This window comes from Lysinibacillus parviboronicapiens (assembly GCF_003049605.2).
Lineage (GTDB): Bacteria > Bacillota > Bacilli > Bacillales_A > Planococcaceae > Lysinibacillus > Lysinibacillus parviboronicapiens.
In genome coordinates this window covers 3,279,255-3,509,940 of record NZ_CP073713.1, presented here as the reverse complement: position 1 = coordinate 3,509,940, position 230,686 = coordinate 3,279,255, and the positions used below count along the sequence as shown (strand labels likewise).

Here is a 230,686-nt window from a genome sequence, read left to right as displayed (position 1 = left end):
AGCAGCGTATGCCAAAAGAATTGAAGCTGGATCTCTATGAAGATACTGCATGGCTTGGCATCGTCCTATTTAAAGTAAAAGGCAATAGATTTCGATTTATGCCGCCCATTCCTAAAATGAATTCCTTTCTACAACTAAATGTCCGTACGTATGTAACTTGTAGAGAACGGAAGGGGATTTATTTCTTTAGCTCAGATGTCAGTAGTAACTTTATTGCTCAAATAACTTCAATAGGTCATTTTTTGCCTTACCGCTATGCTGAGATAATTTGTAGCAGGAAGGGAAATATATTGTCATTGCTTCATAACTACCGAAACACGAACGCGGATGAATCATTTCATGTTACATTTGAACCCAAGGCCGGTGAGATAGAAAGTCATGCATTTGAAAAGTGGTTAGTAGAGCGTTATCATTCATGGGTGAGGGGGCAAAAGCATTTAATACGTATTGATATTAGTCATATGCCTTGGCGTTTACAGCGAGTTAATGCTTGTGTTGAAACGAATACAATGGCACCTTTTATAAAGCGTAGCATTCAAGGTAAGCAACCAATCGCTCATTATGCCAAAAAGAAAACGGCTCGTATTTTTCCGCCTATATTCGAAATATAAAATACCAGCTCATGAACAATTACATATTGTCGATGAAGCTGGTATTTTAAAAAAAATGAATACATTTGAGATTAAAAGTGCCATAAAATTATAAGCGATAACAAAATTGCATCACAATTGCTGTTGCAATCATATCAGACATTGCGAGTGCCTCAGCTTCTATTTCATCAAAAATTTGCACATCTGCTTGATAGTTTTTCTGTATCATCGTTACAGCTTCATTTTTCGTTAAAGCTAAATGTGTGTAGAACATTTTTTGAACAGCTTCTTTACTCAAGTATGGATTGATGTGACTTAAAAATGTAGCGATGTCATCAGCATTTCTGTACCATTCTGTTTCTTTCGCTTGTGCTGTTGCTGTATCCCCTTTTACCGCCGCAGTTACTAGTTGTGCTGCAATAACCAGATGCTCTTTAATAAGTGCAGCATAACGATTTGCAATTTGGTCACCGTAAAACGGACGAAGGCAATTACCTAAATCAGTCGCATTGCGTAAAAGACGTTGTTGCACAAATGGTAAATCAGGCAAGTCAAAGACAATGCTGATAATGGTCATTCTCGTCCAATTGACATGTTCCATCCACAGCAATCGGTTCATGGCCAAAAAATCGGACTCTGCTGTACTAATGCAACGACGATAGTCATTGGGCCGATTTAAAATGTATCGAATTGGTGCAGTATATTGGGTAGTTGGAGAAGCATAGGCAGCACGTAAAGGATTTACATCATAGCCATTTGAATAGAGGTACACAGTATAATCACTCCTTCAAATTCTTCGTTCTAATGTAGAATACTCGGTGGTACTGCCAAGTGTGAAAGAACGATTTTTTAACAATCAAAGAAGCTTTTTTGGCTAATCTTCGTAAATCATTTTCTTTGTCATGCCACCGTCAACGGTAAGGTTCATAGCTGTTACGTAATTATTAGTGGGGTTCGTTAAATAAAGACAAGCGAATGCGATATCTTCAGGAGTGCCAACACGACCCGATAAATGTTGAGAATGATCTATCGCACGCAGTTGCTCATAGTCGCCTGTTTCGATCCATCCAGGAGATATACAATTGACGGTAATTTGATCTGAGCCAAATGAACGTGCCATGGCATGTGTTAAAGCCACAATCCCGCCCTTTGTTGCTGCATATGCCTCCGTGTGTGGTTCAGACATTTCAGCACGTGTAGAGGCAATCGAGGCAATAGAACCGCCTTTTTCATTGTAGCGCATAATTTTTGCGGCCTCTTTCCAACAGAAAAAGACACTCGTCAAATTCGTTTGAATCACCTGATTCCAAACCTCCATTGTTACATCATAGGGAGAAATGTGTTGAAACTTGGCTGCATTATTAATGAGAATATGCACGGTACCAAAACGCTCTACCGTTTTCTGCATTAAAGCAACGATGTCCTGTTCTTTCGTAATATCCGTTTGCACAAACAAAGCGGGATAGCCAAGTGCATGTAACCCTTTTTCGAATTCATGGCCTAGCCCATAGTTGATATCGGCAACAACAACACTGGCTACCACTTTTAGCATACGCAAGCGCTATGCCTCTTCCTCTACCCTGCGCACCGCCAGTAATAACGGCAACTAAATTTTGAAACATGTCCATTCCTCCATTTTTTCTTTTAGTCATTTTAGCAAAAGTATAATGTAATATCGGATAATGACCCTAAACATATGGAATAATGTGAGAAAGAAATTCATATAATGAATAGGTAAACAGGCGAAGCGAGGTAATCCTTCCCTTCATAGTAAAATTCATGTTGACATTATGTTATAAAGCACATATAATAAATATTGTCTTTCAAATAGATTTGTTCTATAGGGAAGTAACCATGTCTCAGTAGCTCAGCAGGATAGAGCAACGGCCTTCTAAGCCGTCGGTCGGGGGTTCGAATCCCTCCTGGGACGTTAAGATAAGCCTTACAGCCACAACGGTTGTAAGGCTTTTTGTTTTTATGCATGGATGTGAATAGCTTTAAAATTTGCCCATAATTTGTCCAAATCAATCCTTTTTATTAAAAAGCTTATCAAAGTGAGAACTTGCCCTTTGATCAGTTTCTTCTAAATAAATGACCATAGGTATTCATTGTTGTGCTAATACTTGAATGTCCCAAACGAGCTTGAATAACTTTCGGGTGTTCACCTTCATGAATTAATAAAGTGGCCGAAGTATGGCGAAGGTCGTGAAACCGAATAGTCTCCAAATCCGTATTTCTTTTCATGAAACGTTCCCACCATTGGCTTATTGAATCAGGTCTATATGGTTTGCCGAATTCATTAGAGAAGAGGAAGTTGCTTTCTTTCCACTCTCGCTCATCTCCAGCTTCTTCAAGTTGATATCTCTTAACTGCAGCAAGGGTCACAAGGTTACTCATAATGTTTGGGGGGATAGAAATTATTCTTTTTCTTTTTCTTTTTTCTCTTTAAGTACAATACCGTCACCCTTAACATTAACAAGAGCTTGTTCTATTAATATCGTATTATTTGAAGGATTTAGGTGCTTTTCTTCTAAAGCAACTAACTCACCTTGCCGCGCTGCACTTACAATTGCTAATTCAACTAGTAATCGTCTTTCGGGAGAGGCTTTCTTTCGTAAACGATCAAATAAAGTTACAATTTGATTTTGACTATATGCTTTCCCTTCTTTGTATTTTAGTTTAGGTAAGGGTATGTCTTTACAAGGATTGTTTTCGATAATTTCCCAATCCAAAGCAACAGACATTATAACGTGTAACACGAAACGGCACATTCGACCCGAAAGAATCAAAAGACTATAAATCATTCGTGAGATTAGTAGCTTCACAGGTGGCACCGGATGCACTCATTACAGAGGAAATAAGACTGAGCATTGATGTGTATCGTAAGATGCCAAAAGCTATTAGCAACAGTAAGAAAAAGCTTCAGCAGGCGCTAAGCGGTGAGTTACGACCTACAACTAAGCCCAGACATCGACAATCTAGCAAAAGGCATTAAAGACGGTCTGAGCAAGGTTATATGGCATGACGATAGCCAAGTAACAGAGTTGGTTGCTCGTAAGTGGTATTCGGATAATCCAAGAGCTGAGGTGATGATTGAATGGTCCGAAAAGTAACAGGCAGATACATCTTATTCTCACAAAATGAACACGAAATGGTGCAACTGGATTTCACACATACGCAAATGCAGCTCTTATCGCTATGGATTTGGAGTTGTTAGGTGTAATAAAGGCGAGGAAGCACGGGTTGATTGGTAAGAGGTTAGACGGTGATTATGATGATTGGTTTGAAGGGTTTAAAAAGAATAAAGAATCAGGGTTGTTAGGGAAAGAGAAAATGGTTAGTTGATAAAAAATGTTCAGTAGGGGTTATTGTGTTTTTCTTCCAAAGTAAAAACAACCGTTTATACGGTTGTTAAGGGTTGCTATTTACTTACTTTAATAATAGTACCTTGATTAATCTTTAATAAGTCTTGAACATTTATTTTAACTAATGAGTTTTCGGAACCACCACCAGTGTATATGTAATCCATATGTGTCACTTTAGGATCAACTAAAAAGTTTGCTTGATAACCAAAAGAAGGAACTCCTCCTGGTGGGAAGCCTGTACGTTCAATAATTTCATTTTCATTAGCAAGTCTTGGCTTTTCTATATTTAACGATTTTGCAACACGAGTTGTACTAGCTCTATTACTTCCTTTTACAATAGCTACTATTAATTCATTATTTGAGTCAATCATGCAAATATTTTTTACAAAATCGTCTTCCGAGCCATTAACTGCTTCAGCGGCTTCTTTTACTGAGTGGCAAGATTGATTAAATACTAAGTGTTCAGCTTTTACATTTTTAGAGCTTAAAAATTCCTTTACTTTAGTTTCATGCGAATTCATAAAGGTTACCTCCTAATATTTTTACTTATGTAAATATTAGCACAATAAAGTAAATCTTAAAAACACTACTGAATAATATGAGGATTAAAAGAAAAAAGAGCGATTAAAACATCGCTCTATAAATCTATTATGTATTAAAGAAATTACTTGTTTCTTTCAAGTTCTTCGATACGTTTTTCTAGCTTTTTAATCTTACCATCAGCTGATGATGCAAATGCAAACGCAGCTGCCGCAAGTGTAAAAGCTACTAAAGCAAAAGTATTCATTGGAAACCTCCTGATATTGATAAAGGAAAACTGTTCAAATTTATTTACGGATGAAAATGGAAAAAGTTTCGAACAGATTTATGTAGTCCAATGATTTTTGATAAAGAAAAAGCCGCAACGTCTCCACACGCTACAGCCCAGAATTGGTTCATGCCCTTTGATGGTGCTATTCAAAATCATTATACCATAGGGGGGCAAAACTATGAGTAAACAAGGACAAGTATTAACATTTACACAAGACAAGCTAGATGCAATGATTACGGACTACCACTGGATGATCTGCCCCGTAAAAGCTAGACACCAATCTAACTTTTACGGGGGTTTTTTTATGGCAAAGGTAAGTGTGGAACAACGTATTCAAGCAGTTCAACGATACTTAAATGGAGATGAATCCATGAGTGGAATTGCGAAAGATATCGGAGTGACAGATCGAGTTGTCAGTGATTGGATTCGCCGTTATCAAAAAAATGGTGTAGAGGCTTTCTTAAAATCCTATACAAAATATTCAGCTGACTATAAAATGAATGTACTTAATTATATGAACGAGACAGGTACATCTTCGATTGACACAGCTGCACTATTTAATATTTCATCTCCTGGCATGATTCGGAATTGGCAGTTGAAGTTTGAAGTTGGTGGTTATGATGCCCTCGTTTCTAAGAAAAAGGGGCGTCCATCTATGAAAAAAGAAACAAAAAGAACAACGAAATCAACACCAGCTGAAGGATCTGTTGAGGCGTTAGAAGCACGTATTAGACAATTAGAAATGGAGAATGCGTACTTAAAAAAGTTGAATACTTTAGTTCAAATGCAAGAAAAATTACCAATCAAATCAAAGCGCAAGTGATTTATGAACTAAAGGGAATCTATGAAGTGGTGGAATTAATCAAAGTCGCTGATATTCCACGTAGTACGTATTATTATTGGGAAAAGCGTTTGAATCGTACTGATAAATACACGGATGTGAAAGCCGCAATTCAGTCCATTTATCATGAACACAAAGGACGTTATGGTTATCGTCGGATTACCAAAGAACTAAAAAAATACGGCATTCATCATGATCCTAAAACGATTAATAGTTTGATGAATGCCATTGGCATAAAATGTGAAGTCCGTATGAAGAAGTATCGTTCGTATAAAGGAAAAGTCGGAAAAATTGCCCCAAACATATTACAACGTGATTTTACAGCAAAAAATATGAACGAGAAATGGGTAACAGACGTGACAGAGTTCCATCTATTTGGTGAGAAACGCTATTTATCACCTGTCCTTGATTTATGTAATGGCGAAATTATTGCATACACAGTAATGAATCGCCCAGTGTATAATCTCGTCCATGATATGCTAGAACAAGCATTGGGGCGCCTTCAATCAGGTGATCAAGTCGTTCTTCATTCGGATCAAGGTTGGCACTATCAAATGAAAAAGTTTCAAGAAACATTAAAGCAATATAGGATTACACAGAGTATGTCCCGTAAGGACAATTGTTTGGACAACGCAGTCATCGAAAATTTCTTTGGCTTATTAAAATCTGAGCTCCTGTATCTACAAGAATTTGAATCCATGGCACATTTTGAACAGGAACTACAAGACTATATTCACTATTACAATCACAAACGAATGAAGGCAAAATTAAAAGACCTAAGCCCGGTGGAGTACCGAACTCAGGTTTTAGAAGTTGCTTAACTAAATATGTCTAACTTTTTTAGGTCAGATCAATTCAAGATGATCCGTTATCAATACACAGAAACCGAATTAAATAACATCCTAAAAACAATGAAAATTGTTGTAGATAGTCGTGAACAAGTTAACGGTCATATCCTTGAATATTTCGCAGCAAGGATGTGCCAATCAAATTACAAAAAGTAGATACTGGCGATTACACAGCAATGATTCCACGTAATGAGGAATTAGGAATACTACGAGATATTTATCTAAATAGTTGTATTGAACGTAAAGCATCAATCGATGAATTCGTTGGCAACTTAGGTAAGGATGAACGAACACGATTCGAAAATGAATTAATTCGTGCAAGCCAACATCCATTTACTTTGATTGTGGAGGACCCAGATGGATATAAAAAAATACTAAATGGTCAATATCGCTCAAAGTATAATCCACTTGCTTTACTCGGCGTTGAATACTTTCAAGGCCCGCTACGGCTTCGAAATTGTCTACTTAGATAATAAGTTTAGTGGGAATTTTATTTACTACCATTTTTATTACCAGATGAAGAACTACCTAAAGAGAGGGGCGTTCTAACCATCGTGAACATGCGCAATGGGATTCCTATTGTTCAGTCGGTGAAGAAATCGAAACAACTTCAGGGTAGATTGTGGAAGGCCATACCCAATCCATATACACGTTTTATAGAAATGGTAATAATCGTTGATGGATGCGAAGTAAGTATAATCATGCCTTACGATTTCGAATGGACTTAGGGGATCTCGAGGTACATTAGGAGAACCGCAAAAGGCAAGGCGTACTGATAAGCCTAGAGGTTCCTTTGATGGAAAGTATGGTAACGAAGCTTTTAGAGCAATTCGAGATAAACGCAATAAACGATCAGTATGGACAGTTTCAACTAAACCGTTAAAGGAAGCTCACTTTGCAGTTTATCCGGAGGATTTAATAGAGCCATGTGTATTAGCAGGGTGTCCGTTGGATGGTGTTGTACTAGACCCGTTTTTCGGTTCAGGAACTACAGGGTTAGTTTCTCTAAAACATGACCGTAATTTCATTGGAATAGAGCTTAACTCTGAATATATAAAAATAGCTGAAAAGCGATTAAGTAAAGTACAGCTGGAACTAATTCATGAATTAGGATAAACACTAGATAAATATTGTACAGAGGGGTTGTAATTTATGTGTAAAAAAGTTTGCTGGACTTGCGGACATTATGCTTTTGGTTGCTTTGTAACAGGTGAATACAAAAATACAGTTAAAGTAGATGACACATGCGATAAATGGTGTCCAGAAGGCACAAAAGGAACTGTGACAGACTTTGGTTACGATGATGGAAAAAATGAAGAGTGGTTAAAAGATGATATGTCTAATCTTTAATTGAAAAATTTTATTCAGGAAGGATGGTGACAGAAAATGAAGAACGCTACAGTCACAATTAACTACGAAAGTTTCCAATCTATCAAGAAGAATGCGGATAAATACGATGAGTTGATCCGAACAAAAGAAGACGTTTTAAACAAGAATCACGAATTCATCGAAACTTTATGCACTTGTCTTGAAAAAGCAAACGAACAAAAGGTTTCTGCGAATAAACAATATTTCATTGCTAAAGGTATTCAAGCAATTTGTAAACACTTTAATATGACGGTGGAAGCTGAATATGGTGAGTTGGATGAAGGAAAAGCACCAAAGAAATAAGGACTGTATTGTATTTCGAATGAGCGCGTTAGAAAGAAATTGTTCAGCAAGGGAGGATGAATATTAGTCGTTTAATTTTGAAGTGTTAACATGCGTAAGTACCTTCAAAATAAAAACAAGCAACCGATAAACTTGATCGCTTGTTTTTTGTATAGCTGTTTGTTAAATCTAAAACCATTGTTGAGGGGATATTTAACAATACCTATCTAATTAATGAAATCTTGAGGAACACATTCACGAACACCAGAATTTCTCAATGAGTTAAATAAAGCTGCACTGATTCTTAAAAGAACAAAGTTATCAGTGCCATTTTCTAATTCATAGATTACAAAGTATGAATTATCGACTGTAAAAATACATTTTCGTTCTAATTCAAATCCAGGTGGTACAGGAGGAAGATTAAAACGTGGTACAACTACAGGTGTATCTCCTTCATCTCTGATAAAATTGAAAGTTTGTTGGTCAATCTCATAGATATTAACTGGATCAATCTCCACACCTTTTTCTGGAATTGTAATTTCATCTTCAACTAATAGGAAAAAGCGTTCGTTTCTAAAATTGAAAAGACCTCTCGCCCCAATTTCAAATGATGCCATTTTATATTCACCTCCTCTCCTATACAATATTTTATTCATATCGAATACAGTTGTTTGGACAAAAAGGAAGGGGGAGTGAAAAATAGTTTCTGGACCAAAGTCATTAAAAGCTAATAGTAATGATGAGATTGGAATACGAATATCAGATATGCATGGTGATTAACTGAACAATATGAGGAAATTGTAAGTAAAAAAAGATCACTTCCAATTCAGAAAGTGACCAATTATTTATGGGGAGCGTGTTTCTATTTGGAAGTGAACAAAAGAATTGAATTTGTAGATTACTCATGACACTACCATATTACGTTTGCTAAACAGGTACACTTAGACATTTGACATTTATGAATAAAAAAGAGTCACCAGGCTGGGGGTGACCCTTTGGTCATAACAGGAGTGAATAAAGCTGATAGATTGCATTATACTACTATTATGATAATTCGCAGAAGGGAGATTATTGATAGTTGCCAATAATGAAGGTGCTAGCCTTCTATATTAACTCTTTACACCTGAAAAATTAAAATGTTAATAAGATTTATGCATGAAACTAGCGCCGACAATAATTAAAAGAATGAATAGAACCACAATTAGGGCGAATTTTGAACCAGAATTAGAGCCATAACCACTACTATAATCTTGAGACATAATAACTTCCCTCCTTTCTATTTTCTATAATATGTATAGTTGTCAAATGGAGTTGCGATATTTATCTATTCAATAAAATAAATTTTAAAAATAATAAGTTATATCAAGAGATTTAATGAAAAAAGGTCACCTTTGTAAAAGTGACCCTGAAATAAGGGGGCGTAAGGCTAAATTAGCCATATCATAATATATATTTCAATGCGGTGTTAACAAGCAACGAGGATTATAAAGATTAATACAAGAAACTAGCGCCGACAATAATTAAAAGGATGAATAGAACAACAATTAGGACGAAAGAGGAACCGCCACCATAGCCACCGCTATTATAGCCTCCGTAATAACAATTGTTGTTGTAGTTACCTACATTTCCGGAATATCCCATAAAAAACCCTCCTTTCTACAATCTATAATATGTTAGTTGTAAAAAGGAATGGAGGTGTTTATCTAATCAATATTTTCTTTTGATGAATAAATAATCGTGTTACGTATTTTGAGTACACAAAAAACAGTTAGAAGCTGCTTGGATAGGTCAAAGCAATGGCAGAGCTTAATCCATACCACTTAAATTTTTCCAAGATCATTGCGTCTGGATTAAATCAGGAGTGGGCTTGGGAACAATTATATGGTCGTTTCGAATTTATAGATTAATGAATAATATGAGGAAAATGTAACATAAAAAAGCCACAGCGAAGGGAGTGACTGTGGCTTTAAAACAATAGAGAAAAATTTATAACAATATATATTTTGTACACATTTTGTTTATTTATGCATTAAAAAAGCCACAGCGTATGACGACGCTACAACTCAAATTTAAGTAAATTAACAAATAAGGTAGGTGCTGCACATGCCTACGTTATCGCGTAATGATATACAGACAATCGAAAAATATTGGATTGAACTTGAGCAATATAGGAAGAAATTAAAATATCGAGAATGGAAATTGTTGCATCCACATAATGAACAAGGTGAGTTGGTTGGTGGTCGCAGTAATACAATTTCCGATACTACAGCCAAGAAAGCTATGGTGCTTGCTAGCGATGCTTATTATCAAAATTTAAAACGCATTATTTCAACTGTGGAAGACCTATACAGAGACTTAGACGAGGATATGCGAACAATCGTAGACATGCGTTACTGGGACAAGGATGGATGTTACGAATGGGAGGATATTGCAGACCGATTGTATATTTCACGCCACAAATTTGAGGAAACGTAACATCTTAATCGATAAAACAGCGGAAAGAATTGGATGGGTATAAAAGTGAACTTCTTAACACCAGGGAAGTTCGCACAAAAACAGTGTAAATTGATATTATCAAGTTTTATCAAAAGCGTACGGAAATACGCCAAATAAACTTCTTACAGTAATAAGCACGTTCGCTAGTAAGTGTGTTTCGCAAACAAGCATGAGAGGCTACTAAATTGGTAGTCTCTTTTTATAATGACAATACATTCCATTTATCCTATTATTATAGGTAGATGGGAGGGGATTAAAGTGGCACAATTAAGAACCAAAATGCTTGAAGCGAAGGATAATGGAGTTCTTGAAAACATGATTAATAAATATTTGTATGATTTACCTGAAGGAGATTTTATTGATATTAAGTTTTCTACGACTACTGTTACTTACATGACTGATCATTTTGTTTATACAGCTCTTATTATTTATAAGACTAATTAATGTATTAAGTCACATCTAACAAGGTGTGGCTTTTTATTATGTAGAAATACATTAGTTACAATTATTTCCATCAACTTTATGATTATTGTGGAGGGATTGATTGAAAATGAAGATGAATTGGAACTGGAAAGATTTTTTTATCGTAATTACATTAGGTGCAATCAGTATATTAGCTTTCTTTACTATAATTGATTGGACGATTGAAAAAGATAGTATTATCGGTGTTGATATTGCAGTAGCGTTCGTAGGAACAATTTTCGGAGGAATTATTTCGGGTGGATTGACATTAATAGGTGTTAAATTGACAATCAAAGATCAACGTAGAGTTATGTCGCAAGAAAAAGTAGATAAGGCAAAATACATTTATAAAAAGATTTTACCTACTATGGTTACTTTAGATTTTAGAATTAATGATGAGACTTATTTAGATAGTTCGTTAATCACAAGAGATGCTAAAACGTTTAATGAAATTATCAATGAACATTCAGCTATGTTGAAAGAAACTGAATTTGATTTTATTAACAATATTGAATCGATACACTACTGGGTTGGAGATATTGAGAATTATTTTGAGAGAAATGTCGGGAAAGTCGATTCTGAAATGAGAACAGATTTAAAGTTAATAATAATATTCAAACGATATTCAAAACTTTCGATGAGTATTTTAAGAAGTATGATTAGGTTGTAAAGTAAAATATTTTAGGGGTATTAAGAGTGTCACGATCGTTTAGGTCGTGGCTTTTTATTATGTATTGAGAGGTGGTGAATGATATGAGTAGACCAAGATATAAACTTAATAAGTTTCAAATAGTAGGCAACAAAGAAGGAAAAGCAGTTGCTAATTGCGAGATTATATACGACGGAAAAACAATTCCATTTGAAAAGCCTCTTAGAAAAGAAAATATACATGATGTGGATTTACTTCTAGCAATAGATAAATTTATTTGTAAAGAGAACTTTATTCAAGAGGTTTGAACTGTGGAGGGATGAACAATGATTAAACATGATTTGTTCTCGCGATAATTTGGTGGACATACATCAACGAAAAGAGGGATAACAATGGCAAAAGCAAAAGGAATTACAGTATCACTTGATATGGACACAGACAAGATGCAATTAAAGTTACGAACAATCGCAAAGCACGGAGGTGCATTTGCTGATGAGTTGGATGCTATTGATTCAATGAATGATGAGGAAGTACCAACACATTTAGAAGGCAGCGACTGACAACCATGCAGCAATATAAAACAAAGCAAGAGAAAAGTACATTCTACAAATCTTCATCATGGCAAAAGTTACGACTTAAAGCACTTGAACGCGATAATCACGAATGTGTATGGTGCGCGCAAGAAGGCAGAGTAACAACACAACATGATGCTGTTCTTGAAGTCGACCACATAAAAGAAATTAAATATCATCCAGAGTTGGCACTTGAAATAGAAAACCTACGAACACTGTGTAAAGCCTGTCATAACAAACGACATAATCGTTTCGATGGTAAAGAAAAGAAATGGGATGACGAAATGTGGTAGAGAAATGTTAAAACCACATACCCCCGGTCAAAAAGGTTTTTCAATATATAAAGGACCCCAGACCGACGGGTCCCCCAACTGTCTAAAAATTAATGTTAAAAACGCTCATAGGAGGGAGGAGGGAGGAACAGTGGAAAAAGGAATAAAAAAAATCGAAAAAGATTTATTATTACGTCACGCCGACGATCCAATTAAGTTAGCAAAAGTCCATCGCTACATACGGTTTTTAAAAATCGATTTAAAGTGCGATGCTGATATTGATAAAGATGGAACAACAATTAGAATCGAAAATGGTTCACAGAACTTTTTGAAGCAGCATCCAGCCCGAGTAGGGGCTATTGCACGTAAGCTAGGCATTACTTGGGGCGGTGATTGGATAGGCAGTATTGACCGACCGCTCTTTGAAGTGAAAGTGAATTGGTCAATGCCAAAGGGCTACAAATTAGAGGGACAAGTAATAGTGCCAAGTAACAGCAAAATGAAAGTTCAATTAATTGTGGAAGACAAAAAGGAGGAAGTTAAAGTGACAAATTGGAATCCAGGTTCGCCAACAATGATTACAGAGGCAGAAGCATTTTTAACACAGGCTGTTAAAGACGGTGTGATTCAGAAAGTTCATTTAAATGATTTGAAAAATCGTACAATGACAACTGATCGTTTGGTTGGTTTGTATTTTACGATTCAGCAGAGACGTAACAATAAATAAAAAGATGACCAGCAAAGCTAATTTAGCCGAGCTGGTCATTATTTGTTTAACTTCAAATATTAATTATTTTTTATCAGGCATGTTTAGTGTTATTTGCACAGAACCGTTTTAAAGAATCAAGTGAAATTTCAACATCATTTTTTGTATAATACCCCGATGTGCCACCATCTTTATATTTTTCACTGTCCTCTTCTTTCCACCCTTTTAACTTTATAAAAAGTCTATAGTCAAACGGGAGCCCTTTATTAGCTTTTGACCATTCCAAAAATAACGTGTTACTAACTGTATTTGATTCACTAAGTACTTCTTCATCTTTCAGAACTATTTCAGCATCTTTAGGTACTAAAAACTCATTTAATATTTCTTCTTTTTCATATCTTGAATCAATAATAAAGTAAGATATTCCTACAATCGCTACTAATACAATTGCAACTATTGCTACTATTTTTTTCACTTCAATATCTCCTACAAACTAAATTATTTTTCACTATTTACCATTCTAAGTTTATAGATGGAAAAAGTACATAAATAAATTAATACTATATGCCTGTTTAATGAAATAATTTTATTAGTTAAAAATTACCGCTTGTCAGAATACAAACAAATGTTCTGTATTGAGGAGTGTGGAATGATGAAAGAACAACTGATTAAAGCAATGCAGCGTAACAAATTTATAAATATGATGTACATGGCTAAAGACGGCACAGTGTCAAAAAGGCGTATCAAGATTATAAAAATTGTTGGTAATTCGTTTCAGGCGTATTGTTTTACAAGGCAAGCAAAGCGTACATTTATGGTAGATAGCGTGTTAGCAGTTGTTCCAATCATCCACAAGGGGCGCTCAGTTGTATGATAAGTTTTGAACAAAGGCGACTACTTCATAAATTTGTGGTTTATGATATGGCCGTTCAATCATTACAGCGTGACCACAAGGTGATTGAAAACCTTAAAATGAGCAAAGTATATTTGCCTATACTTGATAAGCTTTTAGACGACATATCACAAGAATGTTACAACGCAAAGAGATTGTTGGCCAAAGATAAAATTAGAGTCGTGAAGTGGGAAAAGAAAGATGAATATTTTAGCGATCTCGTTGTTGCCACAGCTGTCGAGGATTTAGTGTTAACGTATGCTAATATGGCATAGAAAACGCAGGTGGAAAAATTATTAATCAGTCACCAAAATAAATAACCAGGCGCTCAATTGAAAGTGAGTACCTGGTCTTTTTGTGATTAGTATTCTCTTACTTCAAATGAAGCTATCTTATCATGTACGATATATTCCGCTACTTTTTTATAAGGGGAGATAGTTTTTGAAAATTTGAATGTTGAAGTACCTTGTGCACTATCAAACCAATTCAAGTAATTGTTTAATACAGCATTAGTCACGTCATATTCTTTTGTTACTCCATTCACTAGAGTGATACTTAGAATAGCACTTGAGAAGTCATTGTTTGGTTTCTTAACAATTACTGTGCTAGTGGCTGTAATATCAGTGCCTTCAATTTTGGCTGTAATAATTGCTTCACCTTCATGAAGAGCCGTTACATTACCTTTCTGATCTACAGTGGCAATTGATTCATCACTAGATGACCAAATTACTTTTGCTGTATCAGGAGTAACCGTTGCTATTAACTTATCTTGACTACCTTCTAGAAGTTCGAGCGCGTTTTTGTCTAAAGTAATTGAATTATTACTAGCTGTCTCGTCTACAAGGCTGCCATCTGAATCGATATCGATTGCATCTAAAATATAAAATTTTCCTAAATCATTTTCTATTTCGATAGTATGTTCAATATTATCTAACCCTATCTTTTCAAAAAGTAACTTAGCACCATTCGGATCTCCTACTTTGTTAGAAAAATAATAAGGAATACCATCTATGGTTATTTTTGTTTTTTCCGAAATGGCTGGATCTGTTTTACTTCCCCAACCAATGAACCTAATCTTAGTTGTTTTTGCTTTAAAAGTTACTTTATCTATAGTATCCCTAGAAGTAAGATGTCCATTTTCACCACTTTGTTTATATCCGTTTGGTTGGGACCATAATTCCCAATTTCCGATATATTTAAAATGAGGATCTGTATTTTCGTATCTTTTCCATCCTTTTTCAGGTTTAAGTAACTGATCTCCGATTATCGCACTATTTTCAGGTGTGTTATTTAAATTAGTTACCCCTTCTTCATAATCAACTACTTCTGCTGCTGATGCACTTTCAACATTAAAACTAATTAGAACGAACAGCATTAATGCCAGATAAATAAAACCCCTTTTAAATAAATTCATTTATGTATCCTCCTTAAAAATTATCAAAGTTATTTACTTAAAATAACCTCCGATAACAACTTTAACCATTTTGATACTTATTTACCATGATAATAATCGGCTATTTTTGAAAAAAGCCACTCAGCGAGTGACTCAATTTTCCTTTATTGTTTAATTTGATATTCTTGCTTGCCTAATTCTTTGCCACCAATACCTTGGTTCGCTACTAATGTAACAGGTGTTTCTAAATCGTCCAATTCATATGCGATGGCATGTTCCACAGTGCCGTCTTTTTTAATCTTTTCTAATTGTGTTTCTAAAAATCTCTCGTCGGGTAATGCTCCAACTTCTAATTCGTTGATAGCATTTGGATTGTTATCTTGAATTACTGTAAAGACTACAAACCATGCATCTGATGGAGTAATGCCATCATCAATTAAATTTGTTGCCTCAAACCAGATGGCGAATACAGGTTTTTCTCCATGTTCGTTTCCTTTTTCTCCTGGTTTAATTACTTTTGTTTCATTGATTTTTATTTTTAAACTCTCTAATTTTGCCTCGTTATCTTTAAAATAAACCTCTTTGTCTATTTTGTCCGAAGATACAGGTGCCTTTGTTTCCTCTTTAGGCTTTTCTTCCTTCGCTGTATCTGAACCACAACCAGCTAATCCTAAACTTAATACTAACGCCGTGCTAAAAATTAATTTTTTTATTTCAAAATTCCTCCCTCATTATTACCATTTTAGGAAACTTAGTAATAAAAGTACATATAAAAAAACAGACAACCAATATTAGTTATCTGTTTTAATATAAACAATTGGGTTTACTCATTCTCATCTTGCTTGATCGTCATAATAGGCTTCATTTGCAGCTTTTTGATTATTGCCTTTTAGATAAGCTAAAATCATACTAGGTCGTTTAAGTAAAATCCAGTCCCCATAATGGTCAAAACGCCTGCAAGAAGTAATCATACCTTTCTTTATTGTTCCGTATTTTTTTCCATTTGTTTTACCCAATTGTTTTAATCGTTTTGCAAAATCAGCATCTTCAGCCATAAGCATCTTCTCATTAAAACCATTAATTGCTTGAAAGTCCTTTCGATAGCACCAAAAAATCCCTACAGAAATCAATCCATATTTAAACAATAAGGGAACAATCAATAGCATGGTCGAAACAATGATTCCAAGCGAGACTCTTTCAAAATTTCCGTTTACGCCTCCTCCAATATATTGATTAGATGCTAGGTGCTTTTCAACTTCTGATAACAAGTGTTCTGTCATTCGAGTATCTGCATCAATTGTAATTAGAATTTCACCTTTTGCTAATGCTGCTCCAGCATTTCTAATCTTGGATAAATTTTTATCTTCATTTATCAATGTTACACAATTGTATGACTTTGCAATTTCCTCTGTTTTATCTGTACAACGATTAAGCACAACAATTACTTCAACTTGATTATTATAAAGTTGTGCAGCTTTTGCAATTGATTCGAGGCATCCCCCAATGTACTTTTCTTCGTTGTGAGCGGGTATAATAACGGAAAATTTCACATCATTTTCATTAACATCCTTAATAAATTGCTTGTTTTCAGACATAGAAAAATTCCTCTCCGTAGTTATAATTAGTACTTGCAAATTCAGTATACCATTTACATATAGGTATTTTTATGGCAATTTTATACCAATATATTCAAAATATAGCTACTTCATCACAGCTAAGATTGTATAATTGTTAAGCTTTTACTGTAACAAGGACATTAAGAGCTGTATTTGTAGGGACACATAACAAGGCTGTGGAGTGATTAAGTAATAAGGTAACTAAATCACCATCTGTGGAGGGCAAAGTGCGCAAGGAACGTCCAGTACCTTTCTATAACTGGCTGAAAGAATGTGATAGTCGAGCGGAAATATGTAATAGACCTAATTTGGAAAACTGGATTGAATGGTAATCGCTATGAACTAGAGGGGTTGGAAAAAGGGGTTATTCCATTCGGTTCATAGCGATTCCCCCTTATAATTTTAGTATTTATTTATTTTGTAATTTTTAAACAGTCTATTGTATAGAGAGAGGGGAATAGGTATGACACACTTTGAATACATGGAGCAACAGGGGCAAATGACAATATTTGATTTACAGGATGAATATGAAGAACTGCAGTTTAGAAAATCTTCCACAAATGTTAATAAGCCTGTTCTTAAAGGTTCACGGATAGTTGGGTATATTGTGCGGAGATAAAATGACTACTCAATATAACAGCGAATGGAAATAAATATCCAAATGAATCTGATTTGAGGTATTATTAAACTAACGGCGCAGGTTAGTTTAATAATATTTATAGGGGGGGATTTTATGATTAAGTCTTTAAAAGGGCAATTTATCTTATCTATATTTGTTGCTATTGGTTTTGTTTATTCTACTTTTTCTACTATTGAGTTTACTGGTGACGAGAGATTTTTATCCGTTCGGGTACTATTTTTCTTCATCATGATTTTATCGGTGTTTAATGCGGGATTATTGTCGGAAAAATACATTCAAACAAGAAAGAAGAAATAACTCTTCTTCAAGTAAGGAGGGCTTTAGTTGAATAAAAAGACAAGACCACTCCGTAATGGGTGGTCAAAAAATAAAATACTAAATAGCCTTAAATTATAACGAAGTTGACTTACTTTTTTTCTCATTAATAATAAGGTCTTCTTCATGTTTTGGGCGAGGGGGTTCAGCACATCCGGCACGCTCAATAGGTTCTTTAATATTTGATTGTTTTGTTGGCTCGTCTGTTGCAAATTCTGTATCTTTTTTATCCCTTTTCATTTCGACACCTCCTAAAGATATTATTTAACTTAACTAATAAAATATACTTTGTTTATGAGTGGTTTAAAAATCGAGGTAAACAAAAGGTAAACATTGTATTTATAAAACGTTGATATATCAATGTTATGGTATGTCCTCCTAGGACCTATCTAGGTTCAGTAGAATAAGTTTGAACCAACTGAAAAGCGCTTCAAATCCTTTAATATCAGGAGTTTGAGGCGCTTTTCCTTTTTCTGAGAATCAGTTAGAAAACGATAGAAAATGAAAAGTTTCGACACATTTTCTACACAAGCAAAAGTGGTTTGAAGATGCTATCTGTCTATTCTGAATCGAAATGTGGGGATGGTAGTACTTTAATTAAGATAAATTATTCGAGTAACACATCAAGGAGATTTCGGCGAGCCATTGTAAAAATGTTACACTTAAACTAACGTATCAGGTTTATTGAATAAATAGTAACAAGATACGAAGAGTAATATTAAAGAAATGGAAATTACCAGTTAAGGGAGAATAATTGGGGATTTGTGGTATTATATAGTAAGCGAAGAAACAAGAATAAAATTATCCAACGAGCTTCGCAAACAATTGAAATTACCAATAGCGGGTCCTACCGATAAAACGCTACAGACCTAATGACTGTAAGACACTTTTGGAAGGATAAATCAGTCCCTACTTTTATAGAATAGGCTGATATGGTATTTACTTAGGTTATAGTAACAACTATGTTTAATAGCTGAGAAATAGTTGTTGAAAAATTATTATATTTAAAAAAGGAGAGATTTTATTATTTATGTTTAAAAATGTTTTTGGCAAGTGCTTAGTAACTTTTTTGGCTTTACTTTTACTTATCCCTGTTTTTACAAATCATAAGGCTACAGCTAATTCACTACCTCAAAATGAAATGCGTGCAGTCTGGATTTCATCAGTTTCTAATATTGATATGAAGGCAGGAATGAGTCAAGCCCAATATACTCAATGGGCTCAAAGCACTTTAGACAAATTAAAAGCCGCTAACTTTAATACTGTTATTTTTCAAGTTAAGCCATTAAATGATGCACTGTATCCGTCTAAGCTTGCTCCATGGTCATCGTACATAACTGGCAAAAAACAAGGGACCAACCCTGGTTTTGATCCTTTGCAAATTATGCTGGACGAAGCACATAAGCGAGGATTAGAACTTCATGCATGGGTAAATCCATATAGAGTCACTATGCCTTCGCACGCGTTGCCTGATCTAGCTGCCGACAATGTAGCTCGTAAAAATCCTAGCTGGGTAGTGAAATACGGTAAACAATACTACTTGAATCCTGGTTTACCAGAAGTTCAAAATTACTTACTATCAACTATAGAAGAATTAGTAAGCAACTATGATATCGACGCTGTACATATGGATGATTATTTCTATCCTTATAAAATTAAAGGTGAGACTTTTCCAGATCAACAAACTTTTAAAAAGTATGGTAGCTCTTTCAAAAAAATAGAAGACTGGCGCCGAGATAATGTTAATCAATTAGTAAAAAAGGTTTATGCAAGCATTAAGGCAATTAAACCTCATGTTCAATATGGAATATCTCCGTTTGGAATTTGGCGAAACAAAGGGCAAGATTCTACTGGTAGTAACACGAATGGAATGAGTAACTACGATGATATTTATGCTGATACAAGACAGTGGATTAAAGATGGAAGTATCGATTATATTGCTCCTCAAATCTATTGGTCCAGAAATCATAAAGCAGCAAATTACTCTGTTTTATTAGATTGGTGGGGAAGAGAAGTTCAAACGTACGCAAAAGACCATCCTGTTAATCTATATATTGGCATGGCTGATTATAAAGTTGGAAATGATGCTGATACTGCATGGAATAATAAGACAGAACTTATCAGCCAAGCAATCGCCAACAGAGCAAATAAAAATGCTCAAGGACAAATGCATTTTTCTCTAAGAAGTATTAACAATAACGCTTTTGGATATGCTTCTTATCTAAATCAGCAACTATACAATACTAAAGCTTTAACACCTACAATTTATTGGAAAGGCTCTGCAATACCTTTATGTCCAACTGATGTTAAATTGAGTAAAGAGTCTTCCGGCATGAAGCTTACTATTACAGATAAAAATAGTACTCAACCAAGAAAATATGTAATATACCGATTTGATGGAACAAAAGAAGGTTCATATGAAGACGTTAAAAATATAGTAGACGTGGTTTATAACACACAAGGTAATACTGTTTATGTAGATACTACTGCAAATAATAGTAAAGTATACACATATGGTATAAAGTCTATATCTGCTACAGGTGTGGAAAGTAAAACTGCTTTTGTTCTAAAAGACGGAAGTCCTTACCAGCACCAATAGAGTCAATACCTGAAGGGCCAGAGCAACCAGAAAAACCTGTAGATTCAAAGCCTAATATTACATTCAATGATATCTCCACGAAAACTGGGCTAAGGACATGATTGAAGACATCGTAGCTCGTGGTATTATCACAGGCTATCCAGACTACACGTTACGACCGAATGAACCAATTAAACGTCAGCATATGGCAGTCATGATCGCACGGACTTTTGAGCTAACACTGAAACGAAAGGACGTATCATTTAGTGATGTATCAACGAGTCATCCATACTATGAAGCTATTATGAGTATACAACAGGCTGGTGTTGTAAACGGTTCAACCGGGGCATTCAGTCCAGATGAATCTAAAAGAATGATTCAAGAGCGTGTTTTGATTAATCTTTTTTCAAAACACGCTCTTTTTTTTTGCTTCTTTATCAAGACTATTAGTATTAATTTGATCAATCTTTATTCTAAGGCTCAAATGGTTGGGCTTTTTCTTTTATGGCTTCTTAAGTGCAAATTTCGTTTATGTAGTATTCCACATATTATACTCATTACTGTTTGATTTACTTTTGTTTAGGTTTCTATTTCTAAATATTTTGGAAGAATCACATAATAGTAGAAAAAGCATAAACCAATGAAAATTTAGGCTTAGAAGGTTGCTGAGGCGGCCTTTTCTTATGGAACTAAAGGGGCAGGTTTGTTGAAGAAGATTTTAAATAGTTCTAAAATTATAGACTTCTTGGTATGAATGATTTACAGTAGTTAGTATATTAACTACTAAGAAGGTGGGTTTATGGAAGACAAAGCGATAATCGAATTGCAAAAGCATGGATTTTCAAAATACGAGTGTAAGGCCTATATAGGTTTATTGAAATCCCCTGCAATTACTGGCTATGAATTAAGTAAGCGTTCTGGGGTTCCACGGTCAATGATTTATGAAGTATTAGGGAAATTACTTGATAAAGGGGCTATTCAAACGGTTCCCTCTGACCCCATTGTCTATAAAGCTGTAGAGCCAAAACTACTGCTTTCTCGTCTTAAAGAAGAGATGAATACATCATTTGAATTGTTAGAGTCATCTCTTACAGTTTTAGAAAGTGATCAAAAAGTGGACGTCGTGACGAGAATTGTCCAGTACGACCATATTGTTCAAGAAATGCTTTCGATGATTCGATCCGCAGAAAAAGAGATTTGGCTATCAATTTGGGCTCCTGTGGTGAAAGATATTGAAAAAGCTGTTCGAGAGAAAGAAGGCTCGATACCAATTTTTACAGTTTTATTTGGAGCTGAAAGTGAGACGTTGGGACATACCTATCATCATAACTACATGGCCCCAGACATTGTGAGTAAACGCATGGGCGGATATTTGACTATTCTCATTCGAGATGAAGAAGAAGCTCTAATTGCTAAGTTTAGCGACAGAGGTTCAGAGTGGGCTGTGAAGTCAACAGATCCTGCACTTGTCCTTATTGCTACTGAATATATTAGGCACGACATTATGGTAGAAGAAATCACAAATGCATTCGGTCCTGAAAAGCTAGATGAGCTATGGAAAGCTCGAGAAGATTTAATTCATGTAATGACAGGAAAAAACAGCTTAGCATAAAGCTGTTTTTTTACCACCAAATTAATAGTAGTTATAACAATAACGACTTAGGAGGGTGTTAAATGTATGCCAAAATAAAGTTTGCCATCTCCATGGCTATATTCGGTTCAGTCGGTCTATTTTCAGAAAAAACAGGTCTGCGCTCGATTGAACTAGTTTTTGTGCGTTGCCTCTGTGCAAGTATTCTTTTGGGAACAATATGGGGGATTAGTACATTAAAAACAAAACAACAGAGGGAAATTGCTATCCCTCATAGGGAGTATTTACTTGCCTTATTATGCGGTGTATTCCTTATCGTAAATTGGGTGTTTTTTTTCCGTTCTTTAGAAGTAATGCCTATTACTGTGGCGGTATCCATTTATCATTTAGCGCCTGTTATTGTACTTCTCTTAGGCTCTGTTATTTTCAAAGAAAAAATAACAAAAATAGGATTGGTCTTTTTCTTTGTTTGCTTTTTAGGGACATTGTTAGTTGGGGGAATTCATCAACATACAACTATGGTTGGATTTTTATCCACCGGTGTTTTATGGGCGTTTGCAGCAGCATTCTTCTACGCTCTAACTTCTATTACGGGGAAGGGAATAAAAATGCTTAGTCCTTTGTTAACAACCGTTATTCAAACAAGTTTGGGTATTTTATTATTGATGCCATTAGTGGATTGGTCAAACTTCATTCATCTTACCGTTGAAAACTGGTTCTATATCCTTGTTACAGGATTTATTCACACGGGATTTGTGTTTTATTTATTTTTCAGTAGTTTACGTGAGTTAAAGGCACAAACAATTGCAATTTTAGTCTTTGTTGATCCGGTTGTTGCAATCTTACTGGATGCAACTATTTTGAACTACCGTCCTGATGTCTACCAGATTCTCGGAGTATTTCTAGTGTTTGTGGGGATCAGTTACTCTCCCAAAAAAGAAAGAAGTTACGATTCCTTACATTCAAGTTGAAGTGAAAAAGTACCCTTAATTCAATGATATATAATCAAAGAAGTCAAATTTTTGCTATTGGCTGACCCTTCAAGAGAGATTATTAGGGATATGTCAATAGGGGCGAATGTTTTGTAGCTAAAAATCAAACAGCAAGTTATTGGGGTTTATGTATTACTAAGTTTTCCGCTTAGTTGTGCATAAATCCAAGTAGTTTCACTTTTTCATGACCCAATAAACTACGAATTACTTCAATGGGAGCCCCAGAGATGCTTTACATTCAAATATGTAGAAGCCTTCTGTAAATTCTTTATAAAACGATGTTTCTATACAACAAGAAGTTGTTCAAAGATGTTACTAGTTTGCTGGGAGTCACGTTCCCGTAACTCATTTAAGACGTGTGCATACGTAGAATGTTGTAATATCGATGTTAGAGTGTCCTAGACGTTCTGATACATAAAAAATCGAAATAATTTTGTAAAGTAAGATACTCGAGTGCGTGTGCCTTAGTCCGTGGAAAGTCTTTAGAATAGAGCGTCATTTGTATTTAAAATTTGCCCAGGACTCCATTAATTTTGAGCCTGGGCTTTGTAGTCTAATTTATTTAAAACTTGACTATTCTATTGTAGAGACAGGAGTGAAAAGATGAACGATATAAGTTACTTGCGGATAGCCATTGAAACAGTTCTAACTTTTTTTGTCCTTCTAACTCTTACACGCTTTTTAGGGAAAAAACAATTAAGTCATCTAACCTTTTTTAACTATGTAACAGGAATTACAATAGGTTCGATGGCTGCAAATATGGTTGTTCTTAGTACAAATGATTACACAAAAGATTTACTCAGCTTGATAATCTGGTGTTTACTAACTACAATTCTTGGTTATATAAGTCTTAAGTCTGGGAAAATTAGAGTCATCCTTGATGGTCAACCTACAATTATTATAAAGCATGGAGAGATAGACAGAAAAGCATTAAAAAGAACAGGTGTTAATATTGATGACTTAACGATGATGATTAGGCAATATCAAACATTTTCAATAACAGAAATAGATTACGCTATTCTAGAACCGAATGGTAGACTTAGCATTCTCAAAAAGCCTGAATATCAAGGAACACAAAAAAGAGATTTAAACATATATCCGTCACCTCCAGCTTACTTACCCATAGAAATTATTACTGATGGGAAATTATTACCTAAAAATTTATTGGAAGTTGGTAAAAGTAGAGATTGGTTAAATAAAGAGTTAAGAAAGGCAAATATAAAAGGTGTGGAAGAAGTGTTTTATGCTGAAGAATCCGATGGAAGTTTATTTATCCAAAAATTTTAACAAAAGTGACCGGGCGCTCATATAAATATGTGAGTACCTGGTCTTTTTATGGTTAATATTCTCTTATTTCAAACGAAGCAATCTTATCATGTACGATGTATTCAGTTACCTTTTTATAAGGGGAGATAGTTTTTGAAAATTTGAATGTTGAAGTACCGTGAGTACTTTCAAACCAAGTCAAGTAATCGTTTAAAACTTTATTTGATAGATCATACTCTTTTGTTAACCCATTTACTAAAGTGATACTTAGGACAGCACTTGATTGTTCATTGATTAGTCTCTTAACAATGACTGTACTAGTGGCTACAATATCGGTGTTTTCAATCTTTGCAGTAATAATTGCCTCACCTTCGCGAATAGCAGTTACATTACCATTTGGATTTACAGTGGCATCGAATCATCACTACTTGTCCAAATTACTTTAGCTGTATCTGGAGTAACTGTAGCTTCCAATTTCAAGTGCATGAATCACGTGTGCTACTCCTCCAGTTTCTTCTGCTAAAAGCCAATCCGTGTATAAATATTTAAATCTGAGCAGCCACGTGTTTCATAGTACTCTTTTATCGACAGTTGAAATTCATTTAATTCCATGAATGCATGCCTACTTCCTATCTTGTATACATTAAATTATACTATAAAAGAATATAGCCTAATATGGAGGAAAGTTACATGAAAAGCATTGCAGTTTTTTGCGGGTCTAGCATAGGAGCTTCTGAAGTTTACCGAGAAGGAGCTATACTTTTAGGGAAAGAATTAGCTAAACGAAATATTACATTAATTTACGGTGGAGCTAGTGTCGGTGTAATGGGAACGGTAGCAGACACTGTCCTTCGAGAGGGGGGCAAAGTCATTGGTGTGATACCAACATTACTTGAAGACCGTGAAATCTCCCATAAACATTTAACAGAGCTGATTATTGTAAATTCCATGCACGAACGAAAAAGTAAAATGATGGAGCTAGCTGATGGTTTTATAGCTTTACCCGGTGGCCCGGGTACTTTAGAAGAATTTTTTGAAGTGTTTACGTGGAATCAAATTGGTTTGATTCAAAAACCTTGTGGAATTTTAAACATTAATCATTATTATGATTTACTTATTGCATTATTTGACCATATGCAAGACGAACAATTTTTACAAACACAGTATCGAAATGCACTGTTAGTAGATAGCGACGTAATACTACTATTAGAAAAATGTTTGGCTTATGTGCCTCCTGCAATTAAAACATATCAAAATAATTAGCGTTTTATTTTAAACTTAAGCTCTATTTTTGAAACAATTAAAGTTGGAGTTGCAGCAATATACTAGATGAGAATAACCGGATTTTACTTGTTACGTAAGGCATCGTCTGAATTTGGCTACTGGAGTTTACCTAGTGGCATATAGTAAGGCTATTGAGCGTTTAAGTAAACAGTCTATTAATTCAGCATCTATAGATGAAACAGGGAATAGAGAGTGTCTGGTATCATTTTATAATTGGGGTAATAAGCGTATTAGTCGCCCGTAATAGGTCCATCGTTAGAAATTGGCTGGCATGATAGAGAGGGCAATTGAAGATGACGCATTGAATACATGGAGGTAAGAGAAAAGGGGTTATATCCAAAAATCATTTTCAATGACTTTTGGAACAACCCCGAATTCTTTACTGGTTAATGTTGTGGAAGATATTCTTGACCGTTTATCGTTAGTTTAGAAGCAAAGATGAGAATTTCTTTATTTGCTGTAATATATGGGTCTAGAATTTTGTTAAAGGCATCCCATGCTTCTGCTGCTTTTTCAAGCTCCTCATTTTTATTAAGAGCTCTGGCTTCTTCATAAAGCTGTTTTAATTGCTTGCTATCTGCTTCACTCACTTCGAATTCAAAGTCAGCCATGTATTCTTCAAATGTGGCAGGCACATAGTACTGATCAAGGATTTCATAAAATTCATTCCATAGCTGATTAGACAACTCTTCATTTTCATCTTTATCTGCTTTTCGAGCATCCTCAAAGATTATTTTTAGTTTTGCTAAAGTTTCAGCAGGGATTTCTGATTCTAAGCCATCTAAAGTTTCTTCAAAAGTTTGTGGTGGATATAGCTCATCTAAATATGGTTGAAGGATTTTATCAAACTCGTCATATTTTTCGTTAGCCTTTTCTTCATCCCCATTTTTTTCAAGCTTTACCCATTCTTCATAAATAGCTTTAAGTTGTTTTTTATCGTTTTCTTTAATAATTATGTTACTTTCATTAAATCCATATTCTTCTATATATTCATCAAATGATTTATTAGCTAATACATATGGCTTTTTAATTTTATACATTTCGTCATAAATCTTATCCATTTCCTCAAATTTCTTTTCTATCTCTTCAACTGAATAATCATTGTCTTCATTTATTTCCTTTTCTAGCTTCTTCATTTCATTAAACATTTTTTCTAATTTTACTAAATCTTCTTTTGTTACCTCTTTAGGTAGGTCTTTTTTATAAACTTCAAACGTATTGAAGTCATTATAATTTTCTACAACACTACCTTCAACAGAAATTTCCTGTCCTTCAACTAAGTTCATTTTTTCTAGTTGTTCTGTAGAAAATTTATTGAAACTGATGAAATATTTTTTACCATCTTGTCCTTTAAGGTTTATTCCGTTCATGTAGATGCTTTTAACAGTTCCTTTAATTTGTTGTTCCTTTTGAACGGATGCTTCAATTGTTTTTTCTGCTGATGCAGCTCCTGCTTGAAGTGGCGTTAAAACAGCCATTCCTATAGTAAGTGCTGAAGCAATCATCCAAGTTTTTTTCATATTTATTTCTCCTTTTATCTTTAAAATTAGGTGTTACCAATAATTAGACGATTTACCATCTAAGAAAGTTCATGGTTTTTAACAAAATTTAAAAATAGGCTGCTATTTGGAAGATAGGTAAACATTCTCAAACGGTAGAATGTAGACCACTCCGTGAATAAAAAAATAGGGTAAATATTTTAAGTGCAGACTATTGGTATATCGTCGTTTTAGTATGTCTTCCTATGACGTATCGAGGTTCAGGTAGACTTTGAACCAACTGTAAAGTGCTTAGAAAAAATTGGTATCGAGAGAATTAAGGCCCCTTTTTAAAAAAACAAGTTGGAAAAGCGTAGGAAATGTCTCAAAAAAATGCTAGTTGTCCGTTCGAAATCAAACCCCTTTATTTAAATAACGTGAATTAAAAAAGCTGCGAAGGCAAAATTAAAAGATCTAAGTCCAGTACAATACCAGACTTAGATCTGAGAAGCTGCTTAAAAAAATTGTCTATCTTTTTTGGGTCAGAACAATGTAAATGCTACTTTTCTGACAGCTTTTTGACGTAAATTGCTACTAAGAGATTCCTAGAGCTACGGCTACAATTAATGCAATACATGCGATGACTGCCCATCCAAGAATCATCTTCCAAATAAATTTAATCCATTTTTCATAAGGAATACCTGCTACTGCTAAATATGCCATGAGCGCAGACGAAGTAGGAATAATAGAGTTTGTTAAAGAGTCCCCATATTGGAATGCTAATACAGCAATTTGACGCTCTAAACCTAGTAGATCTGTAATAGGGATCATGATTGGCATAGTTGCTGCTGCTTGACCACTTCCAGATGAAATAAATAAATTCAATATCGCTTGAATAAATAACATCCCGATTGCACTGATTGCATGAGGTAAATGACCAATCGTTTCGGACGCTGCATAAACAATCGTATCAATAATTTTCCCTTGCTCTAGCACAACAGTAATGGCGCGTGCGAAGCCGACAATTAAAGCACCAAATGTCACAGCCTTTGCCCCTTCGATAAAGGAGTCGAAAATAGTACCAGGTTTTAAACCCCCGATTAGACCAGCAATTAACCCCATAATTAAAAAGGATGCTGTTAATTGTGTTAAAAACCAACCCCAGTTGAACACACCATAAATATTAAAACCAATCCCACATGCCATCACAAGAAACACGAATTTATGTTTCCACGTTAATGAAGGTATATCGATAATAGAATGATTAGCCTTTGCCTTTTGTTCAATCTCATAAATGACACTCGCTTGTGGATTCTTTTTCACTTTAAAGGCATAACGTGACACGTAGAAAATAGAAAATCCTAGCACAAAAATGTAAACGACAGCCCGGAAGCCAATCCCTGAAAATAAAGGTACATCAGCTAAAGATTGCGCTACACCTACTGTAAATGGATTTAACATACCACCAAAAAAACCGCTGGCAGCACCGAGTGTAATCATAGCAGTCCCTGTTACGGCATCGAAGCCCATTGCGCGTGCAATGGCTACACCAATCGGTACAAAGATTATCGTTTCCTCTGCCATCCCCATGGTGAAACCACCAACAGAGAATAGAATCATAGATAATGGAATTAGTAATTTTTCTCTACCTTCTAAAGCTTTTACGCCTTTATAAACGCCAGCTTCAATAGCTCCCGTAGAACGAATAATACCAAATACACCACTTACTAAAAATATGTAAAAAATGATTTGTGCCCCTTTTTCAAGGCCCATCGGAATTGCTGTAAACATCTCAAAAAATGATACAGGATTACTTTCGATATGATGATAACTGCCATCTACAACAAGCATTCGACCTTCTTTATCCTCAACACGGTCAAACTCACCTGCAGGAATAATATAGCTTAAAATCCCTGCAAGAAAGATAATAGCAAAAATGATTGTATAAGTATGAGGCACCTTAAGCCAACTCTTCTTTTTCTTACCTTGTTCATTCTCCATATATACACCCCTATATATAAGACTTCAGATATTGCTCCATCTGACATATTGTACTGTGGTAGTTACCTTAATGCTTCTATATGTCTCCCTTCGTAACCCCAAATTGTCGTTATATGTCGTTAATTGAAAATAAATATACAATAGATTAAATTTAATGTAAAGTGTTAATTTTCTATTATTTTAGAAATTAAATGTGTCGTTGCTTTATAAACCTTTCTAGGGCGGCCCTGATTGTATGGATGTTCCTCACCAATGAATAGCAAATAGTTATTATCAATTAATCGACTAATAATTCGTTCAGCAGACCTACGGGAAAGGTTCATATATTCTGCTAATTCAGCTGCTGAAAATGGACGATTATTATTCATGCCAATAAACTGTTTCATTAATTTTAAATTTTTCGCACTCATTTTTATTTCTTCAGCTAATGCTAAAACTTGTTTATCGTTATTCAATAACGAAATTTTGCGCTCATTCTCAAAGAGTGATCCAAGCAATCGACTGTCTTCATCAACTAAACATAGAACGGATGTTTGGTTTTTGAATTTGTTCGTGAAAAATAAAGCCTGCGATGAATGAATCTCAGCTTCATGGAGTGAATAACCAATTCCTATTCCAATATTAAAAAATGTCTCGAACTGTTTTTCTAGTTGACCAATTAAAGATTGGAAATAAGCAATATTTGATTTTCGAATAGCTCCTCGTGTGGCATAAATAACAAAAGGCTCACTTTGTGATTGTGAAACTCGTGCATTAAAGATTTTGCATATTTTTTCTATACTTTCTAAGAATAAAAGGTTATTTACCAGTGATTTTTCTTGACTAGCAATGGATACAACAGCAATTTGTGATGACGACAATAAAGAATATTTGTAAGCATCAATCGCTTTAGATATGGTTGATACAAAAGTATGTTTGCTATCAACCATATAGGTGGAAGGGATACCTAATTGATTTAACGCAACAAATACAGCATGTAAACAAGTCAGTACATGCTTCGTTTTACCTGCTGCGTATAAATTTTTATGGAAGTGAATATATTCTTCAATTTGAAACTCTTTCATTTCTCGTTGTTGCTCATACACCCAGGCGTAATCCTTTAAAAAAAAGTGGTCAGCCTGTAAGCCCGCTTCCGTTATTACTTGATAAAAGCTATCCTTGTTTGGTAAGTCAATTGATATGTTGGCAAGTTCAATTTTTTGGCTGTGTATAATGGACAATAATGAAAGCGATAATGATAATTCATCGACAGGAATATAAGTTGCTTGTATTTTTTGAACTTGTATTTTTTTATAACAATAATAATAAGGGATGGAGCCTGCAAATAATAAAATATCCGATTTGGAAGCTGCTTCATCTATTAAACCAACGCTTTCTTCAGGTACAGTGTAAGGGAAATGGATAAATTGCACCTTAGGAAACTCTTTAAAATACTCTTTTATATTATCCCAAAAAAATAAAGAACCAATAACTGCTATTGTTTTCATATTTATCCTCCAATATATATTTTTTACTATGAAAAACCTCTTCTCGATGAAGCTTTTCGCCTAATACCTAATGTAAATTCTTCTGGAATCTCATCAAAGTATGAGATTTTCTAGCCCTTCGAGAAGCCTTCTACACATATATACCACCAGGGATTCGTTACCCTCCAAATACGATTATTATAGACGCCCATATTATGCCATGCTATATGTATTTAAAATAAATCACAAAATATTTAATTGAATCAGGTGATTGGAGGGGGAATGCACTTAGAGGAGGCAGGCATAAACTTATTTTAAGACGTCAAAGGGAAGGATAGGTTCACATCCGATGTACAGAGGAGGCGGTTTTAGTCACAAAATAGATAACCAGGCTCTCTTTTTACAGAGAATACCTGGTATTTTTTATTCTTCAATTGTCTCTTCAAATGTTTTGTTACCTAAATATATTTTATCCACATGGATATCTATTTTGCTTAGTGAGTCTTTTGTTAATGGAATTTTCCCGTTAGCTTCGTATTTTTTCCATGCCTTAACGTTGCTTCGATAAAGATGTTCAGATAAACGATAAATATCTACATCTAATTTTAGTCCTTCCTCGTAAGTTTCTTTTATTTCTTTTTTTACTTCTGTAACAATTTTATCTCTTAGCTCTTTTGTCGTGACTGCCCCTTTAAAACCATTGACTTTAGCACGGAGCTTTATCTCTGCTTCAAATCGAATTTGTTGTCCTGTTACAATGGGTTTTACTTTTACTTTTAATTTATCGAGAGTTACAGTGATGTAATCTCTTTCATTTGTATCTAATTTAAATGTGACTTCTGCTTGATTAGTATAATTGTGCATCCATTGATTTCCACGTGCTGCGGAACCTTTAATAATTCCTTTAAAACCGTCTTTGGAGAGTATACTTATACCTGCAAAGGTTGTCGCCTCTGTTTGTCCTTCAGCAGTCTCCCATTCTTTATTGAAATCTACAAAAGGAATACTGATTTCATGACTTGGTTCATTTAATCCAATGGCGATATCTCTTAAATTTATTGGTTCAATAAACGACTCTTGTTTTGTAGGATTTATAGGGTTACTTAATTTTGAAGATGCAAGAGAATTCTTCAAAATGGGTGTGGCTAGAAGAACGTCATTAATTGAATTCTCCGTAGAATAGATCCAAATTTGATATCTTGTATCTCTAAACCGTATGAATGTATCTATGACAGGAATACTTCGTTCATTTTCCATTGCTCGTACTGAAAATATAAGATATCTCATATGGCCCCAGAAGATTTTTTGGTCAATAGAACGATATAATTTAAAAATAGCTTCTTCAATTGTTTTCCCTTTTGCATACCCAACCTCAGTAGGTACAATGTCTGGATTTGGTTGTTCAGATTTTGCTAAATCGGCAAAGTTAATAATTTGCAAATACACCTCATACTGATTATCGTTAAAGTCGACACCTACTGCATTAATATAATACATTCTTTGGGGTTCAGTAGTATCCCAGCAACCCGTTAAAAATATAGTAAAAATTATCATTATTAGAAATGCAATTTTATTTCTCATTTTATCTCCGTTAAACCGAGGTGTGAATTTTTTTATACTGTTAGCCTAGACAAAAGTGTATTTTAATAAACTCGTTTGAGTGATTTAATCTTTTAGTGTTTCGTGCTTTTATCCACATGAAAACTAGTAGGAGGTATTATGGAGCAGTTTTGCTTAAATAGGAAATTAAATTTTATATATAATGAAATGGTTATCTTGCAAACTGAAAGGTTATATGTAAGACAATATCGAGAAGATGATATACACGCTTAATAATACTATAAGTAACGCTTATTAAAGTGATAAAAGATAAGGGGAAAATTGAAATGAGATAGAATAAGTATGAATCAACTAAAAAGCGCTTTAATCCTTTATGATTAAGGGATTGAAGCGTTTTTTTGAGAATGCGTTAAACGATTTATCATCCTTCATGAAATCCTTAATCATTTAGAATATTTTGTATAAAATTCGGCAATGAATAGGTGTAAAATGAAGGGGTGGTAGTGATGGAATTTTATAAGGATAAAGAAATTTACTGCTACAGCTGTCGTAAAAAAACTTTATTTACATGTAAAGACAAGCATAAAAAAAGTGGTGTAGACAGTCATTGTAGTGAATGTTCTGGGATTTGGTTTGAATGGCAAAATCGAGCGGTAGAGCGAGAAATGGAAAAGTGGATTGAATATAATCAAGGGCTTGCAAATTAAATCGATATCTATTTTCACATTAAAAAAGTATAATTGAAGCTATTTACTTGTAGAATCGACTCCTATGTAAAAGTTGATTGGAACGAAGGGCGGTGACTCTTACGAAAAAAGCGGGAAAGTCGAGAACCTGGTCTAAAGCTTGCTCCTGCCTGTGGAAAGTGTCCGCTGTTTTAGAAATCAACGGTTTCATCTAAATTTATTGTAAAAGAAAAAACTGTAGGCAAACTCAATTTTTACTGAGTCTGTCTACAGTCTGAGGTATCCTAATGAAAGGATGCCTTTTTTGTATGGTGATAATTAGAAATTAAAGTTTTACGATGTTTGTAGCTTGTGGTCCACGTTGGCCGTCTTCTACTGAGAATTCAACTTTTTGACCTTCGTCAAGTGATTTGAAACCGTCACCTTGGATAGCTGAGAAGTGAGCGAATACGTCGTTTCCGCCTTCTACTTCGATGAATCCAAAACCTTTTTCTGCGTTAAACCATTTTACTGTACCTTGTTGTGTCATTTGAATGACCTCCATTAATTGTATTAAATAATATCATAAACTTCAAAAGAAAAAAATTCACATATTACAAAAAGTATCGAACAAAACATGATTACTCTTTGTAATATGTGAATTCATTGATTCTTTGCAAACGATGTTATTAAATTTATTATATAACTAAAAATCGTATTTGTCTAGTACTGAATCGAAATCTTTCGTGAGGCCCATATTGCTAAGTAATTCATGCGCCATGCAAAAACCTTACGACCCCTCATTTACTTCGCAACCAGCGCAGGATGACGGCAAGGCTACTTAAACTTCAATCCTCCCGTATACACCAAAAGATTAGCAAGAATATGGTTAAAGTAACAATAGAGGAAACCATCGTGATCATACAATTTTTAGCTGGGAAGGGGGCCAATGTAGTCCGGCTCTAAATTTTGTAGGGAAAATAAAGTTTTTAGAAACACGATAACCATCTATCAGTTGCTCTTTGATAGATGGTTATAAATTGTTTTTCAATCCTACATTTTGGCAGATAAACCGCTAAAGATTCACGATAATATCCTTTTAGTCCTGATTAAACCACAATTCTTCTTTGTCATCAACGTCACCATTATAATTAATTAAAATTTCATCTCCTGCTTTGATATCTGTATAAGCATAGAAGTCAAAGGTGTGATTTTTAAAATTAATTTCATACGTTGCATTAGGTTCATAAGAATGATTAAACAACATTCCGTACCCTAGAAGGATAGCAGAATGGTTTATTCCATATTCAAATGCGTAATCAGCGAGAAGTGTTTGCTCAATGTATTGGTGTTGGTCATTTGGATAAGAAATAACAGGTGCTTCATGTAAAAGCGCTCCTTTTTTAATATCACATGTAGCAAATACCCCTCTATTGAATTCTCCATCACTTAATGGAGATGTTTTTACTTCAATCATATTGTTCTCCTACTCATTAAAAAAATTTTCTTTCTAAGAATAACATTAATTTGAACATTGGGCTCTATTTTTTGAAAAGAAACTTTGCAATACGTCTGTAAGGATGTAGTTGCTCACTATTTCTTTGTACACAGCCAATCCTTTAAGGTTTTGGTTTTAATGCCAATTCGCATAGTAGATCGTTTTGTAATGGAAAGACAGCTGCTACGTGTTAGAACATTTTCACTAGCTTTTACTATGCAATCCCCAAAATTTATCTAAGAATTGTGGGGCTCTATCTCTTTTTGAGTGCATGTATCAAACTTCTTCTTGAAAATAGATTTTATAAAACTTTCGATTGGTTGTTTCATCATAGCCGACTTCAATCAATTCATGTACTTGTTCGATATCACGAACGTTCACTTGTATTTCTATAGTAGAATCGAGTTTAATTTTACGCTTATAGCTTTTTTCTGCTTTTGCAATCGCGCTCTCAGAAATAACTGTTTCATAGGGTTTTACCGTATTGACAATGATATCTTTTTGTACAGGCTCTGCTTTTTCAAAGACCGTTTCAATATAATCATTCACTTGGAATTCTTCTTCACTTCTAAAATAATCGAGGGTTTTATTTAAAAATCCTAATTTCTCGGTATTGGTAAAGCTCTCTTCTTTTAAAATATATTTTTTACACTCTGTTAACGCTAAATTCGTTTTATGATAATGTTCATCCGCTACCTTAATCTTTAAAAAGCGCTCTTGCCAGTAGACAACATCTTCTTTCTTTTTTGTTTTCATAAAGACAGCGGGTGCTTTGTCAGACCCCATATCCACGATGACGGCCATATTATTAATTCTTTTAACATTAATACCGTCAATACCATTGACAATCATTTTATTTTGCTCGTTTTTCACATCTAAAAATATTTCTTTTTCATCAATTTTTACAATAGCAATGACCTTAGTTACATCTGTAGACATAAAACAATTTTCGAATAGGCCAATAAATAATTCTCCACTTTTAATTTGAGGATGCCCAGAGGCACTATGTAAGTGTGTGGCGATATTTTTCGATTGTTCAAGAAAACTATTCTCTTGATCGAAAATAGACATTACATATGTATACACTTCATTTAACCCTATATCTGTTTCGTGAAAAAATTCATATTGTTGCTCCATATCAAGTTTGTTAAATGCTAATTGTGTAAAGGCGGCCTCTAGCATGATTTCGGGCTGAGAGAAAGTCTCTTCACCTAAAATAAGCGTATCACTTACTTGATGGACAACATATTTTGCTAATTTACTATCACTTACTTCTAACATGGTCTTCACCTTCTATTATTAGTTATAGATAATTTACCATACCACACTGGGCACAATATTTTCATGTATTTTATATATAGTAATAATAATATTAAATGGGAATAAATAGGAGGTTTTATAGTTTGAGAGTGCTGTTATGGATTTTTTTGTAACTTCATCAGTTAGAATCATAAATTGAGGGGGGATATGCGGTAAGATTTATTGAGGATAATTTTTTTGAAACTTTCTTTAAAAAACATGCGTAAGAATGCTGAGGGGAGATGTAGTTGTATGTCTAAAAATTTTTTATTGTCCATTATTAAAGGCGGCGCAGACGTCAAGAATGGGAACAACGGAGTTAAGAAAAAGTATTTGCAAAAAAATCAAAGCTAAAAGCGTATTTGAAACTGGTTATTGTAAGGAATCGAAATATCAATATGTAAAAATAAGTGAAGCATCAATGTATGTTGCGGAGATCGAAAAAATCAAAGTTAAATAATCACAATTGAGCCGTGTGCAGAGCGCGTGACTTTTATTTGTCATTAACTATTACGTGGGAACACGAAACAACGAGATTAATACAATTATTTTCAACGTAAATCATCATTAGAATGACAAGGTGACGATAGGTTATTCATACAATAATAGATACCGATAATTATAAAGCCTTGTAAATTACAAAAGGAATAGAGGGAAATATAAATGATTACATTAAAGCCCATGAACCATAAGGAGTTTCAACAGTACATTAGCTTTGCAATTAAAGACTACGCGAAAGATAAGGTCGCTGCTGGAAATTGGCATATAGATGAAGCAATTGACCTGTCTAGGGATTCATTTACTCGATTGTTACCTCAAGACGAAAAAACGGACTTAAATACTTTATTTTCTATCTTTCACAACGATATGTTGGTAGGAATGATTTGGATTTCACAAAAATCGCCTACACATCTTGACGAAGGATTTATTTATGATTTCATCATATATGAACAATATCAAGGACAAGGATATGGTAAGGCAGCAATGAAGGAACTAGAAATAATCGCTAAAGGAATGGGTATGAAGAAAATCGGTCTACACGTTTTTGGCCATAACAAAATCGCACGGGGATTATATGAAAAAATGGGTTACGAAATTACGAATATAACAATGTCAAAATCAATTTGAATACTAGCATTGTAAAAGAACGCAAAAGATAAACACTCTTGCGTTCTTCTTTTCATGTAGTTTAGTAAACTCAACATGTCTAATTCAAATTTCAAAGTTTGCAGAAATCTTTGGAGAACATTCAAGATTTGGATAACTAGATTACAACGTTCGTAATCCTCAAACATACGATTCAAATTCGAGGTCATTAACAAGAGGATGTAGTGTCTATTAGTAGAAATTTCGTACTTTCCAGCGTATGTATTCCATCATAATGTTTAACAATCCCGTCTTTTATTATCGATCATATTCATAGTCATAAGGAACATCTCTATTTCCACATCCAACAAGAAGTAATGATAAAGTTAAGAATATAAACATACTTACAAAAAACTTTTTCATTTCATAAACACTCCCTTGAATTAATTATCCTTTTTATACACATTTATAATAATTATAGTGTAAGTGTATGATATTAATAAGTACATAATTAAAATATTTTCTATTAATGTTAACCCCTAAAGACGCGTTCTTTAGCGTAAGTAATGGTTTGTATTTCCCTTTTTAAGGATAGACTGATATCGAATAAAAGGAGGGATAGGCAATTGTTACAATTTGAATCAAATATTGTAGGAAAACAAATAGGATTTGGTTATTTACGCGATCATATTGAAAGGCATGGTTTTACAATCGGAGGTAATTGGGATTATGACAAGGGCAGTTTCGATACGGTGTTATGGCGTGAGGCAGGCGAAACAATCTATTTACGGGTACCTTTTATCGTAACAGAGGGCGAGTTGGACTTTTATGATGCGCAGATTCGCTTTCAGACCCCTTTTGTCATTAAACATGTGACGAACGTAGGATTAGATTATGATGAGGGTTCACTGCTAGATGCTACGGGAGCTAGTCAATTCCAAGCCCCTCTTGATAAAGATGCTCAAATCCATAATAAAAGTAAGTGGATCCATGCGGGTGAAAAGGTAGTAGAAGAAAAAGTTTTGCCCTTTTTTCATTAAATAAAAAGATTGTCATTTTTAGGGTCACACTTATATGGAAGTGTGGCTTTTTGCAAGTTGCCGTTTGAAAAATAATGAAATAAATAGCGAAATGACTCTAATGATTGCGAGTCTTTGGACCTCCTTGACAATTGGTTCTATATAATCAAAAATTAAAAAATAATTGTCAGAAAATATTACCAATATTATAATAGGGATAACTAATACTATTATATGGGGTGAGTTTATGGGAAAAGCAGTTAGTAATGATTTTCTATTTTCGTATCAAAAATTGCAACATGAACGACTCATCGACAGAAAAGAAGAGTATTTAGAAGTGCTTGAAAAAACGAAAGTTGAAGGCGAAATTTTAGAATTTGATAGTATAATAGAAGAGGCGCCTGAGTGACGTCTTCTTCTTTTTTTTTGATGGTAGTGGCTTTTGAGCAGTTACTAGAGTGATGTCGATATTTAATGAAAGGTGCATTTATTAATCGATAATTGGTAATTTCTTATTTTCAACCCAATCTACAATAAATTTTTTTTGGCGGGGATTTAAATTTGGAGGTAAATCTTTCCTTTGAAAAAATCGATGTGCTTTACTTTCTTCGCTCTTTTGTTTTAAATCGCCCTGAAAATCTGAGGTTTTAAAAATAATTTGCACACTAAATACTTTATCTTTGTTGGGATATTCCACAAAGCAAGTTTTTCCTGAGTAAATACCATATAACTGTAAGTTATGAACCACCAATCCAGTTTCTTCGAATACCTCTCTCGTCGCTGTTTGTTCAAATGATTCTCCTATTTCCATCACACCAATTATCTTCGTCTGTACGATGTTGTAGTAAAATTTTTTTATTGCTCTCTATAATTACTCCACAGCCAACTGTAAAAAGTGTTTCATGACCAATAAAATTCCGCATCTGTTTTACATAATTCATCGTATGCAACTCGATTCTTTGTTAAAATTTTACCTATTCATTTTATGTCTCTACTATACGCAATCTGAAGCATTATATCGTTCCTTCATTACTGTAAAAGGCAGGGCGTTCTAAAAGTTTGTCAAGTCCTTGTGAATAGTAAGGCATTCGATAATTGGCCGTGTCCATAGCTGTCCATTCGATTTGAGAAATTTCATGTGGCAATGTTATTTCTTCTGTACCAGCTACTATCTGGGCCTCAAATGTAAAAAATATAGCATGGTGATGTCTCTTTGTAAACTTTGCTTCATTTACTGCTAATAGGTTTCCAATTGTCACTTTATAGCCAGTTTCTTCAAATGTTTCACGAATTGCTGCTTCCGTTAGCGTTTCATTAACTTCAACTCTTCCACCAGGTAGTGACCAATGACCTTCATGATTATATACCATAAGAATTTCATTATCGATTAATGAATGCATAGACAACTTTTACTTCTTCCAATAGTGACCCCCTGTACTCCAGTTTCAATGATTTTTTTAATGATGACAAGCTCATTTTTAGCATACGATATAGCTCAAATCCAATGCTTACTACTTGTTATGAAGAACGTATTTTCTTTCGGTAACAGTTATATAAAGACAATGGATAAAATAAGCATGGGTAACCCATTTAAAAATCAAATATGATGATTTTTTTTGAAAATGCTTTTCTATTTTTAATCACTCCATTAGGGTCTTAGTTTAAACTTAGTGTAGGACGATACTAAATATTATTTACAGCTTATTGGAATTTAATTAGGAAGTAAAGTACCTTGAATTTATAGGTAAGATATATTTTAGATTAATGAGTGCAATGTTAAAAATTTCACGTGCAAACATGTTGATGCTAAAAATAACATAGAAAGAGTGATGGTCGTTGAAGAGAGCCTTAGTTCTAATTATGCTTACAATATTTTTATTAGCAGGGTGTACGGCAACTAAGCAACAATCTATTAGTAAGGAGCCCGAAAACGTAGATCAGGGGGCTGGCGAGGTAGCTGATGTGGGATTAGAAGTCATTGCACAGAAACTAGCAACACCTTGGTCAATTGACAAAGTAGACAATACATTTTATGTATCAGAAAGACCAGGGCATATAGTGAAGATAGTCAATGGTGAACGACAAAGACAACGGGTGAAGCTAGAAAAAAATCTTGCGACAGCGTCAGAGGCAGGTTTATTAGGATTTGTTCTTGCTCCAGACTTTCTGCAATCGAATCGAGCATATGCCTATTATACGTATGTAGAAGGCACCAAACAATTTAACCGAATTATTATATTAAGACTTGAAGGGGATATCTGGAAGGAAGAACAATTGCTTGTCGATCATATTTTAAGTGGTTCCTACCATCATGGAGGAAGACTTGAAATTAGTCCAGATGGTAAACTATATGCAACTGTTGGGGATGCACGAGCCCCATCAATAGCACAGGCGCAAGATACGTTGGAAGGAAAAATTTTAAGAATGAATTTAGATGGATCGATACCAAGTGATAATCCATTTCCAAATTCTTATGTTTATAGTTACGGGCATCGTAATCCTCAAGGCATGGCATGGTCGACAGACGGCACATTATATGCTAGTGAACATGGCAATACTGCAAATGATGAGATAAACAGAATCAAAGCGGGGCACAATTATGGTTGGCCGATAATTGAAGGTTCCGAGCAACAAGAGGGGATGATAGCTCCACTGTTTACATCCGGAAATAACACTACTTGGGCACCTTCAGGCATGGATTATTATGACGGTAAATTGTATGTTGCCGCATTAAAAGGAACAGCAGTTTTGGCATTTAATATAGAAAAAGGTGAACAAAGAAAAATAATTAGTGGACTAGGCAGAATTCGAGATATACTAGTTGATGGAAAGTACCTTTATTTTATTAGCAATAATACAGATGGACGGGGTTTTCCACAGGAAAGTGACGACAAATTGTATCGAATTCCATTGATAATTTTAAAGTAATTTACAAGGAGGATTATGATGACGAAGAACTACACAAAAATCGCAGTAGCGATTGATTTTTCCGAACAGTCACTAAAAGCTTATGAACGCGCTGTAAGTATAGCACAGGAGGGCGGAGCGACTTTACAATTGGTCAATGTTGTTGATACGAAATCATTTGGGGCTATCACAGCATATGACTTAAAGTATGCAGAGAAACTGAAAGAGGAAAACCTTATCAAAATCGAGAAAATGAAAAATGAAGCGCAAGCACAAGGTGTAACGAATGTAGTAGTGACTGTAGAGACAGGTTCACCAAAAGTCGTTTTAACGCAGTTGCCTGAGGTTGAATTAATTGTATGTGGTGCTACAGGGTTAAATCAAATAGAAAAAATGGTAATCGGTTCAGTAGCAGAGCGCATTGTTCGCTTAGCGAAATGTGATGTGCTACTTGTTCGCTAATAGGTATTATTTATAAAAACAAGCTGTAAATCCTCGTCTGACGAAGGTTTACAGCTTACAGACAGTTAGTTAGTTTCCTTATAGAAAAAATTTTTTTGATAAAAAAGCCAGTCTCCAAAATCATGGAAACTGGCTATTTTTGGGTTATTGTGGTTCAGTTGCGTTATCGATAATATTTTGTGGAATATCAATTGTTTTAAGGTGATTGAATTCACTATAAGTAACTACTGACTTTGTTGTCATGGCTAATTCTTCGCCTTCAACTTTCATCTTAAAGTCAAAGTTCATATCCATTTTCGTTGTGTCAAATGTTTCTTTATCGATATATAGCACGTAGTTTACTTGATCAATTGTTAAGTTATCAAGTGGATTTTCTTCAAGACCAAGTTCTTTCATAGAATCATTAACTTGTGAATCAATTAAATCTTTAAAACGATCACCTTTTGCTTCAAGTGTTAATACATAAGCATCATCGTTTTGTTCAAATGTGAAGTCATCAATATATTTTTTAAGTTGTTGTAATTGTTCTTTTGCATCTGCGGATGAAGCTGTTTGCTCTAAAATGTCGTCAAATTGTTCGTTGGGCAATTTAAACCAATTGTCAGATGCCGTATCTTTCATAAAGAAGCCTTGATCTTGTTTCATATACATTTCAATAGGCATTTCTGATTTTTCAGTGCCTTCTCCAAACATATCCGGCATTGTCATAGAGCCTGATAAGTGCATAGCGAGAGGGTCAGTAATTACATCCATTTCCATTTTCGAGTCAATAGCTACTTCCATTGATTCCTCGCCTGCACCAATTTTTGTTACTTGATTCATTTCCATATTTGCGCTCATGCTTTTAATGTCTGTTTGACGATCTACTGCCTTGTCGTACACCTGCTCTAAAGTAAGTGAGCTTGTTTTAGTTGTATCCTTTGTTGGTGTAGCGCTCGTATTACAGGCTGCCAATACTAGTGCAAATGTTCCTACGCCTAAAACTTTGAAAATCTTCTTCAATTCAATCATCTCCTATTCATTGTGAAAAAACACACTATTTACTAGTATACGAGGAATAGGGGCAAAAGTTTCGAAAAAATAAATAATGAATCATTATTACTATATTAAAGGAATGTCTTACAAATTAAGAGGAGGGAGGATCTATAGGTGAAGAGAGGCTATTTAACTGTGGTTCTTTTTTAGAAAACCTCAATTTTGTTACCCATTACTTTTTAGCAGTTAAGTATTGAGATAAGGCGGATGTTGTTGACAGGATATCAAGTAAATTGTTGCTTGTAGAAGTGCGAGTTGATAATGCATTTAGATGATGATTAGTGTTAATAGCTGTATTTGTTTTTTCTGTTAAGTAATCATTTAATAGGGCAATATTGTATTTCATTTTTGTCAGCCTTTGTTGGTCAATGATAGAACTGTTTTCGTTAATTGTTGCAGCAAAGTTTGTCATGTGTGTTTGTAGCTTGTCCTGTGCAGCTGACAATGTTTTGAATTGTTGTGCTTGAAATGCATTTTGTAGGTAGTCGGGCATTGTTGGTGTTCTCATCGTCGAGGTATTGATATGACCATTCATATGATCAAACAAATTATACAGCGACGCTGAGCTTGATTTATGTTGCTCGTACGCTTCGGGTAGTAGTGCTTCAATGCTGTTAGAAGTGGAAGTTGTTAGAGAGAAGCAGTAGCGTTTAATAAATAAGAAGTAAAGTCACTAGTCGTTGTTGTGTTATTGTTTGTTGGCGATACGCCCTGTACTAAAGCTAGGCATATTAATCCATAAATTTACACTTGAAGTCAATTTGCTCTGCTTCCTTTCATATGTATCATGTTTAATGGAAAATGTTATTTTAGAAAAGAAAAAGCCGAGAAAATGCTAAGCATTTTCTCGGCTTTTTTTCATTAGTAACCCCAGATCATTGCAAATAATGTACCAAGGATTGTCACAACACCTACGAATACTGAATATAAAATCGTTGTATATAACGTTTTCTTATCTTCGGATTCACCGATGTGCATGAATAACACTAATTGAACTGTTGCTTGTGCAAGTGCAGTCACTAGTAGGATAGCGAATGCCATTGTGTAGGACATATCAAATGCCACAACAGATAATGCTACAAGTGTTAATAATAGTGAGAAGCCGAAGCCCATCACATGTTGTTTTGGGAATAATTCCTTCATCAGCTAATCAGTCCTTTCAAGTAGACGAAGCTGAAGATGAAAATCCAAACTACGTCTAGGAAATGCCAGTACAGTGAGAAGATAAACGCTTTGTTAGCCGTTTGTGGGTTTAAGCCACGTTTTGCTACTTGGATTAAAATTGCTAAGCCCCAGAAGAAACCAAAAGTTACGTGGGCACCGTGCGTACCAAGTAAAGTCATTAATGATGACAAGAATGCACTTGTAGTTATTGTCGCACCTTCATGTACATAAGTGACGAATTCATCAATCTCAATACCTAAGAAACCAAGACCAAGCACAAGTGTAATGATGAAGAATGTCATCATTGCTTTTTTATTGCCAAGACGCATAGCATGTACGCCAAGACCAATTGTAAAACTACTTGCTAAAAGTAAAAATGTTTCTAATAATACTGGTGTTAACTCGAAAATTTCAGCGCCAGTTGGGCCATTACCTGTACGGTTATGAAGCGTGAAATAGACGGTAAAGAGTGTGGCGAATAACACGATTTCGGCGCCGAGGAATATCCAGAAACCAAAGATTTTTAGACGGTTTTCCTCTGTACTATATTCTAATGGAAGTGAAGAATCGATTTTCATATTATTTGTCACCTCTCAAACGTTTCTCAGTTTCGTTAATTTCCTCAACTGAAATATAACGACCATGATCTTTTTCAAATGAACGATAAGCCATAAAACCAAATACAACAAGCATACTTAGGATGGCTGGAATCCATTGATTAAATACAGCGAAGAATGCTGCTAGGAAGAAGAATCCACTCATCCAGAACGGTGCACCAGAGTTGTTAGGCATATGGATTTTTTCAATTTTACCTGCAGTAATATCGCGACCTTCTTTTTTCGCAAACCAGAACTCGTCTAAACGTGTAACTGTAGGAACTACTGCAAAGTTGTATTCAGGTACTGGAGAATGTGTTGCCCATTCTAATGAACGACCATCCCACACATCTGCTTTTTCGTTACGAGGCATATGTTTCCAGCTGTAGTAAATGTTATAAACAATTAAGCCAAAGCCGACTGCTAGACCAAGTGCGCCCACGAAAGATAGCATATTTAATGGACCGAAGCCTGTTGACTCTGAATATGTGTACATACGACGTGCATAACCATCTAAACCTAAGATGAATAGAGGGAAGAATGTCACGTTGAAGCTAATTGCGATAAACCAGAAACCTAATTTACCTAATTTCTCATTTAAACGGAAACCGAACATTTTTGGCCACCAGTAGTGGTAACCTGCAAGTACACCAAATACTGTACCTGGAATTAATACATAGTGGAAGTGAGCAACTAAGAACATCGTATTATGATATTGGTAGTCGGCACTAGCCATTGCTAGCATTACCCCTGTAACCCCACCGATTGTGAAGATAGGAATAAAGCCAAGTGCATAAAGCATTGGGGTTGTAAATTGAATCTTCCCGTGCCTCATCGTGAGCAACCAGTTGAATATTTTAACCCCGGTCGGTACAGCTATCGCCATTGTTGTAATAGAGAAGACGCTGTTTACCATAACGCCGTGACCCATTGTATAGAAATGGTGGGCCCAAACTAAGAATGACAGTAAAGAAATAACAACCATACTCATAACCATTGATTTGTAACCGTATAAGTTTTTACGTGCAAATGTTGCAATGATTTCTGAGAAAATACCGAAGGCTGGTAGGATAACAATATAAACCTCTGGATGTCCCCAAACCCAGAATAGGTTGGCCCAAAGCATATCCATACCGCCATCTTGCATGGCGAAGAATTTTGTACCGAATTGACGGTCAAACATCATTAATGCTAGCGCAACAGTTAAAACTGGGAACGCGAATACGATAATCACGTTTGTAATTAAAATTGACCAAGTAAACATTGGCATTTTCATTAATGTCATACCAGGTGTACGCATTTTAATGATCGTTGTGATGAAGTTAACCCCAGTCATTAACGTACCAATCCCTGATAATTGAAGTGCTAAAGAATAGTAGTTATTCCCGACAGTTGGACTAAATTCTGTACCAGAAAGTGGGAAGTAGGCAGTCCATCCTGCATCTGGCGAACCCCCAATGATGAATGATAGGTTAAGTAAGCCTGCACCGGCTGCAAATAACCAGAAGCTAATTGCATTTAGACGTGGGAAGGCAACGTCACGGGCACCAATTTGCAGTGGAATGACAACGTTCATTAAACCAATAACGAATGGCATTGCCATAAATAAAATCATTAATAAACCATGTGTTGTAAAAATCTCATTATAATGTTGTGCATCAAGAAGTCCGTTATCTGGAACCGCTGTTTGTGCACGCATTAAAAGTGCATCAATACCACCGCGGAAAAGCATTAACAGTGCAACGGCGATATACATAATCCCGATTTTTTTATGGTCAACGGTTGATAGCCAGTTTTTGTAGAAATAGCCCCATTTTTTGAAATACGTAAGGCCTGCTACGATAGCAACTGCACCAACTACGATACTAATAGCTGCCGCTAAAATCATCGGTTCTTGCATTGGATGGAATACTTCTTCCATACTCATAGGATGCGCTCCTTTCAGATTTGAAAATTAGTGTGAATGTGTTGATTCGGAATCTTTATGTGAATCAGTGGAATGGTCCATCTGTTCATGATCCATTTCGTCGTCTGACATGTCCATATCACCGTGTTCCATTGGTGCAGGACTAAATTCTAAGTGAGTAGATGAGTAACTTGAACGACCAACGTGCTCAGCTGCTAAAAGCTCATTAAATTTTTCTTCTGTTAATGGTTTTTCGTTCGCTTTTACATCAGTAACCCATTCGTCGAAGTCTGCTTGTGTCATAGATTGTGCTTCAAATTCCATTTCCGCAAATCCGCGGCCACTAAAGTTTGAGTTACGACCCATGAAAGAACCAACTTCATCTGCTGCAAGGTGAATAGTTGTCAACATATCACTCATAGCGTATTTCTGACCTGCTAATTGTGGAATCCAAAAACTTGTAATAGGTCCGAATGAGTAAAGTTTAAACTCAATTGGACGGTCAGTTGGGATATTGACATAGTTCACTGTTTCAATACCTTCTTCTGGATAGCTGAAATGCCATTTCCAGTTCGAAGAAGATGCGTAAATTACAAGTGGCTCTTTATTATCATAACCTTCAGGTGTTGTTTCAACTGTACTTGTCGTTTTCACAGTTACAACTGCTAAGAAAGCTACGATAATAATAGGAATAACTGTCCACGTAATTTCTAGCAGATGACTTCCCTCTTCATGGGGAGGCTCGTAATCGGCAGATGCTTTTGATGCACGATATTTCGTTAGCATAAATGCTAAAAGCACGTACACGACTAGTAATATAACGGCCATTGTAATAATGGATAAAATAATTGTGTCTGATAATGTTCTGGCATTAGGCCCTTTTGGATCGAAAATTGTTAGTGGTTCACAACCAGCTAGAATCGCAAGTGCACCAAATGCTAAAAACATTAAGCTTATTTTTTTATTCATGTTTGACTCCTTTCTATAAAACAGCTATTCATAAAATTCATGTGGTGTAGTATATAGTCACATTTACAAATAGTAGGTATTGAGGTCACCTCTTTTATCTGATGTACCAATTCAAATACATGTGCATTTACAATGGCATGGTTCAATATGAAACGTAAAATCTAGTATTTGATTGGTCTAGCAAGCGTTTGCAATGACAATGCATTGTGCAACCACAAAAGGACATTTATTGGATGTCTGTAATCACAAGTTGTCGTTGTTTGCACATTGGATTATACGCCCGATTCTTCAGGAAAAAAATTATTTTGTTATAGTTTGAATGTCGAATAGGGGAAGAATATGAACATTTTTTGAACAAAAATTGTTATTTCACCATTGGTATTTTCTTGTTTAATAAAATAAACACTGTGCAAACGTTGAAAACACTGGATTTATCAAATTTAGCTAAGTAAACATTTTTTTTGTGAAAAGTTTCGTTTCACATTTTAGACGTTGTTTTGTAATAAAATCAGCGTCATACTTAGACATTCAGTGCAAATTAGTTGTGTTTTTTTATAAAAAGGAGTATGAAAAAAGACAGTATTGAGGGACTTAAAGGATATTTCTTCATTATGAGGAATGACTGAAGAGGATAAATTTGGATGCAAATATTAATTATGTTAATATAATTACATGTTTTCATTTAAAACCAAATATTGGTATATTTTATGGTTGGTTGAAAAATAATAGAGCATCCTACATATGAGGATGCTCTAAGGACGATTATGCGCCAAGTTTTAACCATTTTGCGACTTGAACATAAATGATGTTCTGAATTTTTGGCGCACGATTATTCATTTTTAAGGCAAAGTATAATGTTTTCATTACATTTAATGTACAAGTGCGTCCGCTAAAAAAGCTTTCGTTATAGCCTTGTGTCACTAAATGCATTTCAAATTTATCGAAAACTTGTTCTACCCACTCCATTATGGCTTCCTCAGAATAGCTACGATCCAGTAAAGCTTCAATAATGTTTACTAAGCGTTCTTCCTCATCATTGATATACACTACATCTTTCCAAGTAGTTAGCTTTAGAGCGTGGAGGATAGATGGTGCGTACTGTAAGTCGAACTTTGGGTGTTTAATTGTTATAGCTGCTAAATCAGCGCCGTGTGCGATGCTATGTGCCCATCCTTTCCCTTCAATGTGTCCGCGCGTATCCTGTTCTAACAATAAATAACGGCCAATCTGTTTAAAGAATGGTTGTAAACTTTCGTCGTTTAAAGTAAGTATTTCAGCATCCTTTGTTAGTATATTTGCCACAAGTAAAGCCGAAAATGAACGTATAAATACACTATCTGTGAACTTTTCACCAATGTTAGCATATAAAAAATCCTCATTTGTCGTAGTATCAAACAAAAATTGTAATTGTTGCGGACTCAGTAAATTATCACTGAGAATGTCTATGAATGTGCGATATATAAAGTCGCGAAGCTCAGCGTTAGTTGAACCTATATGCGTCAATGTTTGTTGTAACAGCCAATCACCTTCTTTTACAAGAAAGTCTTGGCGCTCAGTAAAGCTCTTACTAGAAAGTGTTTGTAATGTTTCTTTAATATCCAATTGAAAGCCCCCAATGATAAGTCTATTTAAATTATACCGTGTTTTTAATCAGATAGTTGATGTTTTATATTGAAATAGTGAGTAAATGACACATGGGAATTCCAGAATCTATGGAAAGTTGATATGATAGAAGCGCAGCAAAAGAAGAACGACCTATTCATATAAGGTTTGTTACAAATATAAAAGACATACCTATTATAAGTATGTCTACCTTAGTTATAGTATAAAGGCCGCTTTTATCCCAATAGGCCAATCTATGAGGGTGTTGTGATTTGTCTTTAATTCCACAAGAATATTTGCGTTTTTAATCGCTTCAATAATCCACTCACTATAATGGATGTTTGGTTGAGGATGCTGTAAGATACGTTGCATATCTTTCATATCTATACGTAAAAGCTTATAGCTGCATTCAATGTGTACATTTTGGGGAAGAATAAAAAGAGTGTCGTTTTGATGCCCAACTGAGATGGAACCAGGAATGCTACCTCGAATACTCGTGATATGTGTAATTGCTTCCCGCGTGTACATATCTATCTTAGTGCTTGTGAGAAAATCAAAATCAATTGGATAATCTTGTTGCGGGCCATCCGCGGTAGTAAATGAAGTAACTCTAATAGATAGTGCCTCGAAAGCGGGGGAGATGCGACTATCGAATTCGTTGATTGTATCCATTAATTGCATATATTCCTCTCCTTGTGACAAACTTGTTTACTAAGAGGCAGACAATTAATGGGTGAGAGTTGCCTGCAAATAGTATTTTTTTATGGGTATCATTAATCATAATACAATTTATTACAAAATATGAATCTAAAAGCAATGATTTTTGTAAAAAAATAAGCGATATGTAAAAAAATAATAATACTTGCTCAGAGAAATTTAAGTAAAGAGGTGAGAAAAATGACAAAACGAAAGCGCCATGTTATTAAACATGATAATGTTGTTGTTTTTCCTGGCGCAGCCCAAACGTTAATTCGAGAGGGCCAAAGCTTTGCGGAGAATTATCAATATGAAGAAGCTGTAGCGTGCTTTGAAAAGGCGTTTTTATATGAAGAGGGAGATGAAGTAACGTTAAGTGCCTATGCGTATGCTTTATATGAAATCAAGGCGTATGTGAAAGCGAAAATAATATGTGAGAAGTTACTGGCGATGGGTACTACAATGTATGTAGAAGTAATGGAACTCTATATAACTATATGTATGCAGCTAAAGGAGTATCATCAAGTAGAGGCGTTAATTTCTGCGCTCATTGAAGAAAATGTACTGCCAGTGGAGCAACTTGAAAAATTTGAGCGTTTACAAAACTTGAATAGAGAAGTAGCGAGAAATCTTCAGCAAAAAGAAGATACACAGCAAATGATCGAACAACAAGAGTACGAATTGTCTCATTTTAGTGCGTTAACGCCAAATGAACAATCAATTCTTTTGCATCGCTTAATGGATACAAACGTCCGTCAATTAAAAGTAGCGTTGAAATCCATTATCGAAAGCCCTAATATCCATCCATTTGTACAAAGTTTGGCATTACTATTACTTGTGGAGCAAGAAGTATCTATTGAACTCAACGTCACAAAGTTTGAGCAGACAAAAACCATTAATCCTGTAGAATTGGTTTTGCCTAATCAGTTACCTCAGTATGGTCAAGTGAAAAAGATTATTGAGAGTAAATTAGAACAAGACCCATCGACGCTAGAAATGGTACAATATTTAATGGCAAAGCATGCCATTGTGACGTATCCGTTTGAATGGCATCCATTCGAAACGGATGATATTGCTTATAGTTACATCGATTTTGTACAAACGATGCTCGGTAAAGTACAGGAAATGGACTATGACATCATCGACTATTTACAAATGTTAGAAAAACTAACAGAACTACAGGAAGTATGAAATAAGTTGAAACTATACGCATCTATGATATACTAAAATGGTTGTCAAAATCGTAGTTACGAATGAATTGTCTAACATTTTAAACTTGATTATTTATTTGGAGGTATTTATACATGTCAGCAAAATGGGAAAAACAAGAAGGTAATATCGGTACTCTTACAATTGAAGTACCAGCTGCAGCAGTAGACGCAGCGATGGACCAAGCGTTCAAAAAAGTTGTAAAACAAATTAACGTACCAGGTTTCCGTAAAGGTAAAATGCCTCGTAAAATGTTTGAACAACGTTTCGGTATCGAATCTTTATACCAAGATGCATTAGAAATCATCGTACCAGATTCATATGCGAAAGCAATCGATGAAGCGGCTATTATGCCAGTTGACTATCCAGAAATCTCTGGTACAGAAAACTTCGTACATGGTCAAGATTTCACTTTCACTGCACAAGTAACTGTGAAACCAGAACCAAAACTTGGTGACTATAAAGGTCTAGAAGTAGCAAAACTTCCAGTTGAAGTAACTGACGAAGAAGTAGAAGCACAAATCACAGAACAACTAGCACGTAAAGCTGAACTTGAAATTAAAGAAGACGAAGCGATTGTTGAAGGCGATACAGCTGTTATCGACTTTGAAGGTTTTGTAGGCGAAGAAGCTTTTGAAGGTGGTAAAGGGGAAGACTATCCACTAGAAATCGGTTCAGGTTCTTTCATCCCAGGTTTTGAAGAACAAGTTGTAGGTTTAAAAGCTGGCGAAGCGAAAGACGTAGTCGTTACTTTCCCAGAAGAATACCACGCTGAAGAATTAGCTGGTAAAGAAGCTACTTTCAAAGTAACTGTAAAAGAAGTAAAAACAAAAGTTCTTCCAGAACTAAACGATGAGTTCGCGAAAGAATTAGATCCAGAAGTAGAAGGCGTAGAAGCATTACGTGCTAAAATTAAAGAAACAACTGCTACACAAAAACAAGCAGAATCAGATGCTGCACTACGTGATGAATTAGTGGAAAAAGCCGCAGAAAATGCTGAGTTTGAAGTACCAGCTGGTATGGTTAACTCTGAAACTGATCGTATGCTACAAGAGTTTGGCCAACGTTTACAAACACAAGGTATGAACTTAGACCTTTATTACCAATTCTCTGGTCAAACAGAAGAAGATTTACGTGGTCAAATGAAAGAAGAAGCTGAAAGCCGTGTACGTGTTTCGTTAACACTTGAAGCTATCGCAGAAGCTGAAAAAATTGAAGCTACTGAAGCTGACATTGAAGCAGAATTAGAAAAAATGGCTGCTCAATTCAACATGACTAAAGAACAAATTACTGGCGCTTTAGGCGGTACTGCAGTTCTTGAAAATGACATTAAAATTCAAAAAACAGTTGAATTTTTAGTAGAAAACGCTAAAATTACGGAATAAGATTTTTGTAACTAGATAGCAAATTTATAAGAAAACAAGGTACGGCATTTTACCGTGCCTTGTTTTATAACACATACATTTTAGGTCTACGCTAAGCTTCTTCTATTTCTTTTTTAGAATCTTCATAATTTTATGTTAGGAAAAGTAAGAAGCCTTAGCACTTTTCTTATACATAGTATTGTTGTTTGACTTATCACACGATGCTAAATTTTAACTTCATTCAGCAGATGTTCTCGAAGCGGATTGTATACACAAAGTTGTATGTGCTAAAAACGTTTAAACTAAGAGACAAGATTGTCCACCCACTTTTAGTGGAAATAGACATCAAAGGGTTTTTCCGTGCAATGAAATAACAAACCCCTGCTGAATGAAGTTAAGCCACAGGCGGATATTACGGGTTTTGAAGGGTGTTATTTTTAAATGTTAGCTTAATTTTACACGGTGAAGGTTAACTAGTTGTGATTTAGCAAGTCAAAGCACGCTTCAAAATATGGACGTAATTATGCAGAAGCGTAATTGATGCAGTCAATTTATTTGATAATGATTCAATAATCTTGTAAGATTGTTGCTTGAATAGGGGTGAAACATATTGTTCAAATTTAATGATGAAAAAGGCAATTTAAAATGCTCATTTTGTGGAAAGCCACAAGAACAGGTGCGTAAACTAGTTGCAGGGCCTGGAGTTTATATTTGTGATGAATGTATCGAGCTTTGTTCAGAAATCGTTGTAGAGGAACTAGGTGTTGAGGAAGAGATTGAATTCCAAGATATTCCAAAACCAAAAGAAATCTTATCGATTTTAAATGAGTATGTAATTGGACAAGAGCGTGCTAAAAAAGCCTTAGCGGTTGCGGTTTATAATCACTACAAACGTATCAATACAAATAGTAAAATTGATGATGTAGAATTAGCAAAATCGAACATTGTGTTAATCGGCCCAACTGGTAGCGGTAAAACATTGTTAGCTCAAACATTAGCGCGTATATTAAACGTTCCTTTCGCAATTGCGGATGCTACTTCTCTAACAGAAGCTGGTTATGTAGGTGAGGACGTAGAAAATATTTTATTAAAATTAATCCAATCTGCAGACTATGATATTGAACGTGCAGAAAAAGGCATTATTTATATCGATGAAATCGATAAAGTTGCTCGTAAATCAGAAAACCCATCAATTACCCGTGACGTTTCTGGTGAAGGTGTTCAACAAGCACTTCTGAAAATTTTAGAAGGAACTGTTGCAAGTGTGCCACCACAAGGCGGACGTAAGCATCCACACCAAGAATTTTTACAGATTGATACAACAAATATTTTATTCATCGTAGGTGGAGCATTTGATGGTATTGAATCTATTATCAAGCGCCGTCAAGGTGAGAAAATAATTGGCTTCGGTTCAGATCCAAATAAAGTAGAAGTGGATGAAGGTTCACTAATGTCGAAGCTGATTCCAGAGGATTTACTGAAATTTGGTCTTATTCCGGAATTCATTGGTCGTTTGCCAGTACTTGCGAGTCTTGAACAATTAAACGAGTCTGCGCTTGTGCAAATTTTAACCGAGCCAAAAAATGCGCTAGCGAAGCAATATCAAAAAATGCTTGAGCTAGATGGTGTTGAGCTTGAGTTTGATGAAGGTGCCCTTTCAGAAATTGCCAAAGAAGCAATAGAACGTAAAACAGGTGCACGTGGTCTTCGTTCAATTATTGAGTCAACAATGCTAGAAGTAATGTACGAACTACCATCACGTGATGACGTGAAAAAATGTATCATTACAGCAAAAACAATTACGGATAAAGAAAAACCGAAATTGCTTCTTGAAGATGGCACTGAACTCGATGAAGGTAGCGACACAAAAACTTCAGCATAATGAACAGACTTGGCTGTCTATTGTTATGGGATAAAGAGTAACTTAGCTGACTTCGATTGTGCAATATTCGCACATATCGACAGTCAGCTTTTTATTCATACATAAAGCCAACTGTAAATAGATGAAATTTTTGGCTCGTTTGATTAGATAGTGTGAATCCATTATTTAGACACATACTAGTAGCGCGGGATTGTAAACAAAATTTTGACGGAGGTGAATACCCGCATGGTGACAATACAAAAAACAACAAATATACCATTATTGCCTTTACGTGGACTTTTAGTATACCCCTCAATGGTGTTACATATTGATGTGGGTAGAAATCGTTCTGTAGCAGCGCTGGAACAAGCGATGTTAGAGGACCAATTGATTTTATTGGTAACACAAAAAGAAATGCATGATGAACAGCCGGAAGAACAAGATTTATATGCAGTTGGTACGATGGCATATGTAAAGCAAATGCTAAAATTACCGAATGGAACACTCCGTATTTTAGTGGAAGGTGTAGCACGCGCAACATGGTCGAACTACCAAGCGTTAGAAAAATATACTGTTGTTGATATCGATGTCAAGGAAGAAACTGCTGATAAAGATGTTGAAACACAGGCTTTAATGCGTACGTTGTTAACGTATTTCGAAAGATACGCGAAATCCTCCAATAAAATTACGACAGAAACAATTAATACAGTTACTGATATTGAAGAGCCAGGCCGTTTGGCAGACATTATTGCGTCACATTTGCCATTTAAAATTGCAGATAAACAGGAAGTATTAGAAATGCTAACCGTAAAAAAGCGTTTAGATCATTTAATAATACGCCTGCATGATGAACAAGAAGTACTGGATTTAGAAAAGAAAATTAATACAAAAGTGAAGCAATCTATGGAGCGAACGCAAAAAGAATATTACCTACGTGAACAAATGAAAGCTATTCAAACAGAGCTTGGGGATCGTGAAGGAAAAACAGGCGAGGTTGCAGAATTACGCAAACGTATTGATGAAACTGGTATGCCAGAATCGACAAAAGAAGTAGTACTTAAAGAACTCGATCGTTATGAAAAACTTCCGGGAGCAAGTGCTGAAAGTGGCGTTATTCGTAATTACATTGATTGGGTAGTTTCGTTACCGTGGACAAAGGCAACTGAGGACCGCATGAATATTGCTCATGCTGAAGAAATTTTAAATCGAGATCACGATGGTTTAGAAAAAGTAAAAGAACGTGTACTTGAATATTTGGCGGTTCGACAGTTAAGAAACTCATTACGCGGACCAATTTTATGTTTAGCTGGACCTCCTGGTGTTGGTAAAACCTCTTTAGCACGTTCAATTGCCGAGAGCCTAGATCGTAAATTTATTCGAATTTCATTAGGCGGCGTTCGTGATGAATCAGAAATTCGTGGGCATCGACGCACTTATGTAGGTGCCATGCCAGGCCGTATTATTCAAGGCATGAAAAAAGCTGGTACTATTAATCCGGTTTTCTTATTGGATGAAATTGATAAAATGTCTAATGATTTCAGAGGAGATCCTGCAGCCGCGATGTTGGAAGTTCTAGACCCTGCACAAAATAATACATTTAGCGATCACTACATCGAAGAACCTTATGATTTATCGAACGTGTTATTTATTGCAACTGCCAATGATTTGAGCACAATTCCTGCACCATTACTAGATCGTATGGAAATCATTTCGATTGCGGGCTATACAGAAATTGAAAAAGCACAAATCACAAAAAATCATTTAATTCCTAAACAATTAAAAGAACATGGTCTGAAGAAAACACAAGTTGTTCTAAAAGATGAGGCTGTGCTAGATATTATTCGTTATTATACACGTGAAGCAGGGGTTCGTGGTTTGGAACGTCAAATTGCGACACTTTGCCGTAAAATCGCAAAAATTATTGTTTCTGGCGAAAAAAAACGTGTGACGGTAAGTTCAAAATCCTTAGAGGATTTACTTGGAAAGCATCGTTTCCGTTATGGACAAGCTGAGAAAGAAAACCAGGTCGGAGTGGCAACTGGACTTGCGTATACTACTGTTGGTGGGGATACGCTACAAATTGAGGTTTCATTAACTCCTGGCAAGGGCAAAATACAGCTGACAGGGAAGCTTGGAGATGTCATGAAGGAATCAGCGCAAACAGCCCTATCCTATGTACGTACGAAAATGGAGGATCTTGGAGTGGATGCAGAATATTTTGAAACGCATGATATTCATATTCACGTACCTGAAGGCGCAGTGCCAAAAGATGGACCTTCTGCTGGCATTACAATGGCTACAGCGATTGTCTCTGCGATTTTACACCGCCCAATTCGTCGTGAAGTTGGTATGACTGGTGAAATTACGCTGCGTGGTCGTGTGCTACCAATCGGTGGCTTGAAAGAAAAAACGCTCAGTGCCCATCGAGCAGGACTAACGACAATTATCTGCCCGCAAGATAATGAGCGGGATATTGAAGATATTCCTGAAAGTGTGCGTGAGCAACTTACATTTAAACTAGTGTCGTCTGCTGATGAAGTATTAGCATATGCACTGGACGGAGGTTTTTAAAGAAATGAAAGTCCATAACGTCGAAATGGTCATAAGTGCAGTAAGACCAGACCAATATCCAGAAGATGGACTGCCAGAATTTGCATTAGCAGGTCGTTCCAATGTTGGGAAATCATCATTTATCAATCGCATGATTGGTCGTAAAGCATTAGCACGTATCTCTTCTAAACCGGGGAAAACACAAACGCTAAACTTTTATAAAATCGAGGAGCAACTCTTTTTCGTCGATGTTCCAGGCTATGGCTATGCGAAAGTATCCAAAACTGAGCGTGAAGCATGGGGGAAAATGATTGAGCGCTATATTACTGGGCGTGAGGAATTAAAAGCAGTTGTTCAAATTGTTGATTTACGTCATCCGCCAACTGCTGATGATTGTATGATGTATGATTTCTTGAAGCATTACAATATCCCGTGTATTGTGATTGCTACGAAGGCAGATAAAATTCCAAAAGGTAAATGGGATAAACATAAGAAAGTTGTCAAGGAAACCCTCGATATGGATAGAAATGATCCTTTAGTTGTGTTCTCTTCTGAAAAAGGAATCGGATTTGAAGAAGCTTGGCATCTTATCGAAAATAAAATGTAATAAAAAAACATCTATTGCGTCTAAGGTTTAGGACAGTAGATGTTTTTTATTTGTCTTCGTATTAACGATTGCTTGAACAAAGATTTGCAGATTTTACATATGCAAATGTAGCGTTAATTTCTTTGCGCTAGAGACAAGTCCTTTTATTTGTGATGCAGTATGAAAATTGGTAGAAATACGGGGAAATGACTTGATGAACGAAAACTTTATCCGATAAATTAGATAGGAGGTGGACTAAATGGATATTGCAGCTTTATCTATCGCAATGAATCAAGCAAGTCTAATGCAAAACGTATCTTTAGCAGTGACAAAACAAGCAATGGATATGCAACAACAAAATACCGAGCAGTTAGTAGAAATGTTAGATGCTCCACATCCAACAGCCGGACATACAATTGACATTCAAGTATGATAATGGCGAGGTAGCTTGAATTTGGAAGCTACCTCTGTCTTTATGTCTAATAGTAATTTCGAAATTAAATAGAATAGTGTTAAAATGAAACTTTTTCAATAAGAAAAACTACCAATAATACGATATACTATTCATAAATAACAAATTTTTAAGGAGGCGGGAATTGTTGAAGAAGATTCCATACATATTTATGATTTTGTTACTACTTGCTCTTGGGCTTCCATCAGGACAAACTGCACAAGCTGCACAGTTAGTAACAGGGACCTTCGTGGATGTGACATATTCTGAATATGCGAATACCAACGGAGAAATAGAAAAGGCACTAAGTAAAATTACGTTGCAAAATGCGAGCGGTAGAACAGTAACGTACAACATTAATAATAATACTCGCCTGTATATTAATAACACGGAAACTTCTATTGAGGGCTTTAAGATGGGCATGAAAGTAGAAGCAGAAGTCTCACTTCGTAATGTCGTGGAGCTTCGAGGTACTTCCAATACTTCAGAAGAAACGACAACAGTTGTACAAAATGCTACAACTATTGCTGGAGTAGTAACAAGCATTGATCCTAATGGCATGTTCATAATGGTGAAGCCAGACATTGGCCAAGAAACAACGTACTATATTAACAAGGATACAAGCTATCAAAAAAACTCATCGTCTGTTGATATTAGTGCAATGTATGTAGGCGATCGAGTAAAGCTGAGTCTTAAAAACACAAGTACCTCAATCGTAACAAAAGTAAATATTAGTGAGTCTGGTACTTTAGTAGAAAATCTTTATAAAGGCGAAATACAGGCAGTTAATGCTAACGCAAATAAACTGACTGTAAAAAATCAGCATGCCTTTGTGAACTGGCAATTTGGGGCACAGACAACAACTGCTTTAACAACGATGAATTTTACTTCAAAAGTACCGATTTACGTAGGTAATACTAAAATTGAAAAAGGTCAATTGAAAAACTACATTGGCAGTGAAGCGTATTATGCAACTGTTAAGCAGTTTGGCAAAGAAGTTATAGAAAAAATTGTGCTGTTAAAAAACAATGAACGCACTTACTATGAACCGATGCTTGCTGTTGATACAAACTATCAATTCTTAAAGCTAAAAACAGCCGGCACAATGTACTTCCATGACGGAACAATTTTGATTCGTAATAATCGTTTAATCGAACCAACAGGATTATTAGCTTACGGGACTGCGTTTGTTATTTCCGACGGTGCTGCTCGCGACCACTATGCACAGGTTGTACAAGTGACAAGTGATAGCTTTATGTCACCAAACTTAGCAACGCACGATTTATACTATGGTCGATTATCTCAAGCAGATGGCTATTTAATCGAAATTGATGATGCAATAAAAATTGAGTCGAATGTCTTTAAGGATACAGATAAAGTAGTACTTTCAGTTAGCAATACGACAAAGGCAAAGGTTGATGATGGTAATAAAACATACACTGTTATGCCGGATATTGAGCTTTATTTATCTGAAGGGGATTATGGTTACTTCTATGTAAAAGATGGCCATGTTCAAGCTCTTCATATTTTAGACAATGCAAAACCGGTGGCACCGTTAATGCTTGCAGGTAAGCTGCAATCGGTTAAATCAACTTATCCAGCCGTTATCAATGTGAAGAGTGTTAGTCAATGGCAGAATGGTCGTTGGTATGAGGCTGGTGAAATGATTGATATGAATATAGACCAAGCTACACTAATCAAAGCAGGTAAAGTCATTCAACCTTCGGATTTAAAACCTTCCGATCGTTTAGTTGTATTATCTGATCGATTTGTCAAAGCGCATTTCATTTTAGTTGATTAATAAAGTTAGAGAGTTGCTTTATACGTAAATATTAAGCCGTAATTTAATCTCTCGTAAATGATTTAGAAAAGACAAAGAATCTGCGCAACTCCTGAGGGAAAGTAAGCCAAGCAAGAAGCGGCTGTAGTGGATTGCAACTTACCCCGCAGCATGTGAGCAGGTTCTTGTCTTTTATGTATGTACTAGACTTATAAGAAAAGCCACATCTAGGCATTTTAGAAAAGAGGGACAAAAAACGAATGCGAAATCATATATCGAAGATAGTGTTAGCATTTCTTGTAGTATTCGTTATTGTGGCGAATATCTCAGTAGATGTTTCTGCTGCTTCAGCAGAAACGACAGGTGCTGTAAAAAATGAATATACATATGAAGAAGCTGTGTTCATTACAGGAACACCTATCGTATTTAAAGGTACTAGTAAAGACATCAAAATTACCCAAAAAGAAACAAAAGGAAAATTAACAGAAACGTATAGCTTAAAATTAACAGCAAGCACGGGTGCTACACTGACTCGAAATATTGCTTACGAATCAGATGTTGTAGATTATGCAACGATTGGCCAAAAGACATCGAATGGCATTGTAAAAAAATACTCTGAGAAAATAGTTGTAGGTAATATAACTTATACATTGGTAGACTTCCAATTCTCCCAAGGAACAGTGACAGATAATCGTGCAGCCTCTGATTATTTTTCAGGGAATGTAATTTCAAGAAAAACTTACGCATATCAAACCGGAAGTGGAAGAAATGCCAAAAAAAATACGGTAACAGTGGATACTGATAGTCGTCACGTCGGCTATGAAAACTTCTGGGGTGCAACAGAAACACAAATTACAGAATCTATTTATTCTTATAGCAATGGTACGACAAGTCATGTTAAAAATCGTTTATCTACAAGCAAATCTCGTGTCATAAATTATGAGGAAAATCCAGCTAGTCTAGCAAGTTTTGACGGAGGTTATGCAGTTGTAAGTGAAAAGGATGTTATATCCGAATACACATATGACTTAGCATCTGGTGCAAAAGGGACAGTTGACCTGGATACAGAATTTATGCCAACAATTGAACGTTTAATCATTCCTAAATTTCGTGATTTAACGAATCATTATGCGAAAGACGCAATCGATAAATTATATTCTTTAGGTATTTATACAGATGCAAGTAATTTCTTCTCACCAAATACACCAATGAAACGTATTGACTTTACGGTTGCAATTGGTAAGGCTGTTGATTTACGTGTAATGGAAGAAAAGAAATCCAAGAAAACGACAACAACAAGTGTTTTTAAAGATGTGAAACGAACAGTAAAAGATTACCCATACATTGAATCAGCCGTAAATAAAGGCATTATTAAAGGTGTAACATCAGATTATTTCAAGCCAGACAACGCATTAACACGTGCACAGGCTGCCGCAATATTCGTACGTGCATTAGGGCTGGAAAACAAAGCTCCAGACCCAGGTTATATTACGAAATTTGTTGATGATGCGCAAATTCCAGACTATTCACGTGACGGAATATATATCGTCAATGAATTAGGTTTAATGACAGGTGATCCTGTAACAGGTAAGTTTAATCCAAATCAACCGTTAACACGTGCGCAAGCATCTGTTATGCTTGATCGTTTCTTGAATTATTTAGAAAATGACTTAAAACAAAACTATCGAGACGATGTATTGTTCTTTAACTAAAGAAAGGGCTGAAATGAATGACATATGCTAAAAAAGCATTGCTATTGCTTGCTTGTTTCGTACTCGTCTTAATGACAGTGACGCCAACTACCCTAGCTGCTACAACAATTCAGGATGTTCCGACGAATAATAGTAAGTACAAAGCAATTTCTTGGGCAGTCGATAATGAATTACTATCATTGAATGCTGCAAATAACTTTTTACCGAATGAACAAGTAGCAGAACGAGATCTTGTGACAATGTTTGCAAAGCTCGATAAAAACTATGCATTAACATATAACGAAAGTGTTGCTTATAATTTTTATAGTGAATTTTATTTACCGCTTGAAGGTACTTATGTCGCGACAAATCGTTCAAAAACGATTACCCGTGGACATTTTGCTCGCATATATGCGGCGTTTAAAGGTTTAGATTTAGACGAGCCTCAAGCAGTCCAATATTTGTATACGAATGATATTTCTACAGGTAACACGGGTAAAAAAACATTTGCTGATTTTAATCCGTCTACGAAACTTACACGTAGTGATGTAGCAGAATTTTTATATCGCAGTGTACAAAACGGTTCATTTGCGGTACAAGGGTTAAAGCGTACAGCAACAGGCCGTGATAATGACAAAATTACTTTGCCTGCAGGTTTTATGGGTTCAAATAGTTCAGAATTTGAGGAACCAAAGGATAATAACAATGATTTTACGGGGCCAGAATATGTAAATAATGCATTACAAAGTATTGATGTTGACAATCCGGATTTAATTGCCAATGATCTAGATACAACACTTATTACGGTATCGTTAAAGGCATGTAATGGAGATCCAATTGCGGACGATAAATCCTATACATTCCGAGTGACATCATCGTATGGTGCGAAGATTGTTGACACGTCCGGTGATGCTGTACGAAACGTACAATCAGATGGCTCTACGGTATCAGCGATTGTAGTAGCTCCTAAACTAACTAAATCTGTGCGTGATACAATTTCTTTTGAACTGATTAACAATACTGATCCGAGTATGAAATGTCTTGTAGGAGAAAAATTAAATGCACAAGTTCGTTATGCACCTCAACCTGAGATGCGTATCGATTTTGAAGTATATGATCCAGCTAACTTAGATGATGGTGATGGAAATGTAACACCACCATATGTACCATACGAAAAATTACCTGAATTCTTTACAGAAAACATTGTTAATGTCCATTGGATTGACCCAGAAGATAAATTATTTAGTATCGGACAGCAAACAAATGTGACAACGCCGTTAGGAAATGTGCAGAATATGTATTTACAATACGGTGGTAGTGATACAAAATATCCTGCATTGGGCTATGAAAATGCAATTTTGCAATTTGAAAACTATAATATTTCGGTTTGGCTCTTTGAAACAATCATTCAGAAGAGACTGGACAATTCTGTAAATAAAGATAATACAATCGAGATTATGTATATGATTTCAGAAGATGGTCGTCCAATTTATCGAATTCAGGGAATTGATGATGATATAGCATCGCAAGTAGAAAACATCAATCCTGTTGGCTCTATCATACAGCTGATGAGCTATATGCCAGAGGAAAAACAACTAACTCTCGAACACTATGATAGTGTGATGAAAATTTATGCGATTTTAACAAGTTTAAGTAACTATGACCGTACAGTATTATTGAAATATCAAGGTGGTAAATTACTTGGACAAGTAGAGGCCTATAAAAAGCGCGTGGATGCATTAAAGGAAAGTGAAGAAGAAGCGTCGAGACCATCTGGTAAAGACCGTTATACGAAAGTTATGGTAACACTTGTAAGTCCAGGTGGCGAAATTATTACGGACTATCAGGGAACAGTTAAAATCAAATTTGATGGTGTTGAAAAAACAGCGTCCTTTATCACAAATACGTCAAATTCTGTAGATAATACTGGTAGTCCGGGAACTGCTGTAGCGTATTTTGACTCCATTATTTATGGGAAATCCAAAATAGAAGCTAAGCTAGTCAATAAAGTAGATCCACGTTATGCAACAATTTTAAAGAACTTAATAGATAAAACGATTACAAAAGAAATTTTCACAAATCCTTACTTTAGTAAAAATGCATGCTCGTTAGCAACTGAAGTTGCCTATGTAGTCGATTATTCGTCTTCTATGAAACGTATAGATAAAACAAATTATCGTGGTAAGAAAACAATTGAATTAATCGATCAAATTAAGGCGAAAAATAATATCGTCATTGAAACAAACACGAGTGCGAATGTATTAGGAGAAGGTACTATTGAAAATGTCTTAAAGAAAGACCTTTATCGCACTTCGAAAGACAAAGGGGCAACGGATATTTTTGCTGGTATTGAGATAGCACTTTCAAAGTTCTCGAATGATACAAAAACTTCCAAGTCTATTGTTGTTGTTTCAGACGGTAAAACAAGTAAAGCAAAAATGACTAAAGTACTGAATGATGCGAAAAAGAAAGGCGTTAAAATTTACACAGTTAGTATGGGTAAGAAAAATCAAATCAATGAGGCAATACTAACACAATTAGCGTCAGAAACAGGTGGTGCATATTATCATGCAATTGATAATCTACAATTACACCAAGTGTATCAAAAACTAATTGATGCAATTTTATGTAAAACAACACCTTCAAGTTGCATTAATCCTGAAGATTTATTTGAAGAGTCAACAGTATCTCTGCGCAAAGGGTATATTACGATGAATGCAAGAATTGATGGCAATTGTCCTGGTGTAGCAAGTGTCAGTGTACGTTACTCTTCTGTTAGTGGAGACGTTAAATTTGAGCTGACGAAGCGTAGCGATAGCGTTTATATGTTAACGAAGACAGTACAGACAATGCAGGACTTCAAAGTAAATGGCGAAATAGAGTTTTTAGCCTATGATAACGAAGGTAATTTGCTAGCTCTGAAAACTGTTACAATTAGCAATTAAGAGGTAAACTGCTCCTAGATGATAGAAGCAATCAACTTGACGACAAAAGGCATTCAGAATGATCATCATATTCTGAGTGCCTTTTTCCATGTCGTTTAAAATGGCACGAAGTCAGCCATGCTTAAAGTGAGTAGAGTGCTAATTTCATCCATTATGCCATCATTGGACTTCGCCATGTTCAGTTAGCAAGTTTTTTTAAATAAATCGCAGCAAAAGTAAACATTACTTGCATGAACAATTCGTCGTTACAGGGCAAATTTCCCTGCGAAGCATAGCATAAGCAAAAGGCTACGCAGGAGCATAGCGACAAGGAGGCTGAAGCCTTTGCGAAAAGTGTCCGTGTAACGGAAATCAACGGGTTCATATAAATACTTCTATTTGAAAAGAAATATGACTGTAAACTAACACGAATTTTGGAGTCTGTCTTCAGTCTGACTGCTCTTAGATTCTAGCAGCAGATTTTTAATTTGAAACAATACGTATAATTTGTTACACTTAGTTTATAATAATTCTAATGTAGAAAGTTGAATTATAGTTCTTCATGACATGTTCACAAATTTTAGATGAACTCTTGTCGAACTGTGCTATAATGAGATTTGTGAATTAGAACGTGTGAGGTGTTATTCATGCATACCATCGTAGTAGGCCTGAATTATAAATCAGCGCCAGTTGAGATTCGTGAGAAGTTATCTTTCATAGAAAGTGAACTACCACAAGCAATGGAAGCGCTACAAAAACAAAAAAGTATATTAGAAAACGTCATTGTTTCGACATGTAACCGCACAGAAATTTATGCAGTGGTAGACCAATTGCATACAGGGCGTCATTTTGTGAAACAATTTTTAGCTAAATGGTTCGACTTGCCTGTGGAGACATTTTCTTCGTATTTAACAATTCGTGAAGAAGATGAGGCATTAGAACATTTATTTAAGGTAACAGCTGGAATTGATTCAATGGTTCTTGGTGAAACGCAAATTTTAGGACAAGTAAAGAAAAGCTTCTTGAATGGACAAGAGATTGGGACGACAGGTACGGTTTACAATCAGTTATTTAAACAAGCAGTCACATTTGCGAAGCGTGCACATAACGAAACAGCCATTGGTGAAAATGCGGTGTCAGTTTCTTATGCAGCTGTAGAATTAGCCAAGAAAATCTTCGGTTCTTTACAGCGCAAACATGTGGCAATTTTAGGTGCAGGTAAAATGGGTGAACTTGCTATTGAGAACTTATATGGTAGTGGTGTAGGAAAAGTGACAGTCATTAACCGTACATTTGAAAAAGCAGAAAGTTTAGCTGCAAAGTTCCATGGTGAAGCAAAATCAATGAAGGAATTACAGTGTTCATTATTGGAGGCAGATATTCTAATAACGTCTACTGGTGCAACAGATTTTGTCATTGACTATGAATTAATGCAATTTGTTGAACGTTTACGTAAAGGTAAACCATTATTTATGGTAGACATTGCGGTTCCTCGCGATATCGATCCACGTGTTGGAGAGCTACCAAATGTTTTCTTATATGATATAGATGATTTACAAGGCATTGTAGAGGCAAACCTAGCAGAGCGTGAACGTGCTGCAGTTGAAATTACACAAATGATTAATCATGAAGTTGTGCAATTTAAAGATTGGTTTGCAACACTTGGTGTCGTGCCAGTCATCTCTGCATTACGTAAAAAAGCAAATCATATTCAAGCAGAAACAATGAGCAGTATTGAAAATAAAATGCCAGATTTAACGGATCGCGAACGTAAAATTTTAAGTAAGCATACAAAATCCATTATAAATCAATTGTTAAAAGAGCCTATTTTACAGGCTAAAGAAATGGCAAATTCACCGAAAGCGAATGAACAATTGCGTTTATTCCAACAAATTTTTGGTATTGAGGATGCTGTAGAGGCAGAAGTTGAAGCAATGAGTAAGCAAGAAATCGAGCGTAAAGAACGATTACAGCAAACTTCTGCTGAGACAAACTATTCTTTCTAATTTCAAAAAACAGCTTGAGTATCGAAATTGAAGCGGTAGCAACAAATTTTTTACGCGAAAGCGAAGCGACAATAGTAAATCTTTTTCCGTGCCGAAAGCGTCAGCGGCAGGTGCAAACGGGCGCGAAAGCGCCTTTTTTTATTGGCATTACATGAGGCGTTTTCGTATCTGTATGGTAAACTAAGGATACGAAAACGTCTTTGTTTTCTAGGCTGAAGTACTATTGAAGTCACTTTAGTAATTTTTGATATAAAGAAGGGATGTCTATTGGCTGATTTGACAATGACAAGGCTCTACGAAGTGATGATCGTCTTGTATGCGATCAGTCTTGTATTTTACTTTACTGATTACTTTTATAAACAAGTACGAGCAAGGCGGATTGCGTTTTGGCTAGTTTCATTTGTATGGGTAATTCAAAGTGCCATTATTTTATTAACGTTTGTGGAAACGAAGAGATTTCCAATATTATCCTTATATGAAGGGATTCTGTTCTACTCATGGCTATTAGTGACGTTGTCAATTATTCTTCATTGTATAGCGAGGGTAGATTTGCCGGTATTTATCATTAATATACTAGGATTTGTGTTCGCTAGTATTTTTACATTTATGCCGAAACGGCCGACTGGAGCAGTAGGCGAAACTTTAATTTCAGAAATGCTCTTTATTCATATTTCCTTTGCGATATTATCGTACGCTGCTTTTACGCTGACATTTGTTTTTGCGATATTGTATTTAGTTTTATATCGTTTACTGAAACAAAAAAAATGGTCACATTTATGGACGCGTTTACCATCATTGCAACAAACGAGCAATTGGATGAATGTTTCATTTTATGTGGGCATTCCAATGTTATTTATAAGTTTAATTTTAGGGTTTGAATGGGCACTATTAACTTTAGAGAGTTTATCTATTTTTGATGCGAAGATAATAGGGTCCTTTATCATATTAGTTTTGTATTGCTGTATTTTATATGTGAATCGTAAAGGTAAGCTGACAGGTACAAATTATGCGTGGGTGCATATTTACGCGTATTTATTAGTTGTCGCCAATTTCTTTTTAGGAAGTAGTTTATCTCGATTCCATTTATGGTATTAGAAGAAAGGTTGGAGACTGGTGAGAAAAATTATTGTAGGTTCTAGGAGAAGTAAGCTCGCATTAACACAAACGAATTGGTTCATTAATGAATTAAAGGCAGCAGGTGTGCCATTTGAATTTGAGGTAAAGGAAATTGTCACAAAAGGCGATCAAATTTTAGATGTTCAACTTTCTAAAGTTGGTGGCAAAGGGCTCTTCGTAAAAGAGATAGAACAAGCACTTTATGACAAAGAAATTGACTTTGCGGTGCATTCAATGAAGGATATGCCTGCAGTATTGCCAGAGGGCCTAGTGATTGGCTGTATCCCACCACGTGAAGATGCGCGTGATGCTTTTATTTCAAAAGGACATATAAAATTTGCCGATCTGCCAGCAGGGTCTGTTGTTGGGACTAGTTCGCTTCGTCGCAGTGCTCAGCTCTTAACAGTGCGCCCAGATATAGAAATAAAATGGATTCGCGGCAATGTGGATACACGTTTAGCGAAACTAGAAACAGAAGAATATGATGCCATTATATTAGCAGCAGCAGGATTAAAACGCCTTGGTTGGAGCGATGATGTTGTCACTGAATTCTTATCTGTAGAAGATTGTTTACCAGCGGTAGCGCAGGGATCGTTAGGCATTGAATGCCGCGAAGATGATGCTGAGCTATTAACGGAACTAGCTAAATTAACAGATAATGCAACATGGCAAGAAGCACATGCAGAACGTGCCTTTTTGGCGGCTATGGATGGTGGCTGTCAAGTACCTATCGCAGGGTATGCAAAAACAAATGGGGAAGAAATTACACTTACAGGTTTAGTTGCTGCACCTGATGCTTCGGTGATTTATAAAGAAACTGTAGTAGGTTCAAAACCAGAAATAATTGGAAAAGAACTTGCTGATATTTTAACGAAGCAAGGGGCCTTTGATTTAATTCAACGTGTGAAGGCAGAGCAAGATGCAAAATAGTTTACCTTTAAAAGGTAAAAAAATAATTTTGACAGGTACATCTAAAACTTCCGCAATTATTGATGACATAACAACTTTAGGTGGCCAAGTAGTTATTACCCCATTGATTGAAACCTGCGAACTCATAGATAGAAATGATGATGTGCATTTAGAATTTGCACGTCAATTTAAGTGGCTAATTTTTACGAGTCAAAATGCAGTAGATGCCTTCGCTAGTAAAATGAACCGATTTAATTTAAACGCAAGGCATTTTCAAGGGAAAATTGCATCTATCGGTACGAAAACAACTGAAGCGTTAGAACAACTAGGCTTTCATGTCAGCTTTATGCCTTCCGTGTTTAGTGCAGATGTATTTGTCAAAGAATTTCCAAGTGTAGCGGGAGAAAATCCAACGTGTTTATTTATTCGTGGTGAAAAAGCGAAAAAGACATTAAAGGAAGGCTTACCGTTTGAACTAAAAGAATGGACGGTCTATGAAACGATTGAACGTCACGACCAAAAACAAGTAATTATCAACTGTATTCGTGCACACGAGGATGTAACAGTGATTTTTGCTAGCCCGTCTGCTGTTGATGTGTATGCCATGGATGTAGCATCAGTAATAGGCTGGGAAGCAACTCGTGTAGCAGCAATCGGTCATATTACAGAGGCAGCGATTTTAAATCATGGTGCTACTGTGGATATAATGCCCAGTGTATATACAATGCAAGCAGTCATCGAGGAAATAATGAAAGTAGAGGAAAGAACATGACACAATTACAATTTCAAAGACATCGTCGTTTGCGCTCAAGTGCAGCGATGCGAGCTATGGTAAAAGAAACTTACTTACACAAAGAAGACTTAATTTATCCGATTTTCGTCATTGAAGGCGAAAATATTAAAAAAGAAGTTCATTCTATGCCAGGTGTTTTCCAATTTTCTTTAGATAACCTTGGTGCTGAAATTGATGAAGTTGTGGCTTTAGGGATTCCAGCAGTTATTTTATTTGGCTTACCAGCAGAAAAGGATGCAGTGGGAACAGGCGCATTCCATGATCATGGTATCGTGCAAGAAGCTACCCGTCTTATTAAAGCACAACATCCAGAACTTTTGGTAATTGCGGATACATGCCTTTGTGAATTTACCGATCATGGCCACTGTGGCTTAATTGAAGGCGACCAAATTTTAAATGATTCTTCACTAGACTATTTAGCACGCACAGCAGTATCTCAAGCTAAAGCGGGAGCAGATATTATTGCACCATCCAATATGATGGATGGTTTCGTCACAGCAATTCGTGCCGGATTAGACGAAGCGGGTTTTGAAAATGTGCCGATTATGTCTTATGCAGTAAAATATGCTTCAAGCTATTATGGTCCATTCCGTGATGCAGCTGACGGAGCACCCCAATTTGGAGATCGTAAATCATACCAAATGGATCCATCGAACCGTATGGAGGCATTCCGTGAAGCGGAATCAGACATTGTAGAAGGTGCGGATTTCTTAATTGTTAAGCCAGCTCTTAGCTATTTAGACATTATTCGTGATGTAAAAAACAACTTCACATTACCGATTGTTGCTTATAACGTTTCAGGCGAATATGCAATGATTAAGGCCGCAGCTATTAATGGCTGGATTGAAGAAAAAAAAGTAGTGCTTGAAACATTACTAGGCATGAAGCGTGCAGGTTCTGATCTAATCATTACGTACCATGCAAAAGATGTAGCACGTTGGCTGGAGGAGAAAAAATGACGCGTTCTTATGAAAAATCAAAACAAGCATATGCAGAAGCTCTAAATTTAATGCCAGGTGGCGTAAATAGCCCAGTACGAGCATTCAAATCAGTAAACATGGATCCAATTTTCATGGAGTCTGGTCACGGTGCGATTATTAAAGATATTGATGGCAATGAATACATCGATTATGTATTATCATGGGGCCCGCTAATTCTAGGGCATACCCACCCTGAAGTTGTAAAAGCGATTGCTGAAACAGCAGCGAAAGGCTCTTCTTTTGGCGCGCCGAGCTATACAGAAAATAGACTAGCGAAATTAGTATTGGATCGTTTACCTGGTATGGAAATGATTCGTTTTGTGTCATCAGGAACAGAGTCAACGATGTCTGCCCTACGTGTAGCACGTGGTGTTACTGGGCGCGATAAAATATTAAAATTTGAAGGCTCATACCATGGCCATGGCGACTCATTACTTATTAAAGCAGGTTCTGGTGTGGCGACATTAGGTTTACCTGATAGCCCTGGTGTACCAGCAGACATTGCGCGTAATACATTAACAGTGGCGTACAATGATCTAGACGGTGCACAACAAATTTTTGAAAAATTTGGTGCTGAACTTGCCGCAGTAATTGTAGAGCCAGTAGCAGGTAATATGGGTGTTGTGCCACCACTACCAGGCTTCCTGCAAGGTTTGCGTGAGCTAACAACTGAGCATGGTGCACTTTTAATTTTTGATGAGGTTATGACTGGATTCCGTGTTGATTATGGCTGTGCACAAGGTTATTTTGATGTTATACCAGATATGACGACTCTGGGTAAAGTAATTGGCGGAGGACTTCCTGTTGGAGCATTCGCTGGTAAAAAAGAGATTATGGAGCAAGTGGCCCCAGCAGGCCCTATTTACCAAGCTGGGACATTGTCAGGTAATCCATTAGCAATGACGGCTGGTTATGAAACGCTATCTCGCCTTGATGCAAGCTCATATGAGCACTTTAAAAAATTAGGTGATCAACTAGAGACAGGTTTCCGAGCTGCGGCGACGAAATACAATATTCCACATACAGTAAATCGTGCAGGTTCAATGATTGGCTTCTTCTTTACAAATGAAGAAGTAATTGACTTTGCCTCAGCAAAAACAGCTGATTTACAATTATTCGCAGAATATTTCCGATTAATGGCCGATGAAGGTATTTTCTTACCTCCTTCGCAATTTGAAGGCTTATTTATCTCTACGGCGCATACAGAAGAGCATATTACAAAAACGGTTGACGCCTTCCATAAAGTCTTTGCGCAACTAGCAAAATAATATATACTAAGAGCCGTCCATATTGGATGGCTTTTTTTTGTCAAAATTATAACTTTCAGCATAGCCAAATCGTGGGCGAAATCATTTATAATAAAGCTATTCAGAAAAGAAAGTAGTGGTTTTATATGGCAACAGGCACACATACGGTAGAAGTACCCGTAGAGATTGAAAATGTATGGGATTTCGTAAGCAATATGGAGAAATGGGCAAAGCTTGTCCCAGGTTATAGTGCACATACGATGATAGATGATAAAAATTCTACATGGACATTTAAAGGGAATGTAGGCGTACTTAAAAAAACAGTAGAAGTAGAGATTACTATTTTAGAATGGACAGCACCCTCTAAAGTAACGTTTAAGTTAAAAGGTTTATCTGATAACTTCTCAGGAAATGGCTATTTCCTTGCTGAAAGCATTGACGCAGGAAATACAAGAATGACAGGCTTTTTAGAAGTAACAGCAGGCGGATTAGCAGGGCCTGTTTTAAATCCAATCTTTAAACCGATTGTACCGAAAGCAACTCAAATGCTAACGGATCGAGTGGCAAATAAAATAAAAATGGTTAACGTCTAAAAAAACGCTGGTCGTTGGAGATTTTGAACGCCTTGGATGTGCTTATAGTTTAATGCCACAGGCATCGAAATCTAGTTTTCCCTTCCCTTTATATTGAATTAGATGTTATAGTTACATTTTACTGTGAACAGAATATAAATGTAGCTGTTCCAAAAGTGAAAATAGTATGCTAGGAGTTCTTCTTAGTATGCTATTTTTTTATATTAATATTAATATCCGCATAGGCTTCTCTGTTGCAAATGTCTGCCTGCAGAAAGCCTAGCGGATTTTTCACAATAGAAAGATGTCATGGTTTGCATGACTTTTTAGAACTTTCCTTATTAATGCCATGATAATAGCAATATCGGAAGGAAAAAGTAGCGTGAAACAACAATATCTAGCTCGTTATAAAGCATACAACCTGCTCGACAGTCATATGATGCAAAGGGAGGGATTATTATCGAACAGAAAACTTGGAGTATGCGTGAGACATTTTGTTTTCCGGGGTATGGTTGCCCAACAGAAATTGCAGCTGTACAGATTAAGCCACAGTGGCAAGCTACGCAGCTAGATGATTCAGTACGTTTAGTCGGTATTTATCATATTACTTCACATGTTCGCTTCGATTTTCAAGACTTGCAAAATTTTAAGGATGTTGAAGATTTAGTTAAAATTGATGCACTTGATATTCAAGGAGATACAGGATATTTTGAGTATGCTGTACCTTTGCATGTTGATTTACCGAAAGATGCCGCTATTGAAGATTTGATGGTGAAAGACGTACGACCAACACTTGCCAATCAAATGTGTCAGTTGGAATGGACAGTTACAAGTATCTTTAGTGAACCAGAGCCTGTAGTAGAAAAAGCTTTAGTATTAGAAGAACCAGTTGCTCCTGTAGAGGTGGCTGTTCATGTAGAGAAGGCTGCTCCTATTGAGCAAAAAATCGTGCTAAGAGAATCTTCTAGTCACACTGCTGTGCGTGAGTCCAGCTCCTGGGATGAAGTGCCGACAATGATTTGGGATTTAACTGAGAATTATACGCCGTTAAAAGTTCGCGCTTCAAATGATATCATTTAAAAGTAAATAGCAAAGAAGAAGCAGTAGTAATAAGAAGATTAAATCGCCAGAAGTTGGTACGATGATGACACGCACAAACTGAAATGCACAAATTGGTATAATAATCGTTCGACAATAGAAACGAATTTGTCGTAGCCAAGGTGGTAAAAACCAGGGATTGTATTTACGTCGTCGCATATGAATATTCACTTCCTTTTCTATTTACTTCTTACAGCTAGCCAAAAATAACTAAATTACTTGAAAAAGTGCACGATTTTGCGTTACAATGTGGAAAGTTGAATATAGATGCTATGACAGGGAAGAGTAAATTATTCGCACATTTTTAGAGAGGAAACGGTAGCTGAAAAGTTTCTATTTATGCATAATTGAACGTAGCCCTCGAGCAGTTTTAGTGAACTAACAGTAGTTAAAGCCGGTTAAACACCGTTATCGAATTAAGAGCCAGTAGAAGTAAGCATAAGCAAATCAAGTATAAATCATATTGTGTGTTGACTAGGGCTAGCAATAAGCGCTGTCAGACATAAAATGAGAATATACGTGAGCGCTTGACTTAGCCCTGCTGGAATTAAAGGTGGTACCGCGAACTAAACTCCTTCGTCCTTTTGTAGACGCTAGGAGTTTTTTTATTGTCCAAAAATCATGTTTAAACATTTTGTGGCAATAAAGCTTCTAGTAGATATCAGATTTTCAAAGGAGTTCATTGTGTAAACACAATGGAAAATCTGGACAGCAAATTCGTTTTAGCTAATTTGATGTATATCAAAAATTTTTAGTCAACAGGAGGAGTCAAAATGACAGAAAACATTTCAATGCCAACGAAATACGATCCACAGTCAATTGAAGCGGGACGCTATGAATGGTGGTTACAAGGTAAATTTTTCGAAGCACAACCAGACAGTGGGAAAGAGCCATATTCAATCGTTATCCCACCACCGAACGTAACAGGGAAATTGCACCTTGGTCATGCATGGGATACAGCTTTACAAGATATTTTAACGCGTATGAAACGTATGCAAGGCTATGATGCGCTATGGTTGCCAGGTATGGACCATGCTGGGATTGCAACACAAGCAAAAGTGGAGGCCAAACTGCGAGAAGACGGTATTACACGTTATGATTTAGGACGTGAAAAATTCCTCGAAAAAACATGGGAATGGAAAGAAGAGTATGCAGGACATATCCGTCAACAATGGGCAAAGCTTGGCCTAGGATTAGACTATTCTCGTGAGCGTTTCACCCTCGACAAAGGCCTATCGGATGCTGTTAAAACTGTATTTGTTCAATTATATGATAAAGGGCTAATTTATCGTGGTGAACGTATTATTAACTGGGACCCTGCTGCAAAAACAGCGTTATCTGATATTGAAGTTATTTACAAAGATGTGCAAGGCGCATTCTATCACATGAAATATCCATTAGCAGATGGTTCAGGATATGTGGAGGTAGCGACAACACGCCCAGAAACAATGCTAGGTGACTCTGGGGTTGCCGTTCATCCGAAAGACGAACGCTACCAACATTTAATTGGGAAAACAATTATTTTGCCTATCGTTGGCCGTGAAATTCCAATCGTAGCAGATGACTACGTTGATATGGAATTTGGTACGGGTGTAGTAAAAATGACACCAGCCCATGATCCTAACGACTTTGAGGTTGGTAACCGTCATAACTTAGAGCGCATTCTTGTGATGAATGAAGATGGGACAATGAATGAGCTTGCTGGTAAATATAACGGGATGGATCGTTTTGAATGCCGTAAGCAAATCGTTGCTGACTTACAAGAGGCTGGTATTTTAATCAACATCGAAGAGCATATGCATTCAGTTGGTCACTCTGAACGTTCTGGCGCTGTTGTAGAGCCGTATCTTTCAGCACAATGGTTCGTTAAAATGCAACCACTAGCTGATGCTTCATTAGCACTACAACAAGACGAAGAAGGCAAAGTGAATTTCGTTCCAGCTCGTTTTGAAAACACCTATTCTCGCTGGATGGAAAATATCCGTGACTGGTGTATCTCTCGTCAATTATGGTGGGGCCATCAAATTCCAGCTTGGTATCACAATGAAACGGGTGAAATTTATGTTGGTAAAGAAGCACCAGCAGACGCAGGAAATTGGACACAAGATGAAGATGTCTTAGATACATGGTTCTCAGCTGCGCTATGGCCATTTTCTACAATGGGTTGGCCAGACGAGGCAAATGAAGAGTATAAGCGCTATTACCCAACAAGTACGCTTGTAACAGGCTATGACATTATTTTCTTCTGGGTATCTCGCATGATCTTCCAAGGTATCGAATTTACTGATCAACTTCCATTTAAAGACGTATTAATCCACGGTTTGGTACGTGATGGAGAAGGTCGAAAAATGAGTAAATCTTTAGGTAACGGTGTAGATCCAATGGACGTTATTGAAAAATACGGTGCCGATTCGTTACGTTACTTCTTAGCAACTGGTTCATCTCCAGGGCAAGATTTACGTTATACAACAGAGAAAGTAGAATCAGTTTGGAATTTTGCTAATAAAATTTGGAATGCTTCTCGTTTCGCGTTAATGAATATGGATGGCATGACATATGATGAAATCGACTTAACTGGCGAAAAATCAGTGGCCGATAAATGGATTTTAACTCGTTTAAACGAAACAATTGAACGTGTGACATCGCTTGCTGAGCGCTATGAATTCGGTGAAGTTGGCCGCGAGCTTTACAATTTTATCTGGGATGATTTCTGTTCTTGGTATATTGAAATGGCGAAATTACCAATGAATGGTGAAGATGAAGCAGCGAAGAAAACTACTCGTTCTATTTTAGCTTACGTATTAGATCAAACAATGCGTCTATTACATCCATTTATGCCATTTATCACGGAAGAAATCTGGCAGCACTTACCGCACGAAGGTGAGTCTATTACAGTGGCTGCATGGCCAACTGTACGTACGGATCTTCATTTTGCGGATGAAGCGGACAATATGAAGCTCCTTATGGATATTATACGTTCAGTGCGTAATATACGTGCGGAAGTTAATACACCAATGAGCAAAAAAGTGCCTTTATTCATTTCTGCAAAAGATGCAGCAACAGTTACTATTCTTGAAGCAAATAAAGCATACCTTGAAAAATTCTGTAACCCTGAACCTTTAACAATCGGTGAGGGCTTAGAGGCTCCTGATCAATCTATGACAGCGGTCGTTACTGGAGCAGAGCTATTCCTGCCACTTGTAGGCCTCATTAACCTAGAAGAAGAAATTGTTCGTCTTGAAAAAGAATTAGAAAAATGGGCAAAAGAAGTGAAACTTGTTAGTGGAAAGTTATCAAACGAGAAATTTGTTTCAAAAGCCCCAGAAGCTTTAGTCAATGCAGAACGTGAAAAATTAGCCGACTATGAAGATAAACATGCAGTGGTATTAAAACGTTTAGAAGAACTGAAAAATATGTAATCATATATAATGGATTGTTGAGGTAGTGGATGACGAAAAAAGTCATCCACTACTTTTTTATTATGAATCAAAAGATATGTATTGAGTTAGGACAAAATATATATTAATATTCAGAAAAATTAGTAAAATAGATAAAGGTAATCTGTGTGGCATGATGGGTCGTGAAGCCTATGGTCGTCGGCAGTGAGATAGTCATTCTTTCAAGCTAGAATCGCCTGGGTACCCACTTGAAGAGATGCTTATTAAAATCTATGGCTGTTCTGCTAAAAATAGAATGGTCTTTTATAATGTAAGGCAAATAAAAAAACGGAGGTTCATATGTCGGAAATATTGCAACAATTATAGTGAAAATAAACAAAGCCCGTGATGATTTAGATTTTGTGAGTGCAAGAGGAATGATAGAGGCAAATCTCATTAAATTATCTGAAGCAAAATACTACCGGCTATTGAATACAAGTGGTCGAGTACTTATTAAACATGTATTAGCAGATAGCAAAAATCACAATAAATCCCAAAGTACATTTGGTAAAAATACACAAAAACTCACTTTAACAGTGATTTTCTGTGTGTTTTTAAATTGTGTGAGAATTGTGTGTGTGCCTGGCACCATTTATACTAGAGTTATCGTAGTTAGAGGGAGTGTTTTTGTGTTTACATCGATGAAGGCTTGTACAGATTTTATTTTTACATTAAAAGCAGTTGACTATAAGCGTGAGCCGCTTGTTATGATGCGAGAAGTTTTGGCACGTTTAGATAATCCACAGAATAAGCTAAAAACGATTCATATTGCAGGTTCAAACGGGAAAGGTTCAACGGTCAATATGTTACGGGAAATGCTAGAGAAGGCAGGCTATAGGGTAGGCGCCTTTACATCTCCTCATTTAAAGTGTGTCAATGAACGTATGACGATAAATGGGGAACTAATTCCCGATGCACAATTTTTACGATATATGAACAACATTGCTTTCATTGTGGATACAGATTATGACGGAGACTATCCGAGCTTTTTTGAGGTCGTCACACTTATCATGTTCCAATATTTTGCGGAGGAAGCCGTTGATTTTGCACTTATTGAAACGGGTCTTGGTGGTCGCTTAGATGCAACGAATGTCATTACGCCACTTGTATCAATTATTACGACCATTTCACTGGAACATACAGCGTTTTTAGGAGATACCTTTGCTAAGGTAGCAGGTGAGAAGGCTGGAATTATCAAAGAAGGTGTGCCTGTAGTGGTAGGTGTAAAACAGAATGAGGCGCTTGCAGTTATTCAACAGACTGCACAAGAACGTCATGCACAATGTCACGTTATTGGCCATAACTTTATCGTAGCTGCTAATAAGCAAGAAGTTGGTATGCAGTATTTTAGTTATCGAAAAGCTGAGGTTGAGATAAACGACATGCAATTGAAAATGGCTGGACCCCATCAAATAGCCAACGCTAGTCTGGCAATAACTGCTGTACTCCTGTTACTGGAAAAGGGTCATATCGAAATATCACAGACATCAATACGTCATGCTTTGCAAAAAGCACAATGGGCAGGTCGCTTTGAACAATTTAACAACAATATTGTATTAGATGGTGCTCATAATTCAGAAGGAACAGCAGCACTTATTCAAGCACTTCAGGCAGTATATCCCAATCGTAATTATCGTTTTATTTATGCAGCGTTATCAGATAAAGATCATGCAAATAGTATAGCTTTAATGGATGCTGTTGCAACATCCATGGCATTTACACAAATAGACCTACCGAATGCAATGCCTGCTGATAGATTAGGCGCTTTGTCGCAACATCCCGATAAAGAATGGAATAACAACTGGCGACAAGTGGTCAGAGCGGCCATACGAAAAAAGAAAGTACAAGATATTGTAGTGATCACGGGTTCGCTTTATTTCATAGCAGAAGTTCGGCAATGGCTACAGGAGGAAGAACAATGATTCCGAAATTTGATATATATAAGGACAAGTGGGCAGTAACAAGCGATGATGTCATCAAGCCAGGTCTTACTGCAATTGCAGAAGCATTAGCCCTTATAGGTAGTCCCGAAAAAAAACTGCAAATTGTCCATTTAGCCGGGACAAACGGAAAAGGCTCAACACTTACATTCCTTGAAGCTATTTTAATGGAGCATGGTTTACGCGTTGGCAAATTTATGTCTCCTTGTATTTTAGATGTTCATGACCAAATTCAAGTAGCGAAGCAACCTATTTCAGCGGAAGAGATGGATCGAGTGTTTCAACAAGTGCAAGCAGCGGGGCTGAGTGGCAAGCTCACAGATTTTGAGCTTCTCACTGTTGCTGCATTTTTACATTTTGTTAATAGTAATGTAGATGTGGCCATAATCGAAGCCGGGATGGGCGGTTTACTGGATAGTACGAATGTAGTGACGCCAATTGTTTCTATTATTCCGAGCATTGCGTTAGAGCATACGAAATATTTAGGTAATACCATTGAAAGTATTGCCCATCATAAAGCAGGTATTATTAAACAGCATCAACCTGTTATTATTGGCGAGCTACCGCTTGAAGCGAGGGCAGTTATCTATAAAGAAGCACGCAACAAACAAGCGACTGTGCTTGAACTTGACGATCAATTTTATATTGAGCATACGAACAATGGTGAGTGTTATACAAATGAAGAAAATGGCTTACGCATAGCAAATCTGTTGCGAAAAATGAAAGGGCCGCATCAAGCAAATAATATGGCACTAGCCATTACCGCGTTTTTTGAAGTGGCAACAGCATTGCATGTGCCAGTAAGTATTGAAGGTATTCAACATGGGATTAATAAGGCAACTATACTTGGTCGCTTTGAAGAAATCCTGCCCTCTATTATATTAGATGGCGCACATAATCCAGCAAGTGCGGAAACATTAGTAGCTACAATTCGGCAGGAATTCCCTGAGGAGAGGATTACTTTCGTTATTGGCATCCTTGCAGATAAAGATGTACAAAATGTTTTTAACCAGTTAGAACAAGTGAGTGATTGCTTTTATTTTGTTGATTTCAACAATCCGCGTGCGATGTCAGCAAAAGATATGGTGGAACTCTCGGGTGCTTCTCAAAAAGAAGTGTTACGTGATTATGTTCAATTTTTGCAAACACAATCGGAAAATAAATGCAGGACCGTCGTGACAGGTTCATTGTACTTATTAACGGACGTGCGTAACAAATTGATTGGCAACAACTAATGATGGTTGTCCTGTAACGCCATAATAGAGTTTTTATGTGGAGACACGCTACGCACGACTATGCCGATATATTTATACCAACCGTTTAGGATTAGCCTTCCAATATTCTTGTGGAAGGCTTTTGTGATGCAAAAAAGAAGTGTTTACATAAATCTATTCAATTTAGAAAATCACAAACACCTATATCATGGAATTTTGTTTATAAGAGTACCACAGAGAATCTCGTCAGGAAAATGCAAAAATATACTACGGTGGCCTGTGATATTAAAGAAATTAATTTATATGTTAAAACCTCCAAAAATACTAGTAATGAAATGCAGTTAATTAGCATTTTCACATATTTTGAAACATATACTAATATGAAATCATAGATGACAATAGTCTTGTCTTTTTTTATGTTTATTTTGATACGTTAAAGGAAGAGGTGAAGGACGTATGAAAATTGTTAGTCAGGTAATAAAAAAACAAGTATTTCGTGCAATGCTAATTGGCGGTATTGTAGGACTATTTGGTGTGGCCATATTTTTAGGTATTCTTCAAGTAAGTACCCAGTTTTCATTAAAGCAGGATAGTGAAGTAGCGAGTAAAGATTCCGAGAAAGAGACTATTCCGACAGCAGGTGGTACTACCCCTAACTCGTCTATGTTTTATGCAAGCCAAGCAGGTGTTTTTTCTAACTATGAAAGTGCGAGTGCATTTTTAGCCGAGTATCCAGCATTAAAAGAAAGTGCCATTGTAGAGGCAGATGGTAAATACTATGTTTGGACAAGCATTGCGATAGAGGAAAGCCAACTCGTTTTCTTAGAAGCTCCTGCAACATTTAAAAAAGTGTTTAGTGTTACGAGCGATAGCTGTAAAGAAGCAACGATTAAAGAACTTCCTGTCGTATTAGCTGATAAAAATGCTAAAAAATTAAATTTTAAGGACAACGTAAAAGATTCAACGTTGCCTTCCGATTGGCAAACTGTAGGGACAGCAGTTTCTTCTATTTCCAGTGATATAAATATCATTCGCTTACATTTATTTGCGCATTACAAGAAGAGTAATGCGTGTCTCCAAATTAAATTTTAACAATTAAATATAGTGAAATAGGCATTTTCTTGATTTTTTGAAAATTTTCAAATACCTAATTCTCCGTTATGATAAGTATAAGGAGGAATGGTGAAATAATGTTTACAACAAATCATAAGTTAGTACTTGCTTCTGCTTCACCACGCCGAAAGGAATTGCTTGCCATGCTAGCGCTTCCCTTCGATATTGTTACGAGCGAAGTAGAAGAGACAAGCGTCCAAGCAGCAACAATGCAAGATTATGTAAAAGGTGTAGCACTGTTAAAAACACGTGATGTAGCAAAAAAAGTAGACAATGCAACAATAATTGGTGCAGATACTATCGTAGTTTTTAACAACGAACTATTGCATAAACCAACCACTCGTGTGGAAGCAATTTCCCACTTAACTCGATTATCAGGTGCGCGTCATGCGGTTATGACAGCAGTTGCTATTATCGATTCAAAAGGACAAGAAACAACATTTGTAGAAGAAACAACAGTTGTCTTTAACGAATTATCACAGGAGCTTATCGAAGCATATGTAGCTTCGGGGGATCCTTTTGATAAAGCTGGCGGTTATGGCATTCAAACTGCTGGAACCCTTTTAGTGAAGCGAATTGAAGGTGATTATAACAATGTTGTAGGCCTACCACTTGCGGCGTTGTTTACGCAATTGGTAGCACTTCAAATTATCCAATTTGCGAAGGAGTGACAATTTTTGCCGACAGATGTATTACCAAGCATGATGATAAGAGACGTTCATATCGCGGATCGACCACGTGAGAGACTTTTAAGGCAAGGAGCCATGAGTTTATCGAATCAGGAGCTACTGGCTATTTTACTAAGGACAGGAACGAAAGAAGAGTCGGTTCTTGTCCTAGCAAATCGTGTATTAGGTGCTTTTGAGCATTTGCATCATTTAAAGCATGCTACGATTGAAGAAATGGTGGCTATTAAAGGAATTGGCGAGGTGAAGGCAATTCAGTTATTAGCAGCGATTGAGCTTGGGCGGCGCTTAGCTCAAAAGCACAATGATGAAAAATATACGATTCGCTCCCCGCAAGACGCTGCTGCGTACTTAATGCCTGATATGACTTCCCTTAGCCAAGAACACTTCGTTGCACTTTTTCTAAACGTCAAAAATCAAATTATTCATAAACAGACAATTTTTATAGGGAGCTTAAATGCCAGCATCGTCCATCCGAGAGAAATTTTCCGAGAGGCAGTAAAGCGTTCTGCCGCTTCGATTATTTGCGCGCACAATCACCCTAGCGGCGTGCCAACACCTAGTCCAGAAGATATTGAGGTAACAAAGAGGATTCAGGAAGCGGGTTATATTATTGGCATTGAGCTGATTGATCATGTTATCATTGGTGATCATCAATACATTAGTTTAAAAGAAAAAGGGTATATTTAGCTCTGCAAGCAATTTTGCAGAGCTTTTTGAGGTCATAAACTCAGAGGAAACCATCCTACAGATGTGGAAGAACTTAATTAAGCCTTGATTTGTCACATTATTCAAGCGTAAGCAATTAGTTCAAGTTTTTGATGGTAGTTTGATGTTGTTGATGCAATGAAATTTAATTGCTATTCATTTAAAGGCGAACCTTTTTTTGATGAATGACGTTAATGTAGTTGGTAGAAATAACTCTATGATTCACAAAAATTGGTAGCCTATTAGACGTTGTCTTAGATGAATAAAAATTATATGCTAATCTATACGTACTATTTTAAGTTTAAGAGGGATGAAAATAGTATATTTTCCGCAAGATGAGGTGTATGGCACTATAAATTCTTGGTTTTTTCCGTTATAATGAACGGTATGATTTTATGTCAACGAAAGTATGGCTTAAATAGAAAGGGAGTACACAATTTGTTTGGATTAGGTAGTAAAGATGTCGGGATTGACCTCGGCACAGCGAATACATTAGTGTTTATTAAAGGGAAGGGAATCGTTTTACGCGAACCTTCAGTCGTAGCAAAAAATACGAAAACTGGCGATATCGTCGCAGTTGGTAATGATGCGAAAAATATGATTGGACGTACACCGGGCTCAATTGTGGCTATTCGTCCAATGAAAGATGGCGTAATTGCTGATTTTGATATTACAACAGCGATGATTGAGTACTATTTAAAAGAGGCATCTAAAAATTCTGGTGGAAATTGGAAAAAACCAAATATAATGATCTGCGTGCCTTACGGTATTACATCTGTAGAACAACGCGCAGTTATCGATGCTTCTCGTCAAGCGGGGGCAAAAGAAGCTTTCACGATTGAAGAACCGTTTGCGGCAGCTATTGGTGCTAACTTACCAGTATGGGATCCAACAGGTTCAATGGTAGTCGATATCGGCGGTGGTACAACAGAGGTAGCTGTTATTTCGTTAGGTGGTATTGTCACAAGTGAATCTGTACGTGTTGGCGGGGATGCTATGGACCAAGCAATTATTTCATACATCCGTAAAACATATAATTTAACAATTGGTGAACGTACTGCAGAGGCAGTAAAAATCGAGATCGGTACGGCATTTGCTGAGGGTCCTGAAGAAAAAATGGAAATTAGAGGTCGTGACTTATTAACAGGTTTACCAAAGACGATTGAAATTTCATCTCAGGAAATTTCAGAATCATTACGTGAAGCGGTAGCATCTATTATTGATGGTGTACGTAAAACACTCGAACAAACCCCACCAGAATTATCTGCCGATGTGATGGAACGCGGCATCGTGCTAACAGGTGGTGGAGCATTATTATCTAATTTAGATAAAGTTATTAGTCGTGAAACGAATATGCCCGTATTTATCGCAGAAGATCCATTAGACTGTGTTGCTATTGGTACTGGTAAGGCATTAGATAATATCGATGTGATTCGTCGTCAACAAGTAAAAGGTTAAGGAGGTTTAGGCAATGCCACATTTTTTTTTCAATAAGAAATTAATATTGCTGCTCGTGGGCATGGTTTTTCTTGTGGCATTGATTAGCTTCTCATTACGTGATCGGACGAATGCAACTTTACCAGAGCAAATTATTAAAGATACTGTCGGCGTCGCACAATCCATTGTTGCGAAGCCGGCGAATTATATTACGGGTATTTTTAATGATATTGACTCCCTCTTAAACACGTACGAAGAAAATAAACGTTTAAAAGCACGCTTAGAAGAATTTGCTGCTGTACAAACCGAAGCATTGGCTTTGAAAAAAGAAAATGATAAACTTAATGAGCTCCTCGATAAAAAGGAGAGTTTAAAAGCATTTAATCCAATTCAAGCAACGGTTATTGCTAGAAATCCTGATCAGTGGGAAGAGAAAATTATTTTAAATAAAGGTTCCTCTCATGGTGTGGAAAAAAATATGGCAGTTATGACAGCGAAAGGCTTAGTCGGTAAAATTACATTAGTGACGCCTTTCACCTCTGAGGTAGAGCTTTTATATACTAATAATCCAAATTATCGTGTTTCTGCGATGGTTTTAGGAGAAAAAGAAGCATACGGTTTAATCGAGGGCTTTGATGAAGAACGTAATGAACTCATTATGAAGCGAATCGATTCTAGTTTAACGGTTAAAGAAGGCGAGCAGGTAGTTTCATCAGGACTTGGCGGTATTTTCCCAAAAGGGGTGCCAATCGGAGAAATTACTGAAGTAAGTACAGATGATTTTGGCTTAACGAAAATGGCCTATGTAAAACCATCTGCTGATTTTTCAATTTTAGAACATGTTGTCATTGCTAAACGTTCAACAACAATGATTGACGGTTCTGATGGCAAGGCAACAAATGAGGATTTATCGAATCCACCAGAGGCGAATAAAGAGGAGGCGGAATGATGGTTCGATTTCTCATCCCCTCTGTGGCGGTTTTGTTATTTTTACTAGAACCAGAGTTTGCTATGCTTTCACCAATTGAAGTGAAAGGGCAAATTTTTTATCTAGTACCTCGATTTTTAATCTTATATTTAATATTTATATCCATCTATTACAGCCGTCAAAGAGCGGTAATGTATGGACTTTTTTTTGGTGTCTTGTATGATGTGTTTTACATTGATATTATTGGATTATATTCCGTACTCTATCCACTCATATGTTTTTTAGCTGGATCTATTGTGAAAATTATTCATCAGCACCTAGTTGTGACAACGACGATTTCAGTTGTTTTAGTAGCAATTTTAGAATTCGTACTCTATCAATTCTTCTATTTAATAGACTTTACAACGATACCATTAACGGATTTCTTACGTTCACGACTACTACCAACAATCATTGCAAATACGTTATTTTTAATGATTCTTGGTTGGGCCTTCAAATATTTAATTAATGCGCGTGTCTTACAGAGAGCACGTGAAGTTTCTTAATAAAGAGCAACGTGGGGTGAGGCATTCATGAAAAAACAATTAGTTAATATGAAGGGGACAAAGGATGGTTTTGTTCTCCGTTTAGACGATCAGTGTGCGTATGCCGAATTAGTAGAAGAGTTAAAAAGAAAAGTTTCAGAAGGCGGTATCGATGGTAAAGTAGATGTACAATTACATTTAGGCAATCGATACTGTGCTGATGAGCAAATAAAAGAGCTAGTAAAAATTGTCCAGGAAACAGAACAACTAATCGTATCTAAAGTGCAAAGTGATGTACTGACTGTCCATGAAAGCAACCAGAAAATGATAGAAAGTCAACAAGATACATATGTAGGTGTGGTCAGATCGGGGCAAATTCTCCGTTCCTCGGGGGACATTATTATTATTGGCAATGTCAATCCGAATGGACGTGTAGAGGCTGGTGGCAATGTGTATGTCCTAGGCAAACTAAAGGGAATTGTGCATGCTGGTGTACATGGTAATAAGGAAGCAATAATTGCTGCCTCTCGTTTAGAAGCCACACATATAATGATTGCCGATCAGGTTGAGGCAATGTCAGATGAGCATGTAAAAGCTATTAATCAAGAAGAGATGGCTTGTGCATTTATCGGCTATGATGGGCGTATTACGTACGATCAAATTCATGCGTTAAAAAATATTCGACCATTGTTAAATGTGTCTAAGGGAGGAAGCTAGTGTGGGAGAAGCGATCGTCATAACTTCAGGTAAAGGCGGTGTCGGGAAAACGACGACAACGGCTAACCTTGGGACTGCATTGGCTCTACAAGGTAAAAAAGTATGTTTGGTTGATACGGATATTGGATTACGGAATTTAGACGTAATTCTTGGTCTGGAAAATCGTATTATTTATGATTTAGTTGATGTGATTGAAGGACGTTGTAAAATACATCAAGCTTTAATTAAAGATAAACGTGTTGATGACAAACTATTTTTACTACCTGCTGCTCAAACGACAGATAAGAACGCTGTCACACCTGAGCAAATGAAGAGCTTAGTAGAAGAGTTAAAAAGAGACTATGATTATATTTTAATTGACTGTCCAGCAGGTATTGAACAAGGATATCGTAATGCTGTAGCTGGTGCAGATCATGCAATTGTGGTCACGACACCAGAAATTTCAGCTGTACGTGATGCAGATCGTATTATTGGTCTGCTTGAGCAAGAGGAAATTACAGCACCCAAACTAATTATTAACCGTATTCGTCAGCATATGATGAAAAACGGTGATACATTGGATGTTAATGAAATTACTACGCATCTGTCCATTGACTTATTAGGTATAATCGTCGATAGTGAGGGTGTTATTTCGTCATCAAATAAAGGGGAACCTGTAGTGATGGACCCTGCCAATAAAGCCTCGTTAGGTTATCGTAATATTGCACGACGTATATTAGGGGAATCAGTGCCACTCATGGCCATTGAAGATGAGCATAGAGGTATGTTTTCAAAATTCAAAGCATTATTTTCAAGATAATTAAGACCTTTTCGTGCAATAGCGCGAAAGGTTTTTTTCTTGTTAAGGAACTATCGTCCCTGCGATTGTCGCAGTGGACGATGGACGAACATCTTCGTGTATTTATTTTTTGGCGAGCATTCATCTATTGTGAAAGCGATAGGGATTGTCGGGGGGAATATACGTTTCTTGTGCATGAATGGACATGCAACCTCATATAGTGTGAAAAAAGGATGAGGGCTTGTTTAAAAAATGGAAATGGATTGTTATGATATTACTCGTGGCTGCAATCATGCTCGTTATTCGTTTAGAAGATCAGGGCGTATTGGAAACGCCAGTGAGAAAGCTTGTTACGACATCAGCAGATATCACATATTTAAGTAAGCTCGGCCAAAGTTTGTTAAATAAAGAACAAGAAACTATTATGGTATCGAGTGATGTAGGGCAAACTGAACTTTTAACTTTTTCTAATGCGCAGGTTTTTAAAGAAGGCTTTTTGTTACAGTATGATGTAGGGCTTCCTGTGTATGCTGGGCAGAGTGGACTAGTTGTTTTTACAGGCCATACAAAATATACAGGTAAAACGATGACCATTAGTTATGAGGATGGTACAACTGTATCCTATGGTATGCTCGATAGTTTAGCGCAATTGCCATACACAACAGTGCAGGCAAATGATTTGATCGGCATGAAAAAGGCTGGACAACTGTATATATCGATTGAAAAAGCTGATACACACTATAATTTAGAACAAATCGTGCAGTGGCTTCAAACAGATAACGATGAAGATTAAATTGCATATATTATGTATCCCTCTGGTGTTTATAATGATTTTTAGCGGTCAAATTGCTTATTATGCTATTATTCTCTCCTCGTTACTCTGGCATGAGGCAGGACATTTATTGGCGGCAAAAATTTGTGGTGTAAAGATAAAGTCATGTGTCATTACACCGTATGGGGGGGAAATTGAATTTGATAATCCAGCGGTTGTGCAGGCTACATCACTACTATGGATTGCTTTAGGAGGACCAATCGCTACGGTATTAGGGATTGGTCTCGCTTTTTTTATGCCTGAGTTACTTGCTCCTAAGCTTATCGAGGTACAGCTAGTGTTACTAGCTATAAACATATTTCCGATTATTCCACTAGATGGCGGGAGAATATTGATTGCATGTTTATTTTTATTTTATCCGACTGTACGTGCATTTGAATATTACTACTCGTTTTGTCTGACCATTGTGACGATATTATTTCTATGGACAATAAGTTACTTACCGCAGTCTATTTTTTTAGCTGTACTTTGTCTATTTATATGGCTTCAAGTAATCAAAGAATGGAGTTATCGAAAATACCGTTTAGCTTTTGAGAAATATGTTATGAATAGGTTGACTTGAAAAATATGATATGGTAATATTTTAATGTTATTGTTTGTAGCACCCGTGCTACTACAACCGCTCTGGGAAGGTTTAAGTATCTTATGATCACCTTCATAAACAGGCGAGTCTGAGTTTAAGAGGAGGTGCAGTAAAATGTACGCAATTATTGAAACTGGTGGTAAACAAATCAAAGTAGAAGCTGGTCAAGAAATCTATGTTGAGAAATTGGGCGTAGAAGCTGACGAGGTTGTAACTTTCGATAAAGTTTTATTCGTAGGTGGCGAAAACGTTAAAGTTGGAGCTCCATTCGTAGAGGGCGCTACAGTAACAGCTAAAGCTGTGAAAGAAGGCCGTCAAAAGAAAATCGTTGTTTTCAAATTGAAAGCTAAAAAGAACTACCGTCGTAAACAAGGTCACCGTCAACCTTACACAAAACTAGTTGTTGAAACTATCAACGCTTAATTGTGAGGTGTAACGAGTGATACAAGTTACGATACATCATGATGAAAATAGACATGTGTCTGCATTTGAATTTTCAGGACATGCTGAGTACGACGAATCTGGTAAAGATTTAGTTTGCGCAGGCGCATCTACCATTGCCATTGGTACGGTAAATGCTATTTATGCACTACTACAATTACAACCAGAAGTTGAACAAGCAGCTGAAGGTGGAGGCTATCTAAAGGTAGATTTACCAACAGATTTAGAGCCTGAAATTGATGCAAAACTACAATTAATTGTCCAAGTAATGACTGCTCAAGTGTATTCTATGGTGCAAAATTACGGGCAATATATCCAAATCAACTACAACCAAGTAGGAGGTGGAACAGAATGAAATTGTTATTAGCATTAGACCTTCAACTTTTCGCTTCGAAAAAAGGGGTAGGTTCTACTAAAAACGGACGTGACTCTGAGTCTAAACGTCTTGGCGCTAAACGTGCTGATGGCCAATTCGTAACTGGTGGTTCTATTCTTTACCGTCAACGCGGTACAAAAATTTACCCAGGTACAAACGTAGGTCGTGGTGGTGATGATACACTATTTGCTAAAGTTGACGGCGTTGTTAAATTCGAACGTTTAGGTCGCGATCGCAAACAAGTATCTGTATACCCAGAAACTCAACAAGCTTAATTTTCATAAATATGAACATAAAGCGGAGGGCTGCATTTATTGCAGTCCTTTTTTTTCTTCAAAAAGCATATTTGTTGTGCGGAATTAAGAGAAAAAAACGTCAAAACTTGTTATACTAATGAAGATAACTTTATTGGAGTGAATGGGATGAACAGTCAATCACTAACCATTAGTGAAGTATTACGTTTTGCAAATCATGATTATGTGAATCAGCTTCAACTAATTCGCATGAATTTAGATTTAGGTAGAATCGATGAATCAAAGAAACTTATTGAAAATTTTTCTGACCAATTACGGGTGCTTTCAAGCATAAATCGACTACAGTTACCACAAACGATGGAGTGGCTACAGACAGCGAATTGGCGCTATCCTTCGTTATCAATGAAAATTAGTGGTGAGATTAGCAAACCTGTCACGAATAATATTGATGCGGCAGTTGTAGAATACTTAAATAAAACAGTTATACATGTTTATGATACATTAGATCCATTTACTGAACAAAGCTTAGGGATTCATGTGTGTGTCGACGACCATACATTTGCTGTAACGTTCACGCTAAATGGACAGTGGAGTGCTGATGCATTCACCGAAAAAGGTTTGAAACAATTTGACATTCAAACAGTGGAAGAGACAAATACGTCTTGGAAATATGTATTGAGTGCGAGCAGGGAGTGAATTAAATGTTTGTCGATCACGTCAAGATTTATGTAAAAGGTGGCGACGGTGGGGATGGAATGGTAGCCTTCCGTCGTGAAAAATTTGTGCCGAATGGTGGTCCAGCTGGTGGCGATGGTGGTCACGGTGGGAATGTTGTCTTTCAAGTTGAAGAGGGTCTACGAACGTTAATGGACTTCCGCTACAAACGCAACTTCAAAGCTGACCGTGGTGAGCACGGTATGAGTAAGGGGATGCATGGTAGACGTGCAGACGATCTAATCGTTAAAGTACCACCAGGCACAGTCGTAATGAATGAAGAAACAGGTGTTGTTATTGCCGATTTAGTCGAGCATGGTCAACAAGCGATTATCGCAAAAGCCGGCCGTGGTGGACGCGGAAATTCCCGCTTTGCAACACCAGCCAACCCTGCTCCAGAACTTTCTGAAAAAGGTGAGCCAGGACAAGAATTAAATGTTATATTAGAGTTGAAAGTACTGGCAGATGTAGGTTTAGTTGGTTTTCCAAGTGTAGGTAAATCAACATTACTATCTGTTGTTTCTGCGGCAAAGCCAAAAATAGGTGCCTATCATTTCACTACAATCGTGCCGAATTTAGGAATGGTTGAAACGGATGATCATCGTAGCTTTGCAATGGCGGATTTACCAGGTTTAATCGAAGGTGCGCACGAAGGTGTTGGTCTAGGTCACCAATTCCTCCGTCATATTGAGCGTACACGTGTTATCGTGCATGTAATTGATATGTCAGGCATGGAAGGTCGCGACCCCTATGAAGATTACTTAACAATCAACGATGAGTTAAAACAATATAATCTTCGTTTAACAGAGCGTCCGCAAATTATTGTAGCAAATAAAATGGACATGCCAGATGCAGAGGAAAACTTAGAAATTTTCCGTGAAAAAGTCGGCGAAGATGTGAAAATCTTCCCAGTATCAGCGGTTTCTCGCCAAGGCTTAAAACCAGTATTATTTGAAATTGCAGACTTACTGGAAGTGACTCCTGAATTCCCATTATTCGATGATCTAGATGAAGAATCAGATGCAACGGTACTTTACAAACACCAATCTGAAGCAGATTCAATCGAAATCTCTCGTGACCCTGATGGTACCTTCATTCTTGGTGGATATGCGATTGAGCGTATCTTCAAAATGACAGACTTCAGCCGCGAGGACGGTGTACGTCGTTTTGCACGCCAATTACGTGGTATGGGTGTCGATGAAGCATTACGTGAACGCGGTGCACAAAATGGAGATATTGTACGCTTATTAGAATTCGAATTTGAATTTGTCGACTAAGAATAGGTTTTAGGGGGAAGAGTATGAAAAACGTTGCTAACCAGCGATATTATTTAGTTCGTGAAGACGTTTTGACAGATGCTATGCAAAAAACTTTGGAGGCGAAACACTTACTTTCAAGTGGTACGGTATCTTCCATATGGGATGCGGTAAAACAAGTGGATTTATCGCGTAGTGCGTTTTACAAATATCGTGATGCTGTTTTTCCTTTCCACTCTATTGTGCAAGAACGGATTTTAACAGTCTTTTTACAGCTTCAGGACCGTAAAGGAACACTTGCAAAACTTTTAGAAACTGTGACGAACACGCATTGTAATATACTTACAATCCATCAAACGATTCCAATTCAAGGTCGTGCCAATGTTACACTGTCGTTAGATGTAACAAGCATGAGCTGTGAGCTTGATGATTTATTGCATCAGCTTAAGCGTTTAGATTTTGTAGAGTCTGCGGAAGTTATTAGTTCTGGAGCATTGTAAAAGGGGTGACTCAGAGGTATATCTGAGTCACCTCATTCTGTAAATAGGGAAACTTACTCAAAGAAAGGGCTTATAGAACGCCTCTTTCTTTTTAGAGTGAGTTTTCTAAAAAGAATGATATATAGGCTACCAATCGTAGCGAAGGAGGTAAATTCAATGACAGAGCAAAATTGGGAGAAACGAATCGCATACTTAGGACCAGAGGCATCCTTTACATATTTAGCAACAAAAGCTATTTTCGCAAGTGAATGGCTAGTCCCTTGTGCATCAATTCCAGAATGTATTGAAGCAGTAGCAGAGGGGAAGGTAGATTTAGCAGTTGTCCCTCTAGAAAATGCATTAGAAGGCTCAGTGCCATTAACCCTTGATTATTTATTCCATGAGGCGACGCTTTATGTAACAGGTGAGTTACAACTGAAAATTCAGCAACATTTAATGGTCAACAAAGAACAAAAAGACCGCTGGGAGTCCATTAAGGGTGTGTATTCACATCCGCATGCACTCGCACAGTGTCATAAGTATTTATTCTACCGTTTTAGCGATGTTCCATTACATCAAACAACATCTACTGCAGCAGCAGCTAAATATGTATCTGAAAATCCACAGGAGTGCATCGCAGCAGTCGGCAATGCGGCAGCTGCTGAAAGATATGGTTTAGATATCGTGCAATCAAATATCCATGATTTTCACTTTAACCATACTCGCTTCTTTGTATTATCAAAACAAAACAAACGATTACCGCAGGAATTATCAGAGGGACAGGCAAAAACAACCTTCATGATTACCTTGCCAACAGACCGTTCAGGGGCATTACATCAAGTGCTTTCAGTATTTGCTTGGCGCCAACTAAATTTAAGTAAAATTGAATCACGTCCTTTGAAAACCGGACTGGGTGATTATTTCTTCATGATTGATGTATTAGCGGATGAGAAAGAACCAATGATGCGAGGTGCTATGGAAGAGTTAGCAGCCCTAGGTTGTAAGGTGAAATCACTTGGTACATACTTTACTTATCTAACATCTGACGAGGTTTAAATTCGGTTAGGGGGCATCAGAGTGGGTGGAGTTATTCTGTTTGACGGAGTTTGTAATTTTTGCCATAGCAGTGTGCAGTTTATTATAAAACGTGATCAGCGTGCTTATTTTCGGTTTGCCTCGATTCAAAGTGAAGTTGGGCAGGAAATTCTTGCAACATATAACGTTCCGACAAACATAGATAGTGTCATTTTAATAGAGCATGGTCAAGCTTATTGGGAATCCACGGCAGCTCTGAAAATTAGTCGTCGTTTAGATAGCTTGTGGCCAACCTGTTATGTTTTCATCGTAATCCCTTCCTATATACGAAACATCCTATACAGGAAATTTGCTGAAAACCGTTATCGTCTTTTTGGTAAAAAAGAACAGTGCCTATTACCAACACCTTCGCAACAACAAAGATTTCTCTAATTATTGTGGAGCGCCCCATTTTTGGGAGCGCTCGGTTTTTGTGTGAACAGGAGTACTGTTTTATCTTTTGTAGGTTATTTAATCAGTAAGCCTAGTAGAAGAGCAGGTCAAGTGGATTAATATTATACAAAAAAAGAAAGAATCCCAGTTGCTTATGGGATCCCTTCTTTTATTTATACTTTATTGATCTGTGACTAGATAGCCTTTTTTTTGTAGGTTTTGTTCAATTAAATCTAAAATTTCTACAGATGGAGCAGAAATAACATGAAGATGTGTACCACCTGTTAGTGCAGATAAATAGCTCGCTTGCGTCTCGCTAACACGTTGTACAAATTTTTCAACATCATGACGATTTGACACCATAATGGAAGCTGTAATATCTCCATATACGGGGTGTTCGACAATGACATTTTTCACTGTACCGCCACAATCCACAATGACCATGAGCTCATCTTCTGCTTCTTCCGGGGTGTGAAAACATGGAATAGTCCGTTCAACTGTTTGGTATAATTGGTCTTGGTGCATATAAATATAGCCCTGGCTCGTTGCAATAATGGGTTCATTTCTAGCCTTTAATAATGTTATATCATTGACAATGACTTGTCTTGAAACATTGGCAAATTTAGCTAAGTCTGTTCCTGTTATAGGTGTGTTGCTTTTTTTTAGTTGTGCTAGAATCTGCAGTCGGCGTTCTTCGCCTAACATTTTTTTCATAAGAGATCACCTCTGCCTGTAATGAAGGAAACGTATTCCTTAAGCATTAGTGTACCATGAAGCTTTTACAACATGCGTGAATTTTTTGTATCCAAATGAAACATTGAACATATGATACGAAGAGAGGAAGGGAGGAAAAAATTGCGTATTCATATTGTTCAAAAGGGAGATACATTGTGGAAGATTGCGAAAGAGTACGGCATTTCGTTTGAAGATTTGAAGCGGCTCAATGTCCATCTTGCCAACCCTGATTATATTGTACCGGGCATGGAAATTATTTTGCCTGAAAAAATACACAAGGAAACACATAACCAAGGAACACATAAGGAGACACAAACTCATAAAGAAATGCCTACTAAGTCTGTGAAAGAAAGTGTTAAAAAAGAGGTGCAGAAGCCTATGCCAGCGCCTCCGATTGTTGCACCTCCGCCGATGCCAATGCCTGAGCCACAAATGATTCCAATACCGTTTCCGATGCCGATGCCAATGCCACAACCAATGCCACAGCAACCAATGTGGGTGCCTCAGCCTGTAGAACTTAATTGGAATCAACAATTAGTCATGCCACAAGTTGAACATCCTGTTATACCACCAATTCAAATTCAACCACCAGCGCCGCCACCACCACCACCACCACCAGTAGCCAAACCAACACCACCTGTTCATATAATGCCACAAATGCCACAAATGCCAATGGTGCCACATTGTCCGAGTTGCCATCAACCGGTGCATCATCAAATGTGGTGGCATCAAATGCCGATGCATCAAATGCCAATGCATCAAATGCCGATGCACCAAATGCCAATGCACCCGCAGGTAGATACATGCTCAATGCCACAGCAACCGGTACCATATACAATGCCAGCAGGTGATGTTGCTGGTGCAGGTCATTTCTTAGAGTCAAGCACATCTCCATTCTTCCCTGTAAATGATGCACAGGTCCAGCATCATTTTGAGCAAATGCCGGAGATGCAGATGGGGCAATCCTGTGGTTGTGGTAGTTCACAGCCCGCAATGATGCCAAATTGGCAATTTGACCAATGCAACTGTCCGCCGCCATGTCCACCACCATGTCCGCCGCCGTGCCAAACGTGTGGTCCATGGATGTCCCCGCATTTTTTCCCAGGCGGGATGACGCCTTATCGATGGTGAAAAAGCATTCATTGTAGAGGAAGTAAAGCCTAATATTTGGAAGTATAATTACCAATCCAACAATTACTTTGTTAAAAGGGCAAAGCAATTAGAAGTAGCAGAAAAGGTGAGGGCAATTCATCGACAACTTGGACGACTTGAACCCTCACTCATCCTGCCTTTAGTGCAAAGTGATGATGAGCAACTTATCGTGCAATTGTGGCAAGAGGGGAGTCATAGTGCGAATTTTGCACATAAAAAAGACCGCGAGCAATCTCTTAAGCTATTAATGGCTTTACATGAGACACATAAAAAAATTGCTTGGCAGCGAGTGCCAGGTTTGCACACATATTCACAGCTTTTAAAATGGCAAATGCGTCACATGCGTTTTAAAAGCAGACGAAATGATTTTCGTCCATTTTTAACGAAACAAGAAGTAGACCAAATTGTTCATTATAGTGAAAAGTCATTACAGTTAATTGCATTGGAAGATGTGCCAGAAAAAGATATTACGCTATTACATGGGGATGTCGTCCATCATAATTTTTTATGGTGTAGTGACGGACAATTACGCTTAATTGATTTTGATTTAGCACATCTAGGAGAAGCGGACGATGAATATATTTTATGGTTACATCGAGTATTGCCAGCTGTGGACTATGACCTTGCTAAAATTTTAACAGAGTTACCTGAGCTACGGCGTTTAGATAAAAGAAAGTTTCATCGTTTGAAATTTCCAAATGAGCTATTACGGGAATGGCTTTTTGCAGTGGACTTACCTTTGGAGCAGCAGCTTGTATTTTTAGATTATTTAATCCCGTTTACCAAACGAGCTCTCACATACTGGCCAAAACTGTGGTACGATATTGATAGATTCATGAAAAAATGACCGTCTTTGGGCGGTCATTTTTGTATGTGGACGGCCACTATTGCCATTTATTATAGTCGAGCATTCGTTCGCTATATGCTATAATCGAAGACGATGAATGTGAGGGATTTTATATGTATGATTATTTAAAAGGGCAGATAATGCGTATTACCCCAGAGTATATTGTGCTTGAGCAACAAGGGATTGGCTGGCAGTTGAATACACCTAATCCATTTGCGTTTCGCACGGCGGCACTGGAGCAACAAATATATGTCCATTTGCATGTACGTGAGGATGCACAGGTGCTATATGGTTTTCCAAATTTAGATCAACGAGAGCTATTTCGTAAACTGATTTTAGTGTCAGGTATCGGGCCGAAGGGGGCGCTTGCGATTTTGGCGACTGGTAATCCACAACAGGTAATAAGTGCCATTGAACGCGAGGATGAGACGTTTTTAGTGAAATTCCCAGGTGTGGGCAAAAAAACGGCACGTCAAATGATTTTAGATTTAAAAGGCAAGCTGGGTTCCTTAATGGATACAATCGAATTACCTAGTACAGATGATGAATTACCGTTATTTGGTGTCAATCCGCATAAGCATGAGCTTGAAGAAGCCATACTTGCGCTAATGGCACTTGGTTATTCTGAAAAGGAACTGGAAAAAATTCGTCCACAGCTAGAGGATAATGATAAGCTTGAAACGACAGATGCTTATATGAAACAAGCATTGCAATTACTATTGAAGTTAAAATAAAGAAAGGAGGGCAAGTACATGTCAGAACGAATGATGGCAAGTGAAGCAGGTAGCTATGATGACCAGTTTGAATTATCTCTTCGACCACAAAGGCTAGCGCAATATATTGGACAGCATAAGGTAAAAGAGAATTTGCAAATCTTCATTGAAGCGGCCAAGCTTCGTCAGGAAAGTTTAGATCATGTGCTGTTATACGGTCCTCCTGGGCTTGGAAAAACAACATTAGCTGCAGTCATTGCCAATGAAATGCATGTCAATGTGCGCATGACGAGTGGCCCAGCAATCGAACGACCAGGGGATTTAGCGGCAATATTAAGCTCACTTGAACCAGGTGATGTTTTATTTATTGATGAAATACATCGTCTGCCTCGTGCGATTGAAGAGGTGCTTTATCCAGCAATGGAGGATTTTTGTCTAGATATCGTTGTAGGCAAGGGGCCTGAAGCTCGCTCTGTTCGGCTTGATTTACCCCCATTTACACTTGTTGGTGCTACCACAAGAGCCGGAGCTTTGTCTGCACCACTGCGCGATCGTTTTGGGGTGCTGTTACGCTTAGAATATTATGATGATATATCACTCGCTGAAATTGTTGTGCGCAGTGCACATTTATTTGATGTTGATATTGAGCAAGTGGCTGCAGGAGAAATGGCAAGACGTTCTCGTGGTACCCCACGTATTGCCAATCGTTTACTAAAACGAGTGCGAGATTATGCACAGGTCCTTGGAGATGGTATGATAACGGAGGACCTTGCGCAGCAAGCTTTGGAGTTACTACAGGTTGATCCTAGAGGGCTTGACCATATTGACCATAAACTTGTGACCAATATGATTGAGCGCTTCCGTGGAGGTCCAGTAGGCTTAGATACACTTGCAGCTTCCATTGGTGAGGAACGTGTGACGATTGAAGATGTGTATGAGCCATATTTGATGCAAATTGGTTTTATACAACGTACACCACGTGGTCGTGTAGCAACACATCTAGCTTACGAACATTTTGGATATGATTATCCCCAACAAACATAGAAGAAGGAAGTTTTTTTAATGCGTGTAGAAGATTTTGATTTTGAATTACCCGAAGAACTTATTGCGCAAACACCGCTTGTGGACCGTACAGCGAGTCGCTTAATGGTGGTTACACCAGGTTCAAAAGAAGTAGAGCACCATCATTTTGCACATATAGTAGATGAACTAAATGCAGGTGACTGCCTTGTGTTAAATGATACACGTGTTTTACCAGCGCGCTTAATGGGTGTGAAAGAGGAAACAGGTGCCCATATTGAGGTGTTGTTATTAAAGCAAACTGCTGGCATTGACGAGTGGGAAACTCTTGTAAAGCCAGCCAAACGTGTTAAAGTCGGTACGGTTGTGACATTTGGAGACGGTTTATTGACGGCAACATGTACGGGTGAACTTGATCATGGCGGACGTTTGTTTGCGTTTAATTACGACGGTATATTTTACGAAATTTTAGAGCGGTTAGGGGAAATGCCACTGCCACCATATATTCGTGAAAAATTAGACGACCAAGAGCGCTATCAAACCGTGTATGCAAAAGAACGTGGCTCAGCGGCGGCGCCAACAGCAGGTCTTCATTTTACACAGGAATTATTACAACAAGTGAAAGCGAAAGGTGTAGAAATTGTTTTCATTACCTTGCATGTTGGCCTTGGAACTTTCCGGCCTGTAAGTGTTGATTCGATTGAAAACCACGAGATGCATGCGGAATTTTATAGTGTTACCGAAGAGGCGGCAGCGACCATTAATCGTGTAAAGGCTAATGGAGGCAATGTTGTAGCTGTAGGTACAACGTCTACACGTACTTTAGAAACAATCGGCTCAAAATATGGAGGCGAAGTGCGTGCAGAACAAGGATGGACATCCATTTTCATTTATCCGGGCTATGAATTTACCGTAGTGAATGGCCTCATTACAAACTTCCATCTACCTAAATCTACGCTAGTGATGCTTGTTAGTACACTTGCCACAAGAGATACTATTTTAAGTGCCTATCATCAAGCTGTAGAAGAAAAATACCGCTTCTTTAGCTTTGGCGACGCGATGTTTATTCGACCACAAAGACTTTAACCGAAACAAAATCGAAGTACTGTTTTTACTTCAGATAAGAGAGGAATTTTTATTTTATGACACAACCAGCAATTCGTTATGAACTACTCCATACTTGTAAGCAAACAGGGGCACGTCTTGGCATCGTGCATACACCACATGGATCATTTGAAACGCCAGCATTTATGCCAGTCGGAACACAGGCAACTGTTAAAACGATGTCTCCTGAGGAATTAAAAGAAATGAATGCAGGCATTATTCTTTCAAATACGTATCACTTATGGCTACGTCCAGGTAATGATATCGTTAAGGAAGCAGGTGGCTTGCATAAATTCATGAACTGGGATCGTCCAATTTTAACAGATTCAGGTGGTTTCCAAGTATTTTCACTTAGCCAATTCCGTAAAATTGAAGAGGAAGGTGTACATTTCCGTAACCATTTGAACGGGGACAAGCTATTTTTAAGTCCAGAAAAGGCTATGGAAATTCAAAATGATCTTGGATCCGATATTATGATGGCATTTGATGAATGTCCACCATTCCCTGCAACACATGAATATATGTTAAAATCGGTAGACCGTACAACACGCTGGGCGAAGCGTTGTAAAGATGCGCACGCTCGTCCAGAAGAGCAAGGTTTATTTGGGATTATTCAAGGTGGCGAATACGAAGATTTACGTCGTCGCTCAGCGGAGGCGTTAGTAGAGCTTGACTTCCCGGGCTATGCGATTGGTGGTTTATCGGTGGGTGAGCCTAAAGATATCATGAACAAAGTATTAGAATTCACGACACCATTAATGCCTGATAACAAACCTCGTTACTTAATGGGGGTTGGTTCACCTGATTCACTTATTGATGGAGCAATTCGTGGGATTGATATGTTTGACTGTGTATTACCGACACGTATTGCACGTAACGGGACATTAATGACATCTGAAGGCCGCTTGGTCGTGAAAAATGCAAAGTATGCTCGTGACTTTGGTCCAATCGATCCAAACTGTGACTGCTATACTTGTAAAAACTATTCTCGTGCTTACGTGCGTCATCTAATTCGTACAGAAGAGACATTTGGGATTCGTTTAACGTCTTATCATAACCTTCACTTCCTGTTGAAATTAATGGAGCAGGTGCGTGAAGCAATTCGTGAGGACCGCCTAGGTGATTTCCGTGAAGAGTTTTTCGAGAAGTATGGATTTAACGAACCGAATGCAAAAAACTTCTAGTTTTGGAATATATATTAGCGAAATTTTACCTATAATAGAAAAACTATTGATAATATAGAAAAATTTTGGGCTAGTCCATCGCTTTTTTAGGGTGGAATGGTCTATACTAAAAAAGTGAGATTTGGAAAGGGGGCAAGAATTATGGAGCAATATTCTGGCTTAATAATGATTTTAATAATGTTCGTTGCGATGTGGTTTATTTTAATCCGTCCTGCTAAAAAAAGACAACAGGAAACGCAAAATATGCAAAGTAGCTTACAACGTGGTGATAAAATTATTACAATCGGTGGCTTACATGGTGTTGTTGACTCAATTGAGGACACATCTGTAACATTAATCATTGCTGATAATGTACGTGTGAAATTTGACCGTCAAGCAATCGGACGCATCGCAAATGACCAAAAATAATTCAAAGAGGCGTTGTTCCAAAGTTATTTGGACAGCGCCTTATGAAATTTTACAAAAAGCTATGTCGTGAAATGGTGATACATTTTGACACAGCTTTTTTTGTATAAAAAATCACTAACACGGTCACCTTGATAGTATGGGGGTGTCTGTATGGAAGAATATTTAACGATTATCTTTAGAACATGTTTTCTATACGTGTTCATACTAATAATATTTCGATTAATGGGTAAACGGGAAGTCGGTGAGTTATCTGTAATCGATTTAGTTGTATTTGTGTTAATTGCAGAGGTAGCTGCCTTTGCACTGGATGACTATGAAAATCCGTTATTTAATGCGATTTTGCCAATACTCATATTGCTGATTATTCAAATCACCAGTGCCTATTTATCGTTAAAAAATAAAAAAATCCGTGATTTAGTTGATGGTGAACCAGCGTTACTTGTTAGAGATGGTGTCATCTTAGAACGTGAAATGCGCAAACAACGCTATAATTTAGATGATTTATGTCAGCAATTACGTGAACATGGTATCGCTTCTGTTACAGAAATTGCGTATGCATATTTAGAGCCTTCTGGCAATCTATCCGTTTATAAGAAAGATGAGAAGGCTTTTGTCTATCCACTTATTATCGACGGTGATATTCAGGAAAGGCATTTAATGATTATGCATAAAGATGTTGAATGGTTAATGGCAGAGCTTGACAAAAACAATATTAAGGACAGTAGTGCTGTGTTTTTTTGTATATGGGAGGACAATCGACTCCATATTCAACTGAAAGAATCCTAAACTTTTTTTGCCAGCTTGCGAATATAGCGTAAATCTGTCATGCGTAACTGATTGGAAAACAATAAGAACGTGAACAGTAAAAATAGCGTAACACAGCTACTTAAAATAAACGGAAGCGGCATGAACTGCATGATAAAATATTGCGCGATACAAACGGCTATAAAGCAGCTATAAGGAACAACGAACATACGGAAGCCAGCGCGTAAGTTTTTACGTTGTCGTACCGTCGCAATGTGCAAGAACGATGTGAGCAACACACCAAAGCCAATGGCTACAACAGCCCCTTTTTCCTGTATACCCGATTGTGAAGCAAGGACAAACATGACAAATAATTTACCAAGGCCGCCATATATGGAATTCATCATGGCAGCTCGCGCCTCGCCAATGGCTTGCAAAATCGAATGTAATGGACTTTGAATATAATAAAAATAAAAAATTGGTGCTAAAATTTTCACATAGCCACGATTTTCCTCTAAGTGGAAGAGCTTCATAGCAAGTTCGTCCCCATGAATAAAAAAATACGTAGCGGCAAAGCAACCAACCAAAGAGGAAAGGCGTAAGGAGACAGAAATCCTCTCCTGTAAGAGAGATGTATGTTGACGTGCTACAGCATCACTAACAGCAGGTATCAATACGATTGACAGTGCGGTGGATACGAATGCTGGGAATAATAAAAGTGGGACTAAAACGCCTGAAATGACCCCATATAGAATGGTTGCCGCAGAAGCGGTTAGACCTGCCATTGTTAATGCTTTTAAAAATATAATGGGCTCTAAAAACCATGTGAAGGAGCCAAAAAGCTTGCTTCCCGCAGACGGTAGTGCAACTCGTAGCATTGGGGAGGCAGGATAGGACTCAATTTTGCTTTTCCGTGTCAATAATCTTTTCTTTGAAACGATATAGTGGAGCCATAAATACAAGAAAGCAACTACTTCCGCTAAAAGCGTAATACCCATGGCAGAGGCCGCTGTCACTGCCGCATTATTATAGGCAGCCACAAAGGGTAGCATAAAGGTAATGAAACCTATGCGTACAACTTGTTCAAGCATTTGTGCCCAAGCCGTTGGCGTAATTTTAGCGACACCTTGTAAATAGGCACGCAATAATCCAGAGCCAACGGATACAGGTACAGCAAAGAGTGCAATCCATAGTGTAAATGTTGTTTGTTCATTATGTAAAAGTGTAGAAGAAATGTAAGGTATAGTGAGTGCAACGAGTGGCATAAAAACAATCATACCAATAAACGACCAGAGAATGGCCGTACGCATAACACCGAAAATGCTTTCTCGTTTGTTTTTTGCTAGTAACTCTGCCACAATTTTTGCCACGGCGATAGGTAGTCCTAATTGAATGAGTGAGATGAAGAAAATAAATGCAGGATAGGCGGTCATATAAATACCGACAGCCTCTTCACCTGCAATACGCATAAATTGCATTCTATAAAAGAAGCCAAAGAGTTTAGATAAAAAAATAACAAACATTAAAAATAATGTACCACGTACAAAAGAACTCATGCCATCCGTCCCTTCTCAAGCCGCAAAAATTCATTTACACTATTTGTATGCAAACACGTCTTACGATACAACTTTGATTGGAGATGATTCAAAATGAGTATGCAACATGCGCAACTATTTGAAAAAATTCGTCCGGCAATTGATAGTAAGATAGAAGAATTCAAGCACTTTCAGTACGATGCTATTACAGCGGAGGAACTATGGCGTTTTTGTGTAGAAAAGAAGTGGCGGAAAAAAAATATCGAGCAATTACGCCTTTATGAAGTAATCGCTACTATTTTTGCTGTAAGGCCGTCCGATATCGTATCGTTTAACCAAGTGGAGTTTTTACAAAGTAATGATTGGTTTGCAGAAGTGAACACGGACGAGCTAAAATTATTGCTTGGTCCTGTTAATGTCGAACCAGAATATGTAGGATCTGTAAAAGATTAAAAGAATACTACAGTGTAGAATTGACACCAAGCGCAACGTGTTTCATAATGAGTGTGTTGCGCTTTTTTACTTTGTACAAGTTTCGTCAAAAAAACAAGCTGTATAAATGTGCGCGTTATTGAACGATTGAACTAAGTAGAGCAATTTCTTTTGAAGCACAAGTAATATTATTCTAGAAGAAAAGGAGGAATAAACGCTTCAAAAGTATTGCAAGTATACTTGTTTGTAGTGTAAGGGTTGTCCTTGCACCATTTCGAGGAGGATTTTTAGATGAAATTAAGAAGTCGTATTGTTGCATTCGTGCTGCTTATGGTGTTATTTATATCTACCATGAGTACGACTGTAGAAGGCGTCTTAAAGGACATTAAGCTTGGCCTTGATTTACAGGGCGGATTTGAGGTTCTTTATGAAGTACAAGAATTAAAAGAAGGACAAAAAATCACACCAGAAGTTGTGACAGCTACTGCAACGGCTCTTAACAATCGTATTAATACGATGGGGGTTAGTGAGCCTAGCATTCAGGTTGAGGGTGAGAACCGCATTCGTGTGCAATTAGCGGGTGTCGAAGACCAAGAATCTGCGCGTAAATTATTGTCGACTTCAGCGAACTTAACATTCCGTGATGTCGATGATAATTTATTATTAGACGGTGATGATTTAAAGGCAAATGGTGCTAGTGATTCATTTGACCAACAAAATCGTCCAATTGTTTCACTTACATTAAAAGATGCGAAAAAATTTGCGGATATTACAAGTAAAATTGCAGCAAAGCCAGCAGGTCAGAACTTACTTGTTGTATGGTTAGACTTTGAAGAGGGTGTTGATTCATATAAAGCGGAATCACAAAAAGCTAAACCTCGCTATGCGTCAGCTGCAACAGTAAGCCAAACATTAAACACTACAGATGTAATGATTAGTGGTAATTTTACAGTTGAAGAAACAAAAAATTTGGCAGGCATATTAAATGCTGGGGCACTCCCAGTAAAACTACTGGAAACTTACTCTACTTCAGTTGGCGCACAATTTGGTGACCAAGCACTGAAAAGTACAGTTTTTGCCGGAATTGTAGGGGTAGTTATCATCTTCCTCTTCATGCTATTCTATTATCGTTTACCTGGCTTCATATCAATTATTACACTGTGCATTTTCACATTCCTAGTCCTTGTCGTATTCGATTGGATTAATGCTGTCTTAACACTTCCAGGTATTGCAGCCATTGTGCTCGGTATTGGTATGGCAGTAGATGCGAATATTTTAGCTGCGGAGCGTATCCGAGAGGAACTGCGCGTAGGACACTCGGTAAAGCAGGCGTTCCAAATAGGTTCGAAACAATCGTTATCTGCAATTATCGATGCGCAATTAACTACGTTATTAGCAGCAGCTGTACTCTTCCAATTTGGGACAAGCTCTGTTAAAGGTTTTGCTACAACATTAATTATTTCGATTTTACTAAGTTTCCTAACAGCTGTTTGGGGATCTCGAGTACTATTGGGATTACTTGTGAACAGTGGTTACGTCAATAACCCAGCTTTATTTGGGATTGCAAAATCTAAACAGCATAGTTTAGACGAAAATATAGGTACGCTAGATTTATCAACGAAGTTTGATCGTTTTGACTTTGTTCATAATCGTAAAAAATTCTATACCTTCTCATTAGCTATTTTAGTAGCTGGTTTAGTAGTCATTGGTATCTTCCGCTTAAATCTTGGCATTGATTTCTCAAGTGGTACACGTGTGCAGATTGAAGCAGACCAAACATTAAACAAAGAAGAAGTCTCTAAATATATCGATAGCATCGGCTTCCCATCAGAGGATATCGTTCTTTCTGGTGAAAAGAGCAATTCGGCGGTTATCCGTTATAAAGATGACTTATCACAAGATGAGATTTTAAAATTCAAAAAAGATGCTGGCGAAAAATATGGCCATGAACCGTCAGTTAGTACTGTTTCAGCGACAGTCGGAAAAGAGCTTGTGAAAAATGCGATTTATGCTTTATCACTTGCTGCTCTTGGCATCATTATCTATGTAGCGGTTCGTTTCGAATGGCGCATGGGTGTAGGGGCAATTGTATCCTTGCTCCATGACGTATTCTTAATTGTTGCTGTATTTAGCTTCTTCCGTTTAGAAGTAGATATAACGTTCATTGCTGCAGTGCTGACGATAGTCGGTTACTCTATCAATGATACAATCGTTACGTTTGACCGGATGCGTGAAAACTTAAATCAATATGATACCATTCAAGATCGTGAAGTACTGGCGAATATCGTGAATAAATCATTACGTCAAACAATGGGACGCTCTGTGAACACGGTATTAACAGTAATTATCGTCGTTGTGGCCTTGTTAATTTTAGGGGCACCATCTATTCAAAACTTCTCAATTGCGTTATTAATTGGTTTAATCACTGGTATGTATTCTTCTATTTGTATCGCAGCACAAATCTGGTACTCACTAAAAATCCGTGAGATGAAAAAATCAGATGGTCAGCTACACAAAAAAGAGAAAAAACAATGGGGTACTGACGAACCTACTGTTTAATAAATTTTCATTATCTTACTTGCTAGATGAAGTGTCCCTGCCCTTTATATAGGACATGTTAAAAACTCTAGTCAACTTGAAGAAGATGCTGTCTGTAATTTACAGACGGCATCTTTTTTTATGCATAAACCCCATCATGGTTATAAAGTTTTATCGTTTAATAGCTGATTGCATGCAGCGACTGTTCACATATCGGTTGTAAGAATAGTTGATAATGAAAGAGACTCAGTTTGTTGTGAATTTCGCATACGAACGCTGGCACAGTTACTAATATGCAGCTCACAATTAGAGGGAGATTAGAGGGAATTCTATTATATTTATAGTATAATGATTATTTCAAATATGGCATGTAAAACAGGGAGAGATGGAACACATGACTACTATACTAGTTGCTGACGACGATGTGAACATTCGCGAACTCGTTTGTTTATTTTTACGCAAGGACGGATTCACAACTGTAGAAGCGGCAGATGGCAAGGAAGCATTGGCCGTTTATGCTACGGAACAAGTTGATCTTGTTGTGCTCGATATCATGATGCCGATAATGGATGGTTGGGCATTGTGTAAGGAGCTCCGAAGAGCCAATCCTGATCTTCCGTTACTTTTACTGACTGCAAGGGGCGAAACATGGGAGAAAGTGAAAGGATTTGAACTTGGAGCAGATGATTATTTGACGAAACCATTCGATCCGTTGGAGTTGTCAGTTCGTGTTAAGGCATTATTGAAACGATACCGAATTGGCTCAACGCAGACGATTCAATTCGGCAACATCATTCTTGATCGACATACCTATAAGGTGATGAGGGGCACGGAGTCACTCACGTTGCCATTGAAGGAGTTCGAATTACTTTACAAGCTCGCCGGAACTCCCGGACAAGTCTATACGCGCGTACAGTTAATCGATCAAATTTGGGGGATTGATTACGCTGGAGATGATCGAACGATAGACGTACATATTAAACGCCTGCGTGAACGGTTTGCGACTACTACCGATTTTCGTATCGAAACGGTGCGTGGGCTTGGTTATCGCCTTGAGGTGCATGAATGATCAAATCTTTATATACACGCGTAGTGCTAATATTTTTAGTGTCCGTAATTGGTGGTACGATCATTGCCTTTTTTGTCGCAACTTGGGTATTTGAAGATAAACTAAACGAAAATTTGGGAATCCCCTTACTAAACTTTGGTCAGGACGTCGCCAAGATTTATGAGACATTGCCGTTACGTGAAGCAGACGCATTCGTAAGTGGCATGAATCAACTCAATTCCTATCATATTCGAATTTACGAAGATACGGGGCAGTTCCAGTCATACGGAGCATTGAACGGACACAAACTTATCACTGTAACGAATGAACAAGTGAAAAAAGTGCTAGATGGAGAAATAGTTCAAGTTAATCGGGGTGGAGTCTCTACGGTTCTCTTAGGCTTGCCGATGATAACTGAAAGGGGCAAGCAAGCGATGTTTGTAGAACCAATAGCCCCTCCTTCCACCTCTTTTGTAATAAAATGGATTTTAAACTTTTCAAGCTATTCGTTGATTGCAGGAAGCCTATTGATTCTGGTTGCTGCCATGTTCCTAGTCAAACCAATCAAAAAGCTGACAAAAGCGACTAGGCATATAGCAGGTGGCGATTTTAATGTCAAGCTGAATATTAAGCAAACGGGTGAGCTAGGTACTTTAGCGCGTAGCTTCGAAGAAATGACGCACGACCTGCAGCAACTTGAGAAGATGAGGAGGGAATTTGTAGCCAATGTGTCACACGAAGTTCAGTCACCGCTTACCTCAATATCGGGGTATGCTCTAGCGCTCAAGCAAGAAGACATCGCACATAACGAAAGACATCGTTATCTTGATATTATCATTGCTGAAGCAGATCGAATGTCCAAGATGAGCGATAGTCTATTAAAACTGAGTATGCTTGAATCGCAGTCACAGCAATTGCAGCTGGACACAGTCAGTGTTGATGAACAAATCAGACGAGTCATTGTGGCTATTCAGCCGCAATGGATGGCTCGCAACATCCGTTTTGAGCTTAATTTGGAAGCCGTTCGACTAGAAGCTGATTATGATCAATTAAACCAGGTATGGACAAACATTCTTGTGAATAGTATCAAATTTTCCAAGGATGACAGCGTGATTAACGTCAGCATTAAACAAGATACCAAAAACGTGACAGTACGAATATCCGATAAAGGCATTGGAATTTCCTACGAGGACCAGAAGCGTATATTCGAGCGGTTTTTTAAGGCCGATCGTTCTCATAGTCGTAAGTATACTGGTAGCGGTATGGGGCTTGCCATTGTTAAACAGATTGTATCGCTTCATCAAGGGAACATCCGCGTAGAAAGCGAACCCGGCAACGGAACGACTTTCATTGTCACCTTGCCCATTGCAACACCGAACAAGTAACTACAAATTGTACGTTCAAATTATGGTGACAACCTCGTATTCTCGATGTTATGACGTCATGTGTAAACTTTGTTGCATATGACGCCGTAACATTTTTTTATTTGTTCATACTCCGTTCATATTGTGGTCATAGGGAGTACACCTTCATTGTATAAGCTGTCCTTAACGGTTTGTAAAAGTAACCGAAATATACGGATGTGGATAGAAGATACGAATAGAGAATGAAAGAGAGGAGAGGCACGAGACTAAAGGAGAAAACGGCCTTCTATTGCCGCGCTACACCCTCGTGCTCGTGCAAACATCATGAAAAAAACGATAACCATTATAGGTAAATTAATAGCGGCTCTAGCTATAGCCATAATACTTTTTCTAGCTATTGTTTTTCTCGTTAATATTGTCTGCAATAAAATGGAGCAAGGAAAAAAAGAATCTTATGGTCAGTTTGTAACCGTAGATGGGAAAAATATGAATGTCTTCATTCAAGGGCAAGGAGAAGAAACGGTTGTGCTCCTACCAGGTTATGGAACAGCAGCACCAGCACTCGATTTTAAGCCACTTATCGATGAGTTATCTCCATTTTACAAAGTCGTTGTAATTGAGCCTTTTGGTTATGGATTAAGTGAACTGACCGAAAAGGAACGAAGCACAGAGAATATTGTCAGTGAAATACATGAAGCGTTACAGCAGCTAAACATTGAGCGTTATATTCTAATGGGCCACTCCATTTCTGGCATTTACGGACTGGATTATGTGAACAAATATCCAAACGAAGTGAGTGCATTTGTCGGGCTCGATAGCAGTGTGCCAACGATAAGCGAGAAAAAGATTGGATCTCCAATAATAGGCACTTTAAAACTACTCAAAAAATCAGGTTTAGCCAGATTGCAAATCAAGCTAGGCGATGACCCATACGCTACACTACCATATGATGATAAAACAAAAGAACAATTGAGTATTCTTATACACAAAAACAGGTTTAATCCCAACCAATTAAATGAAGCTGAAAATATGTATGCTAATTTTAGAGCAGCTGAAAATTTATCATTCCCAAAAAATCTACCCGTTATTTTCTTTATACAAGCAGATCATAAAGTAACTGAAAGATGGATACCAGAGCATAAAAAACAAATAAAAGATTTAGTACACGGGAAAGTGATGACATTTGAAGGGGATCATTATTTATATCGTACCAAAGCAAAAGAAATTGTTGAAAATTTCAGGGCGTATATGGATGAAATAAAATAAGTGTAGTGAAAAAATTCCTGTCACAATTATTGTAATAGTTTTGTATCAATTACATTGTCTAAGCCACATTCTCCAAGCTACTATTAAAGTTTTCTAGCATGTGACGCGTAACATTATTTTATGTGTCATACTCCGTACATATTGTTGTCATCGTGAGTACACTTTCGTTGTATAAACTGTATTTATCGGTTTGTAAAAGTAGCCGGAATATACGGATGTGGATAGCGCATACGAATAGAGAATGAAAGGGAGGGTAGGCACGAGTACAAGGTAGAGAACGAGCATACCGCTCTACACCACTCGTGCAAACATCATGAAAAAAACGTTGTCAATCATAGGTAAAATAATAGCAGTTTTAGCTATAGTCATAGTGCTTTTTCTAGCTATTGTTTTTCTAGTTAATATTATCTGCAATAAGATGGAGCAAGGAAAAATAGAATCTTATGGTCAGTTTGTAACAGTAGACGGAAAAAATATGAATGTCTTCATTCAAGGTGAAGGAGAAGAAACCGTCGTGCTCCTACCTGGCTATGGAACAGCTACACCAGCGCTTGATTTTAAACTGCTTATCGATGAGTTATCTCCATTTTACAAAGTCGTTGCGATTGAGCCTTTCGGATATGGATTAAGTGATGAGACCGATAAAGAACGAAGCACTGAGAATATTGTCAGTGAGATGCATGAAGCTTTACAACAGCTTGATATTGACAAATTTACGCTAATGGGCCACTCCATTGCAGGTATCTATGGACTTGATTATGTCAACAAATATCAAGACGAGGTGAGTGCATTTGTCGGAATCGATAGCAGTGTTCCAACACAACCGGGTATGGATGTCGAATTGCCAGTAAAAACGTTTGCATTTGTTGAAAAATCAGGTCTCTTAAGATTGATCATGAAAGTAAGTGGTGACCCCTATGCTGGACTAGCGTTTGATGCTCAAACCGTCGAGCAAATGAAAATGATTTCGAATAAAAACATGTATAATGCCACTACCTTGAATGAAATGGAACATATATCTTCTAATTTTAAAGGGGCTCAAGACTTGACATTTCCTAAAGACCTTCCTCTTCTTCTCTTTGTACAAGCGAATAATGCAGACGTAGAAGGATGGATTCCACTACATGAAGAGCAAGTAAAAGATTCTGTATATGGAAAAATGATCCCAATGGAGGGATCACATTATTTACACCATACCCAATTCAAAGAAATCGCTGACAACTTTAGAGAATTTATGAAAGAAGCAAAGTAAGTGTGCATAAGTGATATGAAAACCGTCCTTTGGGGCGGTTTTTCACTGTGTATATGATGATAGCATTTTTTTCACTTGTTCATACTCCGTTCATATTGCCGTCACTGTGAGTATATCTTCGTCGTTTAGGCTTTCCTTAGGGCTCTTAAAAGGTAGCCCAAAACGATAGGAGAAGATGTGAGTGAAAATACAAAAGGTGAAGAAAATGGACTTGGACACAACAACAGGCAAAAAACCAGCTAATAAGATGAAAAAAATGCTTATCATTTTACTTAAAATATTAGCAGCATTAGTTATAGCAATCGTCGTTTTTATAGCCATCGTTTTTGTCGTTGATAAGATCATTAGCAAATCAGAGGAAGGAAAAATAAAACCCTATGGTCAGTCTGTAACAGTAGATGGGAAAAATATGAATGTTTTGATTCAAGGACAAGGCGAAGAAACCGTCGTGCTACTACCAGGTTTGGGAACAGGAACACCAGCACTTGATTTTAAGCCGCTAGTAGAAGAGTTATCGCCATTTTACAAAGTCGTAGTGATTGAGCCATTTGGTTATGGATTAAGTGATATAACCGAAAAAGAACGAAGCACAGAAAATATTGTAAGTGAAATTCATGAAGCTTTACAGATTCTTAAAATTGACCGCTATATTCTAATGGGTCACTCCATTGCGGGCATTTACGGACTAGATTATGTGAACAAATATGAACAGGAAGTGAGTGCATTTGTCGGGATCGATAGCAGTGCTCCAAGGCAATATGGTGATAAGGTTGTTGAATCTCCAATACCTAATTCAGTAATTACACTACTCAAAGAATCAGGTTTAGGCAGATTGGTAATGAAACTAAGTGCTGACCCATATGCTGCACTACCAGTTGATGATGAAACAAAAGAACAAATGAGAATTCTTTCTTACAAAAACTTTAGAAATCCTACCATTGTGAATGAAATAGAAAATAGGTCTCCTAATTTTAATGCAGCTGAAAATTTAACATTCCCAAAAAACTTGCCTGTTATTTTCTTTTTACAACCGAATAGTACTGGAATTGAAGGATGGTCAACACTACATGAAGAGCAAGTAAAAGATTCTGTATATGGAAAAGTGATGACATTTGAAGGAACACATTATTTACACCATACCAAATCAAAAGAAATCGCTGAAAACTTCAGGGCGTTTATGGAAGAAGTAAAGCAAGACAGTAGATAATTTTAAAAATGAAAGTTTGTTTGTAACTAGTTGATGTAAACAACATGCGCTCATTCGCATTATCTAAACGAAACGGTCCTCGTACGACCCATGCTACGGCATCGTGTGCAAGCTTCTTGCATGTGCGTTGTAGCATTTTTTCGTTTGTTCATACTCCGTTCATACTGACGTCACTGGGTGTATATATTCGTCGTATAGGCTTTCCTTAGGGCCCGTTAGTAGCCCAATAAACAGATAATGAGAGGAGAAGATACGAATGAAAATAAGAGAGGTAATGAAAATAAGAGAGGTAATGAAAATGAAGATGGGCACGAAAACAGGTAGAAAACGAACTCCAATCGTCGCTTTAACCCTCATGCTAACAATGCTTGCTCCAATGTCTGCATCAATGTTAGTTCCAATGTCTGCAAAGGCCACAACAACCACCGATAGCAGTGTTGTAACATTTGATGCGACTAAGAAAATAGCTACTGAGAAAGCCAAGCTGATAACAGAAACTTACGGCATCTCAAGTGCGCAATATGCGATTATTGATGATGGAGAAATTGTCATCTCAGGGCATGCAGGCAAAAACGACATAAAGGACAATATACCTCTTACTTCAAATACAATGTATGGTATAGGTTCTACAAGCAAAATGGTACTCACAGCTGCCATTATGAAGCTTGTAGACGAAGGTAAGGTAGATTTGGATTTACCCGTTGTAAAATATATACCTGATTTTGAGATGAAAGACGATCGTTATAAACAGATTACACCACGTATGCTGCTGAATCATTCCTCTGGTCTTCTTGGAACCTCTTACCGTAATACAAGTTTGTATGGGGATAATGATACTTATGCACACGATAATTTGTTAGAGCAATTGGCGACTCAAAACTTAAAGGCAGAGCCAGGAGCGTACTCGGTATATTGCAACGATGGTTTTACATTAGCTGAGATTTTGGTAGAGAGAGTAAGTGGCATGTCTTTTACAGCTTTTATACACAAGTATTTGACAGAGCCTCTGAAAATGAATCACACGAAAACACCGCTGGATCAAGTGGATTCAAAGACAATGGCCGGGATCTATTCCCCTGCTTTTAATGGCCAACTCCCAAGTGAGAATTACAATATCATTGCAACAGGTGGCATGTACTCCACAGCTGAAGATCTCGTTAAATTCTCACAAATTTTCACTGGACATGTAGATAATATTCTTTCTAAGAAGTCGGTGGAAGCTATGGCACAAGAAGAGTATAAAAGAGGCATGTGGCCAGAGCAAACTGATCCTTCCTCCATCGCGTACGGGCTAGGCTGGGATAGTGTGAATTTATTCCCATTCAATGAATACGGCATCAAGGCACTTACGAAAGGTGGAGATACGATGAATTATCACTCTTCGTTAGTCGTGCTTCCACAACACAATATGGCTGCGGCTGTTATTTCTTCAGGTGGTTCCAGCGTAGTAAATCAATTGTTAGCGAATGAACTGCTGCTTAGTGCACTTCAGGAGAAGGGGGTTATTCATGAACGGATGCCAGCCAAGTTGCATGGTTTGCCTATAAAGGCGAGTATGCCGCAGGAATTTTCTCAGTATGCAGGTATTTACGGTGGTGGTTCTGGTAATTTGATGAAGGTAGAAATTAATCCTGTAGGCGAATTGTCAATTTCCACGGTAACGGCTCCGGACAATCCAGTTAAACAGTATATGTATACAGCTGATGGTTCTTTTGTGAACGCTGAAGGCACAGAAAAATTAAAATTCGTTGTTGAGAAAAATGGGCGCACTTACTTATGGTCCAGCTTGTATATAACCTTCCCGGGGCTAGGACAAACAGCTGTCTCAGGGTATAATGCTGAAAAGCTCGAAGCCAATGTATTACCCAGCGGCGTAGCTGCCGCGTGGGAGAAACGTGAAGGTGAAAAATATTACTTGGTGAGTGAGAAATATACTTCGATGCTTTACTTCAATTCTGGATCAATGATAACTATTGATACGGTTAAAGAAGTTCCAGGATATTTTTTAAGTAATAAGATTATGGGAGAAAACAATGCATCGAACCAACTGCAAATCCCTAGCATGGCTGGGAGAGATACTTTGGAAATCAATTTCTTTAAGAAGAACGGATTAGAGTATGTTACAGCAGGAGGTAACTTATACGCAAGTGAGGAACTTGTAAAACCGCTCTACACTGGTAAAGAATTTATATCTTCGACAACGATTCAAGCGGACGGCTATGCGAACTGGTTTTCAGTGCCTGAGGCTGCAAAAGGAAAGGTTATGACGGTTAAGATGCCTACGAAGGGCTCTTTTGCTGTATATGATCAAGCAGGTATTTGCATTAACTACACCGTGGTCAGCGGTAACAATGAAGTTCTGTTACCAGAGAACGGTAGAATTGTCTTTGCAGGAGAAGCTGGCTCCAAATTTGAGATTACATTGAAAAAATAAATATAGGTTTGTCTATAAGACTGTCTTATAAGGTCATTGCTACTTTAAGACATACTATTTTATTTGGCCATAAAGGGGATGCAAAGTGCGTGAGCGTTAGGACTCAACAGGTCAATGCAGTGGCTGAGGAATTAAGTAACAATGCACAGCACTTACAATCCCTTGTGCAACAATTTAAAATATAGCAAAAGACGACCACATACGAAGTATTGACTGTGGTCGCCTTTTTGTTTTAATTTGTGGAAAGGAGAAAATTTTTGTTAGTCCTTGTGAAATTACTATAACTTGATATTTTTATAAGGTCAATACATGGAAATTATTCAAGAATAGGATATTTATCTGGCTTTCTTAGGAAATTTTAGAGGTAATTCTACCTTCTCCATATCATTTGCTACTTTTACATATAATCACTTATTTTAATCAGAATTAATTGACAATTATGATGGATTGGCATAGAATAAGTCTAACTTTTCGTTCGATACAGGTAGAAGGTTTCGGGAGCGAGATCAGCCTTAGAACAGATGAGCAGAGTATAGTCGAGAATAGCTGAGAAATTGTTGAATAAGAGTAGTAGCATAGGTGTGCAATGTAAGAGAGTCAGTGGGTGGTGTAAACTGATTTGTAGCTTATGTGAATGGACTTATGAGAGTCGCTATTTATAATAGCGAACGGATTCCCCACGTTATCGGGGGTGCTTCAACCTTATTTTAGCGATTTTTAAACACTCGTTGATAAGGTTATAGCCTCAAATGGAATTTTTGTTTTAGCAAGTAAACAGCAGGTATAGCTGAGCTGTTTTATGCTCCAAAGCAACGTGCCTATTTAGCTGAGGCCATATAGATGAAGCACACAAGTGAGAGCACATAGCTCTAATATGAGGTGGCAACGCGGTCATGATCGTCCTCTGCAATTAGGAAAATCCTTTTTGCAGAGGGCTTTTTTGTGTTTTCCTGCATTAACGGTCAGTAAGCCGCCCACCCCAATGTGAATAATGAGATAGGTGGTCGACCAACTGACCGTAATAGCCCGATTGGTTCAATTAAAGGAGGGGTGAAGAAAACCCCGCTGATTGAAGCTTCACTTATTGGGGATTTCCCAAGCCAGTTAGTATGAAATTATTTTTGAGTAAAGGAGACTAGTCTATATGCAAACAACGAGTTCAAGAACAAAGATGAAAACGATTAACGGTGATTCACTTACACCTCTATTAATTTTTAGACGTTTACAAGGTACGCACAAATTTTTGCTCGAAAGTTCCTCACAGCATGAGAGTACGGGACGTTTCTCGTTCATTGGAGCCAACCCGCGGAAGACGTATAGAGGCATAGGCAATGAAATCCAAGAATTTTCCTATAAAACACAGAAAACCTATACACATAAGGGTGACCTCTTCGTACTATTAAAGCGCTTAATGCCCCGCATTTCCAACACAACACAATTTCCATTTTCAGGTGGGGCAGTTGGTTATGTTGGCCAGGGTGCAACGGCAATATTATCAACCAATCAAGAAGAAATGCAGCTCCCGGATGTACATTTCCATGTCTATGAAACAATTATTGTCTTTGACCACGTTACAGACGAAGTGACATTGATTCATACAAATATTGATGCTGAGAATAAAGAGCCAAATTTAGAAGTATTAGCTGAGCAGCTGTTAAAAGGTAGAGAGAGTGAGGATTCGATTTGTAGTTATCAAACAAGCAATACAACAACTAATGACCACTTTGAAATGTCTTTAACAAAAATAAAAGATTCTTTAGATGATGAAAATGCACGTGTCGTACTATCGAAACAGTTTTTAGCCAATTTACAAGGGGACGCTTTCGCACTCTATCGTCAACTACGTAAAAAAAATCCAGCCCCTTATATGTACTATGTAACGTTTGATGACCATATTGTCTTGGGGACCTCACCAGAAAGCCTAATTCGAGTAAAGGGTGAACGTGTCATTGCGACTCCTACTGAAGGAATCTCTTCACGTGGACTCACAAAAGTAGAGGACTTAGCAAATGAACGAAAATTATATGAAAACGTGGAAGTGAGGAAATCACATGCTGTATTAGTTACTGCTATGCAACAAGAACTTCAAGCTGTATGCTTTCGCGATTCTATTCGAGTCATAGATGCCATGAGAATTGAGCGTTCAAAGCAAGCTCTGCATATGACTTCACGTGTAGAGGGGCAAATTTTACCGATGCTACATGCTTTAGATGTATTAGCTGCAACTTTACCACCATTCGCTTCTACAGGTATCCCGAAGGAACATGCAAAAAATCAGTTGAAGAAAATGTCTCAAAGTGCTGGTATTTTTGGTGGTGCTCTAGGATTTATCGGCTTTAATGGACATCTAGATTTTGCGCTAACAGGGAAATCTATCATCGTAGAAAACGAAACCATGCATATGCAAACAACTGTAACGATTACGAAATATAGTAATGTCCAAGAAATTCTCAAAAAAGTGGAAGAGGAAGAGGACTTGTTTTTACAATTACTCGGAAAAGAAGGAGGTGCAAATTAATGGACGTAATACGAGGGAAAGTACGGCAACGAGAACATTTAATGTACGAAGAAATGTTAGAGATTGCAAAATGGATGTTTCAGGACGACACTCCAAAGGGTGAAATAGCTAGTTTTTTAACGGACTTGTCTTTAAAAGGTGAAACAGCACATGAAGTGGCGGCATTAGCAACAGTTATGCGGTCGTTTGCACTGGATGTTCCCGCAAAATCGGATATTTATATGGATAATTGCGGTACCGGTGGAGATGGTTTAAATACATTTAATATTAGTACTGCATCCGCGTTTGTATTAGCAGGTGCAGGTGTCAAAATGGCAAAGCACGGGAATCGTAAAATTTCTTCTGCTTCGGGTAGCTCTGATGTTTTGGAGGCACTTGGCATTCACACAAATATTTCCATAGAACAGACGATTGAGCTTTTGGAAAAAGAGGGCATTGCCTTTTTATATGCGCCAAATGTTCATCCAAAATTAAAACGTATCGGTGAGGTGCGTCGTGCCCTTGGCAAGCCAACCATTTTTAATCTTGTTGGTCCGTTAACAAATCCAGTTTCTTTATCAACACAATTTACAGGCATTAATCGACCGAATTTTGTCATGGAGTATGCTTCTGTTTTACAAATGCTAGGCCGTGAGCGGGCAATGGTTGTTTCTGGTCCGCAAGGGTTAGATGAGGCATCATTGGCTGGGCAGAACACCTTCGTTTTTGTAGATAAAGGAGATTTAATTCCGTTTGCATTAACGGCGGAGGATGCGGGACTTAACTATGCGCCGTTAGAAGCAATTCGCGGTGGCAATGCAGAAGAAAATGCGAGGATTATGCGTACATTACTAGCTGGTAAAGAAAGTGCTTACTTTGATACAGTTTTGCTAAACGTTGGTATCGGATTGTTTTGCTATGGTAGCGCCCAAACCGTTAAAGAAGGTGTCGACATGGCGAAGGATAGTATATTGAGCGGTCGAGCATTACAGAAATTAGAGGCAGTTGTTGCCTTTAGTGAGCAAATTAAAGAAGTGGAGGTAGGGCAATGAATATCTTAAACAAAATTATTGAACAAAAAAAATTAGAAGTTGGAGCTTTACTTGAACAGCCTGACCCATTAGCAAACTTCATAGAAAAAAAGCGGATGTCTTTGTTTGAAACATTACGAAAATCACAGACATTGCAAGTTATTGCTGAGATGAAGCGTGCATCGCCTTCGAAGGGCGTAATTGCCGAAGGGGTAGATCCGGTCAAACAGGCAAAAATTTATGCAGAGGCTGGGGCAGCAGCAATTTCTGTGTTAACAGATAAGGCGTTTTTCAAAGGCTCGTTTAATGATTTAGCAGCTGTAGCGCATGCAGTTAATACACCAATTCTTTGTAAAGACTTCATGATTGACCGTGTACAAATTCGATTTGCCAAAGCATCAGGTGCATCAATTATTTTACTAATTGTGGCAGCCTTAGAAGACGAGCTTTTCCGTGACTTATATAGCTATGCCACAAGTTTAGGGCTAGAAATATTAGTAGAGGTGCATGATATCCGGGAGCTTGAACGAGCTATTGCTGTCGGTGCTAGATTAATTGGTGTCAATAATCGCGATTTACGGTCATTTGAAGTGAGTCTAGAGCGTACACGTGAAATTGCCGAAGCCTTTCCCTTTGATGAAGAGCGCGTGCTCATTAGTGAAAGTGGTATTTGGACAACAGACGATGCCCAGACAGTGGCGGCGATAGGGGCTAGTGGTGTTCTTGTAGGTGAGTCGTTAATGCGTAGTGGCGATGCAGGAGCAGCCTTAAGGAGCTTACAAGTAAGTAAAGCCGGTGCATCTGTATGACAAAGGTGAAAATTTGTGGTTTGAAGGAAGTGCAACATGTGCAAGCGGCGGTGCAGGCCGGCGCGGATGCAATAGGTTTTGTTTTTGCACCGAGCAAGCGTCTAGTGTCGATTGAACAGGCTCGTGAATTAGCAAAGTATGTGCCTGAAGGGGTCTTGAAAATTGGTGTTTTTGTCAATCCCACATCTGAAGAACTTCAGGCCGCAGTGAATGAAGTGCCATTAGATTATGTGCAATATCATGGGGAGGAAACACCTGATTTTATTCGAGAACAAGGGTATCCCGCTATTAAAGCCCTATCAGTTCATTGTGCGGAGGATGTACAAAAATCTGCATGTTATGATGTCGATTATTATTTATTTGATGCACCTGGCACGGATTATAAAGGAGGCAGTGGCCATACATTTGACTGGACGCTCCTTAAAGCAGCGGGCATTCCTCATGAAAAACTAATTCTTGCAGGTGGCTTGAAGGTAGAAAATATCGAGGAAGCACTGTCACTTGTGTCGCCGTCTATGGTAGATGTTTCAAGTGGTGTCGAGACAGAAGGTGTCAAAGATATAGCAAAAATAGTCGCATTTTTGCAGCTAGTAAAAAAGGAGAGAGTAACATGACGAAATCGATTGCAAATAGCGTGCCGACAAAGGAAGGGCGCTACGGAAAATTTGGTGGACAGTTTGTTCCAGAAACGTTAATGACAGCACTGTTGGAATTAGAAATGGCTTATGACGAAGCGATGGCCGACAAAGTGTTTACAGATGAGCTGGCCTATTATTTAAAAGAATATGTAGGTCGTGAAACACCACTTTATTTTGCAGAAAACTTAACGAAAGTACTTGGCGGTGCAAAAATCTACTTAAAGCGCGAAGATTTAAACCATACAGGTGCTCATAAAATTAACAATGCCATCGGGCAAGCGTTACTCGCAAAACGAATGGGGAAAAAGAAAATTGTAGCTGAAACAGGAGCGGGTCAGCATGGTGTAGCGACTGCGACGGCTTGTGCGTTATTAAATCTTGAGTGTGTGGTCTTTATGGGGGCCGAGGATATTAAACGTCAGCAGTTAAATGTTTTCCGGATGGAGTTACTCGGCACAAAAGTCGAATCTGTTGAAACTGGTTCAAAAACTTTGAAAGACGCAGTTAATGCAGCCTTACGCTATTGGGTGACAAATGTCGAGGATACCCATTATATTTTGGGCTCGGCTTTAGGGCCTCATCCGTTTCCGAAAATTGTACGAGATTTCCAGCGCGTTATTGGTATTGAAACACGCGCACAAATTTTAGATAAAGAAGGGCGTTTACCTGATGCTGTTGTTGCTTGTATTGGGGGAGGGAGTAACGCCATTGGGATGTTCCATCCATTTGTAGATGATAACAAGGTTGCCTTGTATGGTGTCGAGGCAGCAGGTAATGGCATTGAAACAGGCGAGCATGCAGCCGCCATTGCAGGGGGACAGCTAGGTGTCTTACATGGTGCTTACATGTATTTACTGCAGGATGAAGATGGCTTTATTCAGGAAGCGCATTCAATTTCAGCGGGCCTTGATTATCCAGGAAAGGGACCAGAACATTGTTATTTACACGATATTGGTCGTGCGAAATTCGATTCAATTACAGATAGTGAAGCACTGGAGGGGTTGCAATTGCTATGCCGGACTGAAGGCATTTTACCAGCCCTGGAAAGTTCTCATGCGATTGCTTATACAACAAAGCTTGCAAAAACGATGCGTGTGGATGACATCATTGTTGTTTGCTTATCGGGTCGTGGTGATAAGGATGTTCATACAGTCAACGCAGTACTTGGAGGTGGGGTATCATGACAACATTACAACAGGCAATTGAGCAAGTAAAAATAGCAGGTAATAAAGCCTTTGTGCCGTATATCATGGCAGGCGATGGAGGACTTTCAACAATAAAACCAACTATCTTGAAGCTACAAAAATTGGGAGTCACTGCGATTGAAGTGGGTATTCCATTTACTGATCCTGTAGCAGATGGACCGACAATTGAACAGGCAGGTGAGCGTGCTTTAGCGGAAGGGGTGACATTGCGCAAAGTGTTAGAAACACTTGCTGTATTCCGTGAAGAAATAACAGTCCCGTTAGTGGTGATGACGTATTTTAATCCTGTATTGGCTTATGGATTAGTATCCTTTGCGGAGGCTTGTCTGGCAGCTGGTGTTAAAGGCTTGATTGTACCTGACGTACCACTAGAGGAAAGTGCTATTTTACGCGAAAAGTTAAATCCACACGGCGTGGATATTGTACAGCTTGTATCATTAACTAGTCCACCCGAGCGAATTGCGCGTATCGCCACAGCAAGCCAAGGTTTTGTCTATGCTGTAACAGTAAACGGTATTACAGGGACACGTGCAAGTTTTGCGGATGATTTAGCAGGACATTTTGCGCGATTACGTGAATTGAGCCACATTCCAGTGTTGGCAGGTTTTGGGATATCGACACCGGAACAAGTGGTGAGCATGGGCGAACTAGGTGACGGGGTGATTGTTGGCAGTGCCATTGTTACGGCATTACATGAAGGCGATTTTGGTAAGGTGGAAGCACTGGTGGCTGCCTCTAAAAATATGCGAGAGAAGTCTACTCTTTAACAGAGTAGGCTTTTTTAGGTTGTAGACGGATAGAACTGTCAAACTGACGGATAGCGTCCCTGCTTGATTTTCGGTATAATAGCCTTCGTGAGGAAGTGAAAAAATGATTCTATCAAAAAAGAGATGGCAAGTGGAGCGTCCAGATGCACAACTTGTACAAGCATTACAAAATGACTTACAAATTTCTGCGATTGCGGCAAAGATTTTAGCTGCACGTGGCTGTGAAACTTCTGCAGCAGCAGAAAGTTTACTAAATATGACTGAAGTAAATATTCATGACCCGTTTTTAATGCATGGTATGGCAGAAGCAGTGGCACGTATCAAACTAGCACTTGAAAACGGCGAAAAAATATTAATATATGGTGATTATGATGCAGATGGTGTCACAAGTACGACCGTGATGTTCAATGTGTTACTAGACCTTGGTGCAGATGTATCGTTTAAAATTCCAAACCGTTTCTTGCACGGCTATGGCCCGAATGAAGCATTATTCCGTGAGGCACATACAGAAGGCGTGCAATTAATTATTACTGTCGATAATGGTATTTCAGGCATTGAGCCCATTCGTGTGGCGAAGGAGCTTGGTATGGATGTCATTGTCACAGATCACCATGAGCCTGGTGAGGAACTACCGCCAGCGGATATTATTTTACATCCTCGTGTGCCAGAGGGGCATTATCCATTTGGCGAACTAGCAGGGGTGGGAGTAGCTTTTAAGTTAGCACATGCTTTGTACGGGGAACTGCCAACGCATTTATTTGAGTTTGTGGCGATTGGTACGGTGGCTGATTTAGTGCCGTTAGTCGATGAAAATCGTTATCTTGTCAAACGTGGAATTGAAGAAATGCGTCGTTCACTAAGTCCATGGGTACAGGCAATGTGTGAGGTAGCAAGTGCAGAGCAATCAAAGATTAATGAAGAAACAATTGGTTTTTACTTTGGTCCGCGTTTAAATGCAATTGGCCGTTTAGGCGAAGCAGCGCCTGGTGTAGAACTACTAATGGCCGAGGATGGTAGCAAAGCATCGGCATTAGCGAAACAGCTAAATGCCAGTAATACGGAGCGCAAAGATATTGTGAAGAGTATTACAGATGAAGCGATTGCATTAATTGAAGCAGACGAAAAAATTAGCGAATCACTGGTCTTAGTTGTTGCTGGAGAAGGCTGGAATGCCGGTGTTGTCGGGATTGTAGCTTCTCGTCTTGTTGAGCTTTATTATCGTCCGACTATTGTACTATCACTAGACTCTGAGAAAGGTACTGCGAAAGGATCGGCACGTAGTATCGATGGTTTCCATCTGTTTAATGAACTGGCGAAAAATCGAGATATTTTACCTCATTTTGGGGGACATCCGATGGCCGCAGGTATGACTTTACCCATTGAGCATGTAGATGAACTGCGAGCAAGATTAGATGCACAGGCAAAAGCTTGTTTAACTGAGGAGCAATTGACACCTGTACTCAATATTGATATTCCGCTTAAAATTGATGAAATTTCAGCGGACGCTATTGAAGAAATTGCCAAGCTTGGCCCGTTTGGTACCGAATTCCCGAAACCTGTTTATGTACTTGAAGATGTCGAAATAGCCGCAATGCGTAAAATTGGCGCAGCTGAAAATCATATTAAAATGGAATTAACTGATGGCTATGAAAAATTGGATAGCGTTGGCTTTCATAAAGGGCATCTGCATGACGAACTGACATATGGCATTAAAGTATCCTTTATTGGTGATCTTCAAATTAATGAGTGGCAAGGGCGTAAAAAGCCTCAGTTTATGATTGAGGACGTGCAAACAACAGAGTGGCAATTATTTGATATTCGTGGCATTCGTCAAACTTCACGTTGGTTAAATACTGTACCAAAAGAGGAGGCAACTTTTATAGCATTCCGTCCCGAGACGGTGACATATTATCAGTCGCTTCTTGGCGTGCCAATTTTGTTTGTGGAGGCAACACTTGCAAACGTGTCGCAAACAAGTTATATAGTGTTATTAGATTTGCCACAAAATGTTCAATTGTTAGAAAATGTGTTGCAAAAAACAGCGCCTTCTCGTATTTATGCGCATTTCTATATGCCTGATTCACAGTATTTCAATGGGATGCCTACACGTGAGCAATTTGCTTGGTATTACAAATTTTTGAAAAACCGTCCAGCATTCCCATTAAATATGCACTTACCAGACTTAGCAAAGCATACAGGCTGGCCGTTAGAGGCATTAAAATTTATGACACAGGTGTTTTTTGAGCTTGATTTTGTTAAAATGGAGAGTGGACTGACGACTGTCAACGTGAATGCACCAAAAACAGCGCTTACGGAAGCACCGTCTTACAAACAACGTTCAGAACAGATTGATATAGAGCAAAAGCTTGTCTATGCACCTTATATAGAGTTAAAGCAATGGTTTGATGAACGAATACATTAATATACGAAAAAGTTTCGTAGGAGGAACATCAAAATGGATTTAAAGCAATACGTAACAACAGTTGAGAACTGGCCAAAAGAAGGCATCAGCTTCAAGGATATTACAACAATTATGGATAACGGACAAGCATACAAATATGCTACTGACCAAATCGTCGCTTACGCAAAAGAAGTGGGCGCGGAAATTATCGTAGGTCCTGAAGCGCGTGGCTTCATCATCGGTTGTCCAGTCGCTTATGCACTTGAAATTGGCTTTGCCCCTGTTCGTAAACCAGGAAAATTACCTCGTGAAGTGGTAAGTGCTGACTATGGTCTTGAATATGGTAAAGATACGCTTACTATGCACAAAGATGCTATTAAGCCAGGCCAAAAAGTCTTAATCTGTGATGATTTACTTGCAACTGGCGGTACTGTGGAAGCGACTGTTCGTTTAATAGAAGAATTGGGCGGTGAGGTTGTCGGCTGTGCATTCCTAATCGAGCTAACTGAACTAAATGGTCGTGCAAAACTTGGCGATTTAAGTATCAAGACATTAATTCAATATTAAATTATGAAAAATGGCTGTCATATAAGTGAAAAAACTTATAGACAGCCATTTATTTAATTAATATTAACTAGTAGTTATCATAGGATTTGATTATCTTTTGTATGTGTCTTAGTGTTTCGTAGAAATCCTTATATTTTTCTGGTCCAATGTCATTAATAATTTTTTCCTGTATTTCGTGCCAAATAGGAGTTGCTTCCTTTAATTTTGCAATACCTACATCAGTTAGTGATAAAATTTTGGTTCGAGCATCTTGCTTATCTCGCGTAATAGCAACATAGCCACTTTGTTTCAATAAATTGACATTACGTGTAATTGTAGTTTGGTCAAGTAACAGAATCTCCCCTAATTTGCTTATAGAAACCGCCTGCTGATGATCAATATTTGCCAACATGGAATATTGGGTGATTTTTAAATTGGTAGGTTGGAGCAATTTGTCATACATTTGCGTAACAACTCTTGTTTTTTTTCTAAGGTTGGCACACACACAAATCTGAGTATAGTCTATGTTCATGTATTCTTTATCCATAAAAAAACTCCTTTTAAGTTATTTCAAGTTAAGGTAAGCTTGATTTTAGTTTATCATGATAATTGAAATAATTAATAAAAGTGAAATTAGCTTCTTGACAGTTGAAAACGCTATTACTATCATTATATATGTAGATACATATATTTTAAAGAAATGGATTTTCTTTATTTTTTTACACACATACATGTATATACATGTATCGATGTTAGCTAGAAGGAGGGTATTTTTACAGTACGAAATGAAGCTAGGACAGCAAGTTAATTTTATACTATGGAGAAATGTAGGTGGTGTTATGAAGCGTATACATTATAGTTGGTTTGTCCTTGTTATTACATTTTTCTCAATTATTGTAGCGGGCATCACATTGTCATCATCAGGCGTATTTATAGGCCCATTCGAAAATGAATTTGGTTGGGATCGCTCAATGATTGCCATGGCTTTTGCAATCAGTCTTTTTTTATATGGGATATCAGGTCCGTTTATGGCGGCATTACTTGAAGTAATTGGCTTAAAGAAAATGATGTTAGCAGCGATGGCGACATTAATATTAGGTATTGCGCTAACTCTTATCATGAATCAGGCTTGGCAGTTAACCATCATTTGGGGCTTTATTATCGGTCTCGGTGCAAGTCTTTTTTTAACGGTCTTGAGTCCTTATGTAGCAAACAATTGGTTTGAAAAAAGAAGAGGTCTTGCCGTAGGTATATTAACTGCAAGTACAGCAACAGGTCAATTAATTCTACTACCTATATTGGCGATGATTATAGATAATTACTCATGGCGATGGGCGATTGGGTTAATCATGGTTCTAAGTTCCGTCATGTTTATCATTATATTATTATTTATGAAAAACAAACCAAAGGATGTTGGCATTCTTCCTTATGGGCGTGATAAAGAATTAGACGTTAACGATGTAGAGCCAAAGAATAATCCGATTATTATTGCGTTCAAGGGTCTTTTTCACGCTGTGAAAGTGAAAGAATTTTGGTTATTGGCCGGTAGCTTCTTTATTTGCGGGCTTTCAACTAGTGGTTTAATTGGTACTCATTTTGTTTCCTACTGTATTAGTTTCGGAGTTCCTTTAGTGACAGCTGCTTCGTTTCTTTCATTTATGGGAATCTTTAATCTTGTTGGGACTACATTATCTGGGTGGCTGTCTGATCGTTTTGATAATCGTTGGTTACTATTTTGGTATTATCTATTAAGAGGAGCTTCCCTCGTTATATTACCGTATGCATTAGTCCAAGGTTCATTTACCTTGCTCGTTATTTTTACAGTTTTTTATGGATTAGATTGGATTGCAACTGTGCCACCAACAATCAGTATTTCAAGGCAAATTTTTGGTACTGCTAAAAGTGGAATAATTTACGGCTGGATTTTTGCATCTCATCAGGCTGGTGCGGCGATGGCTGCATACGGTGGCGGTCTCATCTATAAATATTTCGATTCTTACACATGGGCATTTTTCTTAGCTGGCGTTTTCTGTGTGTTAGCGAGCCTATTTGTAATAATAGTTAAGAAGCAACAACCAAATACAGTAACTCTTTAATAATGAAGTTATGGTGTTGAACACTGCAAGTTATATCCGTGATTATAGAGTTAGCAAATTTTTTTCCGAATGAAATCAGCTCATACTAAAACAGCCTTAATCTCGAAAACGAGCATTGTGGCTGTTTTTTTCGATGAATCACTATATTTTCGGAAATCTTTTGACTTAATCCAAACAAAAGTTTATAATATAAACAAATATAATAAAAGGTGATGCTATGAACGAAAGAGAACAGGCGGTACTTGCATTAATACGCCAAAATCCGTTTATGTCTCAGCAAGAGATGGCAGATAAAATGAACTTGTCTCGACCAGTGCTTGCAAATTTAGTGTCGAGCTTAACAAAGCAAGGCAAAATTGTAGGTCGTGCCTATATTTTACCTGAGGAAAATGAAATTATTTGTATTGGTGGCGCTAATCTCGACCGTAAATTTCATGTCAAAGGAACTGTGCAGCTCGGAACATCAAATCCTGCCAGCTCTTCATTTAGTGTAGGTGGTGTGGGTCGAAATATTGCTGAAAACTTAGGCCGTCTAAACCATGAGGTTACATTACTGACAACAGCAGGAAAGGATGCCGACTGGCTGGTGATTCAGGAAGCTTCAGAACCATTTATGAATTTACGCTATGTTGAACAGCTACCTGATGCTGCCACGGGTTCGTATACCGCCATTATGGACGAACAGGGCGAACTTGCTTTAGCCGTTGCCAATATGGAAGTCTATGACTTATTGTTGCCAAGTTTGTTAAAGCAATACGAGGCAATGCTAATGAATGCGGGCTGCTTTATACTGGACTTAAACTGTCCGAAAGAAACAGTTGCCTACATTCAACAAGTAGCGATTGCTCGTGAAATTCCACTAGTAATTGTGCCAGTATCTTCACCAAAAATGAACCGACTTCCGGATACTTTGCAAGGAGTCACATGGTTTATTTGTAACACAGACGAGGCAGAAACGATTGTCGGTCATACGATTGACAATGCGGCACATTATGAAAAAGCGTTACAGAAGCTTCTGCTACTAGGAGCTGAACATGTGATTATTACAGCAGGCGGAAAAGGCGTTTATGCAGCATCAACTACAATTACAGCAAGTCATTTTATGGCTAAAGCGATAGAAAAAATTGAAGATGTTACTGGCGCTGGAGATGCCTTTGTTAGTGCGGTTATTCATAGTTGGTTACGGGGACAACCCTTTACAACATGTATAGATGCGGGCTTAACAAACGCCAAAAAAACATTGGCGTCTCCGTACACAGTAAGACCTGAATTATCAGAAGAATCGTTGAAAAATGAAATGGAGGAATAACATCATGAAAGAATTCATCGTATTATCAGAAGAAGTAAAAGAGGGTCAAGAGAAAGGTCTACCAATTATTGCTTTAGAATCAACAATAATTTCGCATGGTATGCCATATCCACAAAACGTACAAACAGCGCGTGAAGTGGAACAAATTATTCGCGACAACGGTGCAGTACCAGCTACTATTGCATTAATTGATGGTAAAATTAAAATTGGATTATCAGAAGAAGAACTTGAAATGTTTGGCAATGCACAAGGTGTGGCAAAAGCTTCACGCCGTGACTTAGCCTATTTATTAGCAACTAAAAAATTAGGCGCGACAACGGTTGCCGCAACGATGATTTGTGCAGAGCTTGCAGGCATTGAAATCTTTGTTACAGGTGGTATTGGCGGTGTACACCGTGGGGCAGAAACAACGATGGACGTTTCAGCAGACTTAGAAGAATTATCACAAACAAATGTAGCGGTAATTTGTGCCGGTGCGAAGTCCATTTTAGATATTGGCTTAACGCTTGAATATCTTGAAACAAAAGGTGTACCAGTAGTTGGATATGGTACGGATGAACTTCCAGCATTCTATACACGACAAAGTGGTTTTGATGTAAACTTCAAAGCCGATACACCTGAAGAAGTTGCAGCGATGCTTCGTGCAAAATGGCAATTAGGATTACGAGGCGGAGCGGTTATTGCAAATCCGATACCAGAAGCTGAAGCACTAGAGCACGAATTCATCACTAATATCATTGAAAAAGCGCTACATGAAGCTGAGGAAAATGGTATTCAAGGTAAAAACGTAACACCATTCTTACTTGGTAAAGTGAAAGAACTGACAGAAGGTAAGAGCCTTGATGCGAACATTGCATTAGTGAAAAACAATGCAGTAATCGGTTCGAAAATTGCTGTAGCCTATAATAAAGCAAAATAATCATCTTTTTTTAAGACTCTCTGTGAAGCTTAGCGAAACGGAGGGTCTTTTTGGTTATATTAATGGATAAATATTACAATGTTGTAAGCTGTTCACGAGATTAACTAAACTAAATGACACAGTCCCTTTACAATCGACCTCTATTTTTTATACAATTAAATTTATATCTAATCTGAAAAATTTGACGGGCAAGGTGGACATATTATGGCGAAAGAGCAAATTTTGACTCCTGTAGACGTTTTTGATTTAGTCAAATCCTACATGAATGACGAAAATGTCGCATTCGTGAAAAAAGCATATGAATTGGCACGAGATGCACATATTGAGCAATTCCGTAGCTCTGGTGAACCGTATATTATTCACCCAGTGCAAGTGGCCGGTATTTTAGCAGAATTACAAATGGATCCTGAAACAGTAGCAGCTGGTTTTTTACACGATGTTGTCGAAGATACAGAAGTTACGCGAGATGATTTGGTCCGTGAATTTGGTGAAGAAGTGGCTATGCTCGTTGATGGTGTGACGAAGCTAGGGAAAATCAAATATTTATCGAAAGAAGCACAACAGGCAGAAAATCATCGAAAAATGTTTGTTGCGATGGCACAGGATATTCGCGTCATCTTAATTAAGCTCGCAGATCGTCTGCATAATATGCGCACGTTAAAACATTTGCCTGCTGAAAAGCAACGCCGAATTTCCAAAGAGACGCTCGAAATATTTGCACCTCTTGCGCACCGTCTGGGTATATCAACTGTAAAATGGGAGCTTGAAGATACAGCACTTCGCTATTTAAACCCGCAACAATATTATCGTATCGTGAGTCTAATGAAGAAGAAAAGAGATGAACGTGAGGCGTATTTAGACAATGTCATGAGTGAAATGAAGTCTCAGCTGACAGATGTTGAAATTGATGCTGATGTTTATGGTCGTCCCAAACATATTTACAGCATTTATCGTAAAATGGTGTTGCAAAAAAAGCAATTTAACGAGATTTATGATTTATTAGCTATACGCGTACTCGTTGATAGCATTAAAGATTGCTATGCCGTGCTAGGGATTGTCCATACGCTTTGGAAGCCGATGCCTGGACGCTTTAAAGACTATATAGCGATGCCAAAGCAAAACTTATATCAATCTCTGCATACGACGGTCATTGGTCCTTATGGTGACCCGCTAGAAGTACAAATTCGTACTAAGGAAATGCATAAAATTGCGGAGTATGGGATTGCAGCGCATTGGGCGTACAAAGAAGGTAAAAATATTGATAACGAAAAACAAAATGTCGATCAAAAATTAACATGGTTCCGAGAAATTTTAGAATTCCAAAATGAGTCTTCCAATGCAGAGGAATTTATGGAATCTTTAAAATTCGATTTATTCTCAGATATGGTGTATGTTTTTACGCCTGAAGGGGATGTCATTGAATTACCGGCCGGTTCAGTACCTATCGACTTCGCATACCGTGTGCATTCAGAGGTCGGAAATCGTACAATTGGTGCGAAAATTAATGGTAAAATGGTCCCGCTCGATACACCACTAAAAACAGGTGACATTATCGAAATTTTAACATCGAAACAATCGTTTGGTCCAAGCCGTGATTGGCTAAAAATTGCACAATCCTCACAAGCAAAGAATAAAATTAAGCAATTTTTCAAGCGCCATCTTCGTGAAGAAAACATCATCAAAGGTAAAGAGATGATTGAAAAGGAAATTCGTGCACAAGACTTTGACATAAAAGAAACAATGTCAGCAGAAAACTTTAAACGTGTTTTCGATAAATTTAACTATACAAATGAAGATGATTTATTCGCAGCTGTTGGTGTAAATGGTATTACTGCACAACAAGTGGTCAATCGTTTGGCAGAAAAACGCCGTAAAGAGCGTGAACAGGAAGAAGCTCTAGAAAAAATTGAGCAAAAAATGAAAAATCCAATTCCACAAAAACGTACGGAGTCAGGCGTTATCGTAAAAGGTATCGATAATATGCTTATTCGCTTATCCCGCTGCTGTACTCCAGTTCCAGGGGATGATATTGTCGGCTTTATTACTAAAGGTAGAGGTGTCTCTGTACACCGTGCAGACTGTCCGAATATCCAAGTGGAAGATGAGCAAGAGCGTTTAATCGAGGTTGAATGGGAGCATGGTCTTACGCCCGAGAAAAAAGAGTATCCTGTCGATATAGAGGTATCTGCATTTGATCGTCCGGGCATTCTAAACGAAGTTATGCATATTGTCAGTGAAACAAAAACAAATATTTTAGCAGTGAGTGGTCGTGCAGATCGCGATAAAATTGCGACGATTCATTTAACAATTTCAATATCAAATATTTCACATTTGCATAAAGTTGTAGAACGTATTAAACAAACGCCTGATATTTATTCTGTGCAACGTGTCATCAATTAATAGTATTCGAAAAAACTATGCGCTATGGGCTAGTAAGTCTTGCATAGAAGCTACCCCAGGTGATTATGGTGCGAAAGTTTCGTGCTAGAACACTGTGCTGTTATATACAGACAAAATAGTGGCGGGTACGGATTTTGATAGAATAGAGGTTTTAAAAAATGAAAGTGGTATTACAACGTAGTAAAGCGGCATCTGTTACTGTTGACGGAAAAGTAACAGGCGCTATCGATAGTGGTTATGTTCTTCTTGTAGGTATTACACATGAGGACACAACAGAGGATGTAGCCTATTTAGCCAAAAAAATCGCTAATCTGCGCTTATGGGAAGATGCTGAAGGAAAAATGAATCATTCCATTTTAGAGCATGGAGGGGCAATACTATCCGTCTCACAATTTACATTGTATGGAGATACAAAAAAAGGAAATCGACCGAGCTTTACAGGTGCAGCGAGACCAGAAATAGCACAACCATTATGGGTGGCCTTTAACGATACTTTGCGCGAACATGGGTTACAGGTTGAAACAGGTATTTTTGGGGCCATGATGGATGTTGCTTTTACGAATGATGGGCCTGTAACAATACTGTTAGAGTCAAAATAAAGGTACATTTCCTGTCATTCCTTCATACACTATAAAGAATGGTTAGTTTGTTGGAAGGAAGTGCATATAAAATGTCGCAGATAGGTAGCATATCGAATCCATATTTATATGAAACAATAAGAATGATGATTGGCCAAGCAATTGTTGTTCAAACGGTGAAAAATATTCAGCAAGGTATTTTAACCTCTGTTTTACCTGATCATATCGTTGTTGAGGTTTGTCGTACACCTTTCTTTATTCGTATGGAAGAGATTGTGTGGGTGACATTGGCAACGAAAAGAAAATAATTTCATAAGGGCCTTCATGTTCACATAATGTGAAATGGAGGTGCTTTTTTGTTTCAACGTGTAAATAAATTGCTAATTGATTTACCTGAGGTCGAATATGGTGATGCGAATGCAGCGAGTGCAGTACAAGAGCTGCTGGGTGGGAAATTTGGAGAAATGTCGACATTAAATAACTATATGTATCAATCTTTTAATTTTCGTGGGAAAAAGAAATTAAAACCTTTTTACGATTTGGTGGCAAGTATTACCGCTGAGGAATTTGGCCATGTCGAGCTGGTGGCGAATACGATAAACTTGTTGAACAAAGGTTCTTCATTTACCGCACTACCTGATCTAACACCATTGCAAAACGGCAAGGATATGCGCTCAACCGCAGCATTTATTGCCTCTGCACAAACTTCACTTGCTGTTGATTCTATGGGGATGCCATGGACAGGGTTGAATGTTTTTACAAGTGGTAATTTAGTGTTAGATTTATTGCATAATTTCTTTTTGGAATGTGGTGCGAGAACCCATAAAATGCGTGTGTATGAAATGACCAATCATCCCACAGCAAGAGAAATGATTGGTTATTTACTTGTTCGTGGTGGTACACATGTCCTCGCTTATGCGAGGGCGCTTGAAATGGCTACCGGTGTGGATGTCTCGAAGTTGATTCCAATTCCTAATCTTGATAATCGTGTTTTCGATCACGCGCGCAAATACGAGGATATGGGCTATGGCAATGTTCTGTTTACCTGGAATAATGTCGGGGATTATAAAGATATTGATCGAATATGGAAAGGAACAAATCCTACATCTGGTCAACGTTTATATGTACAGGAAGGCTCACCAAAGGGCTATGATATTCCAAATTTAGACGAGATGCCAGAAGAATTTGCACCAGGCATTGGGCCGGAGGAGTTTCAAAAAATTGCTAAGCGTTTAATGGAGAATATATAAAAAATAAGCACGCCACTGCAACTGGTATGCTCCCCATTAAGTAGACAGATTAAAAAATAAAATCTGTTTATCAAATGGGGAGATTTTTTTATGAGAACGTGTAGTTTTTCAAAAGAAGAAAAATTAGAGATTTTAAAATTTTATCATACTGGCCAATTTACTCTTAATGAAGTTGCCGAATTATATAAAGTGCATCGTGATACGATTAAAGATTGGCAAAATGATTATCGTTATTTTGGAGAAGAGGGTCTTGAACGATTAAACCAGCAGAATCGTTATGCTAAGGAATTAAAATTAGCGGCTGTCCGAGACTATCTTTCAGGCGAATTTTCATTAAGAGAGGTTGTAAGAAAGTATAGACTTTCTAGTAGATCGGTTTTAAGGAATTGGATAAAAAAGTATACTAGTCATAGTGAATTAAAAGATTCGGGTAAAGGAATGAGCCAAACTATGACTAAAGGTAGAAAAACAACAGTACAAGAGCGCATTGAAATAGCACAAGTTTGTATTGCCAACGATAAGAATTATCAAGTAACAGCTGAACAATATGCGGTTTCTTACCAACAAGTATATCAATGGGTAAAAAAATTCGAAAAATACGGGGAATTAGGCTTGCATGATCGCCGTGGGCGTACAAAGTTAGAAGAAGAGTTAAGCACTGAAGACAAGTTTCGTTTAGAAATCCAGCGTATGGAACGTGAAAATGAACGATTACGTGCAGAAAATCTCTTCTTAAAAAAGTTAGAGGAAATCGAAAGGAGGCGTCGTTAAGTAAAAGCCGTATACATAGCCGTTATATTGCCATTCAAGAATTAGCAGCGAAGGAAGCACTGCCAATCATTTTATTATGTGAAATTGCCGATGTTACACGTGCTGCTTATTATAAGTGGTTGAACCGTCAGTCATCAGCACGAGAAATCGAGAATGAACAGCTTCTAGAATCAATTCAGTACCTTTATACACAAGTAGATGGGATTTATGGATATCGTCGCATCACACTTACAATCAATCGTCATCGTGAAAAAGTAGATTTACCGAAGGTAAATAAAAAACGTATTTATCGTTTGATGAAAATGTGTCGATTAAAATCGGTGATTCGTCGAAAACGAAAAAAATATCGTAAATCGAATCCAGATTATGTAGCAGAAAACATACTCAGTCGCAAGTTCAAAGCAGATAAACCGAATCAAAAATGGTGTACAGATGTCACGGAATTTAAATATGAGAATGGTAAAAAGGCTTATTTAAGCGCCATTATTGATTTATACGATAATTCGATTGTGAGTTATGTATTAGGGCACTCGAATAACAATAAACTTGTTTTTCAAACGATGACACTAGCCATACAAAAATTAAAAGAGGATGAGCATCCACTTATTCATAGCGATCGTGGTTATCAATATACTTCAAAACTTTTCAAACGTATGATAGATGATGCCGAGATGGTACATAGTATGTCTAGAGTGGGACGTTGTATCGATAACGGACCAATCGAGGCTTTTTGGGGTACGCTCAAATGCGAAAAATACTATTTAAATAAATATGATACATATGAAGCGCTAAAAAAAGCAATTTTAGGATACATTTCGTTTTATAATTCAGAGCGCTATCAAGAAAAATTAAACAGCTTGAGCCCCTTGGAATTCAGGTCTCAAGCCGCGTAAAGCATTTTTATTATTTCCACTGTCTACTTGACAGGGAGCAGTTCAAACATGGCTGTGCTTATTTTTATTCGTTTACCTCAAAGTAATCAAGAATGCCTTGATAGATGCCGAGTGTTGCTTGTTCACGGAATTTTTCTGTTGTAATAACACGTTCCTCACTGGCATTACTTAAAAATCCAAGTTCAATTAATACTGCTTTTTGACGGTTTTCTCGTAGCACTAAGTAATTGCCTTGCTGTGTACCACGATCTTTTAAATCAATTTTACTTGCAAGTCCACTATGTATAGATTCTGCAAGTCCTTTCTGATTGCCGTTCAAATAATAAGTAGTAAAGCCGGAAATTGAACTATTATCAGTGGCATCATAGTGCAGGCTAATAAATGCATCTGCCTCATATTGATGGCCAATTGACACTCGTTTACGCAACGCAACATATTCGTCTGATTCTCGTGTCATGACGACGTTTGCTCCGGCGGCACTTAACTTTGATTCTAATAAAGATGCTGTTTTTAAGGTGATGTTTTTTTCATCGGTCCCGCGTTGTCCTGTCGTACCATGATCATTACCACCATGGCCAGCATCGACGACGATAGTAAGGCCATTTAGTGTTCCTTTCTTTCGTGGTTCTGCTTTTTCTTCGTTCGCTAACGATTTATTTTTGGAAGTTGAAACGACCCAATTTGCGACAAAGGCGGTTTTGTCGTCTAATTGAATTTCATAAAAATCATCTTTAGTGCCGACAATTTGAAAAGATTCACCCGCATCTACACGTTCAACCACCTCTGCTGCCGTTGTTGCGTCTGTTCGTAGGTTTGTCCCGTTATAAATAATTGTGACAGCTTCTAGTTCTTTTGCAGACGAAGTTTTAGAGGTTGCCTTCACTGCATTTGAAAACGTACCGTAGAAGCTATATACCCACCCTGTCTTTTTATCATTGTATTGAATCTGTACCCAGTTATGTTCTTGCGTAAGTACTTTAAAGGTTTGTCCTTTGCTCACAGTTCCTATTTTTTTAGCTGTTAAATCTGGCTTTTTACGGATGTTTAGTGAATCAACTAGAACGGTAAAGGTCGTACCTTTGCTGTCCTTTGAAGTAGATACTTCGACTACTTTTTCATCGGATGTTTTTTCTGTTGTTTCGTTAATCGTAACATAGCTTGAAGAAACCCAACCGACTAGTCCATTCCAATTAATTTTTGCCCACTCGCCGCTTTCTTTTATGAGAATTGCCTGATTACCCGTGGAAAGTTGACCAAGAACTGCTGAAGAAATATCTGGCTCTGTTCGTATATTCAGACGATCAACCTGTGAGATAACTGTTTTTGCAATGGCTTGTTCGGCGTTTGTGGAAGCCGTCAGCCATGAGGCAACCCAACCTTCATATTCACCAGTTTTTACTTGAATCCAATCACCCTCACGACCAATAGAGGTTAGCGAGTCGCCTTCTTCTAATGTCGTAATGATCGGATAAGAAAGTCCTGGTCCCTCGCGCATATGAAGGATTGTTCCCGTTACTTTTAAATCACTAGTGTCGGCAAGAGCCTTTTGATCATCGTGTATACTTGGAATCGTAATCGTTAATAATAGTACGAAGATGATGGTTAAATGTAAAAGTTTTGTCGTCATCAGATTCCTCCTATTCTTGTGCTATTTTACCATGATTTTATTGATTTGTTCGTGGGAAAAAGGTAATGGAATTCGATAATTTGACAACTGTTGCATGAAAAATACGAAAATAGTTGACATTAGCTGTTGTTGTGACTAACATAAAGGGTAATCAAAAAATGATTAACCGCTTATGACCAAGCGAGTAGCGTATACCTCTATTGGAGAAGAGAGGGAAAGACCTAGGCTGCAATCTTTCCTACAAATATGTATAGCGTGAACAACACTTGTGAGGCTTTTTTCTGAAAAGGGATACTTTAGTAGGAAAAAACGGAATCGGCCGTTATCCGATTATGAGGAGGGCGCATGTAGTTATTGCGTCAACTAGGGTGGAACCGCGGAAGCTTATACAGCTCTCGTCCCTTGCAATTTTGCAAGGAGGCGAGGGCTTTTTTTATTGGCTTGAAAAGTTGCGCTCAATCCGATGTGGCGTCATTCAAGTTTGCGAAAGACTCCCTCCATCCAGCAAGGTACACTCGCTCATAAGCAATCAATAGAGGAGGTATTTCCATGAGTTTTAAAGTGCCACGTGGTACCCAAGATATCTTGCCAGGCCAATCAGAAAAATGGCAAAAGGTTGAAACGATTATTCGTGATTTATGTAGAGTTTATCGTTATAACGAGATTCGTACACCGATTTTTGAGCAAACAGATTTATTTGCTCGTGGCGTTGGTGAAACAACGGATGTCGTACAAAAGGAAATGTATACATTTGAAGATCGTGGTGGTCGTTCGTTAACGCTTCGTCCAGAAAATACAGCTGGTGTTGTCCGTGCGTACGTAGAACATAAGATGTTTGGTGCGCCAGATCAACCCGTAAAACTCTCCTATTTAGGGCCAATGTTCCGATATGAGCGTCAACAAGCAGGTCGTTATCGTCAATTTGTGCAATTCGGTGTTGAGGCTATTGGGTCAGCAGATCCAGCAATCGATGCAGAAGTCATTGCACTGGCAATGGATGTTTACGAATCAGTGGGTTTAAAGGACTTAAAATTAGTGATTAACTCACTGGGTGACAAAGAAACGCGAGATGCACATCGTACAGCATTGATCAATCACTTTGAGCCGCATATAGAAGAGTTTTGCTCGGACTGTCAAAACCGACTACAAAAAAATCCATTACGCATTTTAGACTGTAAAGTAGATCGTGAGCATCCGTTAATGGTTACTGCACCTGCTTTAACAGACTTTTTAACAGAGGATTCAGCGGCGTATTTTGCACAGGTGAAAACGTATTTAGATACGCTTGGCATTACGTATGAGGTAGATCCAAACCTAGTACGTGGTCTTGATTATTACAATCACACAACATTTGAAATAATGTCAACAGCTGCAGGTTTCGGTTCTATAACAACGCTTTGTGGTGGTGGTCGTTATAACGGCTTAGTAGAGGAAATCGGTGGACCAGACGTACCGGGAATCGGTTTTGCATTGAGTATCGAGCGCTTGTTGTTAGCACTCGAAGCAGAAAATGTGGAGCTGGATACAGCTTCGGCACTTGACGTCTACATGATAGCTATGGGTGATGAAGCGAAATTAAAAGCCGTAGAGTTAACAAGTTCGTTCCGAGCAAAAGGTATTTCGACGGAAATGGATTATTTAGACCGTAAAATGAAAGCACAAATGAAATCAGCTGACCGTTTAGGCGCTAAATTTACAATTGTCCTAGGTGAAACAGAGCTAGAAGAACATGTAGCAGCTGTGAAACATATGGAATCAGGCGAGCAACAAAAGGTCGTTTTCTCAGAATTAGTTAACTACCTATTAAATAAATAATCTTTGGAGGAATTACAAATGGCAACAAGAACACATGCTAGTAACGAGCTATCAGAAACGTTACAAGGCGAAAAAGTCGTATTAAAAGGTTGGGTGCAACGTCGCCGTGACTTGGGCGGATTGATCTTTATTGATTTACGTGATCGTACAGGTATTACACAAGTTGTCTTTAGTCCAGATGTAGCAGAAGCTCATGCTTTAGCTGATAAAGTACGTAGTGAATACGTAATTGAAATCGAAGGGACAATAATTCTTCGTTCAGAAGATCAAATTAACCCAAATGTGCCAAACGGAAAAATTGAAGTGGAAGCAACAAGCTTAGTCGTTATTAATACGGCGAAAACAACACCATTCCAAATTGAAGATCGTACAGATGTCTCAGAAGATTTACGTTTAAAATACCGTTACCTTGACCTACGTCGTCCGGTAATGTTTGATACATTCAAAATGCGTTCAGACGTTACGCGTACAATTCGTAACTTTTTACAAAACGAAGGATTTTTAGAGGTAGAAACACCAATTTTAACGAAATCCTCTCCTGAAGGAGCACGTGACTATTTAGTGCCATCTCGTGTGCATGAAGGTGAATTTTATGCATTACCACAATCACCACAATTATTTAAACAATTATTAATGGTTGCTGGATTTGAGAAATACTTCCAAATTGCACGTTGTTTCCGTGATGAAGACTTACGCGCTGACCGTCAGCCTGAATTCACACAAGTCGACATTGAAACAAGCTTCTTAACACAGGAAGAAATTTTAGAAATGAACGAGCGCCTTATCCAAGCCGTGATGAAAGATATAAAGGGCATCGACATTCCTGCGCCTTTCCAACGTATGAAATATCAAGAAGCAATGGATCGTTATGGTTCAGATAAACCGGATGTACGTTTTGGCTTAGAATTAGTAGCACTTAACGATATTTTTGATGGCTGTGATTTCAAAGTATTTGCTGATACTGTGGCTCAGGGCAAACAAGTGAAAAGTATCAACATAAAGGGTGCAGCAGACAAATACTCTCGTAAAGACATGGATGAATTAACAAAATTCGTTGGTATCTATGGTGCTAAAGGTCTTGCATGGCTAAAAGTAACAGAGGAAGGCTTAAATGGTCCAATCGCAAAATTCTTTGATGAAGCATTAGCCGCAGCATTAATCGAACGTATGGGTGCTGAAGTTGGCGATATTTTAGTATTTGTTGCCGATAAAGCTCCTGTTGTTGCAGCTTCTCTTGGCGCACTTCGAACAAAATTAGGTCAAGATTTAGCGTTAATTGATGAATCACAATTTGCATTCTTATGGATTACAGACTGGCCTTTATTGGAGTACTCGGAAGAAGATGGTCGTTACAAAGCAGCGCATCATCCATTCACACGTCCATTTGACGAAGATATTGCCTTAATGGATACAGATCCAGCAGCAGTACGTGCACAAGCATATGATATCGTGTTAAACGGTTATGAGCTTGGTGGTGGATCATTACGTATTTACGAACGTGAACTACAAGAAAAAATGTTTGGACTACTTGGTTTCACAGTAGAGGAAGCAAAAGCACAATTCGGCTACTTATTAGAAGCATTTGAATACGGTGTGCCACCACATGCCGGTCTTGCTTTTGGCCTTGACCGCTTTGTAATGCTACTTGCAGGCCGTACGAACTTACGTGACACAATTGCATTCCCGAAAACAGCAAGTGCAAGCTGCTTACTGACAAATGCACCAAGTACAGTGTCTCCTGACCAATTGAGTGAGCTAAGTTTAGCAATCAAACCATTTAAAAAATAAGCTGTTGTCAATTCTATTTGTTAGGTACTGTTTACGCTCGCCGTCCTGGAGGCCTCAGCTAAGCCTCGAGGAGTCGAGTATAGGCACTGCCAAAACCATTTGTAAGAACAACTAAGTACTGTAATGCTAAATACCTTGATTCTCTAGCAAATTTTGTTGGAAATCTAGGTATTTTTTGCGTTTTCGCAAGGTTTTTAATTTTTTAATAGAAAATCGTTTGAATTATCTGAAATATGGTGTTATTATAACTGTAATACGAATCCTGATGTGTTTGTCTAACTGCTAACTATCTTAAACAGTTTTGACCAACACTATATCGTCGGGAGCCTCCTATTTTATAGTAGCAAACATGCCCCAACGGAGAGGGAAGTTTAACGCTATGAAGCGGGCACCCACCTGCAAATCGCGGGTTCAAAACGAATGTTTCAATGGCATTACGGCACTATCGGGATTCGTCGATTACATAGAAAATCAGTAGTCATTCATGTAATGGCTATTTCAAATTGACGACAAAAGGTATTCGAAATGATGATTCCATTTCGAATACCTTTTGGAATTTTATGAGGAATAGTCGTTACAAATAGCCCTTATTAACGAGAGTAGTAGGCTACGATCAACTATTTTCTTGCAGGTTAGCTTCATGGCATTCAGCATCGCCTGGATGAACAATATTTTAATCCCTCGTAAGGCTGATCCAAAGCATACCATGCTTTTCTTTCATATCCGCACATACACGTTTAATCATTGCTTTTCGACTTACATAAATTTGTTTTATGTCACTTTGATGACGTCAACAATTGGCTTCTTCCACATGCTACACCCAATAGGAAGTTCTATTTAATTTCCAATGATTCTAAAATTAAAATCCATAGCAGCTTCTAATTTGCATACTAAATGATCAAATGGCAGCACATTGCTAATCTCGTTCATTATTACTGATTGGTCGTCATCCTATTCATCGTCTCAATCATTTATGGACGGATTGGAGCGCATACGGCATTTGCCTTTTGCTACAAAACAAAGCTTCCTGTGGGAATAGCATGAGCTGAAGGCCCCGCAAGAGCATAACGACAAGGAGACTGAAGCCATACCTGCGAAAAGCTTCCGCCGTAGTGGAAATCAGTCGGCTCATGTTAGATGTTTCTCTTTTAAAAAGAAGAAAGACAGTAGTCATTCCTGTAATGGCTACTTTTTTTACGACTAAAATAGCTTTTCAAGATACATAGAATTTAAACTTTATATAAAAAATTTAGAAAAATAGAAAAATTATCTTTTTATTTTCTAGTGAACATTATATAATTGGTATAGACAACTATACCAAATTAGGAAATAGCTTGTCTTTTCCTTAAAGTCTTCCCAAAAATAGAGGTCAAGGGGGTGGAATGTTGGGAAATACGCTGTTAATTTCCAATGTCACAATAGTCAATTATGATGAGACGCCATTTAAGGGTGATCTATTTATAGAGAATGGTCAGATTAGTAAGATAAGTCACGAAATATCTGACAAGGCGGAGCAATATATTGATGGTAAGGATAAAAATTGGTTGCTACTTCCTGGATATATTGATATGCACATTCACGGATCCGCTGGGAATGATACGATGGATGCTACTCAGAAAGCCCTCCATCAAATGGCTCGTTCATTAGTACAAGAGGGTGTGACAGGTTTCCTTGCTACGACAATGACCCAATCTATAACAACTATTGAGCATGTATTAGAAAATTTAGCTCAATTCGAACATGGGGATGACGAAGCGAGGTTGTTAGGTATACATGTTGAAGGACCATTTTTGTCAAAGAAACGTGCAGGCGCACAGCCTGTGGAGTATATGATTTTACCCTCTATTGAACAATTTGAGCACTGGCAGCAATTAAGTAAAAGACGTATTAAACAAATTACAGTAGCACCTGAGTTAGAGGGTGGATTGGCATTTATTGAAGAATTAAGTAAACAAGGGGTGCTCGTTTCGATTGGACATTCGGATGCAACAATAGAAGAGGTGCATAAGGCGATAACAGTGGGCGTAAAACAGGCGACTCATTTATACAATCAAATGCGCCCTTTCCATCATCGTAGTCCAGGCGTTGTCGGAGGAGTTTTTTTAGAAGATAAGGTGAAGGTAGAGTTAATTACTGATTTTGTGCACAGTCATCCGCAGTCGGTGCAACTAGCCTACCGAATAAAGGGTGCTTCAGGAATTATTTTGATTACTGATGCAATGCGTGCAAAGGGATTACAATACGGCGACTATGATTTAGGTGGTCAAATGGTTCATGTGACTGAAAGTGGCGCACATTTATCGAATGGAGCCTTAGCAGGTAGTGTTTTGACAATGGAACAAGCAGTGAAAAATATGAAAGCGGTAACAAATTGTTCTTTACAGGAACTTGTCGCCATGTCATCTGCAAATGCGGCTGAACAGCTACAACTAGAAACAACAGGGCGTATTGCTGAAGGTTATGATGCAGATTTTGTATTACTAGATCAAAAATTAAATGTACAAAAAACTATTTGTCGAGGTAAAGTTGTATTTGAGAAATCATAGTAAAGTGTTGATAAGGAAGGTGCAGGGCTTGTTAGATAAAAATTCTCATATACCTATCTATATACAAATAGAAGAAATATTAAAGCAACGTATTTATTTAGAGGAATATAAAATTGGCGAAAATATACCTTCTGAGCGGGAGCTATCAGTGCAATTTGATGTCAGCCGCATGACAGTGCGTCAATCTATTACTAATTTAGTGAATAGTGGGCTTCTGTACCGCGAAAAAGGAAGAGGTACCTATGTTGCCAATCCGAAATTAGAGCAACCACTGATGGGCTTGACGAGTTTTACAGAGGATATGCGAGCGCGTGGAATGGAGCCAAGTAGTAAGGTCTTACGCTTTGAAAAAATTATTCCACCAGTAGATGTTGCAGGAGATTTATTGTTAGAGCCAGGTGAAGAGGTATTCTTTGTTGTGCGAATACGCAACGCTGATGCTAAGCCGATGGCGATTGAAAAAACGTATATTCCTGTGAAAGTTTATCCGGAATTAGATGAAAAGAAAATTATGGGCTCTCTCTATGCGTTGATTGAAGCGAAATTTCACCAGAAAATTGGAAATGCCATTCAACAAATGGAGGCAGCTATTGTTGCCAAGGAAGATAGTAAATATTTACAAATCAAAGGTACGGCACCAGTGTTAATTATTAAACGAACAAGTTACTTAGCGGATGGCGCTCCATTCGAGCTAGTGCGTAGTACTTATCGGGCAGATCGATACAAATTCATTAGTGAAATTAAAAGGTGATTATATGCATGCTTATTTTCTGGAAATACAGAGACTTTTACAAGTAGTAATTGTGCAGGAGCAAGAAAATATTGCAGAAGCTGCACAAATGATCGTTCAACAAATTCAACGTGGTGGTATTGTGCAATTATTTGGTTGTGGTCATTCTCACCTGTTAGCACAAGATGCATTTTTCCGTGCGGGTGGGCTTGTGCCTGTACGTCCAATTACGATTGAGCCGTTAACATTACAAGCCGGGGCATTGACGTCTTCAAAAAATGAAAAAGATCCCACGATAATCGAGCGACATAAACATTATTTTGAATTTCAAAAAAATGATGTATTTATAGTGATATCGACTTCAGGAAGAAATTACGCACCAATTGACGCCGCTTTGCTTGCAAAGGAGGCAGGTGTGCTTGTCATATCGCTTCAATCACTTACTTATCGTGAACAGCAGACTCGCCACCGAAGTGGGAAGCGTTTAGAAGAGGTAGTGGATGTCATCATAAATACGCATATACCAGTTGGGGATGGTTTATTACGTCGTCAAAATATGCAGTATGCACCAGCTTCTACGGTTATTGGCTCGGCTATCCTGAATGCTATTTTTAGTCAAGTGATTGAGCAAATGGCAGATTTCCAAGGGATTGTGCCTGTTTTTGAAAGTAATAATGTAGAATCCAATCTGCATCATAATGATGACATGATTGCGAACTATCAAAATCGCATTAACTTTACATGAAAATTGGAGGGGTATAGATGAAGAAAACATTTAAAATAACAACACCTGAAGGCCTACATGCGCGACCATCCGCTTTACTAGTTACCGCTGTTACACCATTCGAATGTGACGTTCTGTTAACATATAATGATAAGTCAGTCAATTTAAAATCCATTATGGGTGTTATGGCATTAGGCATATTGCCGGGAAGCATTGTGGCTATTTCAGCCGAGGGGGCAGATGCTGACAAGCTTATACAGACAGTATCAGATATTATGATCACTAAAGGAATTGGTGAAGAATGCTAGAAATACGCGGGATTGCCGTTTCTGAGGGCATTGCCTTGGCAAACGCCTATTGTTTAATGGAACCAGATTTAACATTTGAAAGAGTAACAATCGCGGATATAAACACTGAACTTACTCGATTTAAGGCAGCAGTAGTTCAAACAAAAGCAGAACTCCAAGAAATCTATACAATAGCGCAGGGGAAATTTGGTGATGAGGAAGCGGCCATTTTTGCTGCTCATCAATTATTGTTAGAAGATCCAGAGATGTTAGCGGCCATTGAAGGGAAAATAAACATAGGCATAAGTGCTGAGTATGCATTGGATGAAGTATCTAAGATGTTTATCGCAATGTTTGAGGGAATAGACAATGAATATATGCAGGAGCGAGTAGCTGATATACGTGATGTGTCGAAGCGATTATTAGCACATTTATTAGGTGTGGAATTACCGGATATCAGTCGCTTGTCTTCTGATGTAATTATTGTAGCTGAAGATTTAACACCATCCATGACTGCACAGCTAGATACAAAGTATGTAAAGGGCTTTATTACGGATATTGGCGGGAGGACCTCCCATTCGGCTATTCTCGCACGTACATTGGGAATTCCAGCGATAGTAGGAACTAAAACGGCCACCCAAGTTATAAAGCAGGGAGCACCTATTATAATGGATGGCATAAACGGCAAAATTCTACTAGATGCTACCGCGGAAATATCACAATTTTATGTGCGTCAACAACAGATACAACAACAGCTGCAAGGCGAGCTCAATCAATTTCGTTCATTACCAAGTATAAGTGCTGACGGCTTACGTGTAGAAATTGCTGGTAATATCGGAAAACCAGAGGATGTAGAAATGGTTAACAATGCTGGTGGGGATGGTATCGGTTTGTTTCGAACAGAGTTTTTATATATGGAGCGTCAGGAGTTGCCAAATGAGGAGGAGCAGTTCACTGCGTACCGAACAGTACTCGAAAAAATGCAGGGCAAACCAACAATTGTTCGTACACTAGATATTGGTGGAGATAAGAATCTTCCCTATTTTAAACTCCCTGTAGAAATGAATCCATTTTTAGGCTATCGAGCAATACGTATTTGTTTATCCCATCAAGAAATGTTTCGTACGCAGCTGCGAGCACTACTACGGGCAAGTGCCTTTGGCAATTTAAAAATTATGTTCCCAATGATTGCTACATTAGATGAATTTAGACTGGCAAAAGCATTATTACTTGAAGAAAAGGACCATCTGAAAAGCGAAGGTATTTTAGTATCTGAAACAATTGAAGTTGGTATCATGATTGAAATTCCATCGGCAGCAATGATTGCAGATATATTTGCGAAGGAAGTGGATTTTTTTTCGATAGGCACAAATGATTTAATCCAATATACATTGGCGACAGATCGTATGAACGAGAATGTGTCATACCTATATCAGCCCTATCACCCAGCCATTCTTCGGCTGATTAAGACTGTTATTGATGCTGCCCATCAGCATGATAAATGGGTGGGGATGTGTGGCGAAATGGCAGGAGATGAAGTAGCAATACCGATATTACTGGCACTAGGATTAGATGAGTTTTCCATGACAGCATCTTCTATTCTAAAAACAAGAGCACAAATTGCCAAGTATTCACAGAAGCAGTTACTACAACATATTGAACCTATATTAAAGTTATCAACTGCGTCAGAGGTAGAAGAATACGTAAAAAAATATTTAATCATCCACCCCTAATAGTTAGAATATTCTATAAATAGATGGAGGTGAATTGGCTATGGAAATAAAATTAATTCCACCAAAAGATTATCTGCAAGTACACCGACTAAGGGATTATTGTTTTCCGAATAAATATGTTGGAGCAAAGCGTGATGATTTCCAATATTGGATTGAGCAAAGTACAACGATAGGAGCTTATGATGGAGATAAAGTTGTTGGACAGCTATTAATTCTTCCGCTAAATATGACGGTACATGGGAAGAACTTCGACATGGGAGGTATAGGATTTGTAGCGACGTATCCTGAGTATCGTCAGCAAGGAATTATTAAAAAACTTATGCTGGAGGCACTCCGGGAAATGCGCCAAAATGGGCAGTACATTTCTGTTTTAGCACCATTTTCTGTGTCTTTTTATCGGTATTTTGGCTGGGAATTATTTTCTGAAAAGCTTCACTATTCAATTCCACATGCGATGTTTCCTAATGTAGGCAAACAACTAGACGTCGTGAAACGTATGAGTTTTGAATGGCCAGATGAGCTTCTCTTTCAAACCATACAAGATTTTCATAACTGTCAAGCACTCGTTACCAATGGTAGTATGCTACGTGATGAAGCATGGTGGAAAAGAATCGAAAGAAGAGCACCTGATAGCCTCTTTGCTGCGTATTTTCATGCAGATAAAATAGCAGGCTATATTCGCTATATCATTCATGATGGTACGTTTATAATTCATGATTTTATAGCAGAGGATATACTAGCAGAACAAGCAATTTGGCGTTTTATAACATCACATGCCACGAGTGTACACACAATTGAGGGATTCACTGCAAATGATCATCATTTTGGTTTTCAATTTCAGGAACCACAATTTAAACGAGAGATTCACATGGATGCTATGGTAAGAATAGTGGATGCTTTTGCCTTCATGCAGCGTTATCCATGGGGAGAGATTCATGAACCATTGTATGTCTGTTTAGAAGATGCTTTTTGTACGTGGAATGAATGTGTCTACAGAATAAATAAAGATGGGCATGTCTCGGTAATCGAGGCAAATTCTATCATGGATAAGCATATGTTAGCATTACCAATCAATCTATTTTCAGCAATGATGGTCGGTTATCTGTCGGTTAAAGATGCACTAATTTATGCAAAAAAAGATGCTATAAAAGAAGTAGTGGAGTTATGGCAAAAAGCAATCCCCAATAATCGACCTGTATTCTATGAATATTTTTAAAATATGAAATTTTTTTAAAGTTTTTTCTGGACTATACCAGTTTGCTTAATCCATTTATTTGCAAGTTATGGAGCGTTAGCCCAATTATTAATTTCCATTTCATGCAAGGGAGTTAGTGTAAAAAGTGTGTTGTGGTCTATACCAATTGGTGCTATTCTCAACATAAGAAAGCGATTACAGGATATTTGGCAATTGTAAATTTGGCATTAAATTGAGCGGACAATTCGAGATAAGAAAAGGAGTGCAGACAATGAAAAATATTATGTTAGTTTGCGTAGCAGGGATGAGTACGAGTTTATTAGTGTCAAAAATGCAAAAGGCAGCACAAGAACAAAATATTGAGGCTGATATTTACGCTATTGCTGAAAGTGAGGTTGAAAAAGTACTGGCAAATAAAGGAGCCGATGTACTGTTGCTAGGCCCGCAAGTACGTTATTTAAAAGGGTCATTTGAGACAAAGTATAAGGAAATGAAATTACCAATTGATGTCATTAATATGGCGGATTACGGCATGATGAACGGTGAAAATGTTTTAAAACAGGCACTTAAGCTGATTGGGTGAGGGGGGCTAACTAATGGAAGAAACAGTAATGATGCAAGCCATTATGGGCCTGATTGTGCATAGTGGTAATACGAAAAGTGAGTGTATGGAAGCCATTCAATTAGCGAAAAAGGGACGTATCACTGAAGCAAAGAAAAAAATAAACATGGCGAATGAAGCGCTTACTGAAGCCCATCATTCTCAGACAGCTTTGTTAACACAAGAAGCAAGGGGAGAAAAAGTGGAAGTATCGATGCTCTTAATTCACGCACAGGATCACTTAATGAATGCTATTACATTTCGTGATTTAGCGCAAGAAATGATAGAGCTATATGAACGTATCAAAGGGGAGTAGCATCAATTTTTGATGTCACAATAAAAAGCAAAAGGGAGTGTGGGGAATGTTCCGTTTTTTAGAAGAAAAATTTGTTCCGGTAGCTGCAAGAGTTGGGAATCAGCGTCATTTAGTTGCTATACGTGACGGTTTTATCACGATAATGCCATTGACAATTGTTGGATCACTAGCGGTATTAATTAATAACTTACCTATCGACTTTTATCAAAATGCACTTGACTCCATTTGGAAACATGAAACTTGGACACAATGGGGCGGCAATATGTGGGGGGCAACTTTTGGAATAATCTCTCTATTATTAGCCTTCACGATTGCTTACAATCTTGCGAAAAGTTATGACAAGGATGGACTGTCAGCAGGGGTCATCAGTCTTTCAAGTTATATGACCTTCGGTACCTTTGGTGAAGGTGGTTTAACAGACTTAACAACAGGTACAGGTGGAATATTTATAGCCATTATCATCGCTTTACTTTCTACTGAAGTATTTTGTAGATTGTCAGGCAACCGTAGACTGCTGATTAAAATGCCAGATGGTGTACCACCGGCTGTTTCGAAATCGTTTGCAGCTTTACTACCTGCTATTATAACAATTGGTATATTTGCTTTAGTGCGCACAATCATTTCGGCTGGCTTTGATATTCCTGATATTGTGGGTTCGTTTTACGCAGCAATTCAAGAGCCATTTATGGGCTTAACGAATACATGGGTCGCTGCACTACTTTTAGCATTTATTCCTACGTTTTTATGGACTTTGGGTGTACATGGTGCAAATATTATCGAACCATTTATGCAAACTATTAATCTACCAGCAATTGATGCGAACGTTGCAGCTATTTCAGCTGGTGAAGCAGCGCCGTATATCGTAAATAAACCATTCTTTGACGCTTTTATCAATATGGGGGGATCGGGTACGACAATAGCACTCATTATCGCTATTTTCATTATTGCAAGAAAAAATAAACAATATAATACGGTTGGGAAATTATCAACTGCACCAGGGATTTTCAATATTAATGAGCCATTGCTATTTGGTTTACCGATCGTATTAAATCCAATTTTATTTATCCCATTTATTTTGACACCGATGATTAATGTAACAATTGCTTTCTTTGCAACAAAATGGGGGTGGGTTCCGGCGGCAACAGTTCCAGTACCGTGGACGACACCACCAATTATCAATGGTTTTTTAGTGACGCAATCTTGGCGTGGTGCTGTGCTTAGTATCTTATTAATCGTTGTCGCAGTGTGTATTTACTTACCATTTTTAGCGATGGCAAACCGCGTAGCAAAGCAAGAAGAAAAGCGTAATGCTGAATTGGAAACTCAAAATGTAAAAGCTTAGCAATGGAGGTATTTGAATTGAGACGATTAGGTATTTCACTTTATCCTCAGCATAGTACATTAGAAGAAATGAAGCAGTATGTTCAGCTAGCACATGATAATGGCTTTGATCGCATTTTTACCTGTCTGATGTCCTTGAACAATGAGGATGAAAGAATAAAATTACAGCAAATTAATGCTTTTGCCAAGCAACTGGGCTTTGATATATCTGCTGATATCGCACCTACCGTTTTTGAGGAGCTTGGCTTAACGTATAAAGACATAGCTGTTTTCAAAGAGCAATATCATCTAGCGGCTTTGCGTTTAGACATGGGGTTCTCTGGTCAAGAGGAAGCGTTTATGTCACAAGATGCTAGTCATTTGAAAATTGAATTAAATATTAGTAATGGCACAAAATATCTAGAAAATATATTATCCTACCAACCAAATAAAGATAATATTATTGGTTGCCATAATTTCTATCCGAGACAGTTCACGGGTCTTTCACGTCAGCATTTTTTGGAGACCTCCAAACTATTTAAAGCAAATCATGTTCGTACAGCTGCTATGATTTCCTCTCAGCAGGCTATGTTTGGTCCATGGGAAAAAACACAGCATGGTTTACCGACATTAGAAGAGCATCGTCATCTGCCAATTACTGTGCAGGCAAAGGATTTATGGCACACTGGTTTAATTGATGATTGTATTATCGGCAATATGTATGCTTCTGAAGAAGAGATACGAGCGTTAGGGCAATTAAATCGCCACAAGCTAGAGCTGAAGGTTGTGCAGGCGCCAGAAACAAGTATTTTAGAAGAAGCAATCCTATTTAAAGAGCCTCATTTTAATCGTGGGGATATATCGGAATATGTTATTCGTAGTACACAGTCTCGTGTTAAATATAAAAATGGAGATTTTCAAGTCCATGACACTCATCCACTGAAACCAGGGGATATCACAATTGACAATAATTTAGATGTTCGTTATAAAGGAGAGCTACAAATAGTCTTAAAGGAAATACCGAATACGGGCTCGACAAATGTAGTAGCGAGAGTTGTAGAAGAAGAGCAGTTTTTAATAAAGCACATACAACCGTGGGCTTCATTTGGCTTTACGAAATGATTGATATTTGGATGAAGGATTGAGCCAACAGCGGTTTGCGCTCAATCCTTTTTAAGGGGAGAAGAGGATGTATGTACTGGCAATTGATGGTGGTGGCACAAAAACATCTGCAGTTATTTGTGATGAACATGGCTACATTTATGCCAAAGTCATAACGTCACGAAGTAACCCAACTGCGATGGATGCCAAAAGCTTTGAGTTAACGATTCATAACTTATTACAAAAATTACAGGCACAAAATCCACAAATATTTGCTGCGCTACATAGTTGTTTTGCAGGTATGGCAGGGGTCAAGGAGCGTCAAGCTGAGGAGAAAGTTAACGCGATTATTCGGCAGTATGTTGACAAGACGACGGCAGTTGTGATTGAAAATGATGCTTTAATAGCCTTATATGCAGGTACGCTTGGACAGGAAGGCATTGTACAAATTGCCGGGACAGGTGCTATTACGATGGGTTACGATAATCAGCGGAATTATCATCGTGTGGGTGGTTGGGGTTACCTTTTTGATGATGAGGGAAGTGGCTATGATTTAGGCATTCAGGCACTAAAGGCTGTATTTCAAAGCTATGATCAGCGGGCAAAGCCAACAGCCTTAACAGACGTCCTCTTGCAACACTTTTCTATGGAACATGTACCCCAACTAATAGAGAGTATTTATGGCAAAGGTCATCCGAGGTCTGTCATTGCACCGTTAAGTAGGTATGTTTTTCAGGTTGCAGATCAAGGGGATGCTGTTGCGAATAGCCTCATTCAAGAAGCCTGTGTAAAGTACTATACTGCGATAAAGGCATGCTATGATTACATGACTTGGGAGCAAACGAATATACCAGTAGTATTGGCGGGAGGAGTATTTTCCAATAGAGCTTATTTTGTGCCGAAGCTTGAGCAATTAGCAGCACAAGAGCGTCTGCCATTGCATTTTATTTCGCCTATTTTAGAGCCAATCGGTGGAGCCGCAGTCGGTGCGTTTAATATGGAAAATATTCAACTTGATGACCAGTTTGTGCAAGCATTTCAGGAAAACTATGCACGGTGGCATAATTGATTTGTTAATAAAGTATTCCTACAAGGGAATACTTTATTTTTTTGATTATAATTTTCACTTGAAGGATATCGTGATAAAATGTAATATAGGTTTGATTTTATCTTAGTATGTAACTAGGTTTACTAATAAAAATTTCAATAGATGGAGAGTGTAAGATGTTACATCAATTTTCACGTAACGAGCTCGCAATAGGTACAGAGGGACTCGATAAATTAAAAAATACAACAGTAGCTATTTTAGGTGTGGGCGGTGTCGGATCATTTGCTGCAGAGGCATGTGCACGAAGTGGTATTGGTCGAATTATTTTAGTGGACAAGGATAATGTCGATATTACGAACGTCAATCGTCAATTAGTAGCGTATCTATCAACTGTCGGAAAATCAAAATCTGGTGTCATGAAAGAACGCATTGCAGATATTAATCCTGCCTGTGAAGTGATTGATATGCATATGTTTTATACGGAAGAAACGTTTGAAGAATTTTTTGCACAGGGCATTGATTATGTTATCGATGCGAGTGATACTGTGATGTATAAAATTCATATTATGAAGGAATGTCTAAAGCGTAATATCCCAATAATTTCAAGTATGGGAGCGGCCAATAAAATGGATCCAACTCGCTTTAAAATTGCGGATATTTCTAAAACGCATACGGACCCATTAGCGAAAGTGATTCGCACAAAATTACGAAAAGAAGGCATTCATAAAGGTATAACGGTCGTTTTCTCTGATGAAAGTCCGATTGTCGTACGACCAGATGTCGTAGAGCATGTAGGGAAACCAGATGCGGCTATCCGCAAGGCGAAAATGCCACCATCCTCTAATGCATTTGTACCCTCAGTTGCAGGTTTGATTGCTGCAAGTTGGGTGGTAAATACCATTTTAGCAGATGTGAAAATTACACGTGTGCAAGGCTAATTCCATATTAATTATTAAATAATAGTATTCCATCTGGCCATAGCCTCTGAAAAATGATTAATCTTGTCGTTTTGACGATACGCTTTGTTTTTGCCAATGTAAGGGATTATGTCTATATAAAAAAACAGCTAGCAGCCGTCTCAATTGCCTTTTGAGACGGCTACTTTTTCTATGGTACAATAGTACAGTTAAAAAGAGGAGGCAATGACAATGGAGCAAATTTATCAAATGGAATATAGAGGCTTGAATCTATTCGATGAAATTAGCACAGTGGAGTTAGCAATCGATGAGGCGAGACGGACAATACATATTTTTGATATTGGACAGGTTGTTACGCCCATTTTCAATTTTGATGTATCTGCTTATGAATTATCAGAGGGTTTTTATAAAATGGCTGATATACTTCGTCATAAACGTATTTTAACAGTGCAGCAACCTGCCAGTGAATTGACGTTAAGTGAATGGCTCATAACAAATAATGCGTATTTTTATAGTCCAAAACAAAGAATTAAAAAATATGCAAATGGATGTATTGTAGAAATAGTTGATCGAGAAAAGGAACAATTCCTGTTTGACGTCTACGTACAAAGAGTATAATTCTCCCAAAATAATAAATCTCACGTTCACAAAATGCTAATAATTCACGAAATTGCCTTATTTTCTTCATGCACCCACTTCTTCATTTGGTTTATTGCTATAATTTGAATAATTCCAATATATGATAGACAACAGGTCAATTTGTTTGGAATGTACAGGACTGCTTAGGGGAGTAGGAATGGCGTTTGATAAAACAAATGAGAACATGGGAGAGTGGGACAATGGAAATACAAGTAATTCGTGATCATTTAGATATTGTAAAGCTCCAAGATAAAATGAATAATATTGTATTTGACTATCTGGACACATCTAATAATTACACAAAGGCTATGCGAGAATTAAAACCTTTATATACACAAGTAACAACTTTTTATAAAGAGCATGTTGATGGCCTTGCAGGTGAATTACCGACTGCGAATACGTATTGGCACTTGTTTATAGACTGTAGTGCAAAGCTGAGCTATTTTTTAGCAGCAGCCACCTACTATTCAACAAATGAACTACAAAAAATACCTGATAAGGTGGAGCGATTATTAGCGATTGCCGCCTATGCATTACCAAGTATTGATCAAGAAGAAAATGAAGAATTTTTGACAGCTATTTTTGCACTTTATGGTGAAGTGGTTGGCGATGATGAAAAGACTACTGCACTGCGCCAAGGCGTTTTAGCACAAAAAGGTGTAGTCAAACAATGCTTACAGCAATTTAAACTATTTGTTGATAAGGAAATAATGGATTAATATTGAGTTTTTACCATTGTCGTTCTTAAAGAGACAATGGTTTTTTTAGATTAGATTATGTTTTTTATTGCAATGCAAAGAATTTTGATGAGATGTAAGATACATATAATAGAGGTCATTATAGTTTTCGTGTTGAAATAAAGATAAAAAAGCAGGAAGATACCATCCTACAAGGTTAATATAGGATAAATGCATGAAGTGTAGCGAAATATATTTGCAAAATGTTCGTGTGGTCAATCTGGTCACAAAGTCAACAGAAGGTATGATGGCGCACATTCAACGCGCGGCCCTCACTTGTTAAAGGTACACTAGTATCAAAATTCAAGGAAATAAGAAAAAAGTGATGCGTCTTCTGGCGACATCACTTTTTGCTATTTTGGAATGTTTTCAACTTTTCGTAAATGCCAGCCATTCGTTTCTCTTCCCCAGCAATAACAGGCTTATAAAATTCTGTTCCAACAAGTGCATCAGGTAAATACTGCTGATTGACCCAGCCACCGAATGTACCGAGGGGGCTATTGTGGGGGTATTGATAGCCAACATGTCCTAAATCTTGTGCCCCCGTGTAATGAGCATCGCGTAAATGAAGGGGGATATCACCGGTTTTACCTGCATGGATACTAGCGATAGCCGCATCTATTGCTATGATAGCAGAATTCGATTTCGAGGCCAGACACATTTCAATGACAGCACTTGCTAGTGGTATGCGCGCCTCAGGTAAGCCGAGACGTTCTGCTGCTTGCACTGCCGCGAGCATATGAGCACCAACATCTGGATTGGCAAGACCGATATCCTCGTAGGCCATAACGAGTAAGCGACGACTAACAGCAACTAAATCGCCATTTTCAAGCAAATGTGCTAAATAATATAATGCTGCATTTGTATCACTGCCGCGTACAGATTTTTGCAATGCGGACAGCAAATTATAAAAATGAGAACCATTTTTATCACCATAAACCCCTATTCGACCAATAAGGTGTTCAATGATATGGTCAGAGGCAATTGTTTGTCCATTTACTTCATCACTCGCATAGTAAATCGATTCAAGTAAAGTAAGTGCTTTGCGAGCATCTCCATTAGCCGCTATGGCAATTTGTTCAATTTGTTCGGCTGTTAGCGTAAATTCATATTTACCAAGTCCTTGCTTTTCATCAGTTAGGGCCTTGTTAAGAAGTTCAACTAAATTTTCTGGGGTTAAGCGTTTTAACTGATGGATTTCTCCGCAACGCGAGCGAATAGCCGGATTTACATCATGATATGGATTCTCTGTAGTAGCACCTATCAAAACAATGGAGCCGTTTTCAACATGTGGTAACAACGTATCCTGCTGTAATTTATTGAAGCGATGGATTTCATCCAAAAAAAGTAGAACCTTTCCGGATATTCTTGCTTCCTGGACAATATCCTCCACATCTTTTTTTCCCGCGCGTGTGGCATTTAGCGAAAAGTACGGTAACTTTGAGCTACCTGCAATCGCATTAGCAATGGATGTTTTACCAATGCCTGGTTCCCCGTAAAGTAACATGGACGGGACATGGCCGTGTTGAATCATTTTATAAAGTGCAGTATCAGGACCGACGAAATCTTGCTGACCAACGATTTCATCAAGGGTATGCGGTCTCATGCGATAAGCAAGTGGTTCATTATGCAAAAGTCATCCTCCGTTCGTACGTCTGTTCTAATTTATAGTATATCATATCCTTATAGGAGTATTTCCGAGTTCTACGAGAGGATATTATGATATACTGTCTTTAGTATTTTGACTAGACTAATTGAGGGTGATAAAATGAAAATTTCAACAAAGGGCCGTTACGGGCTAACAATTATGATTGAATTGGCAAAACACTACGGTGAAGGCCCAATACCACTACGTAAGATTGCCGCAGAAAAGGAACTTTCTGAAGCCTATTTAGAGCAACTAGTATCGCCATTACGTAACTCAGGCTTAGTGAAAAGTGTGCGCGGTGCATACGGTGGATATATGCTCGCAAATCCACCAAGTGAAATTTCGGCTGCAAATGTTATTAGTGTATTAGAAGGCCCAATCCAGCCTGTAGAAGGAATTGAAAATGAGGAAGCACCTCAACGTGAATTGTGGCTACGTATTCGTGACGCTGTAAAAAATGTTTTAGATACAACAACAATTGAAGATTTAGCACAACATACAGAGGAAAATGTAGTGGATGGCTACATGTTCTATATTTAAAAAGTTTAGGCTAAAGCGCCACCCTTCGTAAAATCACCACGCGCGACTTTTGTGAACGAATGATAATCGAGGGTAAAAGGGCGCTTTAGCGCTTTTCATATAAAGGAGTTTTCAACATGAATTCATACATCTATCTTGATCATGCAGCGACATCGCCAATGAATGACAAGGTAATTGACGCCATGACTTTAGCGATGCGTGAGGTCTATGGGAATGCATCAAGCATTCACGGCGCAGGACGAGAAGCACGCAAATATTTAGATGATGCACGTGAGATACTTGCTCATTCTATCGGTGCGAAGCCCGGTGAAATCATTTTCACGAGTGGTGGGACAGAAGCGGATAATACAGCGATTCTAGGTACTGCTTATGCACGCGCTACTGAAGGAAAGCATATTATTACTACACAAATTGAACATCACGCAGTGTTACATACATGCGAAAAGCTTGAGCAAGATGGCTTTGATGTGACGTATTTGCCAGTAGATACAATGGGGCGAGTTTCAGTACAAGCTGTGCAAAGTGCATTACGTGAGGATACGATATTAGTAACGATTATGTACGGCAATAATGAGGTAGGTACCATTCAACCAATTGCTGAGATTGGTGAGTTGTTACGCGACCATCAAGCAACGTTCCATACAGATGCTGTACAAGCTTATGGATTAGAAACAATCAATGTAACGGATTTACAAGTTGATTTATTAAGTGTATCTGCACATAAGATTAATGGACCAAAAGGAATCGGCTTCCTTTATCAGAAGGCAGGTACGCCACTTGCTAGTTACGCTCTTGGTGGCGCACAGGAAAAAAAACGTCGTGCAGGTACTGAAAATATACCGGCTGTTCTTGCTTTTGCTACTGCCGTACAAAATGCAAGTGAGTTGCGCCTAGACAAGCGTTCACTGTACAATCACTTTAAGCAAATTATGCTTGAGGTTTTTACACATGAAAAGCTGTCATTCCATGTAAATGGAGATTTACAAAATGGACTACCACATGTCTTAAATGTAAGTTTTGCAGGCATGGAAGTTGAATCATTTTTAGTAAATCTAGATATGGCCGGCGTTTGTGTATCAAGTGGTTCAGCATGCACAGCGGGCTCAATTGATCCTTCACACGTGTTAGTTGCGATGTTTGGGCAAGGAACTGAAGAATTACGTAATTCTATTCGTTTTAGCTTTGGTGAAGGTTTAACAGCAGATGATGTCCGACAAGCCGCAGAAAAAACAGCCGTAATTGTGAAAAGACTCGCAAATTAATATTATTTAATGAACAAGTACTTTGCTTTTAAAATAACAGATAACTTGAAACCTCTGACGGAAACCATGTATGTTTAGAAATGTGCATGTCTAAAGCATCAGTGATTCCATACGTGGTCATAAAGTTGATTGAAAGAAAAGGTGACAGCAATGAAAGAAACACGTGACCCTTCACAAATTCGTGTCGTTGTCGGCATGTCGGGTGGGGTAGATTCCTCGGTTGCAGCATACTTGTTAAAACAGCAAGGTTATGAAGTGATCGGAATTTTTATGAAGAACTGGGATGATACAGACGAAAACGGCGTTTGTACAGCTACAGAAGACTATGATGATGTTATTAAAGTATGTAATCAAATAGGTATTCCATATTATGCAGTGAATTTTGAAAAACAATACTGGGATAAAGTTTTTACTTACTTTTTAGAAGAATATAAAGCAGGGCGTACACCTAATCCTGATGTGATGTGCAATAAGGAAATTAAGTTTAAAGCTTTTCTTGAACATGCGATAAATTTAGGTGCAGATTATTTGGCAACTGGTCACTATGCACGCATCGACCGTAATGGTGACGGCGAAGTTTTAATGCTTCGTGGTGTGGATGACAATAAAGATCAAACTTATTTCCTTAACCAATTATCTCAGGAGCAGCTATCCCATGTTATGTTCCCGATTGGTGATATCGAGAAAAAAGAAGTACGAAAAATCGCGGAAGAAGCTGGGCTTGCTACAGCAAAGAAAAAAGATTCGACAGGGATTTGCTTCATCGGTGAGCGTAATTTCAAAGAATTTTTAAGCCAATATTTACCTGCTCAACCTGGCACAATGGAAACGATGGATGGAGTTGTAATGGGGCAGCATGACGGCTTAATGTATTATACACTAGGTCAACGCCATGGTCTTGGTATTGGTGGAGACGGTGAACCGTGGTTCGTGCTCGGCAAAGATTTAGAACGAAATGTGCTACTTGTTGGACAAGGATTCCACCATGATGCAGTGTACTCTACATCATTAACAGCTGTAAAAATGAGCTATACTTCGACAAAAAAATTGCCCGGGAAATTTTCATGTACGGCGAAATTCCGTTATCGACAAACAGATACACCAGTTGAAGTAGAAATATTAGAAGATGGTCGTACACATATTACATTTGCAGAACCTGTACGTGCAATTACGCCTGGACAAGCTGTTGTTTTATACGATGGTGAAGTGTGCTTAGGTGGCGGCACAATCGACGAAGTCTTTAAAAATAGCGAGAAATTAACATACGTTGGATAAATTGTGAAAAGACTGCTGCTAACATGATGCAGTATGCGTTTCCTTTCCTACCTCTTTTACAGTTAAGTACTATGTTGTAGGGAATTGGCACAGCTCAAAATTCGGAGACTATTACGCATATGTAACAGCAGTCGTTCACTACATAGAGGTGAAAAAATGGATTTTAATGAACAGGGCATTCTAGCATTTCAAGAAAAACGTTATGAAGATGCGGCACAGTTTTTTACCCAAGCTATAGAAGCTGAGCCTGACAATGCCATTGGTTATGTGAATTTCGGTAATCTATTAGCAGTACTTGAGGATACAGAGCGCGCAGAGCGTTTTTTCCAAAAGGCTATTACGGTGGATGATTCGGCTGCAACGGCTTACTACGGTTTAGCCAATTTATATTTTAATGCAGAGCGTTTTGCAGAAGCGTTAAAGCTTTATGAACAAGCGGTGACACATAAGATTGAGGGTGCCGATGTTTATTATATGATGGGCAAATGCTTCGAACGAATGGAAAATCCGAAGCTAGCTTTACCGTATTTACAACGTGCGGCGGAGCTTGCTCCAGAAGATACACAAATTCGATTAGCTTATGCGATTGTACTTTGTGCTTTAGAAATGTTTGACGAAGGTAAAAAAGAATTAGACTTTTTAATCGAACAAGATTGGAATAATGCCGATGCGCATTATAATTTAGGTGTTCTTTATGCTGTATCGACAGAGCAAACGGAAGACGCGATGTATCACTTAAAACAAGCCTTTACATTACAACCTGAATATGAACAAGCACGTTATATTTATGACATGATTGCACAGCGATTTAATTAAATGAAAAAACTCGTCTCTACTACAGTAGATGACGAGCTTTTTTTGAATGCTTTTTAATATATTCAAAGATAAAGGCGACGGTTGCAGGGATAAAGGCGGTTAATGATATAAACAGTAAAGATAAAAATAAATTATCTGCAATCCATGGGATATTGCCGAGTGCAAAACCTGAAAACAGCCAAACGATTGTCCAAATCAGTGCTCCTAGACAATTGTACATTAAAAAATATTGAAAATTATAGGAAGTAAAACCACTTACAAACGGTACAGTCGTGCGCATTAATGGCACAAAACGGGAAAATGTAATCGCAATTTTACCATAGCGTTCTAAAAAATTTGTAGCCTTTAAAATTGTCTTATCCGGAATAAAGCGAAGTGGAGAAAATCGCCACGATTTTAATTTTGCCTTATTTAAAAACTTTCCGATTGCATAGTTTTGTGCATCACCTAGAATAGTTGCAATGAAAAATAACAAAAATAACAACCAAACATTTAAATGACCAATTGCAGCAATTGTACCACTGGCAAAGACGGTTGAATCACCTGGGAGAAAAGTTAATAAGATAAATGCTGTTTTGGCATAAATGATGAGAAATAACACTATATACATAACGATACCGTATTCAACAATATAGCGATATAATTCCGTGTCAATTGTTTTTAAAAAGGTCAGGGTTTTTTGCATAATAGGAATGTCCTTTCTGCATTATTCTTCTACTTGTCGATCAGATGTTATAAGAGACAAATATTTTGCTAAATGAGCAATAGGTGTCTCGTCGATAAATGATGTCTCCGTTTCATTAGCTTTTAAAATATTTATTTCCTTATTTAGACGTTCCATTTTACGATCAAGTTCAGCTGCTTGAAGTGCTGCATCTTTTAGTTCTGTACGAATATGTGTAGGAACCTCTTTATTATACTTATAGTAGATTTTATGCTCTAAGCTGGCCCAAAAATCCATCGCAATCGTGCGGATTTGAATTTCACAATAGACTTTTTCCATCCGATCAGACATGAATATAGGAATCTTTATGATGAGATGCAAACTTTGATAGCCATTTTCTTTTGGCTGGGCAATATAATCTTTTACATCAACGACTTCAATATCACTTTGCGCCTGAAGCATAGCACTCACTTTATAGATATCTTCCACAAATGAGCAAGTAATACGTACGCCAGCTATGTCACGAATATTTTCACGAATAGCGTCTATTGAAGGTTGTAATTCCTTTTTCTTCACTTTTAACAAAATACTTTTTGGTGATTTTATGCGAGTTGAAACATGTTCAATTGGATTGTACTCGTGAATGAGTTTAAATTCTTCTTTTAATATATTTATCTTCGTCTCAATTTCATTCAGGGCAAATTTATAGCCTAAAAAGAAGCGCGTTAGTTCTGTTTGGAAGCTTTTTAAGGTAGTTGTTTCAAGTTCGTTTTTCATATAGTGTTAAATCCTTTCATGATAAAGTGAAACAATTAGTAGTGGGAGTCCCACCTGTAGTGAATTAGTGACTCGAGCTTTATGAGTTAGCATATGTTTGAGGGATATACAGGCTTTCTCACTAGTAAGCTTAACAAAACTTAGATGAAATGAGAAATAAGCGCTCCAATCAGGAAAACCTATCTTCAACAGAGAAGATAGGTTTTTCTAGTATTATACGATAATTTTGGCATTTAAGTTGTAACGTTTATTAAACTCTTCGACAAAAATTTGTAAATCAATATATGTGCCGATATAAGGTTCGTTTTCTTGATCACGTAAAAAACCACATGTCGCTTTTAATGATTTGGAAAATTCTAACAGCATTTGTTCGTTATCAAGTTGTACTTGTAATGAAAGAGAGTCATCAAAAGTATTTACTTTAAAATACTTGCCATCAATAATTCGCTCTAAATTGGTTTCTGTGAATGGAAAAACATACTCTTTATATATTAATTTCATAATACCCCGCCTTTTTTACAATAGTTTACAACATCTGAATAAAGTAAATCTCCACCAAAGATAGATAAGGCACTGCCAATTGTCACATGGAGCTTACCATTCGCAATGTCCTGAAATTTTTTCAAATCGTCTAAAGAATGAACCCCTCCTGCGTAGGTGGTTGGTATCGTAGTCCAGGCGGCTAAATCACGTACTAAGCTTTCTTGCATTCCGTCTTTTTTTCCTTCTACATCTACAGCGTGAATAAGTAGTTCATCACAAAAACTTTCAATATATGCAATTGAATCAGCATTCACTTCAAAATCGCTAAACTTCGTCCATTTATCTGTTACAACAAACCATTTGCCATCACGCATACGGCAGCTTAAATCGATGACAAGATGTTCTTTCCCCACAGCTGTTACTAATTGCTCTAGGCGGACAAGATCGAGCATTCCATTATGGAAGATGAACGAAGTGACAATCACATGTGAAGCACCTGCATCAATATATTGTTGTGCATTTTTAGCGTTTATGCCACCACCAACCTGTAAACCACCAGGATAAGTGCTTAAAGCTGCAAACGCGGCTTCTTCGTTTCCACTACCAAGCATAATGACATGACCACCTGTTAACTGGTCTTTCGCAAACATCTTGGCATAATAACTAGAACTATGAGTAGAAATGAAATTTTCAACAACTTCTTGATCTTCATGTCCTAATGTACTGCCAACAATTTGCTTCACTTTGCCATCGTGTAAATCGATGCAAGGTCTAAATTCCAATTGTTCCACAATCCTTCCCGTACTACACATTCATTCTTTATATCATAGCATGGAAATTGTTAAAATAGCGGTCAATTGTCATTTGTCAAAATAATGTTAAAAGATTTTACGGATTTGCAAGTTAAATCGATATTTTTAGGCATGCTGTGGTAAAATAAAAAGATTGAAATGAACGAGAAAGGACGAACGAAAAATGGCAGAAAATCTTGATTTATTTGAGCTAAATAAGTTTTTTATTCTCGGACGTCCTATCGTCTCAATTTTTCATAATGCGCAAAATATGTATTCCATTGTCCGTGTAAAAATTCAAGAAACAAATTTACAATATGACGATAAAGAAATTATTGTAGTTGGCTATTTTCCTCCGCTTCAAATGGATGAACAGTATCGATTTACTGGAATTTTGAGACAACATCCAAAATATGGTGTACAATTTCAAATTGAGACGTTTGCAAAAGAAGTGCCTGCGACTGAACAGGGGATTGTCCATTACTTATCGAGTGACTTATTTGTTGGAATTGGCAAAAAAACAGCCGAAACAATCGTTGAAAAACTTGGTGCAAATGCATTACGCCTTATTTTAGAGGACCCAAATGCACTCGATGTCGTACCTCGTTTATCTGCTGATAAAAAAGAGGTTATTCATCGCACGATTGAACAAAATCTTGGCTTAGAACGTGTCATGATTCAACTTAATGAATGGGGCTTTGGACCACAGCTCGGAATGAAAATTTACCAAACATATCGTACGGAAGCAATAGCGTTATTAACAGAAAATCCGTATCGTCTTATTGAAGACATCGAAGGTGTTGGATTTTTACGTGCCGATGAACTGGGTGCAAAATTAGGTATTACCGGCAGTCACCCTGACCGTATTAAGGCAGCAATTTTACACAACTTAAATACAGCTGCACTTTCAGATGGTCATGTGTATTTAGATGCCGAACATGTATTACCACAGGTAAAGGACATGCTCGAACAAAGTCAACGCGAGGAAATTCCTTATGAGACGATTTCTAAGGCGTGTATTGAAATGCGTGAGGACAGTAAAATTTATGGCGAAGAGACTAGGCTTTATTTGCCATCCTTATATTTTTCAGAGGTCGGCATCGCCTCTAAAATTTTAGCGTTAACTGAACGGAACAGTAAGGCTGAGCATTTTAGTAAGGATGAGATTCGCAAGGCAATTGGCGAAACAGAAGAGTTTCTAAACGTCACATATGCAGAAACGCAAGCATACGCGATTGAACAAGCCCTCAATTCCGCAGTGATGATTTTAACTGGTGGACCAGGGACAGGGAAAACGACCGTTGTACGAGGTGTCGTTGAAGTCTACGCAAAGCTACATGGGCTATCACTGAACCCAAAAGAGTATGCACAAAAAGAGGAACCGTTTCCCATTATTTTATGTGCGCCGACCGGACGTGCAGCAAAACGTCTTTCAGAGTCGACAGAGCTCCCTGCTATGACAATTCATCGTTTATTAGGGTTTACAGGACAGGAAAAAGAAGAAGAAACCGAGCGTGAAGTGACAGGCAAGCTTATTATTGTAGATGAAATGTCAATGGTGGATACATGGCTTGCACATCAATTATTGAAGTCGTTACATGAGGATGTACAGGTAGTATTTGTAGGGGATCAAGATCAGTTGCCTCCAGTAGGTCCGGGACAAGTGTTAAAGGATTTACTAGCCTCTCAGCAAATTCCTACTGTAGAATTAACAGATGTATATCGTCAGGCTGAAGGGTCTACAATTATCGAACTTGCCCATCAAATAAAGCGCGGAACGATTCCCAACGATTTAACAGTGAAAACATCAGATCGTTCGTTTATTAAAGCCTCCTCAGAACAGGTGGCAAATGTTGTTACACAGGTTGTCAAAAGTGCTGTAGCAAAAGGCCAAGAAATTCGCAATATTCAAGTACTTGCGCCAATGTATAAAGGACCAGCAGGAATTGATAATTTAAATAAAATGATTCAAGAGTTGATTAATCCCAATGATACGGGTTCAAGGAAAGAACTTGTCTTTGGCGATGTAACGTACCGCATAAAAGATAAAGTACTTCAGCTCGTCAATCAACCAGAGAGCAATGTCTTTAATGGCGATATGGGCGAAGTAATTAGTATCATTAAGGCAAAGGAAACAATTGAGAAGCAAGACTTACTCGTTGTGTCTTTCGAAGGAATTGAAGTTACCTATCAACGCAGTGATCTAAATCAATTGACGCTTGCCTATTGTTGCTCTATTCACAAATCACAGGGCTCTGAGTTTCAAACTGTTATTATGCCCGTCGTGCGAGGCTATTCAAAAATGCTACGTCGTAATTTGTTATATACGGGCATTACACGCGCGAAAAATTTCCTGATTTTATGTGGGGAGCCTGATGTACTAGCAGGTGGCTTACAACGTACAGACGATTTACAACGTTTTACCTCGTTGCGTGCTCGACTTAATCCGATGGAAGCAACTGAGGCAATAGTTGAGGTAGTGGAAGCCTCGCTAACTGAAGAAGAAACATTGCAGGAAGAGAAACAAACAATCCCTGCGAAACTCACGGTAGACACGATGCCACATATTCATCCAATGATTGGAATGGATGGTGTTTCACCGTATGAATTTATGGATGACATTACTTAAATAAAAGATTTATGAGGTGAAGAAAGTGAAACGCATCGTTTTATTGCTCCTATTTATGCTGTTTTTACCATTTGCGCAACAGGTACATGCGAATAATACGGTTATTCAGCTAAATGAGGAAGCAACTGTCTTTGATAATCGTTCAGGCTCACTTGTACAAGTGGGAACATTATCAGCTGGACAAACCTTTGTTGTAACAAAAGATTACGGAGCCAATTGGTGGCAAATTCGTTGGGGCGGTAATTATGGCTATGTTGATAAACGCTATACAACTGTTGTACCAACAACTACGTATAAAAATACCGTGCCATCAGTTGTAAAGATTAAAGATTATATAGTGGCAACAAGTGTCACACCGATTTATGATAATACTGGCAATAAGCTAGTACAGTTTGCAACCTTGTCTGAAGGTGCTAGTTTCCCTATCTATAGTAGGATGGGCAGTTGGTACGGCATTGCTGTGAACGGACGACTAGGGTATGTACATAGTAAGTTAGTTGAAGAAGAAAAAGGCGAAGAGACAACGGATACATCGTCGAAACCGACTGAAAAGCCTACACCAACATTACCAAGTAAACAAAATGGCTATATTGAAGCGTTAGAAAACACAATACTTTATGATTTACGCCGTGAAAATCATGTGATGGCCATAGCTACTTTATTAAAAGGTCAACAGTTAGAAGTGACAAATACGGAAGACGCGACATATGTACAAGTACGTTGGGGCAAAACATTTGTCTATGCTGAAAAATCGAAAGTGAAATTCGTTCATACACCTGCCTATAAAAATTTAGGAAATGATAAAGCAGTACAAAATAAATATTTCATTCCTATTTCTGAAAATAACGATATTTATGATCGTTCTTCAGGCAGTTTAAAACCATTTGCGAAACTTGATAGCAATCGCCGTTATCCAATTTTGCGAAAAGAAGCAAGCTGGTACGTGACGACACTTGGAGGACGTGAAGGCTATATTCACAGCTCAAAGGTAGCATTAGATCGAGGCGTACCTGTGATGATGTATCACCATTTCTTAAAAGACCATGAGCTTGGCCGCTTTAAAAATGTTAGTACCACGATGACAGATGTGCAGTTTGCCAAGGAAATGCAGTATTTAAAAAGCAAAAACTATGAAACAGTCAGTACAGATGAATTATTACGTTTTATGCGCAATGAAATAACATTGCCTGCTTATTCCATCGTCTTAACATTTGATGATGGTTTATTATCAACACGTGAATATGCATATCCTGTGCTAAAAAAACATGGTTTTCAAGCAGCGCAATTTTTAATTACGTATCGTAATGAACATTCGTCAATGGAGCAAATGTTTGATTATACAGACTTACAAGCTATTTCCCTTCAGGATATGGCTAATATGCAAGATGTCTTTACGTATGAGTCACATACGTATAACTTACATGATATGGTAGGTAACAAAGGAAAGATGCTGCTTATTCCATATCATGAAGTGGTACAAGATTTAAAACGTAGTTTAACTATTATTCCGGATGCCAAGGCATTTGCCTATCCGTTTGGTCAATATAATTCCAACACGATTTATGCTGTAAAAGAAGCTGGATTTTCAATGGCATTCTCAACAATGCCTGGCTATAACAATCCATATGATGATGTCTATCAAATTAAACGTTTGTATAGCGATCAAAAAACATCCTTTGCACAATACCAAAAAATGGTCTCTCCAATTGCACAATAGCTAATTCTGAACTGAACTACTATTAGATGGTGCTCACCCAGAAAATAAAAGGTTTCGGGAATGCCAAACATTCCTGGAACCTTTTGCTTTTCTCTGTGGTTTTTCTAGTACACACGCGTATGGCATACACCCAGTTAACGAGGGAGGAGTCTTTTTTTGGTGAAAAGCAAACGCTTCTTCAAAAACATCATTATGCTTTAATTACCGATAGCGCAAAAACAAACCCGCATCCTCGTGATAAGATGCGGGTTTGTTGTGTAGTAGTTTAGATGTTAGCAATGTTCAGAATACAAGAAATTAGTGTAAGCCGATTAAGTGATGTTTGACAACTTCATATGCTTGGCAAACATTATTGAATTGGTCTTTTTCTTCTGCAATTATGTTAGAAGCGATAGAGAATAATAAGTTTTCTTCGTTGTGATCCTCCATGCTGTTCATTAAAGCCGCTTCCATTTTAGCTACATAAGAAATGATTTGAGAATTCATGTATATTTACTCCTTTTTTGGATAAAAAGTGTATTTGTTTTGTTTACGATGTTATCATACACCCATCTGTACTAAAAATCTAGCAAGGTTGTACTAATCAAAAAAGTTTTTGGATGAATGTGACACAAACATGAACTTGTTTTAAAAGTGCTTACTGGAAGCGTTTTCTTCTAATATGACTGATAAATCATACGAATGCTAAATTTTTTAACTGTATTTAAAAAGTAATACAGATTGTTATTTTTAGTCACTGATATAATACAGATTGATGCGTTGAGGAACAGATTATGGTGAAAAATCATATATTAATAAGTAAAAAACATAGGTATCAATTAGGGGTGAATGTATGCCAGCAATTACAGGACAGCAATATATTGATCGTATTGATGCATTGCAAACGTATATATCGTTAGATGGAGAAATAATTAAGGGAAAGATTTCAGAGCATCCAGCGTTTAAAGGTGTTATACAGAGTCAAGCAAGACTCTTTGATTTGCAATATGATGAAGCGGTACATGATAGTATGACCTATGTATCACCAACGACTAACGAGAGGGTGGGCATGTCTTTCCTTCAAACTGTGACGATTGAAGATTTAACGAAAAGACGTCATGCGGCTCGAGAGTGGGCCTTATGTAACCATGGTTTTATGGGAAGAAGTCCTGATTATATGAATACCACACTCATGGCTCTAGCATCAGCTGCGGAATATTTAAAAGATAAACCTAATTGTTTTCCTGATCATCTGCTTAATTTTTACGAGTATGCCCGTGAGCATGATCTGACAATGACTCATACATTTATTGAGCCACAAGTAAATAGGCAAAGATTTTATTATGAAGATGAAGAATTAACAATTGCAGCTAAAATTGTGGATAAAACAAAGAATGGTTTAGTGATTAAAGGGGCAAGGTTGCTTGCGACACAAGGTGGAATCACAGATGAGCTCCTTGTATTATCGACAAATGGCTATGACGAAGGCAAAGGATTTGGTTTCTCGATTCCAAGCAATACTAAAGGCTTGAAATTTTTATGTAGGCAGTCCTTTGTGGGTGGTGAATCAACTTTCGATCACCCGTTAAGCGCCCGTTTTGAAGAAATGGATGCTATTGTGGTCTTTGACAATGTAACAGTGCCTTGGGACCGCGTGTTTTATTTTGAGAATGTGGAAGTCGCTAATAATTTTATGAATGTTAGTGGTTTCCAAGCATTCACTTTACATCAAGTGTTGTCACGCCAGATTGCCAAGACTGAATTTGTATTAGGTGTTGTGCAAACAATTGTAGATACGATAAATATTGGCGACTATCAGCATGTTCAGCACAAGGTTGTTGAAGTCATTGTAACATTAGAAACGATGAAGGCTTTACTGCTAAAGTCAGAAATAGATGCCAAGCGAGATGCTTTTGGCTTCATTAGACCCGATCAGCCAACATTGCAAGTCGCGATTCAAATTTTCCCTAAAGTATATCCGTCCTTTACGGAAATAATCCAGTTGCTTGGAGCGAGTGGATTAATGTCGATTCCGAGCGAAAAAGCATTTGTAGCGGATGATGGTGACTTCGAACATTATTTACAATCCTCTCGTGATGGTGGGGAGGAGCGTGTGAAAAAATTCCGTCTTGCCTGGGATTTAACGATGAGTAGCTTTGGCACAAGGCAAACTTTGTATGAACGCTATTTCTTCGGTGATCCTGTACGCTTGTCGAGCATGCTTTATCAATCTTATAATCGAGAAAATTTAGTGAAACGGGTGGAAGATTTTTTAAGTGAAAATTAAATAATGGTAGTCAGTAAATCATTATTGATAATTTGATCAAGTGAAGACATAGAAAAAATATTTGATTATATGAAGTGCAAAAGAGCAAGAGAAGTCGATAGTGATTTCCCTTGCTCTTTTCCTTATAGTGTAAATGTACGTACTTCTTCTTGTAATTCTTCTGCGTATTTTTCGAGTGCTTCAGCAGTCGCAGCGATTTCTTGCATAGCAGATGCTTGTTTAACAGTCGCCTGTGCCATTGCCTCTACCTCATCTTTTGAAGAAAGTGAAATGTCTTCTATCACTTTCATGTCTCCTACAACTTGATGACTATTAGCAGATATCGTTTTTGATTTTTCTAATACATCATGGAGCTGATCATTAATTTCTTCAATGAATGTTTTCATTTCATGGAAGTTCTCTTCAGTTTGTGTAAACATCTGTAATCCTAAAGTCACTTCGCTATGGCTTGTATCCATTGATGTTGCTAGTTTTGATGCCTCTCGTTGGATAGCTGTAATTATTTGACGAACTTGTGAAGAGGAGTGGTTCGTTTGCTCGGCTAACTTCCGTACTTCATCTGCTACAACTGCAAACCCCTTACCATGCTCGCCTGCGCGTGCTGCTTCAATGGCAGCATTTAGTGCCAACAAATTCGTTTGTTCAGATATCGATGTAATAACCGCTAAAATTTCGTCAATTTCTTTGACATAGGTATTCACCGTTGTAATGTCCGTTGAAAGCTCGTTAATTTTGCCCTCGATTGTTCTCATTTGTTTTTGAGTAGATGCAACGACATTTTGACCTATATCAGCAGTTGCTTCAGCTTTTTCAGCTTTTTGAGTTAAGATATTGGTGTTTTCGTAAATTTGATGAATGTCATTTGAAACTTGCTCTAACGTATCAAAGCTTGCTACTAATTTGGCAGTTTGCTTGTCGATACCTTCAGAAACGGCGATGGCAGCCTGTGACACCCGTTCTGTAGCACGTGAGTTTTCGTCTGTAACTGCACTTAATTCCTCTGAGGAAGCAAGTAGTGAAGTTGATTTTTCGTGAATATGTGATAATACATCACGTAGTGAATCACTCATTTTTTGAAAGGCTTTACCGAGAACGCCGATTTCATCTTTTTTCTTGCTGACCACTTTTGCACGTAAATCACCTGCACTCATCGTTTTAGCTGCATTGATCATAGAGCCTAGTGAGCGTGTAATTGTACGAATTATGACATATAAAATGACACCGAAAAATGCTATAGAAAGACATACGACGATGAATGTAGAAATAAATATAGGTTTTGTCGCATTAGATATTTCACTTTTTGACATCGCTCCACCTACATGCCATCCGGTTAATGCATTTTGTTGTACAAACATTTGCTTTTCTTCATTATCTAATCGGTAGTTAATAAAGTTGTCTGTGCCTTCTAACATCGCTGATGCCCAAGACTCATCTGAAATATCTGCACCAACCTTTATTGTTGGGTGTGAAATGATTGCTTGATTACGACTTACTAAAAATGCATAACCTTCATTGCCAATATGTATGGTACCGATTAAATTTGCTAGCTCTTCCATTTTAAGATTGACAGCAAAGACACCATCGGCATTTTTAATTTCTTTGGAAATCGTCACAACCCAGTCACCTGTTGAAGCAGATTCGTGTGGGTCAGATATAACAACTTCTCCTTGTGCTTCAATGGCGTTCTTGTACCAATCCCGTGTACGTGGATCGAAATCCTTTTTTCCAGATAATCCAAGATTAGGAACTTGAATCATCTCCCCATTCCCAGTACCAATAAACGAAGAAACAAGCCCTTTACTCGTATCGAAATATTGCTGCATGCTTTGTAGCAGGATAGTGCGTTCTTCTTGGGATAAAGTTGCCTCTGTTAATGAGTTGCCAAAGTAAGTCACATCTTCTACAATCGGTTGGATATGTTTATTGATAAATTCATCGACAACCGCAACGTTTTGTGAGGCACTTGTATGCATAGTATCGTATATTTCATTTTTTGCGACTGAATACGACGTTATAGCGATAAGTAGGCTCGGAATGATAAGTGCGAAGAAAAAAGTTAAGCCTAATTTTTTTCCAATCGTCATTGTTGTCATATGTTTCTGCTTGTGCATAATTATCCTCTCCTTGTTATAGTGTATCTTTATAGCGAGATACTATTTTAAGTATAACTTATTTTTATTGATAAAAAATGTATATTTTGGGAACGTTTAGACTGACGGAGTGGGGGGAATTACATGGACTATAAGAAGATTTCAACTTCAAGAAATGAACGCTTCACTGTTGGGGTAGACTATAGTGGACTTTAACAAAATTGTAGTTAGATCAATCATGTCAATGGAGAGAATAGTTTAAAAGATGGTAAGTGAACGCTAAATTAACCGTACATTGAAAAATTTCAAATAGTAGTTTATCTTTTAAAAACGGCTGTTGTGAAAGTATTTTAGCTATTCAATAATGGGATTATATATAGAAAATCTTCACAGTAATTCTTTGAGCAGTATTTACTTTAAAACAAGATGAACGTTGACACTCTTTGCAATCTTTTTTATAATTTATTGTATAATAGTAAAAACGAAGATGGAACAAGTACGTATTTGTACGTGGACAAGAAAGGGATTTCTAGGCTGGAAAAATCCTCACGACTAACAAATGCCGAAAGCTACTCCAGAGTGCAGCTAATCACTGCCGTTCACTTACGTTACAAGTGCTTGAGAGGTAAGTAGGTTATACTTACAACTAGGGTGGTACCGCGAGATAATAACAAGTCCTCGTCCCTTTTTTGGGGATGAGGGCTTTTTTTGTTTATTTAGCGGATTCATCTTTGTAATTTTACGTAGATAAGAGGAGGAACTTTCCACATGAAAGCAGCAGAAATTCGACGCATGTATTTAGAATTTTTTAAAGAAAAAGGACATCATCATGAGCCATCAGCACCACTTGTACCTATCAATGACCCATCGTTATTATGGATTAACTCAGGTGTTGCAACACTAAAACCTTATTTTGATGGTCGTATTATTCCTGACAATCCACGTATTACAAATGCACAAAAATCAATCCGTACGAATGATATAGAAAACGTCGGAAAAACAGCTCGTCACCACACATTCTTTGAAATGCTTGGAAACTTCTCAATCGGTGACTATTTCAAAAAAGAATCCATACATTATGCATGGGAGTTTTTAACAGATAAAAAATGGATGGGCTTTGATCCAGAACTATTATCAATTACAATTCATCCAGAAGACCAAGAAGCGTATGCTGTATGGCATAACGAAATTGGCATTCCAGAAGAGCGTTTAATCCGTCTAGAAGGGAACTTCTGGGATATTGGAGAAGGTCCATCAGGTCCGAACTCAGAAATTTTCTATGATCGTGGAGAAGAGTATGGCTCAGATGAAAATGATCCAGAAATGTATCCTGGTGGTGAAAATGAGCGCTATCTTGAAATTTGGAACTTAGTGTTCTCTCAATTCAACCATAATCCTGATGGCACATATACACCACTGCCAAAGCAGAATATTGATACAGGTATGGGTCTAGAGCGTATTGTTTCAGTGATACAAAATGTTCCAACAAACTTTGATACAGATTTATTCATGCCGATTATTGAAAAAATTGAACACGTCGCCAACCGTCAATATAAACGTCCAGGCGAAGTGGAATTAAGTGAAATTTTCGGATCTGAAGAAGACATTAACACACCGTTCAAAGTCATTGCTGACCATATTCGTACAGTAGCGTTTGCAATAGGTGATGGTGCACTTCCTTCAAACGAAGGTCGCGGCTATGTTTTACGTCGTTTACTACGTCGTGCAGTTCGCTATGCAAAACAAATTGGTATCGAAAAACCATTTATGTTTGAATTAGTACCAACTGTTGGTGAAATTATGGTTGATTTCTATCCAGAAGTAACAGAGAAATGTGAATTTATCCAACGTGTTATTAAAAATGAAGAAATTCGCTTCCATGAAACATTAGATGGTGGTTTAGCAATCTTTAACGATGTCGTTGAAGCTCAAAAATCTGCGGGTCATGACTATATTCCTGGTGCAGATGCATTCCGTTTATATGACACATACGGATTCCCAATTGAACTAACAGAAGAATATGCGGAAGAAGTGGGCATGAAAGTAGACCATGAAGGATTTGAAGCTGCAATGGAGGAACAACGTGAGCGTGCACGTGCCGCTCGTCAAGATGTAGACTCTATGCAAGTACAAAACGAAGTACTCGCAAACTTAACAGTGGCAAGTGAATTCGTTGGTTTCGAAACATTAACTGTAGATACAGAAGTTGCGGCGATGATCGTTAACGGCCAAGTGGCAAAAGTGGCTTCGGAAGGCCAAGAAGCGTTAGTGGTATTAGCAAAAACACCATTCTACGCTGAAATGGGTGGACAAATTGCTGACAGTGGTGTCATTTCTAATGATAGTTTTACTGCAATTGTCAAAGACGTACAAAAAGCACCTAATGGACAACCTTTGCACACTGTAATTGTGGCATCTGGCGAAATGCATGTTGAAGATGCAGCAAAAGCGGTAGTTAATCGTGATGAGCGTAATCTAATAATTAAAAACCATACAGCTACACATATTATGCAACGTGCATTAAAAGATGTTTTAGGCGACCATGTAAATCAAGCTGGTTCATACGTGGGTCCTGATCGTTTACGTTTTGACTTCTCTCACTTCGGCCAAGTAACAAAAGAAGAATTACAACAAATTGAACGTATCGTAAACGAAAAAGTGTGGGATGATATTGAAGTCGTGATTGAAGAAAAAGGTATTGATGAAGCAAAAGCAATGGGAGCAATGGCATTATTCGGAGAAAAATATGGCGATGTTGTACGTGTTGTATCCGTTGGTGACTACTCTATTGAGCTTTGCGGTGGTATCCACGTAAAACGCTCTTCTGAAATTGGTTTCTTCAAAATTGTCTCTGAAGGTGGTATTGGTGCGGGTACTCGTCGTATTGAAGCAGTTACTGGTAAAGTTGCCTACGAAGCCGTAAAAGAAGAAGAGGCGTACTTAAACGATGCAGCAACATTGCTAAAAGCAAATCCAAAAGATATTGTGACAAAAGTACAAGCGCTCCAAGCCGACTTTAAAGAATTACAACGTGATAATGAAGCACTATCACAAAAAATAGCGAACGCACAAGCAGGAGCGATCGTGGACGCAGCACAAACAATTGGTGATGTAACAGTGCTATCTACTAAAGTAGAAGCGAAGGATAATAATCAATTGCGTCAAATGATGGATGATTTAAAAGTAAAAATGACGAAAGCTATTGTCGTTTTAGGTGCTGTGGATGGCGATAAAGTGATGCTTTGTGCTGGCGTAACAAAAGATTTAAATGGTGGAAATTATCACGCAGGAAATATCGTGAAAATGGTCGCAGAAGCTTGTGGCGGTAAAGGCGGCGGCCGTCCAGATATGGCAATGGCAGGAGCAAAAGATGCATCAAAACTTGAAGAAGCTCTACTTTCTGTGTATGATTACGTTAAATCCATTTAATTAATCCGCCAAATCGGTTATAATAAAGAGAAATTGGAGATGAGCTTCTTTGCACATCTCCTTATTTCTGAAAGCGAGGTGCTGGTCATGAGTTCATTTGATCAAACGATGAAATTTAATTTTCCAGAAGAATCAATGGAACAGGAAGTCAAGCAGGTAATGTTGAAAGTACATTCTTCATTAGAGGAAAAGGGATATAATCCTATCAATCAGATTGTCGGTTACTTACTTTCTGGTGATCCGGCGTATATTCCTCGCCATCAGGATGCTCGTAATTTAATTCGCAAGCTTGAGCGGGACGAAATTCTAGAAGAGCTTGTTAAATTTTATATCAAAAAGAATAACGAGGACTAGAAATGAGAATTATGGGATTAGACGTTGGGTCGAAAACTGTGGGCGTTGCAATTAGTGATGCACTTGGCTGGACGGCACAAGGTATTGAAACCGTAAAAATTGATGAAGCAAATGGCGTGTTCGGCATCGACCGTATAGCCGAGCTAGTGAAGGAATACACGATAACAGAATTTGTTGTAGGATTCCCGAAAAACATGAATAATACGGTAGGACCGCGTGGAGAGGCTTCTGAAAACTATAAAAAGTTATTAGAAGAAACATTTTCTCTACCGGTCAAGCTATGGGACGAGCGATTAACAACGATGGCTGCAGAGCGCATGCTAATCGAAGCGGACGTGAGTCGTAAAAAGCGCAAGCAGGTTATTGATAAAATGGCTGCTGTGATGATTTTACAAGGCTATTTAGATAGCAAAAATTAACTGATGGGGTGACAGACATGGCACAAGAGCATAACCATGAAGAAGAATTACATGTACAACATATTACAGTGATTGATGAAAGTGGAAACGAGCAACTTTGCGAAGTTATTCACGTACACGAGTCTCCTGAATTTGGCAAATCATACGTATTTTATGCAATGGTAGGCGCTGAAGAAGATGAAGAAGGTTCTGTTGAAATTTTCGTATCTTCATTCGTACCATCTGAAAACGGCGAAGATGGTGAATTAACACCTATCGAAACGGAAGCAGAATGGGATATGGTGGAAGACGTATTAAACGCTTTAGAGGACGAAGACGAAGAATAATCGTTTTTCTATTTAAAGTGTGGGAACAAGGATGGCAATGTGCGGTCCTTGTTCCTTTTTTACTGTGTTCATTCGTGAAGAGAAACCTCTACTGAACATAGTTATTTTATGGTGATAGCTTCAAGATCGCACCATTCGACAATTTCTCTGCTCAAAGTATGAGGACGTAATTTTGATGTTGTTTAAGACAATTGTTTTGAAGAAGGAGTGATGTTTGAATGAACGAAGAAATACAAGAGTTTATGATAATAGGTAAGGATGGCAAGGAGCAAAAATGTCGTGTAGTCTTTACATTCGACGCGGAAGAAAAATCCTATGTACTGTTTTCACTAATTGATGCAGATGGCAATGAAATTCCCGGCGATATCTCAGCCATGACGTTCGACTATGATGACAACAATGGAGAAATGACCAATTTACAGCCTGTTGAAACAGAGGCAGAGTGGGAAATGATTAATGAGGTTGTTTTAACACTGCTTGATGAATTTGAAGAACAGCCACAACTTATTACAGTGACAGATGAAGAAGGTAATGATCAAGTGTGTGAGGTAATTCATACGTTTACATCAGAACAATTTGCTAAATCGTATGTGCTCTACGTCCCTGCGACGGACGAGCCAATTGAGGAGCGAGATATTTTTGCTGCGCAGTTTGTGCCAAATGAAGAAGGCTATATTGAGGAATTACTACCAATTGAAACAGATGAAGAATGGGCATTTGTGGAAGATATATTAAATGAATTATAAATGAAACTCTGAGTGGCGATATGCTATTCGGAGTTTTTTTGACGTTTTAGACGTAAGCCTAATTGAAAATTTCTATCGTATCACTAAAAGTTTTCTATCTACAAACGTAAAATGTGTATTTTTAATTTAATATTTGTCATTAACGAGAAAATAATTGATTTTCGTGATTTTTACGTTCGTGATTTTTTAATTGTAAGGAAAAAATAAGATAAAGTGGCATTGACCAATTACGAGTAAACAGATAAGATTTGTTTAAATAAAAATAAGAAATTTCAAATTATTTGATTTTTTGAGAGTGAATTTTATATGTGCAAGAATATTCTATTTTTTATTTCGTTATAAAACCAAGTAAATTTATTTACAAAGGGGGATATTGGATTGACGAAATTAGGGGTATTGTTAGTCAGTGTGTTAGTGATTAGCGTATTAGCAGGTTGTGCTGCATCAGGTGAGGCAAGTAAGGATGAAACGGTCACATTAAAAGTAGGGGCAGCAAGTGTACCTCATGCACAAGTACTGGAATATTTGGCAGATGATATAGCAAAAGAGGGTGTGAAATTAGAAATTTCTATTTTAAAGGATGCCGTACAAACAAATCAACAAACAGCAGACGGTGAATTGGATTTCAATTATTTTCAGCACATCCCATTTTTAGAGCAGACGAATAAAGAAAGCCATTTAGATTTAGTAAGTGTAAAAGGTATTCACATTGAACCGTTTGGTGTGTACTCAAAAACAATCGATCACATAGATGATTTACCACACAATGCAAAAGTAGCGGTACCAAATGATGTCGTCAATTTTTCTCGTGCATTATTATTGTTTGAGAGCAATGGTCTGATTGAATTAGATGATGCAAAGCAAAATGATTTTACAGTCGAGGATATAACAAAAAACGAAAAAAATATTCAATTTATTGGGGTGGATTCACTGTTTTTAGTTCGTTCATTAGACGATGTAGACGCATCTGCCATTAATACGAATTATGCCTTAGAAGGGGGCTATAACCCTGTGAAGGATGCACTCATCATTGAAGATTCACAATCACCATATGTCAATATTATCGCCACGACAAAAGATAAAAAGGATGATGCTGCCATTCAAAAAGTTGTCAAATGGTTGACAAGTGATAAGGCGCGCCAGTTTTTTGAAGAACAATATAAAGGTGCTGTCGTTCCAGCTTTTTAACATACATTTTGCAAAATTATAACGGCAAAAGGTTCACTGACAAGGAGGTAAAAATGCATGATTGAATTTATCGAAACGACGAAGGAATTTCAGGTAGGGCAATCCACTGTGAAGGCCCTGAATCACATCAATTTGACCGTTCAGAAAGGGGATATATTTGGCGTTATTGGTTTTAGCGGAGCTGGTAAAAGTACCTTGATTAGAACCGTAAACTTATTGGAAGAGCCAACAGCAGGTCAGGTTCTTGTAAATGGCATAAATCTTACTTCGTTGAGTAAAAAGCAATTACGAGAGGAAAAGAAAAAAATCGGGATGATTTTCCAACATTTCAATCTTCTCAACTCTAAAACGGTTTTTGAAAATGTGGCGATGCCATTAGAGTTAGCTGGTACCCAAAAAACAATAATTGAATCTCAAGTAAGCGAGGTATTAGCATTTGTTGGCCTAGAAGATAAGGCCAATCGTTATATAGACGAATTATCAGGTGGTCAAAAGCAACGGGTCGGGATAGCGCGTGCCCTTGTCACAAAGCCCAAAATTTTATTGTGTGATGAAGCGACAAGTGCGCTTGATCCACAAACGACAAAATCCATTTTAGAGCTATTAAAGCGTGTCAATATTGAGTTCAGTATTACAATTTTAATGATTACTCATGAAATGGAAGTAATACGCGACATATGTAATCGTGTTGCAGTCATGGAAAACGGTCAAATTATTGAAGAAGGGAATGTACTTGACATTTTTTCAGCACCGAAGGAAGACACAACTAAAAACTTTGTGCAATCAGTCGTACGTGATGACATTCCTCTGTCAATCTATGAGCAACTTAAAGAAAACAATGGCTAAAAACGGGTTTATAACATGAAATTTATCGGAGTGGATGTTGGGCAACCGGTCGTCTCGCAGGTGGCAAAGAGATTCAATGTCGATGTAAATGTACTGTTTGGTAATATTACTGAGCTACAAGGTATACCTTTTGGACATTTAATCGTCGAACTTGTGGGTCCTAAGGCAGAAATACAAAAGGCTTTTTTATATATTCAACATAAAAATATTCAGATGGAGGAGGTCAGTGCACATGAAGGTGAGCGCGCAAATCATTATCGACGCAGTGTTGGATACGCTGTACATGGTTAGTATCTCGTTATTTTTCGGAGCTATCTTGGGCTTTATTTTAGGCATTACATTGGTTGTAACAAGAAAAGGACATATTTTGGAAAATAAATTATTCTTCTCTATCGTGAATCCTATTGTAAATACGCTGCGCTCCATTCCCTTTATTATTTTACTGGTTGCCATTATTCCATTTACACGTTTAATTGTTGGTACGGCGATTGGTACAACAGCAGCAATTGTGCCGCTTATTTTGCATATTGGACCGTATATTTCAAGATTAATAGAAAATTCATTACTTGAAGTGGATGAGGGCATCATCGAAGCAGCAAAGGCAATGGGGGCCTCTCCGTTTCAAATTATCCGTAAATTTTTGTTGCCTGAAGCTTTCCCATCATTGATTTTAAGTGTCACTACGGCCACTATTGGCTTAATTGGAGCTACAGCAATGGCAGGCGCAGTTGGTGGCGGTGGTCTTGGTGATGTAGCTCTAACATATGGCTATCAGCGCTTTGATAATGTCACGATTTTAGTAACGGTTGTGATTTTAGTTGTGCTCGTTCAAATTATTCAAAGTATCGGCAATAGCTTTGAAAGAAAACTAAGAAGAGTGTCGTAGAAGGGAAGTCTTACAATGAAAAAAATTCACGTTCTCCTAGGATTGCTTACATTGCTCTTTTTACTTGTAGCATGTGGGAAATCCGAAGAAAAGGATGTCGTAAAAGTGGGGATTCGCAGCTCAGAACTGAAAACATGGGAATATATAAAAGAACAAGCGGCGAAGGAAGACCTTGAGCTAGTACTCGTTACGTTCTCCGCACAATTCGATCCAAATCAAGCGTTAGCAGAAGATGAAGTGGATATTAATGCCTTTCAGCATGTAGCCTACTTAAATTTATTTAATACAAATAATGATACAGATTTACAGGCGATAGGTACGACGATTATGGCACCTATTGGTCTATATTCCAACAAATACAGCTCATTAGCGGATATCAAAGAAGGTGCTAAAATTGCTGTACCAAACGATCCGTCAAACTGGGGACGTGCATTGTTATTACTGCAAGAATATGATCTACTGACAGTTTCAGATGATTTTGATGGCAATGGTGGAGAGGACCGTATTAAAGACAATCCGAAAAATTTAACACTGTTACCTGTTGACGGTGCAACAACACCACGCGTTATGGAAGATGCAGATTTCGCGGTTATTAATAATGGTGTGGCAGTAGAAGCTGGCTTGCTTTTAAAGGACGCTATTATTCATGAGAATGAAACTGCAAAACCATTTATCAATGTGATTGTGGCAAAGGCCGAAGATAAGGACAATACCATATTGAAACAAGTTGTGGACATCTATCAACGTGAAGACACGGCGGATTTCATTCAAGAAATTTCAAAGGGGAATTATATTCCTGTAAAGATGTCATTGGAAGAATTAGCTTCATGGAAGAAGTTTTATTCATATTAAAAAGGGAGTGATGATTATGGTAAACAACAAGGAATTGAAGTTAGCGTTGTATTTAATAGGTGCAGGGATGCATGTTGCAGCGTGGAAACATCCGAAAGGGCAGGTAAATGCAAGTATTGATATTCAAGCATTGCAAAAGGCAGCTCAGATTGCGGAGAAGGGTAAATTTGATATTGCTTTTGTGGCAGACAGTTTAGCAATTAATCATGAATCTCATCCACATATTTTAAATCGTTTTGACCCACTCATTCAGATTACAGCTTTAGCGGCAGCAACGACAAAAATTGGTTTAGGTGCAACCGCATCTACAACGTATAGTGAGCCATATGTGTTGGCGAGACAGTTAATGTCTATTGACCATATAAGTAACGGTCGCGTTGCATGGAATTTAGTAACGACCGCCGACGCAACTGGTGAAACGGCTCAAAACTTTAGTCGTGATAAGCATTGGGAGCACGATCATCGATACGAACGTGCAGAGGAATTTATTGATGTCGTCCAGTCATTATGGGATTCATGGGAAGATGATGCTTTTGTTTATGATCGTCAAAATAACATTTTTTATCGCCGAGAGAAGGTCCATGAAACGGCCTTCAAAGGACAATATTTATCGGTAAAGGGTCCGTTAAATATCGCTCGTTCAGTACAAGGGCAGCCTGTTATTGTGGAAGCAGGTGCGTCGAAGCCTGGACAAAAATTGGCTGCACGGACAGCTGAAGTAGTTTTTGTACACTGGGATGATATAGAAAAGTCGAAGGAGCATTATCGTAATTTAAAGGCGCAACTTGCTCCATTTGGTCGTTCGGAAGAAGAGCTTCTTATATTACAGGGTATTTCACCGATTGTCGGTGATACGGAGGAAGAAGCCAATCGTAAGTACAATGAGTTACAAGCGCTGATAGATCCGTATGAGAGTTTGAAGTTTGTGTCAGGTTATATGGGTAATGTTGACTTTTCGAAGTATTCTTTAGATACACCAGCAATCGAAGTAGAATTCCCGAAGGTCAACAGTATTCAAAGTCATTTCTATGAACATTTAGACATTATTAAAAAAGAAAATTTAAAGGTTGGGGATTTATATGCTCGCCTATTCGGTCCGGCACGCCGTGATGCTTTTGTAGGGACACCCATTCAAATTGCCGATGAGATGGAGCGTTGGATTAAAGAGCATGCAGCAGATGGCTTTATGTTGCAATTCCCACTTTTACCACGTGATTTAGAGGACTTTGTAGAAAAGGTAATCCCCATTTTACAAGAACGCGGCATTTATCGAAAAGATTATACAGGTTCGACCTTGCGAGAGCATTTAGGGCTGAAAATACCTGAAAATCGATTTGTCAAAAGCAAGGTGACACCACAATGAGCGATGTTTTTATTCGCAATGAACGTGAACAACAGCTTGTACAATATGCTCGTGGCTTATCCACACAAATTGAAAAAACGGCAGCTACCTATGATGAACGTGGAGAATTTCCATTTGAGCATTTTAAAATTTTAGAAGATGCGGGTTATTTCCGATTAACAGTGCCGAAAAAATATGGAGGGGATGAAATTTCACTCTATGAACTGTTATTAGTTCAGGAGCAGTTAGCTCGAGGTGATGCTTCAACTGCACTGTCAGTCGGCTGGCATTTATTAACCTTTTTAAATGTTCGAGAGGCAAGGACATGGCCAGAACCAGTGTTTGCAGAACTGAGCCGTAAAGCGGTTGAGGAAGGATCGTTACTAAATATTATAAATAGTGAGCGTGGGAAGGGCAATATTTCACGCGGTAGCTTGCCTGGGACGATTGCTAAAAAAGTTAATGGTGGCTATATTATTTCAGGTGAGAAGGCCTTTGCTTCATTAGCGCCGATATTAAAGCAATTTACGATTATCGCCTATTTAGAAGAAGAAAATTTAACTGCGGAGTTTTTAATGACGAAAAACGAGCAGGTAGAAGTTCTTAATACATGGGATGCGATGGGCATGCGTGCTACTGGTAGTCATGATATTATTTTTCATGACACATTTGTGCCTGAAGAAGCATTATTATACCGTCATCGCCCGAATGAAGTGAATCGTTTTTTAGCAGATGGTCGGGTCTATTCACTAGAAATTCCAGCTGTCTATTTAGGTATTGCAGGGTCTGCCAGGGATTATGCGATTGACTGTGCGAAAAATACCTATTCATACAGTCTTAATAATACGATTGCCCATGCTAGTCATGTACAACAAAAAATTGGCGAAATGGAAGTGTTGTATCAAACAGCCAGACGTACTCTTTATAGCATTGCCTCGCAGGTAGAACAGATTCCAGCTATTAAGGAGCAATTAGCGGATGATGTGAGTATTGCAAAGTATATGATTTGTAATAATGTGATTGAAATTGTGACAAAAGCTATGCAAATTGTTGGTGGGCGTAGCATTTCGAAATCCAATAAATTGCAGCGCTTATTCCGGGACGTACAGTGCAGCCGTTTCAATCCACCTGCTGACGATGTGGTCATTTCACAACTTGCACAAGGCTTATTGGTGGACGAAAAACAAGGTGCTTTTCAATTATGAAAATCAGGTAATCTGCTGACAAAAGTGTCAGCAGATTTTTTTATGTGTGCTAATTCTCCTGAATTGTCGATTTCTGTTTGTCGTAAAAGTTGATTTCTAGTATGATATTGGATAGTGATAGGGGGGAAACCCGTGGATAACGGTTCAAAAAAACAAGAAATGTTTTCAAAAATGCAGGAAAAAAAATCTGAGGTAAAAATTGTGAGAAAAATAGTTGCTATTATAGCAATTGTTTTTGTTCTAGTATTAGGGATTGTTGGTTTTATGGGCTATAACTATGTGAAGAGTGCACTAAAGCCGATGGATCCTGATGCAACAAAAACAATTGCCGTTGAAGTACCAATTGGTTCAAGTTTAGGGTCTATTTCGGCTTTATTAGAAGATAAGAAAATTATTAAAGATGCACGCGTTTTTAAGTATTATGCCAAGTTTAAAAATGAATCACAATTCCAAGCTGGAAATTATGATTTAACACAAGCTATGACATTGGACGAGCTGATCGAGAGTTTAAAAACTGGGAAAGTTTATCGTACGCCAGTCTTCGCAATGACAATACCAGAAGGCTTAACACTTGAACAAATAGGTAAAATTATTGAGAAGAAAACGCCGTATACGCAAAAAGAATTTATGGAACTTGTGACAAGTGAGACGTTTGTGCAGCAAATGATGGCCAACTATCCTGAACTTGTGACAGAGGCTGTTTTAGCAGATAATATTCGCTATGATTTAGAGGGCTATTTATTCCCAGCAACGTATTCATACTTTGAAGAAAAACCTTCCTTAGAGTCTATAGTAGAAGAAATGATAGCCGCTATGAATAATGTTGTGAAAAATTACAGTGATGTTTTAACTGAAAAACAAATGTCAGTGCATCAGCTTTTAACATTTGCCTCATTATTGGAGGAAGAAGCGACAGCGCAAACAGATCGTGAAACAATAGCAAGTGTATTCTTTAATCGTATCGATGAAGGCATGCCATTGCAAACAGACCCAACTGTTTTATATGCACTTGGATCTCATAAAGACCGTGTACTATACGAAGATTTAGAAGTAGAAAATGCTTATAACACATACAAAAACAAAGGCTTACCACCTGGACCAATTGCGGGTGCTGGAAAAACATCGATTGAAGCGTCGTTAAATCCTAGCAAAACGGATTATTTCTATTTCTTAGCTGATAAAGAAGGGGTCAACCACTTCTCGAAAACTTATGATGAGCATTTACAAAAGGTAGAAAAATATTTACGCCAAGCTGAATAGTTGCATGTAAATAGAAAAAAGCATATGCAATAGCATGAATAGAAGGAAAGAAAAATAGCTTTCCTTCTATTTTCATGCTATTATAAGTTGTGATTTTAACATTATTCAGCAAAATACTACCTTTATAGGTTGATGCAAGTGCAGGTTTCGACTTGCCGTAAGCAGGCATAGGAAATGACTGTAGAATAAAGTTAATGCCTCCGTGATTGTCACAGCTGTTTTTTACGCGAAAATGAAGCGTCAATAAAGACTCTGCAAGTATTGGATTGTGTTCACACAATTCATCATCTGGACGCAATTACACCTAGTGTAATTGATTCAATATATACGTGGTGGCAATTGTTTCGAGCATATTCGAAAAAACAATTGCTCATTTTTGTATGGCAAAGTACCAAGACATCACGTTTGGTCTTTTTCTTTTTGTAGTAAATGATGATGAAATATGGGTATCGTCAATGGGGCTTCTCTCGTTGCTTGTAATTTATCAGCAGGTCTTTTTTATGTGACGAAAATATGTTTTAAGTGAGCGATAGCTACAGAATCCTCTACTACGGGGATAAGTGCCAAAAAATATTTTAGGCTCAATTGAGATTCAAACTCAACTGAGTCAAGTGAAAGCGCCCAGCGAATGTCAAAATTGAGGAAAGGTCTAAAGCTAAAAATGCCAATTTCTATGGTTATCCTAGGTTATTGACATCGACTCTACCTTCTTGCATTGCTACATGCAATGTGAATTTGGACGTATTGTTATCTATGTGAAAACAGTGTGCTAGCAATGGGTCAATGGCAATTCTGCGGTGGTGTGATTAATTGAGGTGTAAATAAAACAATGGAATTATCGGATGCATATATACAATCATTTATTCAACCACGTAATGATTTGCTTTTAGAAATGGAAGCGTATGCGAAGGACCATCATGTACCAATTATGCAACTTGCAGGCATAGATGCATTGAATCAGTTACTGCGTATTCAAAATCCATCTAACATTTTAGAAATTGGTACGGCCATCGGTTATTCGGCACTACGTATGGCACAAGCTTTGCCAAATGTGCAAATCGTTACGATTGAGCGTGATGTAGACCGGGTTAAGAAAGCAAAGGATTATATAGCACGATCCACGGATTCAAATCGTATTACTGTTATTGAGGGGGACGCCTTAGAAGTGGATGATGAGGCGATTCATACGGCATTCGATGCAGTTTTTATTGATGCAGCAAAAGGACAATATCAACGTTTTTTTGAAAAATATGCGCCGCTTGTGAAATCAGGTGGAGTGTTATATATCGATAATATGTATATGCATGGCTTGTCAGATTTGGACTTAAAGGACGTGCCGCGTCGCAAGCGCACTATGATTCGAAATTTAAAAAACTTCACTGATTGGATTATGCATCATCCTGATTATACAAGTGCATTTTTACCAGTCGGTGATGGCTTATTATTATGTTTGAAGAGGTGACTACTATGAAAAAACCTGAATTGCTTGTAACACCACAGACGGTGGACCATGTAAAAGCATTATTAGAAACTGGAGCAGATGCTTTTGTCATTGGTGAACAACAATTTGGCCTTCGTCTAGCTGGAGAATTTTCTGTCAGCGAAGTAGAAGAAGCAACAAAGCTTATTCATGCAGCAGGTAAGAAAGTATATGTGGCAGTGAATGCGCTTTTCCATAATGAAAAACTAGAAGCGCTTGGCAACTATTTAGAAGAGATGCAGCGAATTGGCGTTGACCGTTTAATTTACGGTGACCCTGCTGTTATCATCGTACGTCGTGAGCAAGGTGTCACAATTCCACTGCACTGGAATCCAGAAACAACCGCGACAAACTGGTTTACGGCTAATTACTGGGGAAAACGTGGTGCCACTCGAGCGGTTCTAGCTCGTGAACTTTCGTTAGATGAAGTGTTAGAAATCAAAGAAAATGTCGAGATGGAAATAGAAGTACAGGTGCATGGTATGACATGTATGTTCCAATCGAAGCGTCCTTTATTAGGCCATTATTTCTTATATCAAGAAAAAGTTATGGAGATTGAAAATCGTAAGGAAAATCGGAATATGTTCCTTCATGATGATGAACGTAACAATAAGTATCCGATTTATGAGGATGCAAATGGTACACATATTTTCAGTCCAAATGATATGTGCATGATCGATGAGCTCGGAGAATTATTCGAGGCTGGTATTGATGCATTAAAAATTGAAGGTGTACTGCAAACACCGGAATACGTTGTAACGGTAACACAAGCTTATCGTCAAGCAATTGACACATATTTTGACGAATCAGAAGATGCTTATGAAGACATTAAAGATGATTTACTAGCAAAAATTGAAGACATTCAGCCAGCAATCAGACCTCTCGATACTGGGTTTATCTTCAAAGAAACAGTGTACTAGGAGGTGGCAAGAACATGGCATTAGCATTAGAACAAAATGACAAAATCCGTGGAATCGTGGATGGTAAGCGTGTCATTACAAAGAAACCTGAACTACTTGCCCCCGCAGGTAGCTTAGAAAAATTAAAAGTGGCCGTTCATTACGGTGCAGATGCTGTATTTATTGGTGGTCGTGAATTCGGTCTTCGTTCAAGCGCAGATAACTTCTCTATTGAGGAAATGCGTGAGGGTGTAGAATTCGCCAACAAATATGGCGCAAAAATCTATGTGACAACGAATATTTTTGCCCACAATGAAAATATGGATGGCTTAGAGCAGTATTTAAAGGATATTGAATCTGCGGGTGTAACGGGCATTATCGTAGCGGACCCGTTAATTATTGAAACATGCCGTACTGTTGCACCTAAGCTTGAAATTCATCTTTCTACACAACAATCTCTATCTAACTGGAAGGCAGTACAGTATTGGAAAGAAGAGGGCTTACACCGTGTAGTATTAGCACGTGAAGTAGGCGGCGAAGAAATGAAGCTAATGAAGGAAAAAGTCGATATTGAAATCGAAGCGTTTGTTCATGGTGCAATGTGTATCGCTTATTCTGGCCGATGTGTACTATCTAATCATATGACTGCACGTGACTCTAACCGTGGAGGATGCTGTCAATCTTGTCGTTGGGATTATGATTTATATGAGGTAGAAGACGGTGCGGAAAAAGCATTATTCGATGATAATCATGCGCCGTTTGCTATGAGCCCAAAAGATTTAAAATTAATTGAAGCAATTCCTCATATGATTGAGCTTGGTATTGATTCGTTAAAGGTAGAAGGCCGCATGAAATCAATACATTATGTGGCAACCGTAGTTTCTGTTTATCGTAAAGTAATTGATGCTTATTGTGCTGATCCAGATAACTTCATCATTAAACGTGAATGGCTTGAAGAGCTAGATAAATGTGCAAATCGTGACACAGCGGAAGCATTCTTCCATGATGCGCCTGGCCACGAAGAGCAAATGTTTGGCGTTCATGGCCGTAAAACGACCTATGAATTTGCAGGGTTAATTTTAGACCATGATCCAGCATCAAACATTGTGACAATGCAACAGCGTAACTATTTTAAACCTGGAGACGAAGTAGAATTCTTTGGGCCAGAAATTGAAAACTTCCGCTTAACAATGGGTGAAATTTGGGATGAGGATGGTAATAGCCTAGATGCGGCACGTCATCCATTACAAATTGTTAAATTTAAATGCGATACGCCTTTAAAACCGCATAATATGATGCGAAAGGAGAATAATTAATGGCAACAAAGCGTCCAGTCGTCATCGGAATCGCTGGTGGCTCATGCTCGGGTAAAACGAGTGTGACACGTGCTATTTATGATGTTTTCCGTGAGCATTCCGTAGTGGTAATCGAGCAAGATTATTACTACAAAGATCAAAGTCATTTAACGTTTGAGGAGCGTTTAGAGACAAACTATGACCATCCACTTGCGTTTGATAATGATTTGCTAATTGAGCATATTAACAAGCTATTAAAGCGTCAGCCTATTGAAAAACCTGTATATGACTATGTACAACATACAAGGGCGCAGGAAGTAATTCAGGTAGCCCCAGTCGATGTTATTATATTAGAAGGTATTTTAGTACTAGAAGATGCAGATTTACGTGATTTAATGGATATTAAATTATTTGTAGATACAGATTCTGATTTACGTATTATCCGTCGTATACTACGTGATATTAAAGAGCGAGGACGTACAACGGATTCTGTAATCGATCAGTACCTATCTGCAGTTCGTCCGATGCATAATTTATTTATTGAACCAACAAAACGTTATGCTGATATTATTATTCCTGAAGGTGGGGATAATGAGGTGGCAATCGATTTGATGGTAACGAAAATTAAAACTATTCTTGAAACTGACCACGTATTGTAATAAGATAGAGTGGTATTGACAATATTTACATGCTTATCGATGCATATACTTGTAAAGCATGCATACTATTAGGTCAAAGAGCATTTTGAAATGGATTAAAAATAATAAAATTCGATTAAATGCATCATTGCATGCATTTGGTCGAGTTTTATGTTTTTATATTGAAGAATTAGGGAGTGAAGAACTGTGTCAAATGAAAAACAGTACCCAATGACAGCAGAGGGTAAGAAAAAATTAGAAGAAGAATTAGTGAAATTAGAAACAGAAACACGTAAGGAAATCGTAGAACGTATAAAAATTGCACGTGACTTCGGGGATCTTTCTGAAAATGCGGAGTATGATTCTGCTAAAGAAGAACAAGCCTTTTTAGAAGGACGTATCTCTACTTTAAAATCTATGATTCGTAACGCGGTAATTATCGCAGAAGATGAAACAGATAACAGTGTAGTTTCACTTGGGAAAACGGTTACATTTGTAGAGATTATTGATGGAAAACCATCAACAGATAAAGAATCATACACAATTGTTGGTTCAGCAGAAGCGGATCCAATGGAATTCCGTATCTCAAATGAATCACCGATTGCTAAAGGTTTGCTAGGACGAGCAGAAGGTGAAGAGGTAGCTGTTCAAACACCTGGTGGCGAGATGAAAGTGAAAATTATTTCGATTAAATAATTGTTGTGTACAAGCAGTTAGCTTTTCTTTCTTAAGAAGGGCTAGCTGTTTTTATTTTGCAAGTGGTCAGGAACTTGTTAAAATATTGGCTAGAGAGGGGGAGATTTCGTGAGTGAACGACAAACACGAAGCAGTCGTCATCTACAGCCATCTCACAATAAAAAGTTCGATAAACTTTTAAATGTATTAATTGGCGTTGTGCTTATACTAATTGTTATAACAGCAATATATGTGATTAAATGGCAAGACGACTCAGAAGAAACAGCAAAAGAGGACCCAGGTCAGGAGCAAAAGAACGAGGAGGCGACGAAAGAGCCTTCAAAAGAGGACAACGAAGACGGCAAAGTAGATGAGGAAGATGTCAACGTAGACGAGGAAGTATCTAAAGAGGAACTGCCTACAGAGGAATCACAACAGCCTGAGCAGGATACAGCTGTTGAAACAACATCCGATAATCCAATTGTTGACCGTGTGGTGACAGATAAGAACTGGCAACCTACACCTACAACCCAGACAGGTGAGCATGTGTCGTCCTATAATGATAAATCTGTAGACTGGGCAGAAAAAGTAGCAACCATTACAGCTGCAACAGGCATTGCCGAAAACAATATGATTATTTGGCGTTTAAAAAATAATGGTAGCGCTGATACAGCCATTGCTACGGTATCCACTAATGACAAGGCAGAAATGTATCGAGTGAGCATGGAGTGGGTTAATAATGAAGGCTGGCTGCCTGTAAAGCTTGAGCAACTGAATACATTGGAAGGTGCCTATTGACGAAAGTAACTCTATTGATTATTTTTAATAGAGTTGAATATAGAAGGGAAGTAACATACACATGAAAATCGCTGTAATCGGTGCAATGGAAGAAGAAGTAGAACTATTACGTGCATCTTTAGCAAATGCTAAGAGCACAACAATTGCGGGTAGTGAATATACAACTGGAACGTATGAAGGCAATGAAGTTATTTTATTGAAGAGCGGTATTGGTAAAGTCAATGCAGCCATGTCAACAACAATTTTATTACATGAATTTCAACCAGATGTAGTGATAAATACAGGCTCTGCTGGAGGCTATGACGAGGCATTAGAAGTGGGTGCAGTTGTTATTTCAGATGAAGTGCGTCATCATGACGTGGATGTGACGATTTTTGGTTATGAGATGGGTCAGATGGCTGGTATGCCGGCAGCATATAAATCAGATGCAAAGCTTATGAAAGTCGCTGAAGAGGCTGTGAAGGCAGTAGGCGAACATCAATATGATATTGGATTAATTTGTTCAGGTGATGCCTTTATGAATGATCCTGTGCGTGTCGAAGCTGTACGTGCTCATTTCCCCCAAATGAAAGCAGTCGAAATGGAAGCAGCAGCTGTTGCACAAGTATGTTACCAATTTGGAACACCTTTTGTTGTTATTCGTGCTCTATCTGATATTGCAGGAAAAGAATCAAATATTAGCTTTGATGAATTTTTACCGGTGGCAGCAAAACATTCGACACAAGTAGTGTTAAAAGCGATTTCCTCGCTATAATCTACACAAAATGGTCAAAATGAGTGCCTGAAAAGTGAGAAAAATCACAGTTTTATAGTGCATACTAATGCTACACTGTCATTAATAAAATTAAACTTTAATCATGGAACTTTCGATGTTCAGGACATGCTATACAAGCATTGATACACTATAGTAGTTCATCATCCACGATTTTAGTTGGCCATCAGGAGCGGGTCCAACATACGGTACCACACAATGCGGTGAACTGTATGTGTGTTCCTATTAGCCCTCATAAATGCGCACCTACTCACCTTGAAGATAGGTGTCAGAGCACCCTTTAATATGGGGTAAATTCTCTTTACATTCGGATGGGAGGCATGAATGATGTTATTTTTGACAGCAGGTGTAGTCATTCTTACGACGTTAATCGGTTCACTTATATCAGCTGAACTTTCTGAAGCTACTCATTAATAGTATGTAAAGCTCCTTTGAGGCTGCTAAAGCCGCAAAGGAGTTTTTTCTTATCAGAGGAGATAACAAGCTACTTAGACTAATAATTTTATACGCGATCATGAATTATTATGACTTGTGTTGAATTTTTGTCTTTAACAAATTACAATAAACTACTCAATAGACTTTTGATCCCGTTTATAAAATTGATAGAGTTTAATGAGTGCTCGCTTTTCAATGCGAGATACATAGCTTCGAGAAATGTTCAAGCGCGCAGCAATTTCTTTTTGCGTGAGTGCATCCTGATGATTTAAGCCATAACGGAGTGTCACAATTTCAAGCTCACGTTCATCGAGCATGTGTAAATAGTGATATAGCTGTGCAACGTGTTCCTTATGTTCGAGCTTTTCTGTCGCACTTTCTTCATCACATTGTAGAAGGTCACGAATTTGCAAAGCATTGCCATCTTTGTCTGTACCAATTGGTTCAAACAAGGATACATCCTTTTGAACTTTCTTTTGGGTACGCAGATGCATTAAAATTTCATTTTCGATACAGCGTGCTGCGTACGTAGCTAACCGTGTTTTTTTGTCAGGGGTATAGCTTTCAACGGCCTTCATAAGACCAATCGTACCGATGGAAATATAGTCATCAAGCTGCTCATGTTTTGGATGGAATTTCTTTACGACATGTGCGACGAGCCTCATATTGCGTTCGATTAAATCTAGACGTGCTTGCTCATCACCACCTAAAAATCGTTCAATACAAGCAGCTTCCTCTTCCTTTGAAAAGGGTTTATGGAATGTTTGCCCTTTTAAGTAACCTAATAATGCTGGGATCTCAAACCATAATTGAAGCATAGAAGTAAAAATTCCGCTCATTGAATGATTTCATCCTTTCCCCATTTTTCGACAGTATATGTTAAGAAACGGCGTTCAATGAAAAAAAGTGCAACAGCAAGTTTGCTGTTACACTTTTTTTAGCGTAAATGTACTAATCATTAATAACGCTAGTATTGGAAAAAGGAAAAGATAAAACGCAGGGTGGAACGTATTTGATGCAAAATACGTTAATGTTAATAACGTACCTGCAGCTGTAATCGGTAACCCTGTGAAAAAGCCGTTAGCTTCACTAATATTGAAGCGAGCTAATCGCATTGCACCGCAGACGATGTAAAGAACGGTCATCATCATACCGACAAAACCAAAGTCGACTAGGACAACTTCATACATTAATAATGCAGGTGCTACACCAAATGATATAATATCACTCATAGAATCTAATTGCTTACCTAACTCAGATTCTTGTCCGAGCGCGCGCGCTACTTTTCCATCGTAGCGATCAAGAAGGGCTGCAATAAAGATAAACAGGACACTATAGCTATAATATTCATGTAAAGTGGCCATAATGGCCGCGCCACCAAAGGACATATTACTAATTGTAATGAAGTTTGCTGCGTGCGATTTCATTTTCTTAACCGTGGTATCCACCAACTTGTGATAAAAAAACAAGGGGGATCACTCCTTTGCACTTAAGATATTGTACCATTATACTTCGGATGCGAAAAAATTGACAGTCTAATTTAATCGATAGGAGTTTTGCTTTATGAAAGAGAAACTGTATCAACGTTTGATAGAATTAACGAATGGCAAGCAATCTTCCCATCTTTTGCAAACTATTGCAAAAGCAAAGTGGAGTAAACGTATTATTCCAAGCTATATGAAAATATACGATATTAACCTTGAAGAAGTTTCAAAAAAACCACAACAATTTTCAAGTTTACATGACTTTTTTACACGAGAGCTTTTAGAAGAAGCACGACCAATCGAACAAAGTCCAACAGTCTATGCAAGTCCTGTTGATGCGAAAGTGGAATCGTTCGGCCGAATTGAATGGGATATGACTTTTCTTGTGAAAGGCAAGCCCTATTCTTTGCAAGACTTACTAGGGAATGCAGAGCGTGCTGCGCGCTATGCAGATGGACATTACATCGTATTTTATTTAAGCCCAGCGGATTATCACCGGATACATAGCCCAATTGATGGCCATGTACTACGACAATATACACTCGGTCAAACGTCCTACCCAGTTAATCAACTGGGTCTCACATATGGTAAAAAACCGATTTCACATAATTATCGTCAAGTGACGGAGCTGAAAACAGTGAATGACCAACAAGTCGCATTCATCAAAGTTGGTGCTACCTTTGTAAACTCCATTGTGTTGACAAATACAACAGCTCATTGGCGTAAGGGCGAGGAAGTCGGCTATTTTTCATTCGGTTCAACAGTAGTTATGCTTTTTGAAAAAGATGCTATTGCATTTACTGATAATGTAGTGCAAGGTAGCCCAATTCGAATGGGTGAAGCCTTTGCAAATATGCTATAATGGTCGAATAATACGTTTAGATTAGGGGTCGCTATTTTGTATAATTTTTTATTACCAGATGAATTTGTGACGAGTATTTTTGAAATCACACCAGAAAAGCTTCAAGAACTAGGTATTAAAGGCATTATTACGGATTTAGATAACACGCTTGTAGAATGGGATCGTGCAGACGCAACTGAAGAGCTAATTATTTGGCTACGTATTATGAAAGAGTCGGGCATTCGTGTTATCATCGCGTCGAATAACAATGAGGCACGTGTAAAACATTTTGCTGAACCACTTGGGATTCCGTATATCCATAAAGCGAAAAAGCCATTCCGTAATGCATTTTATAGTGCCATTATTCAACTAGGGTTACGTCCAAATGAAGTAGTAATGGTTGGAGATCAGCTACTAACAGACGTAATGGGGGCTAATCGATTGGGCTTGCATACGGTTTTAGTAAAACCGGTTGCACAATCTGATGGGCTCGTTACAAAATTTAATCGTTTCATTGAACGCCGAGTGTTCAATGATTTAAAACGAAAAGGAATACTTACTTGGGAGGAAAAAGAATGAACGAAATGCCAAATTGTATTGGCTGTGGTACGACAATTCAAACAGAAGATAAAACAGCAGTTGGGTATGCACCCCCTTCATCATTAGAAAAAGACGTGGTCATATGCCAACGTTGCTTCCGTTTGAAAAATTACAATGAAATTCAACCGGTGTCATTAACAGATGACGACTTTTTACGTATTTTAAATGGTCTAGGAACACAGCAAGGCTTAATCGTAAAAATAGTTGATATTTTTGACTTCAATGGGAGCTGGTTGCCAGGTCTACACCGCTTCGTTGGCAAAAATCCAGTGTTACTAGTAGCAAACAAAGCCGATTTACTACCTAAATCTGTGAAGCCTAAGAAAGTCATTAATTGGTTAAAAAGAGAAGCGAAGGCACTCGGTTTACAACCAATTGATGTACTTTTAGTCAGTGCACATAAGGGTAAAGGCATGGCTGAAGCAATGGAGGCTATCGACGAATACCGTAATGGGCAAAACGTTTATGTTGTAGGTTGTACAAATGTTGGGAAATCAACGTTCATTAACCGCATCATAAAACAAGCAACTGGTGAAGGGGAAGTGATTACAACGTCTCATTTCCCAGGAACGACATTAGATATGATTGAAATTCCACTCGATGATGGTAGTGCATTATATGATACACCGGGGATTATTAATCACCATCAGATGGCACACCATATTGACGCAAGTGAATTGAAATATATTATGCCCAAAAAAGAAATTAAGCCTAAAGTATATCAGCAAAATGCTGGTCAAACTTTATTTGTTGGGGCACTTGCACGCTTTGACTTTATCCAAGGTGAGCGTTCAGCATTTACGGTACATGTGGCTAATGATTTGCCAATTCACAGAACAAAGCTTGACAAGGCGGATGCATTGTATGCTGAGCATAAAGGCGAATTACTTGCACCCCCAACGGCAAACTTTATCGACCAATTGCCAGAATTGGTACGTCACGAATTTTCCATAAAAGAAGCAAAAACTGATGTGGTGTTTTCTGGTCTCGGTTGGATTACGATACAGCATGCAAATGTTGTCGTTGCCGCTCATGCACCAAAAGGTGTACAAGTATCGATTCGTCCGTCACTCATTTAATTATTAGAAGAGAAGAGGCACTAGAAAATGAAGAAATGGTTTGCAGTTATTGGTGATCCAATCGAGCATTCGAAATCACCAGCAATGCACAATGCTTGGTTTGAGGAGATGGCAATCGATGCAACGTACATACCAGTGCATGTGCCATCAGAAAATTTAGAGGCGGCTGTTAGTGGTTTTAAAACATTAGGTGCAAGTGGCTGGAATGTCACAATCCCACATAAAACAGCGATCATTCCTTATTTAGATGAGCTAGATCAGTTAGCAGAGAAAATGGGAGCAGTAAATACAGTTGTACGGACAAATGAAGGCAAATTAAAAGGCTATAATACAGACGGTGTTGGATTTGTTCGCTCACTTGAAGAAGCGATTGGCACATCGCAGAAAGAAAAGCCTGTGCTTCTTATTGGAGCTGGTGGAGCGGCACGTGGCATCGCTTTTGCAATGCATCAGCAAGGCTATACAAATTTAACGATTGCTAATCGTACTGTGGCGAATGCACAAACTATCGTCGATGAAATGGGTACTGGTCGTGCCATTTCGTTAGCACAGGCAGAGGAAACATTGGCTGACTTCAGCATTTTAGTGCAAATGACGTCAGCTGGGCTTGCTACGGGTAATTTTTCAATGCCATTTTCACTAGATCGACTTGCAAAAGGCGCAATTGTTGCGGATATTGTGTATAATCCATTAATGACGCCTTTTTTACAAGCGGCTGAGGAAAAAGGGGCAACTGTCGTTGCAGGTCTTGGAATGTTCGTGCATCAAGGAGCAATTGCTTTCAATTACTGGCTTGGCGAATACCCAAATACAAATTCAATGATTGCGCAATTGAAGGCGCAATTAGGAGGACAATAATTTTTATGTTAACAGGTAAACAAAAGCGTTTTTTACGTGCGGAAGCACATCATTTAACTCCAATTTTCCAAGTAGGAAAAGGCGGCGTTAATGACGAAATGACAAAGCAAATTCGAGAAGCATTAGAAGTACGTGAGCTTATTAAGGTACGTATTTTAGATAACTGTGAAGAGGACAAGCATGATGTGGCACAGGCTCTTGCGAAAGGGGCACATGCAGAGCTTGTTCAATTAATAGGTCTAACAGTTGTTTTATATAAAGAATCACGCACGAACAAAAAGATTGTATTACCAAAAGCAGCGAAATAGGTGAGACAATGAAGAAAGTCGGTTTACTCGGAGGGACGTTTAATCCACCACATATCGGACATTTAATGATGGCGAATGAAGTATTTCATGCGTTGGCATTAGATGAAGTCCGTTTTATGCCGAATGCATTACCACCGCATAAACAAGCTCGACATGATGCAAGTGATGCTCATCGCCTTGAAATGGTAAAGCGTGCAATAAGTCCATATCCGCAATTTCGTGTAGAGTCGTATGAGGTAGTCAAAGGTGGCGTATCCTATTCGTATGACACACTTGCTGCATTATGTGCGAGAGAGCCGGATGTAAAGTTTTACTTTATCATTGGTGGAGATATGATTGATTCGCTTCATACGTGGTACTGTATTGACGAATTAGTAGAGCTTGTGCAATTTGTAGGTGTGAAACGTCCAAGTACGGAGGCACGAACCGAGTACCCTGTATTAATGGTGGAAGTGCCACAAATCGACTTATCGTCAACCTTGATTCGTGAACGCCTTGCTACTGGTGGAACGGTAACATTTTTACTGCCTGAAGCGGTAGAGACTTTCATACGAGAGGAAGGTCTATATGGAACGTGAAGAGTATTTAGCGGCGATTAAGCCACGAATGCCTGAAAAACGCTATATTCATACGATAGGTGTGATGGAAACAGCGATTGCGTTAGCGAAGGTCTATGGCGAGAACGAGAAAAATGCTGAAATAGCGGCCATACTGCATGATATTGCAAAGTACGCAGACATAGCTTGGATGGAGAAAATTGTTCGAGACGAAAAACTGGATCACCGTCTGATTGGATGGGGTAGTGAATTACTACATGGACCAGTTGGAGCGTATATTGCAGAACATGAATTTGGCATTGTTGAGGAAGATATATTAAATGCAATACGTTTTCACACAACAGGGCGCGTGGGCATGAGCCGTTTAGAAAAAATACTTTTTGTTGCAGATATGATTGAACCTAATCGAAAATTTAATGGTGTAGAACGTCTGCGCAAGAAGGCACAAAAGAATTTGGATAAGGCTGTGAGTGCTTGTGTACGTCATACATTGGCGTTTTTAATTGATACAAAGCAACCGATTTATCCATTATCAATAGATTGTTATAACGATTTGATGAAAAGAGAGGACAGTGAAGGATGACTTCAACTTTATTACAGGCAGCTTACAAAGCAATTGACGACAAACATGGTGAGGATATTGTCGTGTTAAATATGCAAGGTATTTCACTATTAGCAGATTACTTCATTATTGCTCATGGTAACTCAGACCGCCAAGTGCAAGCTATTGCACGTGAATTACAAGATGTGGCAGTAAAAGAGGGTCATGAGATTCGTCGTGTGGAAGGTTTTGATGGCGCACGTTGGATTCTTGTAGACCTAGGTGATGTAGTGGCACACGTATTCCACAAGGATGAGCGTGCTTATTATAACTTAGAGCGTCTATGGGGCGATGCACCTCAGTTAGACATTGCTGAGGCGTAAGTGAGTAGCTATGAGCGTTTTGCTCAGGTGTATGATGAGCTGCAAATTGACATTCCTTATAGTAGCTATGTGGATTGGGTGATGCGGCATGCACCGAGCAAACAATTCTCGAATCTTTTAGATATTGGCTGCGGTACAGGTGTGCTTGGTCTAATGCTTGCAAATGCTGGTTACAAGGTAAGTGGAGTCGATTTATCTGAGGAGATGCTCGCCATTGCGGCGGAGCGTTTCGCAGATGTAGGCTTGCATGTACCACTATACTGTATGTCGATGCATGAATTAGACGGTTTTGTGAATTTTGATGTTATCTCTATTGCAATTGATTCACTCAATTATGTTGTTGAGGAAGCGGATGTTTATGCAACATTAAAACATATTTACGAGGCTTTACGAGATGGTGGACAGCTATTCTTTGATGTCCATTCATTATTTAAAATGGATGACATCTTTTTAGATGGACCTTTTACGTATGATGATGGTGATATTAGTTATGTATGGCATACTGAACCTGGTGACTTTGACCATTCAGTTGTCCATCAAATGACGTTTTATGTGCGTGATGCGGCAAGTGATTTGTACGAACGCTTCGATGAGGAGCATGTACAACGCACATTCCCGATTGAACAGTATATAATATGGCTTCGTACTATTGGTTTTACGGATGTTGAGGTAACGGCTGATTTTACAGACGAAGCACCTGAATACGAAAGCGAACGCATTTTTATACGTGCGGTGAAATAATGGACAGCCCTGTTGAAGTTCTAAACTTTATAGGGCTGTTTTTTATGTCCAACAGCAGTCGTAGTCCATCAAATAAGTACTTGATGTTTTAAATCTTTCCATCCATAGACATGCTCAAAGATTTCAGTGAGCCTGTACCTATAGAGGTGTTAGAAGAAGCAGCACTTGGCAACCCATTCGGAGTTGAAAGTTCGCGCATGGAATACGATGTATGCTAATGCCATAGAGTTAGCACCTATTATTCAGCTTATTTTAACAGTTATGTTACTTGATGAGGAAGATATGATGCAATTTGTTTGTGTTAACCATTTCAATAAGGAAGGTGTGTTAACACAAGAGCTAAAATTAAAATATAAATCGATAATAGAGTGATACAATACTTTTTAAATTTTAGGGGAATATTGTATAATAAAGATAGCTCCATATGATGTGCCTTTTGACTAGAAAGGATGTTTGTTATGATCCAATCTTTATGGCAAAAGTATAAAAGTGTGTTGCTCCCCGGCATACTTGTCATCAGTGGACTTTGTTACTTCTATTTTTCGAGTTTTGACTCTTCACCTCCCCAAGAAGAGCTCATCGAAACAATCCAACTTACTGAACAAACAGAAACGGTAGAGCCTGTCCAAGAAGCGGTCTTCCAACAGGTGATTGTTGATGTAAAAGGTGCTGTATTATATCCTGGTGTTTATGCGCTTAAACCTGAGCAACGTATCATAGATGCCGTCCAGCTTGCAGGTGGCTATACACAGGATGCAGATACACAGTTTATGAATCATGCACAAAAAGTGTTAGATGAAATGGTCATTTATATACCTGCAAAGGGTGAGCAACTAGAACAAGTACCGTCTCGTTTTATCGCTATGCCGACAGTTGAAACAACTAAAGGGAATGAGGGCGTGAAAGACGGAAAGGTAAATTTAAATAAGGCAGATGCTGCCACACTAACAACTTTAGTTGGAATAGGACCGTCTAAGGCGCAAAGTATCATTGCCTATCGGCAGGAAAACGGTAGCTTTAAATCCATAGAAGATTTAAAAAAGATTACCGGTATAGGCGATAAGACATTTGAAAAACTAAAAGATTCAATTACGGTTAATTAAACTCTTCAATATTTTGAGATATTGACGACTCTTTTCGAAAAGGGCTACACTAGAGTAGAAAAGCATCGTTGACAGTTAGTCGCGATAGCCTAATATTATTGGAGGTAGTCATATGGAGCGTATTACTTGGGATCAATTTTTCATGGCACAAAGCCATTTACTCGCATTACGAAGCACTTGTACAAGACTAGCGGTAGGTGCAACAATTGTACGTGATAAACGTATTATTGCAGGAGGCTATAACGGTTCGATTACTGGTGATGAACATTGTATTGAAGAAGGCTGCTATGTTGTGGATAATCATTGTGTGCGTACAATACATGCAGAAATGAATGCACTTCTACAATGTGCAAAATATGGTACACCAACGAAGGGTGCAGACTTATATGTTACGCATTTCCCCTGCCTACCATGTACAAAATCAATTATTCAAGCTGGTATTGAGCGCGTGTATTATGCTACAGACTATAAAAACAACCCGTATGCACAAGAATTATTTAGAAAAGCGGGCGTGGAAGTCTTGCATGTACCATTTGATGAACGTAAAATTGACTTCTTAAGCAATGAAAAATTAGCTTTGTACATAGACATGCTGAATGAGTTACGTGAGAGTGGCCTACCGGCAGAAAAATTACTCCCTTATGAACAGAAGGTGAGTGCATTATTTGGCAAAACACTGTAAAACATAAATGGATTTACCTAGCATTAGCTGTACTTGTAGCATCCATAGCCGTACACAAGTCAGCATGGCTACTCATTATTTTACTACTACTGGCAATGTGGCTAATCTATAAAGGTGAGACACATGTGTTTTCAGCGCTCGTTGTGAGCGCTGGACTTCTTTCATTTTTCTTCTTATTAGTCGTGCAATTGACGGAACCTTCCCCTTTACCGTCATCCTTTCAATTAACATGGACAAACGAATATAAAATCAATGGGCAAAAGCTACGTGGCTTTGCGAAAACAGAGACCGGTGAAAAGCTTTATGTTGTGTATAGCTTTGCCTCAGAGCAAGAGAAAAATTTTTATATAAATACATCAATTACAGGCTTCAACTATCTTGTACAAGGCGAACTTGTAGCGCCAACACCCCCTGCACACGCTTATGCTTTCTCAATGCAAGATTATTTGGTGAGTAAAGGTGCAAATGGCATATTCGAAGTGACAGACTGGTCCTACGTATCCACAGAAAAATCGATTCGATCCTTTCTTGCGAAGCAAAGGTTGCAGGTGAAAAAGCATATTGAGGCTACGTTCCCACAATCATTAGCTGCAGAGGCACAGGCGCTTCTTATAGGCCTGCAAGATCATGTCGACGATGAACTACAACGTGCTTATCAAAAACTTGGCATTACGCATTTGTTTGCGATTTCAGGTCTACATGTAGCACTCGTGTCATGGCTGTTTTACGAAGGACTATTGCGTGTTGGTGTACGCAAAGAAATAGCTAGGGTTGTTTTACTTATTATTTTACCTATGTACGGAATTTTGGCTGGTGGTGCCCCTTCCGTATGGCGTGCAGTTTCAGTGGTTGAATTTGTCTTGCTGATGCGGTATGTGAAGTGGCAAGTGCCTATTGATGATGCACTAGCAATTAGCTTTATTGGCTTTATTCTACTTGAACCTGGTGTCATTTTTCAGGTAGGATTTCAATTATCGTATCTAGCTACGTTGGGCATTGTCTATTCAGGAGTACTCTTTAAACTGTCAAAGGGCTGGTTGATGCAGTCATTTTTAATAACAGTTGTTTGCCAAGTGCTTGTTTATCCACTATTACTTCATCATTTTTATGAAGTTTCCATTTCCTCATTTTTTGCAAATATAGTCTTCGTACCATTGTTTTCATTTATAATATTACCATCTAATATTGTGCTGCTAATTATGACGTATATATCCATACCTGTAGCAAACTGCGTGTTTCATCTATATGAGCCGTTACGTGTTTTACTGACGGAGGCAATCGTATATTTACAAACATTGCCATATCAACTTTGGACACCTGGTAAGCCTGCAATTTGGCTTGTTTGTTTGGCATTTGTTAGTGTGTTAACAGGTTTATATTTTTTAGAGGAACGGTACTATGGAAAGTTTATAACAGTGCTTATCATCCCAGCTATGTGTATTCACATCGCTCCAATGTTATTTAACGATACAAAGCTCACGTTTTTAAATGTAGGTCAGGGAGATTGTACGGTTATTGAATTGCCTTTTCGCAAGGCTGTGTATGTTGTGGATGCCGGTGGGCTTCTGCGCTTTGAACAGGAGGCATGGAAGACATCTCGTAGCCCATATGAGGTTGGAAAACAGGTAGTTGTACCTTTTTTAAAGGGCAAAGGGATCCGAACAATAGATATTTTCTTAGTCACACATGCGGATGCAGACCATGTAGAGGGAGCAGAAGAAGTATTAAAGGAGATTCGTATGCTCGAAATTCATGTAACGCCTGGCTCCATGGATAAACCTGTGATGCGAGATTTGTTAGTAGAAGCGTCGCAACAAAAAGTGCCTGTGAAGGAAAAGATGCAGGGAACAGCGTGGCAAATGGGCGAGTCAAGCTTTCACTATTTATGGCCCCGTGATACGGATTACGAGGGCAATGACGATTCAATTGTCTTATATATGCAACAAGGGACGTTTAGAGCGTTGCTAACAGGTGATTTAGAGGAGGATGGGGAAAGAGAGCTCATCAAGCTTTATGGAAGCCTGTTAGCGAATATGACGCTTTTAAAGGCAGGGCATCATGGCAGTAAAACATCAAGCATCGAGTCTTTTGTTGAACTGTTACAGCCTGAATTGACAATTTTTAGTGCAGGGCTCAATAATCGCTATCAACACCCACATGATATGGTTGTAGAACGTTTTAGAAAGCGTCAATTAATGACAAGGACAACTGCAATCGATGGCACTATTGAAATCCGAATACAAGCGAATAGATGGACAATGCATACAGAAAAAGACCTTGTCCAATATTGAACAAGGTCTTTTCACCTGTCTAAGAGGTAGATTTACATTGCAGCGTAGTCTACTACTATTGCGATGATGAACATAATAGCGAAGACTGCAAAAGATACGCCGAAACCAATGCCTGAGTCGATTGCATCGTTACGTCTGCATTGTATATTTTTACCTTCAAATGGATTCATTGTTATCCCTCCAATTCTGTTATTTATTATAAGACATCATTTTCATAAAAGCTATATCGAAAACGTGAATTAACCGTGCTGCAAGGGACACAAATTAGTCAAAGTCACAAAGGGCCATAAATCATGTATACTATTTCTATTGCTAAATGGAGGGGAAACAATGATTTCAAACGTTTGGAACAACATAAAAAAAGGTGAGCTTTCGCCAGTTTATTTGCTCGTTGGGGAGGAAAGCTATTTTATAGATGAAACTGTAAAACGTTTAAAAGAAGCAATTGCTGCAAATGATGAGGTAGAAATGACTACATTTGATTTAGAAGAAACGCCCGTTGATGTAGTGATTGACGAAGCAGATACCATCCCTTTTTTCTCAGAACGTAAGCTTATTATTGCCAAAAATGCTTCCTTTTTAAAAGCGACAGAAAAAGGTAAAGAAAAAATTGATCACGATGTGAAACGGTTAGAGGCATGGCTAGGAAACCCTTCAGATTTTTCTGTGACGGTTTTTATTGCCCCATATGAAAAGCTTGATGAACGTAAAAAAGTAACGAAAATGATGAAAGAACATGCCTTTTTAGTACAAGCAGAAACACCGAAAGAGCAAGATTTAGCTGTGTGGATTCAAGGGCTTGTCAAGGCACAGGGAAACACTATTACACAAAATGCCATTGAACAGCTTGTAACGATGGTTGGCTCAAACATGCTTCAACTTCAAATGGAAATTGAAAAACTGTCCTTATATTTAGGAGAGGGTGGGGAAATTACAGTTACTTTAGTTGAGGATTTAGTGGCGAAAACATTGGAACAGGATGCCTTCAAAATGTTGAATGCTTATTTAGCCAATGAGCCTGTTGCGGCACTATCTATTTATCACGATTTGCTGCGCCAAAAGCAAGAACCCATCATGCTTGTAGGTCTTCTAGCATCCAATGTACGTACAATGTCGAATGTTTTTTATTTATTGAAAAAAGGTTATCATCCGCAGCAAATTGCCAAAAATTTAAAAATTCATCCTTATCGTGTGAAGTTAATGGTTGAACAGCGTAATCGTCCCTCGGAGGAAAGTTTACTCAAGGCTCTATACCAATTAGCTGAAGTAGATTTACAACTAAAAACGGCCGGTGGTAATCGTGAGCGTTATTTAGAGCTGTTTTTACTACGACAACTGTAAAATTTATTTTTGAGTTAGACTTAAATGGTTGTATAATGTCGTGGGAGGTTTTGAACGTGCAAAAACGAATTCAGTATATGGATAGCTTACGTGCCATTGCAATTTTAGGCGTGTTATTATTGCATGTAGCGACTCCTTATGTCGTACTTTATGGCAAAATAAATGAAATCGATTGGCAAATCGGCATTATTTATAATGCTTTGTCTCGCTGGTGTGTGCCAATTTTTTTAATGATCAGTGGGGCACTTCTGCTGGGCAGAACGGAAGAACCACTAGGTATCTTTTTCAAAAAACGAGCCAATAAAATTTTACTGCCGTTTATTGCTTGGTCAATTATCTATTACGCATGGGCAACATATATGTGGAGCCCTGGTTATTCATGGAAAGAATTTTTTATTATGTTTTTTAATAATCAAATATATTATCATTTGTGGTATTTTTATGCACTTATCGGCATTTATTTGCTAGCACCGATAGTTAATATTTTTGTCAATCATGCATCCAAACAAATGATTGGCTATGTTGTGGTTCTATGGATTTTATTTTATGGAGTCTTGCGCTATTATTCCTATATAGTGAGTAATGAATTTACATTGTTTTTCCCGTTGAGTGAATACATTGGCTTCTTTTTACTGGGCTATTACTTGGCGGCATTTGAGTTAACAAAGAAATGGCGTATAGGGATATATGTCTTAGGGTTTATCGGAGCAATGGAAACGGTATTACGGACAAATGTTTTAACGGCGGAGCAGGGACAATTCACAAGCTATGCTTTTTCGTATTCCAGTCCCAATGTCATTGCAATGAGTGTGGCACTCTTTGTCTTTGTGAAATATTGGGTCAATCGAAAAGCTGCTCGCGGCACTTATAGGACAAGCGGAATTATAAAACTAATTGGCCAAACAAGTTTTGGTGTGTACTTAGTTCATGCGATGATTCTTGATAAAGTACGTCCTTACTTTTTTGAAGACGATGAGCTTTTTTTAAAGCCGATTATGGCCATTCCAATGCAAGTGTTCATTATTCTAGTGCTGTCCACGATGATTGTATGGATCATTCAAAAAATACCACTAGTAAAACGCATTGTCTAGATTTGTTAAAAAAGACTGTCCAATATTAATGTTGGGCAGTCTTCTCTCATTAAAAATGAAAAAAGATCAGCTACTCCTAAGAGAGTAAACTGATCTTATAAACACTTACGCTTTTTTAGCTAGGCGAGACTTTTTACGAGCCGCCGCGTTTTTGTGGATAAGTCCTTTTGAAGCTGCTTTATCTAAAGATTTGTAAGCTGCTTGTAAAAGTTCTTGTGCGTTTTCAGCGTTAACAGCAACAGCGTTTTCAGCTTTTTTCACTGTAGTACGCATTGCAGATTTAGCTTGAGAGTTAGCAGCGTTAGCTTTTGCGTTAACTTTTACGCGTTTAATCGCAGATTTAATGTTTGGCATATCTTTCACCTCCTAAATTAGGTACGAGATGATATCTTCTCATTGATTTCTTGTGTCAATACAACAAAAATCATTTTAACAAACGCTAGGCTAAATTGCAATAGATAAATGCAAAGAATATTTACTTGACAGTTTGAACAAACTACCGATTGAGGTGAATTATATGCAAAATTTAAATTGGCAACGTTCAGACTTAATTGATGAATCTGATGAGGTTGTTTTACATCAAACGAGGGAACAGAAACAAACGCTAGAGCAGTCGAGTGGTATACAAGTTGAAGATCGAAATGCTGGCCGAGTGAAAATTACGGATGTGCAAGTCAACGGTGAGGGCGAAAAGCAAATCGGTAAAAAGCAAGGGCAGTATATTACCCTGTCCGTACCAACCCTTACATTAGAAGATAAGGATGGTTTTCAACAGCTAGAGAAAGCACTCCTGACGAATTTTAAAAAATTACATGAATCGATTGCATGGAAAGATGATGACAAAATTTTAATTATAGGTTTAGGAAATCGCACAATTACACCGGATGCTATCGGCCCTTATTTGATAGACCATTTGCATAGTCTAGAGCAAATCGATGACAAATTCGTGATGTACGCTCCAGGTGTAACCGGCCAGACTGGCTATGAAACAGGTGAATTTGTTGCGGCGTTGGCAGAACGTATAAAACCAAAATTAATTATCGTCGTCGATGCACTCGCAACGAGGGCAAGTAGCCGTTTATGCAAAACAGTTCAGCTTACAGATACGGGGATTCACCCTGGTTCTGGTGTAGGGAACCAGCGTCAGGAAATTTCATTTGAAATGCTTGGCGTGCCTGTGACAGCAATTGGTATCCCAACAGTAGTGGATGCACCCGTTTTAATTGCAGATGCTGTAGAACTGATGCTACGCTCTATAGCGGCACGTGTCGCAGAACGTGGTAAACCTTCATCTAAGTTATCACTGTCTTCTTGGCAACCAGACACTAATAAAGAATTAGATATGTCTCTGATAACACCTATTTTTGGGGAATGGGCTACTTGGTCAAAGGAGGAGCGACAACAATTGTTTGAAGAAACATTTGCGGCCTCTCATTCACAGCTGATGGTCACGCCAAAGGAGGCAGACTATTGGATTGATAAGTATGCAACACTCATTTCTTCTATGCTAACGAAATGGGCAAGCGAACTATAATTTCATCGTTCTAAAAGACACATCCCCTCCATACGATAAGGGGAGGAGGGTGTGACTTTGCTAAAAAAACTACAATGGTCAACTGGTCTATTATTGTTCTTCTTCGTATTACCTGTCATTGCTGGGCAACTTCCGTTCAACAAGCAAGCATCGACTCCGTTAAAACAACCAGAGGATAAACAAGTCGTGTTTGCCGCTACTAATTTAGCTGAACAAAGTGTGTTAGAGCAGACGAAAGATCCCTTTAAAGTTTTATTGTTATTTACCCATTCACATGAAGCATATGAACCGATTGTGCAAGCTGTCAACGGAAAAGTAGCAACTTCTCATGAAACGACCAATATTTTTAGTTTGCAAGATATGATTGTCAATCATTTTAATGTAAATGGACTGCAAACAGATGTTTTAGATGTAGATGTCATGAAAGAAATTAAACTAGAAGGCAGAGGGTATCATGAAGCTTACAATGTGATGAGACCACATTTGAGTAAACATTTGGAAACAAATAAATATGATTTAATATTAGACTTGCATCGAGATTCTTTAAAACATGATCGAACAACTTTAACATTGAATGGTGAAAACTATGCGAAAATTGCCCTTGTTGTAGGGGCTGAGCATGTAAATTATCGATGGAACACGGCATATGCTGAAAGTTTGTCAACAACCTTAAATTCGATTGTTCCTAATATTTCCAAAGGTGTTATCTCAAAAAGTGGCGATGGTGTGGACGGACGTTACAATCAGGATTTAGCAAAACAAATGATGATTGTAGAGGTTGGTGGAATTGGCAATACTGAAGAAGAAATCAATCGAACAATTGCCGTTTTAGGGAAAGCTATTGCGAAAGCTTTCGCAGCGGAGAAAAAATAATAGTCATTGTTAGAATTGAAAAATACACCATGATTAACTAATATGAGACTTCAAATAATCCAAAACGTTAATATATCAAAGCATAGAGAAAGTAAGGCTAGTTATTAGCCACTTTTTCCCTAACAACTTTTTAGCTACATCCCAAAGCAACTGGAGATGGAGTTAAAAAGTTGTTTTTGTTTTGCTAGAATTCGATGTCCCTACATAACCACTAGTTTAATTCAATTGTTAGCTATGCAGCGTGATAGCACTATAGACGACCCTTCAAAGTCAGCCTTTGTTTTTAGTTTTAGGTAAAAAAATTTTTGTCTTAAACTTTTAAAGTAATTCATGCGTCTTTTTTATAGAAAATGAATCAGAACGAAAAAGGGGACGTTGTTTTATCATCAGACAAAAAATTTGCAACATATAAAAATAGAGGTTGTACAGATTATTGGAGGAATTTTATGTTAAGCAAGACATTAAATCATCGTTATATCCCTGGATTAGATGGGATTAGAGCTATAGCAGTACTATCTGTCATTGCTTACCATTTTAACTTTAGTTGGGCCAGTGGAGGGTTCTTAGGAGTTGATATCTTTTTTGTATTATCAGGATATTTAATAACCTCCACAATTTTACCGGTAAAAGGAAATGGCTTAAAGTTAAGTTTAGGTCAATTTTGGATTGGTAGGATTCGACGTCTCTTACCAGCTGCATATGTCATGATAATTGTTACTTTTGTTTGGGTAATGCTATTTAACAAGGAACTTCTACATACTTTGCGGGGAGATGCAGTTTCGTCTCTGTTTTATATGAGCAATTGGTGGTTCGTTTATCATAAACTTTCATACTTTGATAGTTTCGGTTCGCCTTCACCCTTTAAAAATTTATGGTCACTAGCCATTGAAGAACAATTTTATGTCGTATGGCCTATCATATTAACTGTTGGGTTATATATTTTTAGAAAGCAAAGCAAATTATCGATATTTATCTTTATCAGTGCATTATGTTCGGCGATATTAATGAGCATACTGTATCAACCAGGAATGGATCCGAGTCGTGTTTATTATGGGACCGATACGCGCGCGTTTGAGTTACTTATTGGCTGTTGGTTAGCACTAGTCTGGCCCATGAAACGGCTTACATCCCAAAAACTTTCTAGCGAACACGTCAATAAACTAAATATAACAAGTTGGGTTGCTTTTAGTATCTTGATACTTTGTGTTTTTTTTGTAGATGAATATCAAGGGTTTTTATACAGAGGAGGCATGTTCCTTGTTTCGATAAATGCAGCGATATTGATAGCATGTGTTTGTCACCCAGTTAGCTTTTTGGGAAAATTACTTTCATGGAAGCCCTTTTGCTGGATAGGCTCAAGATCATATGGAATTTATCTTTGGCACTATCCAATAATGGTGTTGGGTACCCCTGTTCACGAAATCGGAAATCCAGTATACTGGCGTATCGCTTTACAGATGATCGTTATATTGATTATTGCTGAACTGTCTTATCGTTTTATTGAAACGCCGATTCGCAAACGTGGATTCCGTTCATTTTATCGTCAGTATGTTGTAATCGATCTAACAAAATGGGCAAGTTTTTCTTTTGCAAGAAAAATATCAACGGTACTTTTACCACTATTTCTTCTAGTGTTTTTTACAGGCATTACAGGGGTAGTTGGTGAAGCACAAAAGGATGCAAAAGAATTATATCCAACGCATGTAAAAATAGATGGTGAACCACAGACTTCAAGCAGTGACATCGATAACAATCCGGAAACATTGGATCAGAAATCTCGCGATAATGGAGAAATAGCTGGCACTAACATCGAACACAATAAAGAAACGCCTCAAACGGAGACAAACGATTCTAATTCTAACTCATTGAATGATTCTTATGAGGGAATATTAGCCATTGGAGATTCTGTAATGATTGATATTGCTTCAAGCTTACAAAAAATATATCCTAACATTACAATTGATGCAAAAATTGGCAGACAAGTTTCGCAAGCTGTCAAGTTGGCACCTGCTTTTGCTAATTTTAATCAATCGAAAAAAGCAGTCATTATTCAACTAGGTACAAATGGTTATTTTACTAACAATCAAATAGACATGCTTCTTGGAGCATTTTCAAATGCTCACCTTTATTTAGTAAATACGCGTGTACCACGTCCATGGGAAGGAAAAGTGAATAACGCTTTGTATAGGAAGGCTCAAGAGCATGACAATATTACGCTGATCGATTGGCATGCCGCAGCCATTGATCATCCTGAATATTTTGCTCCAGACGGTGTACATTTGGAACAAAAAGGAGTCGAAACGCTAACAAATCTAATTCAACAAGCACTACTGAATCAAACGCATGTTGAGGAATAACAAACTCTTCTTCAAATGAAGTTTTTTCTGACAGTAAAGGGATATATAACACACAAGTAAGAATGCTTATTGCGTTCTTGCTTTTTCAATATCGTAAGAAAATTGTCGTGCTGTTATTTTTGAAACCTTTTCACGTACCATTCGTATTATAACTAGACAATTTGAATTGAGAGAACTGAAAAAAGGGAGACATGAATTTTTGAACCGTTGAATGAAACTATTACTTTTTGTGATTTACTTGATTGTCATTGCGGATGCGTATTACGCAACGTTGTTTATTGAACCAAAAACACCGCCGCAACACCAGACAATGAAAGGGACTACCATTACGATGGCACAACTGCGGTAGCAACCCTAACAAAAGGAAACCTACAACACATCGTTTGAAGCCATCACTACTACAATCCATCAAGCAATTTCTTCAGAGCACTATGTGTTCCAAAGAAAAAGAGATGATCAACAATCTGTTCACGCTTAGATTGGACGTATGCAAAGGAATGCAAGAGCCACCTTTCATCTTTAAACGATATCGACTTTTACGTTGCTGATAATAATGTTAGCAATAGTTAAGCTAAAAGCTGCAGCTCTCTTGGCAGCTTTTTTTGTTTGGCACATTAATTTTCCTGTCCAATTGTAGAATATATTCGAGATCAGAAACCTTATAAAGTACCCTAGTATGTTGAAAGTATCAATCTTTTTAGAAAACAGTCCAAATGTAAAAAGAGGGACGCAAATGCCCCAATCAATCCTTTCTCACATACGCCTGTACATAAGCTCGCCCTATGATTATTAGCCCCACCTAGCCCCAAATCTATGCATTTATATGCCGTATCTTGCAAAATCTAAAAACAGCATAAAACACTTCAAGTATTGATGTTATAGGCTTTCAAGTCTAGTTGCTGTTGTACTTTGCATATCGTTCATAGTATAATTCATTATAGTTTAATTAGGAGTGGAAGATATGAACCGAGAAGCACGTTTAAAAAGACAAGAGAATATTCGAAATTTCTCTATTATCGCACATATTGACCACGGGAAATCAACGCTTGCTGACCGCATTCTAGAGCAAACGAAATCACTGACGTCCCGTGAAATGAAAGCACAGCTACTCGACTCAATGGATTTAGAACGTGAGCGAGGCATAACGATTAAATTAAATGCAGTGCAATTAAAATATGAAGCAAAAGATGGCGAAGTGTATACATTTCATCTAATCGACACACCAGGACACGTCGATTTCACATATGAAGTATCACGTAGTTTAGCCGCTTGTGAAGGCGCTATTTTAGTCGTCGATGCAGCGCAAGGCATCGAAGCGCAAACACTCGCAAATGTTTACTTAGCATTAGATAATGACCTTGAAATTTTACCAGTCATCAATAAAATTGACTTACCAGCCGCTGATCCGGAACGTGTACGTCAAGAAGTAGAAGATGTAATTGGTCTAGATGCTTCTGAAGCGGTTTTAGCTTCTGCTAAAGCTGGTATCGGGATTGAAGAAATTTTAGAACAGATTGTAGAAAAGGTACCTGCACCAACTGGTGATCCAGATGCGCCTTTACAAGCACTTATTTTCGACTCAGTGTATGATGCGTATAAAGGTGTTATCATCTCTATCCGTATCATGAATGGTACAGTAAAAGCGGGCGATAAAATCCGCATGATGGCCACTGATGCAGAATTCGAAGTTATTGAAGTCGGAATTCATACACCAAAAATCACACCACAAGCAGAACTAACTGTTGGGGATGTTGGTTATTTAACAGCGTCAATTAAAAATGTAGGCGACACGCGCGTAGGGGATACAGTGACATTCGCAAAACGCCCAGCAAAAGAAGCATTAGCTGGTTATCGTCGTTTAAATCCAATGGTATATTGCGGTTTATATCCTATAGACACAGCGAAATATAATGACTTACGTGATGCATTAGAAAAATTAGAGTTAAATGATTCTGCGCTTCAATATGAACCTGAAACATCACAAGCACTTGGCTTCGGTTTCCGTTGTGGATTCTTAGGACTTTTACATATGGAAATCATACAGGAACGTATCGAGCGTGAATTCAATATTGACCTAATTACAACGGCACCATCTGTAATTTATGATGTGCATATGACAGATGGCTCGTCAGTGAAGGTCGATAACCCGTCAATGATGCCAGATCCACAAAAAATTGACCGTGTAGAAGAGCCATATGTCAAAGCGACGATTATGGTACCGAACGATTATGTAGGTGCAGTTATGGAGCTTTGTCAAATCAAACGGGGTAATTTCATGACGATGGATTATATCGATACTACACGTGTTAGCATCATTTATGAAATGCCATTATCAGAAATTGTCTATGATTTCTTCGATTACCTAAAATCGAACACAAAAGGTTATGCATCGTTTGACTATGAATTAATTGGGTACAAACCATCGAAACTTGTAAAAATGGATATCCTCCTTAATGGTGAACAAGTCGATGCACTTAGCTTCATCGTTCACCGTGACTTTGCTTACGAGCGTGGTAAAGTGATCGTAGAAAAACTAAAAGAATTAATCCCGCGTCAACAATTCGAAGTACCAATTCAAGCAGCAATTGGTCAAAAAATTGTAGCACGTTCAACAATTAAATCAATGGGTAAAAACGTACTTGCAAAATGTTACGGTGGGGATATTTCTCGTAAACGTAAATTACTTGAAAAACAAAAAGCGGGTAAGAAACGTATGAAACAAGTTGGTTCGGTCGAAGTTCCTCAAGAAGCATTCATGGCTGTTCTGAAAATGGATGATACGAAGTAAGGTTGATGTAACAGCGTTTATAGGGGTTTTAAACAAATAGTTTTGTATCAGTTGGGTGGAGATTGCCAACGAATTGCCACCGCATTGAAATTGTTCCAGCAATTTATAAATCTTTAGCGATGGAGTCAAAAATATCAGCGGCATCTCTTGCCATCTTCTGTGTTAAATGGACATAGCGGTCTTCAGTAATTGCTGATCTGCTGTGTCCTAATCTTTTTTGAACAGTTTTTATTGGTTGTCCACTTTCAATTAACATCGTTGCATGGGTATGTCGTAAAGAATGATAATTGAAATCGATACCTAACTTCTTTCTGATTAAATCTCTTGTTTGATACTTAATAACAGCAGGTGTGTAATGTTCTCCATTTTCTTTTTTACAAACAAAATCATGATCAGGGTCTTGATGATAAAATTCTCCGTACTTTAATCGATTTTCAATTTGTTTCTTTTTGGCTTTCTTTAAAATCTCCATTAGAGTTCTGCCAACTGGAATAGTACGATATCCAGATTTAGATTTTGGTGTGGCAACAACCCATTTAAAATATTCATTTCCTTCTTCATCTGTAATCTTTTTATTAATTAATTGTTGTTCAATTTCTACTATCATTTCATCGAAGTTTATATGCTTCCATTCAAGTCCACATAATTCTCCAACTCGAACTCCACAATGAAATCCAATATGAAATGGTAAATAGAATGGATGATTCTCATTTATTTTTTCATTCAAGAGTCTTAAATTTTCTTTTGATTGTATTTTTAAATCATCTTTAGTAGGTTTACGGTCCTTTTCTTTTAATAACTCAACATATTGCATTGGATTTTCGTTTATATACTTATAAGGATAAACAGCTTGCTTCAATGATTTGTTGAGTATTCCTTGTATAATACTAATTGTTTGTCTAGCCAACCCTTCCCGTACTTTTAAATTCATAAATTGTTGTAAAACATGTGGTGTAAGAGATTTCAATTTATATTTACCGATGTGTGGTAAAATGTGATTTTTAATAGTAATACGGTAGTTTTCCTGTGTATTTGGTTTTAATCGTAATTGTACATATTCGATTTGCCAAAACATAAGAAAATATGTAAGGTCATTTCGGATGGTTTGAATATAGTACCTGCATTTTCATACTCTAATATTTTTCTTCTTAATACAGATTCTGCTTCAGCCTTAGTTTGAGCACTTTCAGCTGGACGTTCTATCTTTTTCCGTTTGCCATCAACCATACCTAAATCAAAATAGTAATACCACCTATTACCACGCTTGCGAACTCCGCCTTTCATAAAACAAACTCCTCTCATATTTAGTCTTTTTATGTTAATCTCACATAGTAATCACCACCTTTTAAGTACGTATGTTCTTTTGGATTCTCAATAATTTAAAACAAAAAGATCGATATGAAACGATTCAAGAAAACGAGCATTATAAACGGATATTAGAAGCGATAGAGGTATTAAAAAGTGAACACGATTCGCTATATGAATTAATTAAAGAGGATTGATTTAATGCCTTCCACAGATAATTGTGGAGGGCTTTTATTATGCAAAAAAGGAAGGTGTCAAATGAAAACAGACACATTATATACCTCTCTGGTGGGTGGTTCCATGGCATGGATCGCTTATTTTGTTGGTGGCATTGACCATCTAATTAAAGCTTTTATTATTTTTATGGCGATTGATTATGCACTTGGATTAATGGTTGGATTTATCTTTAAAAATATTGAGAGCAAAAAGGCGTTTAAAGGCTTAATCAAAAAGACAGCGATGTGTTTGATGGTTATTGCTGCAGTGCAATTAGACTTAGCAACCGAGAGCGGTAACTTTATGCGAAACGCCATGATACTTTTCCTTATCGGTATGGAAGGAATAAGCATGATTGAGAATCTTGGCAAGTTAGGAATCAAAGTACCAAAGTTTTTAATGAATGCATTTACGCAACTTCAAATCGACAATGATGACAAACCAAAGGATGATGTGAAATGACAAGCGTAACAACTACATGCCGAAATCTTGATGAGCTATTACCAGCTGCACAAACAGCCTGTCGATTATTGTTTCAGGAGTGCTACAAGGCAGGCATAAAAAACATCTTCATCACAGAAACATATCGCAGCCAAGAAAGGCAAAAGTACTTATACGCACAAGGAAGAACACGACCAGGGCAGATTGTTACCTGGACATTAAACAGTAATCATAAATCACGTCTAGCGTGGGATATTGCTGTAGGCCCTCCACAATCTTTATATGATGTGACCACTCTAAACCGAGTGGGGGCTATAGCCAAGAAGTTAGGTATCGAGTGGGGAGGGACTTGGACTAACGCTATTGACCGTCCACACTTTGAAGTAAAAGCGAATTGGTTAATGCCAAAGGGTTACAAATTAGAAGGACAAGTAATTGTACCAAGCAACAGTAAATATAAAGTTCAATTAATTGTGGAAGACAAAAAGGAGGAAATTAAAGTGACAAATTGGAATCCGGGTTCACCAGCTATGAAAACTGAAACGGGAAACTTTATTGCACAGGCGGTTAAAGATGGCATTATTCAGGAATCGCATTTGAAGGATTTACAGAATGGTACTATGACTACTGATCGTTTGGTAGGGTTATACATTACAATTCAACAACGACGTAGTAAAAGCTGAGTTGCAGTGTTAAATTAAGAACTCCTCATAACATAAGCCTTGTAATATATATATATTGCAAGGCTTATGTGTAAAATAATGCATCCTAAACTTTATTAGTGGATAAGGCATACCATAGCTTGAGCGCCTAAACAACTAGCACAAGTTACAGCACCTACAATATTTCCGCCAAATATTACAGAGAGACAAGCAGCAGAACATAATTGTTTCGTAAGTTCAGGAGCATTTTTCCAAGCATTTTTTAAACAATCCCAGGTATCGCTCCAATAACCTGCTGTACCACTATCAGTTGGAGATACTTCGTTGTATATTTTTCTTTCAATAATTTCGTTTGTGCCTACTTCTAGAGTCAAACCAACTATTTTTTCGTCATTTAATGTTGAATATGTAATTTCAATTTCATTATTTTCGATATCAAGAATTGATTTCATGATAATAAAATCATTACTAACTTCACCATTTGTTTTATCATAAGCAGTCAATAAACGAATATCAAAGTTTTCGTTGTTTTGTTTATAAGGAATCATTAAACCATCTTTATCCTTGCCGAAATCTAAGAACTCAGTATTTTCCCAATCAAAATCATCTTTATTGTACTCACTATGACTAAACTTTTCCGCTATATCTAAATCTTCTTTTACATCGTGTATTAATATATTATTTTTTAATAAACCTGCTTTTTCTATTGGTAAAGGTAATTTTTGTGAACAGCTATTACAATCATTGTTCTCATCTTTTTCCTTAGCAAAAGCTCTATCTAAATTTACAGATAGGGGTTGTGGTTATTACCTATATACTTGTATTGATATAATAATTCCGGTGCAACTTTTCTTTTCTGCACAAAGGATTAAGATGCACCATTCCTCAACCATACACCAAAGCCCAGGTACTCAATTAATTTTGAGCCTGGGCTATTTCATTTAATACAGTTACACCAAATTCAGATTCTGACACTTCAATAAACACTGAATCTTCTTCTCTCGCATGTTCGACGTTCAATGTACAATTCAATATACTCTTGATCGTTTGCAAATTTTTCATCGTTCACTGATTCTCTAAGCTCATCTACCCCCAAGCTTACGTATAAAAATAAGTTTGGGCTTTTGGACCAGAAAGGTATATTTTAATTTTTTTGTTTTTTCCGTCTTTCTTTTTTTGTCTACTTGCTAAATTCAGCAAGTAAAATATTTGTAAAAGGATTAGGACTGTTATCTCTACCTAAACTGTTCAAACTGACGACCATCGTATGCTTGCCTCCAAGTGTACCTCCAGCAATAGTAGAAAACCCTAGAAGGCCACCTGTGTGTCCCCATATTGATACCCCATTTGGAAGCTTAGTTTCAAAGATTCCAAGACCATATCCATCGATCCCTGCTTTTCCTGTAGGAACTGTAGTAAGCATTTGTTTTAGTTGCTGTTCCTTCAGTAATCTGCCACCGAGCAAAGAAGAGAAGAATCTATTTAAGTCGTCAGCAGTAGAAATCATATCTCCAGCCGAGCTACCTGCACTTGGGTTATAATAAGTAACGTCTTTTATCTCACTTGCTTCGTCTGGTTGGGAATATCCACGAGCATGCTTGGTGCCTGGGATAACGCTTGAATTGCCAGGCAGGAAAGTATCCGACAATTCAAGCGGTTCAATAATCCGATTTTCAATCTCTTCCGCGTAGCTGTTTCCGGTTACTTTTTCAATAAGAATACCCAGTAATACGTATCCTGTGTTTGAATAATACCATCCCTTTCCTGGGGCAAAGTCTGGTGGCAGAGAAGTCCCCATCTTCACTAGTTCTTCAGCTGTATACGATTTTTTTGGATCCATAAAATCAGCGTCTTTTGACCTTGAGTATTCAGCGATACCACTTGTATGGTTCAATATCTGCCGGATGGTAATCTGTTTACCATTATATCCGTTTCCTTGAATGGCACCAGGCAACCATTTTTCGATGGAGTCGTCTAGATTCAATCGGTTTTCTCCAGCTAATTGAAGTACAACCGTTGCGGTGAACGTCTTTGTTACGCTGCCAATGCGAAAGCGAAAATCTGTTTCCATTGGTTTCTTGGTGCTCAGATTCGCTACCCCTGCGGCATAACCCCACGTTTTTTCATCCTCAGAAGTTTTAGCAAGTATCCCTGGGAATCCAAGTTGCAATGTATCATGCATTGCTTTCTTGACGGAATTATGATCTCTTTGAGTGCTTGTTTGTAACGAACTAGATACATTTTGAGTGGGCTCTGCTTTTACGTATGGCGGGGAACTTCCAGTTATTAAAAGGGCCAGACTTACAAATGTAATTTGACTACGTATTTTCATAAGGCATTCCTCTCCTCTATTAATATTGTATAGGTGAGTGCTTGTTGTTCCATATTAATCACGCAACAATCATCTTTCCCCAACAAGCGGTAAATTCCTCTTTTTTCACATCCTTTTCCTTCCGAATTACTTACGTTCAAAATAGTTTCTATAATAGGGAATAAGGAGGCTTTATTCTGGGAAGTTATGGTAGTTTATCGCTTCTTTATTTCTTTTACAATGTTTTCTTTTTCTGGCTAATTGTGTGTATATATTTAATTGTAAGTTTCCATAACACTTTCCCCAACCAAAACATCAACACACCAGTCACAATAGAAATTGGCAAGAACTGCATTGGGCTTGGTGTAAATGCTCCCATCTGGATTGTTATTCCGGCAATATCATATCCCATAAGATACCCGACAAATTTAATGATTCCGCCTATTGGTGTAATAACTCCACTAATCATTAAAGCAATGGAAAGAGTACTGATAAAAGGCAAAAGAAGCATACCGCTGACGCCTGCAAAGCTGCTACAAAATACAAATACAGCGCCGAATTTACGCCAACTAAATTTACTGTTCTTTGAAATGGCTTCACCTAAGTATGCTTTCGCTAATTCTTTTGGGTTTCCTAATCGTTCGATGATTTGCTCAGAAGATACACCATTATTTTGCAATTCAAGCATTACACTTTTGATTTCTTTTACAATGTCAAGACGCTCGGAAGCAGACATAGATTTCAAATACTTTTCAATTTTTACAAGATAGTCATTCGTAATTTTATCCATTATTTAACCCTCCCTTAATTTCTGATATAGCTGATAATAAATTATCCCATTCTAGGGACATAGCGTTTAAGTATTCGTTTCCTTTTTCTGTAATGGAATAATATTTTCTCGGTGGCAAGCCCTCTTTACTTTCTTGCCAAAATGCAGAAATATATTCTTCTTTCAATAATCTTCTAAGCAGAGGATAAATTGTGTTTTCTTTTGCAGCAACAATAGGATACTGCTCTAACTTACTTATGATTTCATAGCCATAATACGGACGCTGCTTTATTAGCAATAGAATACAAAAATCGAGTGTTCCTCGCTTAATTTGTGATTTCCAATCTTCTACATTCATGTATTGTACCTCCCGATGTACATCGTACAACACAGTACATCAATAATCAATAGTATATCAGATTTCTTATTCAACGAAATAAAGATATTTTACCCGGTCGTCAGGATTAAATAAAGGTGAGGCGATGAACGGCCTTGCACGAGCCTTATTCTTTCGAAAAAGAGGTGCGCTCGTGAAAGAGATTTACAAGACCAACTTCAACGTGCAAGCGCCCTAAGCATCATCATTAATGCAATCAGCGTATTGTGGTAAAATATTGGCAGACTAGTAATGGACCGTACTTAAATATTGAGGCAGTTTTAGGAGGGGGAAACGACATTGAGGAAAATGATTAGTTTTTTCTTTATTGTGGGTTTAATTTTGTCAGGGTGTTCAGAAGATGTAAAAGCTGACTGGAAAACAAGCCCGACTTTTACTAAAGATAATATGATTTTACATGGATTAGAAGGAAAATTCGGTATTATAAAAGTTAATGGGGAAAGTGATGAGCCAGTGTTTCCAGTTGGTGACGAAGGAAGACTATACCGAGTCTATTTTTTAGAAAAAGATTTTATCGGAAAAAATTTTAAAATTACAGCAACACATAAGGATACAGGAGAAATTGTAAAACTTTATGAATGGGCAATTGAAAACAAACAGAGTGGGGCGAAGTTTGGATTTGATAAAAAAGGGCTTTGGAAAATTTCTGTTTTAGTTGATGAAAAACCATATACAGATTTTATTATTGAAGCAGAGAAGAAAGAATAATCGGGCGCTTTATAATAGAAAAAAATTATAGAAATGATCAAACTTTTTTATAAAGCTACAGGAAACATAAAATTTTATGTTTCTAAAATTTATTCTGTTAATTAAAACTTGTCAAAACACAAACGTTCGTTCTGTGATGTTCGCAAACAAATGTTCTTTTTGGAGGAGTGTAGAGTATGAAAGAGCAACTGATTAAAGCAATGCAACGTAATTAATTAGTAAACCCCAATATAAAAGTAATCTTAAATGAATAATCCTTCAAGGTGATTCCGATTTATAATGAAATTGCCAGGCTACATAGAAGTGTTAGCCTGGCAAATTATATAGGTATATTATTAAAAATAAATGCAATATTTATTCCTTTATAATGGCTGCTTGAATTATTAAGCGCGTCTAATAGCGTCAATTTTTTGGCAATCAATAACAACTGGTGTAGCTGCAGCTGCAGCAGCACTTCCACCTGTACAATCTAGATCAAGGAAGTATGCACAACAACTTTTTGGATCCAAGTTGATGAAAGTAAGATTTAAGAAACTGCCTCCACCTGATAGGAAAACGTCTACTAAAGTCCCTGGTTCTAAGCGTTTTAAGAAGTCACAAGCGCAACCTTTGCAGCGGTGTTTGTCAGATTTCTCTTCTTTATAAGAGTACTTTTCATCTTCATAGTAAGAATCCTCTTCATAGTAGTAATCGTCTTTGTGGCCATAATCTTTCTCTTTTTTCTTACAACGTTTTTTAACTTCGACGTCAACATCTACTTCTACTTCTACATCTACATCAATAAATACTTTTTCATGTTTGCGATGATGGCATTTTTTCTCTTCGTGTTTCTTGTGGTCACACTTGCGTTTGTCATGTTTCTCTTCGTGTTTCTTGTGGTCACACTTGCATTTATCATGTTTCTCTTCGTGTTTTTCACATTCACACCAACATTTGAATTTTTCATCTTTAGCCATCTTTTTGTTATAATCCCAATTCATATGTTTTCCGTATCTACTATCTTTCATCATTCAATCTCCCTTTTTGTAAGTTTTTTTTGTAATGCTAGCGTTAAGCCTTACACTTCTAATCTATGAATTTAAATGAAGGGTACGTGGTAATTTGACCCTATAATAGAGTAAAAATAATTTGTTTCTAGAAATGTTGAAAAATAAATGAATACCTAGATTAAAAGAAATGGTGCTTGTTACGGCTGAATTAGTAGATTGTTATAAAGTCGAAACCACAGTAGGTTTTATCCAAAGGAAAAACCGTTAATGGTTTAGTGGTGGCTTTGGTGATTATACGGCGGGCGACATGCGTGGAAATTAACCAATATATCTTTACTGAACAAAATGCAGGATGGAAGTGGAAATATTTATATAATTTTTCAAATAAAAATGGTTGCACGATGTTTTATCTATGTATATAATGTGATTGAAGTATATACACATTATATACAATTTTAAGCAATTATATGTAAATTGGTCTACAAGGACAACTAATGAAAGGGTATAACCACTACACTTATACTCTATAGAGGGTTAGAGTTTAGTAAATCTCAAATTGATGAAGCATGAGAGGAGGAGTGTTCAAATGACTGACACTGAAAAAACGCATAATAGTAATCTAGCAAAACGTTGGTTAATCACCCTTGGTATATTTTTAATTGTTCAATTGATCTTTATCGCCGTTGATGGAACTTCCCTGGAGCCAAACATGAACGATAGTGATAAATTATTTGCCAGGATAGGAAGATGGGTTTTGGACTCAAAGCTCTTTACTGAATGGATTACCCCTTATTCCTTTCCCTTTTTTAATATGTTCATGACAATTCATGTCATGGCTATACTGATTGCTGCAGTATTGCACATTATTTCAAGTATGTTTTCAAAAAAATAAAGAAGAGGAATTGGTATGAAAATAATTATTTTCAACAGTTCATTAGGTTGCGTTTCTATTATAAAGCAGGAACGCTTTTTCACTAACGGAGGGTTTTAGTTGAATAAGCTATGATAAGACCACTCCGTGATGGGTGGTCTTCTTTACTTCATTATTATATATACGTTTTTCATTTCTGTACCTATATCATACAAGTCACGTAGTAATGACCGACCACACTTAGTGGGACGCCGTTTAATATAGCAAGGTGTCAAGGGCTTGAATGTCTAGCTTTATCCTTTAGGCTGATATATAAAGAGCCATTTGTTTGAACTTGAGCAAAATAGACATCTTCAACAGATTGAATATTTTGCTTTTTTAACATTTTTATTAGCCAATCTTCTGTCAACTCAAGCTCTACTAGGTTTTCGTAAATAAGTTGGCCATCTGAAACCACTTCTGTTGGTAGGTAGGTAGGAGGTGATACACTTGCTTTAACATCCTGCTTCGTAGCAACCTGTTCAGAAGTCTTTTGCAAAACACTGAGTTTACCATTCGGCTCAAGTAATGCATATTGAACATCCTGTACAGAGAAAATAGCTTGTTCGCGTAACATCATTGTTAACTCATCCATATGCAGACGATTTTTCTTTAAGGCAGATTCTAAAATAAGTCCATTTTGTACAACTATAGTAGGTTTACCATCAATGAGGACACGAGTTTTCGTAGATTTAATGGTAACAATAGTCATTATATATGTTAAAACCCCCCACCAGACTAGTGCAATGAATGCATCTAAAAAGTTTGTTTGAGCCTGTGATGCAATTTGAGCTGCGATAGAACCAAGTGTTATACCTGTTATATAGTGAAAAAAAGTGAGTTGACTAAGTTGTTTTTTTCCGAGGATTCTAGTTAGAATAAGTAGCACAAAAAAAGAAAATATAACTCTAAGTATCATTTCCCAAAACTGCGTGTGGATAAAGTCTCCCATACATAAATCACTCCCTTAAACTGGTGTCGAAAAATAGCTTGTGCAAAAATCTTCAGGAGTATGCGACAATCACTGACAAATAAATCTGTAGAGCGAAGCGAGGAAGCCTTAATTGGAGCAGTCAATAATTAATTAGTAAATTAGTTAATATTATTTTCTTCATTATCTACACGTTCGTTTATTGTGTTACTATCTTTTTTAGCACAATTTATTTTCCGCAATTTTGCTACAATAAGCAATAACAAAGGCAAAAAAATGGCAAAGGAAGATATAAATAGTGGCCAAGTTACCTTATTATATTCAGTTGAGTGAATAACGTTAGGATGTATAATTTGAGAAAGTGCGATTGAAATCATCCCAAGTGGTAATATTAGCTGTCGATGATCTTTAATATTGAGTATTTGTCCTAATCCCTTAACTGTTGCGTAGAAATATAGATACAATCTAATAAAAATTGTGAAAAACCACATAAAAGCCATAACTACCTCAATGCGTTGTAAAAAATTACCTATAGATATCCTTTGAGCAAGTGCATAGCTAGGGAAAGCTCGTGAGGATGTATTTGTAACTCCAAGTACTAAAATACATAAACCAATGATTAAAGTTAATACTGCACCTCCTCCTATTGTGCCTATATAAAATCCTTTTTGAGCAGACTTATTTTCATTTATTGCAGAAGGAAAAACCATCAATAATACAATTATAGGAAGGGAATGAATGCTCGTAAAAATAAAAATACTGGATATAAATGGCTTTGTTGTTGTTTCAAGTATGGGTTGTACATTCTTAACATCTATTTCCGGAGATATGCAAATCACAAAAATTAGAAATAAAAACAAAAACAAAGTTAATAGAATTTCGGCAGAACGTGCAAAGACTTCTATACCTAAATAAGTAGCATATATGAGAGCCACATTAACTAAGATAACAAATGCAACTGTCGGAGTCTCGGGCATAACTTCTGTTTGCATAAAATTCCCTATATAGTATAATAATTGACTTGCTGAAATAAAGGTCAAAATGATAAATCCAACGGCTGTAAATTTACCAATAAATTTTCCTAATATCTTTTCATTGGCCTCCACAAAGGATAAATTAGGAGTCTTATTTGCTAAGGTTATGAAAAGTTTTATCACTAAGAAACTTAATACCACCCCTACTGCAGATGTAATCCAAGCATCTTGTTTAACCACTTCGACCATAACAGCAGGAATAACTAATATAGCTGTACCTATTGAATAGAGAAAGACGATTATAGTAAACTGACGAGTACCAATAATTTCCTCATTCAAATTCTTCACCTCTCAGCTTTTAAAAAATAATATCTGCTTCATTATCGTGGAGACCTTAGAGAAGATAATGTCTTTCTTATATAGTTTAATTAAAAGGATAGACATATTAATGAAAAAATAATCAAACAAACAAATAAGACTACTCCTCAGAAATGGTCTAATCCCCTATCAAGTAGACGATGTAAAAAAGACTATACTTATAGTCAATTACATGACTGGCGGGGGTTTTTCTATGAAAAGAAAAAAAGCCTATTCAACTGAATTTAAAATAGGAGTACAAACAAAAAAAAGACAACCGTAATTAGTTATCTGTTTTATCATTTGTCTTTAATTGTTTTGCTTTATTAATTACTTCCTTAAAGGCTACTTTAATCTCCTCGATTGTATAGCCTTTTTCAAGCAATTCGTTTGTTGTTTGTTCTAACTGGTTCACTTAATTACTTCTTCATCTCTGATAACATCTTATTGTGATTACAAGTCAATGGAGTGATTGTTGCCTACATTTTGCTTACGGAAGGTTAAAAAATCATTATGTTTTGAAAAGATTTGATTTAATGCAACACGAGTTTAAGGAACCTTATAAATTCATGGTTTAAGAGGGTTTTTAGAAGTTAAAAAGATACAATAAATATCAACAAAATACGTTTATGAATTAGGAAGCATTCATGGCTGTTCTGAAAATGGATGATACGAAGTAAGGTTGATGTAACAGCGTTTATAGGGGTTTTAAACAAATAGTTTTGTATCAGTTGGGTGGAGATTGCCACCGAATTGAAATTGTTCCAGCAATTTATAAATCTTTAGCGATGGAGTCAAAAATATCAGCGGCATCTCTTGCCATCTTCTGTGTTAAATGGACATAGCGGTCTTCAGTAATTGCTGATCTGCTGTGTCCTAATCTTTTTTGAACAGTTTTTATTGGTTGTCCACTTTCAATTAACATCGTTGCATGGGTATGTCGTAAAGAATGATAATTGAAATCGATACCTAACTTCTTTCTGATTAAATCTCTTGTTTGATACTTAATAACAGCAGGTGTGTAATGTTCTCCATTTTCTTTTTTACAAACAAAATCATGATCAGGGTCTTGATGATAAAATTCTCCGTACTTTAATCGATTTTCAATTTGTTTCTTTTTGGCTTTCTTTAAAATCTCCATTAGAGTTCTGCCAACTGGAATAGTACGATATCCAGATTTAGATTTTGGTGTGGCAACAACCCATTTAAAATATTCATTTCCTTCTTCATCTGTAATCTTTTTATTAATTAATTGTTGTTCAATTTCTACTATCATTTCATCGAAGTTTATATGCTTCCATTCAAGTCCACATAATTCTCCAACTCGAACTCCACAATGAAATCCAATATGAAATGGTAAATAGAATGGATGATTCTCATTTATTTTTTCATTCAAGAGTCTTAAATTTTCTTTTGATTGTATTTTTAAATCATCTTTAGAGTACATTAACTATCGCAAGTACATTAAGGGCCGTATTCACAGGAGCATTTAACAAGGCTGAAGAGCGTTCAAAAGTGAAGCCTAATAAATCATCATCTATAGAAGAAACTCCTTCTAAACAACGTCCAGTACCTTTCTATAATTGGTTAAAAGAGCGAGATAGCCGTCCACAATCAAATACAAGACCAACAATCGATAACTGGTTGTTGTGGTAAAGGGAGATATAGATATGACACATTTTGATTACATGCAGCAGCAAGGTCAAATTACTATTTATGATTTACTGGATCAATATGAAGAAATGAAATTCAAAAAGACACCTAGAAATGTAAATAAGCATGTTGATAAAAAAGTAAAAGAACCTCGCAAAGTGGGATATATTGTTCGGTGATTTTTATACCACTTGTATACCCGGTACTGTGCCCGATTGAATGCCAACTGGGTATTGAAGTGGGTAGATATAAAATTCAGTTGTATCAATGGTTTGTACTGTATTTAAGAATGCCCAATACAAGCAACTCTTACTACGTAAGAGAACCGTGACGCTGAAAATGAAGAAAGGATGAAAGTGTGCTTTTTGAAATACTAACAACTTCGCTGATGGGTGGAATTGCGTTAAAAGCATATTCAAAACATAGGGGACTATCCTCAAATGATTCAGGGAAGATCCAGCGCATTATGTCATTGTCTGGTTTAAATGTTCGTGATGGAAAAGATACCTTAACTACGCAGCTTGTAAAGAAGAAACAGTTTGAATGGGGGTGGGAATACAAGTACAAGATTCCACTTGGTCGTTCATTCGCTGATTATCAAGCTAAGCTGCAAGTATTTGAGGATGGATTGAATAATCGTAGGAAGAATATTACGTTCGGTGATCTAAAGCAGTTAGATTTAAACAAAGACCTTCTCATGCAACTGCAAGAACTGTGGAAGGCAAAGCTAACGGAACAAAAGGAAATTGAACTGTCTTATGATGGTCTATTAATCGTGCGAGTGTACGATAAACCATTAGCTAAAGAAGTGCCATTCATTTCAGGAAAAGGTTGGCGTGTGCCTGTAGGCGTTACTAGGGCTATGAATGAGTTTAAGTATCATGACTTTGAAATGGTGCCACATGTAGTGTTAGGTGGTGCGACTCGATACGGTAAAAGTAACTTCATCAATTCGATTATTTGCAGTCTGGTGCAATGTGAACCAGAGCACACAAACCTTTATCTCATTGATCTAAAAGGTGGAGTGGAACTGTGCGACTATGAAAATATTAAACAGACGATCACGATTGCATACGAACCAAATGAGGCCCTCCACACTTTACAGATGGCTTATAACAAGATGCGTGATATTCAAAGGCAGCTTAAACGAGTAGGTAAGAAAAGTGTACAGCAAGCTGGCATAAAGGAACGCTATTTTGTAGTCATTGACGAGGTAGGAGAGCTTAATGCTACTGAAGCTGTCACTAAGGAAGAAAAGCGTTTAAAGCTGGAATGCCAAACAATCATGTCACAAATAGCGCGCTTAGGTGTAGGACTAGGCTTTAGGCTAGTTGTAGCCACTCAGTATCCTGTAGGTGACGTTATTCCACGACAAGTAAAGCAAAATGCTGATGCCAAGTTATGCTTCCTTGTACAGTCGGCTGTTGCTTCAAGGGTTGTACTGGATGCTGAGGGAGCAGAGTCGTTACCAATGATTAAAGGTCGTGCAATCTACCAAACGGCTGATAAAAGAGAAATACTTCAAACACCATTAATTACACCACAAATTATCTACGATACTATTCAGCCTCACATTATCGATAAGAAAGGAGAGCGCGTTGAAGAAACAGCTATCCAACCGAGACGAACAGATACTGTTACTTTTGAAGAAGTTTGATTTTATGACGCGTGATCAACTAAGGAGATATTTCAATTTAGGAATGAAGCGAAATACAAATAGGGTCCTCCACAATTTATCTAGTTATCTATCATCCATTCGGGATGGTTACGAAACGATTTACTATCTAAATAGCTTAGGACGCATTTATGTTGGATGCGATAAGGTACGTAAAAAAGGCGGCCATATACAACACACCATCATGCGTAATGAGTTCTGGCTATTTTATATGTGTCCTACGGATTGGAAGAATGAAGTCAAAATATCTGATGGCACCACTTCAATTATTGTGGACGGCATGTTTTCACGTAATGGATTTCAATATTTTTTAGAAGTCGATAACCTTCAAACTATGAAGGAGAATCGTGAGAAGATTAAACGCTATAAGGAGATCATGCCAAGTGTTGTAAAGCAATTAGGCTATTACCCAACACTTGTATGGTTGACCACTACAGAATTGCGTAGGCAACAGCTAGAAGCATCCTGTGGAGGGCTAAAGGGCAAGGTGTACACAATTAACGAAATCAAAGGGGGCATATAGATGTTTAAAAAACGTATTAAAACTGAGGTTGTACCTGCTAATGAGTACACAGATTATAGTGAACGTTTCGAAGGTGATGAAAAGTATGCAACATTAAGGTATGTAGCTTTAGCTGCATCAATTCCTGCAGTAAGGGTTGGGTTATGTATTGATAAACCTTAGTCCACTATTCTTACAAATCTTAAAACAAATTGGTGAAGCTATATAATAGAAGAAAAAGACCACCTTATTAGGGTGGTCATGTGGTAACAAATGTTTTAATCTTCATGTTTGAATCAGTCAATAAAGCACTATTCAAGATACATTATGGAAGAGGAATTTTATTTTGTATATTTTATAGTGAGTGTAGAAAAATCTCTTCTAGGAATTATACTTAATGTATTAGGGCCATCTGCATACATATGTGCCCATCCCATTCCTTTTCCTGCATAAGCCTGTTCCTTAACTATATCAAAGTTTGCTGCACCTCCAGCAAATTGCATTAAAATTGCTGGTGCTATTGCGATTTTACTTAAAGTTATGAATCCAGTAATAAGAAAAGTCCATCCTAACGTATTTGATTGTTTGTCTACGTATTCCACATAATCTCTTAATTGTTTATTTGTTAGGTAACCTTGTTCTTTTATGTAATATCCAGTTTGTATAGTCATAGTAGCACGTGGTTGCACACTAAAACTTTGTAAATCGTTATTATCATGGATATACGTTTCTAACGGCAAGTAAGTTAAATTTTCTTCTTGAGAGAAGTTTTCAGTTGATGGTATCTCATTTGTTAAATCAGTATTATTCTCCGCAGCCTGTGCTGTAAATGTTGAAGCGAGTGGACTTATAGAGAGTACTAGTGCAGAAGATAGAAAAAATGGTTTTTTTAACATATGAATTACTCCTTTTGTTAATATAGTATTATACTGGTTAAGTGCAAGTAATATATTACCATAATTATATTTTTTTGCAAATTCGTTTGATTCTAAATCAAAAACAGTTGGAGGTTATTGTGAATTGAAAAAGTTTATTATTCTTAATTTTTTATTTTTATTTTTAATTGGATCTGTAATTAGTTATTATGGGATTTATGTTTCTAGAGACGATTGGAGCTTCCATATTAGCTCAATAGGTGGGGCATTAATGGGATATAGTATATATGTAAGTTTAAAATTATATTTTCACGTTTATAAAAGAATGGCAAAAGAGAGTATTAAAAATTAATAATGAAACATGTACTTAACAACATGAAAAGACCACTCCTAAATGGGTGGTCTTCCTTTAATTCATCCACCATACTGCCACCGAAGTTAACAGATAAACGATGAATATGGTAGAATACATAAAAATAAAATACGGTACTTTAGCTCTCTTAAATGCAAGTGATTTTTATATATCTTGAGCAAATGAATCAAAGATGTTCGCAGCATCTCTAGCCATTTTCTCAGTGAGGTGGACATAGCGCTCTTCTGTTACGGCAGCTCGACTATGTCCTAATCTTTTTTGTACGGTTTAACAGGCGTACCATTCTCTAGTAATGTTGTTGCATGTGTGTAGCGCAAGGAGTGATAGTTAAAACTAATGTTTAATTTTTCACTAATTTTTCTAGTATTATATGTGATGACACTTGGCGTACAATTTTCGCCATTTTCTTTCTTACATACATAATCATGTTTAAAATCCTGCCTACATGGTCATTTCCCTCAAAATTTATATGTTTCCATTCGAAACCGCAAACTTTATCTACAGGGCAACCCCCAATGTATGAATTATTTCAAACGCATTTACATAGGGCTCCTCCGAATATTAGATTAATAAAGTAGGAGGATTCCATGCATTTACGCTTGATACACAAAAAGGAATAGTAGAGAGTAGAAACTTTTGCCCATTCTAGGAATTGATGAGGAAGCCGCAACAGGTACTTCTAATGGGGCATTAACACAGTTTTTAGAGGTTGTCCTCTTTCGATTTAAGTTTTTCATATGCCCAGCTACGAGTTGATCGTGAATTTAAACGTACAAGCATATGGTATGTTTTTTTCGTAAATAACATTCTTATTGCACTAGCAGTATGAGGCGTTTTTCGTTATCTGTAGGAAAGAACAAGATATATTTTTCCCTGAAGAAAAAGTTAAAAAAAGAGTTGAAGAAGTAATACCGAATTTGGCTGTTTTTCATTCTTTCAATATGGGCCATTTTCCAACCGTAGAGCATTTAACAAGAATAAATATTGTCATAAAAAAATTTTTAAATAAACATTATTAACTGAACTAAAGATTGTTAGAAAGTTGAGCGTCCAAATTGGAGGCTCTTTTTCAGGTATTGAGTACCTAGGTGATGGAGCAGCATTTACATTCTGTGTACTCGAATTTATTGCTAACACTAGAAACTATTTAGTAATCTATAAGTCAAAAAGCTCAAATCAATTGCCTTTGAGCCTGAGCTTTTTTGTTTATTTAATTAATGTGAATCTCCTTCCAACACTATTAACATTCTGTTCAATTAGTGCTTCATTAAATCCAAGTTCTGCAAGTATCTTTTTTAACCCCTGTGGACCTTCTCCTTGATAACCTGAAGAAAATCCGCCTTTAACTATTATGCTTCCATTTATTCCGTTAAATGCTGTTTCATAGCCATAGCATTCATTTGCATACCTATGCTCAATAAATTTAATATTTCCTACTAATTCAATTGTTTTCCGAACAGCATTTATTGCTTCGGATATTTGAACTTCTTCAATAGTAATAATCATGCAATTAATCCTTTCAGATAAACATAGTTTAGTTTTTTTAAAGGCATTTTCATAAGCAGTATTAATTTCTTCTATACTATATTGATTATTATGTAATTTGGCGGTTTTTTTCTCTAATAAATTCAAAGACTTTCTTCCTCTTCTTAAGATAAAAATCCTTATTAGCAGATATTAATTTACCATATTTTTTTTGGAGCTGAAATAGATATTTAGCACACATTTTTTGTTTTTAATTGATTCTTTATACTTAGATTATTGAAGGTATAAAGTTTTGTTGGAGAGGATGTATGGTATTTTAATGATTGATTGGTAAAATGGTGTAATAGTCTAAGATGGAGGTATTATAAATGGAAATTAGAAAGCCGAACAACTCAGAGCTAGAAGAAATTATAGCTCTTTCACCACAAGCTTTATTTGATGGTACACTGGGCGGAGTAAGAGCAACAAATGAAAAAGTATTAAACCTTATAGAACCCCTTCTAGAAAAAGGGTGCTATTATTTGATAGCAACAGAGAATAATGAGTTAATGGGATGGATCCTGATCGGGGCAAATAAAGACCAGTTTACAGACCAATTAAACGGGTTTATTTATGAGCTATTTGTAAAAGAAAAATTTAGAGGTAGAGGTATTTCAAAGGGGTTAATGAATGTTGCCATTGAACACTTGAGACAGGAAGGATATTCTGAAGTCAGACTTAGTGCTTACGTAGGGAATAATGCTATTAAGCTTTATGAAAAATTGGGATTTAGTTTAAGAACAGTAAACATGAAATTACAGTTATAATAAGCAGTTTTGCTTATCTACTACTAAAATGACAAGTGACTAGGCACTCATTTACTGTGAGTACCTGGTCTTTTTTTTTGATTTGTTAATTACTGGATTAAAATTAATGAATCTTTTATAAATTAGGATTTTCTCTGTGAAGTTGCCAATAAAGTTGAACTATGCTTTTCATGTCTTTAGTTGTATCGATAAAGAGTTCTAGAAAACTCTACAAAATTTGTGATAAGTAAATTACATGTTTTCTACTTCAAAGAACATTTAAATAGGGCAGTAAAGTATTTAAGGTTTGAGTTTAAAATTTTGTTACTTAGATAAAGATGGAATTATAAAGTAGAAGTTCATGCTGATAATTGGAAACTAACACTTTTTAATGTGAAGACTTGGGTTTATAAGGGGGATTTAAATGTGGGGAATATTGGTTTCCTACTTTCCAGAATGGAAAGTATTTATGCAGGGCTTTATTGTATTTTTCATTCCTTACATTATTTCAAGAGTGTTTAATTGGATTAGTACATCAAAGGAAGATTGATAAATATGAAATGGTGGAAATCAAAGATCAAACAAAAACTTGATTTTGAAAACCAAAAAGAAAATGCATTAAAGTATGCGGAAGAGTCATCAAATGAGTCATCAAATCAATTTACGGGCGATTATACCGTTGATCTGGAACTTGTGAGGAAAGAAATTGGTCACAACTGGGATGTGCAATTTAGGGAATTTCAAATAGGGAACACAGGTGTTCATGCGGTAATCATCTTTGTTAATGGGCTGTCAGATAAAGAGCTTATTAACAACCATATTATGAAATCACTTATGTTGAGTTTTTCTGAAAAATCCTATGATGATCCATCATTTGTGAAAGGGGCCGTTTCAAAAGAGCTTATTAAAAATCAAGTACTTTCCATTAGTGAATTAACAGAAGTATATGATTTAAAAGGTTTAGTGTCCAAAGTATTGACAGGCTCAACTGCACTGTTAGTTGATGGAATGTCGACTGTGCTAATTCTAGGTACAACCAAAGGGAAATCGCGAAATATTGAAGAACCAGTTTCAGAAGCATTAGTTAGAGGCCCGCGAGTTGGTTTTACAGAAACGTTGAGTGATAATACTGCTCTTTTACGACAACATGGTGAAACTCGAAACTTATCGATTATCAATTTTCAAGTAGGACAACGTACAAAGAAAGAACTTGTTATCGTCTATATGCAAGAGATTGCTGATCCTAATTTGGTCGAAGAGGTTAAGAAAAGAATTAAAAAAATAAATATTGATGATGTTCCAGAATCAGGCTATGTAGAACAATTAATTGAAGATAATTACCTTAGTCCTTTTACACAAGTACAGAATACAGAGCGCCCCGACCGTGTTTTTGGTGCCTTGATGGAAGGACGAGTAGCAGTCTTGTTGGATGGAACACCTTTTGCATTGATTGTTCCAGTTACTTTTAGCATGCTGTTGCAATCACCAGAAGACTATTATGAGCGTTGGTTACCTAGTTCCCTTATCCGCCTATTACGTTATCTAGCAGCCGCTATTTCGCTTTTAGGACCCTCCTTGTATATTTCGTTTGTGTCATTTCATCAGGGATTGATTCCAACCAAATTAGCATTTTCTAT

Annotated in this window: 231 protein-coding genes, 1 tRNA gene, 1 other RNA gene, 7 pseudogenes and 5 other annotated features (2 of these 245 only partly in view); of the genes and pseudogenes, 178 read left to right on the top strand and 62 right to left on the bottom strand. The window is 37.5% G+C overall.

What is annotated here, in order from left to right:
* On the top strand, positions 1-611 hold the 3' portion of the coding sequence (locus C9J31_RS17015) for a YqjF family protein (RefSeq protein WP_107949954.1). It extends 82 nt beyond the left edge of the window; only the last 611 of its 693 coding nucleotides appear in the window; its start codon lies beyond the left edge, outside the window; its stop codon occupies positions 609-611.
* An 88-nt stretch (positions 612-699) separates the two neighbouring features.
* Here the strand turns inward: C9J31_RS17015 and C9J31_RS17010 are convergent, their stop codons facing one another.
* Positions 700-1,362: a hypothetical protein gene (locus C9J31_RS17010; RefSeq protein WP_107949956.1), complete on the bottom strand. Its 663-nt coding sequence runs from the start codon at positions 1,360-1,362 to the stop codon at positions 700-702.
* A gap of 102 nt (positions 1,363-1,464) precedes the next feature.
* Positions 1,465-2,212, bottom strand: a pseudogene (locus C9J31_RS17005) (SDR family oxidoreductase).
* Between the two features lie 234 nt (positions 2,213-2,446).
* On the opposite strand from C9J31_RS17005, the gene C9J31_RS17000 reads away from it, so the two are divergent.
* Positions 2,447-2,520, top strand: a tRNA-Arg gene (locus tag C9J31_RS17000).
* Positions 2,521-2,663: 143 nt separating this feature from the next.
* On the opposite strand, the gene C9J31_RS16995 is transcribed toward C9J31_RS17000, so the two are convergent.
* Complete coding sequence (locus tag C9J31_RS16995; RefSeq protein ID WP_244854823.1) at positions 2,664-2,975, bottom strand: tyrosine-type recombinase/integrase; 312 nt, start codon at positions 2,973-2,975, stop codon at positions 2,664-2,666.
* A 32-nt stretch (positions 2,976-3,007) separates the two neighbouring features.
* Positions 3,008-3,349 carry a site-specific integrase gene (locus C9J31_RS16990; RefSeq protein ID WP_107956246.1) on the bottom strand — a complete coding sequence of 114 codons (342 nt, stop codon included), beginning with the start codon at positions 3,347-3,349 and terminating at the stop codon, positions 3,008-3,010.
* Positions 3,350-3,396: 47 nt separating this feature from the next.
* Between C9J31_RS16990 and C9J31_RS24040 the strand changes: the two genes are divergently transcribed.
* Positions 3,397-3,585, top strand: coding sequence for a RusA family crossover junction endodeoxyribonuclease (locus C9J31_RS24040; protein WP_107949961.1), 189 nt, complete (start codon positions 3,397-3,399; stop codon positions 3,583-3,585).
* Positions 3,530-3,703 carry a RusA family crossover junction endodeoxyribonuclease gene (locus C9J31_RS23795; protein ID WP_107949963.1) on the top strand — a complete coding sequence of 58 codons (174 nt, stop codon included), beginning with the start codon at positions 3,530-3,532 and terminating at the stop codon, positions 3,701-3,703. Before C9J31_RS24040 ends, C9J31_RS23795 begins: the two co-directional genes overlap by 56 nt.
* Before the next feature lie 308 nt (positions 3,704-4,011).
* On the opposite strand, the gene C9J31_RS16980 is transcribed toward C9J31_RS23795, so the two are convergent.
* Both C9J31_RS16980 and C9J31_RS24035 read right to left on the bottom strand, forming a co-directional pair.
* Positions 4,012-4,476 carry an aminoacyl-tRNA deacylase gene (locus C9J31_RS16980; RefSeq protein ID WP_107949965.1) on the bottom strand — a complete coding sequence of 155 codons (465 nt, stop codon included), beginning with the start codon at positions 4,474-4,476 and terminating at the stop codon, positions 4,012-4,014.
* A gap of 143 nt (positions 4,477-4,619) precedes the next feature.
* Positions 4,620-4,742 (bottom strand): hypothetical protein, encoded by a 123-nt coding sequence (locus C9J31_RS24035; RefSeq protein ID WP_274520178.1) that lies wholly within the window; start codon positions 4,740-4,742, stop codon positions 4,620-4,622.
* Between the two features lie 328 nt (positions 4,743-5,070).
* On the opposite strand from C9J31_RS24035, the gene C9J31_RS16975 reads away from it, so the two are divergent.
* The 5 genes and pseudogenes from C9J31_RS16975 (at position 5,071) to C9J31_RS16955 (ending at position 8,126) form a co-directional block, all read left to right on the top strand.
* A protein-coding gene (locus tag C9J31_RS16975; RefSeq protein ID WP_107949992.1) for an IS3 family transposase occupies positions 5,071-6,428 on the top strand; the annotation gives its coding sequence in 2 pieces (ribosomal slippage) (positions 5,071-5,524 and positions 5,524-6,428; 1,359 coding nt in all).
* A gap of 39 nt (positions 6,429-6,467) precedes the next feature.
* A pseudogene (locus tag C9J31_RS16970) lies at positions 6,468-7,004 on the top strand (ERCC4 domain-containing protein).
* A 162-nt stretch (positions 7,005-7,166) separates the two neighbouring features.
* Positions 7,167-7,571, top strand: coding sequence for a DNA methyltransferase (locus tag C9J31_RS16965; RefSeq protein WP_107949967.1), 405 nt, complete (start codon positions 7,167-7,169; stop codon positions 7,569-7,571).
* 36 nt (positions 7,572-7,607) lie between these two features.
* A complete protein-coding gene (locus C9J31_RS16960; RefSeq protein WP_107949969.1) occupies positions 7,608-7,805 on the top strand; it encodes a hypothetical protein in 198 nt (65 codons plus the stop codon).
* 36 nt (positions 7,806-7,841) lie between these two features.
* Positions 7,842-8,126 carry a hypothetical protein gene (locus C9J31_RS16955; RefSeq protein ID WP_107949970.1) on the top strand — a complete coding sequence of 95 codons (285 nt, stop codon included), beginning with the start codon at positions 7,842-7,844 and terminating at the stop codon, positions 8,124-8,126.
* A gap of 206 nt (positions 8,127-8,332) precedes the next feature.
* Here C9J31_RS16955 and C9J31_RS16950 read toward each other — a convergent pair whose 3' ends face one another.
* From C9J31_RS16950 to C9J31_RS24355, 3 genes and pseudogenes are all read right to left on the bottom strand, one after another.
* Positions 8,333-8,722 carry a spore coat protein gene (locus tag C9J31_RS16950; protein ID WP_107949972.1) on the bottom strand — a complete coding sequence of 130 codons (390 nt, stop codon included), beginning with the start codon at positions 8,720-8,722 and terminating at the stop codon, positions 8,333-8,335.
* A 522-nt stretch (positions 8,723-9,244) separates the two neighbouring features.
* The gene (locus tag C9J31_RS16945) at positions 9,245-9,364 is read right to left on the bottom strand and encodes a YjcZ family sporulation protein (RefSeq protein WP_107949974.1); all 120 of its coding nucleotides are present in this window, start codon (positions 9,362-9,364) and stop codon (positions 9,245-9,247) included.
* A 232-nt stretch (positions 9,365-9,596) separates the two neighbouring features.
* A pseudogene (locus C9J31_RS24355) lies at positions 9,597-9,668 on the bottom strand (YjcZ family sporulation protein); the annotation flags it as partial.
* Between the two features lie 540 nt (positions 9,669-10,208).
* Between C9J31_RS24355 and C9J31_RS16935 the strand changes: the two are divergent.
* From C9J31_RS16935 to C9J31_RS16905, 7 genes are all read left to right on the top strand, one after another.
* Positions 10,209-10,580, top strand: a complete 372-nt coding sequence (locus tag C9J31_RS16935; protein WP_107949976.1) for a DUF722 domain-containing protein — start codon at positions 10,209-10,211, stop codon at positions 10,578-10,580.
* A 279-nt stretch (positions 10,581-10,859) separates the two neighbouring features.
* Positions 10,860-11,045 (top strand): sporulation protein Cse60, encoded by a 186-nt coding sequence (locus tag C9J31_RS16930; protein WP_193767081.1) that lies wholly within the window; start codon positions 10,860-10,862, stop codon positions 11,043-11,045.
* Between the two features lie 100 nt (positions 11,046-11,145).
* Positions 11,146-11,733 carry a hypothetical protein gene (locus C9J31_RS16925; protein WP_107949979.1) on the top strand — a complete coding sequence of 196 codons (588 nt, stop codon included), beginning with the start codon at positions 11,146-11,148 and terminating at the stop codon, positions 11,731-11,733.
* A gap of 83 nt (positions 11,734-11,816) precedes the next feature.
* Entirely contained in the window at positions 11,817-12,020 is a 204-nt protein-coding gene (locus C9J31_RS16920) for a hypothetical protein (protein ID WP_107949981.1), read from the top strand.
* 84 nt (positions 12,021-12,104) lie between these two features.
* On the top strand, positions 12,105-12,272 hold the full coding sequence (locus tag C9J31_RS16915) for a hypothetical protein (RefSeq protein ID WP_193767082.1): 168 nt from the start codon (positions 12,105-12,107) through the stop codon (positions 12,270-12,272).
* Positions 12,273-12,277: 5 nt separating this feature from the next.
* Positions 12,278-12,577 carry an HNH endonuclease gene (locus C9J31_RS16910; RefSeq protein ID WP_107949982.1) on the top strand — a complete coding sequence of 100 codons (300 nt, stop codon included), beginning with the start codon at positions 12,278-12,280 and terminating at the stop codon, positions 12,575-12,577.
* Between the two features lie 130 nt (positions 12,578-12,707).
* The gene (locus C9J31_RS16905; RefSeq protein ID WP_193767083.1) at positions 12,708-13,283 is read left to right on the top strand and encodes a M15 family metallopeptidase domain-containing protein; all 576 of its coding nucleotides are present in this window, start codon (positions 12,708-12,710) and stop codon (positions 13,281-13,283) included.
* 73 nt (positions 13,284-13,356) lie between these two features.
* On the opposite strand, the gene C9J31_RS16900 is transcribed toward C9J31_RS16905, so the two are convergent.
* Positions 13,357-13,737: a hypothetical protein gene (locus tag C9J31_RS16900; protein WP_107949984.1), complete on the bottom strand. Its 381-nt coding sequence runs from the start codon at positions 13,735-13,737 to the stop codon at positions 13,357-13,359.
* A 177-nt stretch (positions 13,738-13,914) separates the two neighbouring features.
* Here C9J31_RS16900 and C9J31_RS16895 point away from each other — a divergent pair, with 177 nt between their 5' ends.
* Both C9J31_RS16895 and C9J31_RS16890 read left to right on the top strand, forming a co-directional pair.
* The gene (locus C9J31_RS16895; protein WP_107949986.1) at positions 13,915-14,136 is read left to right on the top strand and encodes a transcriptional regulator; all 222 of its coding nucleotides are present in this window, start codon (positions 13,915-13,917) and stop codon (positions 14,134-14,136) included.
* A complete protein-coding gene (locus tag C9J31_RS16890; protein ID WP_193767084.1) occupies positions 14,133-14,429 on the top strand; it encodes a YhjD family protein in 297 nt (98 codons plus the stop codon). Before C9J31_RS16895 ends, C9J31_RS16890 begins: the two co-directional genes overlap by 4 nt.
* A gap of 86 nt (positions 14,430-14,515) precedes the next feature.
* On the opposite strand, the gene C9J31_RS16885 is transcribed toward C9J31_RS16890, so the two are convergent.
* From C9J31_RS16885 to C9J31_RS16875, 3 genes are all read right to left on the bottom strand, one after another.
* The gene (locus C9J31_RS16885) at positions 14,516-15,568 is read right to left on the bottom strand and encodes an Ig-like domain-containing protein (RefSeq protein ID WP_107949987.1); all 1,053 of its coding nucleotides are present in this window, start codon (positions 15,566-15,568) and stop codon (positions 14,516-14,518) included.
* Between the two features lie 143 nt (positions 15,569-15,711).
* Positions 15,712-16,137, bottom strand: a complete 426-nt coding sequence (locus C9J31_RS24030) for a DUF5067 domain-containing protein (protein ID WP_342345594.1) — start codon at positions 16,135-16,137, stop codon at positions 15,712-15,714.
* A 243-nt stretch (positions 16,138-16,380) separates the two neighbouring features.
* A complete protein-coding gene (locus C9J31_RS16875) occupies positions 16,381-17,142 on the bottom strand; it encodes a glycosyltransferase family 2 protein (RefSeq protein WP_107951748.1) in 762 nt (253 codons plus the stop codon).
* A 484-nt stretch (positions 17,143-17,626) separates the two neighbouring features.
* Between C9J31_RS16875 and C9J31_RS16870 the strand changes: the two genes are divergently transcribed.
* Together C9J31_RS16870 and C9J31_RS16865 are read left to right on the top strand one after the other, a co-directional pair.
* Positions 17,627-17,782 (top strand): hypothetical protein, encoded by a 156-nt coding sequence (locus C9J31_RS16870; RefSeq protein WP_193767223.1) that lies wholly within the window; start codon positions 17,627-17,629, stop codon positions 17,780-17,782.
* 114 nt (positions 17,783-17,896) lie between these two features.
* Positions 17,897-18,100 (top strand): hypothetical protein, encoded by a 204-nt coding sequence (locus C9J31_RS16865; protein ID WP_107950647.1) that lies wholly within the window; start codon positions 17,897-17,899, stop codon positions 18,098-18,100.
* A gap of 93 nt (positions 18,101-18,193) precedes the next feature.
* On the opposite strand, the gene C9J31_RS16860 is transcribed toward C9J31_RS16865, so the two are convergent.
* Entirely contained in the window at positions 18,194-18,358 is a 165-nt protein-coding gene (locus C9J31_RS16860; protein ID WP_193767123.1) for a hypothetical protein, read from the bottom strand.
* 790 nt (positions 18,359-19,148) lie between these two features.
* Here C9J31_RS16860 and C9J31_RS16855 point away from each other — a divergent pair.
* The 4 genes from C9J31_RS16855 to C9J31_RS16840 all read left to right on the top strand — a co-directional run bounded on the left by C9J31_RS16855 (position 19,149) and on the right by C9J31_RS16840 (position 23,258).
* On the top strand, positions 19,149-20,717 hold the full coding sequence (locus C9J31_RS16855; protein WP_107950646.1) for a glycoside hydrolase family 10-like protein: 1,569 nt from the start codon (positions 19,149-19,151) through the stop codon (positions 20,715-20,717).
* Positions 20,718-20,814: 97 nt separating this feature from the next.
* Entirely contained in the window at positions 20,815-21,264 is a 450-nt protein-coding gene (locus tag C9J31_RS16850; RefSeq protein WP_107950645.1) for an S-layer homology domain-containing protein, read from the top strand.
* 231 nt (positions 21,265-21,495) lie between these two features.
* Entirely contained in the window at positions 21,496-22,308 is an 813-nt protein-coding gene (locus C9J31_RS16845) for a TrmB family transcriptional regulator (RefSeq protein ID WP_107923495.1), read from the top strand.
* A 62-nt stretch (positions 22,309-22,370) separates the two neighbouring features.
* Positions 22,371-23,258 (top strand): DMT family transporter, encoded by an 888-nt coding sequence (locus C9J31_RS16840; RefSeq protein WP_107950644.1) that lies wholly within the window; start codon positions 22,371-22,373, stop codon positions 23,256-23,258.
* Positions 23,259-23,563: 305 nt separating this feature from the next.
* Here C9J31_RS16840 and C9J31_RS24400 read toward each other — a convergent pair.
* Positions 23,564-23,759 (bottom strand): annotated as a pseudogene (locus C9J31_RS24400) (tyrosine-type recombinase/integrase); the annotation flags it as partial.
* Between the two features lie 123 nt (positions 23,760-23,882).
* Here C9J31_RS24400 and C9J31_RS16830 point away from each other — a divergent pair.
* On the top strand, positions 23,883-24,566 hold the full coding sequence (locus tag C9J31_RS16830) for a DUF421 domain-containing protein (RefSeq protein ID WP_107950643.1): 684 nt from the start codon (positions 23,883-23,885) through the stop codon (positions 24,564-24,566).
* A 669-nt stretch (positions 24,567-25,235) separates the two neighbouring features.
* Positions 25,236-25,808 (top strand): LOG family protein, encoded by a 573-nt coding sequence (locus C9J31_RS16825; protein WP_107950642.1) that lies wholly within the window; start codon positions 25,236-25,238, stop codon positions 25,806-25,808.
* A 407-nt stretch (positions 25,809-26,215) separates the two neighbouring features.
* On the opposite strand, the gene C9J31_RS16820 is transcribed toward C9J31_RS16825, so the two are convergent.
* The 4 genes from C9J31_RS16820 to C9J31_RS16805 all read right to left on the bottom strand — a co-directional run bounded on the left by C9J31_RS16820 (position 26,216) and on the right by C9J31_RS16805 (position 32,355).
* A complete protein-coding gene (locus C9J31_RS16820) occupies positions 26,216-27,349 on the bottom strand; it encodes a hypothetical protein (protein ID WP_107950641.1) in 1,134 nt (377 codons plus the stop codon).
* A 552-nt stretch (positions 27,350-27,901) separates the two neighbouring features.
* Complete coding sequence (locus tag C9J31_RS16815; protein ID WP_107950640.1) at positions 27,902-29,308, bottom strand: YfcC family protein; 1,407 nt, start codon at positions 29,306-29,308, stop codon at positions 27,902-27,904.
* Positions 29,309-29,472: 164 nt separating this feature from the next.
* The gene (locus tag C9J31_RS16810; protein WP_107950639.1) at positions 29,473-30,795 is read right to left on the bottom strand and encodes a MarR family transcriptional regulator; all 1,323 of its coding nucleotides are present in this window, start codon (positions 30,793-30,795) and stop codon (positions 29,473-29,475) included.
* Between the two features lie 402 nt (positions 30,796-31,197).
* Positions 31,198-32,355: a Ger(x)C family spore germination protein gene (locus C9J31_RS16805; RefSeq protein ID WP_107950638.1), complete on the bottom strand. Its 1,158-nt coding sequence runs from the start codon at positions 32,353-32,355 to the stop codon at positions 31,198-31,200.
* Positions 32,356-32,840: 485 nt separating this feature from the next.
* Between C9J31_RS16805 and C9J31_RS16800 the strand changes: the two genes are divergently transcribed.
* The gene (locus C9J31_RS16800; RefSeq protein ID WP_107923500.1) at positions 32,841-33,041 is read left to right on the top strand and encodes a hypothetical protein; all 201 of its coding nucleotides are present in this window, start codon (positions 32,841-32,843) and stop codon (positions 33,039-33,041) included.
* A gap of 304 nt (positions 33,042-33,345) precedes the next feature.
* Here C9J31_RS16800 and C9J31_RS16795 read toward each other — a convergent pair whose 3' ends face one another.
* The 3 genes from C9J31_RS16795 to C9J31_RS16785 all read right to left on the bottom strand — a co-directional run bounded on the left by C9J31_RS16795 (position 33,346) and on the right by C9J31_RS16785 (position 35,778).
* A complete protein-coding gene (locus C9J31_RS16795; protein ID WP_053582012.1) occupies positions 33,346-33,549 on the bottom strand; it encodes a cold-shock protein in 204 nt (67 codons plus the stop codon).
* Between the two features lie 549 nt (positions 33,550-34,098).
* The gene (locus C9J31_RS16790; RefSeq protein ID WP_107923501.1) at positions 34,099-34,476 is read right to left on the bottom strand and encodes an SET domain-containing protein; all 378 of its coding nucleotides are present in this window, start codon (positions 34,474-34,476) and stop codon (positions 34,099-34,101) included.
* 297 nt (positions 34,477-34,773) lie between these two features.
* Positions 34,774-35,778, bottom strand: coding sequence for a nucleoid-associated protein (locus C9J31_RS16785; protein ID WP_107950637.1), 1,005 nt, complete (start codon positions 35,776-35,778; stop codon positions 34,774-34,776).
* A 681-nt stretch (positions 35,779-36,459) separates the two neighbouring features.
* On the opposite strand from C9J31_RS16785, the gene C9J31_RS16780 reads away from it, so the two are divergent.
* From C9J31_RS16780 to C9J31_RS16770, 3 genes are all read left to right on the top strand, one after another.
* Positions 36,460-36,924: a GNAT family N-acetyltransferase gene (locus C9J31_RS16780; RefSeq protein ID WP_107950636.1), complete on the top strand. Its 465-nt coding sequence runs from the start codon at positions 36,460-36,462 to the stop codon at positions 36,922-36,924.
* Positions 36,925-37,508: 584 nt separating this feature from the next.
* Complete coding sequence (locus tag C9J31_RS16775; RefSeq protein ID WP_107923503.1) at positions 37,509-37,922, top strand: YugN family protein; 414 nt, start codon at positions 37,509-37,511, stop codon at positions 37,920-37,922.
* A gap of 226 nt (positions 37,923-38,148) precedes the next feature.
* Positions 38,149-38,310, top strand: coding sequence for a hypothetical protein (locus C9J31_RS16770; protein ID WP_167395919.1), 162 nt, complete (start codon positions 38,149-38,151; stop codon positions 38,308-38,310).
* Positions 38,311-38,391: 81 nt separating this feature from the next.
* Here C9J31_RS16770 and C9J31_RS16765 read toward each other — a convergent pair whose 3' ends face one another.
* Together C9J31_RS16765 and C9J31_RS16760 are read right to left on the bottom strand one after the other, a co-directional pair.
* Positions 38,392-38,712, bottom strand: a complete 321-nt coding sequence (locus C9J31_RS16765) for an NUDIX domain-containing protein (RefSeq protein ID WP_338016381.1) — start codon at positions 38,710-38,712, stop codon at positions 38,392-38,394.
* 202 nt (positions 38,713-38,914) lie between these two features.
* The gene (locus C9J31_RS16760; protein WP_238602163.1) at positions 38,915-39,301 is read right to left on the bottom strand and encodes an NUDIX hydrolase; all 387 of its coding nucleotides are present in this window, start codon (positions 39,299-39,301) and stop codon (positions 38,915-38,917) included.
* A gap of 436 nt (positions 39,302-39,737) precedes the next feature.
* Here C9J31_RS16760 and C9J31_RS16755 point away from each other — a divergent pair, with 436 nt between their 5' ends.
* A complete protein-coding gene (locus C9J31_RS16755) occupies positions 39,738-40,829 on the top strand; it encodes a PQQ-dependent sugar dehydrogenase (protein WP_193767122.1) in 1,092 nt (363 codons plus the stop codon).
* 18 nt (positions 40,830-40,847) lie between these two features.
* Positions 40,848-41,270, top strand: coding sequence for a universal stress protein (locus tag C9J31_RS16750; protein ID WP_107950635.1), 423 nt, complete (start codon positions 40,848-40,850; stop codon positions 41,268-41,270).
* Positions 41,271-41,414: 144 nt separating this feature from the next.
* Here the strand turns inward: C9J31_RS16750 and C9J31_RS16745 are convergent, their stop codons facing one another.
* The 8 genes from C9J31_RS16745 to C9J31_RS16710 all read right to left on the bottom strand — a co-directional run bounded on the left by C9J31_RS16745 (position 41,415) and on the right by C9J31_RS16710 (position 49,223).
* A complete protein-coding gene (locus C9J31_RS16745; protein ID WP_107923506.1) occupies positions 41,415-42,272 on the bottom strand; it encodes a DUF6612 family protein in 858 nt (285 codons plus the stop codon).
* 205 nt (positions 42,273-42,477) lie between these two features.
* On the bottom strand, positions 42,478-42,798 hold the full coding sequence (locus C9J31_RS16740) for a hypothetical protein (RefSeq protein ID WP_107950634.1): 321 nt from the start codon (positions 42,796-42,798) through the stop codon (positions 42,478-42,480).
* A 368-nt stretch (positions 42,799-43,166) separates the two neighbouring features.
* Positions 43,167-43,448, bottom strand: a complete 282-nt coding sequence (qoxD, locus tag C9J31_RS16735) for a cytochrome aa3 quinol oxidase subunit IV (protein ID WP_054768069.1) — start codon at positions 43,446-43,448, stop codon at positions 43,167-43,169.
* Positions 43,448-44,047 carry a cytochrome aa3 quinol oxidase subunit III gene (gene qoxC / locus C9J31_RS16730; protein WP_107923507.1) on the bottom strand — a complete coding sequence of 200 codons (600 nt, stop codon included), beginning with the start codon at positions 44,045-44,047 and terminating at the stop codon, positions 43,448-43,450. Before qoxC ends, qoxD begins: the two co-directional genes overlap by 1 nt.
* Before the next feature lies 1 nt (position 44,048).
* A complete protein-coding gene (gene qoxB, locus C9J31_RS16725) occupies positions 44,049-45,992 on the bottom strand; it encodes a cytochrome aa3 quinol oxidase subunit I (RefSeq protein ID WP_107923508.1) in 1,944 nt (647 codons plus the stop codon).
* Positions 45,993-46,019: 27 nt separating this feature from the next.
* Complete coding sequence (gene qoxA, locus C9J31_RS16720; RefSeq protein ID WP_054768070.1) at positions 46,020-46,940, bottom strand: cytochrome aa3 quinol oxidase subunit II; 921 nt, start codon at positions 46,938-46,940, stop codon at positions 46,020-46,022.
* Between the two features lie 762 nt (positions 46,941-47,702).
* Complete coding sequence (locus C9J31_RS16715) at positions 47,703-48,542, bottom strand: DUF2785 domain-containing protein (protein WP_107950633.1); 840 nt, start codon at positions 48,540-48,542, stop codon at positions 47,703-47,705.
* Positions 48,543-48,758: 216 nt separating this feature from the next.
* Complete coding sequence (locus C9J31_RS16710) at positions 48,759-49,223, bottom strand: hypothetical protein (protein WP_107950632.1); 465 nt, start codon at positions 49,221-49,223, stop codon at positions 48,759-48,761.
* 216 nt (positions 49,224-49,439) lie between these two features.
* On the opposite strand from C9J31_RS16710, the gene C9J31_RS16705 reads away from it, so the two are divergent.
* From C9J31_RS16705 to C9J31_RS16625, 17 genes are all read left to right on the top strand, one after another.
* Positions 49,440-50,429 carry a DUF3196 family protein gene (locus C9J31_RS16705; RefSeq protein WP_107950631.1) on the top strand — a complete coding sequence of 330 codons (990 nt, stop codon included), beginning with the start codon at positions 49,440-49,442 and terminating at the stop codon, positions 50,427-50,429.
* Between the two features lie 113 nt (positions 50,430-50,542).
* A complete protein-coding gene (tig, locus tag C9J31_RS16700) occupies positions 50,543-51,832 on the top strand; it encodes a trigger factor (protein WP_107923510.1) in 1,290 nt (429 codons plus the stop codon).
* A 589-nt stretch (positions 51,833-52,421) separates the two neighbouring features.
* Positions 52,422-53,693: an ATP-dependent protease ATP-binding subunit ClpX gene (gene clpX / locus C9J31_RS16695; protein WP_107923511.1), complete on the top strand. Its 1,272-nt coding sequence runs from the start codon at positions 52,422-52,424 to the stop codon at positions 53,691-53,693.
* A gap of 225 nt (positions 53,694-53,918) precedes the next feature.
* Positions 53,919-56,243 carry an endopeptidase La gene (gene lon / locus C9J31_RS16690; protein WP_107950630.1) on the top strand — a complete coding sequence of 775 codons (2,325 nt, stop codon included), beginning with the start codon at positions 53,919-53,921 and terminating at the stop codon, positions 56,241-56,243.
* Between the two features lie 4 nt (positions 56,244-56,247).
* Complete coding sequence (gene yihA, locus C9J31_RS16685) at positions 56,248-56,829, top strand: ribosome biogenesis GTP-binding protein YihA/YsxC (protein ID WP_107950629.1); 582 nt, start codon at positions 56,248-56,250, stop codon at positions 56,827-56,829.
* 238 nt (positions 56,830-57,067) lie between these two features.
* Complete coding sequence (locus C9J31_RS16680; RefSeq protein WP_080647677.1) at positions 57,068-57,241, top strand: YjfB family protein; 174 nt, start codon at positions 57,068-57,070, stop codon at positions 57,239-57,241.
* Between the two features lie 163 nt (positions 57,242-57,404).
* Entirely contained in the window at positions 57,405-59,060 is a 1,656-nt protein-coding gene (locus tag C9J31_RS16675) for a hypothetical protein (RefSeq protein ID WP_244854820.1), read from the top strand.
* A 239-nt stretch (positions 59,061-59,299) separates the two neighbouring features.
* Positions 59,300-60,751 (top strand): S-layer homology domain-containing protein, encoded by a 1,452-nt coding sequence (locus tag C9J31_RS16670; RefSeq protein ID WP_107923514.1) that lies wholly within the window; start codon positions 59,300-59,302, stop codon positions 60,749-60,751.
* A gap of 17 nt (positions 60,752-60,768) precedes the next feature.
* Positions 60,769-63,675 (top strand): vWA domain-containing protein, encoded by a 2,907-nt coding sequence (locus C9J31_RS16665; RefSeq protein WP_107950627.1) that lies wholly within the window; start codon positions 60,769-60,771, stop codon positions 63,673-63,675.
* A gap of 626 nt (positions 63,676-64,301) precedes the next feature.
* Positions 64,302-65,660: a glutamyl-tRNA reductase gene (gene hemA, locus C9J31_RS16660; RefSeq protein WP_107923516.1), complete on the top strand. Its 1,359-nt coding sequence runs from the start codon at positions 64,302-64,304 to the stop codon at positions 65,658-65,660.
* A 267-nt stretch (positions 65,661-65,927) separates the two neighbouring features.
* Positions 65,928-66,755: a cytochrome C assembly family protein gene (locus C9J31_RS16655; protein ID WP_107950626.1), complete on the top strand. Its 828-nt coding sequence runs from the start codon at positions 65,928-65,930 to the stop codon at positions 66,753-66,755.
* A gap of 18 nt (positions 66,756-66,773) precedes the next feature.
* Positions 66,774-67,706, top strand: coding sequence for a hydroxymethylbilane synthase (gene hemC, locus C9J31_RS16650; RefSeq protein ID WP_054768076.1), 933 nt, complete (start codon positions 66,774-66,776; stop codon positions 67,704-67,706).
* The gene (locus tag C9J31_RS16645) at positions 67,696-68,457 is read left to right on the top strand and encodes a uroporphyrinogen-III synthase (protein WP_107923517.1); all 762 of its coding nucleotides are present in this window, start codon (positions 67,696-67,698) and stop codon (positions 68,455-68,457) included. Before hemC ends, C9J31_RS16645 begins: the two co-directional genes overlap by 11 nt.
* Positions 68,454-69,437: a porphobilinogen synthase gene (gene hemB, locus C9J31_RS16640; protein WP_107950625.1), complete on the top strand. Its 984-nt coding sequence runs from the start codon at positions 68,454-68,456 to the stop codon at positions 69,435-69,437. Before C9J31_RS16645 ends, hemB begins: the two co-directional genes overlap by 4 nt.
* Complete coding sequence (gene hemL, locus C9J31_RS16635) at positions 69,434-70,726, top strand: glutamate-1-semialdehyde 2,1-aminomutase (RefSeq protein ID WP_107923519.1); 1,293 nt, start codon at positions 69,434-69,436, stop codon at positions 70,724-70,726. The genes hemB and hemL overlap by 4 nt, the downstream gene beginning before the upstream one ends.
* A gap of 125 nt (positions 70,727-70,851) precedes the next feature.
* Positions 70,852-71,298: an SRPBCC family protein gene (locus C9J31_RS16630; RefSeq protein ID WP_107923520.1), complete on the top strand. Its 447-nt coding sequence runs from the start codon at positions 70,852-70,854 to the stop codon at positions 71,296-71,298.
* A 459-nt stretch (positions 71,299-71,757) separates the two neighbouring features.
* Positions 71,758-72,357 (top strand): valyl-tRNA synthetase, encoded by a 600-nt coding sequence (locus tag C9J31_RS16625; protein WP_193767119.1) that lies wholly within the window; start codon positions 71,758-71,760, stop codon positions 72,355-72,357.
* On the opposite strand, the gene C9J31_RS16620 is transcribed toward C9J31_RS16625, so the two are convergent.
* Positions 72,340-72,534 (bottom strand): hypothetical protein, encoded by a 195-nt coding sequence (locus tag C9J31_RS16620; RefSeq protein WP_054768077.1) that lies wholly within the window; start codon positions 72,532-72,534, stop codon positions 72,340-72,342. The two genes, C9J31_RS16625 and C9J31_RS16620, sit on opposite strands and share 18 nt — an antisense overlap.
* 104 nt (positions 72,535-72,638) lie before the next feature.
* Positions 72,639-72,962 (top strand) — a binding site (T-box leader).
* Between the two features lie 186 nt (positions 72,963-73,148).
* Here C9J31_RS16620 and C9J31_RS16615 point away from each other — a divergent pair.
* The 21 genes from C9J31_RS16615 to C9J31_RS16515 all read left to right on the top strand — a co-directional run bounded on the left by C9J31_RS16615 (position 73,149) and on the right by C9J31_RS16515 (position 92,259).
* On the top strand, positions 73,149-75,794 hold the full coding sequence (locus C9J31_RS16615) for a valine--tRNA ligase (RefSeq protein WP_107950624.1): 2,646 nt from the start codon (positions 73,149-73,151) through the stop codon (positions 75,792-75,794).
* A 659-nt stretch (positions 75,795-76,453) separates the two neighbouring features.
* Entirely contained in the window at positions 76,454-77,734 is a 1,281-nt protein-coding gene (locus C9J31_RS16610; protein WP_193767126.1) for a bifunctional folylpolyglutamate synthase/dihydrofolate synthase, read from the top strand.
* Positions 77,731-78,987: a bifunctional folylpolyglutamate synthase/dihydrofolate synthase gene (locus C9J31_RS16605; protein WP_107950623.1), complete on the top strand. Its 1,257-nt coding sequence runs from the start codon at positions 77,731-77,733 to the stop codon at positions 78,985-78,987. The genes C9J31_RS16610 and C9J31_RS16605 overlap by 4 nt, the downstream gene beginning before the upstream one ends.
* Positions 78,988-79,422: 435 nt before the next feature.
* On the top strand, positions 79,423-80,058 hold the full coding sequence (locus C9J31_RS16600) for a hypothetical protein (protein ID WP_107923525.1): 636 nt from the start codon (positions 79,423-79,425) through the stop codon (positions 80,056-80,058).
* A gap of 98 nt (positions 80,059-80,156) precedes the next feature.
* A complete protein-coding gene (locus tag C9J31_RS16595) occupies positions 80,157-80,750 on the top strand; it encodes a Maf family protein (protein ID WP_107950622.1) in 594 nt (197 codons plus the stop codon).
* A gap of 33 nt (positions 80,751-80,783) precedes the next feature.
* Positions 80,784-81,455 carry a RadC family protein gene (gene radC, locus C9J31_RS16590; RefSeq protein ID WP_193767125.1) on the top strand — a complete coding sequence of 224 codons (672 nt, stop codon included), beginning with the start codon at positions 80,784-80,786 and terminating at the stop codon, positions 81,453-81,455.
* 456 nt (positions 81,456-81,911) lie between these two features.
* Positions 81,912-82,931, top strand: coding sequence for a rod shape-determining protein (locus tag C9J31_RS16585; RefSeq protein WP_107923532.1), 1,020 nt, complete (start codon positions 81,912-81,914; stop codon positions 82,929-82,931).
* 13 nt (positions 82,932-82,944) lie between these two features.
* On the top strand, positions 82,945-83,859 hold the full coding sequence (mreC, locus tag C9J31_RS16580; protein WP_054768087.1) for a rod shape-determining protein MreC: 915 nt from the start codon (positions 82,945-82,947) through the stop codon (positions 83,857-83,859).
* The gene (gene mreD / locus C9J31_RS16575; protein WP_107923533.1) at positions 83,859-84,383 is read left to right on the top strand and encodes a rod shape-determining protein MreD; all 525 of its coding nucleotides are present in this window, start codon (positions 83,859-83,861) and stop codon (positions 84,381-84,383) included. The genes mreC and mreD overlap by 1 nt, the downstream gene beginning before the upstream one ends.
* A 27-nt stretch (positions 84,384-84,410) precedes the next feature.
* Positions 84,411-85,079 (top strand): septum site-determining protein MinC, encoded by a 669-nt coding sequence (gene minC, locus C9J31_RS16570; RefSeq protein WP_107923534.1) that lies wholly within the window; start codon positions 84,411-84,413, stop codon positions 85,077-85,079.
* A 1-nt stretch (position 85,080) separates the two neighbouring features.
* Positions 85,081-85,878 (top strand): septum site-determining protein MinD, encoded by a 798-nt coding sequence (gene minD / locus C9J31_RS16565; protein WP_107923535.1) that lies wholly within the window; start codon positions 85,081-85,083, stop codon positions 85,876-85,878.
* A 220-nt stretch (positions 85,879-86,098) separates the two neighbouring features.
* A complete protein-coding gene (locus tag C9J31_RS16560) occupies positions 86,099-86,650 on the top strand; it encodes a M23 family metallopeptidase (protein ID WP_054768088.1) in 552 nt (183 codons plus the stop codon).
* A 34-nt stretch (positions 86,651-86,684) separates the two neighbouring features.
* Entirely contained in the window at positions 86,685-87,251 is a 567-nt protein-coding gene (locus C9J31_RS16555) for a site-2 protease family protein (RefSeq protein ID WP_238602159.1), read from the top strand.
* Positions 87,252-87,296: 45 nt separating this feature from the next.
* Positions 87,297-87,372: a sequence feature (ribosomal protein L21 leader region), on the top strand.
* A 14-nt stretch (positions 87,373-87,386) separates the two neighbouring features.
* Entirely contained in the window at positions 87,387-87,695 is a 309-nt protein-coding gene (gene rplU, locus C9J31_RS16550; protein ID WP_054768089.1) for a 50S ribosomal protein L21, read from the top strand.
* 16 nt (positions 87,696-87,711) lie between these two features.
* A complete protein-coding gene (locus C9J31_RS16545; protein WP_036130449.1) occupies positions 87,712-88,068 on the top strand; it encodes a ribosomal-processing cysteine protease Prp in 357 nt (118 codons plus the stop codon).
* Entirely contained in the window at positions 88,065-88,364 is a 300-nt protein-coding gene (gene rpmA, locus C9J31_RS16540) for a 50S ribosomal protein L27 (protein WP_010860051.1), read from the top strand. The genes C9J31_RS16545 and rpmA overlap by 4 nt, the downstream gene beginning before the upstream one ends.
* A 147-nt stretch (positions 88,365-88,511) precedes the next feature.
* Positions 88,512-89,039 carry a Spo0B domain-containing protein gene (locus C9J31_RS16535; RefSeq protein WP_107950651.1) on the top strand — a complete coding sequence of 176 codons (528 nt, stop codon included), beginning with the start codon at positions 88,512-88,514 and terminating at the stop codon, positions 89,037-89,039.
* A 5-nt stretch (positions 89,040-89,044) separates the two neighbouring features.
* A complete protein-coding gene (gene obgE / locus C9J31_RS16530) occupies positions 89,045-90,334 on the top strand; it encodes a GTPase ObgE (RefSeq protein WP_107950619.1) in 1,290 nt (429 codons plus the stop codon).
* A gap of 23 nt (positions 90,335-90,357) precedes the next feature.
* Positions 90,358-90,813: an ACT domain-containing protein gene (locus C9J31_RS16525; RefSeq protein WP_107923538.1), complete on the top strand. Its 456-nt coding sequence runs from the start codon at positions 90,358-90,360 to the stop codon at positions 90,811-90,813.
* A 156-nt stretch (positions 90,814-90,969) separates the two neighbouring features.
* Positions 90,970-91,848, top strand: coding sequence for a prephenate dehydratase (pheA, locus tag C9J31_RS16520; protein ID WP_054768091.1), 879 nt, complete (start codon positions 90,970-90,972; stop codon positions 91,846-91,848).
* Positions 91,849-91,869: 21 nt separating this feature from the next.
* Positions 91,870-92,259, top strand: a complete 390-nt coding sequence (locus tag C9J31_RS16515; RefSeq protein ID WP_107950618.1) for a thiol-disulfide oxidoreductase DCC family protein — start codon at positions 91,870-91,872, stop codon at positions 92,257-92,259.
* Between the two features lie 180 nt (positions 92,260-92,439).
* Here the strand turns inward: C9J31_RS16515 and C9J31_RS16510 are convergent, their stop codons facing one another.
* Positions 92,440-92,973: a transcription repressor NadR gene (locus C9J31_RS16510; protein WP_107950617.1), complete on the bottom strand. Its 534-nt coding sequence runs from the start codon at positions 92,971-92,973 to the stop codon at positions 92,440-92,442.
* Positions 92,974-93,114: 141 nt separating this feature from the next.
* On the opposite strand from C9J31_RS16510, the gene C9J31_RS16505 reads away from it, so the two are divergent.
* From C9J31_RS16505 to C9J31_RS16470, 8 genes are all read left to right on the top strand, one after another.
* Positions 93,115-94,125: a LysM peptidoglycan-binding domain-containing protein gene (locus tag C9J31_RS16505; RefSeq protein ID WP_107950616.1), complete on the top strand. Its 1,011-nt coding sequence runs from the start codon at positions 93,115-93,117 to the stop codon at positions 94,123-94,125.
* Positions 94,115-94,993 carry a phosphotransferase gene (locus C9J31_RS16500; RefSeq protein WP_338016383.1) on the top strand — a complete coding sequence of 293 codons (879 nt, stop codon included), beginning with the start codon at positions 94,115-94,117 and terminating at the stop codon, positions 94,991-94,993. The genes C9J31_RS16505 and C9J31_RS16500 overlap by 11 nt, the downstream gene beginning before the upstream one ends.
* Before the next feature lie 113 nt (positions 94,994-95,106).
* Positions 95,107-95,727, top strand: a complete 621-nt coding sequence (gene ruvA / locus C9J31_RS16495; RefSeq protein WP_107923543.1) for a Holliday junction branch migration protein RuvA — start codon at positions 95,107-95,109, stop codon at positions 95,725-95,727.
* 18 nt (positions 95,728-95,745) lie between these two features.
* Positions 95,746-96,750 (top strand): Holliday junction branch migration DNA helicase RuvB, encoded by a 1,005-nt coding sequence (gene ruvB / locus C9J31_RS16490; RefSeq protein WP_054768092.1) that lies wholly within the window; start codon positions 95,746-95,748, stop codon positions 96,748-96,750.
* 18 nt (positions 96,751-96,768) lie between these two features.
* Positions 96,769-97,812, top strand: a complete 1,044-nt coding sequence (queA, locus tag C9J31_RS16485; RefSeq protein WP_107950615.1) for a tRNA preQ1(34) S-adenosylmethionine ribosyltransferase-isomerase QueA — start codon at positions 96,769-96,771, stop codon at positions 97,810-97,812.
* Positions 97,813-97,868: 56 nt separating this feature from the next.
* A complete protein-coding gene (gene tgt, locus C9J31_RS16480; protein ID WP_054768094.1) occupies positions 97,869-99,014 on the top strand; it encodes a tRNA guanosine(34) transglycosylase Tgt in 1,146 nt (381 codons plus the stop codon).
* A gap of 141 nt (positions 99,015-99,155) precedes the next feature.
* Entirely contained in the window at positions 99,156-99,422 is a 267-nt protein-coding gene (gene yajC / locus C9J31_RS16475; RefSeq protein ID WP_107923544.1) for a preprotein translocase subunit YajC, read from the top strand.
* A gap of 150 nt (positions 99,423-99,572) precedes the next feature.
* Entirely contained in the window at positions 99,573-100,208 is a 636-nt protein-coding gene (locus C9J31_RS16470) for a DUF421 domain-containing protein (RefSeq protein WP_107924829.1), read from the top strand.
* Here C9J31_RS16470 and C9J31_RS16465 read toward each other — a convergent pair.
* Positions 100,205-101,722 carry a putative polysaccharide biosynthesis protein gene (locus C9J31_RS16465; protein WP_107924828.1) on the bottom strand — a complete coding sequence of 506 codons (1,518 nt, stop codon included), beginning with the start codon at positions 101,720-101,722 and terminating at the stop codon, positions 100,205-100,207. The two genes, C9J31_RS16470 and C9J31_RS16465, sit on opposite strands and share 4 nt — an antisense overlap.
* Before the next feature lie 93 nt (positions 101,723-101,815).
* Here C9J31_RS16465 and C9J31_RS16460 point away from each other — a divergent pair, with 93 nt between their 5' ends.
* The 16 genes from C9J31_RS16460 (at position 101,816) to C9J31_RS16385 (ending at position 123,157) form a co-directional block, all read left to right on the top strand.
* Positions 101,816-102,154, top strand: a complete 339-nt coding sequence (locus C9J31_RS16460; protein ID WP_107924827.1) for a post-transcriptional regulator — start codon at positions 101,816-101,818, stop codon at positions 102,152-102,154.
* Between the two features lie 270 nt (positions 102,155-102,424).
* Complete coding sequence (gene secDF, locus C9J31_RS16455; protein ID WP_107950614.1) at positions 102,425-104,692, top strand: protein translocase subunit SecDF; 2,268 nt, start codon at positions 102,425-102,427, stop codon at positions 104,690-104,692.
* A gap of 373 nt (positions 104,693-105,065) precedes the next feature.
* Positions 105,066-105,740, top strand: coding sequence for a response regulator transcription factor (locus C9J31_RS16450; protein WP_107950613.1), 675 nt, complete (start codon positions 105,066-105,068; stop codon positions 105,738-105,740).
* Positions 105,737-107,104: a sensor histidine kinase gene (locus C9J31_RS16445; RefSeq protein WP_107950612.1), complete on the top strand. Its 1,368-nt coding sequence runs from the start codon at positions 105,737-105,739 to the stop codon at positions 107,102-107,104. The genes C9J31_RS16450 and C9J31_RS16445 overlap by 4 nt, the downstream gene beginning before the upstream one ends.
* A 303-nt stretch (positions 107,105-107,407) precedes the next feature.
* On the top strand, positions 107,408-108,349 hold the full coding sequence (locus C9J31_RS16440; RefSeq protein WP_107950611.1) for an alpha/beta fold hydrolase: 942 nt from the start codon (positions 107,408-107,410) through the stop codon (positions 108,347-108,349).
* Positions 108,350-108,662: 313 nt separating this feature from the next.
* Positions 108,663-109,601, top strand: coding sequence for an alpha/beta fold hydrolase (locus tag C9J31_RS16435; RefSeq protein ID WP_107950610.1), 939 nt, complete (start codon positions 108,663-108,665; stop codon positions 109,599-109,601).
* Between the two features lie 205 nt (positions 109,602-109,806).
* Positions 109,807-110,808, top strand: coding sequence for an alpha/beta fold hydrolase (locus tag C9J31_RS16430; protein ID WP_107950650.1), 1,002 nt, complete (start codon positions 109,807-109,809; stop codon positions 110,806-110,808).
* Between the two features lie 256 nt (positions 110,809-111,064).
* Complete coding sequence (locus tag C9J31_RS16425; protein ID WP_420798431.1) at positions 111,065-113,242, top strand: serine hydrolase domain-containing protein; 2,178 nt, start codon at positions 111,065-111,067, stop codon at positions 113,240-113,242.
* Between the two features lie 548 nt (positions 113,243-113,790).
* Positions 113,791-114,150, top strand: a binding site (T-box leader).
* A 236-nt stretch (positions 114,151-114,386) separates the two neighbouring features.
* Positions 114,387-115,760: a chorismate-binding protein gene (locus tag C9J31_RS16420; RefSeq protein ID WP_107950609.1), complete on the top strand. Its 1,374-nt coding sequence runs from the start codon at positions 114,387-114,389 to the stop codon at positions 115,758-115,760.
* Positions 115,760-116,791: an anthranilate phosphoribosyltransferase gene (gene trpD / locus C9J31_RS16415; protein ID WP_107950608.1), complete on the top strand. Its 1,032-nt coding sequence runs from the start codon at positions 115,760-115,762 to the stop codon at positions 116,789-116,791. Before C9J31_RS16420 ends, trpD begins: the two co-directional genes overlap by 1 nt.
* Positions 116,788-117,579 carry an indole-3-glycerol phosphate synthase TrpC gene (trpC, locus tag C9J31_RS16410; RefSeq protein WP_107924820.1) on the top strand — a complete coding sequence of 264 codons (792 nt, stop codon included), beginning with the start codon at positions 116,788-116,790 and terminating at the stop codon, positions 117,577-117,579. The genes trpD and trpC overlap by 4 nt, the downstream gene beginning before the upstream one ends.
* Positions 117,576-118,193, top strand: a complete 618-nt coding sequence (locus C9J31_RS16405) for a phosphoribosylanthranilate isomerase (RefSeq protein WP_107950607.1) — start codon at positions 117,576-117,578, stop codon at positions 118,191-118,193. The genes trpC and C9J31_RS16405 overlap by 4 nt, the downstream gene beginning before the upstream one ends.
* Entirely contained in the window at positions 118,190-119,401 is a 1,212-nt protein-coding gene (gene trpB, locus C9J31_RS16400; protein ID WP_107950606.1) for a tryptophan synthase subunit beta, read from the top strand. Before C9J31_RS16405 ends, trpB begins: the two co-directional genes overlap by 4 nt.
* On the top strand, positions 119,398-120,189 hold the full coding sequence (gene trpA, locus C9J31_RS16395) for a tryptophan synthase subunit alpha (RefSeq protein WP_107950605.1): 792 nt from the start codon (positions 119,398-119,400) through the stop codon (positions 120,187-120,189). The genes trpB and trpA overlap by 4 nt, the downstream gene beginning before the upstream one ends.
* A gap of 103 nt (positions 120,190-120,292) precedes the next feature.
* Positions 120,293-122,611, top strand: a complete 2,319-nt coding sequence (gene recJ / locus C9J31_RS16390; RefSeq protein ID WP_107950604.1) for a single-stranded-DNA-specific exonuclease RecJ — start codon at positions 120,293-120,295, stop codon at positions 122,609-122,611.
* 33 nt (positions 122,612-122,644) lie between these two features.
* Positions 122,645-123,157 carry an adenine phosphoribosyltransferase gene (locus C9J31_RS16385; RefSeq protein ID WP_054767791.1) on the top strand — a complete coding sequence of 171 codons (513 nt, stop codon included), beginning with the start codon at positions 122,645-122,647 and terminating at the stop codon, positions 123,155-123,157.
* A gap of 67 nt (positions 123,158-123,224) precedes the next feature.
* On the opposite strand, the gene C9J31_RS16380 is transcribed toward C9J31_RS16385, so the two are convergent.
* Positions 123,225-123,683 carry a MarR family winged helix-turn-helix transcriptional regulator gene (locus C9J31_RS16380; RefSeq protein ID WP_107924817.1) on the bottom strand — a complete coding sequence of 153 codons (459 nt, stop codon included), beginning with the start codon at positions 123,681-123,683 and terminating at the stop codon, positions 123,225-123,227.
* 292 nt (positions 123,684-123,975) lie between these two features.
* On the opposite strand from C9J31_RS16380, the gene C9J31_RS16375 reads away from it, so the two are divergent.
* From C9J31_RS16375 to C9J31_RS24345, 8 genes are all read left to right on the top strand, one after another.
* Entirely contained in the window at positions 123,976-125,232 is a 1,257-nt protein-coding gene (locus tag C9J31_RS16375; RefSeq protein ID WP_107950648.1) for an MFS transporter, read from the top strand.
* Positions 125,233-125,449: 217 nt separating this feature from the next.
* Positions 125,450-126,541: a carbohydrate kinase gene (locus C9J31_RS16370; protein WP_107950603.1), complete on the top strand. Its 1,092-nt coding sequence runs from the start codon at positions 125,450-125,452 to the stop codon at positions 126,539-126,541.
* A 4-nt stretch (positions 126,542-126,545) separates the two neighbouring features.
* Complete coding sequence (locus tag C9J31_RS16365; protein ID WP_107950602.1) at positions 126,546-127,460, top strand: pseudouridine-5'-phosphate glycosidase; 915 nt, start codon at positions 126,546-126,548, stop codon at positions 127,458-127,460.
* Between the two features lie 204 nt (positions 127,461-127,664).
* Entirely contained in the window at positions 127,665-129,860 is a 2,196-nt protein-coding gene (locus C9J31_RS16360) for a RelA/SpoT family protein (RefSeq protein ID WP_107924814.1), read from the top strand.
* A gap of 158 nt (positions 129,861-130,018) precedes the next feature.
* Entirely contained in the window at positions 130,019-130,459 is a 441-nt protein-coding gene (dtd, locus tag C9J31_RS16355; protein WP_107924813.1) for a D-aminoacyl-tRNA deacylase, read from the top strand.
* A gap of 71 nt (positions 130,460-130,530) precedes the next feature.
* The gene (locus C9J31_RS16350) at positions 130,531-130,746 is read left to right on the top strand and encodes a DUF2642 domain-containing protein (protein WP_107950601.1); all 216 of its coding nucleotides are present in this window, start codon (positions 130,531-130,533) and stop codon (positions 130,744-130,746) included.
* 48 nt (positions 130,747-130,794) lie between these two features.
* The gene (locus C9J31_RS16345; RefSeq protein WP_107924812.1) at positions 130,795-131,688 is read left to right on the top strand and encodes a manganese catalase family protein; all 894 of its coding nucleotides are present in this window, start codon (positions 130,795-130,797) and stop codon (positions 131,686-131,688) included.
* A 90-nt stretch (positions 131,689-131,778) separates the two neighbouring features.
* Positions 131,779-133,352 (top strand): IS3 family transposase gene (locus C9J31_RS24345; RefSeq protein ID WP_420798456.1). Its coding sequence is split into 2 segments (ribosomal slippage): positions 131,779-132,421 and positions 132,421-133,352, totalling 1,575 coding nucleotides; the frame shifts between segments, so codons are not numbered across the junction.
* A 64-nt stretch (positions 133,353-133,416) separates the two neighbouring features.
* On the opposite strand, the gene C9J31_RS16335 is transcribed toward C9J31_RS24345, so the two are convergent.
* On the bottom strand, positions 133,417-134,979 hold the full coding sequence (locus C9J31_RS16335) for an N-acetylmuramoyl-L-alanine amidase family protein (RefSeq protein WP_107951076.1): 1,563 nt from the start codon (positions 134,977-134,979) through the stop codon (positions 133,417-133,419).
* Between the two features lie 163 nt (positions 134,980-135,142).
* Positions 135,143-135,385, top strand: a binding site (T-box leader).
* 143 nt (positions 135,386-135,528) lie between these two features.
* Between C9J31_RS16335 and hisS the strand changes: the two genes are divergently transcribed.
* The 17 genes from hisS to C9J31_RS16250 all read left to right on the top strand — a co-directional run bounded on the left by hisS (position 135,529) and on the right by C9J31_RS16250 (position 152,458).
* Complete coding sequence (hisS, locus tag C9J31_RS16330) at positions 135,529-136,794, top strand: histidine--tRNA ligase (protein ID WP_107951077.1); 1,266 nt, start codon at positions 135,529-135,531, stop codon at positions 136,792-136,794.
* A gap of 18 nt (positions 136,795-136,812) precedes the next feature.
* The gene (aspS, locus tag C9J31_RS16325; RefSeq protein ID WP_107951078.1) at positions 136,813-138,582 is read left to right on the top strand and encodes an aspartate--tRNA ligase; all 1,770 of its coding nucleotides are present in this window, start codon (positions 136,813-136,815) and stop codon (positions 138,580-138,582) included.
* A 256-nt stretch (positions 138,583-138,838) separates the two neighbouring features.
* Positions 138,839-139,038, top strand: a non-coding RNA gene (ssrS, locus tag C9J31_RS16320) — 6S RNA.
* A gap of 926 nt (positions 139,039-139,964) precedes the next feature.
* Entirely contained in the window at positions 139,965-141,128 is a 1,164-nt protein-coding gene (gene nagA, locus C9J31_RS16315) for an N-acetylglucosamine-6-phosphate deacetylase (protein WP_107951079.1), read from the top strand.
* A gap of 28 nt (positions 141,129-141,156) precedes the next feature.
* Positions 141,157-141,879: a GntR family transcriptional regulator gene (locus C9J31_RS16310; RefSeq protein WP_107951080.1), complete on the top strand. Its 723-nt coding sequence runs from the start codon at positions 141,157-141,159 to the stop codon at positions 141,877-141,879.
* 4 nt (positions 141,880-141,883) lie between these two features.
* Positions 141,884-142,603 carry a sugar isomerase domain-containing protein gene (locus C9J31_RS16305; protein ID WP_107924806.1) on the top strand — a complete coding sequence of 240 codons (720 nt, stop codon included), beginning with the start codon at positions 141,884-141,886 and terminating at the stop codon, positions 142,601-142,603.
* Between the two features lie 17 nt (positions 142,604-142,620).
* Positions 142,621-142,890, top strand: a complete 270-nt coding sequence (locus C9J31_RS16300; RefSeq protein ID WP_107924805.1) for an HPr family phosphocarrier protein — start codon at positions 142,621-142,623, stop codon at positions 142,888-142,890.
* Positions 142,884-144,602 carry a phosphoenolpyruvate--protein phosphotransferase gene (ptsP, locus tag C9J31_RS16295; protein ID WP_107951081.1) on the top strand — a complete coding sequence of 573 codons (1,719 nt, stop codon included), beginning with the start codon at positions 142,884-142,886 and terminating at the stop codon, positions 144,600-144,602. The genes C9J31_RS16300 and ptsP overlap by 7 nt, the downstream gene beginning before the upstream one ends.
* 40 nt (positions 144,603-144,642) lie before the next feature.
* Positions 144,643-145,818, top strand: a complete 1,176-nt coding sequence (locus tag C9J31_RS16290) for a GNAT family N-acetyltransferase (RefSeq protein ID WP_107924803.1) — start codon at positions 144,643-144,645, stop codon at positions 145,816-145,818.
* Positions 145,819-146,068: 250 nt separating this feature from the next.
* Positions 146,069-146,380 (top strand): PTS sugar transporter subunit IIB, encoded by a 312-nt coding sequence (locus tag C9J31_RS16285; RefSeq protein ID WP_107951082.1) that lies wholly within the window; start codon positions 146,069-146,071, stop codon positions 146,378-146,380.
* A 13-nt stretch (positions 146,381-146,393) separates the two neighbouring features.
* Positions 146,394-146,714, top strand: a complete 321-nt coding sequence (locus tag C9J31_RS16280; RefSeq protein ID WP_107924802.1) for a PTS sugar transporter subunit IIA — start codon at positions 146,394-146,396, stop codon at positions 146,712-146,714.
* A 37-nt stretch (positions 146,715-146,751) separates the two neighbouring features.
* Entirely contained in the window at positions 146,752-148,056 is a 1,305-nt protein-coding gene (locus C9J31_RS16275) for a PTS sugar transporter subunit IIC (protein WP_420798444.1), read from the top strand.
* A 17-nt stretch (positions 148,057-148,073) separates the two neighbouring features.
* On the top strand, positions 148,074-149,156 hold the full coding sequence (locus C9J31_RS16270; RefSeq protein WP_107951084.1) for a DUF871 domain-containing protein: 1,083 nt from the start codon (positions 148,074-148,076) through the stop codon (positions 149,154-149,156).
* Between the two features lie 67 nt (positions 149,157-149,223).
* Entirely contained in the window at positions 149,224-150,204 is a 981-nt protein-coding gene (locus C9J31_RS16265) for an N-acetylglucosamine kinase (protein ID WP_107951085.1), read from the top strand.
* A gap of 155 nt (positions 150,205-150,359) precedes the next feature.
* A complete protein-coding gene (locus C9J31_RS16260) occupies positions 150,360-151,121 on the top strand; it encodes a tRNA threonylcarbamoyladenosine dehydratase (RefSeq protein ID WP_107951086.1) in 762 nt (253 codons plus the stop codon).
* 210 nt (positions 151,122-151,331) lie between these two features.
* Positions 151,332-151,718, top strand: coding sequence for a hypothetical protein (locus C9J31_RS16255; protein WP_107951087.1), 387 nt, complete (start codon positions 151,332-151,334; stop codon positions 151,716-151,718).
* A gap of 221 nt (positions 151,719-151,939) precedes the next feature.
* Positions 151,940-152,458, top strand: coding sequence for a hypothetical protein (locus tag C9J31_RS16250; RefSeq protein ID WP_107924797.1), 519 nt, complete (start codon positions 151,940-151,942; stop codon positions 152,456-152,458).
* A gap of 361 nt (positions 152,459-152,819) precedes the next feature.
* Here the strand turns inward: C9J31_RS16250 and C9J31_RS16245 are convergent, their stop codons facing one another.
* Entirely contained in the window at positions 152,820-154,109 is a 1,290-nt protein-coding gene (locus tag C9J31_RS16245) for a replication-associated recombination protein A (RefSeq protein WP_107951088.1), read from the bottom strand.
* Positions 154,110-154,244: 135 nt separating this feature from the next.
* On the opposite strand from C9J31_RS16245, the gene cymR reads away from it, so the two are divergent.
* The 4 genes from cymR (at position 154,245) to C9J31_RS16225 (ending at position 158,017) form a co-directional block, all read left to right on the top strand.
* Positions 154,245-154,664, top strand: a complete 420-nt coding sequence (gene cymR, locus C9J31_RS16240) for a cysteine metabolism transcriptional regulator CymR (RefSeq protein WP_107924795.1) — start codon at positions 154,245-154,247, stop codon at positions 154,662-154,664.
* Positions 154,665-154,780: 116 nt separating this feature from the next.
* Positions 154,781-155,926, top strand: coding sequence for a cysteine desulfurase family protein (locus C9J31_RS16235; protein WP_107924794.1), 1,146 nt, complete (start codon positions 154,781-154,783; stop codon positions 155,924-155,926).
* Positions 155,927-156,076: 150 nt separating this feature from the next.
* Positions 156,077-157,201 carry a tRNA 2-thiouridine(34) synthase MnmA gene (gene mnmA / locus C9J31_RS16230; RefSeq protein ID WP_107951089.1) on the top strand — a complete coding sequence of 375 codons (1,125 nt, stop codon included), beginning with the start codon at positions 156,077-156,079 and terminating at the stop codon, positions 157,199-157,201.
* A 156-nt stretch (positions 157,202-157,357) separates the two neighbouring features.
* Positions 157,358-158,017 (top strand): tetratricopeptide repeat protein, encoded by a 660-nt coding sequence (locus tag C9J31_RS16225; RefSeq protein ID WP_107924792.1) that lies wholly within the window; start codon positions 157,358-157,360, stop codon positions 158,015-158,017.
* 19 nt (positions 158,018-158,036) lie between these two features.
* On the opposite strand, the gene C9J31_RS16220 is transcribed toward C9J31_RS16225, so the two are convergent.
* From C9J31_RS16220 to hisA, 4 genes are all read right to left on the bottom strand, one after another.
* Positions 158,037-158,702, bottom strand: coding sequence for a DedA family protein (locus C9J31_RS16220; RefSeq protein WP_107951090.1), 666 nt, complete (start codon positions 158,700-158,702; stop codon positions 158,037-158,039).
* 21 nt (positions 158,703-158,723) lie between these two features.
* A complete protein-coding gene (locus C9J31_RS16215) occupies positions 158,724-159,458 on the bottom strand; it encodes a GTP pyrophosphokinase (RefSeq protein WP_107951091.1) in 735 nt (244 codons plus the stop codon).
* Between the two features lie 213 nt (positions 159,459-159,671).
* The gene (locus tag C9J31_RS16210; RefSeq protein ID WP_107951092.1) at positions 159,672-159,959 is read right to left on the bottom strand and encodes a hypothetical protein; all 288 of its coding nucleotides are present in this window, start codon (positions 159,957-159,959) and stop codon (positions 159,672-159,674) included.
* Positions 159,956-160,723, bottom strand: a complete 768-nt coding sequence (gene hisA / locus C9J31_RS16205) for a phosphoribosylformimino-5-aminoimidazole carboxamide ribotide isomerase (protein WP_107951117.1) — start codon at positions 160,721-160,723, stop codon at positions 159,956-159,958. The genes C9J31_RS16210 and hisA overlap by 4 nt, the downstream gene beginning before the upstream one ends.
* Before the next feature lie 193 nt (positions 160,724-160,916).
* On the opposite strand from hisA, the gene recD2 reads away from it, so the two are divergent.
* Positions 160,917-163,361: an SF1B family DNA helicase RecD2 gene (gene recD2, locus C9J31_RS16200; RefSeq protein ID WP_107951093.1), complete on the top strand. Its 2,445-nt coding sequence runs from the start codon at positions 160,917-160,919 to the stop codon at positions 163,359-163,361.
* A 25-nt stretch (positions 163,362-163,386) separates the two neighbouring features.
* Complete coding sequence (locus tag C9J31_RS16195) at positions 163,387-165,078, top strand: polysaccharide deacetylase family protein (protein ID WP_107951094.1); 1,692 nt, start codon at positions 163,387-163,389, stop codon at positions 165,076-165,078.
* Between the two features lie 297 nt (positions 165,079-165,375).
* Here C9J31_RS16195 and C9J31_RS16190 read toward each other — a convergent pair whose 3' ends face one another.
* Entirely contained in the window at positions 165,376-165,564 is a 189-nt protein-coding gene (locus C9J31_RS16190) for a hypothetical protein (RefSeq protein WP_107951095.1), read from the bottom strand.
* Between the two features lie 346 nt (positions 165,565-165,910).
* On the opposite strand from C9J31_RS16190, the gene hpaB reads away from it, so the two are divergent.
* Positions 165,911-167,344 (top strand): 4-hydroxyphenylacetate 3-monooxygenase, oxygenase component, encoded by a 1,434-nt coding sequence (gene hpaB / locus C9J31_RS16185; protein WP_107951096.1) that lies wholly within the window; start codon positions 165,911-165,913, stop codon positions 167,342-167,344.
* A gap of 122 nt (positions 167,345-167,466) precedes the next feature.
* Here the strand turns inward: hpaB and C9J31_RS16180 are convergent, their stop codons facing one another.
* Positions 167,467-169,455 carry a methyl-accepting chemotaxis protein gene (locus C9J31_RS16180; RefSeq protein WP_107951097.1) on the bottom strand — a complete coding sequence of 663 codons (1,989 nt, stop codon included), beginning with the start codon at positions 169,453-169,455 and terminating at the stop codon, positions 167,467-167,469.
* Positions 169,456-169,909: 454 nt separating this feature from the next.
* Positions 169,910-170,123, top strand: a binding site (T-box leader).
* A 79-nt stretch (positions 170,124-170,202) separates the two neighbouring features.
* Between C9J31_RS16180 and alaS the strand changes: the two genes are divergently transcribed.
* The 19 genes and pseudogenes from alaS (at position 170,203) to mtnN (ending at position 188,826) form a co-directional block, all read left to right on the top strand.
* On the top strand, positions 170,203-172,863 hold the full coding sequence (alaS, locus tag C9J31_RS16175; protein WP_107951098.1) for an alanine--tRNA ligase: 2,661 nt from the start codon (positions 170,203-170,205) through the stop codon (positions 172,861-172,863).
* Positions 172,864-172,950: 87 nt separating this feature from the next.
* Entirely contained in the window at positions 172,951-173,217 is a 267-nt protein-coding gene (locus tag C9J31_RS16170) for an IreB family regulatory phosphoprotein (protein ID WP_004226839.1), read from the top strand.
* 2 nt (positions 173,218-173,219) lie between these two features.
* The gene (gene ruvX, locus C9J31_RS16165; RefSeq protein WP_107924785.1) at positions 173,220-173,636 is read left to right on the top strand and encodes a Holliday junction resolvase RuvX; all 417 of its coding nucleotides are present in this window, start codon (positions 173,220-173,222) and stop codon (positions 173,634-173,636) included.
* A gap of 17 nt (positions 173,637-173,653) precedes the next feature.
* Complete coding sequence (locus tag C9J31_RS16160; protein ID WP_054767779.1) at positions 173,654-173,962, top strand: DUF1292 domain-containing protein; 309 nt, start codon at positions 173,654-173,656, stop codon at positions 173,960-173,962.
* Between the two features lie 218 nt (positions 173,963-174,180).
* The gene (locus tag C9J31_RS24340; protein WP_107951099.1) at positions 174,181-174,708 is read left to right on the top strand and encodes a DUF1292 domain-containing protein; all 528 of its coding nucleotides are present in this window, start codon (positions 174,181-174,183) and stop codon (positions 174,706-174,708) included.
* 378 nt (positions 174,709-175,086) lie between these two features.
* Positions 175,087-175,896, top strand: a complete 810-nt coding sequence (locus tag C9J31_RS16150) for a MetQ/NlpA family ABC transporter substrate-binding protein (protein ID WP_202973817.1) — start codon at positions 175,087-175,089, stop codon at positions 175,894-175,896.
* A 57-nt stretch (positions 175,897-175,953) separates the two neighbouring features.
* A pseudogene (locus C9J31_RS16145) lies at positions 175,954-177,033 on the top strand (methionine ABC transporter ATP-binding protein).
* Positions 176,975-177,628: a methionine ABC transporter permease gene (locus C9J31_RS16140; protein WP_054767777.1), complete on the top strand. Its 654-nt coding sequence runs from the start codon at positions 176,975-176,977 to the stop codon at positions 177,626-177,628. Before C9J31_RS16145 ends, C9J31_RS16140 begins: the two are co-directional and overlap by 59 nt.
* Before the next feature lie 15 nt (positions 177,629-177,643).
* Positions 177,644-178,480, top strand: a complete 837-nt coding sequence (locus C9J31_RS16135; protein ID WP_107951101.1) for a MetQ/NlpA family ABC transporter substrate-binding protein — start codon at positions 177,644-177,646, stop codon at positions 178,478-178,480.
* Between the two features lie 16 nt (positions 178,481-178,496).
* A complete protein-coding gene (locus C9J31_RS16130) occupies positions 178,497-179,843 on the top strand; it encodes an LLM class flavin-dependent oxidoreductase (RefSeq protein WP_107951102.1) in 1,347 nt (448 codons plus the stop codon).
* Entirely contained in the window at positions 179,840-181,027 is a 1,188-nt protein-coding gene (locus tag C9J31_RS16125; protein WP_107951103.1) for an acyl-CoA dehydrogenase family protein, read from the top strand. Before C9J31_RS16130 ends, C9J31_RS16125 begins: the two co-directional genes overlap by 4 nt.
* A gap of 132 nt (positions 181,028-181,159) precedes the next feature.
* Complete coding sequence (mltG, locus tag C9J31_RS16120) at positions 181,160-182,287, top strand: endolytic transglycosylase MltG (protein ID WP_107951104.1); 1,128 nt, start codon at positions 181,160-181,162, stop codon at positions 182,285-182,287.
* Between the two features lie 829 nt (positions 182,288-183,116).
* The gene (locus tag C9J31_RS16115) at positions 183,117-183,749 is read left to right on the top strand and encodes an O-methyltransferase (protein WP_107924777.1); all 633 of its coding nucleotides are present in this window, start codon (positions 183,117-183,119) and stop codon (positions 183,747-183,749) included.
* Positions 183,750-183,754: 5 nt separating this feature from the next.
* Positions 183,755-184,687 carry a peptidase U32 family protein gene (locus C9J31_RS16110; RefSeq protein WP_107951105.1) on the top strand — a complete coding sequence of 311 codons (933 nt, stop codon included), beginning with the start codon at positions 183,755-183,757 and terminating at the stop codon, positions 184,685-184,687.
* 14 nt (positions 184,688-184,701) lie between these two features.
* Complete coding sequence (locus C9J31_RS16105; protein WP_107951106.1) at positions 184,702-185,982, top strand: peptidase U32 family protein; 1,281 nt, start codon at positions 184,702-184,704, stop codon at positions 185,980-185,982.
* Positions 185,982-186,620 (top strand): uridine kinase, encoded by a 639-nt coding sequence (gene udk, locus C9J31_RS16100; protein ID WP_107924775.1) that lies wholly within the window; start codon positions 185,982-185,984, stop codon positions 186,618-186,620. The genes C9J31_RS16105 and udk overlap by 1 nt, the downstream gene beginning before the upstream one ends.
* A gap of 186 nt (positions 186,621-186,806) precedes the next feature.
* Positions 186,807-187,295: a transcription elongation factor GreA gene (greA, locus tag C9J31_RS16095; RefSeq protein WP_107924774.1), complete on the top strand. Its 489-nt coding sequence runs from the start codon at positions 186,807-186,809 to the stop codon at positions 187,293-187,295.
* 108 nt (positions 187,296-187,403) lie between these two features.
* A complete protein-coding gene (locus tag C9J31_RS16090) occupies positions 187,404-188,072 on the top strand; it encodes a YrrS family protein (protein ID WP_054767773.1) in 669 nt (222 codons plus the stop codon).
* Between the two features lie 61 nt (positions 188,073-188,133).
* The gene (gene mtnN / locus C9J31_RS16085; RefSeq protein ID WP_107951107.1) at positions 188,134-188,826 is read left to right on the top strand and encodes a 5'-methylthioadenosine/S-adenosylhomocysteine nucleosidase; all 693 of its coding nucleotides are present in this window, start codon (positions 188,134-188,136) and stop codon (positions 188,824-188,826) included.
* 584 nt (positions 188,827-189,410) lie between these two features.
* Here mtnN and sigK read toward each other — a convergent pair.
* Both sigK and pssA read right to left on the bottom strand, forming a co-directional pair.
* Positions 189,411-190,118 carry an RNA polymerase sporulation sigma factor SigK gene (sigK, locus tag C9J31_RS16075; protein WP_107924773.1) on the bottom strand — a complete coding sequence of 236 codons (708 nt, stop codon included), beginning with the start codon at positions 190,116-190,118 and terminating at the stop codon, positions 189,411-189,413.
* Between the two features lie 87 nt (positions 190,119-190,205).
* Entirely contained in the window at positions 190,206-190,706 is a 501-nt protein-coding gene (gene pssA / locus C9J31_RS16070) for a CDP-diacylglycerol--serine O-phosphatidyltransferase (RefSeq protein WP_107924831.1), read from the bottom strand.
* A 136-nt stretch (positions 190,707-190,842) separates the two neighbouring features.
* On the opposite strand from pssA, the gene C9J31_RS16065 reads away from it, so the two are divergent.
* The 13 genes from C9J31_RS16065 (at position 190,843) to C9J31_RS16005 (ending at position 200,747) form a co-directional block, all read left to right on the top strand.
* Positions 190,843-191,625: a phosphatidylserine decarboxylase gene (locus tag C9J31_RS16065; protein WP_107924772.1), complete on the top strand. Its 783-nt coding sequence runs from the start codon at positions 190,843-190,845 to the stop codon at positions 191,623-191,625.
* 36 nt (positions 191,626-191,661) lie between these two features.
* Entirely contained in the window at positions 191,662-192,183 is a 522-nt protein-coding gene (locus C9J31_RS16060) for a YqeG family HAD IIIA-type phosphatase (RefSeq protein WP_107951108.1), read from the top strand.
* A complete protein-coding gene (gene yqeH, locus C9J31_RS16055; protein ID WP_107951109.1) occupies positions 192,180-193,283 on the top strand; it encodes a ribosome biogenesis GTPase YqeH in 1,104 nt (367 codons plus the stop codon). The genes C9J31_RS16060 and yqeH overlap by 4 nt, the downstream gene beginning before the upstream one ends.
* A gap of 27 nt (positions 193,284-193,310) precedes the next feature.
* Positions 193,311-194,141 (top strand): shikimate dehydrogenase, encoded by an 831-nt coding sequence (gene aroE, locus C9J31_RS16050; RefSeq protein ID WP_107924769.1) that lies wholly within the window; start codon positions 193,311-193,313, stop codon positions 194,139-194,141.
* A gap of 5 nt (positions 194,142-194,146) precedes the next feature.
* Positions 194,147-194,449: a ribosome assembly RNA-binding protein YhbY gene (gene yhbY / locus C9J31_RS16045; RefSeq protein ID WP_107924768.1), complete on the top strand. Its 303-nt coding sequence runs from the start codon at positions 194,147-194,149 to the stop codon at positions 194,447-194,449.
* 8 nt (positions 194,450-194,457) lie between these two features.
* Complete coding sequence (locus C9J31_RS16040) at positions 194,458-195,027, top strand: nicotinate-nucleotide adenylyltransferase (RefSeq protein ID WP_054767770.1); 570 nt, start codon at positions 194,458-194,460, stop codon at positions 195,025-195,027.
* The gene (gene yqeK / locus C9J31_RS16035; RefSeq protein ID WP_107951110.1) at positions 195,017-195,589 is read left to right on the top strand and encodes a bis(5'-nucleosyl)-tetraphosphatase (symmetrical) YqeK; all 573 of its coding nucleotides are present in this window, start codon (positions 195,017-195,019) and stop codon (positions 195,587-195,589) included. Before C9J31_RS16040 ends, yqeK begins: the two co-directional genes overlap by 11 nt.
* Entirely contained in the window at positions 195,586-195,930 is a 345-nt protein-coding gene (gene rsfS, locus C9J31_RS16030; protein WP_010859952.1) for a ribosome silencing factor, read from the top strand. The genes yqeK and rsfS overlap by 4 nt, the downstream gene beginning before the upstream one ends.
* Positions 195,931-196,671, top strand: a complete 741-nt coding sequence (locus tag C9J31_RS16025; RefSeq protein WP_054767769.1) for a class I SAM-dependent DNA methyltransferase — start codon at positions 195,931-195,933, stop codon at positions 196,669-196,671.
* 165 nt (positions 196,672-196,836) lie between these two features.
* Positions 196,837-197,043 carry a hypothetical protein gene (locus tag C9J31_RS16020; RefSeq protein ID WP_107951111.1) on the top strand — a complete coding sequence of 69 codons (207 nt, stop codon included), beginning with the start codon at positions 196,837-196,839 and terminating at the stop codon, positions 197,041-197,043.
* 86 nt (positions 197,044-197,129) lie between these two features.
* A complete protein-coding gene (locus C9J31_RS16015) occupies positions 197,130-197,774 on the top strand; it encodes a helix-hairpin-helix domain-containing protein (protein WP_107951112.1) in 645 nt (214 codons plus the stop codon).
* Between the two features lie 112 nt (positions 197,775-197,886).
* Positions 197,887-198,456, top strand: coding sequence for a ComE operon protein 2 (locus C9J31_RS16010; RefSeq protein ID WP_054767767.1), 570 nt, complete (start codon positions 197,887-197,889; stop codon positions 198,454-198,456).
* A gap of 125 nt (positions 198,457-198,581) precedes the next feature.
* Complete coding sequence (locus C9J31_RS16005; protein ID WP_244854818.1) at positions 198,582-200,747, top strand: DNA internalization-related competence protein ComEC/Rec2; 2,166 nt, start codon at positions 198,582-198,584, stop codon at positions 200,745-200,747.
* A gap of 32 nt (positions 200,748-200,779) precedes the next feature.
* Here C9J31_RS16005 and C9J31_RS16000 read toward each other — a convergent pair whose 3' ends face one another.
* Positions 200,780-200,917, bottom strand: coding sequence for a YqzM family protein (locus tag C9J31_RS16000; RefSeq protein ID WP_107924764.1), 138 nt, complete (start codon positions 200,915-200,917; stop codon positions 200,780-200,782).
* 160 nt (positions 200,918-201,077) lie between these two features.
* Here C9J31_RS16000 and holA point away from each other — a divergent pair, with 160 nt between their 5' ends.
* Together holA and C9J31_RS15990 are read left to right on the top strand one after the other, a co-directional pair.
* Positions 201,078-202,088 (top strand): DNA polymerase III subunit delta, encoded by a 1,011-nt coding sequence (gene holA / locus C9J31_RS15995; RefSeq protein WP_107924763.1) that lies wholly within the window; start codon positions 201,078-201,080, stop codon positions 202,086-202,088.
* Between the two features lie 56 nt (positions 202,089-202,144).
* Positions 202,145-203,179, top strand: a complete 1,035-nt coding sequence (locus tag C9J31_RS15990; protein WP_167395964.1) for an acyltransferase — start codon at positions 202,145-202,147, stop codon at positions 203,177-203,179.
* A 105-nt stretch (positions 203,180-203,284) separates the two neighbouring features.
* Here the strand turns inward: C9J31_RS15990 and rpsT are convergent, their stop codons facing one another.
* Entirely contained in the window at positions 203,285-203,533 is a 249-nt protein-coding gene (gene rpsT / locus C9J31_RS15985; RefSeq protein ID WP_107924761.1) for a 30S ribosomal protein S20, read from the bottom strand.
* Between the two features lie 163 nt (positions 203,534-203,696).
* Between rpsT and gpr the strand changes: the two genes are divergently transcribed.
* The 4 genes from gpr (at position 203,697) to lepA (ending at position 210,731) form a co-directional block, all read left to right on the top strand.
* Positions 203,697-204,713, top strand: a complete 1,017-nt coding sequence (gene gpr / locus C9J31_RS15980; RefSeq protein ID WP_107951114.1) for a GPR endopeptidase — start codon at positions 203,697-203,699, stop codon at positions 204,711-204,713.
* A gap of 51 nt (positions 204,714-204,764) precedes the next feature.
* A complete protein-coding gene (gene spoIIP / locus C9J31_RS15975) occupies positions 204,765-205,586 on the top strand; it encodes a stage II sporulation protein P (protein ID WP_238602193.1) in 822 nt (273 codons plus the stop codon).
* Between the two features lie 446 nt (positions 205,587-206,032).
* Complete coding sequence (locus C9J31_RS15970) at positions 206,033-207,943, top strand: acyltransferase family protein (protein WP_107924758.1); 1,911 nt, start codon at positions 206,033-206,035, stop codon at positions 207,941-207,943.
* 961 nt (positions 207,944-208,904) lie between these two features.
* On the top strand, positions 208,905-210,731 hold the full coding sequence (lepA, locus tag C9J31_RS15965) for a translation elongation factor 4 (protein WP_107951116.1): 1,827 nt from the start codon (positions 208,905-208,907) through the stop codon (positions 210,729-210,731).
* A 103-nt stretch (positions 210,732-210,834) separates the two neighbouring features.
* On the opposite strand, the gene C9J31_RS15960 is transcribed toward lepA, so the two are convergent.
* The 3 genes and pseudogenes from C9J31_RS15960 to C9J31_RS15955 form a co-directional block, all read right to left on the bottom strand.
* Positions 210,835-211,638, bottom strand: coding sequence for a site-specific integrase (locus C9J31_RS15960; protein WP_244854815.1), 804 nt, complete (start codon positions 211,636-211,638; stop codon positions 210,835-210,837).
* Between the two features lie 78 nt (positions 211,639-211,716).
* A pseudogene (locus C9J31_RS24335) lies at positions 211,717-211,806 on the bottom strand (tyrosine-type recombinase/integrase); the annotation flags it as partial.
* Complete coding sequence (locus C9J31_RS15955; protein WP_202973824.1) at positions 211,770-212,015, bottom strand: hypothetical protein; 246 nt, start codon at positions 212,013-212,015, stop codon at positions 211,770-211,772. The gene C9J31_RS15955 and the pseudogene C9J31_RS24335, both read right to left, overlap by 37 nt.
* Before the next feature lie 279 nt (positions 212,016-212,294).
* Between C9J31_RS15955 and C9J31_RS15950 the strand changes: the two genes are divergently transcribed.
* Together C9J31_RS15950 and C9J31_RS15945 are read left to right on the top strand one after the other, a co-directional pair.
* On the top strand, positions 212,295-212,714 hold the full coding sequence (locus C9J31_RS15950; protein ID WP_107951691.1) for a phage holin family protein: 420 nt from the start codon (positions 212,295-212,297) through the stop codon (positions 212,712-212,714).
* On the top strand, positions 212,711-213,376 hold the full coding sequence (locus tag C9J31_RS15945; protein WP_107951682.1) for a M15 family metallopeptidase: 666 nt from the start codon (positions 212,711-212,713) through the stop codon (positions 213,374-213,376). Before C9J31_RS15950 ends, C9J31_RS15945 begins: the two co-directional genes overlap by 4 nt.
* A 95-nt stretch (positions 213,377-213,471) precedes the next feature.
* On the opposite strand, the gene C9J31_RS23770 is transcribed toward C9J31_RS15945, so the two are convergent.
* The 4 genes from C9J31_RS23770 to C9J31_RS15925 form a co-directional block, all read right to left on the bottom strand.
* The gene (locus C9J31_RS23770; protein WP_238602236.1) at positions 213,472-213,903 is read right to left on the bottom strand and encodes a hypothetical protein; all 432 of its coding nucleotides are present in this window, start codon (positions 213,901-213,903) and stop codon (positions 213,472-213,474) included.
* A 632-nt stretch (positions 213,904-214,535) separates the two neighbouring features.
* On the bottom strand, positions 214,536-215,687 hold the full coding sequence (locus C9J31_RS15935; RefSeq protein WP_107951683.1) for a serine hydrolase domain-containing protein: 1,152 nt from the start codon (positions 215,685-215,687) through the stop codon (positions 214,536-214,538).
* A gap of 214 nt (positions 215,688-215,901) precedes the next feature.
* Positions 215,902-216,456, bottom strand: a complete 555-nt coding sequence (locus C9J31_RS15930; RefSeq protein ID WP_107951684.1) for a DUF1700 domain-containing protein — start codon at positions 216,454-216,456, stop codon at positions 215,902-215,904.
* Complete coding sequence (locus tag C9J31_RS15925) at positions 216,449-216,793, bottom strand: PadR family transcriptional regulator (RefSeq protein ID WP_107951685.1); 345 nt, start codon at positions 216,791-216,793, stop codon at positions 216,449-216,451. Before C9J31_RS15925 ends, C9J31_RS15930 begins: the two co-directional genes overlap by 8 nt.
* A 103-nt stretch (positions 216,794-216,896) precedes the next feature.
* Between C9J31_RS15925 and C9J31_RS24330 the strand changes: the two are divergent.
* Positions 216,897-217,036: pseudogene (locus C9J31_RS24330) on the top strand (Tn3 family transposase); the annotation flags it as partial.
* Positions 217,037-217,111: 75 nt separating this feature from the next.
* Positions 217,112-217,540, top strand: coding sequence for a hypothetical protein (locus C9J31_RS15920; RefSeq protein ID WP_107951686.1), 429 nt, complete (start codon positions 217,112-217,114; stop codon positions 217,538-217,540).
* A gap of 383 nt (positions 217,541-217,923) precedes the next feature.
* On the opposite strand, the gene C9J31_RS15915 is transcribed toward C9J31_RS15920, so the two are convergent.
* Positions 217,924-218,550, bottom strand: coding sequence for a hypothetical protein (locus C9J31_RS15915; protein WP_244854813.1), 627 nt, complete (start codon positions 218,548-218,550; stop codon positions 217,924-217,926).
* A 565-nt stretch (positions 218,551-219,115) separates the two neighbouring features.
* Here C9J31_RS15915 and C9J31_RS15910 point away from each other — a divergent pair.
* Positions 219,116-219,421, top strand: coding sequence for a YfzA family protein (locus C9J31_RS15910; RefSeq protein WP_107951688.1), 306 nt, complete (start codon positions 219,116-219,118; stop codon positions 219,419-219,421).
* A gap of 250 nt (positions 219,422-219,671) precedes the next feature.
* On the opposite strand, the gene C9J31_RS15905 is transcribed toward C9J31_RS15910, so the two are convergent.
* From C9J31_RS15905 to C9J31_RS15895, 4 genes are all read right to left on the bottom strand, one after another.
* Positions 219,672-220,391: a DUF421 domain-containing protein gene (locus C9J31_RS15905; RefSeq protein WP_107951689.1), complete on the bottom strand. Its 720-nt coding sequence runs from the start codon at positions 220,389-220,391 to the stop codon at positions 219,672-219,674.
* A gap of 140 nt (positions 220,392-220,531) precedes the next feature.
* Positions 220,532-221,683, bottom strand: coding sequence for a GerAB/ArcD/ProY family transporter (locus tag C9J31_RS15900; protein WP_107951690.1), 1,152 nt, complete (start codon positions 221,681-221,683; stop codon positions 220,532-220,534).
* A 301-nt stretch (positions 221,684-221,984) separates the two neighbouring features.
* A complete protein-coding gene (locus tag C9J31_RS24025) occupies positions 221,985-222,116 on the bottom strand; it encodes a hypothetical protein (RefSeq protein WP_274520213.1) in 132 nt (43 codons plus the stop codon).
* 357 nt (positions 222,117-222,473) lie between these two features.
* Complete coding sequence (locus tag C9J31_RS15895) at positions 222,474-223,148, bottom strand: site-specific integrase (RefSeq protein WP_211634922.1); 675 nt, start codon at positions 223,146-223,148, stop codon at positions 222,474-222,476.
* A gap of 68 nt (positions 223,149-223,216) precedes the next feature.
* On the opposite strand from C9J31_RS15895, the gene C9J31_RS15890 reads away from it, so the two are divergent.
* The 5 genes from C9J31_RS15890 to C9J31_RS15870 all read left to right on the top strand — a co-directional run bounded on the left by C9J31_RS15890 (position 223,217) and on the right by C9J31_RS15870 (position 225,714).
* Positions 223,217-223,357 (top strand): hypothetical protein, encoded by a 141-nt coding sequence (locus C9J31_RS15890; RefSeq protein WP_193767187.1) that lies wholly within the window; start codon positions 223,217-223,219, stop codon positions 223,355-223,357.
* A gap of 14 nt (positions 223,358-223,371) precedes the next feature.
* Positions 223,372-223,533, top strand: coding sequence for a hypothetical protein (locus C9J31_RS15885; RefSeq protein ID WP_193767188.1), 162 nt, complete (start codon positions 223,372-223,374; stop codon positions 223,531-223,533).
* Positions 223,534-223,712: 179 nt separating this feature from the next.
* Positions 223,713-225,011, top strand: coding sequence for an FtsK/SpoIIIE domain-containing protein (locus C9J31_RS15880; RefSeq protein ID WP_244854810.1), 1,299 nt, complete (start codon positions 223,713-223,715; stop codon positions 225,009-225,011).
* Positions 224,953-225,552 carry a replication-relaxation family protein gene (locus C9J31_RS15875; protein WP_107951519.1) on the top strand — a complete coding sequence of 200 codons (600 nt, stop codon included), beginning with the start codon at positions 224,953-224,955 and terminating at the stop codon, positions 225,550-225,552. Before C9J31_RS15880 ends, C9J31_RS15875 begins: the two co-directional genes overlap by 59 nt.
* Positions 225,553-225,714 carry a hypothetical protein gene (locus tag C9J31_RS15870; protein ID WP_193767189.1) on the top strand — a complete coding sequence of 54 codons (162 nt, stop codon included), beginning with the start codon at positions 225,553-225,555 and terminating at the stop codon, positions 225,712-225,714. It begins immediately after the preceding gene.
* Between the two features lie 158 nt (positions 225,715-225,872).
* On the opposite strand, the gene C9J31_RS15865 is transcribed toward C9J31_RS15870, so the two are convergent.
* Positions 225,873-226,427 (bottom strand): hypothetical protein, encoded by a 555-nt coding sequence (locus C9J31_RS15865; RefSeq protein ID WP_107951520.1) that lies wholly within the window; start codon positions 226,425-226,427, stop codon positions 225,873-225,875.
* 124 nt (positions 226,428-226,551) lie between these two features.
* Here C9J31_RS15865 and C9J31_RS15860 point away from each other — a divergent pair, with 124 nt between their 5' ends.
* Positions 226,552-226,758: a hypothetical protein gene (locus tag C9J31_RS15860; protein ID WP_036146195.1), complete on the top strand. Its 207-nt coding sequence runs from the start codon at positions 226,552-226,554 to the stop codon at positions 226,756-226,758.
* 1,227 nt (positions 226,759-227,985) lie between these two features.
* On the opposite strand, the gene C9J31_RS15855 is transcribed toward C9J31_RS15860, so the two are convergent.
* The gene (locus tag C9J31_RS15855) at positions 227,986-228,411 is read right to left on the bottom strand and encodes a hypothetical protein (RefSeq protein WP_107927090.1); all 426 of its coding nucleotides are present in this window, start codon (positions 228,409-228,411) and stop codon (positions 227,986-227,988) included.
* Between the two features lie 221 nt (positions 228,412-228,632).
* On the opposite strand from C9J31_RS15855, the gene C9J31_RS15850 reads away from it, so the two are divergent.
* The 3 genes from C9J31_RS15850 to C9J31_RS15845 all read left to right on the top strand — a co-directional run.
* Positions 228,633-229,070 (top strand): GNAT family N-acetyltransferase, encoded by a 438-nt coding sequence (locus C9J31_RS15850; RefSeq protein WP_107951521.1) that lies wholly within the window; start codon positions 228,633-228,635, stop codon positions 229,068-229,070.
* Positions 229,071-229,473: 403 nt separating this feature from the next.
* Positions 229,474-229,599, top strand: a complete 126-nt coding sequence (locus C9J31_RS24020; protein ID WP_274520207.1) for a hypothetical protein — start codon at positions 229,474-229,476, stop codon at positions 229,597-229,599.
* Positions 229,600-229,604: 5 nt separating this feature from the next.
* On the top strand, positions 229,605-230,686 hold the 5' portion of the coding sequence (locus tag C9J31_RS15845) for a spore germination protein (RefSeq protein ID WP_193767190.1). It continues 499 nt past the right edge of the window; 1,082 of the gene's 1,581 nt are visible here — the first part of the coding sequence; its start codon is at positions 229,605-229,607; its stop codon lies beyond the right edge, outside the window.

Coding starts and splice junctions, on each gene's coding strand:
- C9J31_RS16980 (WP_107949965.1), bottom strand. CDS start 4,476: ATGAATTCGCATGAAACTAAAGTAAAGGAATTTTTAAGCTCTAAAAAT.
- C9J31_RS24035 (WP_274520178.1), bottom strand. CDS start 4,742: ATGAATACTTTTGCTTTAGTAGCTTTTACACTTGCGGCAGCTGCGTTT.
- C9J31_RS16960 (WP_107949969.1), top strand. CDS start 7,608: ATGTGTAAAAAAGTTTGCTGGACTTGCGGACATTATGCTTTTGGTTGC.
- C9J31_RS16955 (WP_107949970.1), top strand. CDS start 7,842: ATGAAGAACGCTACAGTCACAATTAACTACGAAAGTTTCCAATCTATC.
- C9J31_RS16950 (WP_107949972.1), bottom strand. CDS start 8,722: ATGGCATCATTTGAAATTGGGGCGAGAGGTCTTTTCAATTTTAGAAAC.
- C9J31_RS16945 (WP_107949974.1), bottom strand. CDS start 9,364: ATGTCTCAAGATTATAGTAGTGGTTATGGCTCTAATTCTGGTTCAAAA.
- C9J31_RS16935 (WP_107949976.1), top strand. CDS start 10,209: ATGCCTACGTTATCGCGTAATGATATACAGACAATCGAAAAATATTGG.
- C9J31_RS16920 (WP_107949981.1), top strand. CDS start 11,817: ATGAGTAGACCAAGATATAAACTTAATAAGTTTCAAATAGTAGGCAAC.
- C9J31_RS16915 (WP_193767082.1), top strand. CDS start 12,105: ATGGCAAAAGCAAAAGGAATTACAGTATCACTTGATATGGACACAGAC.
- C9J31_RS16910 (WP_107949982.1), top strand. CDS start 12,278: ATGCAGCAATATAAAACAAAGCAAGAGAAAAGTACATTCTACAAATCT.
- C9J31_RS16895 (WP_107949986.1), top strand. CDS start 13,915: ATGAAAGAACAACTGATTAAAGCAATGCAGCGTAACAAATTTATAAAT.
- C9J31_RS16890 (WP_193767084.1), top strand. CDS start 14,133: ATGATAAGTTTTGAACAAAGGCGACTACTTCATAAATTTGTGGTTTAT.
- C9J31_RS16885 (WP_107949987.1), bottom strand. CDS start 15,568: ATGAATTTATTTAAAAGGGGTTTTATTTATCTGGCATTAATGCTGTTC.
- C9J31_RS16875 (WP_107951748.1), bottom strand. CDS start 17,142: ATGTCTGAAAACAAGCAATTTATTAAGGATGTTAATGAAAATGATGTG.
- C9J31_RS16870 (WP_193767223.1), top strand. CDS start 17,627: ATGACACACTTTGAATACATGGAGCAACAGGGGCAAATGACAATATTT.
- C9J31_RS16865 (WP_107950647.1), top strand. CDS start 17,897: ATGATTAAGTCTTTAAAAGGGCAATTTATCTTATCTATATTTGTTGCT.
- C9J31_RS16860 (WP_193767123.1), bottom strand. CDS start 18,358: ATGAAAAGGGATAAAAAAGATACAGAATTTGCAACAGACGAGCCAACA.
- C9J31_RS16855 (WP_107950646.1), top strand. CDS start 19,149: ATGTTTAAAAATGTTTTTGGCAAGTGCTTAGTAACTTTTTTGGCTTTA.
- C9J31_RS16850 (WP_107950645.1), top strand. CDS start 20,815: ATGATTGAAGACATCGTAGCTCGTGGTATTATCACAGGCTATCCAGAC.
- C9J31_RS16845 (WP_107923495.1), top strand. CDS start 21,496: ATGGAAGACAAAGCGATAATCGAATTGCAAAAGCATGGATTTTCAAAA.
- C9J31_RS16840 (WP_107950644.1), top strand. CDS start 22,371: ATGTATGCCAAAATAAAGTTTGCCATCTCCATGGCTATATTCGGTTCA.
- C9J31_RS16830 (WP_107950643.1), top strand. CDS start 23,883: ATGAACGATATAAGTTACTTGCGGATAGCCATTGAAACAGTTCTAACT.
- C9J31_RS16825 (WP_107950642.1), top strand. CDS start 25,236: ATGAAAAGCATTGCAGTTTTTTGCGGGTCTAGCATAGGAGCTTCTGAA.
- C9J31_RS16820 (WP_107950641.1), bottom strand. CDS start 27,349: ATGAAAAAAACTTGGATGATTGCTTCAGCACTTACTATAGGAATGGCT.
- C9J31_RS16815 (WP_107950640.1), bottom strand. CDS start 29,308: ATGGAGAATGAACAAGGTAAGAAAAAGAAGAGTTGGCTTAAGGTGCCT.
- C9J31_RS16810 (WP_107950639.1), bottom strand. CDS start 30,795: ATGAAAACAATAGCAGTTATTGGTTCTTTATTTTTTTGGGATAATATA.
- C9J31_RS16805 (WP_107950638.1), bottom strand. CDS start 32,355: ATGAGAAATAAAATTGCATTTCTAATAATGATAATTTTTACTATATTT.
- C9J31_RS16800 (WP_107923500.1), top strand. CDS start 32,841: ATGGAATTTTATAAGGATAAAGAAATTTACTGCTACAGCTGTCGTAAA.
- C9J31_RS16795 (WP_053582012.1), bottom strand. CDS start 33,549: ATGACACAACAAGGTACAGTAAAATGGTTTAACGCAGAAAAAGGTTTT.
- C9J31_RS16790 (WP_107923501.1), bottom strand. CDS start 34,476: ATGATTGAAGTAAAAACATCTCCATTAAGTGATGGAGAATTCAATAGA.
- C9J31_RS16785 (WP_107950637.1), bottom strand. CDS start 35,778: ATGTTAGAAGTAAGTGATAGTAAATTAGCAAAATATGTTGTCCATCAA.
- C9J31_RS16780 (WP_107950636.1), top strand. CDS start 36,460: ATGATTACATTAAAGCCCATGAACCATAAGGAGTTTCAACAGTACATT.
- C9J31_RS16770 (WP_167395919.1), top strand. CDS start 38,149: ATGGGAAAAGCAGTTAGTAATGATTTTCTATTTTCGTATCAAAAATTG.
- C9J31_RS16765 (WP_338016381.1), bottom strand. CDS start 38,712: ATGGAAATAGGAGAATCATTTGAACAAACAGCGACGAGAGAGGTATTC.
- C9J31_RS16760 (WP_238602163.1), bottom strand. CDS start 39,301: ATGCATTCATTAATCGATAATGAAATTCTTATGGTATATAATCATGAA.
- C9J31_RS16750 (WP_107950635.1), top strand. CDS start 40,848: ATGACGAAGAACTACACAAAAATCGCAGTAGCGATTGATTTTTCCGAA.
- C9J31_RS16740 (WP_107950634.1), bottom strand. CDS start 42,798: ATGCCCGACTACCTACAAAATGCATTTCAAGCACAACAATTCAAAACA.
- qoxD (WP_054768069.1), bottom strand. CDS start 43,448: ATGAAGGAATTATTCCCAAAACAACATGTGATGGGCTTCGGCTTCTCA.
- qoxC (WP_107923507.1), bottom strand. CDS start 44,047: ATGAAAATCGATTCTTCACTTCCATTAGAATATAGTACAGAGGAAAAC.
- qoxB (WP_107923508.1), bottom strand. CDS start 45,992: ATGAGTATGGAAGAAGTATTCCATCCAATGCAAGAACCGATGATTTTA.
- qoxA (WP_054768070.1), bottom strand. CDS start 46,940: ATGAATAAAAAAATAAGCTTAATGTTTTTAGCATTTGGTGCACTTGCG.
- C9J31_RS16710 (WP_107950632.1), bottom strand. CDS start 49,223: ATGCAATTAATGGATACAATCAACGAATTCGATAGTCGCATCTCCCCC.
- C9J31_RS16705 (WP_107950631.1), top strand. CDS start 49,440: ATGACAAAACGAAAGCGCCATGTTATTAAACATGATAATGTTGTTGTT.
- tig (WP_107923510.1), top strand. CDS start 50,543: ATGTCAGCAAAATGGGAAAAACAAGAAGGTAATATCGGTACTCTTACA.
- lon (WP_107950630.1), top strand. CDS start 53,919: ATGGTGACAATACAAAAAACAACAAATATACCATTATTGCCTTTACGT.
- yihA (WP_107950629.1), top strand. CDS start 56,248: ATGAAAGTCCATAACGTCGAAATGGTCATAAGTGCAGTAAGACCAGAC.
- C9J31_RS16680 (WP_080647677.1), top strand. CDS start 57,068: ATGGATATTGCAGCTTTATCTATCGCAATGAATCAAGCAAGTCTAATG.
- C9J31_RS16670 (WP_107923514.1), top strand. CDS start 59,300: ATGCGAAATCATATATCGAAGATAGTGTTAGCATTTCTTGTAGTATTC.
- C9J31_RS16665 (WP_107950627.1), top strand. CDS start 60,769: ATGACATATGCTAAAAAAGCATTGCTATTGCTTGCTTGTTTCGTACTC.
- hemA (WP_107923516.1), top strand. CDS start 64,302: ATGCATACCATCGTAGTAGGCCTGAATTATAAATCAGCGCCAGTTGAG.
- C9J31_RS16645 (WP_107923517.1), top strand. CDS start 67,696: ATGCAAAATAGTTTACCTTTAAAAGGTAAAAAAATAATTTTGACAGGT.
- hemB (WP_107950625.1), top strand. CDS start 68,454: ATGACACAATTACAATTTCAAAGACATCGTCGTTTGCGCTCAAGTGCA.
- hemL (WP_107923519.1), top strand. CDS start 69,434: ATGACGCGTTCTTATGAAAAATCAAAACAAGCATATGCAGAAGCTCTA.
- C9J31_RS16630 (WP_107923520.1), top strand. CDS start 70,852: ATGGCAACAGGCACACATACGGTAGAAGTACCCGTAGAGATTGAAAAT.
- C9J31_RS16625 (WP_193767119.1), top strand. CDS start 71,758: ATGCGTGAGACATTTTGTTTTCCGGGGTATGGTTGCCCAACAGAAATT.
- C9J31_RS16620 (WP_054768077.1), bottom strand. CDS start 72,534: ATGCGACGACGTAAATACAATCCCTGGTTTTTACCACCTTGGCTACGA.
- C9J31_RS16615 (WP_107950624.1), top strand. CDS start 73,149: ATGACAGAAAACATTTCAATGCCAACGAAATACGATCCACAGTCAATT.
- C9J31_RS16610 (WP_193767126.1), top strand. CDS start 76,454: ATGAAGGCTTGTACAGATTTTATTTTTACATTAAAAGCAGTTGACTAT.
- C9J31_RS16605 (WP_107950623.1), top strand. CDS start 77,731: ATGATTCCGAAATTTGATATATATAAGGACAAGTGGGCAGTAACAAGC.
- C9J31_RS16600 (WP_107923525.1), top strand. CDS start 79,423: ATGAAAATTGTTAGTCAGGTAATAAAAAAACAAGTATTTCGTGCAATG.
- C9J31_RS16595 (WP_107950622.1), top strand. CDS start 80,157: ATGTTTACAACAAATCATAAGTTAGTACTTGCTTCTGCTTCACCACGC.
- radC (WP_193767125.1), top strand. CDS start 80,784: ATGATAAGAGACGTTCATATCGCGGATCGACCACGTGAGAGACTTTTA.
- mreC (WP_054768087.1), top strand. CDS start 82,945: ATGCCACATTTTTTTTTCAATAAGAAATTAATATTGCTGCTCGTGGGC.
- mreD (WP_107923533.1), top strand. CDS start 83,859: ATGGTTCGATTTCTCATCCCCTCTGTGGCGGTTTTGTTATTTTTACTA.
- minC (WP_107923534.1), top strand. CDS start 84,411: ATGAAAAAACAATTAGTTAATATGAAGGGGACAAAGGATGGTTTTGTT.
- C9J31_RS16555 (WP_238602159.1), top strand. CDS start 86,685: ATGATTTTTAGCGGTCAAATTGCTTATTATGCTATTATTCTCTCCTCG.
- rplU (WP_054768089.1), top strand. CDS start 87,387: ATGTACGCAATTATTGAAACTGGTGGTAAACAAATCAAAGTAGAAGCT.
- rpmA (WP_010860051.1), top strand. CDS start 88,065: ATGAAATTGTTATTAGCATTAGACCTTCAACTTTTCGCTTCGAAAAAA.
- C9J31_RS16535 (WP_107950651.1), top strand. CDS start 88,512: ATGAACAGTCAATCACTAACCATTAGTGAAGTATTACGTTTTGCAAAT.
- obgE (WP_107950619.1), top strand. CDS start 89,045: ATGTTTGTCGATCACGTCAAGATTTATGTAAAAGGTGGCGACGGTGGG.
- C9J31_RS16525 (WP_107923538.1), top strand. CDS start 90,358: ATGAAAAACGTTGCTAACCAGCGATATTATTTAGTTCGTGAAGACGTT.
- pheA (WP_054768091.1), top strand. CDS start 90,970: ATGACAGAGCAAAATTGGGAGAAACGAATCGCATACTTAGGACCAGAG.
- C9J31_RS16510 (WP_107950617.1), bottom strand. CDS start 92,973: ATGAAAAAAATGTTAGGCGAAGAACGCCGACTGCAGATTCTAGCACAA.
- ruvA (WP_107923543.1), top strand. CDS start 95,107: ATGTATGATTATTTAAAAGGGCAGATAATGCGTATTACCCCAGAGTAT.
- ruvB (WP_054768092.1), top strand. CDS start 95,746: ATGTCAGAACGAATGATGGCAAGTGAAGCAGGTAGCTATGATGACCAG.
- queA (WP_107950615.1), top strand. CDS start 96,769: ATGCGTGTAGAAGATTTTGATTTTGAATTACCCGAAGAACTTATTGCG.
- tgt (WP_054768094.1), top strand. CDS start 97,869: ATGACACAACCAGCAATTCGTTATGAACTACTCCATACTTGTAAGCAA.
- yajC (WP_107923544.1), top strand. CDS start 99,156: ATGGAGCAATATTCTGGCTTAATAATGATTTTAATAATGTTCGTTGCG.
- C9J31_RS16470 (WP_107924829.1), top strand. CDS start 99,573: ATGGAAGAATATTTAACGATTATCTTTAGAACATGTTTTCTATACGTG.
- C9J31_RS16465 (WP_107924828.1), bottom strand. CDS start 101,722: ATGAGTTCTTTTGTACGTGGTACATTATTTTTAATGTTTGTTATTTTT.
- C9J31_RS16460 (WP_107924827.1), top strand. CDS start 101,816: ATGAGTATGCAACATGCGCAACTATTTGAAAAAATTCGTCCGGCAATT.
- secDF (WP_107950614.1), top strand. CDS start 102,425: ATGAAATTAAGAAGTCGTATTGTTGCATTCGTGCTGCTTATGGTGTTA.
- C9J31_RS16450 (WP_107950613.1), top strand. CDS start 105,066: ATGACTACTATACTAGTTGCTGACGACGATGTGAACATTCGCGAACTC.
- C9J31_RS16445 (WP_107950612.1), top strand. CDS start 105,737: ATGATCAAATCTTTATATACACGCGTAGTGCTAATATTTTTAGTGTCC.
- C9J31_RS16440 (WP_107950611.1), top strand. CDS start 107,408: ATGAAAAAAACGATAACCATTATAGGTAAATTAATAGCGGCTCTAGCT.
- C9J31_RS16435 (WP_107950610.1), top strand. CDS start 108,663: ATGAAAAAAACGTTGTCAATCATAGGTAAAATAATAGCAGTTTTAGCT.
- C9J31_RS16430 (WP_107950650.1), top strand. CDS start 109,807: ATGGACTTGGACACAACAACAGGCAAAAAACCAGCTAATAAGATGAAA.
- C9J31_RS16425 (WP_420798431.1), top strand. CDS start 111,065: ATGAAAATAAGAGAGGTAATGAAAATAAGAGAGGTAATGAAAATGAAG.
- C9J31_RS16420 (WP_107950609.1), top strand. CDS start 114,387: ATGCAAACAACGAGTTCAAGAACAAAGATGAAAACGATTAACGGTGAT.
- trpD (WP_107950608.1), top strand. CDS start 115,760: ATGGACGTAATACGAGGGAAAGTACGGCAACGAGAACATTTAATGTAC.
- trpC (WP_107924820.1), top strand. CDS start 116,788: ATGAATATCTTAAACAAAATTATTGAACAAAAAAAATTAGAAGTTGGA.
- C9J31_RS16405 (WP_107950607.1), top strand. CDS start 117,576: ATGACAAAGGTGAAAATTTGTGGTTTGAAGGAAGTGCAACATGTGCAA.
- trpB (WP_107950606.1), top strand. CDS start 118,190: ATGACGAAATCGATTGCAAATAGCGTGCCGACAAAGGAAGGGCGCTAC.
- trpA (WP_107950605.1), top strand. CDS start 119,398: ATGACAACATTACAACAGGCAATTGAGCAAGTAAAAATAGCAGGTAAT.
- recJ (WP_107950604.1), top strand. CDS start 120,293: ATGATTCTATCAAAAAAGAGATGGCAAGTGGAGCGTCCAGATGCACAA.
- C9J31_RS16385 (WP_054767791.1), top strand. CDS start 122,645: ATGGATTTAAAGCAATACGTAACAACAGTTGAGAACTGGCCAAAAGAA.
- C9J31_RS16380 (WP_107924817.1), bottom strand. CDS start 123,683: ATGGATAAAGAATACATGAACATAGACTATACTCAGATTTGTGTGTGT.
- C9J31_RS16375 (WP_107950648.1), top strand. CDS start 123,976: ATGAAGCGTATACATTATAGTTGGTTTGTCCTTGTTATTACATTTTTC.
- C9J31_RS16370 (WP_107950603.1), top strand. CDS start 125,450: ATGAACGAAAGAGAACAGGCGGTACTTGCATTAATACGCCAAAATCCG.
- C9J31_RS16365 (WP_107950602.1), top strand. CDS start 126,546: ATGAAAGAATTCATCGTATTATCAGAAGAAGTAAAAGAGGGTCAAGAG.
- C9J31_RS16360 (WP_107924814.1), top strand. CDS start 127,665: ATGGCGAAAGAGCAAATTTTGACTCCTGTAGACGTTTTTGATTTAGTC.
- dtd (WP_107924813.1), top strand. CDS start 130,019: ATGAAAGTGGTATTACAACGTAGTAAAGCGGCATCTGTTACTGTTGAC.
- C9J31_RS16350 (WP_107950601.1), top strand. CDS start 130,531: ATGTCGCAGATAGGTAGCATATCGAATCCATATTTATATGAAACAATA.
- C9J31_RS16335 (WP_107951076.1), bottom strand. CDS start 134,979: ATGACGACAAAACTTTTACATTTAACCATCATCTTCGTACTATTATTA.
- hisS (WP_107951077.1), top strand. CDS start 135,529: ATGAGTTTTAAAGTGCCACGTGGTACCCAAGATATCTTGCCAGGCCAA.
- aspS (WP_107951078.1), top strand. CDS start 136,813: ATGGCAACAAGAACACATGCTAGTAACGAGCTATCAGAAACGTTACAA.
- nagA (WP_107951079.1), top strand. CDS start 139,965: ATGTTGGGAAATACGCTGTTAATTTCCAATGTCACAATAGTCAATTAT.
- C9J31_RS16305 (WP_107924806.1), top strand. CDS start 141,884: ATGCATGCTTATTTTCTGGAAATACAGAGACTTTTACAAGTAGTAATT.
- C9J31_RS16300 (WP_107924805.1), top strand. CDS start 142,621: ATGAAGAAAACATTTAAAATAACAACACCTGAAGGCCTACATGCGCGA.
- ptsP (WP_107951081.1), top strand. CDS start 142,884: ATGCTAGAAATACGCGGGATTGCCGTTTCTGAGGGCATTGCCTTGGCA.
- C9J31_RS16290 (WP_107924803.1), top strand. CDS start 144,643: ATGGAAATAAAATTAATTCCACCAAAAGATTATCTGCAAGTACACCGA.
- C9J31_RS16285 (WP_107951082.1), top strand. CDS start 146,069: ATGAAAAATATTATGTTAGTTTGCGTAGCAGGGATGAGTACGAGTTTA.
- C9J31_RS16280 (WP_107924802.1), top strand. CDS start 146,394: ATGGAAGAAACAGTAATGATGCAAGCCATTATGGGCCTGATTGTGCAT.
- C9J31_RS16265 (WP_107951085.1), top strand. CDS start 149,224: ATGTATGTACTGGCAATTGATGGTGGTGGCACAAAAACATCTGCAGTT.
- C9J31_RS16260 (WP_107951086.1), top strand. CDS start 150,360: ATGTTACATCAATTTTCACGTAACGAGCTCGCAATAGGTACAGAGGGA.
- C9J31_RS16255 (WP_107951087.1), top strand. CDS start 151,332: ATGGAGCAAATTTATCAAATGGAATATAGAGGCTTGAATCTATTCGAT.
- C9J31_RS16250 (WP_107924797.1), top strand. CDS start 151,940: ATGGAAATACAAGTAATTCGTGATCATTTAGATATTGTAAAGCTCCAA.
- cymR (WP_107924795.1), top strand. CDS start 154,245: ATGAAAATTTCAACAAAGGGCCGTTACGGGCTAACAATTATGATTGAA.
- C9J31_RS16235 (WP_107924794.1), top strand. CDS start 154,781: ATGAATTCATACATCTATCTTGATCATGCAGCGACATCGCCAATGAAT.
- mnmA (WP_107951089.1), top strand. CDS start 156,077: ATGAAAGAAACACGTGACCCTTCACAAATTCGTGTCGTTGTCGGCATG.
- C9J31_RS16225 (WP_107924792.1), top strand. CDS start 157,358: ATGGATTTTAATGAACAGGGCATTCTAGCATTTCAAGAAAAACGTTAT.
- C9J31_RS16220 (WP_107951090.1), bottom strand. CDS start 158,702: ATGCAAAAAACCCTGACCTTTTTAAAAACAATTGACACGGAATTATAT.
- C9J31_RS16215 (WP_107951091.1), bottom strand. CDS start 159,458: ATGAAAAACGAACTTGAAACAACTACCTTAAAAAGCTTCCAAACAGAA.
- C9J31_RS16210 (WP_107951092.1), bottom strand. CDS start 159,959: ATGAAATTAATATATAAAGAGTATGTTTTTCCATTCACAGAAACCAAT.
- recD2 (WP_107951093.1), top strand. CDS start 160,917: ATGGCAGAAAATCTTGATTTATTTGAGCTAAATAAGTTTTTTATTCTC.
- C9J31_RS16190 (WP_107951095.1), bottom strand. CDS start 165,564: ATGAATTCTCAAATCATTTCTTATGTAGCTAAAATGGAAGCGGCTTTA.
- hpaB (WP_107951096.1), top strand. CDS start 165,911: ATGCCAGCAATTACAGGACAGCAATATATTGATCGTATTGATGCATTG.
- C9J31_RS16180 (WP_107951097.1), bottom strand. CDS start 169,455: ATGCACAAGCAGAAACATATGACAACAATGACGATTGGAAAAAAATTA.
- alaS (WP_107951098.1), top strand. CDS start 170,203: ATGAAAGCAGCAGAAATTCGACGCATGTATTTAGAATTTTTTAAAGAA.
- C9J31_RS16170 (WP_004226839.1), top strand. CDS start 172,951: ATGAGTTCATTTGATCAAACGATGAAATTTAATTTTCCAGAAGAATCA.
- ruvX (WP_107924785.1), top strand. CDS start 173,220: ATGAGAATTATGGGATTAGACGTTGGGTCGAAAACTGTGGGCGTTGCA.
- C9J31_RS16160 (WP_054767779.1), top strand. CDS start 173,654: ATGGCACAAGAGCATAACCATGAAGAAGAATTACATGTACAACATATT.
- C9J31_RS24340 (WP_107951099.1), top strand. CDS start 174,181: ATGAACGAAGAAATACAAGAGTTTATGATAATAGGTAAGGATGGCAAG.
- C9J31_RS16140 (WP_054767777.1), top strand. CDS start 176,975: ATGAAGGTGAGCGCGCAAATCATTATCGACGCAGTGTTGGATACGCTG.
- C9J31_RS16135 (WP_107951101.1), top strand. CDS start 177,644: ATGAAAAAAATTCACGTTCTCCTAGGATTGCTTACATTGCTCTTTTTA.
- C9J31_RS16130 (WP_107951102.1), top strand. CDS start 178,497: ATGGTAAACAACAAGGAATTGAAGTTAGCGTTGTATTTAATAGGTGCA.
- C9J31_RS16125 (WP_107951103.1), top strand. CDS start 179,840: ATGAGCGATGTTTTTATTCGCAATGAACGTGAACAACAGCTTGTACAA.
- C9J31_RS16115 (WP_107924777.1), top strand. CDS start 183,117: ATGGAATTATCGGATGCATATATACAATCATTTATTCAACCACGTAAT.
- C9J31_RS16110 (WP_107951105.1), top strand. CDS start 183,755: ATGAAAAAACCTGAATTGCTTGTAACACCACAGACGGTGGACCATGTA.
- C9J31_RS16105 (WP_107951106.1), top strand. CDS start 184,702: ATGGCATTAGCATTAGAACAAAATGACAAAATCCGTGGAATCGTGGAT.
- udk (WP_107924775.1), top strand. CDS start 185,982: ATGGCAACAAAGCGTCCAGTCGTCATCGGAATCGCTGGTGGCTCATGC.
- mtnN (WP_107951107.1), top strand. CDS start 188,134: ATGAAAATCGCTGTAATCGGTGCAATGGAAGAAGAAGTAGAACTATTA.
- sigK (WP_107924773.1), bottom strand. CDS start 190,118: ATGAGCGGAATTTTTACTTCTATGCTTCAATTATGGTTTGAGATCCCA.
- pssA (WP_107924831.1), bottom strand. CDS start 190,706: ATGAAATCGCACGCAGCAAACTTCATTACAATTAGTAATATGTCCTTT.
- C9J31_RS16065 (WP_107924772.1), top strand. CDS start 190,843: ATGAAAGAGAAACTGTATCAACGTTTGATAGAATTAACGAATGGCAAG.
- yqeH (WP_107951109.1), top strand. CDS start 192,180: ATGAACGAAATGCCAAATTGTATTGGCTGTGGTACGACAATTCAAACA.
- aroE (WP_107924769.1), top strand. CDS start 193,311: ATGAAGAAATGGTTTGCAGTTATTGGTGATCCAATCGAGCATTCGAAA.
- yhbY (WP_107924768.1), top strand. CDS start 194,147: ATGTTAACAGGTAAACAAAAGCGTTTTTTACGTGCGGAAGCACATCAT.
- C9J31_RS16040 (WP_054767770.1), top strand. CDS start 194,458: ATGAAGAAAGTCGGTTTACTCGGAGGGACGTTTAATCCACCACATATC.
- yqeK (WP_107951110.1), top strand. CDS start 195,017: ATGGAACGTGAAGAGTATTTAGCGGCGATTAAGCCACGAATGCCTGAA.
- rsfS (WP_010859952.1), top strand. CDS start 195,586: ATGACTTCAACTTTATTACAGGCAGCTTACAAAGCAATTGACGACAAA.
- C9J31_RS16015 (WP_107951112.1), top strand. CDS start 197,130: ATGATCCAATCTTTATGGCAAAAGTATAAAAGTGTGTTGCTCCCCGGC.
- C9J31_RS16010 (WP_054767767.1), top strand. CDS start 197,887: ATGGAGCGTATTACTTGGGATCAATTTTTCATGGCACAAAGCCATTTA.
- C9J31_RS16000 (WP_107924764.1), bottom strand. CDS start 200,917: ATGAATCCATTTGAAGGTAAAAATATACAATGCAGACGTAACGATGCA.
- holA (WP_107924763.1), top strand. CDS start 201,078: ATGATTTCAAACGTTTGGAACAACATAAAAAAAGGTGAGCTTTCGCCA.
- rpsT (WP_107924761.1), bottom strand. CDS start 203,533: ATGCCAAACATTAAATCTGCGATTAAACGCGTAAAAGTTAACGCAAAA.
- gpr (WP_107951114.1), top strand. CDS start 203,697: ATGCAAAATTTAAATTGGCAACGTTCAGACTTAATTGATGAATCTGAT.
- C9J31_RS15970 (WP_107924758.1), top strand. CDS start 206,033: ATGTTAAGCAAGACATTAAATCATCGTTATATCCCTGGATTAGATGGG.
- lepA (WP_107951116.1), top strand. CDS start 208,905: ATGAACCGAGAAGCACGTTTAAAAAGACAAGAGAATATTCGAAATTTC.
- C9J31_RS15955 (WP_202973824.1), bottom strand. CDS start 212,015: ATGAAAGGCGGAGTTCGCAAGCGTGGTAATAGGTGGTATTACTATTTT.
- C9J31_RS15950 (WP_107951691.1), top strand. CDS start 212,295: ATGAAAACAGACACATTATATACCTCTCTGGTGGGTGGTTCCATGGCA.
- C9J31_RS15945 (WP_107951682.1), top strand. CDS start 212,711: ATGACAAGCGTAACAACTACATGCCGAAATCTTGATGAGCTATTACCA.
- C9J31_RS23770 (WP_238602236.1), bottom strand. CDS start 213,903: ATGATTCCTTATAAACAAAACAACGAAAACTTTGATATTCGTTTATTG.
- C9J31_RS15935 (WP_107951683.1), bottom strand. CDS start 215,687: ATGAAAATACGTAGTCAAATTACATTTGTAAGTCTGGCCCTTTTAATA.
- C9J31_RS15930 (WP_107951684.1), bottom strand. CDS start 216,456: ATGGATAAAATTACGAATGACTATCTTGTAAAAATTGAAAAGTATTTG.
- C9J31_RS15925 (WP_107951685.1), bottom strand. CDS start 216,793: ATGAATGTAGAAGATTGGAAATCACAAATTAAGCGAGGAACACTCGAT.
- C9J31_RS15915 (WP_244854813.1), bottom strand. CDS start 218,550: ATGATGAAAGATAGTAGATACGGAAAACATATGAATTGGGATTATAAC.
- C9J31_RS15910 (WP_107951688.1), top strand. CDS start 219,116: ATGACTGACACTGAAAAAACGCATAATAGTAATCTAGCAAAACGTTGG.
- C9J31_RS15905 (WP_107951689.1), bottom strand. CDS start 220,391: ATGGGAGACTTTATCCACACGCAGTTTTGGGAAATGATACTTAGAGTT.
- C9J31_RS15895 (WP_211634922.1), bottom strand. CDS start 223,148: ATGTACTCTAAAGATGATTTAAAAATACAATCAAAAGAAAATTTAAGA.
- C9J31_RS15885 (WP_193767188.1), top strand. CDS start 223,372: ATGACACATTTTGATTACATGCAGCAGCAAGGTCAAATTACTATTTAT.
- C9J31_RS15870 (WP_193767189.1), top strand. CDS start 225,553: ATGTTTAAAAAACGTATTAAAACTGAGGTTGTACCTGCTAATGAGTAC.
- C9J31_RS15865 (WP_107951520.1), bottom strand. CDS start 226,427: ATGTTAAAAAAACCATTTTTTCTATCTTCTGCACTAGTACTCTCTATA.
- C9J31_RS15850 (WP_107951521.1), top strand. CDS start 228,633: ATGGAAATTAGAAAGCCGAACAACTCAGAGCTAGAAGAAATTATAGCT.
- C9J31_RS24020 (WP_274520207.1), top strand. CDS start 229,474: ATGTGGGGAATATTGGTTTCCTACTTTCCAGAATGGAAAGTATTTATG.